This is a genomic window from Nocardia sp. NPDC050793 (genome assembly GCF_040654065.1).
Lineage (GTDB): Bacteria > Actinomycetota > Actinomycetes > Mycobacteriales > Mycobacteriaceae > Nocardia.
Genome location: NZ_JBFAHG010000012.1, coordinates 1 through 208,062 on the forward strand (window position 1 = coordinate 1; position 208,062 = coordinate 208,062).

At 68.6% G+C, this 208,062-nt stretch carries 208 protein-coding genes and 5 pseudogenes; 116 read left to right on the forward strand and 97 right to left on the reverse strand.

Features of this window, described 5'->3' with window-relative positions:
* The first annotated feature begins 107 nt into the window (after positions 1–107).
* The 7 genes from pyrF (at position 108) to AB0H50_RS30515 (ending at position 8,242) form a co-directional block, all read left to right on the forward strand.
* Entirely contained in the window at positions 108–932 is an 825-nt protein-coding gene (gene pyrF / locus AB0H50_RS30485; protein WP_357459387.1) for an orotidine-5'-phosphate decarboxylase, read from the forward strand.
* 625 nt (positions 933–1,557) lie between these two features.
* On the forward strand, positions 1,558–1,878 hold the full coding sequence (gene mihF / locus AB0H50_RS30490; RefSeq protein ID WP_040708330.1) for an integration host factor, actinobacterial type: 321 nt from the start codon (positions 1,558–1,560) through the stop codon (positions 1,876–1,878).
* An 8-nt stretch (positions 1,879–1,886) separates the two neighbouring features.
* On the forward strand, positions 1,887–2,468 hold the full coding sequence (gmk, locus tag AB0H50_RS30495; RefSeq protein WP_357459390.1) for a guanylate kinase: 582 nt from the start codon (positions 1,887–1,889) through the stop codon (positions 2,466–2,468).
* Between the two features lie 104 nt (positions 2,469–2,572).
* Positions 2,573–2,848 (forward strand): DNA-directed RNA polymerase subunit omega, encoded by a 276-nt coding sequence (rpoZ, locus tag AB0H50_RS30500; protein ID WP_067780290.1) that lies wholly within the window; start codon positions 2,573–2,575, stop codon positions 2,846–2,848.
* A gap of 71 nt (positions 2,849–2,919) precedes the next feature.
* Positions 2,920–4,149 carry a bifunctional phosphopantothenoylcysteine decarboxylase/phosphopantothenate--cysteine ligase CoaBC gene (coaBC, locus tag AB0H50_RS30505; protein ID WP_357459393.1) on the forward strand — a complete coding sequence of 410 codons (1,230 nt, stop codon included), beginning with the start codon at positions 2,920–2,922 and terminating at the stop codon, positions 4,147–4,149.
* 245 nt (positions 4,150–4,394) lie between these two features.
* Positions 4,395–5,606 carry a methionine adenosyltransferase gene (metK, locus tag AB0H50_RS30510; RefSeq protein WP_357459396.1) on the forward strand — a complete coding sequence of 404 codons (1,212 nt, stop codon included), beginning with the start codon at positions 4,395–4,397 and terminating at the stop codon, positions 5,604–5,606.
* Positions 5,607–5,671: 65 nt separating this feature from the next.
* On the forward strand, positions 5,672–8,242 hold the full coding sequence (locus AB0H50_RS30515; protein WP_357459397.1) for a primosomal protein N': 2,571 nt from the start codon (positions 5,672–5,674) through the stop codon (positions 8,240–8,242).
* A 99-nt stretch (positions 8,243–8,341) separates the two neighbouring features.
* On the opposite strand, the gene AB0H50_RS30520 is transcribed toward AB0H50_RS30515, so the two are convergent.
* On the reverse strand, positions 8,342–9,187 hold the full coding sequence (locus tag AB0H50_RS30520) for an NAD(P)H-binding protein (RefSeq protein ID WP_357459400.1): 846 nt from the start codon (positions 9,185–9,187) through the stop codon (positions 8,342–8,344).
* A 72-nt stretch (positions 9,188–9,259) separates the two neighbouring features.
* On the opposite strand from AB0H50_RS30520, the gene AB0H50_RS30525 reads away from it, so the two are divergent.
* The 3 genes from AB0H50_RS30525 (at position 9,260) to AB0H50_RS30535 (ending at position 11,752) form a co-directional block, all read left to right on the forward strand.
* Positions 9,260–9,826 (forward strand): TetR/AcrR family transcriptional regulator, encoded by a 567-nt coding sequence (locus AB0H50_RS30525; RefSeq protein ID WP_357459402.1) that lies wholly within the window; start codon positions 9,260–9,262, stop codon positions 9,824–9,826.
* 155 nt (positions 9,827–9,981) lie between these two features.
* On the forward strand, positions 9,982–10,632 hold the full coding sequence (locus tag AB0H50_RS30530) for a PadR family transcriptional regulator (protein WP_357459848.1): 651 nt from the start codon (positions 9,982–9,984) through the stop codon (positions 10,630–10,632).
* 133 nt (positions 10,633–10,765) lie between these two features.
* Positions 10,766–11,752 (forward strand): alpha/beta fold hydrolase, encoded by a 987-nt coding sequence (locus tag AB0H50_RS30535; RefSeq protein WP_357459851.1) that lies wholly within the window; start codon positions 10,766–10,768, stop codon positions 11,750–11,752.
* Positions 11,753–11,908: 156 nt separating this feature from the next.
* Here the strand turns inward: AB0H50_RS30535 and AB0H50_RS30540 are convergent, their stop codons facing one another.
* Positions 11,909–12,574 carry a hypothetical protein gene (locus AB0H50_RS30540; RefSeq protein WP_357459403.1) on the reverse strand — a complete coding sequence of 222 codons (666 nt, stop codon included), beginning with the start codon at positions 12,572–12,574 and terminating at the stop codon, positions 11,909–11,911.
* 56 nt (positions 12,575–12,630) lie between these two features.
* Here AB0H50_RS30540 and AB0H50_RS30545 point away from each other — a divergent pair, with 56 nt between their 5' ends.
* Both AB0H50_RS30545 and AB0H50_RS30550 read left to right on the forward strand, forming a co-directional pair.
* Complete coding sequence (locus AB0H50_RS30545) at positions 12,631–13,257, forward strand: helix-turn-helix domain-containing protein (RefSeq protein ID WP_357459406.1); 627 nt, start codon at positions 12,631–12,633, stop codon at positions 13,255–13,257.
* Between the two features lie 65 nt (positions 13,258–13,322).
* On the forward strand, positions 13,323–13,631 hold the full coding sequence (locus tag AB0H50_RS30550) for an antibiotic biosynthesis monooxygenase family protein (protein WP_357459408.1): 309 nt from the start codon (positions 13,323–13,325) through the stop codon (positions 13,629–13,631).
* A 116-nt stretch (positions 13,632–13,747) separates the two neighbouring features.
* Here AB0H50_RS30550 and AB0H50_RS30555 read toward each other — a convergent pair whose 3' ends face one another.
* From AB0H50_RS30555 to AB0H50_RS30575, 5 genes are all read right to left on the reverse strand, one after another.
* Positions 13,748–15,250, reverse strand: coding sequence for a sulfatase-like hydrolase/transferase (locus AB0H50_RS30555; RefSeq protein ID WP_357459410.1), 1,503 nt, complete (start codon positions 15,248–15,250; stop codon positions 13,748–13,750).
* Between the two features lie 293 nt (positions 15,251–15,543).
* Complete coding sequence (locus AB0H50_RS30560; RefSeq protein WP_357459412.1) at positions 15,544–16,767, reverse strand: oxygenase MpaB family protein; 1,224 nt, start codon at positions 16,765–16,767, stop codon at positions 15,544–15,546.
* Positions 16,768–17,070: 303 nt separating this feature from the next.
* Positions 17,071–17,277 (reverse strand): hypothetical protein, encoded by a 207-nt coding sequence (locus AB0H50_RS30565; RefSeq protein WP_357459853.1) that lies wholly within the window; start codon positions 17,275–17,277, stop codon positions 17,071–17,073.
* A gap of 117 nt (positions 17,278–17,394) precedes the next feature.
* Positions 17,395–18,057, reverse strand: a complete 663-nt coding sequence (locus AB0H50_RS30570) for a response regulator transcription factor (RefSeq protein ID WP_357459415.1) — start codon at positions 18,055–18,057, stop codon at positions 17,395–17,397.
* Positions 18,054–19,160, reverse strand: coding sequence for a histidine kinase (locus tag AB0H50_RS30575; RefSeq protein ID WP_357459418.1), 1,107 nt, complete (start codon positions 19,158–19,160; stop codon positions 18,054–18,056). The genes AB0H50_RS30570 and AB0H50_RS30575 overlap by 4 nt, the downstream gene beginning before the upstream one ends.
* 213 nt (positions 19,161–19,373) lie before the next feature.
* Here AB0H50_RS30575 and AB0H50_RS30580 point away from each other — a divergent pair, with 213 nt between their 5' ends.
* A complete protein-coding gene (locus AB0H50_RS30580; RefSeq protein ID WP_357459420.1) occupies positions 19,374–19,793 on the forward strand; it encodes a DUF6223 family protein in 420 nt (139 codons plus the stop codon).
* 110 nt (positions 19,794–19,903) lie between these two features.
* Here AB0H50_RS30580 and AB0H50_RS30585 read toward each other — a convergent pair whose 3' ends face one another.
* Positions 19,904–21,277, reverse strand: coding sequence for an MFS transporter (locus AB0H50_RS30585; RefSeq protein ID WP_357459856.1), 1,374 nt, complete (start codon positions 21,275–21,277; stop codon positions 19,904–19,906).
* A gap of 145 nt (positions 21,278–21,422) precedes the next feature.
* Positions 21,423–22,136: pseudogene (locus tag AB0H50_RS30590) on the reverse strand (hypothetical protein); the annotation flags it as partial.
* Between the two features lie 18 nt (positions 22,137–22,154).
* On the opposite strand from AB0H50_RS30590, the gene AB0H50_RS30595 reads away from it, so the two are divergent.
* A complete protein-coding gene (locus AB0H50_RS30595) occupies positions 22,155–22,487 on the forward strand; it encodes a hypothetical protein (RefSeq protein ID WP_357459881.1) in 333 nt (110 codons plus the stop codon).
* Positions 22,488–22,578: 91 nt separating this feature from the next.
* Here the strand turns inward: AB0H50_RS30595 and AB0H50_RS30600 are convergent, their stop codons facing one another.
* Positions 22,579–23,004 (reverse strand): VOC family protein, encoded by a 426-nt coding sequence (locus AB0H50_RS30600; RefSeq protein WP_357459423.1) that lies wholly within the window; start codon positions 23,002–23,004, stop codon positions 22,579–22,581.
* Positions 23,005–23,104: 100 nt separating this feature from the next.
* Between AB0H50_RS30600 and AB0H50_RS30605 the strand changes: the two genes are divergently transcribed.
* Entirely contained in the window at positions 23,105–24,094 is a 990-nt protein-coding gene (locus AB0H50_RS30605; protein WP_357459425.1) for a WYL domain-containing protein, read from the forward strand.
* Positions 24,095–24,341: 247 nt separating this feature from the next.
* On the forward strand, positions 24,342–24,782 hold the full coding sequence (locus tag AB0H50_RS30610) for a hypothetical protein (RefSeq protein WP_357459428.1): 441 nt from the start codon (positions 24,342–24,344) through the stop codon (positions 24,780–24,782).
* A gap of 49 nt (positions 24,783–24,831) precedes the next feature.
* On the opposite strand, the gene AB0H50_RS30615 is transcribed toward AB0H50_RS30610, so the two are convergent.
* The 8 genes from AB0H50_RS30615 to AB0H50_RS30650 form a co-directional block, all read right to left on the reverse strand.
* The gene (locus AB0H50_RS30615) at positions 24,832–25,746 is read right to left on the reverse strand and encodes a putative sulfate exporter family transporter (RefSeq protein WP_357459859.1); all 915 of its coding nucleotides are present in this window, start codon (positions 25,744–25,746) and stop codon (positions 24,832–24,834) included.
* A 230-nt stretch (positions 25,747–25,976) separates the two neighbouring features.
* Positions 25,977–26,747, reverse strand: coding sequence for a hypothetical protein (locus AB0H50_RS30620; protein WP_357459431.1), 771 nt, complete (start codon positions 26,745–26,747; stop codon positions 25,977–25,979).
* A 35-nt stretch (positions 26,748–26,782) separates the two neighbouring features.
* Complete coding sequence (locus AB0H50_RS30625; protein ID WP_357459434.1) at positions 26,783–27,442, reverse strand: 3-oxoacid CoA-transferase subunit B; 660 nt, start codon at positions 27,440–27,442, stop codon at positions 26,783–26,785.
* A gap of 1 nt (position 27,443) precedes the next feature.
* The gene (locus AB0H50_RS30630; RefSeq protein WP_357459437.1) at positions 27,444–28,196 is read right to left on the reverse strand and encodes a CoA transferase subunit A; all 753 of its coding nucleotides are present in this window, start codon (positions 28,194–28,196) and stop codon (positions 27,444–27,446) included.
* Positions 28,193–28,792, reverse strand: coding sequence for an alpha/beta fold hydrolase (locus tag AB0H50_RS30635; protein ID WP_357459439.1), 600 nt, complete (start codon positions 28,790–28,792; stop codon positions 28,193–28,195). Before AB0H50_RS30635 ends, AB0H50_RS30630 begins: the two co-directional genes overlap by 4 nt.
* A 24-nt stretch (positions 28,793–28,816) precedes the next feature.
* Entirely contained in the window at positions 28,817–30,157 is a 1,341-nt protein-coding gene (locus tag AB0H50_RS30640; protein ID WP_357459442.1) for an MFS transporter, read from the reverse strand.
* A gap of 132 nt (positions 30,158–30,289) precedes the next feature.
* Positions 30,290–31,342, reverse strand: a complete 1,053-nt coding sequence (locus AB0H50_RS30645; protein ID WP_357459445.1) for a 3-keto-5-aminohexanoate cleavage protein — start codon at positions 31,340–31,342, stop codon at positions 30,290–30,292.
* A 270-nt stretch (positions 31,343–31,612) separates the two neighbouring features.
* Positions 31,613–32,503, reverse strand: a complete 891-nt coding sequence (locus tag AB0H50_RS30650) for an alpha/beta hydrolase (protein WP_357459447.1) — start codon at positions 32,501–32,503, stop codon at positions 31,613–31,615.
* Positions 32,504–32,574: 71 nt separating this feature from the next.
* Here AB0H50_RS30650 and AB0H50_RS30655 point away from each other — a divergent pair, with 71 nt between their 5' ends.
* Together AB0H50_RS30655 and AB0H50_RS30660 are read left to right on the forward strand one after the other, a co-directional pair.
* A complete protein-coding gene (locus AB0H50_RS30655) occupies positions 32,575–33,450 on the forward strand; it encodes a sigma-70 family RNA polymerase sigma factor (protein WP_357459450.1) in 876 nt (291 codons plus the stop codon).
* A 230-nt stretch (positions 33,451–33,680) separates the two neighbouring features.
* Complete coding sequence (locus tag AB0H50_RS30660) at positions 33,681–34,448, forward strand: SDR family oxidoreductase (RefSeq protein ID WP_357459453.1); 768 nt, start codon at positions 33,681–33,683, stop codon at positions 34,446–34,448.
* A gap of 40 nt (positions 34,449–34,488) precedes the next feature.
* On the opposite strand, the gene AB0H50_RS30665 is transcribed toward AB0H50_RS30660, so the two are convergent.
* The gene (locus AB0H50_RS30665) at positions 34,489–34,716 is read right to left on the reverse strand and encodes a hypothetical protein (RefSeq protein WP_357459456.1); all 228 of its coding nucleotides are present in this window, start codon (positions 34,714–34,716) and stop codon (positions 34,489–34,491) included.
* 33 nt (positions 34,717–34,749) lie between these two features.
* Between AB0H50_RS30665 and AB0H50_RS30670 the strand changes: the two genes are divergently transcribed.
* The gene (locus tag AB0H50_RS30670) at positions 34,750–35,028 is read left to right on the forward strand and encodes a hypothetical protein (protein ID WP_357459459.1); all 279 of its coding nucleotides are present in this window, start codon (positions 34,750–34,752) and stop codon (positions 35,026–35,028) included.
* Between the two features lie 67 nt (positions 35,029–35,095).
* On the opposite strand, the gene AB0H50_RS30675 is transcribed toward AB0H50_RS30670, so the two are convergent.
* From AB0H50_RS30675 to AB0H50_RS30690, 4 genes are all read right to left on the reverse strand, one after another.
* Positions 35,096–36,568 (reverse strand): cellulase family glycosylhydrolase, encoded by a 1,473-nt coding sequence (locus tag AB0H50_RS30675; RefSeq protein WP_357459462.1) that lies wholly within the window; start codon positions 36,566–36,568, stop codon positions 35,096–35,098.
* A 35-nt stretch (positions 36,569–36,603) separates the two neighbouring features.
* Positions 36,604–36,906, reverse strand: coding sequence for a transposase (locus AB0H50_RS30680; protein ID WP_357459464.1), 303 nt, complete (start codon positions 36,904–36,906; stop codon positions 36,604–36,606).
* A 33-nt stretch (positions 36,907–36,939) separates the two neighbouring features.
* On the reverse strand, positions 36,940–37,899 hold the full coding sequence (locus AB0H50_RS30685; protein WP_357459862.1) for an alpha/beta hydrolase family protein: 960 nt from the start codon (positions 37,897–37,899) through the stop codon (positions 36,940–36,942).
* A gap of 162 nt (positions 37,900–38,061) precedes the next feature.
* Positions 38,062–38,775: a hypothetical protein gene (locus AB0H50_RS30690; protein ID WP_357459466.1), complete on the reverse strand. Its 714-nt coding sequence runs from the start codon at positions 38,773–38,775 to the stop codon at positions 38,062–38,064.
* Between the two features lie 309 nt (positions 38,776–39,084).
* Here AB0H50_RS30690 and AB0H50_RS30695 point away from each other — a divergent pair, with 309 nt between their 5' ends.
* Together AB0H50_RS30695 and AB0H50_RS30700 are read left to right on the forward strand one after the other, a co-directional pair.
* On the forward strand, positions 39,085–40,515 hold the full coding sequence (locus AB0H50_RS30695) for a cellulase family glycosylhydrolase (protein WP_357459865.1): 1,431 nt from the start codon (positions 39,085–39,087) through the stop codon (positions 40,513–40,515).
* A 119-nt stretch (positions 40,516–40,634) separates the two neighbouring features.
* Positions 40,635–41,585: a LysR substrate-binding domain-containing protein gene (locus AB0H50_RS30700; RefSeq protein ID WP_357459468.1), complete on the forward strand. Its 951-nt coding sequence runs from the start codon at positions 40,635–40,637 to the stop codon at positions 41,583–41,585.
* A gap of 263 nt (positions 41,586–41,848) precedes the next feature.
* Here AB0H50_RS30700 and AB0H50_RS30705 read toward each other — a convergent pair whose 3' ends face one another.
* Complete coding sequence (locus AB0H50_RS30705; protein ID WP_357459471.1) at positions 41,849–42,460, reverse strand: TetR/AcrR family transcriptional regulator; 612 nt, start codon at positions 42,458–42,460, stop codon at positions 41,849–41,851.
* Positions 42,461–42,620: 160 nt separating this feature from the next.
* Here AB0H50_RS30705 and AB0H50_RS30710 point away from each other — a divergent pair, with 160 nt between their 5' ends.
* Positions 42,621–43,118 (forward strand): nitroreductase family deazaflavin-dependent oxidoreductase, encoded by a 498-nt coding sequence (locus AB0H50_RS30710; protein ID WP_357459474.1) that lies wholly within the window; start codon positions 42,621–42,623, stop codon positions 43,116–43,118.
* Positions 43,119–43,356: 238 nt separating this feature from the next.
* Here AB0H50_RS30710 and AB0H50_RS30715 read toward each other — a convergent pair whose 3' ends face one another.
* On the reverse strand, positions 43,357–44,046 hold the full coding sequence (locus tag AB0H50_RS30715; RefSeq protein ID WP_357459476.1) for a hypothetical protein: 690 nt from the start codon (positions 44,044–44,046) through the stop codon (positions 43,357–43,359).
* A gap of 226 nt (positions 44,047–44,272) precedes the next feature.
* Here AB0H50_RS30715 and AB0H50_RS30720 point away from each other — a divergent pair, with 226 nt between their 5' ends.
* Genes AB0H50_RS30720 through AB0H50_RS30770 form a run of 11 tightly spaced genes read left to right on the forward strand, consistent with a single transcriptional unit; the run spans position 44,273 to position 54,834 of the window.
* Positions 44,273–45,484, forward strand: a complete 1,212-nt coding sequence (locus tag AB0H50_RS30720; protein ID WP_357459479.1) for an ATP-grasp domain-containing protein — start codon at positions 44,273–44,275, stop codon at positions 45,482–45,484.
* Complete coding sequence (locus tag AB0H50_RS30725; protein ID WP_357459482.1) at positions 45,481–46,317, forward strand: hypothetical protein; 837 nt, start codon at positions 45,481–45,483, stop codon at positions 46,315–46,317. Before AB0H50_RS30720 ends, AB0H50_RS30725 begins: the two co-directional genes overlap by 4 nt.
* Positions 46,314–47,354 carry a PLP-dependent cysteine synthase family protein gene (locus tag AB0H50_RS30730; RefSeq protein ID WP_357459484.1) on the forward strand — a complete coding sequence of 347 codons (1,041 nt, stop codon included), beginning with the start codon at positions 46,314–46,316 and terminating at the stop codon, positions 47,352–47,354. The genes AB0H50_RS30725 and AB0H50_RS30730 overlap by 4 nt, the downstream gene beginning before the upstream one ends.
* A complete protein-coding gene (locus tag AB0H50_RS30735; RefSeq protein WP_357459487.1) occupies positions 47,351–48,391 on the forward strand; it encodes an enolase C-terminal domain-like protein in 1,041 nt (346 codons plus the stop codon). The genes AB0H50_RS30730 and AB0H50_RS30735 overlap by 4 nt, the downstream gene beginning before the upstream one ends.
* On the forward strand, positions 48,388–49,683 hold the full coding sequence (locus AB0H50_RS30740) for an MFS transporter (protein WP_357459490.1): 1,296 nt from the start codon (positions 48,388–48,390) through the stop codon (positions 49,681–49,683). Before AB0H50_RS30735 ends, AB0H50_RS30740 begins: the two co-directional genes overlap by 4 nt.
* Positions 49,680–50,513, forward strand: a complete 834-nt coding sequence (locus AB0H50_RS30745; protein WP_357459492.1) for a class I SAM-dependent methyltransferase — start codon at positions 49,680–49,682, stop codon at positions 50,511–50,513. Before AB0H50_RS30740 ends, AB0H50_RS30745 begins: the two co-directional genes overlap by 4 nt.
* Entirely contained in the window at positions 50,510–51,433 is a 924-nt protein-coding gene (locus tag AB0H50_RS30750) for a hypothetical protein (RefSeq protein WP_357459495.1), read from the forward strand. Before AB0H50_RS30745 ends, AB0H50_RS30750 begins: the two co-directional genes overlap by 4 nt.
* Positions 51,430–52,218: an ABC transporter ATP-binding protein gene (locus AB0H50_RS30755; protein ID WP_357459498.1), complete on the forward strand. Its 789-nt coding sequence runs from the start codon at positions 51,430–51,432 to the stop codon at positions 52,216–52,218. Before AB0H50_RS30750 ends, AB0H50_RS30755 begins: the two co-directional genes overlap by 4 nt.
* Positions 52,215–53,270, forward strand: a complete 1,056-nt coding sequence (locus AB0H50_RS30760; protein ID WP_357459499.1) for an iron ABC transporter permease — start codon at positions 52,215–52,217, stop codon at positions 53,268–53,270. Before AB0H50_RS30755 ends, AB0H50_RS30760 begins: the two co-directional genes overlap by 4 nt.
* Before the next feature lie 26 nt (positions 53,271–53,296).
* Entirely contained in the window at positions 53,297–54,268 is a 972-nt protein-coding gene (locus AB0H50_RS30765) for an ABC transporter substrate-binding protein (RefSeq protein WP_357459502.1), read from the forward strand.
* Positions 54,265–54,834, forward strand: a complete 570-nt coding sequence (locus AB0H50_RS30770) for a GNAT family N-acetyltransferase (RefSeq protein ID WP_357459504.1) — start codon at positions 54,265–54,267, stop codon at positions 54,832–54,834. Before AB0H50_RS30765 ends, AB0H50_RS30770 begins: the two co-directional genes overlap by 4 nt.
* A gap of 92 nt (positions 54,835–54,926) precedes the next feature.
* Here the strand turns inward: AB0H50_RS30770 and AB0H50_RS30775 are convergent, their stop codons facing one another.
* From AB0H50_RS30775 to AB0H50_RS30805, 7 genes are all read right to left on the reverse strand, one after another.
* Positions 54,927–56,345, reverse strand: a complete 1,419-nt coding sequence (locus tag AB0H50_RS30775; RefSeq protein ID WP_357459507.1) for an amidase — start codon at positions 56,343–56,345, stop codon at positions 54,927–54,929.
* Positions 56,346–56,377: 32 nt separating this feature from the next.
* Positions 56,378–57,379: a pyridoxal-phosphate dependent enzyme gene (locus tag AB0H50_RS30780; protein WP_357459510.1), complete on the reverse strand. Its 1,002-nt coding sequence runs from the start codon at positions 57,377–57,379 to the stop codon at positions 56,378–56,380.
* Positions 57,376–58,677 (reverse strand): D-arabinono-1,4-lactone oxidase, encoded by a 1,302-nt coding sequence (locus tag AB0H50_RS30785; RefSeq protein WP_357459511.1) that lies wholly within the window; start codon positions 58,675–58,677, stop codon positions 57,376–57,378. The genes AB0H50_RS30780 and AB0H50_RS30785 overlap by 4 nt, the downstream gene beginning before the upstream one ends.
* A 79-nt stretch (positions 58,678–58,756) precedes the next feature.
* On the reverse strand, positions 58,757–59,710 hold the full coding sequence (locus tag AB0H50_RS30790; RefSeq protein WP_357459513.1) for a LysR substrate-binding domain-containing protein: 954 nt from the start codon (positions 59,708–59,710) through the stop codon (positions 58,757–58,759).
* 271 nt (positions 59,711–59,981) lie between these two features.
* Positions 59,982–60,410: a YbaB/EbfC family nucleoid-associated protein gene (locus AB0H50_RS30795; RefSeq protein WP_357459515.1), complete on the reverse strand. Its 429-nt coding sequence runs from the start codon at positions 60,408–60,410 to the stop codon at positions 59,982–59,984.
* Positions 60,407–61,084 (reverse strand): HEAT repeat domain-containing protein, encoded by a 678-nt coding sequence (locus tag AB0H50_RS30800; protein WP_357459517.1) that lies wholly within the window; start codon positions 61,082–61,084, stop codon positions 60,407–60,409. Before AB0H50_RS30800 ends, AB0H50_RS30795 begins: the two co-directional genes overlap by 4 nt.
* Positions 61,085–61,094: 10 nt before the next feature.
* Positions 61,095–61,751, reverse strand: a complete 657-nt coding sequence (locus tag AB0H50_RS30805) for a putative toxin (RefSeq protein ID WP_357459519.1) — start codon at positions 61,749–61,751, stop codon at positions 61,095–61,097.
* A gap of 481 nt (positions 61,752–62,232) precedes the next feature.
* Here AB0H50_RS30805 and AB0H50_RS30810 point away from each other — a divergent pair, with 481 nt between their 5' ends.
* The 5 genes from AB0H50_RS30810 to AB0H50_RS30830 all read left to right on the forward strand — a co-directional run bounded on the left by AB0H50_RS30810 (position 62,233) and on the right by AB0H50_RS30830 (position 66,470).
* Positions 62,233–62,388: a hypothetical protein gene (locus AB0H50_RS30810; RefSeq protein WP_357459521.1), complete on the forward strand. Its 156-nt coding sequence runs from the start codon at positions 62,233–62,235 to the stop codon at positions 62,386–62,388.
* 219 nt (positions 62,389–62,607) lie between these two features.
* Complete coding sequence (gene def, locus AB0H50_RS30815; RefSeq protein WP_357459523.1) at positions 62,608–63,165, forward strand: peptide deformylase; 558 nt, start codon at positions 62,608–62,610, stop codon at positions 63,163–63,165.
* Positions 63,165–64,088 carry a methionyl-tRNA formyltransferase gene (gene fmt / locus AB0H50_RS30820; protein WP_357459525.1) on the forward strand — a complete coding sequence of 308 codons (924 nt, stop codon included), beginning with the start codon at positions 63,165–63,167 and terminating at the stop codon, positions 64,086–64,088. The genes def and fmt overlap by 1 nt, the downstream gene beginning before the upstream one ends.
* A gap of 611 nt (positions 64,089–64,699) precedes the next feature.
* The gene (locus AB0H50_RS30825; RefSeq protein WP_357459868.1) at positions 64,700–66,034 is read left to right on the forward strand and encodes a transcription antitermination factor NusB; all 1,335 of its coding nucleotides are present in this window, start codon (positions 64,700–64,702) and stop codon (positions 66,032–66,034) included.
* Positions 66,035–66,125: 91 nt separating this feature from the next.
* Entirely contained in the window at positions 66,126–66,470 is a 345-nt protein-coding gene (locus AB0H50_RS30830) for an MmcQ/YjbR family DNA-binding protein (protein WP_357459528.1), read from the forward strand.
* A gap of 4 nt (positions 66,471–66,474) precedes the next feature.
* Here the strand turns inward: AB0H50_RS30830 and AB0H50_RS30835 are convergent, their stop codons facing one another.
* Positions 66,475–67,335: an RNA polymerase sigma factor SigF gene (locus AB0H50_RS30835; protein WP_357459530.1), complete on the reverse strand. Its 861-nt coding sequence runs from the start codon at positions 67,333–67,335 to the stop codon at positions 66,475–66,477.
* Positions 67,335–67,757 carry an anti-sigma factor gene (locus AB0H50_RS30840; protein WP_357459532.1) on the reverse strand — a complete coding sequence of 141 codons (423 nt, stop codon included), beginning with the start codon at positions 67,755–67,757 and terminating at the stop codon, positions 67,335–67,337. Before AB0H50_RS30840 ends, AB0H50_RS30835 begins: the two co-directional genes overlap by 1 nt.
* A gap of 124 nt (positions 67,758–67,881) precedes the next feature.
* Between AB0H50_RS30840 and rpe the strand changes: the two genes are divergently transcribed.
* The gene (gene rpe / locus AB0H50_RS30845; protein WP_357459871.1) at positions 67,882–68,535 is read left to right on the forward strand and encodes a ribulose-phosphate 3-epimerase; all 654 of its coding nucleotides are present in this window, start codon (positions 67,882–67,884) and stop codon (positions 68,533–68,535) included.
* A 43-nt stretch (positions 68,536–68,578) separates the two neighbouring features.
* Here the strand turns inward: rpe and AB0H50_RS30850 are convergent, their stop codons facing one another.
* Positions 68,579–69,049: a hypothetical protein gene (locus tag AB0H50_RS30850; protein ID WP_357459534.1), complete on the reverse strand. Its 471-nt coding sequence runs from the start codon at positions 69,047–69,049 to the stop codon at positions 68,579–68,581.
* A 651-nt stretch (positions 69,050–69,700) separates the two neighbouring features.
* Here AB0H50_RS30850 and AB0H50_RS30855 point away from each other — a divergent pair.
* The 5 genes from AB0H50_RS30855 to AB0H50_RS30875 all read left to right on the forward strand — a co-directional run bounded on the left by AB0H50_RS30855 (position 69,701) and on the right by AB0H50_RS30875 (position 73,290).
* A complete protein-coding gene (locus AB0H50_RS30855) occupies positions 69,701–70,324 on the forward strand; it encodes a riboflavin synthase (RefSeq protein WP_357459535.1) in 624 nt (207 codons plus the stop codon).
* Between the two features lie 85 nt (positions 70,325–70,409).
* Positions 70,410–71,654: a bifunctional 3,4-dihydroxy-2-butanone-4-phosphate synthase/GTP cyclohydrolase II gene (locus AB0H50_RS30860; RefSeq protein ID WP_357459538.1), complete on the forward strand. Its 1,245-nt coding sequence runs from the start codon at positions 70,410–70,412 to the stop codon at positions 71,652–71,654.
* A gap of 48 nt (positions 71,655–71,702) precedes the next feature.
* Positions 71,703–72,182 (forward strand): 6,7-dimethyl-8-ribityllumazine synthase, encoded by a 480-nt coding sequence (gene ribH, locus AB0H50_RS30865; protein ID WP_357459541.1) that lies wholly within the window; start codon positions 71,703–71,705, stop codon positions 72,180–72,182.
* Between the two features lie 3 nt (positions 72,183–72,185).
* A complete protein-coding gene (locus AB0H50_RS30870) occupies positions 72,186–72,704 on the forward strand; it encodes a PH domain-containing protein (RefSeq protein WP_357459543.1) in 519 nt (172 codons plus the stop codon).
* 46 nt (positions 72,705–72,750) lie between these two features.
* Positions 72,751–73,290 carry a GNAT family N-acetyltransferase gene (locus AB0H50_RS30875; RefSeq protein ID WP_357459544.1) on the forward strand — a complete coding sequence of 180 codons (540 nt, stop codon included), beginning with the start codon at positions 72,751–72,753 and terminating at the stop codon, positions 73,288–73,290.
* A 19-nt stretch (positions 73,291–73,309) separates the two neighbouring features.
* Here AB0H50_RS30875 and ggt read toward each other — a convergent pair whose 3' ends face one another.
* Positions 73,310–75,259, reverse strand: coding sequence for a gamma-glutamyltransferase (gene ggt / locus AB0H50_RS30880; RefSeq protein WP_357459547.1), 1,950 nt, complete (start codon positions 75,257–75,259; stop codon positions 73,310–73,312).
* Between the two features lie 91 nt (positions 75,260–75,350).
* On the opposite strand from ggt, the gene AB0H50_RS30885 reads away from it, so the two are divergent.
* From AB0H50_RS30885 to whiA, 6 genes are all read left to right on the forward strand, one after another.
* Positions 75,351–75,509 (forward strand): hypothetical protein, encoded by a 159-nt coding sequence (locus tag AB0H50_RS30885; RefSeq protein WP_357459549.1) that lies wholly within the window; start codon positions 75,351–75,353, stop codon positions 75,507–75,509.
* A gap of 139 nt (positions 75,510–75,648) precedes the next feature.
* Complete coding sequence (locus AB0H50_RS30890) at positions 75,649–76,344, forward strand: HAD family hydrolase (RefSeq protein ID WP_357459551.1); 696 nt, start codon at positions 75,649–75,651, stop codon at positions 76,342–76,344.
* A gap of 85 nt (positions 76,345–76,429) precedes the next feature.
* A complete protein-coding gene (uvrC, locus tag AB0H50_RS30895) occupies positions 76,430–78,583 on the forward strand; it encodes an excinuclease ABC subunit UvrC (protein WP_357459554.1) in 2,154 nt (717 codons plus the stop codon).
* Positions 78,584–78,748: 165 nt separating this feature from the next.
* Complete coding sequence (gene rapZ, locus AB0H50_RS30900) at positions 78,749–79,690, forward strand: RNase adapter RapZ (protein ID WP_357459556.1); 942 nt, start codon at positions 78,749–78,751, stop codon at positions 79,688–79,690.
* The gene (gene yvcK / locus AB0H50_RS30905) at positions 79,687–80,733 is read left to right on the forward strand and encodes a uridine diphosphate-N-acetylglucosamine-binding protein YvcK (protein WP_067780407.1); all 1,047 of its coding nucleotides are present in this window, start codon (positions 79,687–79,689) and stop codon (positions 80,731–80,733) included. The genes rapZ and yvcK overlap by 4 nt, the downstream gene beginning before the upstream one ends.
* Positions 80,730–81,707, forward strand: a complete 978-nt coding sequence (whiA, locus tag AB0H50_RS30910) for a DNA-binding protein WhiA (RefSeq protein WP_357459559.1) — start codon at positions 80,730–80,732, stop codon at positions 81,705–81,707. The genes yvcK and whiA overlap by 4 nt, the downstream gene beginning before the upstream one ends.
* 103 nt (positions 81,708–81,810) lie before the next feature.
* On the opposite strand, the pseudogene AB0H50_RS30915 reads toward whiA, so the two are convergent.
* Positions 81,811–82,078 (reverse strand): annotated as a pseudogene (locus AB0H50_RS30915) (GNAT family N-acetyltransferase); the annotation flags it as partial.
* A 398-nt stretch (positions 82,079–82,476) separates the two neighbouring features.
* Between AB0H50_RS30915 and gap the strand changes: the two are divergent.
* The 4 genes from gap (at position 82,477) to AB0H50_RS30935 (ending at position 86,013) form a co-directional block, all read left to right on the forward strand.
* Positions 82,477–83,496, forward strand: coding sequence for a type I glyceraldehyde-3-phosphate dehydrogenase (gene gap / locus AB0H50_RS30920; protein WP_357459561.1), 1,020 nt, complete (start codon positions 82,477–82,479; stop codon positions 83,494–83,496).
* 5 nt (positions 83,497–83,501) lie between these two features.
* The gene (locus tag AB0H50_RS30925) at positions 83,502–84,716 is read left to right on the forward strand and encodes a phosphoglycerate kinase (RefSeq protein ID WP_357459564.1); all 1,215 of its coding nucleotides are present in this window, start codon (positions 83,502–83,504) and stop codon (positions 84,714–84,716) included.
* 3 nt (positions 84,717–84,719) lie between these two features.
* Positions 84,720–85,505: a triose-phosphate isomerase gene (gene tpiA / locus AB0H50_RS30930; protein ID WP_357459567.1), complete on the forward strand. Its 786-nt coding sequence runs from the start codon at positions 84,720–84,722 to the stop codon at positions 85,503–85,505.
* Positions 85,506–85,779: 274 nt separating this feature from the next.
* Positions 85,780–86,013, forward strand: coding sequence for a hypothetical protein (locus tag AB0H50_RS30935; protein WP_357459569.1), 234 nt, complete (start codon positions 85,780–85,782; stop codon positions 86,011–86,013).
* 3 nt (positions 86,014–86,016) lie between these two features.
* On the opposite strand, the gene AB0H50_RS30940 is transcribed toward AB0H50_RS30935, so the two are convergent.
* The gene (locus tag AB0H50_RS30940; protein ID WP_357459571.1) at positions 86,017–86,811 is read right to left on the reverse strand and encodes an META domain-containing protein; all 795 of its coding nucleotides are present in this window, start codon (positions 86,809–86,811) and stop codon (positions 86,017–86,019) included.
* Between the two features lie 283 nt (positions 86,812–87,094).
* Here AB0H50_RS30940 and AB0H50_RS30945 point away from each other — a divergent pair, with 283 nt between their 5' ends.
* The 4 genes from AB0H50_RS30945 to secG all read left to right on the forward strand — a co-directional run bounded on the left by AB0H50_RS30945 (position 87,095) and on the right by secG (position 90,315).
* Positions 87,095–87,673 carry a hypothetical protein gene (locus AB0H50_RS30945; protein WP_357459574.1) on the forward strand — a complete coding sequence of 193 codons (579 nt, stop codon included), beginning with the start codon at positions 87,095–87,097 and terminating at the stop codon, positions 87,671–87,673.
* A gap of 200 nt (positions 87,674–87,873) precedes the next feature.
* The gene (locus AB0H50_RS30950; protein WP_357459577.1) at positions 87,874–88,077 is read left to right on the forward strand and encodes an EF-hand domain-containing protein; all 204 of its coding nucleotides are present in this window, start codon (positions 87,874–87,876) and stop codon (positions 88,075–88,077) included.
* Positions 88,078–88,405: 328 nt separating this feature from the next.
* Positions 88,406–90,016, forward strand: a complete 1,611-nt coding sequence (locus tag AB0H50_RS30955; protein WP_357459579.1) for an MFS transporter — start codon at positions 88,406–88,408, stop codon at positions 90,014–90,016.
* 65 nt (positions 90,017–90,081) lie between these two features.
* Complete coding sequence (secG, locus tag AB0H50_RS30960) at positions 90,082–90,315, forward strand: preprotein translocase subunit SecG (protein ID WP_067835097.1); 234 nt, start codon at positions 90,082–90,084, stop codon at positions 90,313–90,315.
* 74 nt (positions 90,316–90,389) lie between these two features.
* On the opposite strand, the pseudogene AB0H50_RS30965 reads toward secG, so the two are convergent.
* Positions 90,390–90,776, reverse strand: a pseudogene (locus AB0H50_RS30965) (ABC transporter ATP-binding protein); the annotation flags it as partial.
* Here AB0H50_RS30965 and AB0H50_RS30970 point away from each other — a divergent pair.
* From AB0H50_RS30970 to AB0H50_RS30980, 3 genes are all read left to right on the forward strand, one after another.
* Positions 90,775–91,437, forward strand: a complete 663-nt coding sequence (locus tag AB0H50_RS30970) for a hypothetical protein (protein ID WP_357459582.1) — start codon at positions 90,775–90,777, stop codon at positions 91,435–91,437. The pseudogene AB0H50_RS30965 and the gene AB0H50_RS30970 overlap by 2 nt on opposite strands.
* Positions 91,438–91,543: 106 nt before the next feature.
* Entirely contained in the window at positions 91,544–92,017 is a 474-nt protein-coding gene (locus AB0H50_RS30975; protein WP_357459585.1) for an Rrf2 family transcriptional regulator, read from the forward strand.
* Positions 92,018–92,083: 66 nt separating this feature from the next.
* Entirely contained in the window at positions 92,084–93,280 is a 1,197-nt protein-coding gene (locus AB0H50_RS30980) for an MFS transporter (protein ID WP_357459588.1), read from the forward strand.
* Positions 93,281–93,343: 63 nt separating this feature from the next.
* On the opposite strand, the gene AB0H50_RS30985 is transcribed toward AB0H50_RS30980, so the two are convergent.
* A complete protein-coding gene (locus AB0H50_RS30985) occupies positions 93,344–94,192 on the reverse strand; it encodes an SDR family NAD(P)-dependent oxidoreductase (RefSeq protein WP_357459590.1) in 849 nt (282 codons plus the stop codon).
* 54 nt (positions 94,193–94,246) lie between these two features.
* On the opposite strand from AB0H50_RS30985, the gene AB0H50_RS30990 reads away from it, so the two are divergent.
* Positions 94,247–95,236 carry an alpha/beta hydrolase gene (locus AB0H50_RS30990; RefSeq protein WP_357459592.1) on the forward strand — a complete coding sequence of 330 codons (990 nt, stop codon included), beginning with the start codon at positions 94,247–94,249 and terminating at the stop codon, positions 95,234–95,236.
* Between the two features lie 11 nt (positions 95,237–95,247).
* Here the strand turns inward: AB0H50_RS30990 and AB0H50_RS30995 are convergent, their stop codons facing one another.
* Positions 95,248–96,078, reverse strand: a complete 831-nt coding sequence (locus AB0H50_RS30995; RefSeq protein WP_357459595.1) for a hypothetical protein — start codon at positions 96,076–96,078, stop codon at positions 95,248–95,250.
* Positions 96,079–96,175: 97 nt separating this feature from the next.
* Positions 96,176–96,982 (reverse strand): hypothetical protein, encoded by an 807-nt coding sequence (locus AB0H50_RS31000; RefSeq protein ID WP_357459597.1) that lies wholly within the window; start codon positions 96,980–96,982, stop codon positions 96,176–96,178.
* 221 nt (positions 96,983–97,203) lie between these two features.
* Between AB0H50_RS31000 and AB0H50_RS31005 the strand changes: the two genes are divergently transcribed.
* Entirely contained in the window at positions 97,204–97,749 is a 546-nt protein-coding gene (locus AB0H50_RS31005) for a hypothetical protein (RefSeq protein ID WP_357459599.1), read from the forward strand.
* A gap of 168 nt (positions 97,750–97,917) precedes the next feature.
* Here AB0H50_RS31005 and AB0H50_RS31010 read toward each other — a convergent pair whose 3' ends face one another.
* The 7 genes from AB0H50_RS31010 to tkt form a co-directional block, all read right to left on the reverse strand.
* Complete coding sequence (locus AB0H50_RS31010) at positions 97,918–98,397, reverse strand: hypothetical protein (protein ID WP_357459601.1); 480 nt, start codon at positions 98,395–98,397, stop codon at positions 97,918–97,920.
* Between the two features lie 89 nt (positions 98,398–98,486).
* Positions 98,487–100,745, reverse strand: coding sequence for a thiamine pyrophosphate-dependent enzyme (locus AB0H50_RS31015; protein ID WP_357459603.1), 2,259 nt, complete (start codon positions 100,743–100,745; stop codon positions 98,487–98,489).
* Positions 100,746–101,079: 334 nt separating this feature from the next.
* Positions 101,080–101,865: a 6-phosphogluconolactonase gene (pgl, locus tag AB0H50_RS31020; RefSeq protein ID WP_357459605.1), complete on the reverse strand. Its 786-nt coding sequence runs from the start codon at positions 101,863–101,865 to the stop codon at positions 101,080–101,082.
* Positions 101,858–102,766, reverse strand: coding sequence for a glucose-6-phosphate dehydrogenase assembly protein OpcA (opcA, locus tag AB0H50_RS31025; protein ID WP_357459607.1), 909 nt, complete (start codon positions 102,764–102,766; stop codon positions 101,858–101,860). Before opcA ends, pgl begins: the two co-directional genes overlap by 8 nt.
* A complete protein-coding gene (gene zwf / locus AB0H50_RS31030) occupies positions 102,763–104,331 on the reverse strand; it encodes a glucose-6-phosphate dehydrogenase (protein ID WP_357459609.1) in 1,569 nt (522 codons plus the stop codon). Before zwf ends, opcA begins: the two co-directional genes overlap by 4 nt.
* Before the next feature lie 3 nt (positions 104,332–104,334).
* Positions 104,335–105,471 carry a transaldolase gene (gene tal, locus AB0H50_RS31035; protein WP_357459612.1) on the reverse strand — a complete coding sequence of 379 codons (1,137 nt, stop codon included), beginning with the start codon at positions 105,469–105,471 and terminating at the stop codon, positions 104,335–104,337.
* Between the two features lie 6 nt (positions 105,472–105,477).
* A complete protein-coding gene (gene tkt, locus AB0H50_RS31040; RefSeq protein WP_357459615.1) occupies positions 105,478–107,619 on the reverse strand; it encodes a transketolase in 2,142 nt (713 codons plus the stop codon).
* Positions 107,620–108,083: 464 nt separating this feature from the next.
* Here tkt and AB0H50_RS31045 point away from each other — a divergent pair, with 464 nt between their 5' ends.
* On the forward strand, positions 108,084–108,977 hold the full coding sequence (locus AB0H50_RS31045) for a heme o synthase (protein ID WP_357459874.1): 894 nt from the start codon (positions 108,084–108,086) through the stop codon (positions 108,975–108,977).
* Between the two features lie 63 nt (positions 108,978–109,040).
* On the opposite strand, the gene AB0H50_RS31050 is transcribed toward AB0H50_RS31045, so the two are convergent.
* Positions 109,041–110,465, reverse strand: a complete 1,425-nt coding sequence (locus AB0H50_RS31050) for an FAD-dependent monooxygenase (protein WP_357459618.1) — start codon at positions 110,463–110,465, stop codon at positions 109,041–109,043.
* An 84-nt stretch (positions 110,466–110,549) separates the two neighbouring features.
* On the opposite strand from AB0H50_RS31050, the gene AB0H50_RS31055 reads away from it, so the two are divergent.
* The gene (locus tag AB0H50_RS31055) at positions 110,550–111,152 is read left to right on the forward strand and encodes a TetR/AcrR family transcriptional regulator (protein WP_357459620.1); all 603 of its coding nucleotides are present in this window, start codon (positions 110,550–110,552) and stop codon (positions 111,150–111,152) included.
* A 111-nt stretch (positions 111,153–111,263) separates the two neighbouring features.
* Here the strand turns inward: AB0H50_RS31055 and AB0H50_RS31060 are convergent, their stop codons facing one another.
* Positions 111,264–112,229 (reverse strand): quinone oxidoreductase, encoded by a 966-nt coding sequence (locus AB0H50_RS31060; RefSeq protein WP_357459621.1) that lies wholly within the window; start codon positions 112,227–112,229, stop codon positions 111,264–111,266.
* Between the two features lie 62 nt (positions 112,230–112,291).
* On the opposite strand from AB0H50_RS31060, the gene AB0H50_RS31065 reads away from it, so the two are divergent.
* Positions 112,292–112,648: a hypothetical protein gene (locus tag AB0H50_RS31065; RefSeq protein WP_357400844.1), complete on the forward strand. Its 357-nt coding sequence runs from the start codon at positions 112,292–112,294 to the stop codon at positions 112,646–112,648.
* A gap of 19 nt (positions 112,649–112,667) precedes the next feature.
* Here the strand turns inward: AB0H50_RS31065 and AB0H50_RS31070 are convergent, their stop codons facing one another.
* Entirely contained in the window at positions 112,668–113,555 is an 888-nt protein-coding gene (locus AB0H50_RS31070; protein WP_357459623.1) for a universal stress protein, read from the reverse strand.
* A gap of 103 nt (positions 113,556–113,658) precedes the next feature.
* On the opposite strand from AB0H50_RS31070, the gene AB0H50_RS31075 reads away from it, so the two are divergent.
* Positions 113,659–113,874: a hypothetical protein gene (locus tag AB0H50_RS31075; RefSeq protein ID WP_357459626.1), complete on the forward strand. Its 216-nt coding sequence runs from the start codon at positions 113,659–113,661 to the stop codon at positions 113,872–113,874.
* Positions 113,875–113,899: 25 nt separating this feature from the next.
* Here the strand turns inward: AB0H50_RS31075 and AB0H50_RS31080 are convergent, their stop codons facing one another.
* The 4 genes from AB0H50_RS31080 to mptB all read right to left on the reverse strand — a co-directional run bounded on the left by AB0H50_RS31080 (position 113,900) and on the right by mptB (position 118,342).
* A complete protein-coding gene (locus tag AB0H50_RS31080) occupies positions 113,900–114,871 on the reverse strand; it encodes a heme A synthase (protein ID WP_357459629.1) in 972 nt (323 codons plus the stop codon).
* Between the two features lie 71 nt (positions 114,872–114,942).
* A complete protein-coding gene (locus tag AB0H50_RS31085) occupies positions 114,943–115,734 on the reverse strand; it encodes an ABC transporter permease (protein WP_357459631.1) in 792 nt (263 codons plus the stop codon).
* A complete protein-coding gene (locus AB0H50_RS31090; protein WP_357459634.1) occupies positions 115,731–116,663 on the reverse strand; it encodes an ABC transporter ATP-binding protein in 933 nt (310 codons plus the stop codon). The genes AB0H50_RS31085 and AB0H50_RS31090 overlap by 4 nt, the downstream gene beginning before the upstream one ends.
* A complete protein-coding gene (gene mptB / locus AB0H50_RS31095; protein WP_357459637.1) occupies positions 116,660–118,342 on the reverse strand; it encodes a polyprenol phosphomannose-dependent alpha 1,6 mannosyltransferase MptB in 1,683 nt (560 codons plus the stop codon). The genes AB0H50_RS31090 and mptB overlap by 4 nt, the downstream gene beginning before the upstream one ends.
* A 457-nt stretch (positions 118,343–118,799) precedes the next feature.
* Between mptB and AB0H50_RS31100 the strand changes: the two genes are divergently transcribed.
* The 11 genes from AB0H50_RS31100 to AB0H50_RS31150 all read left to right on the forward strand — a co-directional run bounded on the left by AB0H50_RS31100 (position 118,800) and on the right by AB0H50_RS31150 (position 127,536).
* Positions 118,800–119,612 carry a metalloregulator ArsR/SmtB family transcription factor gene (locus tag AB0H50_RS31100; protein ID WP_357459639.1) on the forward strand — a complete coding sequence of 271 codons (813 nt, stop codon included), beginning with the start codon at positions 118,800–118,802 and terminating at the stop codon, positions 119,610–119,612.
* The gene (gene sufB, locus AB0H50_RS31105; RefSeq protein WP_357459642.1) at positions 119,609–121,045 is read left to right on the forward strand and encodes a Fe-S cluster assembly protein SufB; all 1,437 of its coding nucleotides are present in this window, start codon (positions 119,609–119,611) and stop codon (positions 121,043–121,045) included. Before AB0H50_RS31100 ends, sufB begins: the two co-directional genes overlap by 4 nt.
* A complete protein-coding gene (sufD, locus tag AB0H50_RS31110) occupies positions 121,045–122,223 on the forward strand; it encodes a Fe-S cluster assembly protein SufD (protein ID WP_357459645.1) in 1,179 nt (392 codons plus the stop codon). Before sufB ends, sufD begins: the two co-directional genes overlap by 1 nt.
* A 32-nt stretch (positions 122,224–122,255) precedes the next feature.
* Complete coding sequence (gene sufC / locus AB0H50_RS31115) at positions 122,256–123,032, forward strand: Fe-S cluster assembly ATPase SufC (protein ID WP_357459648.1); 777 nt, start codon at positions 122,256–122,258, stop codon at positions 123,030–123,032.
* Between the two features lies 1 nt (position 123,033).
* Positions 123,034–124,287: a cysteine desulfurase gene (locus tag AB0H50_RS31120; RefSeq protein WP_357459651.1), complete on the forward strand. Its 1,254-nt coding sequence runs from the start codon at positions 123,034–123,036 to the stop codon at positions 124,285–124,287.
* Positions 124,288–124,290: 3 nt separating this feature from the next.
* Positions 124,291–124,788: a Fe-S cluster assembly sulfur transfer protein SufU gene (gene sufU, locus AB0H50_RS31125; protein WP_357459654.1), complete on the forward strand. Its 498-nt coding sequence runs from the start codon at positions 124,291–124,293 to the stop codon at positions 124,786–124,788.
* Complete coding sequence (locus AB0H50_RS31130) at positions 124,781–125,152, forward strand: metal-sulfur cluster assembly factor (protein ID WP_357459656.1); 372 nt, start codon at positions 124,781–124,783, stop codon at positions 125,150–125,152. Before sufU ends, AB0H50_RS31130 begins: the two co-directional genes overlap by 8 nt.
* A gap of 132 nt (positions 125,153–125,284) precedes the next feature.
* On the forward strand, positions 125,285–125,755 hold the full coding sequence (locus tag AB0H50_RS31135; protein WP_357459658.1) for a DUF4189 domain-containing protein: 471 nt from the start codon (positions 125,285–125,287) through the stop codon (positions 125,753–125,755).
* 206 nt (positions 125,756–125,961) lie between these two features.
* Positions 125,962–126,411, forward strand: coding sequence for a DUF4189 domain-containing protein (locus AB0H50_RS31140; protein WP_357459661.1), 450 nt, complete (start codon positions 125,962–125,964; stop codon positions 126,409–126,411).
* Between the two features lie 91 nt (positions 126,412–126,502).
* The gene (locus AB0H50_RS31145) at positions 126,503–126,946 is read left to right on the forward strand and encodes a DUF4189 domain-containing protein (RefSeq protein WP_357459664.1); all 444 of its coding nucleotides are present in this window, start codon (positions 126,503–126,505) and stop codon (positions 126,944–126,946) included.
* Between the two features lie 83 nt (positions 126,947–127,029).
* Positions 127,030–127,536, forward strand: coding sequence for a GNAT family N-acetyltransferase (locus AB0H50_RS31150; RefSeq protein WP_357459667.1), 507 nt, complete (start codon positions 127,030–127,032; stop codon positions 127,534–127,536).
* Between the two features lie 7 nt (positions 127,537–127,543).
* Here the strand turns inward: AB0H50_RS31150 and AB0H50_RS31155 are convergent, their stop codons facing one another.
* The 3 genes from AB0H50_RS31155 to AB0H50_RS31165 are packed head-to-tail and all read right to left on the reverse strand — an operon-like array spanning position 127,544 to position 130,040.
* A complete protein-coding gene (locus AB0H50_RS31155) occupies positions 127,544–128,206 on the reverse strand; it encodes a methionine ABC transporter permease (protein WP_357459669.1) in 663 nt (220 codons plus the stop codon).
* Positions 128,207–128,208: 2 nt separating this feature from the next.
* Positions 128,209–129,204: a methionine ABC transporter ATP-binding protein gene (locus AB0H50_RS31160; protein ID WP_357459672.1), complete on the reverse strand. Its 996-nt coding sequence runs from the start codon at positions 129,202–129,204 to the stop codon at positions 128,209–128,211.
* Complete coding sequence (locus tag AB0H50_RS31165) at positions 129,201–130,040, reverse strand: MetQ/NlpA family ABC transporter substrate-binding protein (RefSeq protein WP_357459877.1); 840 nt, start codon at positions 130,038–130,040, stop codon at positions 129,201–129,203. Before AB0H50_RS31165 ends, AB0H50_RS31160 begins: the two co-directional genes overlap by 4 nt.
* 191 nt (positions 130,041–130,231) lie before the next feature.
* Here AB0H50_RS31165 and AB0H50_RS31170 point away from each other — a divergent pair, with 191 nt between their 5' ends.
* Together AB0H50_RS31170 and AB0H50_RS31175 are read left to right on the forward strand one after the other, a co-directional pair.
* Positions 130,232–130,420 carry a hypothetical protein gene (locus AB0H50_RS31170; protein ID WP_357459675.1) on the forward strand — a complete coding sequence of 63 codons (189 nt, stop codon included), beginning with the start codon at positions 130,232–130,234 and terminating at the stop codon, positions 130,418–130,420.
* A 370-nt stretch (positions 130,421–130,790) separates the two neighbouring features.
* Positions 130,791–131,324, forward strand: a complete 534-nt coding sequence (locus AB0H50_RS31175) for an FHA domain-containing protein (RefSeq protein ID WP_357459678.1) — start codon at positions 130,791–130,793, stop codon at positions 131,322–131,324.
* A gap of 88 nt (positions 131,325–131,412) precedes the next feature.
* Here AB0H50_RS31175 and AB0H50_RS31180 read toward each other — a convergent pair whose 3' ends face one another.
* From AB0H50_RS31180 to AB0H50_RS31200, 5 genes are all read right to left on the reverse strand, one after another.
* Complete coding sequence (locus AB0H50_RS31180; protein ID WP_357459680.1) at positions 131,413–132,075, reverse strand: serine protease; 663 nt, start codon at positions 132,073–132,075, stop codon at positions 131,413–131,415.
* A 227-nt stretch (positions 132,076–132,302) separates the two neighbouring features.
* Entirely contained in the window at positions 132,303–132,548 is a 246-nt protein-coding gene (locus tag AB0H50_RS31185) for a hypothetical protein (protein ID WP_357459683.1), read from the reverse strand.
* Between the two features lie 322 nt (positions 132,549–132,870).
* Positions 132,871–133,554: an alpha/beta hydrolase gene (locus tag AB0H50_RS31190; protein WP_357459685.1), complete on the reverse strand. Its 684-nt coding sequence runs from the start codon at positions 133,552–133,554 to the stop codon at positions 132,871–132,873.
* Positions 133,555–133,673: 119 nt separating this feature from the next.
* Entirely contained in the window at positions 133,674–134,657 is a 984-nt protein-coding gene (locus AB0H50_RS31195) for a helix-turn-helix domain-containing protein (protein WP_357459688.1), read from the reverse strand.
* A gap of 188 nt (positions 134,658–134,845) precedes the next feature.
* Positions 134,846–135,463: a hypothetical protein gene (locus AB0H50_RS31200; protein WP_357459691.1), complete on the reverse strand. Its 618-nt coding sequence runs from the start codon at positions 135,461–135,463 to the stop codon at positions 134,846–134,848.
* A 361-nt stretch (positions 135,464–135,824) separates the two neighbouring features.
* Here AB0H50_RS31200 and AB0H50_RS31205 point away from each other — a divergent pair, with 361 nt between their 5' ends.
* Both AB0H50_RS31205 and AB0H50_RS31210 read left to right on the forward strand, forming a co-directional pair.
* Positions 135,825–136,868, forward strand: a complete 1,044-nt coding sequence (locus AB0H50_RS31205) for an HNH endonuclease family protein (protein WP_357459693.1) — start codon at positions 135,825–135,827, stop codon at positions 136,866–136,868.
* Complete coding sequence (locus AB0H50_RS31210) at positions 136,865–137,119, forward strand: hypothetical protein (protein WP_357459695.1); 255 nt, start codon at positions 136,865–136,867, stop codon at positions 137,117–137,119. Before AB0H50_RS31205 ends, AB0H50_RS31210 begins: the two co-directional genes overlap by 4 nt.
* 279 nt (positions 137,120–137,398) lie before the next feature.
* On the opposite strand, the gene AB0H50_RS31215 is transcribed toward AB0H50_RS31210, so the two are convergent.
* The 5 genes from AB0H50_RS31215 to AB0H50_RS31235 all read right to left on the reverse strand — a co-directional run bounded on the left by AB0H50_RS31215 (position 137,399) and on the right by AB0H50_RS31235 (position 143,602).
* Positions 137,399–138,517, reverse strand: a complete 1,119-nt coding sequence (locus AB0H50_RS31215) for an MFS transporter (RefSeq protein ID WP_357459698.1) — start codon at positions 138,515–138,517, stop codon at positions 137,399–137,401.
* Positions 138,518–138,636: 119 nt separating this feature from the next.
* Complete coding sequence (locus tag AB0H50_RS31220) at positions 138,637–139,932, reverse strand: aminotransferase class III-fold pyridoxal phosphate-dependent enzyme (RefSeq protein ID WP_357459700.1); 1,296 nt, start codon at positions 139,930–139,932, stop codon at positions 138,637–138,639.
* Positions 139,933–139,944: 12 nt separating this feature from the next.
* Complete coding sequence (locus AB0H50_RS31225) at positions 139,945–141,492, reverse strand: GMC family oxidoreductase (protein ID WP_357459702.1); 1,548 nt, start codon at positions 141,490–141,492, stop codon at positions 139,945–139,947.
* Positions 141,493–141,852: 360 nt separating this feature from the next.
* Positions 141,853–142,443 (reverse strand): DUF3558 family protein, encoded by a 591-nt coding sequence (locus AB0H50_RS31230; protein WP_357459704.1) that lies wholly within the window; start codon positions 142,441–142,443, stop codon positions 141,853–141,855.
* 736 nt (positions 142,444–143,179) lie between these two features.
* Entirely contained in the window at positions 143,180–143,602 is a 423-nt protein-coding gene (locus AB0H50_RS31235; protein WP_357459707.1) for a nuclear transport factor 2 family protein, read from the reverse strand.
* A gap of 119 nt (positions 143,603–143,721) precedes the next feature.
* On the opposite strand from AB0H50_RS31235, the gene AB0H50_RS31240 reads away from it, so the two are divergent.
* Entirely contained in the window at positions 143,722–144,303 is a 582-nt protein-coding gene (locus AB0H50_RS31240; RefSeq protein WP_357459710.1) for a TetR/AcrR family transcriptional regulator, read from the forward strand.
* A gap of 58 nt (positions 144,304–144,361) precedes the next feature.
* On the opposite strand, the gene AB0H50_RS31245 is transcribed toward AB0H50_RS31240, so the two are convergent.
* Entirely contained in the window at positions 144,362–144,898 is a 537-nt protein-coding gene (locus AB0H50_RS31245) for a helix-turn-helix domain-containing protein (RefSeq protein ID WP_357459713.1), read from the reverse strand.
* A gap of 58 nt (positions 144,899–144,956) precedes the next feature.
* On the opposite strand from AB0H50_RS31245, the gene AB0H50_RS31250 reads away from it, so the two are divergent.
* Positions 144,957–145,601 carry a dihydrofolate reductase family protein gene (locus AB0H50_RS31250; RefSeq protein ID WP_357459716.1) on the forward strand — a complete coding sequence of 215 codons (645 nt, stop codon included), beginning with the start codon at positions 144,957–144,959 and terminating at the stop codon, positions 145,599–145,601.
* 106 nt (positions 145,602–145,707) lie between these two features.
* On the opposite strand, the gene AB0H50_RS31255 is transcribed toward AB0H50_RS31250, so the two are convergent.
* Positions 145,708–146,397 carry a TetR/AcrR family transcriptional regulator gene (locus AB0H50_RS31255; RefSeq protein ID WP_357459718.1) on the reverse strand — a complete coding sequence of 230 codons (690 nt, stop codon included), beginning with the start codon at positions 146,395–146,397 and terminating at the stop codon, positions 145,708–145,710.
* A gap of 73 nt (positions 146,398–146,470) precedes the next feature.
* On the opposite strand from AB0H50_RS31255, the gene AB0H50_RS31260 reads away from it, so the two are divergent.
* From AB0H50_RS31260 to AB0H50_RS31285, 6 genes are all read left to right on the forward strand, one after another.
* Positions 146,471–146,860, forward strand: a complete 390-nt coding sequence (locus AB0H50_RS31260) for a nuclear transport factor 2 family protein (protein ID WP_357459720.1) — start codon at positions 146,471–146,473, stop codon at positions 146,858–146,860.
* A 152-nt stretch (positions 146,861–147,012) separates the two neighbouring features.
* Positions 147,013–147,438: a hypothetical protein gene (locus tag AB0H50_RS31265; protein WP_357459722.1), complete on the forward strand. Its 426-nt coding sequence runs from the start codon at positions 147,013–147,015 to the stop codon at positions 147,436–147,438.
* Positions 147,435–148,157, forward strand: a complete 723-nt coding sequence (gene atpB / locus AB0H50_RS31270; protein WP_357459724.1) for a F0F1 ATP synthase subunit A — start codon at positions 147,435–147,437, stop codon at positions 148,155–148,157. Before AB0H50_RS31265 ends, atpB begins: the two co-directional genes overlap by 4 nt.
* A gap of 65 nt (positions 148,158–148,222) precedes the next feature.
* Positions 148,223–148,483, forward strand: coding sequence for an ATP synthase F0 subunit C (gene atpE / locus AB0H50_RS31275; protein WP_068063744.1), 261 nt, complete (start codon positions 148,223–148,225; stop codon positions 148,481–148,483).
* Between the two features lie 4 nt (positions 148,484–148,487).
* Positions 148,488–148,955: a F0F1 ATP synthase subunit B gene (locus AB0H50_RS31280; protein WP_357459726.1), complete on the forward strand. Its 468-nt coding sequence runs from the start codon at positions 148,488–148,490 to the stop codon at positions 148,953–148,955.
* Positions 148,942–149,487, forward strand: coding sequence for a hypothetical protein (locus tag AB0H50_RS31285; RefSeq protein ID WP_357459729.1), 546 nt, complete (start codon positions 148,942–148,944; stop codon positions 149,485–149,487). Before AB0H50_RS31280 ends, AB0H50_RS31285 begins: the two co-directional genes overlap by 14 nt.
* 288 nt (positions 149,488–149,775) lie before the next feature.
* Here the strand turns inward: AB0H50_RS31285 and AB0H50_RS31290 are convergent, their stop codons facing one another.
* Together AB0H50_RS31290 and AB0H50_RS31295 are read right to left on the reverse strand one after the other, a co-directional pair.
* Positions 149,776–149,937 carry a hypothetical protein gene (locus AB0H50_RS31290; RefSeq protein ID WP_357459730.1) on the reverse strand — a complete coding sequence of 54 codons (162 nt, stop codon included), beginning with the start codon at positions 149,935–149,937 and terminating at the stop codon, positions 149,776–149,778.
* Between the two features lie 95 nt (positions 149,938–150,032).
* Complete coding sequence (locus AB0H50_RS31295; protein ID WP_357459732.1) at positions 150,033–151,277, reverse strand: helix-turn-helix domain-containing protein; 1,245 nt, start codon at positions 151,275–151,277, stop codon at positions 150,033–150,035.
* A 128-nt stretch (positions 151,278–151,405) separates the two neighbouring features.
* On the opposite strand from AB0H50_RS31295, the gene AB0H50_RS31300 reads away from it, so the two are divergent.
* The 5 genes from AB0H50_RS31300 to AB0H50_RS31320 all read left to right on the forward strand — a co-directional run bounded on the left by AB0H50_RS31300 (position 151,406) and on the right by AB0H50_RS31320 (position 156,177).
* A complete protein-coding gene (locus AB0H50_RS31300) occupies positions 151,406–152,926 on the forward strand; it encodes an NAD(P)/FAD-dependent oxidoreductase (RefSeq protein ID WP_357459735.1) in 1,521 nt (506 codons plus the stop codon).
* Positions 152,923–153,861 carry an alpha/beta hydrolase gene (locus tag AB0H50_RS31305; RefSeq protein WP_357459737.1) on the forward strand — a complete coding sequence of 313 codons (939 nt, stop codon included), beginning with the start codon at positions 152,923–152,925 and terminating at the stop codon, positions 153,859–153,861. Before AB0H50_RS31300 ends, AB0H50_RS31305 begins: the two co-directional genes overlap by 4 nt.
* Positions 153,862–153,975: 114 nt before the next feature.
* Positions 153,976–154,359: a hypothetical protein gene (locus AB0H50_RS31310; protein WP_357459739.1), complete on the forward strand. Its 384-nt coding sequence runs from the start codon at positions 153,976–153,978 to the stop codon at positions 154,357–154,359.
* Positions 154,360–154,405: 46 nt separating this feature from the next.
* Positions 154,406–155,125 (forward strand): alpha/beta fold hydrolase, encoded by a 720-nt coding sequence (locus tag AB0H50_RS31315; protein ID WP_357459741.1) that lies wholly within the window; start codon positions 154,406–154,408, stop codon positions 155,123–155,125.
* 203 nt (positions 155,126–155,328) lie between these two features.
* Entirely contained in the window at positions 155,329–156,177 is an 849-nt protein-coding gene (locus AB0H50_RS31320) for an LLM class flavin-dependent oxidoreductase (RefSeq protein WP_357459744.1), read from the forward strand.
* A gap of 50 nt (positions 156,178–156,227) precedes the next feature.
* Here the strand turns inward: AB0H50_RS31320 and AB0H50_RS31325 are convergent, their stop codons facing one another.
* Positions 156,228–157,421 carry a helix-turn-helix domain-containing protein gene (locus AB0H50_RS31325; protein WP_357459745.1) on the reverse strand — a complete coding sequence of 398 codons (1,194 nt, stop codon included), beginning with the start codon at positions 157,419–157,421 and terminating at the stop codon, positions 156,228–156,230.
* A gap of 154 nt (positions 157,422–157,575) precedes the next feature.
* Between AB0H50_RS31325 and AB0H50_RS31330 the strand changes: the two genes are divergently transcribed.
* Genes AB0H50_RS31330 through AB0H50_RS31340 form a run of 3 tightly spaced genes read left to right on the forward strand, consistent with a single transcriptional unit; the run spans position 157,576 to position 162,287 of the window.
* Complete coding sequence (locus tag AB0H50_RS31330) at positions 157,576–159,168, forward strand: GMC family oxidoreductase N-terminal domain-containing protein (protein WP_357459747.1); 1,593 nt, start codon at positions 157,576–157,578, stop codon at positions 159,166–159,168.
* Positions 159,165–160,862 carry an aldehyde dehydrogenase family protein gene (locus tag AB0H50_RS31335; RefSeq protein WP_357459750.1) on the forward strand — a complete coding sequence of 566 codons (1,698 nt, stop codon included), beginning with the start codon at positions 159,165–159,167 and terminating at the stop codon, positions 160,860–160,862. The genes AB0H50_RS31330 and AB0H50_RS31335 overlap by 4 nt, the downstream gene beginning before the upstream one ends.
* A 54-nt stretch (positions 160,863–160,916) precedes the next feature.
* Positions 160,917–162,287 carry a long-chain-fatty-acid--CoA ligase gene (locus AB0H50_RS31340; RefSeq protein WP_357459753.1) on the forward strand — a complete coding sequence of 457 codons (1,371 nt, stop codon included), beginning with the start codon at positions 160,917–160,919 and terminating at the stop codon, positions 162,285–162,287.
* 18 nt (positions 162,288–162,305) lie between these two features.
* On the opposite strand, the gene AB0H50_RS31345 is transcribed toward AB0H50_RS31340, so the two are convergent.
* The 5 genes from AB0H50_RS31345 to AB0H50_RS31365 are packed head-to-tail and all read right to left on the reverse strand — an operon-like array spanning position 162,306 to position 167,534.
* Positions 162,306–162,941, reverse strand: coding sequence for a TetR/AcrR family transcriptional regulator (locus AB0H50_RS31345; RefSeq protein ID WP_357459756.1), 636 nt, complete (start codon positions 162,939–162,941; stop codon positions 162,306–162,308).
* A gap of 10 nt (positions 162,942–162,951) precedes the next feature.
* Positions 162,952–164,445: an NAD(P)/FAD-dependent oxidoreductase gene (locus tag AB0H50_RS31350; RefSeq protein ID WP_357459758.1), complete on the reverse strand. Its 1,494-nt coding sequence runs from the start codon at positions 164,443–164,445 to the stop codon at positions 162,952–162,954.
* Positions 164,442–165,299 (reverse strand): SDR family NAD(P)-dependent oxidoreductase, encoded by an 858-nt coding sequence (locus tag AB0H50_RS31355; protein ID WP_357459761.1) that lies wholly within the window; start codon positions 165,297–165,299, stop codon positions 164,442–164,444. The genes AB0H50_RS31350 and AB0H50_RS31355 overlap by 4 nt, the downstream gene beginning before the upstream one ends.
* Entirely contained in the window at positions 165,283–166,191 is a 909-nt protein-coding gene (locus tag AB0H50_RS31360) for an alpha/beta hydrolase (RefSeq protein ID WP_357459763.1), read from the reverse strand. Before AB0H50_RS31360 ends, AB0H50_RS31355 begins: the two co-directional genes overlap by 17 nt.
* Entirely contained in the window at positions 166,188–167,534 is a 1,347-nt protein-coding gene (locus AB0H50_RS31365) for a cytochrome P450 (protein ID WP_357459765.1), read from the reverse strand. The genes AB0H50_RS31360 and AB0H50_RS31365 overlap by 4 nt, the downstream gene beginning before the upstream one ends.
* A gap of 166 nt (positions 167,535–167,700) precedes the next feature.
* Between AB0H50_RS31365 and AB0H50_RS31370 the strand changes: the two genes are divergently transcribed.
* The 6 genes and pseudogenes from AB0H50_RS31370 to AB0H50_RS31395 all read left to right on the forward strand — a co-directional run bounded on the left by AB0H50_RS31370 (position 167,701) and on the right by AB0H50_RS31395 (position 175,890).
* Complete coding sequence (locus AB0H50_RS31370) at positions 167,701–168,051, forward strand: hypothetical protein (RefSeq protein ID WP_357459768.1); 351 nt, start codon at positions 167,701–167,703, stop codon at positions 168,049–168,051.
* Between the two features lie 270 nt (positions 168,052–168,321).
* On the forward strand, positions 168,322–168,741 hold the full coding sequence (locus AB0H50_RS31375; protein WP_357459771.1) for a YciI family protein: 420 nt from the start codon (positions 168,322–168,324) through the stop codon (positions 168,739–168,741).
* A gap of 15 nt (positions 168,742–168,756) precedes the next feature.
* On the forward strand, positions 168,757–170,034 hold the full coding sequence (locus AB0H50_RS31380) for a DUF6596 domain-containing protein (protein ID WP_357459772.1): 1,278 nt from the start codon (positions 168,757–168,759) through the stop codon (positions 170,032–170,034).
* A 325-nt stretch (positions 170,035–170,359) separates the two neighbouring features.
* The gene (locus AB0H50_RS31385) at positions 170,360–171,493 is read left to right on the forward strand and encodes an AI-2E family transporter (protein ID WP_357459774.1); all 1,134 of its coding nucleotides are present in this window, start codon (positions 170,360–170,362) and stop codon (positions 171,491–171,493) included.
* Between the two features lie 412 nt (positions 171,494–171,905).
* Positions 171,906–174,368, forward strand: a pseudogene (locus tag AB0H50_RS31390) ((Fe-S)-binding protein); the annotation flags it as partial.
* Positions 174,369–174,579: 211 nt separating this feature from the next.
* Positions 174,580–175,890 carry a pentapeptide repeat-containing protein gene (locus AB0H50_RS31395; protein ID WP_357459776.1) on the forward strand — a complete coding sequence of 437 codons (1,311 nt, stop codon included), beginning with the start codon at positions 174,580–174,582 and terminating at the stop codon, positions 175,888–175,890.
* 110 nt (positions 175,891–176,000) lie between these two features.
* On the opposite strand, the gene AB0H50_RS31400 is transcribed toward AB0H50_RS31395, so the two are convergent.
* The 5 genes from AB0H50_RS31400 to AB0H50_RS31420 form a co-directional block, all read right to left on the reverse strand.
* Complete coding sequence (locus tag AB0H50_RS31400; RefSeq protein ID WP_357459778.1) at positions 176,001–176,573, reverse strand: AAA family ATPase; 573 nt, start codon at positions 176,571–176,573, stop codon at positions 176,001–176,003.
* A complete protein-coding gene (locus AB0H50_RS31405; protein WP_357459879.1) occupies positions 176,468–176,719 on the reverse strand; it encodes an AAA family ATPase in 252 nt (83 codons plus the stop codon). Before AB0H50_RS31405 ends, AB0H50_RS31400 begins: the two co-directional genes overlap by 106 nt.
* 105 nt (positions 176,720–176,824) lie before the next feature.
* The gene (locus AB0H50_RS31410) at positions 176,825–177,589 is read right to left on the reverse strand and encodes a Mu transposase C-terminal domain-containing protein (RefSeq protein ID WP_357459780.1); all 765 of its coding nucleotides are present in this window, start codon (positions 177,587–177,589) and stop codon (positions 176,825–176,827) included.
* Positions 177,534–178,184, reverse strand: a complete 651-nt coding sequence (locus tag AB0H50_RS31415) for a recombinase family protein (RefSeq protein WP_357459782.1) — start codon at positions 178,182–178,184, stop codon at positions 177,534–177,536. The genes AB0H50_RS31410 and AB0H50_RS31415 overlap by 56 nt, the downstream gene beginning before the upstream one ends.
* Positions 178,185–178,459: 275 nt before the next feature.
* The gene (locus AB0H50_RS31420; RefSeq protein WP_357459785.1) at positions 178,460–179,047 is read right to left on the reverse strand and encodes a TetR family transcriptional regulator; all 588 of its coding nucleotides are present in this window, start codon (positions 179,045–179,047) and stop codon (positions 178,460–178,462) included.
* 212 nt (positions 179,048–179,259) lie between these two features.
* On the opposite strand from AB0H50_RS31420, the gene AB0H50_RS31425 reads away from it, so the two are divergent.
* Complete coding sequence (locus AB0H50_RS31425) at positions 179,260–180,126, forward strand: aldo/keto reductase (RefSeq protein ID WP_357459788.1); 867 nt, start codon at positions 179,260–179,262, stop codon at positions 180,124–180,126.
* On the forward strand, positions 180,123–181,136 hold the full coding sequence (locus AB0H50_RS31430) for an NADPH:quinone reductase (protein ID WP_357459791.1): 1,014 nt from the start codon (positions 180,123–180,125) through the stop codon (positions 181,134–181,136). Before AB0H50_RS31425 ends, AB0H50_RS31430 begins: the two co-directional genes overlap by 4 nt.
* A 350-nt stretch (positions 181,137–181,486) precedes the next feature.
* Here AB0H50_RS31430 and AB0H50_RS31435 read toward each other — a convergent pair whose 3' ends face one another.
* The 4 genes and pseudogenes from AB0H50_RS31435 to AB0H50_RS31450 all read right to left on the reverse strand — a co-directional run bounded on the left by AB0H50_RS31435 (position 181,487) and on the right by AB0H50_RS31450 (position 185,743).
* On the reverse strand, positions 181,487–182,431 hold the full coding sequence (locus AB0H50_RS31435) for a formylglycine-generating enzyme family protein (RefSeq protein ID WP_357459793.1): 945 nt from the start codon (positions 182,429–182,431) through the stop codon (positions 181,487–181,489).
* 598 nt (positions 182,432–183,029) lie between these two features.
* Positions 183,030–183,537 (reverse strand): annotated as a pseudogene (locus tag AB0H50_RS31440) (PLP-dependent transferase); the annotation flags it as partial.
* A 72-nt stretch (positions 183,538–183,609) separates the two neighbouring features.
* Positions 183,610–185,253, reverse strand: a complete 1,644-nt coding sequence (locus AB0H50_RS31445) for an MDR family MFS transporter (protein WP_357459796.1) — start codon at positions 185,251–185,253, stop codon at positions 183,610–183,612.
* Positions 185,246–185,743: a MarR family transcriptional regulator gene (locus AB0H50_RS31450; RefSeq protein ID WP_357459799.1), complete on the reverse strand. Its 498-nt coding sequence runs from the start codon at positions 185,741–185,743 to the stop codon at positions 185,246–185,248. The genes AB0H50_RS31445 and AB0H50_RS31450 overlap by 8 nt, the downstream gene beginning before the upstream one ends.
* 81 nt (positions 185,744–185,824) lie before the next feature.
* On the opposite strand from AB0H50_RS31450, the gene AB0H50_RS31455 reads away from it, so the two are divergent.
* Positions 185,825–186,694, forward strand: a complete 870-nt coding sequence (locus AB0H50_RS31455) for a DUF1460 domain-containing protein (RefSeq protein ID WP_357459802.1) — start codon at positions 185,825–185,827, stop codon at positions 186,692–186,694.
* Between the two features lie 373 nt (positions 186,695–187,067).
* On the opposite strand, the gene AB0H50_RS31460 is transcribed toward AB0H50_RS31455, so the two are convergent.
* Both AB0H50_RS31460 and AB0H50_RS31465 read right to left on the reverse strand, forming a co-directional pair.
* Positions 187,068–187,547: a nucleoside deaminase gene (locus AB0H50_RS31460; protein ID WP_357459805.1), complete on the reverse strand. Its 480-nt coding sequence runs from the start codon at positions 187,545–187,547 to the stop codon at positions 187,068–187,070.
* 243 nt (positions 187,548–187,790) lie between these two features.
* Positions 187,791–188,507: a helix-turn-helix domain-containing protein gene (locus AB0H50_RS31465; protein ID WP_357459808.1), complete on the reverse strand. Its 717-nt coding sequence runs from the start codon at positions 188,505–188,507 to the stop codon at positions 187,791–187,793.
* Positions 188,508–188,527: 20 nt separating this feature from the next.
* Here AB0H50_RS31465 and AB0H50_RS31470 point away from each other — a divergent pair, with 20 nt between their 5' ends.
* Positions 188,528–190,255: a recombinase family protein gene (locus tag AB0H50_RS31470; RefSeq protein WP_357459811.1), complete on the forward strand. Its 1,728-nt coding sequence runs from the start codon at positions 188,528–188,530 to the stop codon at positions 190,253–190,255.
* A 233-nt stretch (positions 190,256–190,488) separates the two neighbouring features.
* On the opposite strand, the gene AB0H50_RS31475 is transcribed toward AB0H50_RS31470, so the two are convergent.
* Positions 190,489–191,304, reverse strand: coding sequence for a DUF6602 domain-containing protein (locus AB0H50_RS31475; RefSeq protein ID WP_357459813.1), 816 nt, complete (start codon positions 191,302–191,304; stop codon positions 190,489–190,491).
* Between the two features lie 242 nt (positions 191,305–191,546).
* Here AB0H50_RS31475 and AB0H50_RS31480 point away from each other — a divergent pair, with 242 nt between their 5' ends.
* Complete coding sequence (locus AB0H50_RS31480) at positions 191,547–191,681, forward strand: hypothetical protein (protein WP_357459816.1); 135 nt, start codon at positions 191,547–191,549, stop codon at positions 191,679–191,681.
* Positions 191,682–191,687: 6 nt separating this feature from the next.
* Here the strand turns inward: AB0H50_RS31480 and AB0H50_RS31485 are convergent, their stop codons facing one another.
* The 4 genes from AB0H50_RS31485 to AB0H50_RS31500 form a co-directional block, all read right to left on the reverse strand.
* A complete protein-coding gene (locus AB0H50_RS31485) occupies positions 191,688–192,641 on the reverse strand; it encodes a DUF6615 family protein (RefSeq protein WP_357459818.1) in 954 nt (317 codons plus the stop codon).
* A gap of 473 nt (positions 192,642–193,114) precedes the next feature.
* Complete coding sequence (locus tag AB0H50_RS31490; protein ID WP_357459820.1) at positions 193,115–193,411, reverse strand: hypothetical protein; 297 nt, start codon at positions 193,409–193,411, stop codon at positions 193,115–193,117.
* Between the two features lie 229 nt (positions 193,412–193,640).
* Entirely contained in the window at positions 193,641–196,592 is a 2,952-nt protein-coding gene (locus AB0H50_RS31495) for a PrgI family mobile element protein (RefSeq protein WP_357459823.1), read from the reverse strand.
* Positions 196,589–198,112, reverse strand: coding sequence for a hypothetical protein (locus AB0H50_RS31500; RefSeq protein ID WP_357459826.1), 1,524 nt, complete (start codon positions 198,110–198,112; stop codon positions 196,589–196,591). Before AB0H50_RS31500 ends, AB0H50_RS31495 begins: the two co-directional genes overlap by 4 nt.
* A 10-nt stretch (positions 198,113–198,122) precedes the next feature.
* Between AB0H50_RS31500 and AB0H50_RS31505 the strand changes: the two genes are divergently transcribed.
* Positions 198,123–198,494, forward strand: a complete 372-nt coding sequence (locus AB0H50_RS31505; RefSeq protein WP_357459828.1) for a hypothetical protein — start codon at positions 198,123–198,125, stop codon at positions 198,492–198,494.
* Here the strand turns inward: AB0H50_RS31505 and AB0H50_RS31510 are convergent.
* Both AB0H50_RS31510 and AB0H50_RS31515 read right to left on the reverse strand, forming a co-directional pair.
* Positions 198,481–198,879 (reverse strand): pilin, encoded by a 399-nt coding sequence (locus tag AB0H50_RS31510; RefSeq protein ID WP_357459831.1) that lies wholly within the window; start codon positions 198,877–198,879, stop codon positions 198,481–198,483. The genes AB0H50_RS31505 and AB0H50_RS31510 overlap by 14 nt on opposite strands.
* Positions 198,876–199,802, reverse strand: a complete 927-nt coding sequence (locus tag AB0H50_RS31515) for a hypothetical protein (protein WP_357459834.1) — start codon at positions 199,800–199,802, stop codon at positions 198,876–198,878. The genes AB0H50_RS31510 and AB0H50_RS31515 overlap by 4 nt, the downstream gene beginning before the upstream one ends.
* A 489-nt stretch (positions 199,803–200,291) precedes the next feature.
* On the opposite strand from AB0H50_RS31515, the gene AB0H50_RS31520 reads away from it, so the two are divergent.
* From AB0H50_RS31520 to AB0H50_RS31545, 6 genes are read left to right on the forward strand one after another with little or no spacing between them, the layout of a single operon-like run.
* On the forward strand, positions 200,292–200,933 hold the full coding sequence (locus tag AB0H50_RS31520) for a hypothetical protein (RefSeq protein WP_357459836.1): 642 nt from the start codon (positions 200,292–200,294) through the stop codon (positions 200,931–200,933).
* A gap of 49 nt (positions 200,934–200,982) precedes the next feature.
* Positions 200,983–201,993, forward strand: coding sequence for a DNA methyltransferase (locus AB0H50_RS31525; protein ID WP_357459838.1), 1,011 nt, complete (start codon positions 200,983–200,985; stop codon positions 201,991–201,993).
* Positions 201,990–204,485 (forward strand): DUF87 domain-containing protein, encoded by a 2,496-nt coding sequence (locus tag AB0H50_RS31530; protein ID WP_357459840.1) that lies wholly within the window; start codon positions 201,990–201,992, stop codon positions 204,483–204,485. Before AB0H50_RS31525 ends, AB0H50_RS31530 begins: the two co-directional genes overlap by 4 nt.
* Before the next feature lie 31 nt (positions 204,486–204,516).
* Positions 204,517–205,509: a replication-relaxation family protein gene (locus AB0H50_RS31535; protein WP_357459842.1), complete on the forward strand. Its 993-nt coding sequence runs from the start codon at positions 204,517–204,519 to the stop codon at positions 205,507–205,509.
* 7 nt (positions 205,510–205,516) lie between these two features.
* Positions 205,517–206,527 carry a bifunctional lytic transglycosylase/C40 family peptidase gene (locus AB0H50_RS31540; RefSeq protein ID WP_357459844.1) on the forward strand — a complete coding sequence of 337 codons (1,011 nt, stop codon included), beginning with the start codon at positions 205,517–205,519 and terminating at the stop codon, positions 206,525–206,527.
* A gap of 28 nt (positions 206,528–206,555) precedes the next feature.
* Positions 206,556–208,001 carry a cutinase family protein gene (locus tag AB0H50_RS31545; protein ID WP_357459846.1) on the forward strand — a complete coding sequence of 482 codons (1,446 nt, stop codon included), beginning with the start codon at positions 206,556–206,558 and terminating at the stop codon, positions 207,999–208,001.
* Positions 208,002–208,062 lie beyond the last annotated feature (61 nt).

Genomic DNA, 208,062 nt, shown 5'->3' on the forward strand with positions numbered 1-208,062 from the left:
GGCATCTCCACCCGAAGCGGCCCACCGCGTTCGCGGCCCGGGGGCCCGCGAGACACCAGGGGCCGCGAACCCGCGCGCCCCGGCGCGCCGAAAACACAGGAGATTCGATGAAAACGTTCGGTGCGCGGCTGCGGCACGCGATGCACCACTTCGGCCCGCTGTGCGTCGGCATCGATCCGCACCCGCAGCTCCTGTCGGCCTGGGGCCTGCCCGAGAGCGCCGACGGCATGGAGAAGTTCGCCGAGATCTGCGTCGAGGCGTTCGACGGCACCGTCGCGCTCGTCAAACCGCAGGTGGCGTTCTTCGAGGCCTACGGTTCGGCCGGGATCGCGGTGCTGGAACGGACCGTCGAGGTGCTGCGCGCCTCGGGCACCCTGGTGCTCGCCGACGCCAAACGCGGTGACATCGGCTCCACCATGGACGCCTACGCCCGCACCTGGCTCGGCGACGGGCCGCTCGGTTCGGACGCGGTGACGGTCTCGCCGTACCTCGGTTTCGGTTCGCTCGCGCCCGCGCTGGAACTGGCCGCGGCCAACCATCGCGGCCTCTTCGTGCTCGCCGCCACCTCGAATCCCGAAGGGGCGCAGGTGCAGACGGCGCGCGCGGGGGACGGGCGCAGCATCGCCCAGACCATGGTGGACGAGGCCGCCGCGTGCAACGCGGGCCATGATTTCGGGTCGGTCGGCGTCGTCGTCGGCGCCACCCTCGCCGAGGCTCCCGACCTGTCCGCGCTGAACGGCCCGATCCTGATGCCGGGCGTCGGCGCCCAGGGCGGCGGACCCGAGTCGGTGCGCGGGCTGGTGCCCGAGTCGATGCTCGATGCGGTGGTGCCGAACGTGTCGCGCGAGGTGCTGCGCGAAGGGCCCTCGGTCTCGGCACTGCGTGCCAGGGTCGCCGCACTCCAGGAGGATTTCGCCTTCCTGCGGCGCTGAATCCCGGAACGCCGGATTCTTCGATCATTGGCATTCGCGGCCCGCGGGCTCGGTACCGACCGAACCCGCGGGCCGCTTTGCGGTGTCTGGCCGCCATTCTGCGGGGTTTAACGCCGTTGCGCGCGGGGAAACCTGGGTGACGTGTGGTGAATCGCGCAGGCGGCGATTCAGCGGCACGCCGTGCCCGGCAACTCCATCGCCTGCCCCGGACGCAGTGCGCTGAGGCTTTTCGTCGTCCGCGGGGGCGACCGATCCCATCCGATGAGACACATGTTCGATTCGACACGCGGACGAATTGCGCGACACGCGGGAAATTTCCAGAAACTTCCTGGTCGGAAGCCTGCCCGATTGCTGACACGTCTCGACGCGTCACCGCAACTGCTCCGCTAACTCTGGAATGCTTCGAAAAAACGCTGGTAGCAGGGCGTTTCCGGGATTCGGCGGTACGATCACCGCAGCGCCCGGAGCGCGACGCGCATCCGGTCCGGCTCGCCCCTAGGGCATGCAGAATCATGCGCTGACCTGGGGGGTGGGTTCGCAATCGGCGGACGTCGTGGGTACGGTCGCTGAGACCGCGCGGGTTACCGGCGGTAGATCAAGCAATGAACGATGAGACGGAGGAACCGTGGCCCTTCCCCAGCTGACTGACGAGCAGCGCGCCGCTGCTTTGGAGAAGGCGGCTGCCGCTCGCCGCGCTCGGGCGGAGCTCAAGGAGCGCTTGAAGCGTGGCGGCACCGACCTGAAGAGCGTCCTCAAGGATGCCGAGACCGATGAGATCCTCGGCAAGATGAAGGTGTCGGCGCTGCTGGAGGCCCTGCCCAAGGTCGGCAAGGTCAAGGCGGCCGAGATCATGACCGAGCTGGAGATCGCCCCCACCCGCCGTCTGCGCGGACTCGGTGATCGGCAGCGCAAGGCGCTGCTCGCCCGCTTCGACTTCGACGCCTGACGACGAGGGTGGTCGAACACACGCGGAAGGGTCGGCTGGTAGTACTGGTCGGCCCCTCGGCCGTTGGCAAGTCCACGGTCGTGCGGTGCGTGCGGGAACGCCTGCCCGAACTGGTCTTCAGTGTGTCGGCGACGACCCGGGCCCCGCGGCCCGGGGAGGTCGACGGACTCGACTACCAGTTCGTCTCCCGTGAGCGGTTCGACGCCATGATCGAGGCGGGCGAACTCCTGGAATGGGCGGACATCCACGGCGGCCTGCAGCGGTCGGGCACCCCGGCCGGGCCGGTGCGCGAGGCGCTCGACGCGGGCATGCCCGTGCTCGTCGAGGTGGATCTCGAAGGCGCGCGCTCGGTGCGCCGGGCGATGCCGGACGCTCTTCTGGTCTTTCTGGCCCCGCCGAGCTGGGACGAACTGGTCTCCCGGCTCACCTCGCGCGGCACCGAATCGCCGGAAGTGATCGAGCGCAGGCTGCAGACAGCGAGGACCGAACTCGCGGCCTGTGACGAGTTCGACATCGTCATCGTGAACGACGAGGTGACCAGCGCCTGTGAGCAGTTGGTATCGTTGTTCGTTAGCACAAATTCGAGGTAGTTGCCGAACACCCGCGTCCCGGTCTCGGCCGGGGCAAGGGCGCTGACGTGGCACGCTCGATCGACCGCTGATTTTTCCCACGACAACCCGCAGGAGCCTCACCAGTGAGCGACACCAAGACCGCGCCCGCGTACGACACCCCGGTCGGCCTGACCAACCCGCCGATCGACGAGCTGCTCGAGCGCACGTCGTCCAAGTACGCGCTGGTCATCTACGCCGCCAAGCGGGCCCGCCAGATCAACGACTACTACAACCAGCTCGGCGACGGCATCCTCGAGTACGTCGGCCCGCTGGTCGAGCCGGGCCTGCAGGAGAAGCCGCTGTCGGTGGCCATGCGCGAGATCCACTCCGACCTGCTCGAGCACTCCGAGGGCGAGTAACCCCTCCCGCGTCCGCGCGTGATGCCGTATCGAACCCCCCGCGTGGCCGGGGAAGAGCCCACGGAGGCGTAGTGACCACACGCATCGTCGTCGGTGTCAGCGGAGGGATCGCCGCCTACAAGGCCTGCGCGCTCGTCCGGCGTTTCACCGAGACCGGGCACGAGGTCAGGGTGATCCCCACCGAGTCGGCGCTGCAGTTCGTCGGCAAGGCGACCTTCGAAGCGCTGTCCGGGAACCCGGTGCACACCGACGTGTTCACGGACGTGCCCGAGGTCCCGCACGTTCGGCTGGGGCAGGAGGCCGACCTCGTGGTCATCGCCCCCGCCACCGCCGACCTGATCGCGCGCGCCGCGCACGGTCGCGCCGACGACCTGCTCACCGCGACGCTGCTGACGGCACGATGTCCCGTGCTCTTCGCGCCCGCGATGCACACCGAGATGTGGGAGCACCCGGCGACGGTGGCCAACGTCGAGACGCTACGCAGGCACGGCGCGACGGTCATGGAACCCGCCTCTGGGCGCCTCACCGGCACCGACACCGGTCCCGGCAGGCTGCCCGAGCCCGAGGAGATCTTCGGGCTGGCTTCGCTGCTCCTGGAGCGCGCCGACGCCATCCCGCGCGATCTGGTCGGCCGCCGCGTGGTGATCACCGCTGGCGGCACCAGGGAACCGCTGGACCCGGTGCGCTTCCTCGGCAACCGCAGCTCGGGCAAGCAGGGCTACGCGCTGGCCAGGGTCGCCGCGCAGCGCGGCGCGCACGTCACGCTCATCGCGGGCAACACGATCGAGATGGCCGCGCCCGCGGCCGTCGACCTGGTGCACATCACCACCGCCGAACAGCTCAAGACCGCCGTGGAGAAGCACGCGGTCGGCGCGGACGCGGTGATCATGGCGGCGGCGGTGGCCGATTTCCGGCCGACCAACGTGGCCGCGGCCAAGATCAAGAAGGGCGCGGGCGAGCCGGACGTCATCCCGTTGACCAAGACCGACGACATCCTCGCCGGGCTGGTGCAGTCGCGGCGCGACGGCCAGCTGTCCGGCACCGCGATCGTCGGTTTCGCGGCCGAGACCGGTGACGAGCACGGCGACGTGCTCACCCACGCGCGCGCCAAGCTGGCCCGCAAGGGGTGCGACCTGCTCGTGGTCAACGCGGTCGGCGAGGGCAAGGCCTTCGAGGTCGACACCAACGACGGCTGGCTGCTCGGCGCCGACGGCACCGAACAGGCCCTCGACCACGGGTCGAAGGCGCTGCTCGCCAGCAGGGTGCTCGACGCGTTGGGTCCGCTGCTGCGCGCCAGGTAAGTTGGACGCGATCGAATTCCGTTGCCGCGCCGATCGATCGGATCGGGCCTCGGCTGTCGGCGCGGTGCGCGAATGTGCGTCGCGACCGCCGCGGTTCCGGATAGTCTGAGACGGCGATAACCGGCGGATTCGACGCGTCCAGGGTTTGGAATAGTCTGAGATGAAGGGTTGCGCGACGGCGGTATCGCATTACTGTCGCTGTCGCCATCCGTTACGAGAAACCCGTTGAGGGAGAGGGAACAACTGTGCGCACGTCTGGCAGCCGCCTATTCACCAGTGAGTCCGTGACCGAGGGTCATCCGGACAAGATCTGTGACGCCATCAGCGATTCCATCCTCGACGCGTTGCTGGCGGAAGACCCGCGCAGCCGGGTCGCCGTGGAGACGCTCGTCACCACCGGTCAGGTCCACGTCGCCGGCGAGGTGACCACCTCCGCCTACGCCGACATCCCGCGTATCGTCCGCGAGAAGGTCCTCGAGATCGGATACGACTCGTCCGCAAAGGGTTTCGACGGCAACTCGTGCGGCGTGAACATCGCCATCGGCGCCCAGTCGCCGGACATCGCACAGGGCGTCGACACCTCGCACGAGGCGCGCGTCGGCGGCGAAGACGACGAGATCGCCAAGCAGGGCGCGGGTGACCAGGGCCTGATGTTCGGCTACGCGAACACCGACACCCCCGAGCTGATGCCGCTGCCGATCGCGCTCGCGCACCGGCTCTCGCGGCGGCTGACCGAGGTCCGCAAGTCCGGCGTGCTGCCGTACCTGCGTCCCGACGGCAAGACCCAGGTCACCATCGAATACGACGGTCACCGGCCTGTTCGCCTGGACACCGTGGTCGTCTCGACCCAGCACGCCGCCGACATCGACCTGGACAACCTGCTCACCCCGGACATCAGGGAGAAGGTTCTGGACTCGGTGCTCGCCGACCTGAACCTGCCCAGCCTGGACATCGCCGACGTCCGGCTGCTGGTCAACCCGACCGGCAAGTTCGTGCTCGGCGGCCCGATGGGCGACGCGGGCCTGACCGGCCGCAAGATCATCGTCGACACCTACGGCGGCATGGCGCGGCACGGCGGCGGCGCGTTCTCCGGCAAGGACCCGTCGAAGGTCGACCGTTCGGCCGCGTACGCCATGCGCTGGGTCGCCAAGAACGTGGTGGCCGCCGGCCTGGCCGACCGGGTCGAGGTGCAGGTCGCCTACGCCATCGGCAAGGCGGCCCCGGTCGGTCTGTTCGTCGAGACCTTCGGCACCGAGAAGGTCGACCCGCAGCGCATCTCGAGCGCCATCACCGAGGTCTTCGACCTGCGTCCCGGCGCCATCATCCGCGACCTGGACCTGCTGCGCCCGATCTACGCGCCGACCGCGGCCTACGGCCACTTCGGCCGCACCGATGTCGACCTGCCCTGGGAGCACACCGACCGCGCCGACAAGCTGCGCGCGGCCGCCGGTCTGTAGTCCGACCGGGCGGAGTGAACCGACCCACGGCGGGCCTGTCCGCCACCCCCGCGGATGATGTGTCCGTGGAATCGACGACAACACCGGAAGCACCCGCGCGACCCATCGCGCGGGTGCTTCCGCTGTTGACGCCCGCGCACCTGGACCGCGATTTCGACTACCTGGTGCCCCCCGAACTCGACGAGATCGCTCAGCCGGGCGTGCGGGTGCGCGTGCGCTTCGCGGGCCGTCTCGTCGACGGTTATCTGCTCGCTCGCCTCACTCACAGCGAGCACGGCGGCAAACTCGTCGAGCTGGAGCGCGTCGTCTCGGCGGAACGGGTCCTCACCCCCGAGATCCTGCGCCTGGCGACCGCCATCGCCGCCCGCTACGCGGGCACCCGCGCCGATGTCCTGCGCCTGGCCATCCCGCCGCGGCACGCGCGGACGGAGAACGGGGGGACCAAGAAGACGGCTGCCACCGATATCGCGCCGGACGAGTCGTCCGCAGCGGAAGAAGCAACCGATTCGGTCTCCGATCCAAAGCTCGCACAGCAGGATGCGCTTGGACCCGATGCGGACGGCGCGCCGGTACGAATCGCCGAAAACGGCTCTGTACCAGACGATTCGTTCGCAGACGAAGACGCAACCGATGTCCCCGTGACTGCGGTCTTTGATTCGAAACCCCTGCGGCAGAAAGTGCCTGCTCTCGACGCGGACAGCGCGCCGATGCGAATCGCCGAAAACGGCTCTGTATCAGACGATTCGATCGACCATTCGGAGACGTTCGATTCGGAGCCAGTGATCGCACGCGGCGAGGCCGCGGACGGGCTTCGAGATGTGCCCGGCGAGAACGATTCTCGGGCACCCGCCGCCGTCCCGTCCGAGGTCGACGACGAGCGCTGCGCGGCCGAATCCGATGCCGACGGCGTACCCGCTGATGTCGGTGGCCTGCCCGCTGATGCCGCCGTCGATGACGTGAGCGACATCTCCGCCTCGAATTCCTTGTCCGAGCAGGCCTCCGAGATTACCGAGCGATCCGAGCCGTCCTTCGACACCGCTCCGTGGGAGCGCTACGTCCACGGTGGTGCTTTCCTCGCGGCGCTGGGCCGAGGCAAAGGCGTGCGCGCGGCGTGGCAGGCGATGCCGGGGGAGGACTGGGCGCGGCGGCTCGCCGAGCTGGCCGCGACCGTGGTCGCGGCGGGGCGCAGCGCGATCCTGATGGTGCCCGACCAGCGGGATCTGGCTCGGGTACTCGCGGAATGTGTTCGGCTGGTAGGGGATTCGGCCGTCGGATTGACGGCCGGGTTGGGGCCCGCTGCGCGATACCGGCGGTGGCTCGCGGTGTTGCGGGGGAGCGCGCGGGTTGTGGTCGGTACGCGCAGCGCCGTGTTCGCGCCCGCGGCGAATCTGGGCCTCGTCGCGATCTGGGACGACGGCGACGACACCTACGCCGAACCCCGCGCCCCTTACCCGCACGCCAGGGAGGTGTCGATGCTGCGGGTGCACGAGACCGGGGCGGCGTTCGTCGCGGCAGGCTTCGCGCGCACCGCGGAGATCCAGGCGGTGGTCGATTCCGGGTGGGCGCACGACCTCGTCGCCGATCGCTCGGTGCTGCGCAAGGCCGCGCCGCGGATCAGCGCTCCCGGCGACAGCGATGTGGCGCTGGAGCGCGATCCGGTCGCGCGGGCCGTCCGCATCCCCGGCGTCGCGTTCGCGGCCGCGCGGGCGGCGCTGAAGGAGGGCGCCGCGGTGCTGGTGCAGGTGCCGCGCCGCGGCTATGTCCCCGCGCTGGCCTGCGCGAAGTGTCGCACGCCCGCGCGGTGCAGGCATTGCAACGGCCCGCTGGCGCTACCGGAAGGCACCCGCGGCCGCGACGACCGCGACGAAGCCCACAGCCCGAGCTGTCGCTGGTGCGGCATCACCGAGGCCGCCTTCCGCTGCCCGGCCTGCGCCTCTCGCGCCTTGCGCGCGGTGGTGATCGGCGCCGCCCGCACCGCCGAGGAGCTGGGCCGCGCCTTCCCCGGCGTGCCGATCCGCGGTTCCGGCGGCGGCGCTGTGCTGGACACTGTCGAACCGGGACCGCAGGTGATCGTCTCCACCGTAGGCGCGGAACCGGTGGTGCGTGGCGGATACGGTGTCGCACTCCTGCTGGACGGCTGGGCGCTGCTGAGTCGCGCCGACCTGCGGGCCGCCGAGGACGCGCTGCGGCGCTGGATGTCGGCCGCCGCGCTGGTACGTCCGCACGGTCAGGTCGTGGTGATGGCCGAGCCGTCCCTGCCGACCGTGCAGGCGCTGGTGCGCTGGGACCCGCTCGGACATGCCCGCGCCGAAGTAGACGCCCGCGCCGAGGTCGGCTTCCCGCCCGCGGTCCGGCTGGCCGCGGTGGACGGCGCTACCGATGCCATCGATGAATTGCTCTCCGCCGCCGACCTTCCCGCGGATGTGGAAGTGCTCGGTCCGGTCCCGTTGCCCGCCACCGCCCGCAAACCGTTCTCCGGCGACTCCCCGGCCGAAGTCGAACGCATGCTCCTGCGCGTCCCCCGCCGCTCCGGGGCCGCCCTCTCTCGCGCACTCACCGCCGCGCAAGCCGTCCGCAGCACCCACCGTTCCGACGCCCCCCTCCGCGTCCAGATCGACCCGATCGACATCGGCTGAACGCCCGGACGCGCATGGGCCGCGTCCGAACCTCGAGCAGACGCTGTCGAAGGTGGCCGGACGTCGTCGTCCGGCCACCTCCCGTCGATCCGGATGCCCTCAGGCGAAGACGGCCCGATTCCGTTCTGCCCATTCGGCATACGTGCCCGCCGACCGGCCGAGCACCTTCTCGACGTCCCCGCTGACCAGCAGCTCGTCGGGCGTGGGTGCGCCCAGAATCTCCAGCGTGTGGTCGGCGACCGCTTCCGGCATGAAGCGCAGCATGCCCTCGCGGGCTTGGGCGGGGGTGAGCTCGACGAACCGAACCTCGGTGCCGAGCGCCGCGCCGAGCGCCGCTGCCTGCTCGCGCGGGGTGCTGAGCGCGGGTCCGGTCAGGGTGTAGATCCGACCGGCGTGCCCGTCTTCGCGCAGTGCCGCGGCGGCGACGGCCGCGATGTCGGCCGGGTCCACCGACGGCAACCCGACCGATCCGAACGGCGCGGCGACGACGCCCTCGGCCCGCACCGACTCCACCCACGCGTAGGTGTTGCTGAAGAAGCCACCCGGCCGCAGGATGGTCCATTCCAGGTCAGAAGCCTGAATGGCCTTCTCGTAGGCACGGATTCGGTCATAGCCCGCCGCTTCCGGCCGGGTCTGCGTGCCTACCGAGGACACGAAGACCACCCGCCGCACTCCCGCGGCGGCGGCGACGCCGAGGACTTCCTCCGGCTCCGGTCCCGCCATCAGTTGCTCGCCGGTGATCAACAGGAACAGCGCCTCGGCGCCCGCGAGGGCGGGGGAGAGGCTCGCGGGGTCCCCGAGATCGGCCGTGACATGGCGGACTCCTTCGGGCAGCGCGACATCGCCGACTCCGCGCGAGACGGCCGTCACCTGCGCGCCCGCCGCCGCGAGCAGCGGGACGAGCGAACGCCCGATATTGCCGGTCGCCCCGGTCACCACGATCATATGCACTCCTAGTTAGTTGGCTGACTAAATAGAACCTAGCCGAAGATCATCCGGCTGTCTATAGTTAGTTGTGTGACTAACTCAGTCGAGAAGGCGGGCAAGCGCGAGCGGCTGGTCGATGCGGCGGTGCGCGAGTTCTACGAGCGGGGCATCGAGAAGACCACCATCGCCGACATCGCGCGCGCCGCCGAGGTGCCCGTTGGCAATGTGTACTACTACTTCAAGACAAAGGATCAGCTGCTCGAGGCCGCCATCGGGGCGCACGCGCGTGGGCTGGACGAGCTGATCGCCGCTCTGGATGCCCTTGCGACGCCTCAGGAGCGATTGAAGGCGCTGATTCAGGGCTGGGTCGACGAGCGGGAGATGGCCGTCCGGTATGGCTGCCCCTTCGGGTCCCTGACCGCTGAGCTGCACAAGCGTCCCGACCCGCTGGACGGGCGGGCGGCCGAGGTGATGCGGACGCTGGTGGACTGGGCCGAGCGGCAGTTCGCGGAAATCGGCCGCTCCGATGCGCGGGAGCTCGCGGTGGCGCTCATCGCCGCATATCAGGGAATCTCCGTGCTGACCAACACCTTTCGCGACCCCGATCTGATGGCCGCCGAGGGGAGGCGACTCCAGGGCTGGATCGGTTCGCTGTAACGACGTGCGCATCGGGCGCGCCCGTGCACCGTGTGGTGCCGGGCGCGCCCGAGTCGTTTCGCGGCACGGGAATGCTTCAGAAGACCTTGCACTCGATGCATTGTCGATATATCGTCGATACTATGAAACGAACACGAGAGCCCGAGGAGGCTTCCATGGAGAACATCGAGAACATGCAGAACGGGGACTTCGGACGGGGCGGCCGCTGGCGCAAGCCGGGACGCGGAGAGTTCGGTCCCGACCGTCGGCACCACCGGCGCGGCGGCAGGCACGGCTTCGGTCCGGAGTTCGGGCCCGGCTTCGACCCCGGCTACGGCCCGCACTTCGGACGCGGTCGGGGACGCGGCGGCCGTGGCCGGCGCGGCGACGTGCGCGCCGCCGTGCTGCTGCTGCTCACCGAGCGGCCGATGCACGGCTACGAACTGATCCAGCAGATCCGCGAGCGCAGCGACGACATCTGGCGGCCCAGCCCCGGATCGATCTACCCCGCGCTGGCGCAACTGGAGGACGAAGGCCTGGTGCTCATCGAAAAGGTCGCCGGGCGTAAGACCGCCAAGCTGACCGAGGCCGGCACCGAATATGTCGCCGCGCACCGCGAGGAGCTCGGCGATCCGTGGGCCGAGGTCAAGGCGGACGTCGGTACACAGGCCATCGACTTGCGCGGTCTGGTCGGTCAGGTGATGGGCGCGGTCGGCCAGGTGGCCGCGGTGGGGACCCCCGAACAGGCGGCGAAGGCGGCGGAGATTCTCAACGACACCCGTCGTTCGCTGTACCGCATCCTCGCCGAGGACGATGCCGAACAGTGACGCTACCGAATAGTAATGATCACGAAACAGCCCGTGGGCGTGCGTTTTTCGAGCCGATGAGGTAGATCATTGTGATATGGAACAGCCGTTTGGTTCGTGGGGTTGGGGTAGATCACAGTGGGGTCGCGTCGCTATGGCGTGCGCGCTGGCCGCGGGGGCGTTGGCCGGTTCGGGTGCGGGCGGTCTGACGACCGCCGCCGCCGATCCGGCCGCCATCGCCGAACCGGTCGTCGTCCGGCCGCCCGACGTGCCGACCGAGGGCGCGCCGCCGCAGCCCGACCACCTCGCCGCCGCGCGGCATCTGAAGGACCACAAGAACGCTACGCCCTTGGGTACCAACGATTTCGGCTGCCGTCCCACGGCCGCCCACCCCCGGCCGGTGGTGCTCGCGCACGGCACCGACTCGACCGCTTATTCCGATTGGTCGGCCATTGGACCCCAGCTGGTCGCGGCGGGCTTCTGCGTCTTCGCGCTGAACTACGGCGGCGCACCCGGTGCGGACACCTACGGCACCGAGGACCTGCGCGCCAGCGCCTACCAGATCGGCCAGTTCGTCGACCTCGTGCTCGACTCGACCGGCGCGGCGGAGGTGGATCTCGTCGGGTTCTCCCAGGGCGCCAACGTGACGCGGTACTACACCAACAGGCTGGGCGGGGCGTCCAAGGTGGGCAACTGGGTCGGCGTGGCCTCGCCGACCTACGGCGGGGTGATGTACGGGCTGGTGCCGGTCGCCCAGGTGATTCCGGGTGCGCTGGAAGTCTTCGCCAAGGTCACCTCGACCGCGGCGGTGCAGCAGGTGCAAGGCTCGCCGATCATGCTCGAGCTCAACGCGGGCGGCGACACCGTGCCGGGCATGCGCTACGTGACCATCGGCAGCCGGGTCGACGAGATGATCCAGCCGTTCAGCAATATCGCGTTGCGCGGGGCGGGCGCGGAGAACGTCGTCGTGCAGGACCTGTGCCCGGACAACCTCACCGGCCACTTCCACATGGTCTACGACCCGTTCGTGCAGGAGTTGGTGCTGCGGGCGCTCGACCCCGAGCACGCCCCCACGCCGACCTGCGAGCCGGTCGCGCTCGGCACCGGCATCCCGCAGGTGATCATCGCGGGCAATTCCTGATCGGGGCTCCCGGGCGGGGGCTTTCACCCCGCTCGGACCGCTAGGTGACGGACGGTCGATTCGCTGGGTTCGTCTTGTCTGCGGCGCGAATCCGATACGCCGACCATGGAGTGCGAGAGCTCGAGGCGTGCGCGGCAGCCGCGGACAGCGACGGCGTCAGAGGCCGAGCAGGGCGATGCTGCAGGCGATGATCCACGTGATCCAACCCAGCCAGCCGAGTAGTCCGAGCAGCGCCGTGCGGCTCGTTCCCTCAACGTTGTACGGGCTGGCCGTGGATGAGGCGAACAGCAAGGCCGCACTCAGATATCCGAGCCATCCATGCCAGGTGGGCAGGAAGCCCGTATCGGTACCGGCAAGGCTGAACCCCACCAGGGCGGCGGCGAGGAATACCTGGTTGAACCCGAACAACACGTTGCTGAGCGCCCACAACCCCGCCGTCGAGGCCGGGCCGTGTTCGGCGGCCGAGGCCAGGCCGAACCGCAGTGCCTCCACGCAGCTGAACGTGACGTTCTGCATCAGCACACCGGCGAAACCCACCAGCGCCCATGCCCCGATTCCCTGCGTGGGCTGCCACAGTACCGAGAGCATCCCGGCGGCGAAAACCGTTGTGCACAACCACGACAGCGGGGCGAGTGTCGACGGACGTTTCAACGCTTCACCGACAGCGGCCATCGACTCCACGACCTCGTCCCTCGTCTTGCCCGACATCGGGAAGGGGAGTCCAGCGCGGAGGTAGATGAGGTTGACCAGCAGCGCTGTCAGCACGAAACCGAGTCCGCCCCAACCTGCTACGTCCGCGATGTGCACGATGACGCCTCTCATATTGACTTTATTCGTCCTTCAATGAATATATGAGGGAGAAGATCGGAGGCGCAAGAATGGAAGAACCGGCCCGGCGCCGCGGGTACGACTCGCTGCGGCGGCATGCTCAGGCGCAGCGCACACGCGCGGATATCGCCGATGCCGCTCGTCGCCTGTTCGTCTCCCAGGGGTGGGCGCTGACCTCCGTGCGCGACGTGGCGCAGGAGGCGGGCGTGTCGGTACCGACGGTCTACGCCGCGTACGGAAACAAGAAGGGCCTGGTCTGGGCCTTGGTGGACGCGGCCGACCTGTCGGCCGACCTCCCTCGGATGCTCACCGAACTGGAGGAATCCACCGCACCCGCACGGCAACTCGCCGCGATGGCCGGTTACGACCGGAGACTTTTCGAACGCGCCGGTGACCTGATCTTCCTGATCCGCGAAGCCGGCCGCCTCGAAGCTGATCTCGCCACCGTCTACGAGCAAGTCCGGCGCGCGGCCGACCGAGCCCGTGCCGAGATCGTGTCCTCCTGGCCTGACGGCGCACTGCGTGCCGGCGTCGACCAGGACACCGTGCTCGACGTCTACGCCGCGTTGTGCAACGTCGACGTCTACACCACGCTCACCGTCGAACGCGGCTGGCAGCCCGATCGGGTCGAGCGGTGGTGGAGCGAGGCGCTCGCTCACCAGCTGCTGCGTCGATGACATCTCCCCACCTGGGCGAAACCCCGCATCCGTGCGGCGCACACCGAAACCGAAAGGATCCCCCCATGTCCGATCAGGGCGTCACATTCATCAACGTCATCGAGATCTCCGCCGACCGGATCGACGAGTTCGTCGAACAGTGGCGCGAACGCGCGTCTCTCATGCGGAAAGCGCCAGGGTTTCGCGATGTCCGACTGCATCGAGCGCTGTTGCCGAACGCACGTTTCCAGCTGGTCAATGTCGCCCATTGGGACAGCGTCGAGGCATGCGAGGCTGCCGGTCTGAACAAGACGGTGGTGGACTCGGTGGCGCAGGCGGAGAAGATCGCCGACGCCAACCCCGGCCTCTATCATGTTGTCGCGGAATATCTTTGATTCGACGCCGTAGGCGGCTGTCGTTGCTACGCGGCAGCCGTCGATGGTGTTCGACGAAGCACGACCCGTCGGTCGGAGGGTCGGCTCGTCAGCGGTGGCGTTGCGCCCGGCGGCCGTCACAGTTCTTGGGCGACAAGGGAATCCACGAGATCGTTCAGTTCCGCGACGAGATTCCGCGCGCCGCCGTCGTGGGCGAGGTTGCGCAGTTCCAGGGGGTCCTCCTGGCGGTCGTAGAGTTCGTATTCGAAGTCCGAGCGTGGACCGGAGAGGTTCTCCGGCGTGGAGTACCGGGCGAAGCTGTACCGCGAGGTGATCGCGCCGCGCAGGCAGTAGTTCACGCCCGGCAGCAGGCCGCCGCTGGATTTTGCGTCGGAGGTCAGCAGAATCGCCTCGCGAACCGTTCGGGTGGGATCGGCCAGCAGCGGCGTGAGGTCGCGGCCCGCGACGGGACCGGGCGCCGCCGGGTTCGCTCCGGCGAGCGCGGCGAGGGTGGGCACCAGATCGATGTGCGAGGTCAAGCCGGTGGCGGTCGTCCCGTGTGTGCCGGTGTTGCGTGGGTCGGCGATGACCAGCGGGACCCGGTTGTTCTCCCGGTAGATCATGGCGCCCTTCTGCCGGAGTCCGTGTGCGCCACCGAGTTCGCCGTGATCGGCGACCCGGACCACGACCGTGTCGGCCGCGGCGCCGCTGTCGTCGAGGGCGGTCAGTACCCGGTCGATGAGTTCGTCGGTGCGGTGCAGCAGTTCGAGGTACCAGTTGCCCCATTGACGCCACTGCCGCTCGCCGAGCGGGGAGGTCACGGTGTCGGGCATCACGCCGCCGACCACGGAATTGGCGGTGCGCCAAGCGGTTTGCACCCGTGGTTTGGCCGACAGGTCGGATTCGAAATTCGGCGGGACGTCGGCGCCGTAGTCGGGGACGTCTTCGAGCCGATAGAAGCGCGGGCAGAACATCATGTCGTGCGGGTTGACCATGCTCACCACGCACAGCCACGGCTCCGAGCCCGCGCCGCGACGCCGCAACCAATCCGTCGCGTGATCGACCACCCCGGGGTCCTCGTGGAGGCCCTCGTTCGGTCCGCCGCCGGACAGGATGTCGAGCGCCTCGTCGAACCCGTACGGCGACAGCGCCGTGATCTCCGGGCCGACCGGGTCGGACAGATGCCATTTGCCGATGTAGGCGGTGCGATACCCGGCCTGGCGCAGGACCGTCCCGAGCGTGGGGATGGCGACGTCGAGATTGGGGCTGAACGCCTGCATCGCGCCGAGCAGCGCCCCCATCGGCTCACTGCCGCGCACGTTGTCGCGCATGCCGGTGACCGGCGCCTGGCGCCCGGTGAAGAAGGTCGACCGCGCGGGCGAGCATGGAGCCGTCGGCGTGTGGTGCATGGCGAAACGCACTCCCGCCGCTGCTATCCGGTCGCGGGCGGGCAGCGTGAATCCCGCGGGCAGGGCGACATCCGCGCGCTCCTGGTCGGTCATGACGACGAGAATGTTGGGTCGCCGGGACTCGGGCGTCGCGCCCGCGCTCGGGGCGGCGGCGGCCAGCACGGGCAGCGCGGGAACGGCGGCCATCATGGCCAGGACCTCACGACGGCCGAGCGTCGGTCGTTCGGACATGTGTGACGAAACCTCTCCTCAGCGGGCGAGTGACTGACGCTATCGTCATATACGAATGAACTGTCAGTCAAGGCTTCGGGCCGAATTGCCCGATGGGAGCGCCGACAGCCGTGGCGAACGCGAAGGGAATCGAACGAATGCGACTGGCGCAGTTCATCGATCGGCCGACAACGTCATTCGGCACACGGTGGGAGACGAATTCCGCTAGGCCGCACTGAGGACATGCTCGTCAGGGGAGGTGCGTCACTTGGCGAGGGCGAACAGGCGGCTGCCGAGCTCGCCCCGGCGGGGGCTTACGCGGCGTGTCCGATGTGCTGGGCGGATTCGCCGATGATCGCGGCATCCGAGCCGGTCAGGGTGCGGATGAACGCCAACTGCTCGGTGCGTCCTTGTGCGGCGGCGCGTTCGAATTGTCCTGGCACGATCCGGGTCCGGATCGACCGGGCGAGGTTGAACGGTATGCGCAGGAGGGGATACCACGGCGGGGTGTAAGCGGGCAGGCCCAGTTTCCTCATCGCGGCTGGACCCAGGAACATGGTGGCGATCGACAGGTGCTGGGAACGTGCGATGCGCCGGCGTAGTCCGGCGAGATGGCGGTAATGCCAGCCCAGTGGATCGTCGCGCATCGGCAGCGCCAGCTGAGGCGACGTCTCGTCGGGATGGGTGATCGCCGTCATCGTGTGATAGAGAATCCGGACGCTGTCGCGGAAGTCGTTGGGCAGGAAGCGTTCTTCCACGCCCATCACCCAGCCGACGTACCGTGTGAAGTGCGCCGCGGCGTCCGCGTCACGCGGTGTCACCAGCCACCCCATGCCCACGGCTCCCACCATGGGCGCGATCAGCGCGCCGACCAGGGTGGCTGCCATGTCGGTCTGGTTGACCGGCAATCCCCAGTCTTCGCTACGCCAGTCCGGCAATGCCGCGACGTGGCGGCGGACCATCGAGTGGATCATCCGCACATGCACCGTGGACCGATAGCCGAGGCCGCGCGGCAGCATGCCGCCGTCGGACGTGACATCCATCGCCCACTGCGTCGTCTCGGCGAAACGCTTGGCAGGTCCCTTCTCCAAAGCCCCTGTGCGAAGCAGGGTTTTGTTGAAACCGGAGGCCAAGTATCCGCCCAGGAACGACATGTCGCGCGCGACGTAGAGCCCGTCGCGGCCGACGCTGCTGAACACGTATTCGGCATGCCGGATCTTGTCCCAGTCCACCCAGTCCGGTACGGCTTCGACGTATTCGAAGAACTCGCGCAACGGGCCGGGCGCCTGCGGCACCGTCGCGATCCCCTCGCGGAGCGCGCGCTCGAACAGCGGCCGTGTGGTCGCCATCCCTTCCCGATACATCCAGTCCACCAGCTCGTCCATCGGCCGGTCGCCGACATTCAATGCTTCCCCGAGCTCGTGGAACTGGACCGGAGTCGGATTGTGCAGGCCGAGCACCCGCGCGACCAGCCAAAGGCCCGGGCCGGGGACGGCCTTCGGCGCGGTCGGGTGCCGACTCGGGATCGTCGAATCCATGGTCACTCTCTCCTTCGAGGTGGATGCCAGCACGTCGCGATCGGGGCAGCTCACCCTCATCCGCTTCTGGCAAGATCCTCTACCAGAACTTAGATTTTGGCAAGGATCATTGCCAAAGATCGATGTGGTGAGGAGTGATCCGTATGCCGCCGTCGACCGCAGGAGTCGGGCTGGCCGCTCGACCCGGTTCGAGCGGTGGCCGAGCGAGGCGCTGGTCCGCCAACTGGCGCACGCAACGACGCCTCCGATCGCGTCGCGCGAAGAATCAGCTTCGGAGCGCCACCTGATCGGATCGATACTCCGTCAGGGGAGATGCATGAGCTGCCGGGCAAGGCCGAACAGGCGGCTGCCGAGCCTGATGACTGGAAGCCCCAGGGGAATCAGGAGGATCGTCGCGCAAAGCACCGCGCCGAGGATCCACACCACGCCCGCGACCAACGCGAGGACCGTGCCGAGCACGGCCGTCACGAGTCCCAAAACCAGGTTGAGCAGACCTTTTATCGCTCCCATGGCGACCTTTCCAGTGTCCATTCTGCGCTTTTTCCCGTAGATGCGCACCTGCCCGCACCTCCGACCGGCGCGTGGGAAAACCATCGGAGTCCGTGAGAATCGGGTGGTACGTCGAGGTCAGGAGCGGCGCGGGGCCACCAGGCCGGATTCGTAGGCGAGAACGACGAGTTGGGCACGGTCGCGGGCGTGCAGCTTGGTCATGGCCCGGTTGACGTGGGTCTTCGCGGTCAGCGGGCTGATCACCATGCGGTCGGCGATCTCGTCGTTGGACAAGCCCTGTGCGACAAGCGCTACGGCCTCGCGTTCGCGGTTGGTCAGTTCTTCCAAGGCCTTGCCGACGGCGGTGGCGAACGGCTGGGTGACGTACCGATCGATAAGCCTGCGAGTGATCGACGGTGCGAGCAGCGCGTCGCCGCGCGCGGCGACGCGCACGGAGTGCAGGAAGTCTTCCGGCTGAATGTCCTTGACGAGGAATCCGGCCGCGCCGGCGCGCAACGCGTGGAAGACGTACTCCTCCAAGCCGTAATTGGTCAGGATGACGACATGGACGCACGCCAGGCTCGGGTCCGCGGCGATGCGCCGGGTCGTCTCGATGCCGTCGAGGCCCGGCATCTGGATATCGATGAGCGCGATGTCGGGAAGGTGTTCCCTGGCCAGCGCCAAGCCCTCGGCGCCGTCCGCGGCCTCGGCCACCACCTCGATGTCGTCTTCCAGGTCCAGCAGCGCGCGAAATCCGCTGCGGATGAGAGGCTGATCGTCGACCAGCAGAACACGAATCATGGCGTCCGCTCCACTGGGAGCTCGGCTCGTACCGAGAAGCCGCCCTCGCCGCGCGGAGCCGCCCGCAGACGACCACCCAGTGCGGTGACTCGTTCGTGCATCCCGAGCAGTCCGACGCCGGGCGGCGGCGCGGTGTCCGATGTCGCCTTGCCATCGTCGTCGACCCGCACGACCAAAGCGTCAGGGCGGTAATCGATTCGGACCGACGCGTTGGAGGCGGCGGCGTGCCGGGAGATGTTGGTCAGCGACTCCTGAACGATCCGATAGACGGTCCGATCCACCGCGGCAGGTAGATCCTGGCGTTGCCCTTCGATCGTCAGCGTCGCGTCGAGTCCGGTCGTCCGGGCCCGTTCCACCAGATCTGGAACGTGATCGAGCCCGTGGGGCGGGCTCTTGCTGTCGTCGCGCAGCGCCTCGAGCGTCGCTCGCAGCTCCCTGGCCGCTTCCCGGCCTGCCTCCCGGATCGCCAGCAGGGCCTCGGGTACCTCTTCGCCCCGCTTGCGCGCTACGTGGACGGCGGCCTCGGATTGCACCTTGATGACCGAGATCTGGTGGGTGAGCGAATCGTGCAGCTCTCGGGCTATGTGCAGCCGCTCCTCGTCGGCGCGGCGCCGCGCGGTCTCCTCCCGGGTGCGCTCGGCCTCGTCCGCTCGCCGCTCGGCTTGCCGCAGCGCTTCGCCCGCGGCCCCTGCCGCGATCAACCAGGCCAGCTCGAGTGCGTCTCGGGCTCGCGCGAATGCCTCACCCATATCGTGCAGCGAGGCCAGCGCCGCGAGCGGGAGAGCGGCCAGCAGGGTCACCGACGCCGCGACGGTGATCGTGCGATGGCCCGCACGCACGGCGGCGTACACCGCGAACAGGAACGCGACGGCGGGCACGTCGAAACCGACGGCTTGGTAACCGAGCGCGCACACCCCGGTCACGATGAGCACCGCCACCGGAGCCCGGCGGCGCGCAGCCAGCGCCAGTCCGCCGATCGTCAACAAGGTGTAGCCCAGCGGGTCGAGATTCGTGGGGGAGTGTTGCTTGGACAGCGCGGTGATCAACAAAATCGCCGCCACGCCGACGGCGATCGCCCAGTCTCCGATCCGGCGGCTGCTCATGTGTGCACCCTAGCCGGATATTCGCACGGGCGACTCCCGCGCTGGGATGATCGGCGGCCTGCTGCGTACGCAGTACATTCGCGGCGGGTACGGCCTACGCGGCAGCCCGCTACCGCCGCTGTGACAGCGCGAATTGTCCACGGCCGCACGATGATCGGCGAAGGGTCGGGCGGACATGATCGAACGACGTCCAGCCGAACGAAGGAGAATATCGTGTCCCTCCACCACTTGCCCGCCGCAGCGGCGGTCGCCGTGCGCGAAGGCGTTGCGCTGGCCACACCGGTGACCTCGCACCTCTCGGTTCAGTCGGCCGCCGGTATCGGCGACATGAGCGCTGGGCGACTCGGCGCCATCGCGGCCGCGCTGGCGGGGCTGACCGGCGTGGTCGTCGGTGGCTTGGTCTTGGTTCGTCGGGCGGGTCGTCTCGGCGCGGACAACGGGAGACGCGGGGCTGGCGTGGCCTTGGTGGCGGGACTGATCGGCGTGGGCATGGGCGGATTGGTGGTGGTTACGTCCGACGGCGGGATCGGTACCGGTAACGGTCTGGGCGGCGCCATCGTGGCGCTGGTGTTCGGGCTGATCGGGACGGTCCTCGGTGGGGTGGGTCTGGTCCGCGCCCGCCGTACGGTCTGACCCGAGGCCATCGCGTTCAGGTCTGCCGGAAGATGCCCCCGAGTTCGGAGTGTCTACGAGGCGGGCACCCGAAACCGGGTGCCCGCCTAGTAATCTCGCGGTCTAGACCGCTAAGCCGCGGCGGTGAGCTCGCGCTCCGTCCGCGTCGGCCAGCGGCGGTGTTCGGCGTCGATGACGTAGGCGTGGGTGTGCCGGTAGAACCGGTCGTCCACGCGCACGGCATCGGCCAGCCGGGCCGGGTCGATGGTGCCGGCTTCGTGCAGGTGGGTCAGCTCCTCCGGATCGTGGCGCGGCCACATCCGCACCGCCACGGTGATTCCCGCCGCGGCGAGGACGGCCAGCGTCACCCAAGTCGTCGTGAAACCGGCGGCGGTCGTCAGCCACCCGGCGATCGGGTAGGTGATCAACCAAGCCAGGTGCGACAGCGAGAACTGTGCCGCGAAGAGCGCGGGCCGATCGACCGGCCGCGACGAGCGCCGCAGCACCTGACCCGTCGGGGTGAGCACCGCCGCGGTGCCCGCGCCCACGGTGGCCCACACCGCGATCGCGGCGCCCCAGCGCCAGTCGCCCGCGTTCGCCAGCGACAGGGCGATGGCCGCGCCGAGTCCGGCGATCAGCGTGGCCGCACCCGTCAGCATCACCGGCCGCGCGCCGAGGAGATCGAGAACGCGGGGCAGCGACAGCGCGACGAGCATGGTGCCGAACCCGTTGGCCGCCAACAGCAGCGCCACCCCGGACTGGGTTCCGCCGAGGGTGTCGCGCACATAGTTGACCGTGTTGACCATGATCACCGATCCGGCGGCGGCGACCACGAGGTTCATTCCGAGCAGGCCGCGCAGCCGCGGCGTTGCGGCGAAGATGCGCATGCCCACCGTGATCCGCTGCCGGAAGGAGCCCTCGGTGGCGGCGGTCGCGTTCGGTATGCGGGTCGCGATCACCAGGATCGCCGAGACGGCGAATCCGATTGCGGTACCGACGAACAGCCAGTGGAAGCTGATCACGGCCAGCGCCGCCGCGGCCAGCATCGGGCTGAGCAGAGTTTCCATGGTGGCGGCCAGCTGTGCGGCCGACAACGCCCTGGTGTATTCGCGTTCGTCGGGCAGGATGTCGGGGATGATCGCCTGATAGGTCGGGGTGAAGGCGGCCGAGGCGGTTTGCAGCAGGGCGATCAACAGGTAGATCTGCCATATCTGATCGATGAACGGTAGTGCCAGCACGACCGCGGCGCGAATGACGTTGAGCCCCACCAGGAACGAGCGGCGCGGGAATCGGTCGGCGTAGGCGGCGACCAGGGGCGCGACCGTCACGTAGACGACCATCTTGATCGTCAGCGCGGTGCCGAGGACGGCGGCCGCGTCGGCCCCGGCGAGCTCGTAGGCGAGCAGTCCGAGCGCGACGGTGGTCAGTCCGGTGCCGAAAAGCGCCGACACCTGGGCGGTGAACAGCCGCAGGTAATCGTGGTTGCCGAACAGTGCGGTGATCATGGGGGTGGAACGCATCGGAAACACTTCCTGGGGATGAGTCGGGGTGGATCACGTGTGCTTCGACAGCAGCACTCGCACATCTCGGTCTCCTCTCCGAAAGCTGGCGGGCGAGTGAAACCTGCGCTCGCCCACCGGATTTCGGTGCTCAGCGGGTCGCGGTTGGCAAGGTGAACGCGGCGGTACGGACGACGTCGCCGTGCTGGAAATCCAGGAAGAGGCGGTAGGTTCCCGGGCCGGGCACGGCGGTGTGGAAGGTGATGTCCGGGCCGGGTGCGGTCACCCCGTCGCCGGGTTCGCCGTTCGGGTGGACGTGGACATAGGCCAGATCGCCCGCCCGCAGGATCACCAGGTGTCCGTAGGCGGCCAGATAGGGCTGCAAGTCGGCGACCGGCTGCCCGTCCTTGCGAACGGTCAGCGTGAGCAGTTGTCCCGCGCCCGGCACCAGATCGCCGTCGAGGGTCACCTGGTAACCGTCCACGTTCGCGGTGCGCGCGGCGGCCGGCGTCGGCCGCGGTTCGTACGCGCCCGCCACGGCGAGATCCGCACCGAGGGTGATCGTCTTGCCAAGGGCCTGCGGGGCGATATCGGTGAAGACGCGGTACGCGCCCGCTTCCGGAAGATTCAGCCGCACGGTCCAGGTGCCGTCGGCCGCGAGTTCGGGATGGACGTGCCAGAACCCGGTCAGCTCGCGCCGCACCACGATCAGGTGCAGATCGCGGTCGTGGATGGCGTCGTAGCGGGTGACGGGCGCGCCGTCGGGGCCGAGAATCCGGAAGCGGAAGTCGACCTCGCCCGTTGCGATGATCGGCTCCGCGAGCGCCAAGGTGTAGCCGTCCTGGGTGATCTGGAGGCCTCCCGGCAGTCCGCCGCTCGCGCCGTGGTCGCCGTGCCCGGCGTGACCGGCGTGGTCTCCGTGACCCGCATGTGCTGCATGAGTCGCGTGCTGAGCGTGCCCGGCGTGATCGGCATGTGCTGCGTGAGCCGCATGCTGGGTGTTGTCCCTGTGAGCGGCGTGTTCGGCGTGAGCCGCGTGCTGGGTGTGGTCACCGTGACCGGCGTGCGCTGCGTGAGTCGCAGTGTGGACGCCTTGTCCGGCGTGGGCCGCGTGCTCGGCGCGCTCTCCGTGCGCGCCCTCGTGATTGGTGTGCGTCTGCGTGGTCATCGCTCCGGCCTTTCCGATCTTGTCGCTTCGTCTCGATCGAAAAGGTAATACCCCCAGGGGGTATGTCGCAACCCTAGTGTGACGCACCTCGCACGCGGCCCTGCCGCTGATTCCTCTGCCCGCTACCGGGCTTCGTCGGTCAGGACGCCTCGTACGGGGTCGCGACGTCCAGCACCCACGTGACACCGAACCGGTCCCGCAGCATCCCGTAGAGCGGCGCCCATTGGGCGGGACCCAAAGGCTGCACGATGGTCGCGCCTTCGGTCAGCTTGTCCCAATAACCGGCGATCTCGTCGTCCGCGTCGCCGCGCACCGAGACGAAGAAGGAGTTTTCACCGCGGTGGAACGGCAGGTGCGCGGGCACGTCGTAGGCCATCACGCAGAACCCGTTGCCCGCGTTCACCTGACCCCACATGATCTGGTCCGCCGCGGACGGATCGTGCACGGCGCCTGCGTCCTGGTAAGTGACGATCGCGGTGTCCCCGCCGAACACGGAGTGGTAGAAGGTCAATGCTGCGCGGGCGTCGCCCCGGAAGTTCAAGTGGGTAACAGTGTGGACGGACATGGCCGTCTCCTCTCTTGGCAGATGCAATGGGTGGGCCCGCCGATCACATTCACAGGGGAAGAGGCCAGGTTGTGTCCGCTTCTCCGGCGATAGTGGAGTCATGCCGAAAACCTCAGCGCGATTGCTGGCGCTGCTGTCGCTACTGCAGGCGCGCCGGGACTGGCCAGGGGCGCTGCTGGCCGAGCGTCTGGACGTCAGCCCGCGAACCGTGCGCCGCGACATCGATCGCCTGCGCGAGCTCGGCTACCCGATCGCCGCGATCAAGGGTCCCGAAGGCGGGTACCGCCTCGCTCCCGGCGCCGACTTGCCGCCCTTGCTGTTCGACGACGAACAGGCTGTCGCACTCGCCGTCGCGCTCCGGATCGCCGTCGCCTCGGGTGCGGGCATCGAGGAAGCGGCGATGCGCGCGCTGACCACGGTCCGGCAAGTCATGCCCGCACGGCTGCGCCGCCGCATCGACGCCCTGCGGATCACCGCCCTCGGCTCGAGCAAGCCGGGACCGCCCGTCGAGACCCACGTGCTCACGGCGATCAGCGCCGCCATTCACGCCCGCGAAGTGCTGCGCTTCGATTACGCCACGACAAGCCAGGCGGCGGCAGTCGGCGCGGCCACTCCAGCGCGCCGGACACAACCGCATCACCTCGTCGCCAGGGACGGACACTGGTACCTCATCGCATGGGACCTCGACCGCGAGGACTGGCGAATCTTCCGCGCCGATCGCATCACACCGCGCATCCCCACCGGGCCTCGTTTCTCGCCCCGTGAACTGCCCGGGGAGGATGTCGCTCAGTTCGTGACCAGCCGGTTCCGTGGCTCGGATGCTTCCGGAGACTGGCCGTGTCGCGGGGAGGTGATCCTCGGCCTCCCCGCCGCGGCGGTCGCTCCCTTCGCCTCCGACGGAGTCGTCGAGGAACTCGGTCCCGACCGCTGCAGGCTCGTCCTCGGCTCGTGGTCCTGGCCGAGCCTGGCGGCCGCCCTCGGCGCATTCGACGCGGACATCGACGTCATCGGACCGCGAGAACTTCGAGATGCTTGCGCCCGGCTGGCCCGCCGCTACGCCGATGCCGTTCGCAACGGCGCGCCGGAGTAACGACTGCCGACCGCGCTCGTCGAACCGGCAGGAACACGCGGAGGACATCGCTGTCGAAAAGCCGTCCGTGGACCGGCCCGCACTCGTCTTCGACCGCTCGCACCGAACCTGGATCGGGCAAGTCCTGAAGCAACGTGATTCATCGGTGATCGGGTGGGTAGTTCGGCGATGTCGAGATCTCCGAGACCGGGGTACTTCGGTGCAACCATTGGGGCGTCGGAGTTTGCGGACTGTGAGGACGTCGAACATGGCTGATTTGACCGAAGGTGTCTATCGAATCGTCAATGTCGGCACCGGTTGCGTGCTGGCGCTCGACAGTGCCGATCAGGTTCGGGTGGTCGGTGAGCCGGGTGTCGAGAACGGCTGGCAGCACTGGCTGTTGTCGACTGCGCCGGAATTCGGCGAAGGGATTTGGTTCATCGCGAGCGGCCGCACCGGCAGCAGGCTCGGCCTCGGCGATGGTCTGGTGACCGAAGGCGCCCATGTCGAGTGCAGCGGCACGCCGCTGGGCTGGCAGATCGCCACCGACGAAGCCCACACCGACCGCTATCGCATCGCGGTCTGGGCGGCAGGCGGCCTCGTCCTCGACGTACCCGGCCACGTGTGTGGTGTCGGTGCGGAGCAGATCGAGCTGACTCGGTACGCGCCCGGCAGCGACACCCAGGAGTGGCATTTCCAGCACACCTGATCGCGCCTGCCTCGCGCGTGAACGACCGCCGGTTCGCCCGGGTGTGGTTTCAGGTGGCGAGCAGTGCGCCGGCCAGAGCGATCGAGGTGATGCACACAGTCGAGGCGGCAGCCAGTACGAGGGGGCGAATGCCGACTCGCGCGAGGGTGTCGAGCCGCACTCCGGTGCCGAGGGCGAACATCGCGGCGGTGAGCAGGGTGGTCTGGGTGAAGCCTGCCGCGTCCAGAACGATCGCGGGGAGGGTGCCGGTGGTCCGGAGTCCCGCGCAAGCGAGGAAACCGAGCACGAACAGCGGAACCAGCGGCACGGACCGGCCTGATTCGTGTTGGCTGCTGCGGCGTAGATGCCAGCCGATGGCTGCCAGGACCGGGGCGAGCAGGGCGACGCGGGCGAGTTTGACCACGACGGCGGTGGTGAGCGCGGTGCCGCCGATGGCTCCGCCCGCGGCGACGACTTGCGCTACTTCGTGGATCGCGGCGCCCGCCCACACGCCGCTGGCGTGTTCGTTCATCCCGAGTGATTGCGCCGCGGGAGGCAGGATCGCGATGAGCAGCGTTCCGAAGACGACGACCAGCGCCAGTGCCGTGATGAGTTCTTCTTCTTTCGCTTCGGCCACGCCGTCGACAGCGGCCACCGCGGCGGCGCCGCAGATGGAGAATCCGCACGCGATCAGCAGGCGTTGGGTCCAGCTCACGCCCAGCAGCCGGCCGAGCAGCATGGTCACGCCGATTCCGAGGACGACGACCGCGACGACGACGGCGAGGGTGGCGGACCCGAGGCCGAGGATGTCGGTGAAAGTCACCTGGAGACCCAGCAGCGCCACGCCGAGGCGGAGCAGTCGTTTGGCGCAGAACTGCAGTCCGGGCTGGATGCGTTGCGGCAGGGAAACGAGGTTGGCGACGACCGCTCCGGCGATGATCGCGATCAGCAACGGGCTCGCTCCGGTGATCCACCGCGCCACCATCTCGACCGCGACGACGGCGAGCGCGGCGAGCGCGATTCCGGACCAGTGCGTGCGAAGCCAGGCGACGGCGCGGCCGCGGTCGGCGGGTGCGTCTGGTGAGTCGAGCTGGGCGTGGGGATGCGGTGGCGCAGACGGGTGGTGAGCCATGGTCCTCGAATCGGGTTGTCGATGCGGCGGTGGCCGCGCACCGGGCAGCTACACCCGGGGGCCGGGTGTAGCTGTGGCGCAAGCTATTTGGCTTGTGGTGCGGGCTGCTGCGCCGGGTCTTTGCAGTAGGCGAGTTCGGGTGGGCACGGCGCGAGGATGGTGGAGAAGTACTGGATGGCGGAGAACAGGGTGATGGGCCCGCCGGCCAGCACGATCCCGGCCATGGAGCCGACCGCGCCGAGGGTGGCCATGCCCAGGACGCATCCGGCGATGGTGGCGCCGACGAAGGGCACCAGCAGCGCGATCAGGGGGCTGGAAATGGCCGCTCCGGCGGCGGCGCCGACCAGACAGCCCACACCCCCGCCGAGGACCGCGCCGAGCACGGCGCTGACGGCGGCGCCGATGGCGGCGCGTTGGGCGAATACGCCCAGTGCTTGGGCGTCGCGGGGGGTGAAGGACTCCGCGACCTGTGCCGCGGCTTGGTCGACGGTGACGATGTCTTTTGCGGCCACCGGTGTGATGTGTTGCGGGTTGTCTTTCGACGGGGTCAGGGTTGCGGTGGTGCCGTCGATGCGCGCGGTGATCGGGTAGGCGGTGTCATCGATCCGGTAGGTCAGCGGGATGGCGGCGACGGGCCGATCGTCGCGATCGAGCAAGACGAGTTGCTCGTCGAGATCACGCAACGTGCCGTTCGCGATGGTGAGGACGGCGGAGTCGCCGGAGCGGACGACCTCGTACCGCACCTCCGCGCCCGCGGGATCGTCCATGGCAGGTGCGGCATGGGCAGTGGTGGCAGTGGTCGCCAGGGCCGCGGCGGCGAGTGCTGCCGTCACGACCGTCTTCCTCATTTTCATGACATTTTCCTCATCTTCGTTGATGAAATCCGGCACTACTGCGAGGTGGTCGCCAACGGTGCGCCGGTAGCCGCGGCGACGTCGAATTCGGTGACGCCAGGCGCACATTCGCGCAACGCCAACCCGGTGGGGGTGACGTCGATGACGGCGAGATTCGTGATGATGCGGTGCACCACCCGTTCGCCGGTGAGCGGAAGCGTGCAGCGGGAGACGATCTTGGGCGCGCCGGTCTTGTCGGTGTGCTCCATGAGGACGATGACTCGCCGGGCGCCGTGCACCAGGTCCATCGCGCCGCCCATGCCTTTGACCATGTGGCCGGGCACCATCCAGTTCGCCAGGTCGCCGGCGGCCGATACCTGCATACCGCCGAGGACGGCGGTGTCGATGTGGCCGCCGCGGATCATGCCGAAGCTGGTCGCGGAGTCGAAGAACGACGCGCCCGCCAGCACTGTCACGGTTTCCTTGCCCGCGTTGATCAGGTCGGCGTCGACGTCGGCCGCGTGCGGGTAGGGGCCGGTGCCGAGGATGCCGTTCTCGGAGTGCAGGGTGACGTGGACGCCGTCGGGCAGCTGGTCGGGGATCAGCGTCGGCAGTCCGATGCCGAGGTTGACGTATTCCCCGGCCCGCAATTCCCGTGCGGCGCGCGCCGCCATCGCGGTGCGGGACCAGCCGAGAACCGTTGTAGCAGTGGACATGTCAGTGCTCCTGGGCAATGGTGCGTTTCTCGATGCGTTTCGTTTGCCGTCCGGTGTGCACGATGCGGTGCACGAAGATGCCGGGCAGGTGGATCTGCGCGGGGTCGAGTTCGCCTGCTGGAACGAGGTTTTCGACCTGGGCGAGGCAGATTCGTCCGGCCGTGGCCGCGAGCGGGTTGAAGTTGCGGGCCGACTTGTCGAACACCAGGTTGCCGTCGGTGTCGCCGACGAGCGCGTGGACCAGCGCGTAGTCGGCGGTCAGCGCTTCCTCGAGCACGTATCGCCTGCCGTCGAAGGTGCGGACCTCTTTGGGCGGCGAGGCCACGGCGACCGAGCCGTCGGGCGCGTACCGCCAGGGCAGCCCGCCGTCGGAGACCGAGGTGCCAACGCCGGCGGGGGTGAAGAACGCCGGGATACCGGCCCCACCGGCGCGCAGCTTCTCGGCGAGGGTGCCTTGCGGCGTGAGCTCGACTTCGAGTTCGCCGGACAGGTACTGGCGGGCGAACTCGCTGTTTTCGCCGACATACGAGGCAATGATGCGGCGAATCCTCTTGTCCGCCAGTAGTATTCCCAGGCCGTGCTGATCGGTGCCGCAGTTGTTGGAGATGACTTCGAGGTCGGTGACATCGCGTGCGGCCAGCGCCGCGATGAGCGCGTCGGGGATGCCGCACAGACCGAATCCTCCTACCGCCAAACAGCATCCGGAGCCGATGTCGGCGACCGCCGCCGCGGCCGAGGCGACGACCTTGCTCACCGGATGACCTCCGGGGTGGACGCCGCGGCGGTGGCATCGATCAGCTCGCGCAGCAGTTCCTCCGCGCGCGGCCAGTAGCCGTAGCCGGAAGCCGGATTGAGGTGGCCGACGTCGCCGAGGTCCGCCAGGCGGCTGCCCCAGGCCTCGGCCATGCCCGCCACGCGCCGATAGGACGCGAGCGGGTCGGTGGTGGAGGCGGCCACGATGCTCGGGAACGGCAGCCGCCGCCACGGAATCGGATGCCAGCCACCCGCCGCCAACTCCTCCGGTGTCGGATACCCCTGTGGCAGAGGCGTTTCGAAGTCGGGCGGCGTGGCAAGCAGCGCCCCCTGCACGGGCCGGGTCGGCTGCTGCGCCCAATGCACGGTGATCATCACGCCCGCGCTGTGTGCCACCAACACCACCGGGCCCTCGATATCGGCGAGGACGGCGTCGAGTGCGGTGACGCGGGCGGAACGGGAGAGCCCGTCACGTTCGAGCGGCGGGACCGTGCGGACCTTGTCGAGCCGTGCGGCGAGCAGGGTCTGCCAGTGCTCGGGCACGTGATCGCGCAGTCCAGGCACGATCACGACGGTGGGTTCGGCGGTGTCGTTCATGGTGGGCGAGAACTCCTTTCGAGGTCAGAGCGAGGACGCGGGCTCGACGGCCACGAGTTTGCGCAGCCCCGCCGGGTAGGTGCGCTTGCCGAGCAGCAGGGCGGCGATGGCGACCAGGTAGACAAGCGGGGCCAGCCCCAGCGCGGTCGCCAACCCGACGTGATCGGCGAGGACACCGATGACGAACGGTCCGAGGGCGAGCCCGAGCAGGCTGTTGGCGAGAGTGAGGGTGCCGAAGGCCGACGCCCGCACCGAGGGGTGAGTGAGATTGGCGACCATGGCCGCGGTCGGCCCGGACGAGCCGCCGGAGAAGAAGGCGCCGATGCCGATCAGCAGCAGTTGCAGCGGGCCGGTGCCGAGACGGAAACCGACCGCGAGGCACAGCAGTGAGATGGTGCAGAACACGATGGCGGCGGTCCATTTGCGGGACATGTCCGCCTGGCCGACCCGGTCGGTGATCATGCCGCAGCACACCATCCCGGCGCCGATGAGCAGCACGAACACCGAGGCGACCGCGCCCGCTCGGTCCGGGGCCAGGTCGTAGTTGCGGTTGAAGTAGCTCGGCATCCAGGACAGCAGCACCGCGGCCGTGAATATCTGCAGTGCGCTTCCCACATACGCGCACAGCACCGCGGGGTTGGTGAACAGCGTCGAGACGGGCGCGCGAAAATCGTTGCCGCGCTGCGTAGGCCGCGCGTCGGAGACGACGGCGTGTTGTGCGAGTTTCGCCTCGCTCACGACGGTACGGAACAGCAGGGCCAGGATCAGGCCGAAGATCGCCATGGTGGCGAAGGACCAGCGCCACCCAAGGTGCACGGCGATGACGCCGCCCAGTCCGACGCCGAGCACCGATCCGAACGACCCGCCCGCCATGAACGCGCCGCTGAGAGCGGCGTGCACCCGGGGGGCGAACACGCCGAGCACCACCGCGATGCCGACGCTGCCGTAGGCGGCCTCGCCGACGCCGACCAGGAAGCGGGCGGCCAGCATCTGCTCGTAGCCTGCGGCGAGTGCGCACAGCAGGGTCGCGGCACTCCACAGCACGGCCATCAGCACCAGGCTGCGCACCCGTCCCCAGCGGTCGGCCAGCATCGACAGCGGTAGTGTGAGTATCCCGACCATCAGCGCGACGACGCTGGTGAGCGACGCCAGCTGCGAATCAGACAGCGCCCATTCGGTTTTCAAGAACGGGAAGACCGCGCTGAGGACCTGCCGGGACATGTAATCGGCCAGCAGCAGGCCGAATGCCAGCGCGAAGACCAGCCAGGGATAGCGTCGCCGAGGTCGCGGCGCGCTGGTGACCGCCGTAACCGGGGCGGTGACCACGTGGCCGTCCGCCCCGGCGGCGGTAGTGTGCAACTCCATTGGTGCTCCTACGAATCCGGTGCACCGAGACGGTGTGCGACGCACCGGAGCTGAGAAAGATGGGGTGAGGCCGGTTGCGGCGTACGCCCGGAGCCGGGCGGGGAGCGCAGTCCCCGCCCGATGTCGCCGGGCTCAGGCGTGGTGGGTGAATCCGACCTGGCCGGGCTTGCGGTTGGGCGCGAAGCCGACCTTGGCCAGCGTCTCGTCGGCGTCGGCGTAGCGCTCGTCGAGCCGGTAGATCTCGCGGGCCTCCTTGCCCGTTGCGACCTCGCGGCCCAGCTCGCCCGCGATGCGCACCAGCTGCTCGACCTGCTGAACCGAGGTCATCTTCTGTCCCACGCGGCCCCACAGGGTGTCCTCGTTGCCGCAGCGGGCGTGCAGGCCCATGGCGATGGCCATGGTGTTGATCGGCAGGCAGCTCCGCATCAGCGTCTCGAGCGTCAAGACGGCGCCGTCGGGGACGCGACGGATGAACTCCATCATGTTGTAGGGGTTGGGCCCGTCGAAGCCGCCGCCGATGCCGACCCAGGTGACCATGAGCGGGCCGGTGTAGACGCCGCGACGGATCAGCCGCTCCACCGTCTCCAGCTGAGCGATGTTCGCCAGCTGGAAGTGCGGCTGAATACCGGCCGCCTGCAACCGCTTCAGATGCTCTTCCACCCACGCGGGCCCGGCCGGAACGACCATCTCCCGGTACGCCTCGTACACCTCGGGCCGGGTGAACGAGGTGCCCGCGATGTCGTCGTCGGTCATCAGCTCGACGATGTTCATCTGGTTGGTGTTGATGGCGATGGTGACCTGGTCCGGTTTCGGATCGAGTTCGGCGAGCATGTGCCTGGTGTCGTCGGACAGCCATTTCGCGTCCGCCCCTTCGCCTTCGGGCGCGAAGGAGATGGAGCCGCCGACCTGCAGGATCATGTCCGGTACCGCCTCGCGAAGACGGCCGAGCAGTTCGTTGAACTTCGAAAGCCGCTTGGAGCCCTTGCCGTCGAGTTCGCGCACGTGGATGTGCAGCACGGTGGCGCCCGCGTCGTAACAGTCCACCGCTGCCTGGACGTGTTCGTCCATGGTCAGCGGCAGGTCCTCGCGGAAGTCGTCGAGCTCCCACTCCGGACCGTAGGGGGCCGCCGTGATGACCAGCTTGTCCTGGTTCTCCGGGAACAGCGAATCATCGTGGAAATGCATGAAAGTGCTCCGATCAGAATTGAACGATGTCGGCGGCGAGTTGTTTCACCGCGGTGCATCGTGGCTGTGATGGAACCCACAGTAAGCGGGATCACCGGCTGTTGCTTATCCTGACGGGACAGAAATGCATTCACTTCGGGACATAGAAAGGGCGGTCATCGCGTTCGACCGTGACCGACGGTGGCCGCTCGCGAACTGCGCCACGACCCGATCGTCACCAGCAGGCTGCTCGGTGAGGAGGTCTGGTGACTGCGACGAGCGATGGGTGGACTACCCCAGGGTCGATGTGTGCCAGGCGTGAAGGGTGTCGGCGACGAGCGCGGGGTTGTCCGACTGTGGGAAGTGCAGGCCCCAAGGGATGGTCGTGTCGCTCAGGTCGGACCGGAGCTTGCCCCAGTGGCGTCGGAAGCGGAAGTAGTCGCCGAACTGGCCGAAGATCGTCAATGTCGGTCGATCGGTGAGCATCGCCACGCCCCGCTCTGCGGCCGCCGACACGGTGGTGTCGCGTACGGCGTCCGCGAACATGTGGTGCGGGAACCGGCGCTTGTCGTGGTCACGGAGGCCGCGTCGCCATGCCCGCTTGGTTGCGCCATCCCAGTGCCGGCCCACGCCGAACCGGGTGGCGCTGGCCCAGGCCAGGATCCCCGTGAGCGTTGTTGCCTCGCGCATCGGAGCTGAGCCGAAGAACCGCAGGGCCAGGCGCAGCATCCCCCGAGGTTTCCAACCGAAAGTGTTGATGGCGATGAGCCCGGCTACCCGCTCGGCGCGTGCCTCCCGAAAGCCGACCGCGGCGAGAGTGGCCCAGCCGCCGGTGTCGTGCACGACGAGAGTCACGTCGTGGAGGTCGAGGTGATCGATGAGCTCTCCGATCGCGGCTGAGGCGCGGGACAGAGAGGCCGGTGCGGGGTCGGACAGGCCGGAGCCCGGGACGTCGAGAGTGACGCAGCGATAGCGGCCGGTGAGTTCGGCGAACAGGCCGTTCCAGAGCAACGACCACATGCCCACATGGACCATGAGCAGCGCGGGGCCGTCACCGCCGGTGTCGGTGTAGACCATGCGGCGGCCGTCGACGTCGAGAGCGTGCAAGGGGTATGGCCAGACGCTTTCGGGGAGCCAGTCTGGCCGATTGCCGATCGGATGCTGTTCGGTGTGGAGTTCCATACCTTTACGGACGGACTACTCTGCCGGAGTGTGACGGTCACATTCGTGTCTCCTCATTCGTCCTGTTGGACATGACCGACTCGACCGTGGACGCCGCCTGGCGTCGGCACCGCAAGCGCGTGCTCGACGTCTGCTACCGGATGCTCGGGACCCTCACCGATGCCGAGGACGCCGTCCAGGAAACGTTCGCCCGGCTCACTCGCACCGGCGTCGACGGGATCGACGATGTAGAGGGCTGGCTTGTCAAGGTCGCGGGGCGCGTCTGCCTGGATGCGCTGCGGGCAGGCTCGACGCGAAGAAAGTACGTCGGGCCCTGGCTCCCCGAGCCGTTGGTCGAGCCCGTGGGCACCGAGCCCGATCCGGCCGACCATGTGACGCTCGACGACAGTGTGCGACTGGCGCTGCTCGCGGTACTGCGGACCCTGTCGCCTGCGGAGCGGGTCGCGTTCGTACTCCATGACGTTTTCGGCCTGACGTTCGACGAGATCGGCGAGATCGTGGGAAGGAAGCCGGCCGCCGCTCGCAAGCTCGCCAGCCGTGCCAGGACGGTGATCCGGGACGACGCCGAACCTCGCTTCGACGTGCCCGCCGCCCAGGCCCGGGCGGTGGCGGAGCGCTTCGCTGCCGCATGCGTCAACGGTGATCTCGCCGCCCTGGCGTCCGTGCTCGCACCGGACGTGGTCGGCGAATTCGACTCGGGCGGCCGGATCGCCGGCGCACCGCGAGGCCCGCAGGTTGGATCGGAGCTCGTGTCCGTGGTCTTGGCGGCCTCGTTGTTCGGTACCGACGCGGATTTCCGAGTCACCGGTGTCAACGGCCAGCCAGGGGTTGTCGTATCGCTAGGGGGCCGCGTGATGGCCGTCATCGGGCTCGAGACCGACGGCCGGCTCGTCCACGCGATCCGTGCGGTGGGCAACCCGGAGAAGCTGGCCCACCTGAACCGCTGAGGCGCGGGTAGCCGGACGAGCAGAAGACGCTCGGCAGCAAGCCGATGCGACCGCCGATGGAGTGACGCGGACCACGGTCATCGAGGTGTCACAAAAGGCTCGGAGTCGGCGTCTTGTGTACGTCCGAGCGCAGAGAGCTACATCGCTCTCGCGCATGCAGCACGAGATCACGCTCCGGGGCCGACGCCCCAAGACCTCCGCAAGAACAACCAACACTCGAGGACGAGGTAATGAACAGTTCCACCAGCAGCCAACACGTCGCGCTGATCATCGGAGCGAACAAGGGCATCGGCCGCGCGGCTGCCGAGCAACTCGCCGCGCTCGGTACGACGGTTCTGATCGGTGCCAGAGATCAGCGGCAAGGAGAAGAAGCCGCCGCCACGCTGCGCGCCGAAGGCTATGACGCGCACGCGGTCACTCTTGACGTCACCGATCCCACGACCATCGAGTCCGCGGCGAAGCACATCGAGGAGCACTACGGTCACCTCGACGTGTTGATCAACAATGCCGGCATTACCGGCTCCGGTCAGGTATCGCCCGAAGACTCCCATGATCAGCTCCCCAGCACCGTCGATCTGAATATGGTCCGGGCGGTATTCGAAACCAACGTCTTCGGAGTGATCGCGGTGACCAACGCCGTGCTGCCCCTGCTCCGGCGCTCGCCTGCGCCGCGCATCGTCAACGTCAGCTCCCACGCCGCATCGCTGACGATCGCCAGCGACCCCGACGGTCCATTGGCGAAGCTGCCGGCATCGGCGGCCTACACGCCGTCCAAGTCCGCGCTGACCGCGCTGACCGTGCAGTACGCGAACGAACTACGCAAAGACGGCATCCTTGTCAACGCCGCCTGCCCCGGCTATGTCGACACCGATATCAACAACCACAGCGGGTTCCTGACGCCCGCACAGGGCGCCGCGGTCTTGGTGCGCATGGCCACGCTCGACGCCGATGGGCCGACCGGCGGGCTTTTCAGCGAGGACGGCCCTGTGCCGTGGTAACCGGCGCGAAAGGCAACGAGTGTCGCGAAACGGCTTGTGATCAGCGGGTTCTCACGAGGCCGGGTCGGCGCCGATCGACGCGGTCACCCAGGACACCGACGCCGCCCGGGTCGCCCTGGGTCGCATCGGTGCACAGTCCGCCCTGTCCGCGGGCGCTGATACCGATCGAACGCTGATCGTCGGGACAGGTCAGCTTGTGCGCACCGGGATCCCAGTCGGCGGCGGCGCGCAGCGAGCGGCTGGCGTCACCGTGGATGGCTTGCAGCATCGACCAGGTGCCGACCTGCGGGGCCCTACCCGTGTGCCCCGCCGCATCGATCAATCGACGCCAGTGGGCGCCGCGCCAATCGTCGGCGTCAGTGACGTTTCAGCCGTGGATAGACAATTCGCGGTTGTCAATCATCCAGGATTCTTGATTTCTCTTCTTTTCTGTTGTGCCATAACGTTTTCCAGCGTGAGCGAAAGCTTGCGCTGGAAAACAATCAAGGAGAAGAACATGGGTTCTGTGGCCGACATGATCGTGGGTATGCTTCCGAAGCTTATCGAGATGCTGTTCAGCGGTTCGTCCGGCGGCCAGTAATAAGCTGCCCCAAAACTGCGCTACCCCCGGATGGTCATTCACCATCCGGGGGTTTTCTTCGGTTCTTTCAGGAAGCCGAGCCTGTCCCGATCGAGCCGTCGGGCACCGTCGCGCCTTGCGAACCGGGCCGGTTGATGTAGACGGTCACCGGCGTCGAACCATTCGCCTCCACGCTGACTACTCGTGCTCCGGCGGGTGATGTCACTGTGCCGCCGTCGACTCGCACCTGGTATCCGTTCGGGTAGTGCACATCGGACACATAGATCTCGGTCGGTTTGCTCGCTGTGCGCGGTGTGTACCGGTAGGCGAAGTCGCCATTGTCCGCATCGAAGACCATCCGGCCCGGCGTGCCCGCCGTGGCCTGCGGATACGTTCGCACCAACTGCTGCCCGACAGCGCCGAGGAACGGATCGTGCGCCGGCCCGCTCGTGCGGAAGGTCGAGGAGTAGTGCCAGTAGTGCCAACTCGTGAACCGCTCGTCCGCCTTGACGAGAGTATTGCGCAGCACCGCCGGATCGCCGTCGCCGAATTCGGTGACCATTGTCGGTAGACCGGTCCTGCGGGTGAAGGAATCGATATTGTCCCAGGTCTTGTCGTGTTGCAACGGGCACAATCCGCGCAGGAATTCGGGCAACCCGTTGTAGATGGCGAGCTGGCTCGGGATGCAATAGTCGTGCGGCGCGAAGACGACGCCTGGTGTGGTGATGGGCGGATTCTTACCGAGATTCGTGGGCATGGTCTCGTTCCAGGTCACATTGGGTTCCCACAGCACCATGAGCCGGTCGTTGTGCGCGCGCACCGCGTCGGTCAGCTGCTGCATGGCCGCCTGGTACTTCCGGTCGAAGCCCGCGCAACCGTTCGGGAAACAGGACAGGAATGCCGAACCCGGCCACGGCTCGTTGAGCAGTTCGATGCCCAGCGCACCCGGGTGCCCGGACATCCTTGCCGCGAGCGCGCCCAGCGCCGCTCCCAGGTGGTCGAGTACGCCGTAGGTGTTGTCCCACACCTCATCCCAGCCCCGATTCATGCTCGGCATGAGGTAGAACAGGGGGAAGCCGGGGTTGGGTTCGTCCGCCCCGGGCCGGGCGCGGATCGCCCATTCCGGAAAACCGTTGCCGCCCCAGATCTTCGAGAGCCCGTCCTGATGATTGTCCAGGACGGTATGAATCCCATACTGCGCCAAGGTATCCACGACTTCGGCGACGCGATCCAGATACCCGGTGTCGACAACGCCCTCGGTCGGCATCAACGCGTCGAAACTGATTCCGAGCCGGACGGTGTTGAAGCCGTGCCGCGACAGCAACTCCGCGTCGTGCGCGGTCACTGTGAGTCCGTCACCGGGTTCGATATAGGGCGCATGCTTGTCCACATTGTTGACCCCGTGCAGCACCACGACTCGTCCATAGTCGTCGACGAACCGCGGGCCGTCCGCATGCAGGGCGGCAATACCCGCCGCGGCCACCGCAGGCGGCACCGGCGCCATAGCGATGCATCCGAGCGCCGCCACCGCTGCGGCCAGCGATCGGTTCAGCCACCGCATGCGTCTTCCCGGCATGCGTCTTACCGCCGTGAATCTCAATTCCGGATCCTTCCGTATGCCGAGTTGGAAATCGTTCTCATAGAACGCAATATCTCGATCATCCGCTCCAGTCGCTGTACCCGTTGGCGAAGCAGCTTGTTCTCCCTGGCCATGGCTCGGGAGGGACTGTCGACGATGCAGGTCCCGAATTCGGCGCGGCGAACCCACAGCCGCAGGGCTTCCGGGTGCACGCCCAGTTGCTCGGCCAGATTTCGGAAGGTCGGCTTGGGATCGGAGGCCTGATATCGGCGCACCGCCTCGGCTCGAAGTGCGTCGGAATACTTCTTCGGTGCTACCACCGTTGAACTCCTTCAGATCTTTCCGGCCCGCCGCTACTCGGCGCCCAGGGCGGCGGCGAGCAGCGGCCAGGACTTGTGCAGGTCGTCCTGCCAGTACCGCCAGGTATGGGTTCCACTGGGGCGGAATACGACCTGGGCGGGAATCCCCAATGCGCCGAGGCGTTCGGCGAATCGGTGGGTGCACTCGTTGGTGGCCGCTTCGATCATGCCGCCGAGCACCACCTGATTTGTCTTCGCATTGATCTGCGCGGGCGTCAGAGCGGGCGTGAGAGCCTCGGCCTCGCCGGGGAGACCGGTGCCGCTGGAGATGTAGATCGCCTTGCCGCGCAGTCGATCCGCGTTGACGATCGCATCGTTCTCGCGCCAGGCGGGATTGTCGGCGGCGCCCCACATGTTCTCCGGATTCCCGCCTCCGCGAGCCAGCACCAGCTCGATGTAGGCGCGACCGGCCGGATCGGACGTGGAGGCGCAGCCGCTGTAGGCGGCGACGGCGCTGTACAACGCGGGTTCGGCGGCGGCCAGATTGAGCGCCGAGGTGGCCGACATGGATACACCCGCAATGGCATTGACGCGCGAGGTGTGCAGTGCGGCATCGATGATCGGCGGCAATTCCCGGGTCAGGAATGTCGTCCAGCGGTTGCGGCCCAGCACCGGATCGTCGCGCAGCCAATCGGTGTAATAGGAGAACGCGCCCTCGGCGGGCGTCACGATATTCACATTCTTGTTCGCGAAGAATTCCACGATATCGGTCTGGTTGTACCAATTGGCGGCATCCTCGCCGCCGCCGGCGCCATTGAGCAGATACAGCGTGGGACTCGGCACGTCGGTGCCGGCCGACCGGAGCACCCGCACGGGGATTGTCTGCCGCATCGCTTCCGAGTACACGTAGAAGGTCTGCTGACGCTGTCCGGGACTTTCGACGCGCTCCAGGTGGGCGGCGGCCGCGGGCTCGGCCAGCGACGTGTTCAGGCCGACCAGGGAGACCGACAGCAGCGTTGCTGCGATGATGAAAGAGGCGATGTTCGCCGGATGAATTCGCCTCGACGACAAGGCTGGCTCCTCGAAGGATGGTTCGGCGCGCGGTACGACGCCGCCGCGGACGAGTCGGGTCTCCGGGCCGTGGCCTGCCGCGCTGCCGGCCACGGCCCGGCGGCCTCAGCTGCCGATCAGGTTCTTGATCACGTCGGTGATGATGTCGGTGACCGAACCGGTGGAGCTGAGCCCGTTCTGGGAGGAACCGAGGCCCCCGTCGTCGAGGCTGCCCAGTAGCGCCTCGCCGGGATTCGCGTTGCGGCCGGCGAAGCACACGGTCATGCCGTGCTGCTCGGAGCCGACGCCGACGGTGCCGTGGACCTGCATGCCGCGACTGACGACGAGCTGCCCGGCCTTGATGCTGTCGGGCACCTTGTAGGTGAATTCGGCGGTGACCGTGTTGCCGGAGTTGACGAACCATCCGGTGCTGTTGACTCCCCAGCCCTCACCGCTCGGCTCAACGGTCACCTCGTTGGTCTGCTGCCCCTGCCCGAAGTGGTAGGCGGTGACCTCGGCCTTGACCGGCTTGCCGAAGCCCAGCGGCGGGAAGTCGACGATCCCGTTCACGTACGGGTTGCCGATGCTGGTGGTGCCGACCACCAGCTTGTAGGTGACCAACGTGCCCGGGGCCGCGTCTTTGACGTCGACGCTCTTGTCGTAGGTGTGGGTGATCCAGACGCTGCTGATGCCAGGGTTGTAGTCCACGTGCTTGGACTGGACGCAGGGCTGGGTGGCCGGCTCCGCGGTGGCGGTCGCGGAGCCGAGCGCGATGCCCGCACCCGATACGACCAATGCGGTCGCCGAAATTCCGGCGGCCAATCTCGAGATTTTACGCATGATTCCTCCCAACGATTCCGGAGAATGCAGAATCGTTTGCAAGCGAGCATTTATCGAAGTTGAGCGGAACGCTCACTCCGAGAAACGCTAGAGCACAAGGGAGCAGAACTTAAATCCAGATTTCCGGGCCATTGACAACACCCGTTTGTCAATCGCGCCGGAACTACTGTTTCCGCTCGGGCTCACCGCGCCGCTAGCTTTTCCGTGCACGACTCTGAGTCTCGTTGGACTCAGGACCTCGATCCTCGAGAGGAAGACATGCGATTGCGAGGCCGATTCTCCGCACCGGCTGCGGCGGCGCTGTTGTTCATGGGACTTGCGGCCAACCAGGCGCCGCTCGCGAACGCCGACGAACCGGCCGCCTGGACACTGCCCGCGCTCACCGTCTCCGATGGCGCGATCACCGACGTCACCGGGCGGACGGTGGTGCTGCGCGGAGTGAATGTCAACCAGCTCAACGACTATGCCCAGAACGATCCCGCACTGCCGGTCGTCGCTCCGCTGGACCGCACCGATTTCGCGGAGATGGCCGCGCTCGGCTTCAACGTGGTACGGCTCAATATCGCCTGGTCCGCACTCGAACCCACGCCGGGCGCATTCGACCGGGACTATGTGGCCCGCATCCGCGACGCCGTCGACGACGCCAAGGCCTACGGCATCTACACCGTGCTGGATATGCATCAGGACGCGTGGGGCAAGTCCGTCGGCACGCCGAAGGGCGAGCGCTGCCCGGCACTCATGACCCCCGGTGTGGGCTGGGACGGCGCACCCGGCTGGGCGACCATCACCGACGGCTGGACCACCTGTAACTTCGGCGGGGTCCGGGAGACCGCGCCCGCCGTCGCCCGCGCCTTCCAGCATTTCTACGACGACACCCAGGGCATCCAGACTCATCTCATCGACACCTGGGCGCGGCTGGTCGCCGAATTCCGGGACGAGCCCGCCATCGCGGGTTATGACCTACTCAATGAGCCGAATCCTGGTCTGCGCGATCCGTTTTCGGCAGCCGACCAGCTGGGGCGGTTCTATCGGCGTGCCATCGCCGCCATCCGGCAGGCCGAGCGCGGCGGTCCCGCGCGCCTGGTGATCTTCGAGCCCAGCGCGATCTGGTCGGCGTTCGGCATCGATGCCACGCCGCCCGCGAAGTACATCAACGATCCGCTGGCGGTGTTCTCACCCCACCTTTACAGCGAATCCATCAATGTCAGCAATACCTTCCCGTCGATCGAGCTGGGCTTTCAGCTCGCCCTCACCGCCGCCGCCAAGTACGGCGCGCCACTGTGGACCGGCGAGTGGGGCTGGTTCGGCGATCCGGCCACCGACGCCGCGAAGGTCGACCGATTCGTCGACCAGATGAACGCCACCCGGGTCGGCGGCGCGTGGTGGGCGTGGACGCAGGCGTGTGGCGACCCGCACGCCGTCCGCGACGGCAACACGGGCAAGCCGCAGGGCAACCTGAACCGCATCGATTGCCCCTCGGGCACCGAGCTGGGCCAAGCCGCCGGATTCGCCCGGCCGCTGGCTCGCGCCTACCCGCGCGCCGTCCCCGGCACGCTGACATCGATCACCGCGAACGGTTTCACCGGCAATGGTTCCGGACACCTGGAGGCCTGGTATCCCGGTGCCGTGCGCCCGAATCTGCGGTCCGCCAACGTCTCGGACCTCACGTTGACTCAGGTCGACGGTGGCTGGCGGCTGACTGGGACCACAACCGGCTCCTACTCGATCGAGCAGTCCTGACGTGCCTCGCCGCGCGGTCCACCTCAGGAAGATCGGGATGCTGAATGATTGCTGACTATTTGGCAATGAATTCCGAAAAGCCATCCATTCAGAGTGATCTGCGACCTAGACTGCGCGCCATGGAAGTGCACACCCGCCAATTGCAGTACTTCATCGCGGTAGCGGAGGAGTTGAGCTTCACCCGCGCGGCCCAGCGACTCCACGTCTCGCAACAGGGCCTGAGCACCCAGATCAAACAGCTCGAACACACGATGAACGTGGTGCTGTTCTCGCGCACCACCCGCCTCGTCGAGCTGACCGCCGCTGGCACGGTGTTCCTCCAGGATCTGCGAGGCGCGCTGACCAGCTTGGACGCGGCGGTCGACCGCGCACGGTCGGTGCACCGCGGCGAACAGGATCGCCTGGTATTGGGCGCGCTGGAGGGCGCCGCGCTGACCTTGACCGAGCCGATTCTGGACGCGTTCCGCAAGCGCCATCCCGGGATATCCGTGGAATTGCGGCATTTCACCTATGAGGATCCGTCCGCCGGTCTGACGACCGGATCGGTCGACGTGGCATTCACGCGGCGCCCGTTCCTCGATGACGGCGTCCGATTCGAGTTGTTGTTCGCCGAGCCGTTGATAGTGTTGCTGCCCGCCGGTCACCGGTTGGCGAACCGCACCGCGGTGCAAGCACGCGAACTGCTCGACGAACCGATTCTCGGCGCCAAGACCACCGATCCGGTGTGGAATGCCTTCTGGGAGTTGGCCGACCACCGCGACGGTCGCCCCGCCCCCGTGGTGTCCCGGTCGAACTCGCTACTGGAGGAACTGCACAAGGTCGCGACCGGTGTAGGCGTCGTACTCAGCGTGGCGTGCGCCCGCTGGATTCCGTTCCCCGGCGTGCGCATGGTGCCGGTGGTCGACCTCCCGCCCAACGAGGTCGCGGTCGGCTGGCGCGTCGCGCAGGAATCGGCGCTGGTCCGCTCCTTCGTGGGCGTCGCGCGAACCACCCGCGACGCCCACCCGGAACTGATCGCACAGCTGCAGAAACCCGACTTCGCGGACTGCACGGTACCTCCGCACCTGTGATCGACGGCCGGGGCAGGTCGGTACGTGACAGTGGCTCAGGGCGGTCATCTGCCCTGCCGACGCCTGCGATCGAGTCGTGGTTCGCCGCTCCGGAGTTTTGCGCCGCGAGCAGGCTGGCAAACGGCGTGGCCGTGAGTGGTCCGGTCGAGCAGGCGGCCGAAGATCGCTCAGCCGGAGTCGCGTGGGTTCCGCAGGATCGCGACGACAGTGCAGGCTCGCCCACCCGCCCCCATGATCGGTGACGGTTGTGCCGAGCAGTACATCTAGACCGGTGGGAGATCGGTTCCGGTGAGCGCCGGGGCGACCCAGGTGGTCAGGTAGGCGCGTAGATCTTCGCCGCGGCGCGGTGGGCGGCCGGGGTCGATGACGAACGACTGGACGATTCGCAGCATGTGTTCGACGAGCTGGTCCAGCTGGGGGCCGGAGATTCCGGCTGCGGCCCAGTCGACGGAGAAGCGTTGTAGCAGCGATCGGCCGAATGCCAGTGCGGTGTCGGAGGTTACGCCCGCGGTGAAGGCTCCGGCGCGGCCTGGGCCGAGCAGCAGGTTGAGGTATTTCTCGTGCGGCAGGCGTTCGAGGGTGTAGGCGATACCTTCCACGACCGCGGTGGCGGGGTCGCGAATGTCGTTCAAATGCTCGGCAAGGACGTCGAGGAAGTGAGCGGTCTGAGCGACGGCGGTCGCGGTCAACAGGGCGTCGGCGCTGGGGAAATAGCGGTACACGGTCTGACGTGTCACCCCGAGGTCACGCGCGACCTCCGCGACGCTGAACTCGCTGCCGGATCGGTCGATCGCGTGTCGTGCTGCGGTCAGGATACGTTCGACGGCTTCATCATCGTCCGCGGGTGTCGCGCCGGACCATCCATGCGTGCGCACCGGATTCTCACTCCTTCACCCGCGGCGATCGCGGTCGAGATTACCGGGCCGTCGCGGGCGGCGCACACGCCGTGATGATCGAGCGGCCCACAAAGCTTGACCATACACATGATAATAGATGTATGGTCGTCGCTGGTTCGTCTCGATCGAAGGAAAGACAATGACCGCTACGCCGCCACCTCGACCCAAACAGCTCGACTCGCCCGTACTGCCGAAGATCTTCAAATACACAGGCAGAATCCAGGTTTGGGTCTACAAACGTTCGGGTGGGCGCATCGGTGGAAAGTGGCGCGTCGGCGCCGGATTCCGCAAACCGGTACCGACCCTGCTGCTCGAGCACCGCGGCCGGAAAACCGGGGCTGTCTACACCACGCCGTTGCTCTACATCACCGACGGCGCCGACATTGTCGTTGTCGCCTCCCAGGGCGGGCTCCCCAAACATCCGCAGTGGTACCACAACCTGCGAGCCAACCCCGACACCCACATTCAGATCGGCCGGAACCGCGCTGCCGTATGCGCAGTCACCGCCGACCCACAGCAACGCGCCTGCCTGTGGCCGAAGCTCATCGACGCCTATGCCGACTTCGATACATACCAGGCATGGGCCGAGCGGGAAATCCCTGTCGTCATCCTCCAACCCCGCAAAGAACACGACTGACCCGACCGCTCTCGGCGATCACTCCGGTCTTCCCGCGGATTACCCGATCGTGGTCATCCGCTACGGCCACGCCGGACGGCGCATACTGCCTTCCGCGTGCGCAGCGGCCGCCGAATTCACCCACGGCAGTGACCATCTGGTCATCGATGAGATGCTGCTGACCCCCGATCTACCGCCGATTGGCCGACACGGCCATCCGGCCGGGTGGCCCATCGTATGACGGGCCACCCGGAGGAACTCACTTCGCCGGAAACGGCGAGTTGATCGTGGTGAAGTACTGGATCGCCGCGCCCGCGGCGACCGGGGCGGTGACCAGGATCTGGCCGGCGAGCGTACCGAGGGCGCCGACGGCGATGATGCCGCCCAGGCAGCCGACGGCGGCGGCGGGGATGAACGAGCCGAAGAGGCCGATGATGGTGGCGGAGGCGACGGTGGCGCCGGCGATGCCGCCCAGAACGCAACCCGCGGCGGCGCCGGTGAGGCCGCCGACGAGGGTGCCGATGGTGGCACCCATGCTGATGGTGCTGGTCATGCGGGACCAGGCTGCCTGTTCCCGTTCGTATTCGTTCTTCCACGGCGCCTTGTCCTCGAAGGGCAGCGCGACCGGCTTGTAGACGGCCTCGTCCATGGACAGTTGCGGGGTGAGGGTGGCGGTGCGGCCGTCGATATCGGCGCGGATCGGGAACTGGAAGTCGTCGATGGTGAAGGTCAGTGGCGTCGCGGCGATCACGGTCCCGTTCGGCGACTTCACCTTCAGCGCCCCCTCCTCGACCGAGAGTGCGCCGGAATCGATCTCGACGATCGAGGCGGTGTCGGTGGCGTGCGCGGTGAAGGACACCGGCGTTTCCGGGGTGGCGTGCGCGGTGGCGGTGGCGGTGGTCAGCGCGGCGAGTGTCAGCGCGGGCAGGGCCAGGGTCCTCATCAGCATGGAGATGTTCCTCGTTGTCGAACGTCGCCGAGCGGTGCGTCGGCGGTCCTACTATTGACAATGATTATCATTAGTGCAAGTCGGCCCATGAAACCCGCTGTGTCGCAATGGCGTCGCGCCGCGGGCGGGTTGCGCAGCTAAAGATAATGGTTATCATTATCGCCTGCTCGATGTTTGGAGGCTTCTGTTGGGACACCTGTTGATGGTGGAGAGCTGGGTCGGATCGATGAGCACACTGCTGCCGGCCGGAATCGGGGACGGTGGGCACACGTTCAGCTTCCTGACCCGCGATCTGGGGCACTACCTGCGCGGGAAGTCGGGTATGCACCCGCTGCTCGGCGCGGCCAACGTCCTCACCGCCGAAACCAACGACGAGGACACGCTGCTGCCCTACGTGCGGCGCCTGCACGAGGTGCTGGGCTTCGACGGGGTGCTGTCCTCGTGCGACTACTACCTGCCCACCGTGGCGGCCATCGCCGCCGACCTCGGTCTGCCCGGCCCTGGCCGCGACGCGGTGGCCGCGGCATGCCAAAAGCACCGTACCCGGGAACTGTGCCGGGCCGCGGGTGTGCCGGGCCCGGCATTCGCGGTGGTGACGGGTGCCGAGGAGGCCGTCGAGGCGGCGCAGGGAATCGGGGGCTACCCGGTCGTGGTCAAACCGGTCGACCTGTGCGGCGGCATGTTCGTCACCCGCGTCGACGACGAGGCCCAGCTGCGCGAGGCGCTCGGCAGACTCGGCGCATTCTCCCGCAACGCCCGCGGCCAGGAGCGATCACCACAGGTCCTGATCGAAGAGTGTCTCCAGGGGCCGGAATTCAGTGTGGAGACCGTGACGGCCCGCGGCGTCACCGTCGTGGTCGGCGTCACCGACAAACGCCTCACCGGCGCCCCCGCGTTCATCGAGGCGGGTCACATGTTCCCCGCCGCGCTTTCCCCGGCCGAGCGCGACGCCCTCACCGGCACGGCCCGCGCCGCGATCACCGCGCTGGGCCTCGACGACACCGTCGCCCACATCGAGATCATGCTCACCGCGGACGGTCCGCGCCTGATCGAGGTGAACCCGCGCCCGGCCGGCAACCGCATCACCGAACTCGTCCGCCGGGTCACCGGCATCGATCTGGCCGCTGTCCACGCGCAGGTCGCCGCGGGGCTGACGCCCGATCTGACGGTCCGACCCACCGGAGTCGGTAGCGCCGCCATCGCGTTCGTGGTGCCCCGGGAGGCGGGCGCCCTGACCGCGATCTCGGGTGCCGAGGACTGGCCGCGGGATCCGCGGATCGTCGAGCACACCCTCGCCGAGCCCGGCGCGACCGTGCAGGCCGCTACGAACAACAACAACTACCTCGGGCACGTCATGGTCGCCGTCGAATCCTGCGGCACCGCAGGCCATCTCGCACAATCGCTGATCGACATCCTGTCCGTCGAGGTCGCTCGATGAGCCCCGTCCAGATCACCGCCGCGCACTCGGTCGCCGAACTTCTGACCCGGGCCACGGACGGACGCCTCGGCCCCGACCCGGCGACTCTCACGATCTCCAACGCCTTCCTCACCCGATACGGCACCCGCCACCGGGGCAGCCGCAGCGGCTACCGCAACGCCGTGCTCGGTCTCCGCACCGGCGCCGCGGTCGGCTCGTGCAGTGTCGAACCCGCCGCCGACAACGACGACCTGCTCGACGAGTGTGTCGGCGTCTGCGTGGCCGATCTCCTGCGGCACCCGCTGCTCCCGGTGCGCATCGCCGCCCTGGACACCTACCTGCTGCACCTGCACCCGCATCCGGCGGCCGCCGGCGCGACCGCTCGTCCGGTGACGATCGAGCCCGGCGACAGCCTGACGAAATCCCGGCAGCGAGCGCGGGCAGTGGTAGCGCTGCTCCCTGAGCACACCCGCCGCGTGCTGGTCGTCGGCGTGGTCGGCTCGCTGCTGGCCGCGCTGCGTGAGCGCGGAATATCCTATTTGCCCTGTGATTTCGCCGGCGGCACCACCGAGTGGGGCGAGCCGGTGCACCGCGACCTCGACGGAGTCGCCCGCGACTACGACGCCATGCTGGTGACCGGCATGACCCTGGGCAACGGTTCCTTCGACGCCCTGGCGGCCGAGGCTCGTGACCGCTCGCTCCCGCTCGTCGCCTACGCCCAGACCGGCAGCGCGGTGCTGCCGTGGTTCCTCGGCGCCGGCGTGCACGCGGTGTCGGCCGAACCGTATCCATTCTTCTCCCTCGACGGCGGCCCGAGCACCCTGTTCCACTACCGCAGCGGGGTGGACGCGTGAAGCCCCAACCGGAGCTGCTGGCACTGGTCGGCGGCACTCCCGTGATCCCCGTCCCTGCCGGTGCCACCCATTACCTGGCCAAGCTGGAGGCGGCGAGTATCGCGGGAATGAAAGCGCGCGCCGCGGTCTCCATGCTGACCGCCGCCCGCGCCCGCGGCGAGCTCGCACCCGGTGCGCCGGTGATCGAATCCACCAGCGGCACACTGGGACTGGGTTTGGCCCTGGCGGGCAAAGCGCTCGGCCACCCGGTGACCCTCGTGGTCGACGCCGGTCTCGAGCCGGAGATGCGTGCCCTGTTCACCGCTTTCGGCGTCGGGCTCGACATCGTCACCGAACCACACCCCGCCGGCGGCTGGCAGCAGGCCCGGCTGGACCGGCTCGCCGCCCTGGTAGCCGCGACACCGGGCGCCTACTGGCCCGACCAGTACGACAACCCCGACAACGCGGCCGGTTACACGGCGATGGGTCAGGAAATACTCGACCAGGTCGACCGCGTCGATGTCCTGGTCGCCGCGATCGGGTCGGGCGGGCACTGCGCGGGCCTGGCCAAGGTGCTGCGCACCCGCTGGTCGGATCTGCGGGTCGTCGGCGTGGACGCGGCCGGGTCGCGGATCTTCGGCCAACCCGACCGGCCGCGCCTGATGCGCGGACTCGGCAGCAGCATCCTGCCGCGCAATGTCGCTTACGACGACTTCGACGAAGTGCACTGGGTCGGCGCGGCCGAGGCGGTGGCCTCCTGCCGCGAGCTCGCCGCACGGATCGGCGTCGCCGGCGGCTGGAGCACCGGGGCCGCCGCCCTGGTCGCGGACTGGCTGGCCCGGCGCGAACCCGATTCCCGCGTCCTCACCGTGTTCCCGGACGGACCGCACCGCTACCTGCGGTCGATCTACGACGACGACTGGTGCCACCGGCACGGCCTCACCGCGATACCGGCCACCGAACCAGACGACCTCGCCGCGCCGGATGCCGCCGAGGTCCACGGCTGGGCCCGGTGCGCGGTGGTGCGTGACCCTCGTCGCGAGCAGGTCGGCGCATGAGGATCACTTGGCAGACCACCCGGCTGGAACTGGCCCGCCCCCTTCGCATCTCCCGCGCGAGCATGTCCGCACGCGACGCGGTGTGGGTGCGCCTGATCGACGGCGAGGACGAGGGCTGGGGCGAAGTGGTGACCAGCCCCCGGCTGGGATTGGACACCACCCGCATCACCACCGCACTCACCGCACTGGCCATCCTTGTCGAGGCGTGCGGCGCGCCCGAGCAACTCCGCGCGAGCCTGCCCGACCTGCGCGCCGCCTTCCCGCTGCCGGTGGTCAGCGCCGTCGACAGCGCGGTGCACGACCTGCTGGCCCGCCGCGCCGGCGTCTCCGTCGCCACCTATCTCGGCCTGCCGCACCGTGATCGGGTGCCGACCGCCTGCACGATCGGCCTGACCAGCGTCGCCGAGGCCGGTGACCGCGCCGCCGAACTGACCGCCGCCGGGTTCTCCGTAGTGAAGATCAAACTCGGCGCGCCCGACCCGGCCGACGACATCGCCCGGGTCCGCGCGGTGCGTGTCGTCGCCCCCTCGGCAACCCTGCTGCTCGACCCCAACGGAGCCTGGGATGCCGCGACCGCGGTGACGGTGCTGCGGACACTGGCCGAGCTCGATATCGCCGCCGTCGAGCAGCCGGTGCCCGCTGGCCGGCTGCCGTGGCTGGCCGAGGTCGCCGCCGGCGCGCCGATGCCGGTGATCGCCGACGAGGACGCCGGCGCCGTCGCTGACCTGGACCGGTTACCGGACGAGATCGGCGGCATCAACATCAAACTCGCCGAATGCGGCGGGCTCGATGCCGCGCTCGCCATGATCGGCCACGCCCGCGACCGCGGCATGGACGTGATGCTCGGCTGTCAGGCCGCCAGCTCGCTCGGCATCGCCCCTGCGGTGCATCTGCTCGGCGCCGCCCGCTGGGTCGACCTCGACGGGCACCTGCTGCTGGCCGAGGACCCGTGGACCGGCCTCGGTGCCGCCGACGGCGTCCTGAGCACACCGGCCGGGTCTGGTCTTGGCGTCACCACCGTGGTAGCGGCCCGGTGAGCGTCTTCACCGACCTGCGGAGTCTCCCGCGGTCGGTGCGGTTACTGCTGGCCAATCAGTGCCTGGGCAATATCGGGTTCTTCATGCTGGTGCCGTTCCTGGCCGACTACCTGCGCACGGATCTGGCGCTGTCGGTGACAGCCGTCGGCGTCGTCCTGGGCGTACGTAATCTCAGCCAGCAGGGCTTGTTCCTGGTCGGTGGATCGGCTGCGGACCGGCTCGGCGCGCGAGGGGTGATCATCGTGGGCGCGGGGATCCGCGCGGTCGGTTTCCTGCTGTTCGCGATCGGCGGGTCGCTGCCGGTGGTGCTGGCCGGGTCGGTGCTCACCGGATTCGCGGGCGCGCTGTTCAACCCCGCCGTGCGGGCCTACATCGCCCGTGACAGTGAGGATCGTGCGGCGCAGGCCTTCGCATGGTTCAACGTGTTCGGCAACGTCGGATGCGCGCTCGGTCCGATGATCGGGACCGTGCTGGTGGGAGTGGGTTTCCGGATCACCGCGCTGACGGCGGCAGCGGTGTTCGCCGGACTCACCGTGGCGCAGCTGCTGCTCCTGCCGAATCGGTCCGTACCGCCGAGTGGCACGACCTTGCGCGCGGACTTCGCCATCGTGTTCACCGACCGCCGGTTCTGGGCGTTCTCGCTGGCGCTGGCCGGATTGTTCGCGCTGCAGAGCCAGCTGTACTTGCTCTTCACGCTGCAGGCACGCGACCTGGCCGGGCCCGCGGCAGGTCCGGCCGCGGTCGCTGCCCTGTTCGTCGTGGAGACCGTCGCAGTGGTCGTCTTGCAGGTCCCGGCGACTCGCGTGCTGGGCCGCCGCAGCGATCGCGGCCCGATGATGGCAGCCGGAATGGCTTTGCTGGGCGCGGCATTCTTGCCGGTGCCCCTGGCGGCAGCGGCCGACCTTCCCGGCGGGACGGGCCTCACCGATGTCGCCGTCCGCATCGCCCCCGTCCTGCTCGGCGCGGTGGTGCTGGCACTAGGGGTGACGGTGGCGCAGCCGTTCGTCAACGAAGCCATCCCCCGCTTCTCCGGTCCCGCGCTCACCGGAACCTATTACGGCGCCTTCTATTTGGCTTCGGGCCTGCTCACACCGGCCGTCGGCGCGTTGGTCGGTGCGGTCGCCGACCGCGGCGGCGGACCGCTGGGGTGGCCGCCCGCCCTGGTGTGCGCCGCGCTCGGATTCGGCTCGGCCGCCGCGGTGCTGGCCCTGCACCGCGCGCGGATACTGCCCGGCCTCGAAGGATCGACTTCCCCAGCGCAGCCGCTGCGCCCCGCGAAAGGCAACCGATGACCCCCGCAGGCCCGGTCCTCTTCAGCGAGAACCTGCTAACCGACAATCCCGCCCTCTACGAGCGCACCTTTCCCGGCACGGGTGAGGCCAACGCACGTTTCGTCGCCGACCTCGTGGACCGCTTCGGCACAGGCCCGCAGCTCAGCCTGCTCGACGCGGGCTCGGGCACCGGCCGCGACGCCGCCCGCCTGGCCGAACTCGGCTATCGGGTGCGCGGCGTCGACGTGTCCGAACAGATGGTCCACTACGCCCGGACCCGTTGCCCGGCCGTCGAATTCGAGGTCGGCGACCTGCGCACCCTCGACACCCCGGCCCCGGTGGACATCCTCACCTGCCTGGGCAGCACCCTGCTGCACCTGCACGACACCGCCGACGTGCTCACCGCCCTGCACCGTTTCGCCGCCTGCCTGCGGCCGGGCGGCCTGCTCGTGCTCGAGATGCGCAACGGCGCCTTCCTGCTGACCGACCGAGGCCGCCGCGAACTCCTCGCCGACCGACCACAGCGGCACATCGAATGGGAGGGGCTGACCTACACCTCGCGCACCCGACTCACCGTCGACCTGCCCGCCCAGCTGCTGCGCCGAGAACGGGTGTGGACCTGGCCGGGCTGCGTGGAGCCTGTCGCCCAGCACACCGCTTGGCGGCTGCTTTTCCCGCAGGAACTGCGTCACCTGCTCGGTAGTGCCGGATTCGAGGTGCTGGCTCTGTTCGACCGGCCGGGACCGCTGACCACACCCGCGTGGCCCGGTGATGGAACACTCGGCGACCGGCTCGACGGCGACCGATTGCACGTGGTCGCTCGCCGGACCAGCGGCGCGGAGGCGCGATGAGCGCCCCGATCCGCGTCGGCGTCGGCTCCGCCTTCGGCAGCTGCGGCGAACTCCTGCAGGGTGTCACCGCCGAGAACGGGCGCGATTTCCTGGTCACCCTGCCGATCACTCGCGGTTCGGTGGCCGTGTTCGAACCCGACCCGTGCCGCGACGACGTGACCGTCGTGCCCGCCCACAAGACCAAGTCGCGTGCCGTGGCGGCCGCCGTGCTCGCCGGATCCACGGCGCTGCACGGCGGCGTGCTCACCGTGCTCGGCGACTTGCCCGAGGGCAAAGGCCTGGCCAGCTCCACCGCCGACTTGGTCGCGACCGCACGCGCCGTCGCCGACGCGGAGGACAGGACGCTGGCGGCCACCGAGATCGAGGCTGTTTTGCGCGGCATCGAACCTTCTGACGGCGTCATGTATCCGGGGGCGGTGGCCTACTACCATCGCGAGGTCCGCCTGCTGGCCGCACTCGGCGCGCTACCGCCGCTGACCGTCGTCACCGGTGACGAGGGCGGCTGTGTCGACACCGTCGCCTTCGACCGGCACCGGCCGACCGTGCCACCCGTCGTCGCGCGCGAATACAGCTCCCTGCTGGCCACGCTCACCGACGCCATCAGCCACGGCGACGCCGCCACCATCGGCGCGGTCGCCACCCGCAGCGCCCGCCTCAGTACGCCCCTGCGCGAGCGCCCACACCTGGAAGACACCATCGCCGCCGCCGATCGCATCGGCGCCCTCGGCGTGGTCGTCGCCCACAGCGGAACCACCACCGGCATCATGCTCGACGAACGCGACCCGCAAGTAGCGGCGAAAATAGTTGCGGCACAACAGATCTGTGCACAGTTCGCGGTATCGGTCGATGTCCATCGCTCGTGGCGGCCCGGCCCGCCCGACGGCGCCGATCCGGCGCTGTCCACGGCGGTGGCGCCGTGATCACCGTGCAAGACATCGGTTTCGCCTACGGCGGGACGGTCGTACTCGACGGCGTCGGGCTCCTCGCCGAGCCCGGTGACACCGTCGGGCTCATCGGCCCCAACGGGTCGGGCAAGTCCACGTTGCTGCGGCTGATCTACCGCGCGCTGCGGCCGACCGCCGGGGTGATCACCATCGACGACACCTCTGTCACCGCACTGCGCGGCCGGGCGCTGGCAGAACGCATCGCGGTGGTCACCCAGGAGTCCCCGTCGGATACGCCCATGACCGTCACCGAATCGGTCCTGCTCGGCCGGGCGCCGTGGGCCAGTGCGGTGCAGGGCATTTCGCGTGCCGACCGGATCACCGCGGCGGCCGCGCTGGAACGCGTCGGCGCCCGGCACTTGGCCGCGCGGCCGTTCGCGCAGCTGTCCGGCGGTGAGCGCCAGCGGGTGCTCATCGCACGCGCCCTGGCCCAGCAGGCCGACCACCTGCTGCTCGACGAACCCACCAACCACCTCGACATCGGTTACCAGCACGAACTCCTCGGCCTGGTCCGGGCGCTTCCTGGCACCACGACGATCGTGGTGCTGCACGATCTGAATCTGGCCGCTCGCTACTGCGATCGCCTGATCCTGCTGCACCACGGACGAGTCCGCGCGGCGGGCACGGTGGACGAGGTACTCATCCCCGAGATCCTCGAACCCGTCTATGGCGTCGCCGTGCAGCGGGCCGACGCGTTCGGCGCGCCGCAACTGCTGTTCGGTCCGCGCGTCGGCACCGAGGAGAAGGCGGTGGTGCGATGAGCATCGATGATCTCGGCCACGACCGCCACCGCAGGCACACCCTGCTGTGGGTCGGCGGCCTCACCGCTCTACTGCTGCTCGTATTGATCCTGGCGACCGGCCTGGGCCCGGTGTCGGTGCCGCCGGCGACAGTCGCGCGGATCGTGGGCCATCACACCGTCGGGTTGCCCGCCGCGGGGGAGTGGACGCCCGCGCAGGACTCCATCGTCTGGCTCGTGCGCGTGCCCCGGGTTCTGCTCGGCGCGCTCGTCGGCGCCGCACTGGCGCTCAGCGGTGCGGCCCTGCAGACGCTCGTGCGCAATGTGCTGGCCGATCCGCACATCCTCGGCGTCACCTCCGGCGCCTCCACCGGCGCCGCCGTCTCCCTGCTGTTCGGTGTCTCGGTCGCCGCGGGCGCGCTGGCTGCCAGCGCCTTCGCCGGTGCGTTGGCCGCCACGGCGCTGCTTTTCGCGGTCGCGCGCATCAACGGCGCGATGACCTCGCTGCGGTTGCTGCTCGGCGGCGTCACCATCGGCTACCTGTTCTCTGCGGCCACCAGCTTCCTGATCTTCGCCTCCGACAACCAGGAGGGCGCACGCACGGTGTTGTTCTGGCTGCTCGGCTCACTCGGCTCGGCCGCGTGGCCGAGCGTGGCCACGACGACCACGGTCACCTTGGCCACTCTCGCCACGCTGATGTTGCTCGCTCCTCGCCTCGACGTGCTCGCCGCCGGTGACGACACCGCGCGGGCGCTGGGCATGTCCCCGGTCCGGTTGCGCATGCTCGCGCTCGGCGTCGTCGCGCTCGCCGTCGGCGCGGTGGTGGCGGTCGCCGGGGCGATCGGATTCGTCGGGCTGATCGTGCCGCATGTGGCCCGGCTGTGCGTCGGCGCCACACACCGGCAACTGCTGCCGGTCTCGGCGCTGCTGGGCGCGCTGTTCCTGGTGACCGCCGACGTCGTGGCCCGCACCGCGTTCGCGCCGCGCGAGCTGCCGCTGGGCATCGTCACCGCCGTGGTCGGCGCTCCGTTGCTGCTGGTGCTGATCCGGCGATTCCGCCAGTCCTCCACTTGATTTCACCCCGTTCGAAAGGAACACCTGTGTCCACCCGTCTCCTGCGCCGCCGCGCCGCGCTCCCGGCCGCCCTGCTTGCAGCCGCCGTCGTCACCGGCTGCGGCGGACCGGCCCCCGCCACCACACCTGCCGCCGACGGCTTCCCTCTGACGATCTCGAGCTGCGGCCGCGACGTCACCTTCACCGCGCCGCCGCGGCGAGTCGTCACCATCGGCTCGGTGGCCGCACCGCTCATCGCCGCTGCCGGCGCCGCGGACCGCATCGTCACCCGCACCTTCGAGACCGCGCCGTTCCCCGGCCAGTACGCCGAGTCGCTGAAGGATATCGAGATCGTCGCGCCTACCGGCGAACTCGCACGCGAGGAGATCATCAACCGGTCCCCGGACCTGGTGGTGAGCTTCGAGGGCGCGGCCGCCACGCCCGAGGATCTGGCGAAGGTGAACATCCCGTTGCTGGTGACCCGCGGCTACTGCCGTGACGCCGCGGGCACCTTCGACGACGTGTTCGCCGACATCGAGCTCTACGGCACTCTGTTCGGCACCGGAGCCACCGCCACCGCTTCCGCGGCCGAATTGCGCGGCCGCGTGGCCGCCGTGGCGGCGCGGCACCCGGCGGGCGCGACGGCGAAACCCGCCGCCGCGCTGATCATCTCCCGTGACGGGGCCAAGGTCAGCGCCTACGGCAGCACCAGCACCGTGGCCACCCAGATGCGGATGCTCGGCCTGGACAACATCTTCGGTGACGTGGCCAAGCGCAACTTCGACGCCAACACCGAGACGCTGATCCAGCGCGACCCCGAGGTGATCATCCTGCTCACCCAGGGCACCCAAACCCCCGAGTCGGCTACCGCCGCACTGAAGGCGCGCCCGGAATTCGCCGGGCTGCGCGCGGTACGGGACAACCGCATCATCGCGGTGCCCTTCGGCTACACCGGACCTGGCCCGGTCGCGGTAGAGGGTCTCGAGGTCCTCGATCGAGCCCTTGGCGGTCTGCGGTGAGCGCGGACGGTTACCGGCTGCGCGTGGCCGACCCGGCCGATGTCGCCGGCGCGCGCAGCGTCATGCTCGACACCTTCTACCACGTCTTCGGTATCGGTTACCTGCCCGAACACCACCACGACGTCATCGACCCGGAGTCGGCCTACCTGCGTCACCCGCTCAACCGGCTCTGGGTCGCCGAACATGCCGGGCGCATCGTGGCCACCACGGCGGTGCGCGCCCAGGGACCGCGCCACCCACCGCACCCGCGGTGGCTGACCGAGCGCTATCCCGATCCGCGCACCGCCCAGCTGTTCCGGGTCTACGTCCGGCCCGAACACCAGCGCCGCGGACTGGCCCGCCGACTCGTGGCGATGGCGGTCGAATACGTCGACGCCACAATGGAATTCGACGACCTGTACCTGCACACCGATGCGCGCACACCGGGCGCGCTGGAGTTCTGGCGCAGCTGCGCCCGCCTGGTCCACGACGCGCGCACCCCCGACGAGGGGTTCCAGACGGTGCATTTCGACATCCCGCTGCCCCGGCACGCCCGTACCGGGGAACGCGAGCACGCCATGCGGTAGCGACCGAAAACCTCTGCAATGCAGAGGTTTTCGCAGATTGCGGGATTGTACTCGAAGTGCACTCCCGCGATCGTCGGAAATCCGTCAGCCGCTCAGGGGCAGTCGCGCAGCCACCATGGATCCGGACGCAGCAGGTCCCAGCGCAGCTCTGATTCCAGTTGCGCGGCGGTCGAAATCAGCAGCGGCTCCGAGTCGGCCGTCCCCAGCAGTTGCGCACCGACCGGCAGGCCCGAATCGGTGAATCCTGCGGGCACGTTGACGCTCGGCCAGCCGAGGACGTTCCAGGTCCACGCGTAAGGGCAGCAACTGGCGATGAAGCGGTCGGTGGCGAAACTGCCCAGATTGTCCGGTGCGTGGACCGGTGGTGGCGGTGTCGCGGTGGTGGGTGCGAGCACCAGATCGAAATCACGGTACATCGCACCGATCCGCTTGTGCAGCAGCGGTTCCAGGCGACGTGCGGCGGCCAGCGGCAGACCCGACAGCGCTCGCCCGGTGCGGACATTGGTCATGGTGCGCTTGTCCACCCGCACCGAGCCGGGCATGCGGTCGTACCAGGCCGCCACCCCGGCCACCGACCGCGGCAGGAAGGACGCGGTGAACAGTGCGTTGTAGGGCAGCTCGACCTCCGCCACGCTGTGGCCCAGCGCGCGCAACTGGGCGGCGATGCGCTGCACCCCGGCGTGGACCTGGGGATCGAGTCGGGTCGGAATGCCGGTGAACGGTGCGCGCGACGCTACGGCGACACGTAGTCGGCCGGGGTCGCGCCGCACCGCGTCCACGGCGCGGATCGCCGGTGGACTATGCAGCTCTCCCGGATGGTTACCGGCGCACACGTCGAGCAGCAACGCGGCGTCGGCCACCGTGCGGGCCAGCGGACCGTTCACGGTCAATCCGTGGAAAGCCTCCGGTTCGGGCCAGGTCGACACCCGCCCGCGCTGTGGTTTGATGCCCACCAGATGCGTCCAGGCCGACGGGATCCGGATCGAGCCGGCGCCGTCGGAGCCCAGTGCCGCGGGCACCAGCCCGGCGGCCACGGCCGCGGCGCTTCCGCCGGAGGATCCGCCCGGCGTGTGTTCGGCACTCCACGGATTGCGCGTGTGCCCGAAGGCGTCCCCGCTGGTGAACGGATACTGGCCCAGTTCACAGGTATTCGTCTTGCCGACGAGGATCGCGCCCGCCGCCCGCAGTCGCCGCACCGCCTCGGCGTCGGCCGCGGCGGGCGGGAAATCGCCGCCGCAGCCGAACGCGGTCGGCTCCCCGGCGATATCGGTGTCGTCCTTGATCGCGACCGGTACCCCCAGCAGCGGCAGCCGCTCACCTGCGGCGATGCGCCTGTCCGCCTCGGCCGCCTCGACCAGAGCGCGTTCCCGGCGGATCAGGCGGAAGGCGTTGAGGCCGGGCTGAGCGGCGTCCATGCGATCCAGTGCCGCGGTGACCGCCGTGACCGCGTCGACCTGTCGGTCGGCGATCGCCCGCGCGAGGTCGGTCAATCCGAGTTCCGTTGTTTCCATCCGTGATTCCTTGTCTCGATCGCGAGGTACGGTCATCGCGGGCCGTCGGTGTGCAGAAAGACGATCGGCCCGGCGCCGAAGCGCCGCAGCTGGTCGAGATCCAGCACCGCGGCCATGGCCTTGGCGGTGTAGACCGGTTCGAGGTCTAGTCCGGCGTACTCGCGGGCCACTGCCCCGGCGGCCCGGCCGGATTCGGTCGCATGGCCGTAGCCCGGGCCGAGCTGATCGCGAACCAGCAGCAGTCGATCCGGGGTGAGCTTCATGTCCGGCAGCTGCGCGCCGCGCGCACGCAGCAACCGTTCGGTGCGCCCGGCCGCGCGCAGCAGTCCGCGTTCGTCCAGCCGCAGTTTGTCATTGACCACCACGCCCACCACGCGAGTACGCACACCGGCCAGGGTGAGCCCCAGCGCGAGCCCCGCGGCCGTGCCGCCGGAGCCGATGGCGGTGACGATGTGCGAGGGTTCAGGCATGATCCCGGCCGCGACCTGGGCCGCGAGTTCCAACCCGACCTCGACGTAGCCGAGCAGGCCCACCGGCGACGATCCACCGGCGGGCAGCAGATAGGGCGGTGTCCACCCGGTGCTGTGGCGGGCCAGCAACCATGGCATGCTCAGCACCGTGCGCGCCACGGTGTGCGTGAAATGCACTGTGGCACCGGAGTTCCTGATGCGCGCCAGCTGTTCGCGCACATGCTCGTCGACCGGTTGGTCGACCAGCGCCAGCGCCGTGGCGAGCCCGTGCTCGCGCGCGTACAGCGCGGTGGCCAGTCCCCAGTTGGTGCCCAGACCACCGACGGTGAGGATGGTTCGGCGGCCACGGCGCAGGGCATCGGGCAGCAGCCATTCCAGTTTGCGGACCTTGTTGCCGCCCCAGCCGCCGTCGCCGAACGCGCCTTCGTCCTTGATCCAGATCTCAGCGTTGGCGTCCGGGAATCGCGGTAGTCGGCGCAGTGGAGTCGGCGCGGCACCCAGGGGCAGGTGCGGCAGGGTTTCGCGCAGCGCGGGGAAGCGATCGTGAAGCAGCGGCACGGTCATTCGCCCAGCACCCGCGCGACATAGGCGTTGGTGAAGCGCCGTTGCGGGTCCAGGCGGTCGCGCACCGCGGCGAACCGATCCCAGTGCGGGAACTCCGGAGCCAGGTCGGTGGCGGAGCGGAAATGTCGCTTACCCCAGTGCGGCCGCCCGTCGTAGCCGATCATGATCTGTTCGACGGCGCGGAAATACGGCTCCCACGCCATCTTCTCGAACTGGTGCACGGCGATGTAGCAGGTGGTCCGGTCCCCTGCGGGGCTGAGGAAGGCGTCGTCGGGAGCCACGAAGCGCACTTCGATCGGAACCGGAACATCGAAGCGCGGCTGTTCGGCCAGCGCCAGGACCTGCCGTACGGCGTCCGCGGCATACTCGCGCGGAATGGCGTACTCCATCTCGGTGATCGGCACCCGGCGCGGTGTGGCGAAGACCCGGTAGGAGCGATCGATGCGACGGGTACTGCCCGACAGTTCGGTGCACCACCGGTTCAGGACCGGAATCCATTGCGGCCGTGCGCGTCCCAGTCGGCACACCGCCCAGAAGGCGTAATTGGTGAGCAGTTCGTCATGGAACCACTCGGCGGATTTCGACAGCGGCCGTGGCGCTTCCGTGGTCCGATTCCAGATCTTGGTCATGACCAGCGGGCTGTGCGGGAAGGCGAAGAATCCGAAATGATCGTTGCCGTCCACCAATTCGTCGAGTTGGTCCAGCACCTGCGCCAGTGGCGCGACTGTGTCCACGCTCGCCAGTGTGAAGGCAGGCACCGCTTGCAGGGTCACCGCGCTCACCACGCCCAGTGCGCCCAGGCTCACCCGCGCGGCGCGGTAGGCCTCCGGATCGCTGTCGGCGTCGACCTCCAACCGGCTGCCGTCGGCCAGCGTCAACTCGATCGACCGCAGGCTCGCCGACAGATTCGGCAGGCCGACGCCTGCGCCGTGCGTGCCGGTCGCGGTGGCTCCCGCGATGGACTGCACATCGATGTCGCCGAGGTTGGCGAAGGCCAAACCCTGCTCCCACATCGCGGCGCTGAGCGCGCCCAGTGAGATTCCGGCTTCGCAGCGCACCAGACCCGAGTGGCGGTCGATGTCGAGTACCCGGTTCATTCGTTCCAGGGTGATAAGCGTGCCATCGGTGAGCACGGCGTCGTTGAACGAATGCCCCGAACCCGCGACCCGCACGATCTCGCCGCGCCGATCCGCACGGTCGAGTACCGCGGCCAGTTCCGCGCCGCCCGCGGGGCGTTCGATGGCGCGCGGGCGGCACACTTGATCGCCGGCGAAGTTCCGCCACATGGATTGACTCATCCGGCAAACGCTATGGTCCGCCGGTGATCGTGCGGAAACACCTGAAACCGGGTGACCGACAAAAAGCGGTTGTGAATCCTCAGCGCAACGACAGCGGTGGGGTGGGGTCGGTGAAATCCGGTTCGGCCACAGCCCGCACCAGATCGGGGTATCTGTCGCGCACCGCCTGCGCCAGGTCCACGAACGATCGCACCAGCGCGGACGACCGTCCCCGACGCCAGCTCACGGCCACCCGGCTGGGTGCGGCATCGGTGATCGGCACCAACTTCACGCCGGGGAAAGTCAGCCAGCGGCACGAGGCGGCGGTGACCACGATCCCCACCCCCGTCATAACTTTGTGCATCTCCTCGAGCAGAGTGGTGGAACGAGACACCACCGGCGCGGGACGTCCACCCCGGTGGGAATCGAGTTCCCAGAACGCATTCCAGGTCCGGTCGGCACAGGCCGACCCCAGGATGGGTTCGTCGAGTAGATCCCGCGCCGACACCAGCGGCCGTGCCGCCAGCCGGTGCCCCGGGGGCAGTGCGACGACCACCGGCTCGCTGAACAGCGGCTCGAAGTCGAGTTCGGGAGTCGATATCGGCAGCCGGACGAGGGCCACGTCAACCTCGCCGCCTGCCAGTCCCGCCGAGGGATCGTCGTATCCGAACTGCCGCAGTTCCAGACGCACTCCCGGATGGCGCTCTCGGAATGCCGACAGGATGGGATCGGTCAGCGTCAGTGCCGCGCCCTCCAGGAAGCCCAGCGTCAGCTGTTCGTGTTCACTGCGTTGAATCGCCCGCGCGCGTTCCACCGCGGTGTCCGAGGCTGCCAGCAGGGCCCGCGCGTCCGCCAGAAACGCCGCCCCGGCCGCAGTCAATTCCACACTGCGCGTGCTGCGCACGAACAGCGTCACCCCAACCGTCCGCTCGAGCTGCTTGATCTGCGCACTCAATGCCTGCTGCGCGATGTGCATACGCTGGGCCGCGCGCGTGAAGTTCAACTCCTCGGCCACCGCCACGAAATAGCGTAGGTGTCGCATGTGCAGATCCACCGGTCGAGTGTAGGTACCGCCGATCGGCGGTCAATTCGGCCGCCCGCCGACGTCGCTGTTGATCGATAGGAGACAGTTTCCGCTGGAAGGTGTGCGCGTAGTGGTCGTGTGCTGCACTATGTCCGTTATCGACCTCCAGGGTTTGGGAGGGGCCTTGACCAGGTCAGCCTGGTTGCGGTGGGCGACGCCGATAGCGATGTCTCTTGCCTGCAGGATTCGGCCACCTCGGTCGCGTTTGCGTGTGGCGAACATGCGAGAGGGGAGCGCGGGGCTATCGCGTCCGTGATCGTAGGCCGGTGGCGTCAGGGTTGCCCGGTTTGTGATTGGCATGCAATTGATCTGGAGCCGGTCGCAGAATCGAGGCGGTGGTGGGGTTGATGGATTCGATGATGTCGAGCAGTTGTTGCTGGGCGGTGTCGAGTTCGTCGAGTTCGGTGGCGACGAGTTCGGCGGCGCGGCGAGTAGCCTGTTGTGCGGTCCGGGTGATCATCTCCCCGAGTTGGTTTCGGCTGAGGCGTTCGGTGCCGGGGCCTAGGGTGACGCCGAGGAGGCCTCCGCTGGCGTTGACGCGGACGCGGACGAGCCGGTCGGTGGTTTCGGCTTCGCCTTCGATGGCTTGGATCCGGGTTTTCGCGGTCTGCATCAATTGGGTTTGCTTAGCAAGCAGTTCGGTGAGCGCGTCGTCGGTGGGGTCGGTCATCCGGGAAGTTTCTCCAGGGCGCGGGTGGCGGCTTTGCGGGTCTGGGAGCTGGGGTGGGTGGTGAAAGGCTCGATGAGGTGGCGAACGCCTTCGGCTTTCATCTTGGCCAGCGCGTTGATCGCGGCGAGGTGTGCGGGGCCGTCGAGTTCGCGGATGGCGAGTTGGCGCGCTTGGTCGGTCTTGACTTTCCCGAGGTATTCGATGAGGGGGTAGCGGGCGGTTGCGCTGGGGAGTTCATCCAGCAGGGCCGTGATCTGGGGGAAGTGTTCGGGTTTGGCGATGAGGGCAAGGCCCTGGCAGGCCCAGTCTTGTTGGCGTTGGGGCAGGGGTGGTTGGTGGCGGGCCTGGGTGATGAGCAGGTCGATGGCGTGTTGGTTGCCTCGGGCGGCGGGGTCGATGAGGTTTCGGATGAGCCCGGAGCGGATGGCAGATCGGTGTTCGGTTTCGGGGCCGGGGATCTTGGTTTCGAGGTTGATCAGCCAGTCCAGGAAGATCGGGATGCCTTGGGGGATGGTGCGGGGGCCGTTGGCGAGGTCGGTGAGGGTGTAGCAGGGCACACCGACCGCGGCGAGTTCTTCCATGAGTCGGCGGTCGAATCCTCGGCGGCCGTGGACGTAGCGGGCGGGAAGGTTGTTCATCCATTCCGTGCCGCCGTTTTCGCTTCCGCGGGGCATGCGGGCATAGCTAACGATCATTGTTGTCGTCGAGCTCCTTCCGGATGAGTTGGATTTGCCCGCTGTCGATCAACGCCTGGATCTCGGGGCTGTTGATCTGGGTGCGGTGGTCCACGATGAGGGTCATCGTGTAGCCGTTCTCTTTCGCCCACTGGGTCTCGGCGAGGATCTGCTGCTTGTCGGGGTTGATCTCGTTGGTGTTCTTCACCTCGGTCACTTGTTGGGTGTCGTCGTCGATCCGGTCGGGAATGATTCCTTGGGTTTGGATGGTGCCGTCAGGCAGGGTGACATCGACGAATACCTTGCGTTTGGGACCGTAGGGGTCGATTCCGGCGCGCCGTTCTCCTTCGTCGCCTGCGGCTTTGTTCTGGTGTTCATCACGGAACTTGACCGGATCGGTATTGCGAGGGGTGCGATCGAGGATGGATGACAGCACTTTGGTCCCCTCGGTGGCCATCCCGTAGATGCCGGTGTTAGAGCTGACCGCCTCGGCGACCTTGGTTTCGATGTTGCCCAGACGCGCGTCGATCACGGCGGCGTAAGCGCGTTTGTTCATCTCGATGGCCCGGTCGAGGTTGCGGCGTAGGCGGGCGCCGCCGGGCAGGAACTCGGGCAGCGCCGGACCTTCGGGTCCGGCGAGGATCTCGAGAATGGGTGAACACGCCACCGTTGTTCCAGCAGTGCCCGCAGATGCTGCTGTACCTGGCGACCCAGAATGGTGTGCACGCGTGCGGGGTCGGCGTGCTCCTGGCCTCGCGAACGCTGCACGCTGCTGAAGCGTCGCAGAAAGTCCTCCGAAGGAAGCGCTTCGGCAGCGCTGAGGACTCCTCGGTGCGACGGGGCGTTACCGCCTGCGCGGCGCAAGGCTGTGTCAATGGAGGGCTCCTACGCCGTAGATGTCCTCGCCGCTGAAAACCCGCTAGGCGGCGGTGCTGGATCGATACCTAGACGTCGAGGGCAAGTCTCGATCGTGTCCATACGGTGGCGTCGACGTCTTTCGGGTGAACACCGCTTCCTCGGTCGACGGCAACTCTGCCTGACGCGCGCCCGCCGGTCGAACACCACGACCGCCTATATGGGTGGCGCAGGCTCGCGCCACCAAGCTCGCCGCCAGGACGAACCTTGCGCTCGTGGTACGGGGAGAACTCGTGGATCACTCCACGACCTCGCAGGCGACGGAGGGCGCCAATCACTTCCTGGTGACCTGCGGTTTGGGTGGTGACGGCGTCACCAATCCGTCGGTGTCCCGTCCGCTGACCTGCGTGTCGACGCCGTCACCACAAAACGGCTACTTTCGGTCGTGAAATGCACCGACGTGTCCTGAATCGGCGGCTGAACGGGGGATTCAGGGCAGTCGTTGATCGCCGGCCAGCCCTTTTCTGGCGGCCGGGCGGGGGTCTGAACACCCCGCCCGGTCCGCAATGGAGTTTTACCAGGTCGGAGGGTTCGCGTTGGGGAGATCCGGGTGATCGACGTCGCTCTCTAGAATGAGACGACCTGTTCGTCCGCTTCCGGGAGCCGCCGTGACCATTCAGCCCGTTCGCCTGTTCGGCGATCCGATTCTGCGCGCCCGTGCGGCGGAGGTCACCGAATTCGATCGTGAGCTGCGCCAGCTGGTCGCCGACCTGACCGACACCATGCAGGACGACGGCGGCGTCGGCATGGCCGCGCCGCAGATCGGCGTCGGGCTGCGGGTATTCGTCTACGACACCGGCGACGCGGCGGGACACCTGGTGAATCCGACATACACGGTGGTGGGCGAGGAAGAGCAGGTCGGTCCCGAGGGCTGCCTGTCCATTCCGGGCCTGCGGTACGACACGCGCCGCGCGCTGCGAGTGCGCGCGTCCGGCGTCGACATGCACGGCAAGCCCGTCGAGTTCACCGCGGAGAAGCTGCTCGCGCGCTGCGTGCAGCACGAGACCGACCACCTCGACGGCGTGCTGTTCATCGACCGGCTCGATCCGGCCTTCCGCAAGGAGGCGATGCGCACCATCCGGGAATCCGATTGGTTCGTCTCGGGCATCACGGTGCGCGACTCGCGCGGTGCGGGTCAGGCCGGACCCTTCGGACGGAGCCGCTGATGCGCGTCGTCTTCGCGGGCACCCCCGAACCCGCCGTCCCCTCGCTGCGCAGGCTCATCGAGTCCGAGCGCCACGACGTTGTCGCCGTGGTGACCCGGCCCGACGCCGTCGCGGGCCGCGGCCGCAAGGTGACGAGGTCACCGATCGGCGCGCTGGCCGACGAGCACGGCATCCCCGTGCTCACGCCGCGCCGCCCCAGCGAACCCGAATTCATCGAGCAGCTCACCGAATTGGCCCCGGACTGCTGTCCGGTGGTGGCCTACGGCGCGCTGCTGCCGCAGCGGGTGCTCGACATTCCGCGCTTCGGCTGGATCAATCTGCACTTCTCGCTGTTGCCCGCGTGGCGCGGCGCCGCGCCGGTGCAGGCGGCCATCGACGCGGGCGACGAGATCACCGGCGCGTCCACCTTCCTGATCGAGGCGGGCTTGGACACTGGACCCGTCTTCGGCGTGATCACCGAGAAGGTCGCGGTGACCGACACCGCGGGCACCCTGCTCGGCAAGCTCGCCGAAACCGGCGCGCATCTGCTCGAAACCACGCTGGACGGCGTCGAAGACGGCACCCTGCACGCCGTGCCGCAGTCCACCGACGGCGTCTCCTACGCCCCGAAGGTGGTCGCCGAGGACGGGCACATCCGCTGGGATCTGCCCGCGCTCGCCATCAGCAGGCGCATTCGCGCCGTCACGCCCGCGCCCGGCGCCTGGACCGAGGTGAACGGAACCCGGCTGAAGCTCGGACCGGTCGAGATGGTGGAGGAGGCGCTGCCAGAACGCGTCATCGAGGTGCGCAAGTCCGGCGTCTTCGTCGGCACCGCGACCACCGCCGTGCGCCTGGACCAGGTGCAGCCGCAGGGCAAGCGGATGATGGCCGCCCTCGACTGGGCGCGCGGCGCGCGCCTGCAGCCCGGCGCGGTGGTCGAATGAGCCCCGCGGATCGCCCTCGCAAGTCCGACGACGTCGACGGCGGATGGGCCAAACGTGCCGCCCGCAAGCAGGAGGCCCGCCGGGACGCCGCGTCGGGCAAGCCGGCCCGCGAGTCGGAGTCGTACACGGGAAGCCGTGGCGCGCAACGGAAAGCGGATTCGCCGCGGAAACCGCTCCGGTCCGATCGGGACAGCTACCGGAATCGAGACGACCGGCGTTTCGAGGGGAAATCGACTCGGGGCGCCGACAAGCCGGGCGGCGGCAAGCCCGCGGGCGGACGGGCGGGGCGCGAGACCGGTTACGGCGCAGGGCGTTCCGAGGCGGGACGAACCGGCTACGGTCGCGCGGACCGATCGGGCCAGACACCAACCGGCAAGAGTGGTGCTGGCCGCGACCGATCGTGGGACGACAGGTCGGCAGGCAGGTCCGAGGGGCGCGGCTCGGGCGCGTACGGCAGGCGGCGAGCGGACGACGCCGTCGGCGGACCGGTCGAGCGCGGCGCACGCAAGGGCCCGGACCGGTCGAGTGGACAGCGAGCCGCACGAGGCACCGCGAAATCGGCTGGGGCGGAGAAGGATCGGGGATCGACCGGAAAGCGGCCCCGGCGCACCGTGAGCGTCGACCCCGTGCGCGAGGTCGCGCTCGAGGTGCTGCGGGCGGTGCGCGAGCGCGACGCCTACGCGAACCTCGTCCTGCCCGGACTGCTTCGCGACCGGCACATCTCCGGCCGGGACGCGGCGCTGGCCACCGAGCTCGCCTACGGGGCCTGCCGGACCAAGGGACTGCTCGACGCGGTGATCGCGCACGGCGCGGGCCGCTCGGTCGAGGAGATCGACGGACCCCTGCTCGACATCTTGCGGCTCGGCGTCTACCAACTGCTGCGCACCCGCATCGGCGCGCACGCCGCCGTAGATACGTCGGTGGCCTTGGCCAGGGCCGAATTCGGCACGGGCAAATCGGGTTTCGTGAACGCGGTGCTGCGGCGCGCGGGGGAGAAGTCCGCCGAGGAGTGGGTCGAGACGCTGGCCCCCGCCGACCCGGTGGGACGGCTGGCGTTCGAGTACGCGCACCCGGCTTGGATCGCTCAGGCGTTCGCCGACGCGCTCGGCGAACGCGCAGGCGAACTGGGTGACCTGCTCGCCGCCGACGACGAACGGCCGGTCGTGCACCTGGTCGCCCGGCCCGGTGAGATCACCGCCGAGGAACTGGCGCTGGTCACCGGCGGCGAAGAGGGCCGCTGGTCGCCGTACGCCGTGTACCTCGAAGGCGGTGATCCGGGGCGGCTGGAGCCGGTGCGCGAAGGCATGGCCGCGGTGCAGGACGAGGGCAGCCAGCTCGTGGCACTGAGCCTGACCCGGGCGCCGCTGGAAGGTCCGGACGGCGGCCGCTGGCTCGACCTGTGCGCCGGACCGGGCGGCAAGGCGGCGCTGCTCGGCGCGCTCGCGGCGATCGACCGCTTCCAGGTGGACGCCGTCGAACCCGCCGAACACCGCGCCGAACTGGTGCGCAAGGCCACCCACGACCTTCCGGTGCGGGTGCACGTCGTCGACGGCCGCGACAGCGGTCTGGCGCCCGGCTACGACCGCATCCTGGTCGACGCGCCGTGCACCGGCCTCGGCGCGCTGCGGCGCAGGCCGGAAGCGCGCTGGCGGCGCAGCCCCGCCGACGTGCGCGACCTGGTCGTGCTGCAACGCGAATTGCTCAGCGCGGCATGGGATCTGCTCCGTCCCGGCGGTGTGGTGGTGTACTCGACCTGCTCGCCTCACCTGGCCGAGACCGTGTCGATCGTCGCCGACCACGTCCGCCGCACGGGCGCGGTCGAGCTCGACACTCGCGAGTTGCTCCCCGGCGTCACCGACGTCGGCGACGGCCCCGCCGCGCAGCTCTGGCCGCACCGCCACGGCACCGACGCCATGTTCATGGCGGCGCTGCGTAAACCGATCTGAGGTAGCCGGGTCCGAGGGTGAACCGGTCCGTGCGAACGCGCCGGTTCCATCCGTCCAATCCATCGGGGCCCGCGCGACGCACACTGGTCGCATGACTCTGACCTGGCAAGACGTGGTGGCGATGGCGACCGAGCTCCCTGCGGTCGAGGAGTCGACGTGGTGGCGCAGTCCCGCGCTGAAGGTGGGCGGCAAGGGGTTCGCGCGGCTGCGGTCGGAGGCCGAGGGCGGGCTCGTGCTGCTCTGCGAGACGGCGGAGAAGGAGGCGTTGCTCGCTGCGGGCGATCCAGCCTTCTACACCACGCCGCACTACGACGGGTATCCGTACATCCTGATCGATCTCGACCGGATCGCGCCGGATCACCTGCGCGAACTGATCGACGCCGCCTGGTGGCTTTCGGCGCCGGCGAAGGTTCGCAAGCAGCGCGCGGCGGGTTGACCCGTCAGTCCCGGCTCGACAGCTCCCGCAGCCGGGCAAGGGTTTTCGCCAGGATGCGCGAGACGTGCATCTGGGAGATGCCCATCTGCTTGGCGATCTGGGTCTGAGTCATGGACTCGAAGAACCGCATGGTGAGGATGCGGCGTTCGCGTTCCGGCAGGCCGGCCAGCAGCGGCCGGATGGCGACGTACTCCTCTACCCGGTCGAACTGGGATTCCTCCTCGCCGAGCGTGTCCAGCAGCGAGGCCTCGGTGTCGCGGCCGAGCGCCGCAGCGTCGATGGAGCTGGGCTGGTAGGCGTTGCCCGCGATGACGGCCTGGGTCACCTCGTCGGGATCCACGTCGAGTTCCGCCGCGATCTCCTTGGCCGTGGGGGAGCGGCCGAGGGTCTGCGAGAGCGTGTCGATGGCCGAGCCGATGCGCAGGTGGGTCTCCTTGACCCGCCGCGGCACCCGCATGGCCCAGGTGTTGTCGCGGAAGTAACGACGGACCTCGCCCATGATGGTCGGCACCGCGAAGGAGAGGAAGTTCGATCCGCGCGAGACGTCGAAGCGGTCCACCGCGTGCACCAGGCCGACCCGCGCCACCTGGGTGAGGTCGTCGAACGGTTCGCCGCGCCCGCTGAACTTGCGTGCGATGTGGTCGGCGAGCGGGATGCAGCGGCTGATCAGCTCGGCGCGCACCGCGGCATGCCCCGCGGAACCCGGTTCGGCCGCGCCCAGCCGCTCGAACAGCGCGTTCAGATCGTCGTAGCCGGTGACCGAACCGGCCTCCGCGACGGCTTCCGCGTCCTCGGCGGCGTCGGTGGGCTCGGCTTCGGCTTCCTCTTCGCGGTCCTGATCGAACACGGTGTCCTCGTCCGCCACTACGCTTTCCCCCGGACCCGACGGAACTCCACCGTCGTCGGATATCCGGAGACCGCCGTGTCGTACGAATTCTGGGTCGCCTCCACCGCGTCGGTGAGCGTCCGCAGCACATGCCAGCCGAAGCTGCGCTGATCGGGTAGGCCCTCGGTCTCGGCCACACCGGTGACCTCGACGAGCAGCTGGGCCTCCCCGATGGTGAATCGGCAGTCCAGGCTGGTGCCCGCCGCGGCGAGCGCGATGAGGGTCGAGCACACCTCGTCCACGGCCAGGCGGATGTCGGCCACTTCGTCCAGCGTGAAATCGCTGAGCAGGACAAGAGTTTCGGCGAGCCCGCGCACGATGGGCAGCTGCGTGACCGATGCGGCCACCCGAATCTCCACCGGGGTGCTGTAGAGCCCCTGTTCCGCCGAAATGTTGATCACTCTGCACAGGCTACCCACTGGAGGCCGCGGACAATCACGGATTCCCTGCGGTACGGCATGTGATCCGGGCTCGGTACACTCCGGGGCTGTGTCCTCTCCGACGTTTTCCCGCCCTGGCCAGCCGATGATCGCGCCGTCCATCCTGTCCGCCGACTTCGCCCATCTCGCGGACGAGGCCCGCCGGGTGGAAGGCTCGGACTGGCTGCACGTCGACGTGATGGACGCCCATTTCGTGCCGAATCTCACGCTGGGCCTTCCGGTGGTGGAGAGCCTGCTGAAGGCGACCGACATCCCGCTGGACTGCCACCTGATGATCGAGGACCCGGGCCGCTGGGCGCCGTCGTACGCGGAGGCGGGCGCGTACAACGTGACCTTCCACGCCGAGGCGACCGACGACCCGATCGCCGTGGCGCGCGACATCCACGCGGCGGGCGCGAAGGCCGGTCTGTCGGTGAAGCCGAACACGCCGATCGAGCCGTACCTGGAGATTCTGCGCGAGTTCGACACCCTGCTGGTGATGAGCGTGGAGCCGGGCTTCGGCGGGCAGTCCTTCATCGCGCACGTGCTGGACAAGGCACGCACGGTGCGCAGGCTGGTCGACGCGGGCGAGCTGCGGCTGATCGTCGAGATCGACGGCGGCATCAACGCCGAGACCATCGAGCAGGCGGCCGAGGCGGGGATCGACTGCTTCGTGGCGGGATCGGCGGTCTACAACACCGCCGACCCCGGCGCCACCGTGGCGACGCTGCGGCGGCAGGCCGCCGCCGTATGGCACTGAGCGGCGCCGCCGGAACAGGCCGTGGTGGCGCGGCCGAATTCGGTTACCGCGCGCGGTTTTTCGGCGCCCCGATGGCGAGCGTCGCCTCGATGACCACGTTCGACGGCGGCATCGCCGTCGCGCTCTCTGGCGGCCGCACCCAGACGCGGTAGCCGGTGCGCTCGTCGTCGGGGGATGGCAGCACCACCTGGCTTCCGGTGCAGGCGACCGTCGCGTAGAGCCGGAAGAGCTTCGCGGAGACGGCGGCGGTGAGCCCATCGGGTCGCGCGGGACCGGTGATGAACGTCCAGCGCCCCGCGCGCGGATGGTGGACGACCGGCGCGGCGATCTGTGCCTGGGTGAGCTTCTGCCGCACCTGTTCGCCGAGTTCGGCGGGCATCGTGACGGCGCCGTAGTGGGTGCCGATATGTAGCAGGATGCGGCGCGACGTGGGATCGATCGATGCGGGCATGTGGAACTCGCGCCGGTACTGCAGGCAGCGGACTTCCAGTGTCGAATCGACGAATGTGGTCACGCGGCACCCCCATCTGTGTCGAACTCGTGTCGGCCCACGGTGCTTTCCGGCTTCCTCGAGTGGTGGATTTCTTTCGGTCGAGCTCGAGGGCTGCGCTCGAACTCGAGCATTGCGTTCTAACTCGAACACTTCGGTACGAACTCGGGCACTGGCCTTGTCGAAGCGGCGTCGGCCTTGTCGAAGCATTCGACGGCGAACTGTGCGTATCGGAAGTTGAACGGTAGAAGTCAGCTGCATAACAATATTGCGTCCGTCTTCGGCCCGGCGCAAGAAGTTGGTGTATCTGTGTTTCGGCTGGGTATCAAGATCTGTTGGACGTTACGCCGACCGGGTGAAAGTGACCGGCGAACGCGTCGAAAGTTCCGCTGAACAATTGTCGTCGACAGGGAAACGCCGAAATTCCGGTATGACCGTACGGAATTGTTTCGAGAAAATGTCGGCGGATGCTCGTCCAGTGGTCGATAAAAGTCTGCCCGGCTGTTTCGGTGGCGTGTCGCAGAATGGCAGTTTCGGAGGCGGGCCGGCGGGCCCAACCGTGCGGGGCCGCTACGACCCGGCGTCGTTAGGCTGGGAGGGCACCGAACACCGGGAATAGCGCGGGGGTCCCGGCTGTTCCGCAACCGTACGTACCCACGCGACAGGGAGTCACGCATGTTCACAGGCATCGTCGAGGAGCTGGGCGAGATCGTCGCCACCGAGCAGCTGGCCGACGCCGCGCGCCTGACCATCAAGGGCAAGCTCGTCACCTCCGATGCCGGACACGGTGATTCGATCGCGGTCAACGGCGTGTGCCTGACCGTGGTCGAGGTCGTGGACGGCGACTCCTTCACCGTCGACGTCATGCAGGAGACGCTGAACCGCTCCTCCATCGGCGGGCTCGGCACGGGCTCGCGAGTCAACCTGGAACGGGCCGCCGCGCTGAACAGCCGCCTCGGCGGACATCTGGTGCAGGGCCACGTCGACGGCACCGGCACCGTGCTCTCGCGCACCCCCTCGGAGAACTGGGAAGTCGTGCGCATCTCACTGCCGGACGCGATCGCCCGCTACGTGGTGGAGAAGGGCTCGATCACCGTCGACGGCATCTCGCTGACCGTCTCGGGCCTCGGCATCGCCGACGAGCCCGCCGCCGACGGCAACCGCGACTGGTTCGAGGTCTCGCTGATCCCCACCACGCTCTCGCTGACGAATCTGGGCTTCGCGGGTGCCGGGACGACCGTGAACCTCGAGGTCGACGTCATCGCCAAGTACGTGGAACGCCTGCAGCAGCGCAGCTGAGCGCGCGGGCGGGTGCGCCGCCGCGGGCGCACGGGGCAGGCCTTACTGTAGTGAGGCACCTAATTCGAGATGGAGCACAGCAGACGTGACCAGGTTCGACACCATCGAGCGCGCAGTCGCCGACATCGCCGCCGGTAAGGCCGTCGTAGTCGTCGACGACGAGGACCGCGAGAACGAGGGCGACCTCATCTTCGCCGCGGAGAAGGCCACCCCCGAGTTGGTCGCTTTCATGATCCGCTACACCTCCGGTTACATCTGTGTGCCGCTGACCGGTGACGACTGCGATCGCCTCGGCCTGCCGCCGATGTACGCGACGAACCAGGACAAGCACGGCACCGCCTACACCGTCTCCGTCGACGCGCGCGAGGGCATCACCACCGGCATCTCGGCCGCCGACCGCGCCACCACCATGCGCCTGCTCGCCGACGCCGACGCCAAGGCCGACGACCTGACCCGCCCCGGTCACGTGGTGCCGTTGCGCGCCAAGGAAGGCGGCGTGCTGCGCCGCCCCGGCCACACCGAGGCGGCGGTCGACCTGGCCCGTATGGCCGGCCTGCGCCCGGCGGGCGTGATCTGCGAGATCGTCAGCCAGAAGGACGAGGGCCACATGGCCCGCACCGAGGAGCTGCGCGTCTTCGCCGACGAGCACGAGCTGGCGCTGATCTCCATCGCGGACATGATCGCCTGGCGGCGCAAGCACGAGAAGCAGGTGGTGCGGGTCGCCGAGGCGCGCATCCCCACCGCGCACGGCGATTTCACGGCCGTCGGCTACCAGAGCATCTACGACGAGGTCGAGCACGTCGCGCTGGTGCGCGGCGACATCAGCGACGGCGAGGACGTACTGGTGCGGGTGCACTCCGAATGCCTGACCGGCGACGTATTCGGCTCGCTGCGCTGCGACTGCGGCCCGCAGCTGGACGCGGCGCTGGAGATGGTGGACAGCGAAGGTCGCGGCGTCGTGCTGTACATGCGCGGCCACGAGGGCCGCGGCATCGGCCTGATGCACAAGTTGCAGGCCTACCAGCTGCAGGACTCGGGCCACGACACCGTCGACGCGAACCTCGAGCTCGGCCTGCCCGCCGACGCCCGTGACTACGGCACCGGCGCGCAGATCCTGGTCGACCTCGGTATCCGGTCGATGCGCCTGCTCACCAACAACCCGGCCAAGCGGGTCGGCCTCGACGGCTACGGTCTGCGCATCACCGAGCGCGTCCCGATGCCGTTGCGCGCCAACGCCGAGAACCTGCGCTACCTGCGCACCAAGCGCGACCGGATGGGCCACGACCTGATCGGTCTCGACGAACTCGATCTCGGCGAAACGGCGCAGTGAGCAAAGCTGCGCAGTGAACGACCACGGACTCCGGAAAGGCGGAACACGATGAGCGGCACCGGCGTACCCAGCTTCGAGCTGTCGGATGCCAAGGACCTCGAGCTCGGCATCGTCGCCTCGCGTTGGCACACCGAGATCTGCGACACCCTCGTGGCGAATGCCGAGCGGGTGGCGAAGGAGGCGGGCGTGCGGCGCGTGACGGTGGTGCGCTGCGCGGGCGCCATGGAGCTGCCGGTGGTCGCCCAGGAGCTGGCCCGCACGCATGACGCGGTCGTCGCGCTCGGCGTCGTGATCCGCGGTGGCACACCGCATTTCGAATACGTCTGCGACGCCGTCACCGCCGGCCTCACCCGGGTCTCGCTGGATGCCGCGACGCCCGTCGCCAACGGCGTGCTGACCACCAACACCGAGGAGCAGGCGCTGGATCGCGCCGGACTGCCCGGTTCGGCCGAGAACAAGGGCGAGCAGGCCTGCGCGGCGGCGCTGGATGCCGCGCTCACCCTGCGCGCGCTGCGGCAGTCCGCGTAAGTCATGCCGGTCGTCCGCATCTGGAGGAGGAACGACGGCGCGCTGCCCGCCGGCGGTGCGGCCGACGCCGACTGGGACTTCGAGGTGCGCCCGCGCCGCGCGGTGCTGACCGCGCGGATCATCGCGGTGCTGATCGTGGCCGTGTTCGCGGTCGGCGGCATCTGGCTGCGCAGCGGCTCGACCGGCGTCAACTTCCGGCTCGCCGACCAGATCGCGATGGTCGCCATCGGCGTGCTCGTCGCGGGCGGGGTACTGATGCTGACCCGGCCACGGATGCGGGTCGGACCGCGCGGAGTTTCGGTGCGCAACATCCTCGGCGACACCCTGTTCCACTGGGAACACATCCGCGGCGTCTCGTTCCCCGACCGAAAGTCCTGGGCCCGACTGGAATTGGTCGACGACGACTACGTGCCCCTCCTCGCGATCCGCTCCAACGACAAGGCCCACGCCGCCCAAGCAATGGACCGGCTGCGCGACCTCGGCGCGAAATACACGGAAACGGACGAGCCGAAACAGGACTGACGCGCGCGATCCGGCGGTGCTCTCGGCACGCCGGTAGTCTCGCGACATGACGCCGGGTTCGCTCGTCCTCGCCGCTGCCTTCGCCGACGATCCGCTCATGAGCCTGTTCTGGCCGGATCCGCTTCGCCGCCGAAAAGCCTTGCCGCACTTCTGGGATTCGCGCATCGCCTCCCGGCACCGGCGCGGTCTGGTCGATCTCGCGCACGACGACGCGGGCGAGATCGCGGCAGTCGCGCTGTGGGAGCCCGCCGGTGTCGAGTCGCCGATCGCGAAGCCGTTCACCCTCGTGCGGGCGCTTGGACTGGGTCTGCGGAAGGCGCTGCCCGCGGTCCACAGGATCGACGCCACACGGCCCGCCGAACCGCATCTCTACCTCGCCGCCGTCGGCACCCGGCCCGACCTGCAAGGGAAGGGCCACGCGACCGCTCTGCTCGAAGCGCGGCTCGGGTCCGGAGCCGAGCGGGCGTTCCTGGTGGCGACCCGGTTCTCCAATGTGCCGTTCTATGAGCGGTTCGGCTTCGCGCGCGATGAGGACTTGCGACTGAAGGATGGTCCGGTGCTGTATCCGATGTCGCGGTCTCGCTGAGTCCGCGCCGGATCGACGCTCAGCGGGTATCGCCGAGGACCGCGCCCTCGCGCCGCGGGTCCGCGCCGCCGATCAGGCCGGTACCGTCGCGGTGTAGTGCGCTGAGCCCGCTGGACTGGGGTGCGACGGATACCTGGTGGCCGAGTTCGCGCAGGCGCAGGACGAGTGGGTCGTGATCGCCGTTGTCGGTGGCGTCGATGGCAGGGTGTTCGCCGCCGACACCGGTTGTGGGGGTGTTGCCCGCGCCGAAGGAGACCGCCGAGACCGCCTGTTGCGGGTCGAGGCCCCAGTCCAGCATGCCGATCAGTGTTTTCACCACGAACTGGATGATCACCGCACCGCCCGGGGAGCCCGTGACGTGGGTGAGCTCGCCGCGGGCGCCGTCCGGCGCGCGATCGAAGACCAGGGTGGGCGCCATCGAACTGCGCGGGCGCTTGCCGGGTTGCAGCCGATTCGCGACCGGTGTGCCGTCCGGGTCCACCGGTTCTGTTGCGAAGTCGGTGAGCTGGTTGTTCAGCACGAAACCGTCGACGACGTGGAAGGACCCGAACGCGGACTCGACCGTGGTGGTCATGGCCGCCGCGTTGCCGTACTTGTCCACCACCGAGATGTGGCTGGTGCCGTGTTCGGGCGGCTGTGGCCCGACGCCCACCGGGACCGGTCCGAAGTCGCCCGGCTTGGCGGTCCCCATGCTGCGGCCGGGATCGATCAGCGACGCGCGCTGCTTCAGATAGTTCTTGTCGATCAGCGTCTGGGCCGAGTTGCCCGGCAGCGGAACGAAGTCGGTGTCGGCCACGTACTTGTTGCGGTCGGCGTAGGCCAGCCGCTCGGCCTCCGAGATCAGGTGCACGGCTTCGGCCTTCGGCTTCCCGCCGTTGCGATCGAGCGCCTCGGGTTTCAGCGCGGCCAGATCGAAGTTCTCCAGGATGCCCAGCGTGGCCGCGACCGTGCTGCCGCCCGAGGAAGGCGCGGGCATACCGCAGATCTCGTGCCCCCGGTAGCCGCCGCACAGCGCCGTGCGCTTCTTCACCTGATAGCCAGCGAGATCCTGGGCGGTGAGCAGGCTGGGCGTGCGCCCGCCCGACCCCGCGGTGGCGGCCTCCACGATGTCCGCGGCGATGGCGCCGGTGTAGAAGGCGTCCGCGCCGTCGGAGGCGATGGCGCTCAACGTTTTCGACATCGCCGGGTTGGTCAGCTTGGTGCCCGCGGGTTTCGGCGAACCGTCGGGCTCGAGGAAGTACTGCTTGGCGGCCTCGTCCCTGGCCAGGTCCCGCGCCGATTCCGCGATCTGGCCCGCCAGTCGCGGGCTGATCGCGAAGCCGTCGTCGGCCAGCGCCACGGCCGGATCGAACAGCTCGCGCCACCCGGTCTTGCCGTGCTCGCGGTGCGCGAGCTCCAGCATCCGCAACACCCCGGGAACGCCGATCGAGCGGCCGCTGGCGCGCGTGTTCGGCTGAGGCTCGGTGCGGTCGGTGTCGCTGATCCAGCGCAGATAGTTCTCGGTGGCCGCGGCGGGCGCCACCTCGCGGCCGTCATAGGCCTCGACGGTCTTGGTCGTCCCGTCGTAATACAGCAGGAACGCGCCGCCGCCGATGCCGGAGGCCTGCGGCTCGACCAGGCCGAGCACCAGCTGCGCGGTGACCAGCGCGTCGGCCGCGGTGCCACCGTCGTGCAGCACCCGGCAGGCCGCCTCGGTGGCAAGGGGATTCGCGGTGGAGACCGCGTAGGACCCGGTGCGCACCGCGGTCATCCCGCTGCGATATCCGGAGGCGATCTCGGGGTTGGTGCTGAGGTTCTGGGTGGTGGTGCCCGCCGCGGTCGGTGGCGCCGCGAGCACCGGCGTCCCGTTGGGTGCGCTGGTGCATTCGGCGGTTGTCGTCTCCTCGGTCGAGGAGCATCCGGTGAGAAGTCCGACCGTGAGCAGCGTGGCCGCGGCGGCTCCGGTCCAGATGTGTCGCGCGCGCGTCATGGCCTGGACTGTAGCCCTCGGGACCGACAGCGGTGCGGCTTTCGGGCGAGGCCGTCAGTTACCCGCGCCGTCCAAACCGCGCATGGAGCGGGTGAGATTCCGTTTGTCCCAGGTTCGCGCGCTCGCGCCGTTCTCGTCCATCGGACAGTTCCGCACCGGCGTGATCGCGTGGAACACCGCCGTCACCATGACCGATCCCGGCGTACCGCAGTCCATCCTGACCGGCGCGGACCAATCGGCAGTGTCGTAGCACGTGCCTGCCTGCCAGTCGTAAGCGAAGCAGTAAGTGGTAGACCAACCTTCCCGTCGAATCCCGTTGCGTCTGTTGCACACTCACCTGCGGTTCGGTGCACGGGCCGTACTGCACCAGGCGTCGGTACCCTGGTCGAATGGATATCGAGGCCGTGCTTTTCGACTTCTCCGGGACGATCTTTCGATTGGAGGAGGACGAGTCATGGGGTGACGATCTGATCGGCGCCGACGGCGCGGATTTCGACGTCGAGGCGAAGGCCGAGATTCTGCGGCGGATGACCGCGCCGGTCGAGCAGTTCATGACCTTCGACGCCGAGGGCCAGCGGGCCTGGGACAACCGGGATCTGGATCCGGCGATGCACCGGCACGCGTACCTGGAGGTGCTGCGCTCCTCTGGTGTGCCGACCGAGGACCAGGCCGAACGGCTCTACCGCAGGCTGGTCGATCCGCTGGCGTGGACGCCGTATCCCGACACCGGCGCCGTGCTGGAGTTCCTTGCCGCACAGGGGGTTCCGGTGGGCGTGGTGAGCAATATCGCATTCGACGTGCGGCCCGCGTTCAATGCACGGGGCTGGGACCGGTACGTCGGCGCGACGGCGCTCTCGTTCGAGGTGGGCGTGATCAAACCCGAGCCGGGGATCTTCCTCGCGGCGCTGAACGAGCTCGGCGTCGATCCCGCGCGTGCGCTGATGGTCGGCGACAGCGCCCACGCCGACGGCGGCGCGACGGCGCTCGGCTCGCGCTTCGCCCTGGTCGACCCGCTGCCCACCGCGCAGCGCCCCGACGCGCTCGTCGACGCGCTGCGCGCGCACGGGTTGGCCGTCCCGAGGTAGCCGTGCGGCAGGTCGTCGCGCACCGCGCCCGGACCGGCGCGGGTTGCGCGGAAACCGTGTCCGACCCCGGCTATAGGCTGGTCGAGTGGCAGATCCAGCGAGGTACCGGCCGGCCCCCGGTACGATCCCCGTCGAACCCGGTGTCTACAAATTCCGGGACGCGCACCAGCGGGTCATCTACGTCGGCAAGGCCAAGAGCCTGCGCAGCAGGCTGAATTCCTACTTCGCCGACGTGGCCTCGCTGCACCCGCGCACCAAGCAGATGGTCACCACCGCCGCGAGCGTGGAGTGGACGGTCGTCTCCACCGAGGTGGAGGCGCTGCAGCTGGAATACAACTGGATCAAGGAATTCGATCCGCGGTTCAATGTGCGCTACCGGGACGACAAGTCCTACCCGGTGCTGGCCGTGACCCTGAACGAGGAATACCCGCGCCTGTTCGTCTACCGCGGCGCGCGCAAGAAGGGCGTGCGGTACTTCGGCCCGTACGCGCACGCCTGGGCCATCCGCGAGACGCTCGATCTGCTGCTGCGGGTGTTCCCCGCGCGCACCTGCTCGAACGGAGTCTTCAAGCGGCACAACCAGATCGGGCGTCCGTGCCTGCTCGGCTACATCGACAAGTGCTCCGCGCCGTGCGTCGGCAGGGTCACCGCCGACGAGCACCGGCGCATCGTGGACGACTTCTGCGACTTCCTCGCCGGGCGCACCGACCGCATGGTGCGGGAGCTGGAGCGACGCATGCACGAGGCCGCCGAGGAACTGGACTTCGAGACCGCGGCCCGGCTGCGCGACGACGTGCAGGCGCTGCGCCGCGCGCTGGAGAAGCAGGCCGTGGTGCTCGGCACCGGCACCGACGCCGATGTGATCGCCTTCGCCACCGATGAATTGGAGGTGGCGGTGCAGATCTTCCATGTCCGCGACGGCCGGGTGCGCGGTCAGCGCGGCTGGGTGGTGGACAAGTCCGGCGACGCCGTGGACACCGCATCCGGCGGCGAGGTGGCCGCGCTGGTCGAACAGTTCCTCACCCAGTTCTACGGCGAGCAGGTCTCCTACGCCGACCAGAGCCCCGACGAGCAGCCCGCCACCGTCGTCCCGCGCGAAGTGCTCGTGCCCGAGCTGCCCGCCGGCCACGAGCAGATCCAGGAGTGGCTGAGCAAGCTGCGCGGTTCGGCGGTGCAGCTGCGTGTCCCGCAGCGCGGTGACAAGAAGGCGCTCGCCGAGACGGTGCAGCGCAACGCCGCGGAGGCGCTCGCCCAGCACAAGCTCAAGCGCGCGGGCGATCTCACCTCCCGCTCCGCGGCCCTGCAGGACATCCAGGACGCGCTCGAGCTGGACAGCGCGCCGCTGCGCATCGAATGCGTGGACATCAGCCACGTGCAGGGCACCGACGTGGTGGCCTCGCTGGTGGTGTTCGAGGACGGACTGCCGCGCAAGTCCGAGTACCGGCACTACGCGATCAAAGAGGCCGCGGGCGGCGGGCGCTCCGACGACGTCGGGAGCATCGCCGAGGTGACCAGGCGGCGGTTCTACCGGCTGCGCAAGGAGCGCGACGAGGCCGAGCGCGAGGAGCTCGACGGTGTGACCGCCGTGCCACTGGTCGGACCGGAGGGATCGGTGCCGTCGGGGACCGAGGCCGGGATGTCGCCGCGAGGGGCGGGCGACGTCACGTTGCCGGTCGACGCCGAAGCCTCCGCGCCGACCAGCGCGACGGCCGCGGCGCCGCACGACGACGAGGACGAGGACGAGATCGAATCGACCTCGCGTCCCGGCATCGACCCGCGCACCGGCCGTCCGCGAAAATTTGCCTACCCGCCGAACCTGTACGTGGTCGACGGCGGCGCGCCCCAGGTCGCGGCCGCCGCCGAGGTTCTCGACGAGCTGGGCATCACCGATGTCGCGGTGATCGGCCTCGCCAAGCGCCTGGAGGAGGTGTGGGTGCCCGGCGAACCCGACCCGGTGATCATGCCGCGCAACAGCGAGGCGCTGTTCCTGCTGCAACGGGTCCGCGACGAGGCGCACCGCTTCGCCATCACCTTCCACCGCAGCAAGCGCTCGCGGCGGATGACCGCCTCCGCGCTGGATTCGGTGCGCGGGCTCGGTGCGGCGCGCCGGACCGCGCTCGTCACTCATTTCGGTTCGGTGGCCAAGTTGAAGGAGGCGACGGTCGAGCAGATCACCGAGGTACCCGGCATCGGCGTGGCGACGGCGAAAGCCGTGCTCGCGGCGCTGCGGGGCGAGTGACAGACCTCGAAATCTCCAGCTCCGGTCCGGCCTGCATATATTCTCGGTACCGTTCTACATGTTCGTGAGCCGTCCTCGTACACCACGGAGGGTCAGCGCGCATGCCCGATACCGAGTCCGGTGCGGGATGATCGAGAGGCACCTAGACACGGATTCCGGTAGGACATGACACGCGTCGAATCGAACAACAGTGCGGGCAGCCCGCGTGCGGGCAATCAGCTGCGGCAGCAGGTCGAGGTCGTCATCGTGACCGGGTTGTCCGGTGCGGGCCGCGGCACCGCCGCGCGGGTGCTGGAGGATCTGGGCTGGTACGTCGCCGACAATCTGCCGCCCGAGCTGATCGGCAGGCTCGTCGAGCTCGGCGCCTCCGCTGAGCCACCGATCGGTCGGTTCGCCCTGGTCATGGACGTGCGCAGCAGATTCTTCACCGGTGATCTCTCGGTCGTCACCGAACAGTTGCGTGCGCTCGGCGTCCGGACCAGGGTGTTGTTCCTCGAGGCCTCCGACGATGTGCTGATCCGCCGCTTCGGATTCGCGCGCCGACGGCACCCGCTGCAGAGCGAGAGCGCCGACGGCACGCTGTCCGCGGGCATCGCCGCCGAACGGGTGCGCCTCTCCGCCGTGAAGACGGCCGCCGACCTGGTGATCGACACGACCGAGTTGTCCATTCACCAGCTGCACCGCAAGCTGGAGGAGGCCTACGGCGGCGGCGTGGCCACCGCCTTGCAGCTGACTGTGCAGTCCTTCGGCTTCAAGTACGGGGTTCCGTTGGACGCCGACATGGTGTTGGATGTGCGTTTTCTACCCAATCCACATTGGATACCGGAACTGCGGGAACACACGGGACAGGAGACGGTGGTCAGCGAGTACGTGCTGTCGCGCCCCGGGGCGACCGACTACCTGCACACCTGCCGCCACCTCGTCGACCTGACGACGAACGGTTACCGCCAAGAGGGGAAGCGATACATGACCGTGGCAGTGGGCTGCACGGGGGGCAAGCACCGCAGCGTGGCGATCGCCGAGGCGCTGGGCGAACTCATCGGATCGGAGTCGGACGGCTCGGCCGACGTCGTGCGGGTCGTGCACCGGGATCTGGGGCGCGAATGACCGGGTGGGAATCGAATCCCGCCATCGTCGCGCTCGGTGGCGGCCACGGCCTGTACGCCACCCTGACGGCGGTGCGGCGGCTGACCAGGAAGATCTGCGCGGTGGTTACCGTCGCCGACGACGGCGGATCCTCGGGAAGGCTCCGCGCGGAGCTGGGGGTGCTGCCGCCGGGGGATCTGCGCATGGCGCTGGCAGCGCTGGCCGCCGACCCCGAAGGGGTGTGGACGCAAACCGTCCAGCATCGTTTCGGCGGCACCGGCGCGCTCGCGGGTCACTCGGTCGGCAACCTCATCCTGGCGGGCCTCACCGAGGTGCTCGGCGATCCCGTCGCCGCGCTGGACGAGGTGGCCAAGATGTTGCGCGCCAGTGGCCGGGTGCTCCCGATGTCGCCGATCGCGCTCGATATCGAGGCCGATGTCTCGGGTCTGGAAGCCGATCCGCGGGTCAGCCGCTGCATCCGCGGCCAGGTGGCGGTCGCCACGACGCCGGGCAAGGTGCGACGCGTGCGGCTGATTCCGTCCGATCCGCCCGCCAGCCCGGAGGCGACCTCGGCCATCGAACACGCCGACGTGGTGGTGCTCGGGCCGGGATCGTGGTTCACCAGCGTGATTCCGCACGTCCTCGTTCCCGAGCTGCGCGACGCGCTGGTCTACACCAGAGCCAGAAAGGTGCTGGTGCTCAACCTCGCCGCGGAACCGGGGGAGACGGCCGGTTTCTCCGCCGAGCGTCATCTGCATGTATTGTCCCAGCACGCACCGGAATTCGTTGTCGACGAGGTCTTGGTCGATTCCGGCTCGGTGCCGGAGGGCCGGGAACGCGAACACGTTGCCAGGGCTGCCGAACAGTTGCGGGCGCGAGTAACCTTCTCCGATGTCGCCGAAGCGGGAACGGACCGGCATCACCCCGGAAAGCTTGCCGCCGCACTGGATCAGCTGATCCGGCAACCTCGGCCGCAAATGGCAGGACTTCGAGTCGAGGGACGGCACATGGGCGCGGATGTGCGGTCCGGGTTGGGTGGAAAGGAGCGCGTCTCGTGGCGATGACAGCCGAAGTGAAAGACGAGCTGAGCAGGCTCACGGTGTCGCAGGTGAGTTCCCGGAAGGCGGAGCTCTCCGCTCTGTTGCGGTTCGCGGGCGGCCTGCACATCGTCGGGGGCCGGGTGATCGTCGAGGCCGAGGTGGACATGGGTTCCATCGCTCGACGGCTACGCCGGGAGATCTTCGAGTTGTACGGCTACGGCTCCGACGTGCACGTGCTCGGCGCGGGCGGTCTGCGCAAGACCTCCAGGTACGTCGTGCGGGTGTCGAAGGAGGGCGAGGCGCTGGCGAGGCAGACCGGTCTGCTCGACGTGCGCGGCCGCCCGGTGCGCGGACTGCCGGCCCAGGTGGTCGGCGGCAGCATCGCGGATGCCGAAGCCGCTTGGCGCGGAGCGTTTCTCGCGCACGGCTCACTCACCGAACCGGGTCGCTCGTCGGCGCTCGAGGTCAGCTGCCCCGGTCCGGAGGCGGCGCTCGCGCTGGTCGGCGCAGCCCGCAGGCTGGGCATCACCGCCAAGGCGCGTGAGGTGCGCGGCACCGATCGCGTCGTGGTGCGCGACGGCGAGGCGATCGGCGCCCTGCTGACCAGGATGGGCGCCCAGGACACCCGGCTCACCTGGGAGGAGCGCCGGATGCGCCGTGAAGTGCGCGCCACCGCCAACCGGCTGGCCAACTTCGACGACGCGAACCTGCGCCGCTCGGCGCGCGCCGCGGTCGCCGCGGCCGCCAGGGTGGAGCGTGCGCTGGATATCCTCGGCGACGAGGTGCCCGATCATCTGGCCGCGGCGGGCAAGCTGCGCGTCCAGCACCGCCAGGCTTCCCTGGAGGAGCTCGGTCAGCTCGCCGACCCGCCGATGACGAAAGACGCTGTGGCGGGCCGGATTCGGCGCTTGCTCTCGATGGCGGACCGGCGCGCCAAGGAACTCGGCGTGCCAGACACCGAATCCGCCGTGACCGCTGAGCTTCTCGACGAGGCCTGACGGCGCTCGACTCACCACACGCCCCGAGGCCGATAGCCGGCGCTCGGGGCGTGTTGCGTGCGGGGCATCGGGTACCCGAAGGGTCTGCTCGCCTGCGCGGAGTTCACGTGCCGGGATCGCGAAGCATGGCCCACGTGGTGGGACCGCCGTCCGGCAGGTCCACGGTCGCGGTGACGCGGAAGCCGAGCCGCTCGTAGAAGCCGACGTTGCGCTCCTCGGAGGTCTCCAGGAAGGCGGGCACGCCCGCGCGCTCGGCGGCCTCCAGGGCCCGGCCGGATCACCGCGGCGCCGAGCCCGTGGCCCTGACTGTCCGGGTCGACGCCGACGGTGCCGAGGAACCAGACGGGTTCGACCGGGCGGTGCGGGGCGAGCGTGGCCTCTGTCCATCCTGCCGCGCCACGCGGGATGCGCCAGCGATTTTTCCGTCGTCCCGGCCGAGGTGCGCGTCACGCCGGGCCTGCGGGCGGCGCCACCGGCGCGCGCTCGGGCGGTGTGATGGTGAAAAACCTTGGGGCGCTTTGCTTCCGCGACACACGGGATTCTGTCGAGGGGGATTGTCGCCGTTCGGGACCTGGCGATGGCGGCGCGAACGGCCGTCCGCGCTGGCCACGACATGGCGCCCAGCTGGGCGGCCGGGCGCCGGATCGTGACCGGTCACGGCCCTCGAGCGGTCCTCACCATGCCAGGTGCGTGTCGGAGAGGTGGCGGCAGGGCATTAGTGTGAGTAAGGCATCGGAATGAATCCGCTTGAAAGCTGAGGAGCGATAACGTGACAGTCCGGGTAGGCATCAACGGCTTCGGTCGTATCGGACGTAACTTCTTCCGGGCGGTGGAGGCGCAGAAGGCGCTCGGCACCACCGATATCGAGATCGTCGCGGTCAACGACCTCACCGACAACGCGACCCTGGCCACGCTGCTGAAGTACGACTCGATCCTCGGCCGTCTGCCGCAGGATGTCTCGCTGGACGGCGAAGACACCATCGTGGTCGGCGACCAGCGGATCAAGGCCCTGGCCATCAAAGAAGGCCCGGCGGCCCTGCCGTGGGGCGACCTGGGTGTCGACGTGGTCGTCGAGTCCACCGGCATCTTCACCGACGCCACCAAGGCCAAGGGCCACCTGGCGGCCGGCGCCAAGAAGGTCGTCATCTCCGCCCCGGCCAAGGGCGAGGACCTGACCGTGGTCATGGGTGTCAACGACAGCCAGTACGACGGCAGCCAGAACATCATCTCCAACGCCTCGTGCACCACCAACTGCCTCGGCCCGCTGGCCAAGGTCCTCAACGACGAGTTCGGCATCGAGCGTGGCCTGATGACCACGATCCACGCCTACACCCAGGACCAGAACCTGCAGGACGGCCCGCACAGCGACCTGCGTCGCGCCCGCGCCGCCGCGCTGAACATCGTGCCCACCGGCACCGGCGCCGCCAAGGCCATCGGCCTGGTGCTGCCCGAACTGCAGGGCAAGCTGGACGGCTACGCGCTGCGCGTTCCGGTCCCGACGGGCTCGGTCACCGACCTGACCGCGACCCTGCGCAAGTCGGCCACCATCGAGGAGATCAACGCCGCGTACCGGGCCGCCGCCGAGGGTCCGCTGAAGGGCATCCTGAAGTACAACACAGACCCGATCGTCTCCAGCGACATCGTCACCGACCCGCACTCGTCGATCTACGACGCGCCGCTGACCAAGGTCATCGACGACCAGGTGAAGGTCGTGTCCTGGTACGACAACGAGTGGGGCTACTCCAACCGCCTCGCCGACCTCATCGGCCTCGTCGGCAAGTCCCTCTGATCGGCATGGCAGTCAAGACACTCCAGGATCTCCTGAACGAAGGCGTCGAGGGCCGGGGCGTGCTGGTGCGCTCCGATCTGAACGTTCCCCTCGACGAGAACGGCGAGATCACCGACCCCGGCCGCATCATCGCGTCGGTGCCGACCATCGAGGCGCTGGTCCAGGCCGGCGCCAAGGTCGTCGTCACCGCGCACCTCGGCCGTCCCAAGGGCGAGCCGGACCCGAAGTTCTCGCTGGCTCCGGTCGCCGCGAAGCTGGCCGAGCTGCTCGGCCGCAACGTCCAGCTGGCCGGTGACGTGGTGGGCTACGACGCGCTCTCGCGCTCGGAGGGCCTCACCGACGGCGATGTGCTGCTGCTGGAGAACGTGCGCTTCGACCCCCGCGAGACCAGCAAGGACGACGCCGAGCGCGGCAAGCTCGCCGCGGCGCTCGTCGAGCTGGTCGGCGAAGACGGCGCGTTCGTCTCCGACGGCTTCGGCGTCGTACACCGCAAGCAGGCCTCGGTCTACGACGTGGCCAAGCGGCTCCCGCACTACGCGGGCACGCTGGTCGCGGCCGAGGTCGACGTGCTGGCCAAGCTGACGGAGAACCCCGAGCGGCCGTACGCGGTCGTGCTCGGCGGCTCGAAGGTCTCCGACAAACTGGCGGTCATCGAGGCGCTGGCTCCCAAGGTCGACACCCTGGTGATCGGCGGCGGCATGTGCTTCACCTTCCTTGCCGCACAGGGCCTTTCGGTGGGCTCCTCGCTGCTGCAGGAAGAGATGATCGACACCTGCAAGGGCCTGCTGGAGCGCTTCGGCGACGTCATCCACCTGCCGCGCGACATCGTGGTGGCGGACAAGTTCGCGGCCGACGCCGATTCGAAAGTCGTGCCCGCCAACGAGATTCCCGAAGGCTGGATGGGTCTGGACGTGGGTCCGGAGTCGGTCGACCGGTTCGCGGCGCTGCTCACCGAGGCGAAGACGGTGTTCTGGAACGGCCCGATGGGCGTGTTCGAGTTCGCGAACTTCGCCGCGGGCACCCGCGGGGTCGCCGAAGCCATCGTCACCGCCACCGGCAAGGGTGCGTTCACCGTGGTCGGCGGCGGCGACTCGGCGGCGGCCGTGCGCGCGCTCGGACTCCCCGAGGACGGTTTCTCGCACATCTCCACCGGCGGCGGCGCGTCGCTGGAGTACCTGGAGGGCAAGGAACTTCCCGGCATCAGTGTGTTGGAGGACTGATCCATGGCACGTAAACCGCTCATCGCGGGCAACTGGAAGATGAACCTCAACCACCTCGAGGCCATCGCCCTGGTGCAGAAGATCGCCTTCGCGCTGCCGGAGAAGTACTTCGCCAAGGTCGACGTCGCGGTCATCCCGCCGTTCACCGACATCCGCAGCGTGCAGACCCTCGTCGAGGGCGACAAGCTGCTGATCACCTACGGTGCGCAGGACGTCTCCGTGTACGACTCGGGCGCCTACACCGGGGAGATCAGCGGCGGCATGCTGGCCAAGCTCGGCTGCACCTTCGCGGTGGTCGGGCACTCGGAACGCAGGCAGTACCACAACGAGGACGACGCCACCGTGCTCGCCAAGGCCAAGCAGGCGCTGAAGCACGGCATCACGCCGATCGTCTGCATCGGCGAGGGGCTGAACGTCCGTGAGGCGGGCACGCACGTCGAGTACAACCTCGAGCAGCTGCGTGGTTCGCTGAAGGGACTGACCACCGAGGAGATCTCCAAGGTCGTCATCGCCTACGAACCGGTGTGGGCCATCGGCACCGGCAAGGTCGCCACCCCCGCCGACGCGCAGGAGGTGTGCGGCGCCATCCGCGCCGAGCTCGGCGAGCTGGCCTCGCCCGAGGTCGCCATGGAGGTGCGGGTGCTCTACGGCGGTTCGGTCAACGCGAAGAACGTCGGCGAGCTGGTCGCTCAGCCCGACATCGACGGTGCGTTGGTCGGCGGCGCGTCGCTGAAGGGTGACGAGTTCGCCACCCTCTCCGCGATCGCCGCGGGCGGCCCGCTGCCGTGAGCTGACCGGGGGCACTGCCCTGTGTTCGTCGAGGGCGTTGCCCTGTGTTCGTCGAGGGCGTTGCCCTGAGTTCGTCGAGGGCGTTGCCCTGAGTTCGTCGAGGGCGTTGCCCTGAGTGGCCGAGGGCGTCGCCCGGACGCTGCGTAAACGGCCCGGTATCGCGTGTGCGATACCGGGCCGTTTCGTTTCCGCGGCGATGGTTTCGTTCTGGGCGAAACCGCGCGCCGGACGGTAGCGCACATCCGAGTGGTCGACGGTGGACAGCGTCACGCCGATGATGATGACCTACAAGGGGGTCGAGGGCAGTGGCGGCAGCGACACCGAGATCACCGCGTTCGGCGAGTTCACCGATCCCGGCGTGCTCGGCGAACGCTTTGTCGGCCAGACGATTCCGATGCGCACCACGATCCGGCTGGAGTCGGCGGACCGGGTGGTTATGGAGCTGTACTTCACCCCGCCGGGGGAGGCGGAGATAATCGCGGACCGGGTGATCCTCACCCGGAAGTGAGCGCTACTGCGCCGTCAGAGTGAGGCCGTGCCCGTTCTGGTTGCGCAGGGTGAGGATGTCGGCGTCGATGGTGGCGGTGGTGGTCCCGTCGAGTGCGCGCAGCACCACGGTCTCGATCTCCATCACTTCCGGCGGGCACATCATCTTGGTGGCGCCGAGCCGGAACGTGACCTTCTCGCCGTCCTGTCCCGGCTCGATGGTGGCCGTGCCGGTCAGCCGGTTGCAGCCCGCCGAACCGGAGACCGAGCCGTCCTCGGCGATCACCAGCGTCGGCTTCGCCTCGATGACGGCCTGGGACTGGATCTGCGCGTCCGGCGTGATCAGCCCGTTCACCACCCACGTGGTGCCGCGCAACGGTTTGTCCGGCTGCGCGACCTTCTTGTCCAGCAGCGTGACGGTCTGCTCGTTGTTCCGCAATGTCAGGGTGTCGCCGTCGAGCTGCCAAGCGGGCGCGGAATTCAGCAGCGTGTCCACCCAGCGATCCGCGTCGGCCAGCTCGCCGGGGCAACCGATCAGCGTGCTCGTCAGCTCCTCGGTTCGCAGCACGTGGTCGTCGAGCGTCACCGCACCCGAGATCGTGTTGCATCCCGCGTACGCGGTGACCTTGCCGTCCGCGAACCGCAACGAGAGCGGGCCGCCACCGGGAATCGGCTCTCCCTGCACCTGAGTCGACAGGAACGTGCGTCCCATCGGCGACGCCCCCGGCTCGCTCGGCTCGGTGTCGTCTCCGCCGGAGCAGGCGGCGACACCGAGGGCGAGCAACAGCACCGGGAGGAACCGCAATAGTGAGGACGCCATGGGCGCGATGCTACCGAGATCGAGGCCGAAGCCGCGGGATCCCGGGACCCGGACCGGTCGAAGCTCGTAAGCCGACCTTCGTCGCCGACGGACACGCCGATCCGGGCCGAGCTCGTCTCCCGCCGGCACGAGAAACGTTCGGGGACAGCGCCGACGGCGGGCGCGCACGCCACTCGGGCGCCGCCGAAATGGACTTCGATCTCTCCGTCGGACCGGGCAAGATGGCGGGGAAGAATCGAGCTCCGGGTAATCGCCGGGGAATCGGACCGTGGGGAGGGTGTGCGTGCGGGTGTGGACGTTGCAAGCGCCGGAAGTGGTTGCGGCGCTGCGGACCCGGGGCCGCTATCGAGCGTCGTGGGATCGGGTGATCGTGAACTGGCGGCCCGCCTACCGCGCAATGGTGGCGCAGATGGAGCGCAGCGGCATCGCCTGCGGCGATGATCCGCCGGTGTGGTGCTGGCCCGGGCGGGCGCTGCGTCACCGGCGGGTGCGGATGACCGCGGACTTGCTGCTCGGTGACGATCAATGGGCGCATGGCGTGTGCCTGCTGCGGTTGACCGTTCCGCCCTCGGCGGCGCTCGCGACGTCCTACTCCCGCTGGAACGACTACCTGGGGGAGACGATGGCCCTGCTCGCGGCCGCGGGACGATCCGACGGTCCGGCGTTCGGGCCCGAGGAGGCGGCGATGGATTGGCGTGGTGTCCGGGTCGACGAATGGGACGCGACACAGATCGTCCTGCCGGAGCTGCGCCGCGAATGGCTGGTCGGCGTCCGCCACTACCCGCCAGGAGCCGATACCGCGGCGCGAATCGCCGCCGACCCCGGACTCCGTGCGCTCGCGACAACGTACGAAGCACGCTGACACCACTGCCCCCTAGCCGCCGTCACCGCCGCTGTCTGGGGCTTGCCGACGCCGCGGTGCTCACCGTGTCCGGCGGGTTCGGCCACCTCCGGAAGCGGTCCGCGGACGTCGGTCGCGGCGGTATATTCGACAAGCTCGATGCTCGTAGTTCGACCAGAAGATGGGACACCGATTCGGACAGCTACGAAGGGAGAGTTGCCATGGTCGACGCCACCCAGATATTCGCCGAGATCGATCTCGATGATGACGGCTACATTTCCGTCGCCGAACTGAAGGAATATCTCGATCGCACTCGTCCGGTCAGCAACGCTGTCAGCTCCAGGTACTTCGGGTTGCTCGACAAGAACAAAGACGATCAGATCAGCTTCGAGGAATTCGAGGAGTCCTACCTGGCCGGACGATAGTTCCGCGTCGCAACGCCTGCCGCCCCGGCAAGCATCACAAGGCGGTGAATCAGGGTCGAGTCGAACCGCGGACGGTGGTGCTGCTCCTGCCGCTGCCGATCGCGCACAAGCTCGAGGCCGCGCAGCCCCGGAACCCTCATGGTCCGGGGCTGCGCTGTGTCGTAGGACTGCTGTGCCGTAGGACTACAGGTCCTCGATGCGGACGGTGGCGTCGGACGAAGAACCTGACCGAGCCGGGTGACTCGGCGGCGTCGGCCGGTCGCGCGAAGGCGACCGGGAACGGTCGCCCGCCGGATGCGCGGAACGGTGCCGGTGCGCGCGCGGCGATATGCTTTCCGGAGTGACCACCGCCGACGCGACGACCCCTCTTTCCACCTGGGCGCCGCTACGGTCGCCGATCTATCGGGCGCTGTGGATCGCGCAGCTGGTGTCCAATCTCGGCACCTGGATGCAGACGGTCGGCGCGCAGTGGCTTCTCGTCGACGAGCCGAACGCGGCGACACTGGTCTCGCTCGTGCAGACGGCGATCACGCTGCCGGTCATGCTGCTGTCCATTCCGTCCGGGGTGATCGCCGACCTGGTCGACCGTCGTCGCCTGCTGCTCGGTGCCCAGTCGACGATGGCGTTGCTGGCGGCCGTGCTCACCGTGTCCACCGCGACCGGGCACACCACGCCCGAGGTGCTGCTCACTCTGCTGTTCCTGCTGGGCTGCGGGCAGGCGCTCACCGCGCCCGCCTGGCAGGCGATTCAGCCGGAACTGGTTCCGCGCGAACAGATTCCGTCCGTGGCGGCGCTGGGCAGCATGAACATCAACATCGGCCGCGCGGTGGGACCCGCGCTGGCGGGCGTGCTGGTCTCGCTGTCGGGGCCGACGCTGGTGTTCGCGCTCAACGCGCTGTCCTTCACGGGGATCGTCACGGTGCTCGCGGTCTGGCGCAGGCCGGTCGCCGATCGGCAGTTGCCCACCGAGCGACCGCTGGCTGCGCTCCAGGCGGGCACCCGCTTCATCCGGGCCGCGCCCGCGATCCGCCGCGTGCTGCTGCGGTCGATCCTGTTCATCGCGCCCGCGAGCGCGCTGTGGGCGCTGCTTCCGGTGATCGCGCGGGATTCGCTCGGTCTGTCGGCCTCCGGGTACGGCCTGATGCTCGGTGCGCTGGGACTCGGCGCCGTGCTCGGCGCGCTGGGGCTGTCGCGGATCCGCGCGCTCCTGACGCCGACGCAGCGGCTGACCGCGGCCGCGGTGCTGTTCGGCATGGCGTCGGTGGGCGCGGCGCTGCTGCACCACGTGGTGCCGGTGCTCATGCTGCTGGTGGGGGCGGGTCTGGCTTGGCTGCTGGCCATGTCGACGATGAACTCCACCATGCAGCTGCTGCTGCCCGCCTGGGTGCGTGCCCGCGGTCTCTCGGTCTACATGCTGGTCTTCATGGGCGGGCAGGCGATCGGCTCGCTGTTCTGGGGCTTGGTGGCCGGTGCGCTCGACTCGGTCACCGCGCTGCTGATCGCGGCGGTGTTGCTGGCGGGCAGTGCGGTGAGCAGTGTGTGGCTGCCGATCCGGCACAACGCCGAGGAACTCGACCACACGCCGTCGGCGTTCTGGCCGGAGCCGCAACTGGTGGTGGAACCGCAGCCCGACGACGGCCCCGTGCTGGTGCTGCGGTCCTACGACGTGCCGGAGGACAGGGTCGGGGAATTCCTCGAGGCGATGGCGTTCGTCGGGCGCTCGCGCCAGCGCACCGGCGCGATGGAATGGCGGTTGTACCGCGATGTCGGCGTGGTCGACCGCTACGTCGAGGCGTTCGTGGTGCGCTCATGGGCCGAGCACATGCAGCAGCACCAGGTGCGGCTGACCGCGCAGGATCAGCTGCGCGAGCACGCGGTGGCCGAATTCGGCGCGGGCGAGGAGGAGATCACCCATCTGGTCGGAGTGGACCGCCGGTAGGCCGCGGCCCGTCGCCGCGAGCCCCGTTTAGGCGTGCGGTGAACCCACCCCATAGACTGATCGCCATGCGGATGTTCCTGGATATCCTCCTGATCATCACCAGCGTGCTGCTGGTGCTGCTGGTGCTGCTGCACCGCGCCAAGGGTGGAGGCCTGTCCAGCCTGTTCGGCGGCGGCGTGCAGTCGAGCCTGTCCGGCTCCACCGTCGTCGAGAAGAACCTCGACCGCGTCACCATCTTCACCGGCCTCATCTGGGTCATCGCCATCCTCGGCATCGGCTTGGAGATCAAGTTCGCCTGAGCGGGCAACGGCCCGGTCATCGGGCCTGCCGCGATCGTTGGCGCGCGATTCACTTCCCGTTACTCGACACGGTTAGCGCCGGGATCGCGAACCATGGCGCGTGCCAAAGCGACTCGCTGCCGTTGGCCGCCCGGCAGCGCGGCCGGGCGGCGGCGCAGCAGCGGAGTCAGCTCCAGCGCGGCGGCGACCTCCGCCACCCGTGCGGCGATCCTGGCACGGGACAGGCGCCTGGCCCGCAGCGGGAACGCGATATTGCGTTCGACCGTGAGATGCGGGTACAGCGCGTAACTCTGGAAGACCATGGCCAGATCCCGCTGCTGCGGGGCCGCGCCGGTGATGTCGCGCCCGTCGAGCAGGACGCGTCCGGAAGTCGGCGTCTCCAGACCGGCGATCAGGCGCAGCAGCGTCGACTTGCCACAGCCGCTCCGTCCGAGCAGCACCATGAACTCGCCGTCGGCGATGTCGAGGGACGCGCTCGCCCTCGGTGCCGCGCCCGCGGGCGCGGCACCGGAATCCGATGCGGTCGGATTCTCCGCCACCGCCACCGAGACATCCGCCGTGGTCACCGTCGACGCGGGCTCGATGGTGGTCGACGACGGCGTGTTCGAGATCCGCGCGGCGGACGGGGCGGTGCTCGCGGGCGCCGAATTGGCTTTCCGCGTCGATGATTTCGTGTTCCCCATCGCCGCCGAGATCGCCGGGCGCTCGGCCACCCTGACGCCGCGATTCGAGCTCGCGCACGCCGCCTACCGGCCGGTCGCGCTGCCCTTCGAGGAGCAGGCGCCATGGAAGTCGGAATACGAGCGGGAACAGGCGGCCTGGAGCCGGATGGCGTCCACCATTTCCATGGGCGCCACCATCGGGACCCTGGTCGGCGGGTTGGGCGGGGCGGCGGTCGGCTGCGTGCTCGGCGGTGTCGTCGGCGCGACCGTGGCGTCGGCGACCATTGCCGGGCTGTTCGGTCCGTTCATCCCTGCCGCTGCGGTGAGTTGTCTCGGCGGCATCGTCGCGATCGGCGCGCTCGGCACCGTCGCGGGTCAGCTGCTGGTGACCGCGCCCGTCGCCGTCTTGGCCGCAGCCCAGTACTTCACGACGATCAACACACCGTTCCCGAAGAAGTGACTCGGCGGCCGTGGCGCGCGCTCGCTCGCGCGTCACGACCAGACCCAGCGCTACCCGATGATTTTCTTGCAGGTATTCGGGACATGTATTATCCCTATTTATGCTCATGAGTGAAGGGGTCGAGTGGGGACTGCACTGCTGCCTGGTGCTGGCCTGGCTCGACGACCATGCGCCGATCGCCACCTCCCGGCTGGCGGAGATCTTCGAGCTGCCGCCGGAGTACCTGAAGAAACGGCTGCAACCGCTGGTGCGGGAGGGGATCCTCGAGTCGACCCCGGGCGTGCGCGGCGGATATCGGCTGGCGAAGGCGCCCGAAAACATCACGTTGATGGACGTCGTCGCCGCGGTCGAAGGCCGCACCGACGCATTCCGCTGCACCGAGATCCGCCGCCGCGGAGCCGGCGAGACCGCAGGCAAGTCCGAATTCGCCACACCGTGCGGGATCGCTACCGCGATGCGCCGCGCCGAGCTGGCATGGCGGCGTGAGTTGACGAGTCAGACCGTCGCGGATCTGATCGCTGACGCCCCGGCGAATGCGCCGCGTCGGGCGCGGCGGTTCTATGAACAGCGGAACGCCTGAGGGGGCGCGCCGTCCGGTGAAAAACTCACCCGGCCACCGGCCGGGTTTTTTCGAAAGGAATCCGGGATGTCAAATGTCCTGATTACATCTCGCGAGGCCAATGATCGGTCGAATGGGTTGCGCCGCACCCTGATTCTGGCGTTGGGCACCTTTGCCGTGGGCACGGACGCGTTCGTGCTGGCCGGGTTCCTGCCGGACCTGGCCGCCGGACTGGAGGTGTCCACCGCGACGGCCGGTTCGGCGGTGACGGTCTTCGCCGCCGGATACGCGCTGGGCTCGCCGGTGCTCGCCACGGTCACCGCGCGGGTGCCGCGGCGGGCGCTGTTGGTCACCGCCTTGTTGGTGCTCGCTGTCGCCAACCTCGGATCGGCTCTCGCGCCGACCTTTTCGATCCTGCTGCTCACCCGGGTCCTCGCCGCGGTCGCGGCGGCGGCATTCACCCCGAACGCAGGCGCGCTGGCCTCGGCGCTGGTGCGCCCTGACGCGCGGGCGCGGGCGCTGGCGGTGGTTGTGGGCGGACTGACGATCGCGACCGCGCTCGGCGTGCCCTTGGGGGACGCGCTCGGGCAGTTGCTGGGCTGGCGCTCGGCCCTGGCCGGTGTCGCCGCGCTGTGCCTGCTGGCCGCGGCCGGTGTCGCGGCATGGGTGCCGTTCGTGCCCGGCAGCCCGGGCGTGCCGCTGACCACGCGATTGTCGGTGTTGCGCAACCGGACCGTCGCGAAGGTGCTACCGCTGACCGTGCTGGGTATGGGCGCGGCCTACGTCGTCTACGCCTACGCCGTGCCCGCGCTGGGCGCACTGGGTATCGGTGCTTCGAGCACCGCGTGGGTGCTGTGCCTCTACGGAATCGGCGCGGTCGCAGGCAATCTGGTGTCCGGCTACGTCACCGACCGCTGGGGCGCGACGCGCGTGCTCACCATCGGTTACCTGACCATGGCCACGGCCTTGGGTGTCATGGGCGTCCTGGCGGCCACCGGCACGCGTGCGCCGCTGCTGGTGGGGGCGCTCGCGGCGGCGTGGGGTGCGGCCAGCTGGTGCCAGACCCCGGCCCAGCAGCATCGGCTCATCGGCGCTGCCCCGCAGGAGTCCGGACTCGTGGTGGCGCTCAACGCCTCCGGCATCTACCTCGGCATCGGAGTCGGCACTCTGCTCGGCGGCTTCTCCATCGATCACGGCCCGACCACCATGTTCGCCACCGGCACCGTCCTGGCCGTGATCGCCCTGGCCTACCTTCGGGTCACTGCGACAGCGACCCGACCCTGAACCCTTCCACCCCGGGGGCGACCGGAACCGAACCGACTCGCCCCACCCTGACTCACCCGGGGGTCAGTCGTGGCGCGGCACTCGGCCGTCGACGTCGGTGAAGCCGTACTCGTCGGCGAGGTCGGCCACCCGCCAAGCCCGTCCGGTGCGGGCGCGTCGTCGCGGATCGGCGGCCAGCGCCACCACGGCGCGCCCTGGGAAGCGCGGCGTCTCGGCGGCGGCGAGATCGAAGGTGCCCTCGCCGGGCAGGGTGACCAGCCGCCGTCCGGCGGCGTCGGCGGGGACCAGTTGCAGCAGTTCGGTGTCCACGATGCCCGGCCACAGCGAGACCACGGTCACCTCGGTGTCGGCGAGGTCGTGCGCCATGTCCGCGGTGAGCCGGTCCAGTGCCGTCTTGGCCACACCGTAGACCGCGTTGTGCATGTACCGCTGGGACCCCGGCGAGGAGATGTTGACGACCAGCCCGCCGGAGCCGATGAGCAGCGGCGCCGCGAAGAAGCCCGCCGCATAATGGGATCGGACGCCGACGTCGAAGCTCTCGTCCCAGGCCGTCGGCGGCACCTGCCAGAACGGTTTGCCGAGCCAGCGCGCGGCGGCGGGGGAGTTGTAGACATTGTTCACCAGCACGTCCAGACGACCCTGCTCGGCGCGCACTCGCTCGAACAGACGCTGCACGGCGTCGTCGTCGCGGTGATCGCAGACGAAGGGGATGCCGCGCCCGCCGAGCGCGTCGATCTCGGCCGCGGTGTCGTGCACCGTGCCCGGTAGTCGGCCGGGCGTCGCCGACCGGCCGGTGATGTACACCGTCGCGCCCGCGGCGCCCAGTTCCAGCGCGATGCCTTTGCCGATGCCGCGGCTCGCGCCGGTGACGACCGCGACCCGGCCGTGGAGTTCTCGAGGTATTCCGCTCACGACTCCCGGACATTACCGTGATTCATAGAACGCGTTCTAAGTTTGGAGGCGAGAGTGGAGCCGACGCATCGGTTCGTGACCACCAACGGCATCCGGATGCACGTCGCCGAACAGGGCAGCGGCCATCCCGTGGTGTTCTGTCACGGTTTCCCGCACACCTGGTTCGTCTGGCATCGGCAGCTGGCCGCGGTCGCCGCGGCCGGATATCGCGCCCTAGCGCCCGACCTGCGCGGATACGGCCGGACCGAGACTCCCGACGACCCGGCGGAATACACGAATCGGGCGGTCATCGGTGATCTGCTCGGCCTGCTCGACGACATCGGCGCCGAGCGCGCGGTGTTCGTCGGGCTGGATTTCGGCGCCGCCCTGGTGTGGGAGCTGGCGCTGCGCGCACCAGAGCGCGTCGCGGGCCTGATCGTGCTGAACAACCCTTATGCGCCGCGGCCGCCGCGCGCGCCTTCTGAGCTGTGGGCGAAAGCGGCCGCGCGCCATTTCCTGCACCTGGACTACTTCCAGCGGCCCGGCGTAGCCGACGCCGAACTCGGGGCCAGTCCGCGCGAATTCCTCGCCCGCGTCTACTACTCGCTCAGCGCCGACTATCACTACCTCGACACGTGGCGCTTCCCCGCCGAGGGCACCGGCTATCTCGACGTGCTGCCCGAGGCTCCGGCACTGCCGTGGCGATGGCTCGCCGAGCACGAATTCAGCACCTTGGCCGCCGATTTCGAGCGCACGGGTTTCACCGGCGGCCTCAATTGGTATCGCAATCTGGACCGGAACTGGACGCTCACGGCCGACTACGCCGACGCGCGGGTGACCGTGCCCACGTACTTCCTCTACGGCGAGCGCGACCCGGATATGGAGGGTTTCAGCGGCCGCGATCCGTTGGGGACGCTGCGCGCGTCCGTGCCCGATCTGCGCGCGGTGACGAAGGTTCCGGACGCCGGGCACCTCGTCCAGCTCGAGCGCAGCGACGAGGTGAACGCGCTGATCACGGCGCATCTGGCCGACTTGGCGCCCGCGAGGGCCGACGTTCCGGCCTGACGTCCGTCCGCTCATCGCGGCAGCGGCGGGACGCGACCGGCGACGACCCGGGTGCGGACGGCGGTCAGCACCGCGATCACCAGCACCGTCACGATCTCCAGGAGGTTCCAGGCGAGGGTGTCAGCGGCAGGTTCGACGGGCTGCGGATCGGCCGCTCGCGGTGGCCGCGCGGGCAACGCCTGCGGCGTCGGTTCCGGTGCCTGCGCCCGCGCCGGAACGGGTTCGGCCGGGGCATGCGGGATCGGGACGGGAGTCAGCGGGTCGAGGCGGAGCGGAATGCCCGGCGTCGGTGGGGCCATCGGCAACAGCAGGAGACAGGTGAGCAGTGCGCCGCTGCCGAAAGCGCTGCCCGCGGCGCTGCCGAGCGCCGAACCGCTGGAACCGGGGCCGACGAGGCCGCTGCCGGTCGAGCTGCCGAGCGCGGACCCGCTGGAGCCGAAGCCGACGAGACCGGGACCCACGAGGCCGCTGCCGCCGCCGCTGCCGAGTGCGGAGCCGAGAGCTAGGGCGGCGCTACCCGCCTCGGCGCTTCCGGTGCAGGCGGCGCGGACGCTGCCGACATCGAGGCCGAGGGCTTCGGCCGGTGTGGCCGGTGCGGGGGCGAGTTCGGTGTCTGCTGGGACGACCGGGACGGTCGCGGGCTCGTGCATCGTGGTGTAGCTACCGATCGAGGCCGGGAGAATCGGTGCGTATCGCGGCGTGAGGTCCAGAGGGATTGCGGCGGGGGCGCTTCCGGTGTCGATCGGCTGTGCGCCCGCGCTTCCGCTGACGAGGCCCGGCGGGAGGAGCGGCGGAGCCGGTTGGGCGGCGGCGAGTGGCGAGTAGGCCAGTGCGGCGGCCATCAGGGAGAGTGTGGCGAAACCGGCTGTCGCACAGCGGGGCCTCGTACCGCGTCCGCCCGCTCGGAGGCCGGCCGATCCGTCCCCGCCACGGCCCGGTTTACCGATGCGGAACATCGCCGGCGCCGATCGTGGTGGCGGGTGCGGAGTTCGGCGTGCGTTCGCCGATCTGCTCGAAACGTGACTGCGCGTACTCGTAGGCGTCCCTCGGGACGCGGTTCCCGCCGGAGAACGGGCGGTCCAGATTGTGGATGGCGAGCACGGCCGCGCCGACCACCACGCCGAGCAGCACGGTCATCGCGACGCTGCGTTTGGTCACCCGCAGGCCGGAGAGCACCGGGCTGAGCAGCAGCAGGATGGTGCCGAAACACAGTGCCAGATAGAGGAATCCGGGCACCCCGCCGCTGGCGTCCATGGCCCGGTCGTGCCTGGCCTCGGCGACCCGGTCGAGTCCGGCCAGCGTTTCGGCGGCCGCGTCGTCCGAGGGCAGGGCGGCGACGTCGGCGTGCAGCGTGTCGAGGGTGTCCTGGGTGGACGGACTGAGCTTGTGGTCGGTGTCCATCACCGACCACTCCCCGGTGACGACCTGTTGGGTGTACGCGCGCACCGAACTCTGGACCCGCTGCCGATCGGAGGCGGGCAGCTGTTGCGCTGCCGAGTAAGTGTCCACCAGCGCTTTCGATTCCGCGATGGTGTGGTTGTTGGCGTTCTCGTACTGCTGCCAGCAGATCACCACCACGAAGGCGACGACCGCGGTGAAGAGCGTCGTGATGAGGTCGAGGACCAGGGTGCCCGACTCCTCGTCGCTCGTCTGCCGCCACGACTGCGGGCGTAGGCGATCGCCCACCACGAAGACCGTCAGCGCCGAGACCGCCGCGGCGACCGGAACAAGGAACTCCAAGGCCATATCGGCACCGCCTTCCACACGACTGAGCCGCCGAGGTGACACCCCGGCGCGTGGCGTGATCGCGGACAGCAGCGATCGTCAGGTATTCGATGCGGTGTCAGCCGTGGATGAGATCCCTTGGCGTGTCGCGTATTCGGTGAGTCGCGGCGCGCCCCGTGGCGACCCCCGCCTTTCGGATGTCGTCCGCCGCTGACGGGCCGAACGGTCGGTACTGTGGCCGTATGGGAATCGGGGGAATCGATTGGCGGCGTGGAGCGCCGCGGTGGTGGGTCGTCTCGGTGCTCGGCACCGCGGGACTCGCTGCTGTCTGCTGTCTGGGGTTGATCGTGGAGCAGGTGGTCGACAGCATCGACTACACGGGGCTCGTGCTGCTCGGGCTGCTCACCGCCGGAATATTGTGGGTGATCTGCGGCCTCGTCGGCCTGATCGCCTACGACAACGCGCGGTTGAGCCTGGTCGCGCCTCTGGTGGTCGTGAGCGCCGTCGGAGCGTTGTGGACCGGGCTACCGGAAGCGCTCGGTTGGCAGCTGTCGAAGGGCAGTCTCGAACGCGCGGCGGCCGAGTGCGTTTCGTCCGACGCGAGCGCCCGCTACGGCGTCTACACCACCATCAGCGTCGAGCCGTACGCGGGCGGCTGCTTGTTCAGTACCGGGCGCGGTTGGTACACGAAGCACGGCTTCGCCTACATGCCGGACGGAGCGCCACAGCCGAAGGGTGAGTACGGCTATCACTTCGCACCGTACGACGGCCCCTGGTACCGGTACTGAAGCTGCGCACGCGTCGAGAGACACGTCACGCGGGTGGGCCTGACCACGCGACGCGCCCATCGAGGACCGCGGTGTGGCGTCCTGCCCGCCGATTGCGCCGATGGTATTTCGACTCGGTGCGGGCACGCTGAGTGGTGGCCAGGACCTGTGGAACAAGGCCCTCGTCGTTCAGCGATATTCCGCCGCGAGCTCCGGGTAGTCGGCCCAGCTCGGGAGCGGGCGGAATTCCAGGTAAGCGGTGAGCCGGTCCAGCAGGTACTGCCAGCGGGGGCCGACGGCGCTCGCGTCGGTGTGACAGAGGTGGCGGCGGACGAGTTCGAGGTTGGTGACGACGCCGACCTGGGTCAGGCGCAGTTCGAGGAGACAGCCGTCGATATGGACGACGAGTTCGTGCGGCGCCACGCAGTGGTCGACGCGAACCGCGATCGGGCCGGGCACCGGGCCGTCCATCGGCTCGATCGTGAAGTTGCCGCTGCCGCCCGACGCGGCGCCGAGCCAGCGTTCCAGCTGGCTGCGCGACGTGCACGCCGACCAGACGTCCAGCACCGGCTGACGGTAGGACCGTAGGTAGTGCAGCAGCACGCGATCGTCGCCCGTCTTCGCGTCGTGCTCGGGTCGCACCTCGCCCAGGATGGACATCGTGGTCATCGTCCTGCCCTTTCGCCGCTGGTCACCATTGCTTTCTCCAGGGTATTTCCCGGGACCGCCCGACCAACCGCGAACACGCGGATCGCACGCTAATCGGTGAGCAGTTCCGCGGCGGCCTTCTCGATGCCGGTTTCGTCCAGCAGCACCGCCTCGGCGGCGGGCCCGAGCGGAACGAAGCTGTCCGCGCTGGTGACCCGCGCGACCCGGCCCGGAAAACCGGCGTCGATCAACGCCGCGCACACCGATTCGGAAACGCCGCCGCTGTGCCGGGTTTCGTCGGCGATCAGCACCCGCCCGGTGGCGCGGGCATGCGTCAGCAGATCGTCGACCGGCAGCGGACTCAGCCAGCGCAGGTCAAGCACACGGGTGCGGACACCGCGTGCCGCGAGCCGCTCCGCCACCCGCAGGCTCATCGGGACGCCGTTGGCGAAGCTGACGATCGTGAGGTCGTCGCCGTCGCCGTAGACCCGGGCGCGGCCGATCTCCACGTGCTCCCCGGCGGTATCCGGCGCGAGCCACGCGCCGTCGCCCTCGTGCAGATCCTTGGTGTGGTACAGCGCGATCGGTTCGAGGAAGACGCAGACCCGTCCGTCCACCCGCGCCGCCGAGACGCAGGTGCGCAGCAGCGCGGCCGCGTCGTCGGCGCGGGCCGGGACCGCGATCACCAGCCCGGGGATATCACGCAGCGCCGCAACGGAATTGTCGTTGTGGAAGTGCCCGCCGAACCCCTTCTGATAGGCCAAGCCCGCGATCCGGACCACCATCGGATTGCGATAACGGCCGTGCGAGAAGAACTGGAGGGTGGCGGCCTCCCCGCGCACCTGGTCGGCCGCGTTGTGCAGGTAGGCGAGATATTGGATCTCCGGAATCGGGACGAAACCGGCGAGTCCGGCGCCGAGCGCGGTGCCGAGCACGCTCTGTTCGTCGAGCAGCGTGTCGAAGACGCGGCGCGCGCCGAAGCGCTTCTGCAATCCCTTGGTGACGCCGTACACGCCGCCCTTGCGTCCCACGTCCTCGCCGAACACCAGCACGTCGGGGTCGCGTTCGAGCAGGGCGGCCAAGGTGTGGTTGATCGCCTGCGCGACGGTCATCCCCGCTTCGCCCGCGAACGCGCCGGTCCGCGGCCGCCGACGGTCCGAGCCCGTGAGCCGCACACCCGGCCGGGACTGCGCGGCTGGGGCGGGCATCGTGTCCCGTAGCACGTCCGTGCGCACGACCTCGGGACGCGCGGGCGCGAGCGGCGCCGTGACGGCTGCGGCGGACGTCAATTTCGGTTCCCGCCAAACCAATTCGGCCATCGCCGTGACCCGGTGCCCGATCTCGTCGTAGAGCCCTACGACCTCGTCGGGACTCGCCAGCCCCCGCTCGACGAGCAGCCGGGCCGTCGCGACGACCGGGTCGCGCTCCAGCTCGGCCGCGAGATCGGCGGGCCTGCGATACGCGGTTTCCATGTCGGAACCCGCGTGCCCAAGGAGCCGCACCGTGCGCAATCGCAGAAATGCGGGTGCGCGGTGCTCGCGCACCCAGCGTACGGCGCGCTCGGAGACGGTCAGCGCGTCGATCGGATCGCAGCCGTCGGCGGCGAAATACGCCAGCCCGGGCCGAGTTCCGTAGGCGTGCTCGATCCAGTCCGGCGGCGTCGGCACGCTGATGCCGATGCCGTTGTCCTCGCAGACGAACAGGATCGGCACCGGAATGCCCTGGTGCGCGGTGTGCACGGCGGCATTGACGGCGCCCGCCGCCGTCGAGTGGTTGGCCGAGGCGTCGCCGAAAGTGCACAGCACCACCGAATCCCGCGGCCACTCCGACGCGATGCCGAGCCGTGCGGCGCGTTCGATCGCGAACGCCAAGCCGACCGCTCGCGGCAGGTGCGAGGCGATGGTGGAGGTCTGCGGGATGACGTGCGCCGGTTTGCTGCCGTAGACCTTGTGCCTGCCACCGGAAATCGGGTCGACCGCCGCGGCGACCACGCCGAGCAGCACGTCGCGGATCGGGTCGAGCCCAGGCACCCGTCGCGCCCGGTGCACGAAGAACGCCCCCGAACGATAGTGCAGCAGTGCCGGATCGGTGGCCCGCGTCGCGACCGAGAGCGCCGCGTTCCCCTCGTGACCGGACGAGCCGATGCTGTAGTACCCGCGCTTGGCCACGCCGAGCTTGCGCGCCGCCAGATCGAGCTGCCTGCTGGTGGCTTGCGCATCGAACACCTCGAACAGGGTGGCGCGGGAGATACCCGGGCCGAGGTCCTCGTCGCAGGCGGGCCGTGCCGCCAGCGTGCCGATCTCGGCGCGGAACCGTTCGTCCAGCGCCTGCCCCGGATTCGCGCCGGATTCCGGCGACATCCCGCTCATCGCCGGTCCGTCCGACAGGAACTCGGCGGACCGGCGGTGGTCCACCGGTGACCCGGCGAGCCACCGGCGAAACCATCGACGACCAGGTGCGGCATGCGACCTCCCTTGTCGAGAGCGTTCGGCGCCGTGCGCTGGACAGTGCCCAGCGTTGCGCGCTCGGAGCTGTTCAGCGCCGTGCGCTGGAAACTACGCAGCGCCGTGCGCTGGAAACTACGCAGCGCCGTGCGCTCGGATTCACCCGGCGCTGTGAGCTCGGAGCTAGTCAGCGTCGTGCGCTCAGTAGCACGCAGCGTCGTGTGCTCGGAACCGCTCAGCGCCGTGCGCTCGGAAGCATTCAGCGCAAAGCGCCGGCGGCTTCGCGATCCAGCAACCACGTGGTCGACTCCGATCCCTCCGCGCCCGCCGCGGGGATGTCGACCGGCTCGGCCCCGCCGATGGCCGCGGCGACGGCCTCCGCCTTCCCCGCTCCGGCGACGATCAGCATGACGTGGCGCGCGCGACGCACCGCGGGCAGCGTCAGCGTGACGCGGACCGGCGGCGGCTTGGGGGAATTCGTCACGGCGACAACGAGTTCGTGTTCCTCGCGCACCGCGTCGGTGTCCGGGAACAGCGAGTTGACGTGGCCTTCGCCGCCCATGCCGAGCAGGTGCAGGTCGAACGCGCCGTGTTCGACGAGGTGGGCGTGCACCGCCGCCGAATACTCGGCCGCGGCCTCGACCGGGTCGGGGTATTCGCCGTCGGAGGTCGCGACCGGGTGCACCCTGGCGTGGTCGACCGGCACGTGGTCGAGCAGCGCCTGCCTGGCCTGCAGCTCGTTGCGCTCGGGGTCGCCCGCCGGGACGAAACGCTCGTCGCCCCAGAAGATGTCGAGCCGCGACCAGTCGATATCGCCGGGCGCCTTGCGCACCTCTTCGAGCATCGCGATGCCGGTGCCGCCGCCGGTCAGCACCACCGACGCGGAGCCGCGCTCGGCCTGCGCGGCCACCACGACCTGCACGAAGCGGGCGGCCGCCGCGGCGACGAGCACGCCCGCGTCCGGGTGCACCTCGACGGTGTCGGCGGGGAGATCGCTGTCGGCGCGCTCCCGACCGGCGTACTGCTGAGCGGGGGTCTCACTCATAGGTCACCTTCTCGATTCCGGCGAGGGCTTCGACATAGATGTCGTCCGCGTCGAGCCGACGCAGTTCCTCGGCGAGGCAGTCGCGAGTTTCCCGCCGCGCCAAAGCGATTCGCTGGTCCGGATCGCCGGTGCGGGTGAGCGTCGCGGTGCGCCCGGTCTGCGGGCGTTCGATGGCCATGGTCATCGACGGCCGGTGCACCGCCACCCGCAGCGCGCCCGTGCGCCTGCGCACCGGGCAGCCCAGCCGGGCGGCCAGCCACCCGGCGAGCATGTCGAGCGCGGGCTCGTCGCGCAGGCCGGACACGGTCACCGACTCGACCGCTTCGAAGGGCGGCTCGTCCAGTGAGGCGGCGAGCAGTGCCCGCCAGTAGGTGATCCGGCTCCATGCCAGATCGGTGTCGCCGGACGCATAGGAGCCGCGGCGCTTCTTGATCGTCGCCTGCGGGTCCGCGGCGAAGGTGGCGTCGGTGATACGCCGGGTCGCCAGCTTCCCCACCGAATCCTTGGACGGGAACTCCGGCGCGCCGCGCGGCCACCACGCCACCACCGGGGTGTCGGGCAGCAGGAACGGAATGACCACGCTGCTCTCGTGGCTGACCAGCTCGCCCTGCAGGCGCAACACGATCACCTCGGCCGCGCCCGCGTCGCCGCCGACCCGGATCTGGGCGTCGAGCTTGGTCTCGGCCTCGCGGTCGCCGCGCGCGAGAACCACTACGCGACAGGGATGTTCGCGGCTGGCGTCGTTGGCCGCGTCGATGGCGTCCTCGGCCTCGGAGCTGTCCAGCGTGCACACCACCAGGGTGAGCACCCGGCCCATGGTGATGACGCCGTTGCTCTCGCGCAGCTGGACCAGGCGCTTGGTGACCGCGCCGGTCGTGGTGTCGGGCATGTCGATGATCATGGGCGCCGCCATTCCCGGCCGGTGCGTTCCAGCATCTCGTCGGCCGAGGCAGGCCCCCACGTGCCGGCGGGATACGGATCGGGTCTGCCGTCCGCCGCCCAGCGTTCGAGCACGGGATCCAGGATGCGCCAGGACAATTCGACCTCCGCGTTCACCGGGAACAGCGACGGCACCCCGAGCAGCACGTCGAGGATCAGGCGTTCGTAGGCCTCGGGGGAGGACTCGGTGAACGCCTCGCCGTAACTGAAATCCATATTGACGTCGCGCACTTCCATGCCGGACCCCGGTACCTTCGAGCCGAAGCGCATGGTGATGCCCTCGTCCGGCTGCACCCGGATCACCAGCGCGTTCTGACCGAGCTCCTCGGTCATGGTCTGGTCGAAGGGCAGATGCGGCGCACGCTTGAAGACCACCGCGATCTCGGTCACCCTGCGGCCGAGGCGTTTTCCGGTGCGCAGGTAGAACGGCACGCCCGCCCAGCGCCTGGTGTCGACCTCGAGGGTGATCGCCGCGTAGGTCTCGGTCTTCGACTGCGGGTCGAAGCCCTCCTCGTCGAGCAGGCCGACGACGTGCTCGCCGCCCTGCCAGCCCTCCGCGTACTGGCCGCGCGCGGTGGTCTCGTCCAGCGGTTCCACCAGCTTGGTGGCCGAGAGCACCTTGATCTTCTCGGCCTGCAATTGCTTGGGCTCGAAGCTGATCGGCTCCTCCATGGCGGTGAGCGCGACCAGTTGCAGCAGGTGGTTCTGAATGACGTCGCGAGCCGCGCCGATGCCGTCGTAGTAGCCTGCGCGCCCGCCGAGGCCGATGTCCTCGGCCATGGTGATCTGCACGTGGTCGACGTAGTTGGCGTTCCAGATCGGATCGAACAGCTGGTTGGCGAAGCGCAGCGCCAGGATGTTCTGCACCGTCTCCTTGCCGAGATAGTGATCGATGCGGAACACCGTCTCCTCCGGGAACACCCGGTTGACCAGCGCGTTGAGCTCGACCGCGCTGTCCAGGTCGTGCCCGAACGGTTTCTCGATCACCACCCGCCGCCACGGCTTGCGCCCGGCGATGTCGGTGGTGGACGGCTGGGCCAGCTTGTGCTCGGAGAGCTGGTCGAGCACCAGCGGGAACATGTTCGGCGGAATCGACAGGTAGAAGGCGTGATTACCGCCGGTGCCGCGCTCCTTGTCCAGCCTGCCGAGGGTGTCGGCGAGCCTGGCGAAGGCGGTGTCGTCGTCGAAGGTGCCCTGCACGAACCGGATTCCCTCGGCAAGGTGGTCCCAGACCTCCTGGCGAAAGGGAGTGCGGGCGTGCGCCTTCACCGCGTCGAGCACGACCTCGGCGAAGTCCTCGTCCGCGTAGTCGCGTCGCGCGAAACCGACCAGCGCGAAACCCGGGGGCAGCAGCCCCCGGTTCGCCAGGTCGTAGATGGCGGGCATCAGTTTCTTGCGAGACAGGTCTCCGGTGACACCGAAGATCACCATGCTGCACGGTCCCGCGATCCGCGGCACCCGCTTGTCCCGCTCGTCGCGGAGTGGGTTCTTCCAGACAGTCGACGTTTTCGAAGCCGAGCCTGCCATGAATCAGATGCTTCCGGCCGACGCTGCGCCCAACTCCTCGGCGGTGGCGGAAAGCAGCTCCTCCCACGACTTCTCGAACTTGTCGACGCCCTCGCGCTCCAGCACGTCGAACACGTCGCCGAGGTCGATGCCGACCGCGGCGAGGTTGTCGAAGACCTCCTTGGCCTCGGCCGCGGTGCCGCGGACGGTGTCGCCGCGGATCTCGCCGTGATCGGCGACCGCCTCGAGCGTCTTCTCCGGCAGCGTGTTCACGGTGTTCGGGGCGACCAGCTCGGTGACGTAGAGGGTGTCGGAGTAGTCCGGGTTCTTCACGCCGGTCGACGCCCACAGCGGCCGTTGCCGGTTCGCGCCGGCCGAGGACAGGTGCGCGTAGGTGGAGGTGTGCTTGCCGCCGTCGAACACGTCCTGGTACTCCGCGTAGGCCAGCCGGGCGTTGGCGACACCGGCCTTGCCGCGCAGCGCGAGCGCTTCCTCGGAGCCGATCGCCTCCAGCCGCTTGTCGATCTCGGTGTCCACCCTGGACACGAAGAACGAGGCGACGGAATGGATCTTGGCCAGGTCGTAGCCCGCGCCCCTGGCCTTGCGCAGGCCGTCCAGGTAGGCGCCCATCACCGAGCGGTAGCGCGCCACCGAGAAGATCAGGGTGACGTTTACGCTGATGCCCTCGGCGATCACCGCGGTGATGGCGGGCAGGCCCGCCTCGGTCGCGGGAATCTTGATGAACAGGTTGGGGCGGTCCACCGTCTTCCACAGGTCGATGGCCTGCGCGACGGTCTTCTCGGCGTCGAAGGCCAGCCGCGGGTCGACCTCGATGGAGACCCGGCCGTCCACGCCGCCCGAGGACTCGTACACCCCGGCCAGCACGTCGCACGCCGAGCGCACGTCGTCGGTGGTGATGGTGCGGATCGCCGCGTCGGCGTCAGCGCCTTGCGCGGCAAGCGCTTTCACCTGTGTGTCGTAGGCGTGGCCCTGGCTGAGCGCGCCCTGGAAGATGGTCGGGTTGGTGGTGACGCCGACTACGCTGCGGGTGGCGACCAGTTCGGCCAGGTTGCCGGACTGGATCCGGTCCCGCGACAGATCGTCGAGCCACACCGAGACGCCCGCCGCGGAGAGCGCGGCGAGGTTTTCGTTCTGTGTCATGAGGTGTTATCCCTTCACGTTGTCCAGCGTGCGCTGCGCGGCGGCAACGACCGCGTCTTCGGTGATACCGAACTCGCGGAACAGGGTCTTGTAATCGGCAGAGGCGCCGAAGTGCTCGATGGACACGATCTCGCCCGCGTCACCGACGAACCGGTGCCACGGCATCGCGATACCGGCCTCGACGACGACGCGCGCGCGGACCGCGGGCGGAAGCACCTCGTCCCGGTAAGCCTTGTCCTGCGCGTCGAACCACTCCACACACGGCATCGAGACCACGCGGGTGCCGACGCCCTGCGCCTCCAGCGTAGTGCGCGCGGCCACCGCGAGCTGCAGCTCCGAACCCGTGGCGATCAGGATCACCTGCGGGGTGCCGGTGGACGCCTCGGCCAGGACGTAGCCGCCCTTGGCGACGCCCTCGTAGCTGGTGCCCTCCTGGATCGGCAGGTCCTGGCGGGTCAGGGCCAGCGCGGACGGGCCGTCCTGGTGCGGCATCTCGGAGACCGAGAAGTGCGAGGCGTTCTCGGCCGATTCACGCTCGAGGATGGTGCGCCAGGCGTAGGTGGTCTCGTTGGCGTCGCCGGGACGGACCACGTTCAGGCCCGGGATCGCGCGCAGCGCGGCCAGGTGCTCGATCGGCTGGTGGGTCGGGCCATCCTCGCCGAGGCCGATGGAGTCGTGCGTCCAGACGTAGATCGCGGGCACCCGCATCAGCGCTGCCAGGCGGACCGCGGGGCGCATGTAGTCGCTGAACACCAGGAAGGTACCGCCGTACGGGCGGGTCGGGCCGTGCAGCGCGATGCCGTTGAGGATCGAGCCCATGGCGTGCTCGCGGACGCCGAAGTGCAGGGTGCGGCCGTACGGGTTGGCCTTCCACATGCCGGTCGAGATCGACTCGGGGCCGAAGCTGGGCTGGCCGGGCATCGTGGTGTTGTTCGACTCGGCGAGGTCGGCCGAACCGCCCCACAGCTCGGGCAGCACGTCGGTCAGCGCGGCGAGCACCTTGCCGGACGCCTTGCGGGTGGCCATGCCCTTGGGGTCGGGCTCGTGCACCGGCAGGTTGGCGGTCCAGCCCTCGGGGAGCCTGCGCTCGGCGAGCCGGTCGAACAGCGCCTTGTTCTCCGGGTTGGCCGCGGCCCACGCGTCGAACTGCTGCTGCCAGGCCGCGTGCGCCGCCTTACCGCGCTCGACGGCCTTGCGGGTGTGCGCGATGACGGCGTCGTCGACCTGGAAGCTCTGCTCGGGATCGAAGCCGAGGATCTTCTTGGTTGCGGCCACCTCGTCCGCGCCGAGCGCAGCGCCGTGCGAGGCGCCGGTGTTCATCTTGTTCGGCGCCGGGTAGCCGATCACGGTGCGCAGCACGATGATCGAGGGCTTGCCGGTCTCGGCCTTGGCGGCCTCGATGGCGGCCTCGATCGCGACGACGTCCTCGCCGCCCTGCACGGTCTGCACGTGCCAGCCGTAGGCCTCGTAGCGCGCGGCGACGTCCTCGGTGAAAGCGATGGTGGTGTCGTCCTCGATGGAGATGCGGTTGTCGTCGTAGATCACGACCAGGTTGCCCAGCTGCTGGGTGCCCGCGAGCGAGGACGCCTCGGAGGTGACGCCTTCCTCGAGGTCGCCGTCGGAGGCCACCACGTAGACGAAGTGGTCGAACGGGCTGGTGCCCGGCGCGGCGGCCGGGTCGAACAGACCCCGCTCGCGGCGCGCCGCCATCGCCATGCCGACCGCAGAGGCCAGACCCTGGCCCAGCGGACCGGTGGTGATCTCGACGCCGTCGGTGTGCCGGAACTCGGGGTGGCCGGGGGTGAGCGAGCCCCACTTGCGCAGGTTCTTCAGGTCGTCCAGTTCCAGACCGAAGCCGGTGAGGTAGAGCTGGATGTACTGGGTGAGGCTGGAGTGGCCGCACGACAGCACGAAACGGTCCCGGCCGACCCAGCTGGGGTCGCTGGGGTCGTGGCGCAGCACGCGCTGGTAGAGGGTGTAGGCAAGCGGAGCCAGGCTCATGGCGGTGCCCGGATGGCCGTTGCCCGTGTTCTGCACCGCGTCGGCGGCTAGGACGCGGACGGTGTCGACGGCCTTGGTGTCCAGATCCGTCCAGTCGTCCGGGTGGTTCGGCTGAGTGAGCGCGCGGATGTCGTCTGTGACTGACACGACCGAGGTTCTCCTGACATTGGTCTCGTCGACGGCGGTGTTGCTGGTGGTGGTGTGAATACACGGCAGCTATGTCATGCATACCGGGTGTGTACCCAACCACCCTAGATGTGCCCGCTGAGCGGCATGCCGGGAACCCGCCCAATGCGCGCCGCGAGAGCGCGCTCCCGGCGTGGCGCGAGTCGGCGGACGGCGCTCCGCGGGCTCGCGCTGGGCGGGGCTCGCGGCGAGCCGGTGTCGGCGGGGGTCTACCATCCTCTGTAGTAGTAGCCGCGCCGCATTCGGTTGTGGGGGCGTCGAGGCGGACGGACATCCGGCTGCTCGTTCCATTGCCGGATGCGATGCACAGCGTGCGAGGAGAGACAGTGCGGATTGGGCAACAGCCGGGTGGCAATGGCGCACACGGCTCCTCCGCGACGGTGCTTGCCGACCGTTTCACTGGTCCCGGCCTGCCGTCCCGGCTGATGCGGCGGGTGCTCGCCTACATCGCGCTGACCAAGCCGCGGGTCATCGAGCTGCTGCTCGTCGCCACCATTCCGACCATGCTGCTCGCCGATCGCGGCAGCGACGTGAACATGCCGCTGATCCTGGCCACCCTGTTCGGTGGCTGGATGGGCGCCGCGAGCGCCAACACGCTCAACTGCGTGGCCGACGCGGATATCGACAAGGTCATGAAGCGCACCGCCAAGCGCCCGCTGGCGCGGGACGCGGTGCCGACCCGCCACGCGTTCGTGTTCGGCGTCGCGCTCGGCATCGGCTCCTTCGCGTGGCTGTGGTGGCAGGCGAACCTGCTCAGCGGCGTGCTCGTCGTCGCGACCATCCTGTTCTACGTCTTCGTCTACACCCTCGGCCTGAAGCGGCGCACCTCGCAGAACGTGGTGTGGGGCGGCGCGGCGGGCTGCATGCCCGCGCTCGTCGGCTGGTCGGCGGTGACCGGCGGTATCGGCTGGCCCGCGATCGCGCTGTTCGGCGTCATCTTCTTCTGGACGCCGCCGCACACCTGGGCGCTGGCCATGCGCTACAAGGAGGACTACCGCGCGGCGGGCGTGCCGATGCTGCCGGTCGTCGCCACCGAGCGCACGGTGACCAAGCAGATCGTCGTCTACACCTGGCTCACCGTGCTCACCACGCTGGCCCTGGTGCCCGCGACCGGCGTGCTCTACGCCGCGGTGGCGCTGGTGGCGGGCGCCTGGTTCCTGCTGATGGCGCACCAGCTGTACGCGGGCGTGCGCCGCGGCGAATCGGTGAAGCCGCTGCGGCTGTTCCTGCAATCGAACAACTACCTGGCCGTGGTGTTCTGCGGTCTGGCGGTGGACTCGGTCCTCGGCTGGGACACCATCGGGAGTTTCTTCGGCTGACCCCTCGGATCGACGAAGGCCGGCGCACCGCGGGTGCGCCGGCCTTCGTCGTTCGGGCGGCGATCAGCAGCGACGGCCGAGGTATCCGTCCGGGCGAACCAGGACGTGCTCGCCCTCGGCGGCGGCGTACGCGGTGAAGGCGTGCCCGTCGACGTCCACCACGTGCGGTTCGGTGGTCGCCGCGCCCGGCCGGAGCACGGCGTAGCTCCGCGCGCCCGGTTCGGTGGGCAGCGGGCCGGTCGCGCCGAAGCAGAGCAGCGTCGCGTGTGGTCCGCGGAACAGGTCGAAAAGCCGGATCGCGTGCCCGTCGGCGTCTTTCACCGGCGCGTCGGGCGCGCGGTCGCCGACCGCCGAGACCCGGTGGTCGCCTGGGGCGCGATAGCTGATGTCCAGCTGGCGGGTGTCCTCGCCGCGCGACATGGCGTCCTCGTCGCCCTCGACGAGTTTGTCCAGCAGTTCGGTGCTGAGGCCGAGCACGCGGGCCGCCACCGCTCGCCGCTCGAATTCGTAGCTGTCGAGCAGTGATTCGTCGCCGTCCAGCGCTCGCGCCAGCTTCCAGCCGAGGTTGTAGGCATCCTGGATCCCGGTGTTCATGCCCTGACCGCCGGTGGGCGGGTGCGCGTGCGCGGCGTCTCCTGCGAGAAACACCCGCCCCGCGCGGAAGGTGCGAGCCAGCCGGATGTTCGGCCGCCAGACGGTGACCCAGGTCAGGTCGGTGAGGACGACATCGGTGCGGCCGCTGTGCCGGTCGACGTGGTCCTGCAAGAGGTCGAGGCCCGCTTCCGCGTCCTCGGTCAGCGGCGCGGCGACCTGGAAGTGCTTGCCGCCGGGCAGCGGTGAGAGGGCGATGCCCTCCATCGGGCGGTCGGCCGCGGCGGCGAACCAGTAGCCGTAGGTGTGGTCGAGCGCGTCGGCGCGGACGTCGCCGAGCAGCATGCGCAGCGACTCGTCGGTGCTGCCCTCGAACGGGATGCCCAGCGTCTTGCGCACGGTGCTGCGCCCGCCGTCGGCGCCGACCAGGTACGCCGCGCGCACGGTCTCCCGCACGCCGTCGCGGTCGAGGATCGCGGTGACGCCGGAGTCGTCCTGCTCGAACGAGACCAGTGCGGTGCTGGTCTCCACCCGTACCCCGAGCTCGGCCGATCGGTCGCGCAGGATCGCCTCGGTCCGCGACTGCCCGAGCGTCCACAGATTGGGGTGGGGGACCGCGGGCGTCGGCGCGACCGGTTCGGCCATCCGGCGCTCGCCGACGAACTCGCCGCCCAGGTAGGCGCGCATCACCGGCGCCGGTGCGCCCGCCGCGAGCACCGCGTCGAGCACGCCGAGATCGTCGAACACCTCGAGCGTGCGCGGCTGGATTCCGTCGCCGCGTGACCCGGCGAAGAACTCGGGAGCCTGGTCGACGAGGCGGACCGGCACGCCGCGGCGGGCCAGGTCGATGGCGAGGGTGAGGCCGGTGGGTCCGGCGCCTGCGATGAGTACCTGCACGATGTCTCCATACTGAATCGAAATTCACTGAATCTGAATTCAGTATCCGAGTTGATACGTTGTGCTGTCAAGGAGGTGGCGCGGGTGGCAACGAACCGCAAGGAGAGGTCGGTCGAGACGGAGCAGGCGCTGAAGGCGGCCGCGCTGCGCGTTTTTGCCGACCGCGGCTACCTGAACACCAAGATCACCGACATCACCGCGGCGGCAGGGCGCGCGGCAGGCTCCTTCTACAACCACTTCGCCAGCAAAGAGGACCTGCTCTCGGCGCTGTTGCGCGATATGGCCGACGCGGGTGACGTGCGCGCCGAAGGGGAAGGCCACGAACCGGATTTCAGCGATCCCGACGCGGTCAGGTACCACATCGAAGGCTATTGGCGATTCGCGCGCGAGCACGTCGGGGTGCTGCGAGCGGTCGACCAAGCGGCTCTGGTCAACGCCGAATTCGCCCGTCGCATGGGGCAATTCGCGCGTGAGCAGCGCGCCGACATCGCCGACCACGTGGACGGTTTCGCCGCGGCGGGGCTACGGCTGCCGAGCACGCCCGACGCCAGCCTCGCCATGATGTTCCTGCTCACCCAGGCGCTGCTCGCCGCCGTCGAGGACGGCACCGTCGACCTGGACGACGAACAGGCCGTGGACGGGCTGACCCGCTTCGTCTACCGCGGGCTCACCGGCCGCGACTACTGACGGCCGTTCCGATCGGGTGCGCGATGCGGTCCGGAAATGCGCCGTGCACAACGAAATCCGGAAGCGGAGTGCCGCGCGAAGGAAGGCGCGAACACCCCGTTGACGGACGGCTCAGGGCAGCAGGACGATCGAACCGGTGGTCTTCCGCCCCTCCAGATCGCGGTGCGCCCGTTCGGCTTCCGCGAGCGGGTAGGTGGCGCCGACGCGGATGCGCAGAGTCCCGTTCGCGAACGCGGCGAGGATATCGCCCGCGCGCCAGAGCAATTCGGCCCGGTCGCGGGTGTAGTGGACCAGCGAAGGGCGGGTCAGGAACAGCGAACCGCTCGCGTTGAGGCGCTGCGGGTCGAAAGGCGGGACCGGACCGCTCGCCGCGCCGAACAGGGCCAGCGTGCCGCGGACGCGCAACGACGCGAGGCTCGCGTCGAAGGTGGACTTGCCGACGCCGTCGTAGACCGCCGCGACGCCGACGCCGTCGGTCAGCTTGCGGACCTGGTCGGCGAGGTCGTCGCCGTAGCGAAGCACCTCGGCCGCGCCCGCCTCGCGGGAGAGCGCCTCCTTCTCGTCGGAGGACACCGTCGTGATGACGCGCACGCCGCGTGCCGCGGCCAGCTGAGTCAGGATCAGGCCGACACCGCCCGCACCCGCGTGCACGAGCACCGTCTCGCCCGGTTCCGGCCGGTAGATCGACTCGAGCAGGTAGTGCGCGGTCATGCCCTGCAGCAGCGCCGACGCGGCGACCGGCGGGTCGACGCCCTCCGGCACCGGGATCGCGACGGCCGCCGGGACCGCGACCTTCTCGGCGTAACTGCCCGGCGCGGCAGCCCACGCGACCCGGTCGCCCACCGCGAACTCGGTGACACCGGACCCGACCGCGCTGACCACGCCGGTGCCCTCCGAGCCGGGCACGTACGGCACCGGCTGCGGATACGTTCCGGTGCGGATGTAGGTATCGATGTAGTTGACGCCGATCGCCTCGGTGGTCACCAGCAGCTGATCCGGCCCGATACTCGGCTCGTCGGCCTCCGTGTACCGCAGGACCTCGGGACCACCGTGTTCGGAAACCTGAATGGCGCGCATGACATTCAGTTCTACACCCGCCGGGTCTGGACGACGTCTTACCGGTCGGTAAACTCGCGTGCATGAGCGTTGAGACCGCCGCCGCCCCGGCCCCCGTGAAGCTGTCGAGCTCCCTCGTGGACTCGGTGAAGGGATTCCTCGCCGATCACGGCGGTTCGGCGACGGCCGTCCTGCAGCCGATCGGCCGCATCGGTGTGCGCGTCACCCTGGTCGGCGCCGACGGCGTCCTCGGTGACCGCGTGGTCGCCGACCTGCCGACCGCCAAGCGCCTGGTCGAGGTGATCGACGGCCTGACCGAGGCCGACGAGTGGGACCGCGAGCTCACCTCCGTCGTCACTCCGCGCAAGGGCCACTGGGCGCAGATGGCCGGCTGGGTGGCCAAGCAGACCCGCTTCCCCAAGGCGCGCAACGAGAAGTGATGCGGGGGCCCGCCCGGTCTCAGGACCCGCCGCGGGCCACCAGCACCGGGCATGGCGCGTGGTGCAGCAGGTTCTGACTCGTCGAACCCAGCAGCAGGCCGGTGAGCCGGTTGCGGCCTTGGCTGCCCGTGACGATCATCTGAGCGTCCGCGCCGTGGTCGAGCAGCGCGCGCGTCGCCGGGCTCTGCAGCACCAGCTTCTCGACCTGGAGGTCCGGGTATTGGCTCGACCATCCGGCGATCCGCTCGCTCAACAACTCTCGCTCCTGCTGCGCCAAGACTTCCCACGCATCAGGCACCGGCGTCCACTGCAGCAGATCGGGGTCGTTCCAGGCGTGTAGTGCGATGACGCGCACGCCGAGCACTGCGGCCATTTCGAAGGCCCGGCCGACCGCGGCGTTGCTGCCGGGACTACCGTCGACGCCGACCAAGACCGGGCGCTCGTCGGGCAGCGGATTGTCGACGTCGCCGCGCCACACCACCACGGGACAGTGCGCTTTGTTCGAGACCCGCAGCGCCGTCGAACCGATCAGCAGGGTGGTGATCCGATCGTCGGCGGTGGCGGCCACCACCAGCAGCAGTGCGGTCTCGCTCGCCTCGACCAGTTCGTCGCCCGGCACGCCCTCCACCACCGTCTCGGTGATCTCCAGTCCGGGCTGGTCGGCGCGCACCGCGTCGACTGCGGCGCCCGCATGCTTCTTCGCTACGAAACGCAGCGTCGGCAGGATGTCCGCGTCGGCGACGATCGCGGCCGTGATCCGATAGTCGATGGTCGGCACGATGCTGAGGACGACCAACCGCACGCCCTGGCGCGCGGCGACAGCGCCCGCCCAGCGCGCGGCGGCCAGGGCGGCGGGGCTGCCGTCCACGCCGACGACTATGGACTGCTGATTGGCGAACCTGGTCATCTCGCTGCCCTCCGGTGGTCGCGACGCTGTGTCTTTCTCGGACGCTGTGTCATTCCTCGGTGGTCGTTATCTCAGCCCTGTGTCTCCACTCTTCCCTTTTATCGTGGCAGCCGCCGCCGGATCGCCTGCCGAGCCACGCGGCGCGGTTTTTGGCCCTGATCCCGCGGCGTGGGTCGAGGTCTACGCGGCCGCCACCGGCATCCCGGCGGACGCGTCGTTCGCCGATGTCATGGGCTCGTGGCTCGGGCAGGTGGTGGCGGCGGCGGTCACCCAGGGAGATGCGCTCTGGTCGAGTCTGACGCGGCCGTCGGTAGTCTGACCCGCCCCGTCTCCCGCGCGGGTGCTCAGGCGGACCGCACCGCCGGATCGGGCGCGACGGCGGGCACCGGTTCACGGGTGCGCAACGCGGCCCACAGGGCGGCGGTCGCGGCGGTGCACGCGGCGGCGCCGCCCACGTGGGTGGCGACCAGCGCGCCCGGCACGTCGGTGAAGTACTGGACGACGCCGACCAGCGCTTGCGCGCACACGACGCCGAGCAGCACGAACAGGCGGGTGCGCACCGCGCGGGAGATGCCGACGGCGTAGAGCCCGAAGCCGAGGCCGATCAGCAGGGCCAGGTAGCCCACCAGCAGCTGCGAATGCAGGTGCACCAGCGTAACGATCTCGATCTGCAACCGCGCGACGGGTCGTTCGATGCTCTTGTCGCCCGCGTGCGGTCCGGCGGCGGTGACCAGCGTGCCCGCGACCAGGACGCCGGCCAGCGCGACGCCGCTCAACGCCGTCAGCCAGCGCAGCGGCGCGGGTGCCTGGACGGTCTCGACGCCGTCGTCCGGTTCGCAGATCTTGGCGTAGAGCACCGTGGCCAGCCACACCATCAGCATCGAGGCCAGCAGGTGCACCGCGACGGTCCACCAGAGCAGGCCGGTGCGGACGGTGATGCCGCCGATGACCGCCTGCAGCACGGTGCCGCCTGGCATCAGCCAGGCGTAGAGCAGCACGTCGTTCCTGCGGCGCGCCCGCGTCACCGCGAGCACGATCAGTCCGGCGAACAGGGAGACCACGAAGGTCAGCATCCGGTTGCCGAACTCGACGGCCTGGTGCAGCACCGCCACCTCGGACACGCCGATCGGGGTGAAGCTGCCGGGGAAGCATTGCGGCCAGGTCGGGCAGCCGAGACCGGAGGCGGTGACCCGGACGATCGAGCCGGTCACCGCGATGCCCGCCTGGGTGAGCAGGACCGCGAGAGCGATCAGCCGCTGCGTCCGCAGCGAGGGAAGCGGGAGCTTGTCGACGAGTCGCAGGAATGCGCGATACACGCAACGATGGTAGCGACCGGCGATCAGGGCGCCGCACCCGGACTACTACATACCGTCGTTTGTACCGGCGTTCACTCGAAACGGAACCAGCGCGCGGCCAGGGCGCCCGAGACCACGCCCCACACCGCGAGCACAGCCAGACCGAACCAATCGACGCTGCTGCGCAGCGCGTGCTCCAGGGTGACCGCGAGCGCGCCGGAGGGCACCAGCCGCGCGAGCACGTTCACCGCGACGTGCAGGTCGTCGGCGGCGAATACGACGCTCGCGATGCCGAGCATGACGAACCACAGGATGTTCGCCAGCGCCAGCACGATCTCCGCCTTCAGCGTGCCGCCGAGCAGCAGGCCCATGGCGGCGAACGTCGCGGTGCCGAGCGCGATCACCACCGAGCCGAGCAACAGGCCAGGAACGTCCGGCCGCCAGCCGAGCGCGAAACCGATGGCGCCCAACAGAATCGCCTGCAGCACCACCACGATCAGCACCGCGGCGCTCTTGCCCGCGATGATGCCCCAGCGCGGCAGCGGGGTGGCGCCGAGGCGTTTCAGCGCGCCGTAGCGCCGGTCGAAACCGACGGCGATGGCCTGCCCGGTGAAGGCGGTGGACATCACCGCGACCATCATCACGCCGGGCACGATCTTGTCCACCCGGTCCTCGCCGAGACCGCCGAACGGCAGCAGCGTCAACCCGACCAGCAGCGTGATCGGGATGAACATGGTGAGCAGCAGCTGTTCGCCGTTGCGCAGCAACAGGATCAGCTCGAGCCGGGTCTGCGCGGCGAGCATGGCCGTGCGGGTGGTCGGACGAGGATCGGGCGCGAAGGTGCCCGGCGAGAAGCGGTTGGCGGTCAGGTCGGGCTGGTTCATCCGCGTAGATCCCGTCCGGTCAGTTCCAGGAAGACGTCCTCGAGGCGGCGCTGGTCGATCCGGATGTCGGTGGCCAGCACGTTCATCCGCGCGCACCACGCGGTCACGGTGGCCAGCACCTGCGGGTCGATCTCGCCCTCAACCAGGTACGAGCCCGGTGACGTCTCCCGTGGCGAGAAACCTTCGGGGAGCGCGGATTTCAACAGCGTCATGTCGAGCTTGGGCGGCGCGGTGAAGCGCAGCTGTCCGGCGGCGCCGTGCGCGGTGACCTCGGCGGGCGTGCCGGAGGCGACGATGCGTCCGTGATCGATGATGACGAGCTGATCGGCCAGCTGTTCGGCCTCGTCCATCATGTGCGTGGTGAGCAGGACGGTGACGCCGTCGCGGCGCAGCGCGTCGATCAGCTCCCAGACGATCAGCCGCGCTTGCGCGTCCAGGCCCGCGGTGGGTTCGTCGAGGAAGACGATCTCCGGCCGCCCGACCAGCGCGCAGGCCAGCGCCAAACGCTGCTGCTGGCCGCCGGAGAGCCGACGGTACGGGGTGCGGCGATTGTCCTGCAGCCCGAGCGTTCGCAGCAGCCACTGCGGGTCGAGCGGATCGGCCGAGTACGCCGCGACCAGATCGAGCATCTCGCCCGCCCGTGCGCCGGGATAGGAACCGCCGCCTTGCAACATGACGCCGATGCGGGGCCGCAGCCGGTCGGAATCGGCGATCGGATCGAGTCCGAGCACACGCACCGAGCCCGCGTCCGGGCGCACGAAGCCCTCGCACATCTCGACGGTCGTCGTCTTCCCCGCGCCATTGGGCCCGAGCAGCGCGAGCACCTGCGCCCGTTCGACATCGAAGGACAGGCCGTCGACCGCGGTGGTCTCGCCATAACGCTTGACGACGCCGTCGACGCTAACGGCGGGTCCGGAGGCAGCGGTCACGAAGAGACACCGTAAGACGTCGGCTGCTGTGACGGAGCCGACACCCCCGCCTGAGCGCGCCACGGCAGGGCGTTGCGGGTGATCACGATGAACAGGACGCCGACGATGACGGTCGCGAGTGCGGCGCCGACGATCTGGAACACCTCGAGGTCGGCGCCGCGCGGCATCTGCAGCACACTCACCACCGACGAGAACGCCACCGCGGGAACACGGAACACGGGCCGGGTCGCCCAAGCCGCGAGCGGCACGATCGCCCACAGCAGGTACCACGGCTGCACCACCGGGAACAGCAGCACGATGGCGCCGAGCGCGACGCCGAGCGCGCCGACCGGATGCAGGCGTCCCGTGCCGGTGGCCACGAGCATGCGCACCGTGACGAACGCGGCGACCGTGGCGGCGATCGGGCGGGTGATGCTGAGCAGGGCGGTGGTGTGGTCGCCGAGTCCGAGCAGCACGCCGCCGAAGCCGGTGATGACACCGAGCGCGGTGGGAAGGGACATCCAGCTGCGCACCGCGCTGGCGACGTTGAGCGTGTACAGCCACCCGAAGCCGAGCCCGCTGGCCGAGCTGATCACCAGCGTCGTGCCGAGCGCTATCGCGCCGAGCATCGCGGCCGCGGTCACCACGGGCCGCCAGCCGCCGCCCCAGCGGCGGGCGAGCGCCATCCACACGAAACCCATCGCGAGCATCGAGATGATCTTGACGTTCGTAGACAGCGCGATGAGCAACGCACCGGCGATCAACAGGGCGTAGGCCCGGCCGTCGAACGGGTGGGTGTCCTCGATCGCCCGCAGCGCGAACTCGAGGCCCGCCAGCATCAGCCCGATCATCAGCGCGTCGTTGTGCACGCCGCCGACCAGGTGGAACAGCACCAGCGGATTCGCCGCGCCGAGCCACAGCGCGCTCACCCCCGCGACGCCGCAGCGGACAGAGAGGCGCGGCAGTGCCCAGACGATCAGGGCCACGCCCGCCAGCGCCAGTACCCGGTGCACCCAGACACCGAGAATGATGTTGTCCCCGGTCAATTCGGCGATACCGCGGCCCATCCACAGGAACAGCGGGCCGTACGGTGCGGGTGTGTCACGCCAGATGGTCGGGACGTTGTTGGTGAGGACGTTGTCGATGCCGAGGCCCGCGACCGGGCCCTCCTCGTACGGGTCGATGCCGCGCGCGGCGATCTCGCTCTGGGCCAGATAGGAATACACGTCGTTGCTGAACAGCGGCGGCGCGACGCTGAGCGGGACGATCCACAACAGCAGGGTGCGGTCGAGCTGCGAGCGGGTCAGCCGGTGGACGGGGGAGCCGCCGATGCCACCGACCGCGAAACGGCCGAGCAGCAGCCATGCGAGCACCACCACCACGGCGCCGATCATGCACATGGCCAGCGACCCGGTGTGCGCCCTGGCGAAGATTCCGAGCACGCGCATGCCGGACGTCGGGTTCTGCTGCACCGGCTGCGCGCCGATGCCCAGCGCGCTGATCGCCATCAGTACCGTGCCGGTCGCGCCCATCAGCCGGATCCGGTCGAGCTGGACCAGTTCTTTGCGGTCGAGTTCGGGCACCTCGGACTCGTCCCGGTGCAACACCGCGATGGTGTGATCGGCAGCGGGCACGTCGAGTCCGAGTGCCCGGCGCCCGAATGTCACTGCCTTGCGCCGCGCGCCCTCCAGTACCGCCACGAGACGCAGCCTAGTGGGCGCTGCCGGGCGCAAGTCCGTCAACAGTCCACGCATGGCAGGAGCGGAGGCGAAGGTACGTCTGGAGGAATAGGCCCCGGTCGCCGCCTCAGCCGTTCGTCCGGTTCGAAAACCTGCGTCGACGCGGTCTCGCGGGAGGGCTTTCGGCGGACTGTGGCCAATGTCGCAGCCGGTTCGAGCGCCGAATCGGAGAGGTGCGCCCGGATCGCGACCGGCCGGGGCGGCCGAAACGTCCTGCGGCGAGCGCGCTCGGGAAATCGCGAGGTAGGCGGCGTGGCGGCCGAGATCTGGCTGCCGATGGGCCGCCTCGGCGTACCCGGCGGAGTGAGTGGGTGGCCGGTGTGACGGCGGACCGCCGCCTCGATGACGCAGGTCGGAGCCCGTTCTACTCAGGGCACCCTTATTAGATTTCGGGAACGAATTCCGCCACACTGATGTTGTGAAAACCGTGGGTTTGCGGAAGAACGACGAGAGGACCGGTCGCAAGGCCGGCGCCGCGTCGTCCGCTGCCGTCGTCACGGTCGGCGCCGAGGGCCATCACACCCGCGCCGCGATCGTCCAGCTGCTCCTGGAGGAGGGGCCGATCACCGCGACGGCGATCGGCAACAAGCTGGGTCTCGCCCCGGCAGGCGTGCGTCGCCACTTGGACGCGCTCATCGATTCCGGGCAGGCGAGAGCCAGCCGATCCGCGCCGTGGCAGCAGAAGGGGCGTGGCCGTCCCGCCAAGCAATATCAGCTGACCGCGACCGGTCGCGGCAAGCTCGGGCACGCTTACGACGACCTCGCGGGCGCGGCGATCCGCCAGCTCGGTGAGATCGGCGGCGACCAGGCCATCACCGACTTCGCGCGCAAACGGGCACGCACTATCGTGGCCGGGATCGAACCCGTCGGGGAGCACACCCCGGAGACCACCGAGGCCAAGGCCGAGGAGATCGCCGAGGCGTTCACCGACGCCGGATTCGCCGCGACCACCCGCAAGGTGGGCACGGGCGTGCAGATCTGCCAGCACCACTGCCCGGTCGCGCACGTCGCCGAGGAATTCCCCCAGCTGTGCGCGGCCGAACTCGAGGCGTTCCGCGATCTGCTGGGCACCCACGTCCAGCGGCTCGCGACGATCGCCAACGGCGATTGCGCGTGCACCACGCACGTGCCGCTGCTCGTACTGCCGATCACCACTTCGAAAGCCGCACCCCAAGCCGCCGCACAGCCCGCGACGGTACGAACGAACGACTCCGGAAGGAGTGCCGAATGACGACGACCACCGACCAGGTGCAACCGCTCACCCAGGAAGAGACCATCGCCTCGCTGGGTAACTACGGTTACGGCTGGGCCGATTCGGATGAGGCCGGCGCCAGCGCGCAACGAGGTCTGTCCGAGGCTGTCGTCCGCGACATCTCGGCCAAGAAGAACGAAGAGCCGTGGATGCTCGAGCAGCGGCTGAAGGCGCTGCGCATCTTCGACCGCAAGCCCATGCCGCACTGGGGCTCCAACCTCGACGGCATCGACTTCGACAACATCAAGTACTTCGTGCGCTCGACCGAGAAGCAGGCCGAGAGCTGGGAAGACCTGCCCGAGGACATCAAGAACACCTACGACAAGCTGGGCATCCCCGAGGCGGAGAAGCAGCGGCTGGTCGCGGGCGTCGCCGCGCAGTACGAATCCGAGGTCGTCTACCACCAGATCCGTGAGGACCTGGAGGCCCAGGGCGTGATCTTCCTGGACACCGACACCGGCCTGCGCGAGCACCCGGAGATCTTCCAGGAGTACTTCGGCTCGGTGATCCCCGCGGGCGACAACAAGTTCTCCGCGCTGAACACCGCGGTGTGGTCGGGCGGCTCGTTCATCTACGTCCCGCCGGGCGTGCACGTCGACATCCCGCTGCAGGCCTACTTCCGCATCAACACCGAGAACATGGGCCAGTTCGAGCGGACCCTGATCATCGTCGACGAGGGCGCCTACGTGCACTACGTCGAAGGCTGCACCGCGCCGATCTACAAGTCCGACTCGCTGCACTCCGCGGTCGTCGAGATCATCGTGAAGAAGGGCGGCCGCTGCCGCTACACCACCATCCAGAACTGGTCGAACAACGTCTACAACCTGGTCACCAAGCGGGCCAAGGCCGAGGCGGGCGCGACCATGGAGTGGATCGACGGCAACATCGGTTCCAAGGTCACCATGAAGTACCCGGCGGTCTGGATGACCGGCGAGTACGCCAAGGGCGAGGTCCTCTCGGTCGCGTTCGCGGGTGAGGGCCAGCACCAGGACACCGGCGCGAAGATGCTGCACCTGGCGCCGCACACCTCGTCGACCATCGTGTCGAAGTCGGTGGCGCGCGGCGGCGGTCGCGCGTCCTACCGCGGCCTCGTTCAGGTCAACAAGGGCGCACACGGCTCGAAGTCGACGGTGAAGTGTGACGCGCTGCTGGTCGACACGATCAGCCGCTCCGACACCTACCCGTACGTCGACATCCGCGAGGACGACGTCACCATGGGCCACGAGGCGACCGTCTCCAAGGTCTCCGAGGACCAGTTGTTCTACCTGATGAGCCGCGGCCTCACCGAGGACGAGGCGATGGCGATGGTGGTGCGCGGCTTCGTCGAGCCGATCGCCAAGGAACTCCCGATGGAGTACGCGCTGGAACTCAATCGCCTGATCGAACTGCAGATGGAAGGAGCCGTCGGCTGATGGCCGTCGAGAACGTTGCCGTAGCCGCTGAGGCTCGTACGCCCGCGCTCAACAAGGGAGAGGTCTTCACGTCCTTCGACGTGAACGCCTTCGAAGTGCCCCACGCGAAGGACGAGGCGTGGCGGTTCACTCCGCTGCGCCGCCTGCGCGGCCTGCACGACGGCACCGCAACCCGTGACGGTAAGGCGCAGGTCGAGGTCGCGCCGGTCGAGGGCGTCACGGTGGAAACCGTCGAGCGCGCCGACGTGCGCCTCGGCGAGGCCGGTGTTCCCTCGGATCGTGTTGCGGCGCAGGCGTACTCCGGATTCGAACAGGCCACCATCGTGTCGGTCGGCTCGGAAACCGAAGTGGCCGAGCCGGTCACCGTCACCATCACCGGTCCGGGCGAGGGCAAGACCGCCTACGGTCACCTGCAGGTCCGGCTCGGGAACTTCGCCGTCGCCACCGTCGTCATCGACCAGCGCGGCAGCGGAACCTACGCGGAGAATGTGGAATTCGTGCTCGGCGACAGCGCCAAGCTGGTCGTCGTCGCGATCCAGGACTGGGCCGACGACGCCGTGCACGCCACCGCGCACCACGCGAAGCTGGGTCGCGACGCCACCCTGCGGCACACTTCGGTCACCCTGGGCGGTGACCTGGTGCGGCTCACCGGCACCGTGAAGTACGACGGCCCCGGCGGCGACGCCGAACTGCTCGGCCTCTACTTCGCCGACGCAGGCCAGCACTTCGAGCAGCGCCTGCTCGTCGATCACGCGGTGCCGCACTGCAAGTCGAACGTGCTGTACAAGGGAGCGCTACAGGGCGACCCTCACTCGCCGAAGGGCGACGCCCGCACGGTCTGGATCGGCGACGTGCTGATCCGCGCGGCCGCCGAAGGCACCGACACCTTCGAGGTGAACCGCAACCTGGTGCTCACCGACGGCGCCCGCGCCGACTCGGTGCCGAACCTGGAGATCGAGACCGGCGAGATCCTCGGCGCCGGGCACGCCTCGGCCACCGGCCGTTTCGACGACGAGCAGCTGTTCTACCTGCGTGCCCGCGGCATCCCCGAGGACGCCGCCCGCCGACTGGTGGTGCGCGGCTTCTTCCACGAGATCATCCAGAAGATCGCGGTTCCCGAGGTCCGGGAGCGGCTCGAGACGGCCATCGAGGCCGAGCTCGCCGCGATCGGCGTCTGAACACCGAAACTCTTACCCCGCAAAGGAACTCCATGACCACCCTGGAAATCAAGGACCTGCACGTCGAGGTCGCCAACCCCGACGAGACCGGCGAGCCCATCAAGATCCTCAAGGGCGTCAACCTGACCGTGAAGTCGGGCGAGACGCACGCGATCATGGGCCCCAACGGCTCCGGCAAGTCGACCCTGTCCTACGCGATCGCGGGCCACCCGAAGTACACGGTGACCTCCGGCTCGATCACCCTCGACGGCGAGGACGTGCTCGAGATGTCGGTCGACGAGCGCGCGCGTGCGGGCCTGTTCCTGGCCATGCAGTACCCGGTCGAGGTGCCCGGCGTCTCGATGTCGAACTTCCTGCGCACCGCCGCCACCTCGGTCCGCGGCGAGGCCCCCAAGCTGCGCACCTGGGTCAAGGAGGTGAAGGAGTCGATGAACGAGCTCGAGATCGACGCCGCCTTCGCCGATCGCAGCGTGAACGAGGGCTTCTCCGGCGGTGAGAAGAAGCGGCACGAGATCCTGCAGCTCGGCCTGCTCAAGCCGAAGATCGCCATCCTGGACGAGACCGACTCCGGTCTGGACGTCGACGCGCTGCGCATCGTCTCCGAGGGTGTCAACCGCTACAAGGAGCGCGAGGAGGGTGGCGTGCTGCTGATCACCCACTACACCCGCATCCTGCGCTACATCCAGCCGCAGTTCGTGCACGTCTTCGTCGGCGGCCGCATCGTCGCCGAGGGGGGCCCCGAACTGGCCGAGGAACTCGACGCCAACGGCTACGTCCGCTTCACGACCGCTGCTACCGCTGGAGCCTGACATGACCGCTACGGTCCGCACCCTCGACGTCGCCCGCATCCGGGCCGACTTCCCGATCCTGAGCCGCACGGTCCGGGACGGGAAACCGTTGGTGTACCTGGACTCCGGCGCGACCTCGCAGCGGCCGCTCGCGGTGCTGGACGCGGAACGGCGGTTCCTGACCGAGAGCAATTCCGCGGTGCACCGCGGCGCGCACCAGCTGGCGGAGGAGGCGACCGACGCCTACGAGGGCGCCAGGGCCGACATCGGCCGGTTCGTCGGCGTCGACGCCGACGAGATCGTGTTCACCAAGAACGCGACCGAGTCGCTGAACCTGGTGACCTACTCGTTCGCCGACGACCGGTTCCCGTACCACGTCGGACCCGGCGACGAGATCGTCATCACCGAGCTGGAGCATCACGCGAATCTCGTTCCCTGGCAGGAACTCGCGCGGCGCACCGGTGCCACGCTGAAGTGGTACGGCATCACCGACGACGGCCGGATCGATCTCGATTCGCTCGAATTGTCGCCCGCCACCAAGGTCGTCGCGTTCACGCACCAGTCGAACGTGACGGGCGCGGTCGCCGACGTGACCGAAATGGTGCGCCGCGCAAAGGAAGTCGGCGCGCTCGTGGTCCTCGACGCCTGCCAGTCGGTGCCGCACATGCCGGTGAACTTGCGTGAGCTCGGCGTCGATTTCGCCGCGTTCTCCGGGCACAAGATGCTCGGACCGTCCGGCGTCGGCGTGCTCTACGGCCGTCGCGCGCTGCTCGAGGAGACCCCGCCGTTCATCACCGGCGGCTCGATGATCGAGACGGTCACCATGGAGGTCAGCACCTACGCCCCGCCGCCGCAGCGGTTCGAGGCTGGCGTGCCGATGACCTCGCAGGTGGTCGGATTGGGCGCCGCGGTGCGGTATCTCGACGAGATCGGCATGGAAGCCATTGCGGCCCATGAGCACATGCTGGTCGGCGCCACGCTCGAGGGTCTCGGCGCGATCGACGGCGTGCGCATCGTCGGACCCACCGAGAACGTGGACCGCGGCGGCGCGGTGTCGTTCCTGGTCGACGGCATCCACGCGCACGACGTCGGACAGATTCTGGACGACGAAGGCGTTGCGATCCGGGTCGGCCACCACTGCGCGTGGCCACTGATGCGCAGGATGGGCGTTCCCGCCACCGCGCGGGCCTCGTTCGCGGTCTACAACACCCTCGACGAGGTGGACGCGCTGATCGCCGCGGTGCGGAAGGCTCAGCGCTTCTTCGGGGTTGCATAGACCATGCGCATGGAGCAGATGTACCAGGAAGTGATCCTGGACCACTACAAGCACCCGCACCACCGCGGGCTGCGGGAGCCGTACGGTGCCGAGGTGCACCACGTCAACCCGACGTGCGGTGACGAGGTGACCTTGCGCGTCCAGCTGGACGACAACGGCGACGTCGCCGACGTCTCCTACGACGGTCAGGGCTGTTCGATCAGCCAGGCCGCCACGTCGATCCTCACCGACCAGGTGATCGGGCTGCCGGTGCAGCAGGCGCTGAAGGTCGTCGACGCCTACAACGAGATGATCTCCAGCCGCGGCACCGTCGAGGGCGACGAGGACATGATCGGCGACGGCATCGCGCTGGCGGGCGTGTCGAAGTACCCGGCGCGGGTCAAGTGCGCGTTGCTGGGCTGGATGGCGTTCAAGGACGCCGTGGTCCGGATAACCTCCGCGGAAGAGATCAAGCGCACGATGGGCAGCGCCCTGCCGAAGAATGGGGAACGTCATGAGTGAGACGACACCGGCGACGGAATCGGCCGAGCAGATCGAGCTTTCGGCCGAGGAGGTCAAGCACCTCGAGGACATCGAGGAGGCGATGCGCGACGTCGTCGACCCCGAACTCGGCATCAACGTCGTCGACCTCGGCTTGGTCTACGGCATCAAGGTCGAGAACGAGATCGCCAAGCTCGACATGACGCTCACCTCGGCGGCCTGCCCGCTCACCGACGTCATCGAGGACCAGTCCCGCAACGCCCTTGTCCGCAGCGGTCTGGTCGAGGATCTCGAGATCAACTGGGTCTGGATGCCGCCGTGGGGTCCGGACAAGATCACCGAGGACGGTCGCGAGCAGCTGCGCGCCCTCGGCTTCACGGTGTAGAAATACCTGCGCTTTTCACTGCGCTGTCGTTCGATATCGGGCCCGGATCCGCGTGATCCGGGCCCGATCCGTATGCCCGCCCGTCCATTGTCCGACTTGCGTTTTGGACGAATTCGACAAGATCGGCGATGATTGTTCGACTCCGATAACGGAGCCGTTTCAAGAGAAAGATCTTCGATGAAATTTTTGGGTAGGGTCGGCTTCGCCGTCGCGTTGACCGGTCTTGCGGTGGGGTCGGTTCTGGGTGCGGGGTCGGCGAACGCGGCGAGCCTGCACGCGGCGATCGCGGTGAGCGGTGGCTCCTGGGTGTACGGAGTGAGCGCGAATGCAGCCAGCTTCGACGACGCCGTCGCCGAGGCGGTCGGCAACTGCGGCGCCGCCGACTGCGAGGTGCTCGCCTCGTGGGCGAACGGTTGCGGTGCGCTGGTGGAGAGCAACGAAGGGGTTGCCGCGGCGTCCGGTCCGAACCGGGCGGAGGCCGAGCGTGCCGCTTACCAGCGGCTCGCGGAGATGACCCCCACGGCGCAGCTCGCCAACGTCGGTTCTGCCAACCTGAGTGGTGCGCAGGTCGTCGAGGTCGTCTGCACGTCGAACGCACGCTGATTCGTCGGTGAGATTCCGGGCCCGGATCCCCACGCGGGGTCCGGGCCCGCTCGCGTTTTCGAACCATGTGCGTTCGCAGATCGGGGATTTCGATTCGCGAATATCGTGCGCGGAGCCGACGTATTTCTGTACTGCGCGGTCCTACCGACCGAAAACCGCGGAATATCTGGACAATTCGGGAACGCTCGGCAAGGATCTCCCCGTCAATGCTTCTGAAACGGGAGATCCTGTTGTCCGTGCTGCGTAAGTCGGCCCTGGCCGTCGCCGTGTCCTCCACCGCCGCCCTCGGGGTCGTCGCCGCCGGTGCGGCCGACGCGGCGCCCAAGCTCTACGGCACCCTCGCACTCTCGCCGAGCACCGGCAGAGTGGTGGCCGCGATGGACCACACCAGCCGCGTGCAGGCCGACGCGGCCGCCATCCGCGAGTGCGGCGTCTACGACTGCGACCTGGTACTGAACGTCGTCGACGGCTGCGGCGCCATCGCCCGCGGCGCCGACGGACGCTTCGGCTGGGCCGCCGCGGGCTCCCGCGAGGAAGCCGAACAGATCGCGATCGCCTCCCTCGGCGAAAGCGCTCCGCCCTTCCCGGATCTCGGCAGCGCGTCCCCGCGCGCGGCGCAGGTCGCCGTATCGGCGTGCACGAAGAACATCGCCTGAGGAAACCCCGGTCGCGGAGCGGGTTTGGACATCTCCGATGCTGTGGGCGATGATCTGACGTCGATAGTCTGTTGAACGGGGAGGGATTCCGATGTCGTTGTCGCGCAGTCTTTTCGTGGGCGCGATCGCCGCGGGAGCGGTGGTGGCCGGTGCGGGGCCCGCGCTCGCCGAGCAGGCCCAGCCGTGGGAGACCCGGCTCGGAGATCTCTACGGCGCCATGGCCATTTCGCGCAGCACCGGCGCGGTGTCCTACGCGGTGAACCACGAAAGCCTCGGGGCGGCCGATGCCGGAGCGATCGGCGAGTGCGGCGCGCGCGACTGCCAGGTGGTCGTCCACTTCCGCAACGCCTGCGGCGCGGTGGCACAGGGCGCCGACGGACGCTACGGCTGGGCGTGGGACACCACCAAGGGCGGCGCGGAGCGCGCCGCGATCCAGGTGCTCGGTCTCAGCGCCCCGCCGTTCCCCGACCTCGGCAGCGCCTCGCCGCGCCCGGCGAGCACCGTGCTCTCGGCCTGCACCTCGAACGCCGGGTGAGGCCCGGCCCCGCACCCGGTTCGTCGCGGGAAGCTTCGGGATGTCGGTTGCCGACTCGTGATCTTGTTGACAATAGTAGAGGCGTGCAGCTTTCCGACGGTGTGATCTCGCTGCGGCCGATCGAGGTGTCCGATGCAGAGGCGCATCTGGCCGGCGAGGACCCTGAGCCGGCGCGCCGGCACAGGGAAGGACGAGGCTCGCTGGAGGGCGTGATCGCGTACTTCGAGGTGTGTGCGGCGAGCTGGTCGGTGCAAGGACCGCTGCGCACGTTCGCCATCACGATCGACGAGGGCGCGACCTTCATCGGAACACTGGAAATTCAGACCGGAAGGCCCTATCTCGCCACGGGTCAGGCCGACCTGACCTACGGCATCCATCCGGCCTGGCGCGGCCGAGGCTTTGCCACCAAGGCGGTCATCCTTGGATGCCGGTACCTGGCCCGCACGGGTCTGGCCGAGGAAGTGGTGTTGCGGATCGATCCCGCGAACGCCGCTTCGGTCGGCGTGGCCCGCCGGGCCAGGTTCCACTACATGCGCAGCAGCGACGAACCCGGAGAGGGCCCGCTCGACTGGTACGTCCAGGCCCTCTGAGCGGCGGCTATCCGCGCAGCACCTTGCGCGCCAGCCAGTTGCCGAGGAACTGGATGCCCTGCACCCCCGCGATGATGATCAGCGTGGCGACCAGGGTGACCTGCCAGTCGAAGCGCTGGTACCCGTACACCAGGGCGAAATCGCCGAGCCCGCCGCCGCCGACGATGCCCGCCATCGCGGACATGTCGACGATGGCGATCACCACGAAGGTGTAGCCGAGAACCAGCGGACCCAGCGCCTCGGGGATGAGCAGCGTCAGAATGATCCGCAGCGGTCCAGCGCCCACCGCCCGCGCCGCTTCGATCACGCCGGGATCGACGGTGACCAGATTCTGTTCCACGATGCGGGCGATGCCGAACGAGGCCGCCACGATCATCACGAAGGCGGCCGCCTCGGTGCCGATCGTGGTGCCGACCACCTCGAGCGTCACCGGTCCCAGCGCCGCGAGCAGGATGATGAACGGGATCGGCCGCACCACGTTCACCAGCACGTTGAGCAGCACGTTGATCGGCGCGTTGGCGAGCAAGCCGCCCTTGCGCGTGGTGTACAGGGCGGCGCCGAGGAACAGCCCGATGAGCCCGCCCACCACGAAGGTGATCGACACGAGGTAAACGGTGGTGCCGATCGCCTCGGACAGCACCGGACGCAGTTTCTCCCAATCGGTGTGCATCGCTATCGCCGCTCCAGTTCGTCGATCACCTTCGCCACCGCGTCGTCCGGCCCGTCCAGGGCCAGCGTGATGCTGCCGAAGGTCTTGTCCTGCAAGGTGCCGACCCCGCCGTACACCACCTCGAACCGCACGCCGGCCTGCGCGGCGAGTGCGAGCGCGTCGCCGAGCCCGCGGTGACCGTCGACATCGACGGTCACCAGGGTGCCGCCGTGGCGTTTCCGTAGCTCGGCCAGTTCGCCGGCGTCGGGCCGGTTGTGCAGCACGGTGCCGACGAACGACTTGGTCGGTGCCGCTTGCGGTGTCGCGAAGACGTCGAAGGTCTCGGCCAGCTCGACGATCCGGCCGTCCGCGAGCACGGCGACCCGGTCGGCCACCGCGCGAACGACGTCCATCTCGTGGGTGATCACCACGATGGTGACGCCGAGTTCGCGATTGATCTTCCGCAGCAGTCGCAGCACCTCGCCGGTGGTTTCCGGGTCCAGCGCCGAGGTGGCCTCGTCGGCGAGCAACAGCGAGGGCGAGGTGGCCAGCGCACGCGCGATGCCGACCCGCTGCTTCTGACCGCCCGAAAGCTGATCGGGGTAGCTGCGCGCCTTTTCCGACAGGCCGACGAACTCGAGCAGTTCGGCCACCCGCGCCTTGCGCTCCGCACGCGGCCTGCCCGCGACCTTCAACGGGTACTCCACATTGCCCGCGACGGTCCGCGACCGGAACAGGTTGAATTGCTGGAACACCATGCCGATATCGCGCCGGATGTGCCGAACCCGTGACTCGGGCACGCCGGTGATCGGTTTGCCGGAGACCAGGACGGTGCCGCTGGTCGGCTTCTCCAGCGCGTTGATCAGGCGGACAAGCGTGCTCTTGCCCGCGCCGGAATAGCCGATCACCCCGAAGATCTCACCGCGCTCGATGCGCAGATCGATGCCGTCGAGCGCGACCTGGCGATCGGCGCCCTTGCCGAAAACCTTGGTGACCCCGCGGAATTCGACCGCGCTCACTTGCCGTCGCGGATGGTCTGCTGCACCCGCTGCAGGATCTGCTCCAACTCCGGCGCGCCGCGCGTCACCGCGACCGCGGTGTTCTCGGTCGACTCCGCATGCGCCGCTTGCACTTCCGGGTCTTTCCAGACGTCGACGATCTGCTGGTAGAGGGGGTTGTCCTTGTCCTCGGCTCTGGTGACGATCACGTTGATATACGGCTCGGCCGCCGGATTGTTCGGATCGTCCTTGTACAGCGCCGAATTCGGGTCGATGCCGGAGCGCTCCAGGAAAGTGTTGTTGATGATCGAGCCGTCCGTCGAGGCCAGCGACAGCGCCGTCTGTGCCGCGTCGACCGGCGTCACGGTGACTTTCGAGGCGCCCCTGTCGATGTCGGCGGGGGAGGGCTGGCGGCTGTCGCCGGACAGTTTCAGCAGTCCGGCGGCCTGGAGCACGAACAGCGCCCGCGCCTGATTCGTCGGATCGTTCGGAATGGCGATCTGGCCGCCCTGCGGGATGTCGGCCAGTGACTTGTGCTTCTTCGAGTACAAGCCGAGCGGCACGATGTAGGTGGATCCGATCGGAGTCAGCGTGTCGTTGCTGGACACGTTGTACTGGCCGAGGAACTGCAGGTGCTGGAACAGGTTGACATCGATCTGACGTTGCGCGAGCGCGAGATTCGGCTGCTGGTAATCGGAGAAGTTGGTGATCAGGAGGGTGATGCCCTGGTCCTTCGCCTTCCGCTCGAAGACGTCCCAGACCTGGTCCCGGTCGGTAGTGCCGATGCGCACCACCTTGCCGGAGGACGGCTCGTCGGTGCCGCACGCCGTCAGGGTGAGGGCCGCGGTTGCTACCAGGACCGGGATCGCCACTACCCGATGGAATTTCACTCGTGCTCCCGAATGCTCGTCGCGAGGGGGCGGGACCGCGCGTTCGCACCGTCCCGCCCTTTCTGAACCTGGCAATCCAAGCGGCGCGCCCGGCGCGACGACAAGGATTTCGATAGCGGTGAGCGAAAACCTCGCGAATAATTGGACGATCGTCTAGTTTGCCTGCAAGGTGGGTGCTGCGCCGTGTGCCGGTGATCTCCGCGCCGGTGGCGGGTGTGGTCTCGTGCGGTGCGGACCGCCGTGAGGGGGTGGTCCGCATCGACGTGGACGATCTGTCGCTGCCGACCCGCAGCGGCCCGCGCGATCCGGCGGGTCCGCAGGAAATACCGGCCGAGCAGTCGAACTGATGTGCGAGCAAGGTCGAGCGAACAGTCGAACCGACACCGGATAGTCCCACCTGCGGTCCGGACGAGACGCGGAAATCGGACTCTCGGCACGAACAGTCCCACGAATCCCGCACTCGAGGCGCTGACCACGTGCAATTAGCGGAAAGATAGCGCATTCTGTGTATGGGTCGGGTGCTCGTTGTGATGACGGTACTTCGGATCGGGAACTCGCATCATGTCCACCCCATACGGACAACAGGCGCTGCGGAACGGATCGTACTCAGCAGCACATGAGCGTGCGCGGCCACAGCCGAACGGTTGTGCCACTCTGTCCCATCGGGTCCGCCACGGGGTCTGGCGCGAGATTTCGCTCGATCACGGTGCGACCCGGATGACGATCGGGCGGTCGGAGGCCGCCGACATCACCGTGCCCGCCGATGCGACCGTTTCCCGTCTGCACGCCATCTTCGAGCGCGTCGGCGACCGCTGGGTCGTCATGGACAACGGTCTGTCGATGAACGGGACCTTCGTCAACGGCGAGCGGATCGGCGGCTTCCGGAAGCTCGAGTCCGGCGATTCGGTTCGCCTCGGGAAAACGGTGTTCGTCTTCACCGACGGGCATCGGTCCGAGGACGAGAAGACGGTCGTCCAGGTCAGGCTGCCGACCCGTAATTCGCTGACCGACGCCCAGTACCTGATTCTGGAGGCGCTGTGTCGCCCGTACGACTCGCAGACCACGTTCACCTACCCCGCGTCGAACTGGCAGATTGCCCATGAGCTGTGCCTGAGCGTCGCCACGGTCAAGACCCACATGCGAGCGTTGTTCAAGATTTTCGACGTCGAAGCCCTGCCGCCGAATCAGAAGCGCGTGTTCCTGGTCGAACGTGCCATCGAGAGCGGCGTGATCGACTACCACGATCGGTAGGGCTCCGGCCGGTAATTCGGTGATGTCCGTTCGCGGCCTCGGCGCCCGGCGCGAAGCGGCGACTCCTTTCGGTCGGTGCGGTGGCGGGTCAGATCGGGTCGTAGCCCGCGCCGACGCCACCGCGTGTGTCGATGTCATCGATGATGGCGGCCATGTTCCCGCCCAGCTGCGGTCCGAGGCACGGCACGTACAGGTAGCCGTTGACCATGCCGACCAACGTCGTCCCGACCATGATCGGCCCGCCGGAGTCGCCGGGTAGTACACAGATCTGGGTCCATGCCCAGTTGTTGCTCTGGAACACATCGCCGTAGGCAAGTCCGCAGGTCTGGCCCGTGGTGTAGCCCTGCTTACAGGCGATGTCCGGGAACTGCGCCGGACCGCCCAATTCGGTGATCGTCGTGTTGCCCACGCGGTTCACGGGAATGACGCTGTCCGGATCGAACTCGATGACGGCGTAATCCATATGCGCGTTCGTGTAGGCGAAGGTGCCGACGACGCCGGCGTCACGGTTGGCCTCGGCGACGACCGAGGTACCCGCCTGACTGCAGTGACCCGCGGTGAGACCGACCAGGCGACCCGCGGCATCGTGCCCGATCGTGGTGAGCGTGCACACGCCCTGGTTGCCGATGACGATGCCGGAGCCGCCGCCGAGCACCGCCGGGCTCGAGGCATGCGCGATGCCTGTTTGCGCCCCGGCAGGCACAACGCCTGCCGCGAGTGCGACGGCGGCCACTGCGAGTTTCCTGAACATTGTCCATCCCATCGCTGAGGCCGCGGGCTCCCGTGCGGCGCGAATTACGTCGGCATATTTCTCGCACAAGACCTATCGGCGCGACGGCGTCAGGCCTTGTCGTTGTGCTTCCTCTGGCATCGAGTCCGGTCGGAGGTGCTGCTTTGCTTAAGCACTACTACTACAAGTCACCACACCACCTGGTGAGTGACGCGCGGCGTTTTCGGCATTGTCGCGTTGCTACTCGGTCACGCGAAGCAGATAGGCGTGAAGAACGGGAAGACCGGCGGAATGAAGCAGACCCACCACAGGAATGGGTTCCACCACAACAGGGCCGGCTCGATCTGCGCGGGAACTTGGTCGGAGGCGGGCGCCACCTGGACGGGCACAGGAGGTTCGACGGCCGGGGCCGCGGTAGCAACGCCTGAGCCGAGGGCGATCATAGGTGCGATTGCTACCGCTGCGACGGCTGCGCGCATTTTGGTTGATTTCATGATCTTTCCTTCAACTGAGCGCTTTCGAGACACCCCGGAAAGGCGTCCCGGAATGACACCACCAACTCTCCCCGCAGTGTGCGCGAAAGATCTTCCTCCCGCGGGTTGGAAATGCTCAGACCTCGGGGGGAACCATGCGTCGCTGCCCTGTCCGGGAATCGAACGGGCGGCGCGGACGCTATTGCGGAATGCGCTCGGCGACGCGGGTCGGGGCACGAGCGTGCGTTGAGTACCTGGACACCGCGAAACGACGGGACCCGGCGGTCGGATCGGCGAGTGGCCGTCCCTCATGAGCTGAGGCGGCCACTCGCGCGGCGTACGCCTAGATCGCGTCGGCCGCGGTACGGATGAGGCCGGCGACAACCTCGGGACGGGAGGCGTAAACGGCGTGACTGCCCGGGGTCTCGATGACCTTCGCGCCGATGCGTTCGGCCATCGAGGCCTGGGCCGCGGGCGGGATCATCTTGTCCTCGGTGACCTGCAGATACCAGCTGGGCTTCACCCGCCAGGCGGCTTCACTGATGGTGCCGCCGAGCGCGTCCAGCCCCCAGGGGACCTGGGAGTCGGCCAAGAATGCGGCGTCCTGCGCGGAAAGGTCGCCGGCGAAGGAGTCGTGGAACTTGGCCCGGTCCAGGAACAGGTAGCCGTCGTTGGGCGGAAGGATCGGCGGCTGCGGCCCGTCCTGCGGGAAGGTAGCGATCAAAGTGCTGACCGATTCGCCCTGGTCGGGTGCGAAAGCGGTGATGTAGACAAGGGTCTTCACCATGTCGTGGGTGCCGGCCTCGGTGATGACCGCACCGCCGTAGGAGTGCCCGACGAGCACCACGTCTCCGTCGATGTCGTCGATGATCTGACGGGTCGTGGCGGCGTCGTCGGCGAGCGACTTGGTCGGGTTCTGCACCACGCGCACCCTGAAACCGTCTCGGGTGAGCTCGTCGTACACCAGGCGCCACCCGGCTCCATCGACGAATCCACCGTGCACCAGCACGATCGTGGGTTTGCTCATGGCAACCTCCCTCATCGGCAGGGTGGCGGGATCGCGCACCGACACTGCCGGTCACATCGTCGGCGGTCCCGGATCGTCCTGACGCGGACGACGATGCACAAGGCACGGACGGCAGTGCATCACTGCATCGGTGTGCCCAGGTGGGAGCGCTGCCCCGGGTGACCACGCCGCATCTCGCCCGGGCTGATCCCATAGGCCGCGCGGAATGCCCGGTTGAAGCCGCTGATGTCACCGAACCCACAGCGGTGAGCCAGGGCCGCGATACTCAGCTGGGCGAGCCGATGATCGAGCAGTTCCTCGCGCACACACGCCAAACGGCGACGGCGGATATACAGCGCGACCGATTCGTTCTCCGCTTGGAACAGCTTGTGCAGGTAGCGGATCGAAATGTTCGCTGCTGCAGCGATTTCGGCCGGACTCAATGCCGAGTCACGAAGACGCTGCTCGATATAGGCCTTGATGCGCGTCATCAGGCTCCGCTGCGCCGCATCCGCATACCGGTCTCCGCCGGGTTCGGCGAGCAGGCACAGTACGAGATCGGTGGTGCGAGCGAGTACCTCCTCGGACTGGGCTTCCGCCAGATCCGCACCATGACGAATCAGGTCGAGGACGAATCTGCCGACCACTCCGGATAATCCGTGCCGGCCCGACAACACACGTCCGCTCGCAGCGCGCCGCTCTCCGTCAGTGAGCCGCACCGCATCCGATGGTACCGAGAGCACCGACACCGACCACGGCCGGGTGAATGTCCACGTGAACGGCCGCGAGTTCTCGTAGACGACGAAATCGCCTGGTGTCAGCTCGGCAAACCGCCCGTCCTGCTCGAGCGAGGCCGCGCCCTCGGTGAGGACCGCTATCTGGAAGAACGTCGCATCCGATTGCTGGATGCAGCGCGGAGTCCGCCGATGTCTGTGCGGGCTCGCTTTCAACTCGGCGAAGAGCAATCTCCCGCGGACCGTCCCTTCCAACCGCGCTGCCGGCTCCGGGGAGCGACACCAATCCTCCAGCTCCACCGGCGCGAAGGTAGCGCCCAGCACGTGGTGCCAATAGTGTTCCCGCTCAGCGGATTCGACCTCATCGGTCGATGCAACGATATCCGGCACAGTTCGCCATTCTCCTCGGCGGCACGGCGATGGTGTCAGGTTTTGAAGTCGCACCCTCCTACATTTGGGTGACGAGGCGGTTGTCGAGCTCACGGCAGAGATAAGTGCGGGCCCCCGCTCTCAGATGAGCGGGGGCCCGTCCTGTGTGCATCAGCGCAGTTCATGGCCGGTGACGGCCTGTCTACTGCTCAGTTCCATCCGTTGGGGAGGCTACCGCCGAAATTACTCCGGACCCAGGTGGCGATGTTTTGCGTCTGGGCTGGCCAGTCGGTGTGCCATACCTGGTTGCCGTTGATCAGCGCGGCGTTTTTCGTGCTCCATGGCAGTTGCATGGCCGCATCGACCCTGTCCCAGGAGGGGAAGTGGCCGGTGAAGTTGCGCCCGACCCATTCCCCGATGTCGACCGTTTGACCCGGCCAGTCGGTGTGCCAAACCTGATCGCCGTTGAACAGCGCCGCGTTCTTCTCGTCCCAGGGGAGTTTGCAGGAGGCATCGATCCTGCTCCAGTCCGGCAGTTTCCCCGTGAAGTTGCGGGAGGCCCAGTCCGCGATGCTCAGCGTTTGACCTGACCAGTCGGTGTGCCATACCTGATCGCCGTTGAACAGCGCGGCGTTTTTCGTGCTCCATGGCAGTTGCATGGCCGCGTCGACCGCCTTCCAGGAGGGAAGGTTGCCGGTGAAGTTTCGCCCGACCCATTCCGCGATGCTCAGCGTTTGACCTGACCAGTCGGTGTGCCATACCTCATCACCCTTGATCAACGCCGCGTTCTTTGCGTCCCACGGGAGCTTGCAGGATGCACTGATCATTTTCTCCTCCTCCTCTGAATCTGCCGGGGTCATCGGTGCGATGACCCCTCGGACCGCACAGTGAAAAGGCTGAGCTGGGATGCTTCTTGAAGCGATTCGATTCGTGACGAGCTCGCAACTGCGGCTGACCGAGGTCGTGCGCAGTGCCTGAGTCCGGCCGCCTTCATGATCGACCGTTCCCCTCCCAACGTGGTTGGTCAGGGAGCTTCCGACATCCGTGTCGATGTCAAGGCCAATTTACGGCATTCGACCCGCAGGTGTCCGACGGTTTATCGGCGTGTCAGGTGATCGGGGATCGAGGGCATCGCGCGGAGAAGTTCGGGGTTACCCGGCTCGATGGGCAGAATCGGAGCAGGTTCCGATGATCTTGCAGGCCGCCCTGGGCGAGCTGCAAACAGAAGCCAGAATCGCTGCCGATCGTCCTGAGCGGGTTTTCGGCTGTGCAACGTTGATCGCGTCGCCGAGGGGTCATGCCTGCGGGTCACGAATAGCGTTGCATGGCACGCTCTTCGATCAGTCCGTAGTGCCGATCCACAAGCTCGGGCGAATGTCTCCGCACCTCACGCGATCCGCTGCCGGGCTTGCGAGTGCGTGCGCTCCGCCGATTCTGGGACATGTCAAGGGTTTGACCGTAACTTGTTCTGCTGCTTCGGATTTCATGTCATTTTCCATTTCACTTCACGGCCAATCCGTGGTTGCCCGATCGATGGTCTTCCCCGATACCGTCACCAGCCAGTGCCGAATCATTCATGAACCAAGGAGTTTTCAGATGACGCACAAGGTGATGGGGATCGCCGCTGCCGTTGTGGCGGCCGCGCTCATGATGCCGGGCTCGGGGACGGCCTCGGCGACGCCGCCGAACATCCCGTCCAAGGCAACGGCACAATCGATGCTGAACGGGTTGACCGTCGCGCCCGAAGGATCGATGTCGGGTTACTCGCGCGATCTGTTCCCGCACTGGATCACGATCTCCGGGAACTGCAATACCCGCGAGACGGTACTGATGCGTGACGGCACCGGTGTGCAAGTCGGTGGCGACTGCGCCCCGACCGCCGGATCCTGGTACTCCCCCTACGACAACACCACCCTCACCTCTTCCTCGTCGGTGGATATCGACCACGTTGTGGCACTGGCCGAGGCATGGCGCTCGGGCGCGTCGAGCTGGACGACCCAGCAGCGCCGCGACTTCGCCAACGACCTGACCAATCCGCAGCTCATCGCGGTCTCGGCCTCGTCGAACCGGTCCAAAGGCGACCAGGACCCCTCCCAGTGGCTGCCCACCAACGCCAGCTACCGCTGCACCTACACGAAAATGTGGATCGCCTCGAAATCAGCGTGGCAGCTCTCGGCGCAACAGACCGAGAAAGACACGCTGCAAACCCAGCTGAACGGATGCACCTCGTGAGCGATGAGATGACCACGATCCTCACCACAACCCCCGACGGGCTCGAGACCGAGGACGCCGGCGTTCTCATCGGTGAGGTCGAGCTCCGCTCCACCGTCACCGACGACGGCCAGGCCAGCGCCCATGCCCGTTACCCGCACACCGAGCAGTGGCACACCATCAGCGGCGCCACACGACACCTCGACTCACCCGCCCACCTGGCGATCTACCACACCCAGCTCGTCGCCCAACACCTCCCACCCGAACAGTAAGTCCATTCCGCCAGAGGTTGCGCACGGCTGCCGCTGCCACGGCTGGCTGCTCTCGGCCCGTCCGGTCGCCGAGGGCATCGGCCCGACGTGCGCGATCCGCGAACACGCCGAACAGCGTGCCGCAGCCGCCGGGCGTGAACAGCTCACGTTATTCGACGGCTTGTGACAGCAGCAGCCTGACGCCGGATCCGTTCAATGGGCCTGCCCCTCTCTTCGAGGTGGCCGGGATCCGGTGCGCGGCAGGGGCTGGCGTGAAGTCTGCGCGCTATCGCGTGCGGGTTATTTCAGCGTCGAGGCACGCAGCGCACGCGCACCCGTGGCCGCCAGCAGGACGAACAGCACGGGCACCGCCAGACCGGCCGTCAGCCCGTACCGATGCGCCACGAAGCCGATCAGTACCGGGCCGGTGAAGAAGCCGAGGTAGCCGAGCACGGATACGTTCGCAATGGCCCGGGCGGGGGCGACGCCATGGACGCCGCCGCTCGCCGCGAAGGTCAGCGGCAGGGTGTAGGAGATCCCGAACCCGAACAGCGCCAACCCGAACAGCGCGGGCACCGTGCCGCCGACCAGGAGAGCGACAGCCAATCCGAGCCCGGCCCCCGCGGTACCGAACAGGAACGGCCGCACCGGACCGTACCGGGTCACCAGCGAATCCCCGAGCAGCCGGCCGAGGAACATCGCACCGGCGAACACGGCGAAGCCGAGGGCCGCGACGGTCGTGCTGGCGTGCGTCTCGTCACGCAGATACACCGGGGTCCAGTCGTTGGCCGCCCCTTCCGCCAACGCCACGCAGAAGGCCAGCAGGCCGAGCACGACCAACCGGACCGGCCACTGGCGCCGACCCCCTCCGCCGCGCGCTGAACCCTCGGGGTTCCGGTCGGCTGCCGAGGGCAACAGCCACCGCGTGCCGACCGCGGCCGCAACGATCGCCAGCACGCCGACTCCCAGGAAGTGCGGTGCCAGACCCACTTCCAGCCGTTCCGCGCCCGCCCCGAGCAGCGACCCGCTGATCATGCCCAGACTGTGGAACGCGTGAATCCCGGACAGCAGCGACCGCCCGGCGACCTTCTCCACCGCAACGCCGTGCGCGTTCATCGCGACATCCACCACGCTGTTCGCTACCGCGAAGACCCCGACCGCGACTGTCAGCGCGGCCGGGGTCTTCGCGAGCAGCAGCCCGGAGAGGGTCAGCGCGAACACCGGCATGCTCGCTCGCAGGGTGGCGCGGCTGCCGAACCGCAGGGTGAGGATCTTGCCGAACTGCAGGCCGAGCACCGCGCCGACGTTCAACCCGGCGAAGGCCACCGCCAATCCGGCGTCGTCGAGCCCGAATTCGTCCTTGATCGTGGGCGTGCGTGCGGCCCAGGTGGCGAACAGGATGCCGGTCAACAAGAACATCGACCGAACCGACCACAATGCCGCGTGCCACCGCGTCCGCGTCACATCGAAGGTCACCGTCACCCGCGAGCCCTCCCTTCCCCAGCGCGGGACATGCCGTCGCCCGCTTCGCCCTCGAGTCAGTTCGGCGGTGCCGGCGCGAAGCCTGGCCACCACTTCTCGAGAGTTGCCGGGGTCGCGCCGAATGCCCGGTACGCAAGGGCGTGGGCGTCCGCGTCGCCGACCCGGGCGGAGCCGTTCGAGTGCGGTCGCGCGGTGCGCAAGACCTCGGTCAGACTGTCGTGGGCGGCTTCCAGGGTGTAGGCGAGGTCCGCACTCGACGTGGCGGCCGAAATCATGTGCACGCCACCGTACTCCATCAGCACGCCGCGGCGGAGCAGTCCGGAATAGAACGCCTCGCCGATCTCGTCGGAGGCGAACAGCACCCGGAACATCGACGGCCACGAGAACGCGACCGCGGGCACCGACGTGCGCTCGAAGAGTTCGTTCAGTCCCGAGATCAGCGCGCGGCCCGCGGCATGCATCCGGCCGATCGGATCGTCTTCGCTGGAACGGAAGATCCGCAGCGACGCGGCGGCGGCCGCGAACGGCGTCACCTCGCGCTGATAGGTGTAGCCGAGGTAGGCGGAATCGGCGCCGTCGAGGACCTCACCTCGCCCGAGGACCGCCGACAACGCCATGCCATTGGCGAGCCCCTTGCTGATCGTGATCAGGTCGGGGTCGATCCCGGCGGCCGTGGCGTATCCGCCGAGCCGGTATCGGAGGCCGGTCATCACCTCGTCCACCATCAGCAGGCAGCCGTGGCCACGCACCAATTGCGCCAACTCGACGTGGTAGGCGGGCGGGAAGAAGTTGACCTCGGGAGTGACGAACACCGCCGCCACATCCGACCATCTCGTCGCGAGGATCTCGGCGAGCCGATCGAGGTCGTAGCCGAAGTCGATGGTCTCCCGGTCACGGTCGGGCAGACCGCCGAACGCGGACTGCAGATGCCAGTCGTGCCAGCCGTGGAAGCCGCTGGTCAGGATCAATCTGCGGCCGGTGTGGACCCGCGCCATGCGCGCCGCGGCGGTGGTCGCGCACGAACCTGTCCGGAAGAATCGCGCGCGGTCGGCGAACGGGAACAGTGGCATGAGTTGTTCGGCGGTCTCGATCCGCGCCTGCGACAGCGTGCACGGCACGATCCCGCCGTTGCGCAGGGCGGCCACGGCGGCCTCGACCACCGCGGGGTGTGCGGCGCCCAGCGGTGCGGCGCCGCTGCAGGAGGTGTAGTCGATGTAGCGGTTGCCGTCCGCGTCCCAGACGTGACAACCCTTCGCGCGGTCGGCCACCACCGGGAAGCGCTTCTCGAGATCCCATCGCGGACTGGTCGTTACGGACTCGGCTCGCTCGAGCAGTGCGGACATCGTCGGCATAGCGGATTCCTCTCAGAGATAGGAGGGAGCTGGTAGGTCGGCGGCCGGGGCAGCTGCGATCGCGGGTTCCGCCGCGCGTCCGGTCAGGCCGCGGGCGATGCGCAGAGCGTTGGCCTGAATGGTGAGCACCGGATTCACGCCACCGGCGAAGGGGAACACGCTCGCGTCGACGATGTGCGCGTTGTCGACGTCGTGCAGCCTGCCCTCCGGCGTGGTCACCGAATGCCGCGGATCGTCACCGGCGCGACAGGTTCCGTGCAGATGTCGGCTGCCCCGGTGAAAACCACTCGGCTGGAATCGGATTCGTCGCGCGCCCGCCGTGCGCAGTATGTCGGACGCTCGATCGGCGAGGAAACGCAGCCGCTCGGCGTCGCTCGGATGGATCCGGTAGTCCATCAGCAGATGAGGCACACCGAACTCGTCACTCGTATTGCGCAGTCGCACCCGGTTTCGACGCATCGGCTGATCCCCGGCGAGCACGTGCAAGCGCAACGCGCCCGCACGGTCGCCGCGCACCGGGTTGGCCTGATAGATGATGCCGCCGAGCAGCCCGGGCATGTCGGGGTGCAGGTAGTAGTCGGTGAACGCGACGGTTGAATGTGGGCCGCCGCGACCGGAATCGGGGTCCCGGTCCGGATCGCCGCTGAGGTAGCAGCTCAGTTTCAGCGACAACCCGGTCCCGACCAGACCCGAGCTGTTGCCGACGCCCTCGGGCGCCCATGGCGTGTGCGAGGCCAGCAGTAGCCGGGCGGTCTGAACGGCGTTGGCGGCGAGCACGAAACCGCCGGCCCGAGTGACATGCCGCCGCGCCGAGACGGTGTCGACCCATTCGACGGCCGTCAGCTGGTTCGGTCGTCCGCCGATCAATCGCAGCGCACGCGCGCCGGTTCGGATGGTCGCGCGCACCTCGGACTGATCGAGAATGCCGCGCACCGCATCCGATTTCGCCCCGGTGGGACAGGCGTGTTCGGTGCAGGTGCTGCACCCGCCGCAGGCCGGGCGGCCGCGGTAGGGACGCGAGTTGATCGCCAGCGGCGTCGGAAACGGCCGCAACCCGAGCTCACGACCCGCCGCCGCGATGCCTCGGCCGCGGGCATCGAATTCGTGTGGCGGCAAGGGCGCCGCGGCCGACGGCGGCTGCCACGGATCACCGGCCTGCGATCTCGCGACACCCAACCGCCGTTCGATCTCGTCGTAGCAGGCCCGCAAATCCTGATACCCGATCGGCCAGCGCGCGGGCAACGCGTCACCGGCGAGGTAGGAGCCGGCGTCGAAATCGAGCTCGCGGTAGCGAAAGGCGATGGCCGCGAAGAACATCGTGCCGCCGCCCAGCCCGCGCGCGGTCCACGGATTGGCTGGCCGCGCCGGATCGCCGGGCGCGCAGGCCATCTGCCAGTTTCGCTCCGCGACCCGCAGATCGGTCCCCGGTACGACGGCTTGACCTTCTTCCAGCACCAGCACCGTCCGCCCCGATCGGGCGAGTTCGGTGGCGGCGACCAAGCCGCTCGCACCACCGCCGATCACACAGTAGTCGTAGTAGTTCCCCACATCGTCGGTCACGAGACCCCCTCGGTGACGCTGTCGAAGTCGTTGCCTAGCAACGAATTAGAAGACTTCTGGCGAATCGGGCACCCCCTCGTGCCCTAACGCCACAGTAGGCTCGCTCGCGCGGACCGATAGCAAACAGCACTTGAACTGTGCCCCAACGGAACCGGTGCGCGGTTGCCTGCGGCATAGCTGCGGCTCACGCCCGTGCGGTCGGACCGAGATGGGCCGCGCCCGACGAATCGGCACCGACCTGGCGCGGGGCGGTGGACCAGTCGAGATCGTTGCGCCGAACGCTTCGGGTATGCCGAAACCGCTTCCATTCGGTAGTGATGCTCGTCACATATCGAGCCGATTCGGTAGTCACTGCCCAGCTCAGCGTAGGCGGGAAGCGATGACGGTCGCGACGTCGATGGTTTTCGCGCAGACGTCCCAGTCCACGCCGGTGCCGATGCCCGAGACGGCGATACCCAGGTAGAAGGATCCGCCGGAAGGCACGGACGCGTAGAGCGAGCAGCTGCCGTTGCGCCCGTCGGGCCGCAGGGTCGGCGCCAGCGCGGCTCGGCGGCCCGCGATCGTGATCGTCCGCTCGAGCGGATCACGAACTCTGCGCTGTTCGAGGTCGCTGAGATCGCCGGTGGCCGGGGCGAATCGGAGGGTGAAGCTGCCGGACGGCCCGGTTTGGATGGACAACCAGGAGCAGCTCGACAGCTCCCGCGGGGGCGTGGCCTGCTTGCCGCTGGGCTCGAGCACGAAGCGTGCGGTCTCGTCCGGGCCCAGCACGCTGCACGGATGATAGGTGAGATCGGTCAGGGCCCACGGCGGCGGTGAGACCTGCGACGTGGTGGGGGTGCTCGACAACGGGCTCGGATTACCATCCGTGCCGCATGCGGCCGCCGTCGCGGCGACTACGGCGGCACCGACCACTCCGAGGATCCACGGGCGGTCACTCACAGAACTCGGCATCACGAACTCCTCCCTGACACCGATCACACCAGATCCGCGGGCGTGCTGCCATCCTCACAGCCGCCGACGAGTGCCGGGCATTGTCATCGCCCGAGCGCTCGACGCACAGCCCGCGACGAGATTCGCACCGTCGAACACATCCTGGCGGAACTCGAACTCACCCCGCGCGCCCGGATGGCCCCGTGGGTTGCGGAGCGGAGCCAACTTGCGATCCGTTTGACCGCCGGTATCGCCGCGGGCTGTTGTGGAGAACCTCGCCGACGTACGCGACGTGCCTCTTGGCGGATCCCCCCGTTTTGCCGTGGAGGTCGGGTGGGCGTGCAACAAAAATAGGTATGTCTGACGGTCATTTCACCGTCGTGGGAGCCGCCTTGCGTATAGGAGTCTGTGCTCGGCAGAGATAGGAGGATTCGCTTGTCTGGGCATGGTACGTCGGTCCGGACGCTCCGGATTCGTCCCGGTGATCCGCCACGGCAACTATCCGCTGGCAAGATTGGTTTTTGCGAAAATGACTCATTCACGGTGCTCCCGATGCGGCGGTCTGCTGACGGGAACGGACCGGCATATCTACCTGGGCGCGTACCGCTGCGGATTGGACGGACCGGCTCGCCGGCATCTCACTCCGGCCGATTGGAAAGCCGTGGCCGCTTGGCTCGATCCGGATCGGAACCATCCGACAGGTCAGATGGGGCCCGAATAGCGACTACTGCGCCGAATGTCGTTGGTGCTGTGGGGATCACGACCACCGCGGGCCCAGGGCGGTGAGCATTGCGAAGGTGTCTTGATATTCACGCCAGCGCGCGATCTGCCCGTTGCCTGCGGTGAGCACGCTGATGAACCGTGCTGAGGCGGGCTGCCCCGTCGTGGTGAGGGTGCCTGCCAGCTCGTACTCGCCGATGACGACGTCCGGGTCGACGCTGCGATGGACGACAACGTCGCGGACCTCCTCGAAGCGCACCGGAAGCGCTCGGCGACCCTCTTCGGCGAGCGCGAGAAAGCCGTCGCGCCCCTCGATGCGCCGCATCCCCCCGGGGGTGAACGGGACTTCGATCACCACGTCGGTCGCCCACAGCTCCGCATCGATCGGCTCGGCGGGATCGCTGAGCACGTACCGGAGAAACCGGTGGAACAGCTGTTCGGCCGACGTCTGCTCAGTCATGGTTGGGTTCCTTCCCCCGGCAACCGGCGCCGCCGCAAGATGAGTGGTGACTCCGTTTTCGCTATGAGAATATGAGTCGGCACTCCGTTTGTCCAGGGTTCGCGGAAGGATGGGAATCGTTGGCGTCCAACGAATCCGGTAGCGCCGTACCGCGCAGAGCGGATGCGCGACGTAACCGCGCCCGCGTCCTCCTTGCGGCCGAGCAGGTCTTCGGCGATCAAGGCTTCGCGGGATCGACCGAGGAAATCGCCCGGCGCGCAGGAGTATCGGTCGGCACGGTCTTCCGTCATTTCCCCACCAAGCAGGAGTTGCTGGCCGCCATCGTCAAAGACCTGCTGCGCGGACTCGAAGACGAAGCGGACCGGCTCGTCCGCGACGGCGATCCTGCCACCGCGTTGTTCACGTTCTTCACGCATCTCGTCGCCGAGGCGGCCGAAAAGAAGACGGTCGTCGAACTCCTCGCCGGCGTGGGGACTGCCGTCCCCATCGACTCCGCGATCGGCGGATTCGCCGACGCGCTGGCGAGATTGCTGGTCAAGGCACAAGCCGTCGGGACCGTCGATCGAGACGTCACCGCTGACGACGTTCTCGCGCTGCTGATCAGCACTACGCAGGGTGCGGTGCGCGGCGGGTGGGAACCGCATCGGCAACGGCGAGTGCTGTCGATCATCTTCGCCGGGCTCGCCGCGCCCTCGAGCTGACCCCAATTATCCTCAGCCAAAGGGCTTTCCGGCGCTGTTGGCGAGTCGAGTCGAGGCTTTATTCGCCGCTGGAGTCAGCGGCCGCAACCGCTTCGTGGTACGCGGCGGTCAGTTCCGCGAGTACTCCGTCGGCGGGTGCCGGCGCCCCGGGGAGGTGGGTGGCGCGGAGTTCGGTCATGAATCGCTCCCAGAGCGGGGGGCCGCCCGCGGCGAGCAGCTCGGCACGGACGGTCAGTTCGGGCGTGGTGTCCAGCCAGCGTGCGCCCCACGCGCCGAGCTGGGCCATGACGGGGACGAGCTGAATCGCCGCCTCGGTGAGGTGGTACTCGACCTTCTGGCGGTGGCTCGGGTCGTCGTGGCGGGTGAGCAGACCCGCGTCGACGAGTTTCGCGAGGCGGTTGGCCAGAATGTTCGACGCGATGCCCTCGATGGACGCGTTGAGCAGTTCGCGGAAGTGGGTGTTGCCGCCGAACATGATGTCGCGCAAGACGATCAGGCTCCATCGGTCCCCGAGGAGCTCGATCGTCCTATTGATCGGACAGCCCGATTTGCCCGGAGGTACCGGCAGCTTGTCGTGAACAACTGGTTGCGCCATGGGATCAGTCTAGGTAGGTTCCTAACCGATTGCATATTGCAACCAGAAAGGGATCCTGATGACACAGTTGGTCCGCGTTCAGAACTTCAACGTGTCCAGCGACGGATACGGTTCGGGGGAGGGGCAGAGCTTCGAGCGTCCGTTCGGCCACGCCGATCCGAGTGCGCTCTTCTCCTGGGCGGGCGCCACCGCACACTGGCCCACCCGGACCGACCCAGGGGGCACCTACGGCCTCGACGACTACTGCACCCGCGACTTCCGCAACAACATCGGCGCGGAGATCATGGGGCGCAACAAATTCGGCCCGCAGCGAGGCCCGTGGGAGAACTACGACTGGCAGGGATGGTGGGGCGACGAACCGCCTTTCCATACGCCGGTGTTCGTCCTCACCCACCACGTGCGACCCTCGTTCACTTTGGGGGACACCACATTCCACTTCCTCGACGCGTCGCCGAAGGAAGCGCTGGCTCGGGCTTTCGACGCCGCCGACGGCAAGGACGTGCGAATCGGCGGTGGTGTCGCCACGGTCCGTGAATTCCTCGACGCCGACCTGATCGATACGATGCACATCGCCGTCGCGCCGGTCGAACTCGGCCGCGGTGAAAGGTTGTGGACGAGCCCCGACGAATTCGTCGACCGCTTCCATCTGGAGCGGATCCCGAGCCCGAGCGGGGTGACGCATCACTTCTTCTGGCGAAAGTGATTCGGTGGATGCCGGTGGCCTTTCGGCGACCGGTCGACTCCACCACCGGATCGGTTCGATCGCTGGAAATCGTTGGCGGCCAACTTGTCTGATGACCATAACCAGCTCATGTGGACCGCTTGCCAACTACTGCTTGGCCTTGCGACTCGCGCCGAGTGGCCGCAGTCCGTCGATCCTGTGGCCGCCGCACACCGACGAGCTTGGTGAGGAAGCGCTCGACCTGCTCTTCGAGTGGCGGCCACGGCTGATCCGGCTGGTGCAGACGCATCGACACCGCACCGTGCACGGCGGCTCGCAGGTCCAGCGCGACTTCGGCGGCGTCCCCGGATGGAACTAGGCCGGCGTCCATGCATCGCCGCACGGCGGCGACGGTGCCGTCGGCCAGCTCCTTCCGGAAGGCCATGTCCGTGCGCTGGTTGAGGGCGCTCTCGTGCAGCACCGTGTACAGCCCAGGGTGGCGATACGCCCACTCGCCGAGAACCATTGTCCGCGAGCGCAATTGATCTGCCGGGTCCGATTGGCTCGATTCGGCCTGCGTCATCGCCCGCATCAGATCGTCGTGACACCGGTTCAGCACCGCGAGAACCAAGGTGTCCCGATCCTCGAAGTGCAGGTAGATCGACGTGGCCGCGGTGCCGATCGCGCGAGCCACCGCACGCATGGACAGCGCTTGGTCGTCGCCGAGCTCGTCGAGCATCCCCATCGCGGCGACCACGATCTCCTCGCGCAAGCGCTCGCCTTGGCCGCGCGGGTTGCGCCCGCGCGATCGTCGGTTGTCTGCCTGATCATCCGCCATGGCCGCCATTGTATTCGTCCAGCTGTAGCGCTACGGTTGTAGCGCTACAGCTGTTCAGTTAGGAGCCGATCTGATGACCACTGACCGCATGTCCAACCCGAACAAGGAGATCGTCGCGGCCTTCTACGAGGCCGCTTTCAACAGAAAGGATTTCGGCGCCGCGCGCCGATACCTGTCCGACGATTACATCCAGCACAACCCGCTCATCGCGGACGGAGTCGAAGGGCTTCAGGCGCGACTGGCCTTTCTGAAGGAGACGTTCCCGGCGCTGTCGGTGGAGGTCAAACGCATGGTGGCCGAGGGTGATTACGTTGTCGCACATGTCCACGCGGTCCGCCTCCCTGGTCGGCCAGGGGTGGCGATCATGGATATTTTCCGTCTCGACAACGGCAGGTTGGCCGAGCACTGGGATGTCATGCAGGACATCCCCGAGGATGCGTTGAACCAGAACGGGATGTTCTAGCGACCGCACCTGCGGTTCGGGCGGGCCGATCGACTGTGCCGTCCCGGGTCGCGGCCGAAGTTGCGCAGCTCGGGCGGGGGAGGTAGGCGCGTAAATGTCCGATTTGTCCGAAACCTCTTGTACTACGGGAAGTAGTAAGAGAGAATGGGGGTGTGACCGGATGTAGTGCTCCTACTACAGAGCATCACATCATTGCTATGGGAGGGTTTATGTCGGTCGGTGCGGACCGTCGTCCGATCTTCGTCTCCGTCGGAGTGGGAACCGTGGTTCTGGCGGTGGCCGGGATGCTGGATCGCCTGGTGTTAGGCCTATTCGTTTGTGCGGGAGTGGGATTGGGCTACGTCAACGCGTGGCTCACCCGGGTCGCCGTAGCGCGGATTTCGGGTGGTGGCACCGCGTCGGGCAAGGAGTGGTTGGCGGCGACGAGCGGGGTGCGGTTGTTCGGCATCACGGGACTCGCGTTGATCGTGGGTGTCCTCGCGCGACCCGATGGCTTCGGCATTCTCTTCGGGCTGGCGGCTTTCCAAGTGGCCGTGCTGCTCGCCGTGTCGGCGTCGGTTGTGCGAGGTGCACGATGACGAAAGTGGAAGTGGGACACCATGAAACGACATACCTATTCGGTATGGCGTTCAATGTGGACACCATCCTCGCCACCGTGGTCGCGGCCGCTGTCGTGCTGGGGCTCGCGTTCTGGCTGCGCGTCAGGCTGACGTCCGGCGTCCCGAACGGGGTGCAGTTGTTCTTCGAGACCGTGACGGTGCAGCTGCGCGGTCAGGTGGAAAGCGCTGTCGGCCTTCGGGTCGCGCCTTTCGTGCTGCCGCTGGCGGTGACGCTGTTCGTCTTCGTGCTGCTGTCGAACTGGTTGTCCGTGCTGCCTGTGCAGTACGGCGACGGTGAGCTGATCAAACCGCCCGCCGCCGACGTCAACTTCACCTACGCGCTCGCCCTGTTCGTGTTCGTCTGCTACCAGGCCGCCGGTATGGCGCGGCGCGGTCCGATCGGGCATGTGAAGCAGGTGCTGAAGGGGCATACCGGCTGGGGGCCAATGGTTTTCATCAACGTTATCGAGGAGCTGGCGAAACCGCTCTCGCTGGCGCTGCGGTTGTTCGGCAATATGTTCGCGGGCGGGGTGATGATCTCGGTGATCGCGCTACTGCCTGCCTGGCTCAGCTGGGCCCCGAACGCCGCGTGGAAACTGTTCGACCTGTTCGTCGGGCTCATCCAGGCCTTCATCTTCGCGCTGCTCACCATCCTCTACTTCGGTCAGGCCACCGTGCGCGAGCACGAGAGCCACTGAATCGCGCCGGGCGCCTTCGCATTCCGGCCACACATTCCTATTCAACGGGGAAAGGAAGAACAGAAATGGCAGACGTGACCCATGAGACGATCGTCCAGGCGGCGGCCCTGCTCGCGGGCGGACTGATGATGGTCGGCGGCGCGATCGGCGCGGGGTATGGCAACGGGATGGCGGGTTCGGCGCTGATCAACGGCGTTTCCCGGCAACCGGAGGCCGAGGGCAGGCTGCGCGGTAACTATTTGATGGCGGTGAGCCTGGTCGACGCCGTGTACTTCATCAACCTGACGTTCATGGCGCTGTTCGCCTTCGCCGCGCCGGGAAAGTAATGACATGAGCACGAGAACCCTTGCGGAACAGAACTTCCTGATCCCCAACGGAACCTTCTTCGTCGAACTGTCGATCTTCCTGCTCGTGCTCGCGGTCGTCTGGCTGTTCGTGGTGCCACCGATCCGCGATGTGCTCGCCGAGCGGGAGGCCCGTGTCGCCGAGACCGCCGTCGACGGGCAGCGGGCGCGGGAGCTCTTCGAGGCGGCCGAGGATCGGTTGCGGTCCTCGGTGGCGCAGGCTCGCGGCGAGGCCGCGCGGGTGCGCGAACAGGCCAGACACGAAGGCCGCGCGATCCTGCACGCCGCACGCGAGCGAGCGCGGGATGAGTCCGACGAGATGGTCGCCGGAGCCGTGAACCAGCTGCGGGCCGATGCGGACGCGGCGGCTGCGCGGCTGCGCGGACACATCGATCCGCTGGCTCGTGAACTGGCCGACCGAGTGATCGGAGGTGGCGCCGGTGAGCGAACGTGACGGCATCTACGACATCACCTGGAACTGGCCGGTATTCCTGAGTCAGTTGCTCGGCTTCGCCGTCATCGTCGGCGCGCTGGTCAAATGGGTTGTGCCGCAGGTGAAAGCGGCGATGCTGCGCTCCCAGCAGGCGATTCGGACGCAACTGGAGGAGAGCTCGCAAGCGACGGCTCGACTGGCCGCCGCCGAACGGGCTTTCGCCGAAGCGGCCGCGACGGCACGCACCGAGGTGGCCCATATCCACGAGGAGGCCCGCGCCGACGCGGAACGCATCCTCGCGGAGCTGCGCAGAACCGCGGCCGCCGAGGTCGATCGGGTGCGCGGCTACGGCGCGGACCGTGTCGCGCAGGTGAATCGGCAGTTGCGGGAGGAGCTCGGGCAGGACCTGATCGCGGCGGTGCTCGACCGCGCCGAGTACGTGGTGCGTGAACGTCTCGACGCGCCGAGCGCTGTTTCGGGCAGTATCGACCGGTTCCTGGACGAACTGGCGGTGCACGCGAGGCTCGCCGAGGAACACCGCGGCTCGCCGTAAATCGTTGCCGTTAACGAAGTTTCAGCGCTCGGATCGATGCACGATCCGGGCGCTGCGGCATTCAGCGGTCCGCCCCGAGATGACTCGGTGCGCGCCAGGAACTATCGCATCGGGGTGTGTAGTCCGGCGTGAATTGCCTTCTGCCCGTTCAGGACTCCGGCGGAAGAATCGGCGAGCTGAACACTTCTTCCAGCGGAGTCGGGCCGGTGTACCGGCGGCAGTTGCAACGGACCCACTCCCGCAGGCCGTGGATGCCCTTTTTCGCGCGAAGCGTGATCGGGCGGCGCGTCAGTCCTGCGACGCGTACGTCTCGAGGTAGGCGGCGACGAGGCGTCGCGCCTCGTCGATCGTGACGTCGTCTCCGGTCGGCGAGCGCCGGAACGCGACGTCGAGGAGCCGGTCACCTGCCTCGAAGGCCAGTTGCACGACGATCGTAGCGCGATTCCTCATCTCGTCGCCGATCGGAACGGCAACACCGATAGATCGGAGAGCCCATGGCCACAGCTATGACGTCGGCGGCGGCTTCGCCGGAGTCGTCGCGCGGATCAAGCCCGGTTGAGCACCCGGGGACCGATCTGATGGGCGAGTTCGAGAGCCAGCTCGACCGCCAGCCTGCGTTCGCCGGGCTGGTGGCCGAGCAGTTCGGTCGCGCGGGCGATGCGCTGCAGCACCGTATTGCGGTGCGTGTGCAGGCGGGCGGCGGCGCGGGGCCCGTTCTCGGCTTCGTCGAGGAAGACCCGCAGGGTCTCGCGCAAGCGCTCCGCGCCGGGTGTGTCGGCGGCGAGCGGACCGAGTGTCGCCGCGACGAATTCGGCTGCGCGATCATGGTTTTGCGCGGCCAGCGCGGTGACCTCCAGATCACGGTAGAGCGCGAGCCGTGCGCCGCCCTGGTGCCCCGCCAGCAGATTGTGAACGACAACAGCCGCATCGTGCGAACGGCGGAAGCCGGCGATGCCGGGACGAGTGGGGCCGACGGCGACACGGATGCCCGGTTGCGCTCGGTCGAGCGCCTCGCGCAGCGCGTCGACCGCGGGCTCGGAGTCGGTACCCAACCACGCCCACAGCGTGGAGGCTCCGGCGGACAGCGTGAGCGGAGGCCGCGCACCGGCGGCTCGCGCCAGCATCGTGGCCGCGGCCTCCAGAGCACCCTGGATCTCACCGGGCGGCTGAGCCCACAACACGAGCGCGGTGTGCAGCCGGGCGAGCTCGTATCCCAGCCGTTCGCCGGCCCGCCCGCTGTCGATCGGGGCGCCGTCGAGGATCAGCCGGACGGTTTCGGTGCGCCGCGCGAGAGCGCCGCCGAGCACCTCCTCGCGCTCGCGTTGCGCGGCGGCGATGACCCGGCTGATGACGTGGTCGACGTACTCGAACATGCGCTGGGAGGAGATCTCCAGCAGCTGCACGAGCAGCGGGCCCGACGGGACCACGCGAATGGCGTGCGCCATGTAGCGCCGCCAGGCGACGTTCTGCCCGCGCCGGTAGGACTGGAAGATCACGTCGAGATCGATGCCGCGCCGCGCGACGGTACGGGCGACGTCGAGCGCCTCGGGCGGTACGTCGATCGGCGACGTCTTGGCGTCGCGACGGGCGAACATGGTCAACACCCGCACAGCATTGGCGCGGTTGCTCGCCGACATGTCCGCCACGAGTGCCGCGTCGGCGCCCACCGTCGGCGTCAGTTCGATCTCCGCGGCGTCCATCTCGGCGACGAGCTCGTCGACGTCGGCCAGCATCGCCTCGGCCACGTCGCCCATGAGCTCGACGAGCTCCGGCGGCGTCGGATCGTTCATGAACGCCAGTGTGCCACCGCACATACTTTCATTCAAAGACTAGGCGTCGGGACATACCGCAACGATGCCTCCAGACCTAGCGTGAACTGCATCACAACCCCGCCCCTCCCGTGGCCAGGAGAAGATCAGTGACGATCGCGACCATCAGCAAGACCCGGACCGCCGATTTCGATGTGTTGATCATCGGCGCCGGAATCTCCGGCATCGGCGCCGCCTACCACCTCGCAACCCGGCGCCCTGGTACGTCGTTCGCGGTCCTCGAGTGCCGCGACTCGATCGGCGGCACCTGGAATCTGTTCCAGTACCCCGGCATTCGCTCGGACTCGGACATGCCCACCTTCGGCTTCGGCTTCAAGCCGTGGACCCATCGCAAGTCGATCGCCGACGGGCACGCCATCATGGATTACCTGCGGGAGACCGTCGCCGAGAACGGGCTGGCCGAGCACATCCGCTTCGGCTACCGGGTGCTCGGCGCAGAGTTCTCCTCGTCGAACGGGTTGTGGACCGTCACCGCCCAGCGGTCGGGAACCGACGAAACAGAGCAATTCACCGCGCGGTTCCTTTTCCTGGGCACCGGATACTACGACCACGAGGCGGGTTTCACGCCCGAGTTCACCGGCGTCGAAGACTTCGAGGGCCGGGTGATCCACCCGCAGCACTGGCCGCGGGATCTGGACTACGCAGGCAAGCGCGTGATCGTGATCGGCAGCGGCGCGACGGCCGTCACGCTGATCCCGTCGATGGCAGGCAAGACGAGCCACATCACGATGCTGCAGCGCTCGCCGAGCTACGTGATCTCGCTTCCGGCCGAGGACGCGCTCGCCAACACGCTGAACAAAGTGCTCGGCCACCAGCGCGCGCACCGGATCATCCGGCGCAAGAACATCATGGTCACTCGCGGAATCTACAAGGCGTGCAAGCGCGCTCCGAAGGTGATGCGCAAGCTCCTGATCGCCACCGTGCGCCGGCAACTGCCCGCGCACTTCGACGTCGACACGCACTTCACCCCGCGCTACAACCCGTGGGAACAGCGGGTGTGCATGGTGCCCAATGGCGATCTGTTCAAGGCGATCTCGGCCGGACGGGCTTCGGTCGTCACCGACCGGATCAACCGGTTCACCAAGACGGGCATCCTGCTGGAGTCGGGCCAGGAGTTGGCCGCCGACATCATCGTGACCGCAACCGGTTTGACCATGTCGCCCTTCGGCAAGATCCAGCTCGGCGTCGACGGACAGCCGGTGAATGTGCCGGACACGACGGGCTACAAGGCCATGATGCTCTCCGGGGTGCCGAACCTCGTGTTCGCCCTCGGCTACACGAACCTCTCCTGGACGCTTCGGGTGGACCTGGTGTGCGAGCACTTCTGCCGGCTGCTCGACTACATGGACTCCCACGGCCACGGCACGGTCGAGCCGGTGCTGGACGATCCGGACATGGAGCGGGTGCCGCTCATGCAACTGAGTTCGGGCTATGTCCAGCGCGGAATCGCGAAGTTCCCACGGGCGGGTACGAGCGGCCCATGGAGGTTCCAGCACGCCTACGAAGAGGATGTCGAGCGGCTGCGTGAGGGGCCGGTCGAGGACAGCGCGCTGAGGTTCACCGCCGTCACGCCTGCCCTGTCGGTCTCCGCCCAGGAAGGAACGCGATGAAGAGGAACGCGATCACCTTCACCAGCCACGGCGTCCGCTGCGCCGCCTGGCATCTCACCGCGGGCAAGGACGCGCCGGGCGGTCGCCCCTGCGTGGTCATGGCGCACGGCTTCGGCGGTACCCGCGACACCGGCCTGCTCGGCTATGCCGAGTCCTTCGCAGACTCCGGTCTCGACGCGTTCGTCTTCGACTACCGCGGCTTCGGCGAGTCCGAAGGCGCACCCCGCCAATATGTTTCGGTCCGGCGTCAGCGTCAGGACTACCACGCGGCCATCGCGGCCGCCCGTCACCTGCCGGGCGTCGACCCGGGCCGGATCGCGCTGTGGGGGACCTCGTATTCCGGCGGTCACGTCGTCGCGGTCGCGGCGCAGGACCGACGCGTCGCGGCGATCGTCTCGCTGACACCCGCGATGGACGGGTTCGCCACCTTGGCCCAGCTCGCGCGCTACGCCGGTGTCGGCCAGCTTGCTCGCGCGGCCGCGCACGGGTTGCGCGACGTGGCTCGCGCCCTCACCGAGCGGACGCCGTATCACGTGCCGATCGTCGGGCCGCCCGGGTCCGCGGCGATGATGAGCACCCCCGGTGCCGAGGAAGCCTGCCTCTCGATGGCGGGGCCGACCTGGCGCAACGAGGTGTGCGCGCGTACCGCGCTGGAGGTCGGACTGAACCGGCCCATCACCTTCGCGAGCCGCGTGCCGTGCCCGATGCTGGTGCAGGTCGGCACGAACGATCGTGTCGCGCCGCCCGCCGCGGCTCGCCGGACCGCCGCGAAGGCCGGACAGCTGGCGCAACTCCGCGAATATCCCGTCGACCACTTCGACGTCTACCACGGCCCGTGGCAGCAGCGGGCCCTGGCCGACCAGCTCGAATTCCTCACCCGTGTCCTCGATCCTTCGTGCGCCGGAGCACGGGTGCGGTACCGCGAAGTCATTTGATCGAGCACTGTGTGGTGGCGCTTTATGTCTCCGTTAAGGAGACCGATGGGGCGGCCGCCATACGATCGGTGTTCGACGGTGGACATCGGGTCCACGGCACAGTGGGTGGGAATGATGAAGCGAATTCTGTTGACGCTGCTGGCTTCTGGTGTCGCGCTGGCGGCGGGTGCGGGGACCGCGCAGGCCGAGTCCTACTCGGACTCGAACTCGGGCAGCTGCTCCGACACGGTGGACAGGTGGGGCTACTTCTACGCCTACACCTACCAGTACGCCTACATCAGCAACAACAAGATCGAGAGCGAGAGCCACAGCTTCAGCTTCAGCGGATTCCTCGAAGGTGGCGAGGACGCCGAGCTGCTGAACGGGAAGGACCGCAAATGGTTGATCTACCGCAGCGGTGATTTCGATCTGGCCGTCCCGTATGTCTCCGATGCGGGCCTGTTCGCGAGGGACAACCGCGATCGGGACAACGACTGGGTGAAGCTCTGTGACTACTAGAAGGCTACAGTCCCCACCGACATCCCGTCTCCGAGGAAGCAGGTCGATGGATACGGCACGCAGGATTCTCACCCTTCTTGTTCCGGTCACGGTGTGTTTGGGCCTCGCCGGACCAGCGGCCGCCGACCCGGTGGACGGTACTGCGACGAATCCCGTACTCGTTATAGGCGGTTTCGACGCCAACGTCGGCAAACTCGAGACCCTGCGGGCGTGGTTGAGCACGCGCGGCTACACCGCCTACGCGATGGTGCTGCCCGGAGAACCTACGGCGACCGCGCCGCTGGCCCACTCGGCCCGCGCCGTCGCCGACGAGGTCGCCGCGATCCGACGCGAAACCGGTTCGGCGCGAGTGGATCTCGTCGGTCACTCGATGGGCGGACTCGCCCAGCGCCACTACGTGAAGTTCCTCGACGGGCGCGCGTCGGTGGGCAGCTACATCGATGTCGGCACGCCCGAGAACGGTGAAGCGCTCGCTCTGCTGTGCGCCCCGTTCTACCCGGGCTGTCGTGACCTGAGCCCGGGGTCGCCGTTCCTCACCGCATTGAACGCCGCACCGGCGGTTCCCCCGGACCTGCCCGCCTACCACCTGTTCTCCGAGGACGCGGGCGCGGAGCGGGAAACCCTGCCCGGTGCGACGAACGCGAGCGTGCAATCGTTCTGCCCCGGACGCCTGGTATCCCACGCCGACGAACCGATCGACGCCGCGGTCCAGCAGCTGATCGACGCCGCGTTGCGGGGCGGCCCGCTGACCACCGACTGTCCCTGAGCCGGACGACAGTGCTTGCCGCGCCGTCTGTTTCGCCAGTCGGGACGCTCCGATTTGTGCTTCGCGACGGCCGAATCTACAGTGGCCGTAATCCGATTGGTGCTCCCTAGAAGTACAGCCGCAGAATGGGAGCCCACGCTGGCATGATGCCGGGCGATGGAGTGGGCGGCGTAATTTGCCCACCCATTTTCCTGGAGGAATCCATGCATATCGGACTCGGATTGCCGATCTCCGACCCCGTCGTTCTGCTCGATTGGGCTCGCCGCGCCGATGCGGGACCGTTCTCGACGCTCGGCCTGCTCGACCGCCTCGTCTACGACAACCCCGAACCGATGATCGCCTTGTCGGTCATCGCGGGCGCGACCACACGCGTCAAAGTGCAGACCGAGGTGCTGCTCGCTCCGCTGCGCGACACGGCGCTGCTCGCCAAACAGGTTGCGACACTGGACCGTATGTCCGGCGGCAGGCTGGTGCTCGGGCTCGGCGTCGGCGGCCGCGCCGACGATCACCTCGCGTCGGGTACCGAGCTGCGCGGCCGGGGCCGCCGGATGAACGAGCAACTCGCGCAGCTGCGCAACCTGTGGTCCGGCGAGCCGTTCGGCGTCGAGTGCGGCCCGATCGGCCCGGCGCCCGTCCGTCCGGGCGGGCCGCCGATCCTCTTCGGCGGTTTCAAGCCCGCCGCGCTGGAACGCATCGCCCGCTGGGGCGACGGGTTCCTCTCCGCGGTCCCGCCGCACTGGGCCGGTGACCTGTTCGACTCCGTCCGCAAGTCCTGGCACGACCACGGCCGTGACGGCGAACCGCGCATGGTCGCCCAGGTCAACGTAGCCCTCGGCCCGCAGCACGTGATCGACGACGCCCGCGCGGCCATCGGCGCCTACTACGAGTTCAGTGGCTGGGCCGACAACATGGTGTCCGGCCTGCGCACCACACCCGACGAGATCCGCACGACGATAAAGCAATTCGCCGATCTCGGCGCGGACGAAGTGATGCTCTACTGCTACGGCTCCGATCCCGGGCAGGTCGACCGCATCGCCGATCTGATCGGCTGACCCCATGGCATCCGGGTCCGCGGGCGACGACGTCGGCGGACCCGGAATGCTCAGGACCGGTCCAACCCGATGAGCCGCACGGCCGTCAGCGCGATGTAGAGCTCGGCGGACGCCTTCGGATCGGAGCAGCGGCGGTCGGTGAGAGTTTCGATACGGCGCAGCCGGTAGTGGATGGTGTTGCGGTGGTAGTGCAGGCGTTGCGCCACTTCGGTATTGGAACCACCGCATTCGAACCACAGGGCGAGCGTGTCGAGGAGGGTGTCGCGTTCCTCGGCGGGCAGCTCGAGAACGGGCCCGAGCACGTCGTCGGCCAGCTGGTGTGAGGCGGACGGAGCATGCGCGAGCACGAGCGGAATGGGTGTGTTGCCGTAGACGGTGACCGTGGCGGCGCCGGGCGGTGCGCAGCGGCCGGCCAGTTCGGCCTCGCGCAGCGCGAGGCTGGCGTGCCCCGCGGTCGTGAAGGTGCGGCTCACGCCGATGCGGCCGGTGGCGTGGTCGCGGAGCCGGTCGAGCACCCGGTCCTGCACGCGCGCGGTGGCCAGGTTCAGCAGGCCGATACGGGCGCCCGCCTCGGTGATCCAGATCGATTCGATGAATTCGGCGCGGAACCGGTCCTCGATGCCGAGCAGCGGCGCAGGCGCCTCGGCATCGGCCTCGGCGTGCACCACGAGGAAGCTGCCGAGCGGGGGCAGGTGCAGGGCGCGGGCGATGTCGCGCTGAGTCGGATCGTCGGCGTCCCCGTCGAGTAGCCTGCGCAGCAGCGCACGGCGCTCGGAGTCGTCGCGACGGACTCGCTCGGTGAGGTAGTCGCCGTACGCCTCGGCCGCCGCACCCGAGTAGTCGTCGATGATCCGCCACATCTCCGAACCGAGCTGTGGCAGCACGTCGAGGTTGGTGCCGGTCGACGCCCCGAGCGCGCGCTCCCACAGCAGCCGCCCGGCCAAACGGTAGGCGTGCAGCACCGCGGCCAGCGGCACGCCGAGCTCGGCTTTGACGCGACCGACCACGGTGGCGGGCTGCAGTCTGCGCCCCGAATTCCCGGAGAGCTGGCCGAGCACCGAGACGAGGTTGTCGCGCACGACGAGCCCCAGCTCGGCGTCGGTGAGCGCCGTCGATTCCGCGTACGCGTGATCGCCGGTGCGAATGCGGCCGACGAGCTCCGCGGTGAGGTCGTCGACCTCGGCGAGCAGGGTGCGTGCCACGGCGGCGGAATCGTTCGTCGGCGGCTCGATCAGCGCGGTCATGGGTTCGATGGTAGGCATCCGCTCTGGATCGGGACTGTGCTGGCGCACAGTCGGGGGGACGGTATCCGCAAACTCGCGCACATGGTGGGCGGCTGCCTCTGGCCCGCAGTATCGACTGCGACAGTGACCGGGGTCATAGCGCCCCGATTCGAGGATGCTTTCGAGAGAGGTGCCGACCGTGTACGACTACGTGGTCGTGGGCGCGGGATCCGCCGGATCCGTGCTGGCCAGTCGATTGTCCGAGGACCCGCGGGTGCGGGTGGCCGTGATCGAGGCCGGTCCGCAGGATATCGCCGACGAGATCCATCTGCCGGTCGCCTTTCCTTCGCTGTTCAAGAGCCCGCTCGACTGGGATTACGACACCGAGCCCGAACCCGGTCTCGGCTTCCGCCGCGCCTATCTGCCGCGCGGGCGCGTGCTCGGCGGGTCGAGTTCGATGAACGCGATGATCTATATCCGCGGCGCGCGCGCCGACTACGACGGCTGGGCCGCGGGTGGCGCCGACGGGTGGAGCTACGACGAGGTCCTCCCGTACTTCCTGAAGGCCGAGGACAACGAACGCGGGAAGGACGCCTACCACGGCGTCGGCGGGCCGTTGGCGGTGAGCGAGAGCCGATCGGAACATCCGCTGAGCGAGGCGTTCCTGCTCGCCGCCGAACAGGCGGGCCACCCGCGCAACGACGACTTCAACGGGGCCACGCAGCTGGGCGTCGGCCGCTACCAGGTGACCCAGCGCGACGGCATGCGGTGCAGCGCCGCTGCCGCCTATCTGCACCCGGCCGCGTCGCGCCCCAACCTGACCGTGATCACCGACGCGCTCGCGCACCGGGTGGTGTTCGAGAACGGCCGCGCGACCGGCGTCGTCATCGGCCGTAACGGGAGCACGGAAGAGATTCGCGCCGGCCGCGAGGTGGTGCTGGCCGCGGGCGCCTACGGATCGGCGCAGTTGCTGCTGCTGTCGGGTGTCGGCCCGGCCGAACAGCTGTCGGCCTTCGGCATCGAAACGGTCCGCGATCTGCCGGTCGGGCAGAACATGCAGGACCACCTGTCGGTGTTCCTCAACTACCGCACCGATCGCGAGTCACTGATGACCGCGCTCACCCCGGAGAACCTCGGTCTGCTGCAGGAAGCGGGCCGCGGGCCGCTGACCTCCAATGTCGGCGAGGCAGGCGGATTCATCGAGACCCGCACCGGTCTCGCCGGTCCGGACATCCAGTTCCACATGGCGCCGGTGCTCTTCCACGGCGAAGGCCTCGGCGCCGCGACCGAGCACGGGTACGCGTTCGGTCCCTGCCTGGTCGACCCGACCAGCCGCGGCGAACTCACCCTGCGTTCCGCGGCCCCTGGCACGGCGCCGCGCATCCGGCACAACTACCTCGGCACCGAAGCCGACAGGCAGAGTGTGATCGCCGGTCTGCGCAGCGCGCTCGAGATCGCCGATCAGCCCGCGCTGCTCGAGCTCACCACCGGCGAATTCCGCACGCCCGCCGGTGATTCCGACGCCGAGCTGCTCGATTTCGCGGCCCGCACCGCGCAGACGCTTTACCACCCCACCTCGACCTGCGCCATCGGCGCCGTCGTCGACCCGCGCTTGCGCGTGCTCGGCCTGCGCGGTCTGCGCGTGGCCGATGCCTCGGTCATGCCGTCGGTCGTCCGGGGCAACACCAACGCGCCCACGATCATGATCGGCGAGAAGGCCGCCGACATGATCCGCGAGGACGCCGATTCGGAAGGAAACGAGTCATGACCACCACGGTGACCGCAACCGTCGAGGCCGCCGTCGCCGCGCTACGACGCGGTGAGATCGAGTGGGCTCGAACCTCGCTGTCCGCCCGCAGGCAGCTGCTGGACCAGATTCACAGCAATACCGCGCGGCACGCGCAGGAGTGGGTCGAGACCGCCGCCCGGATCAAGAAGCTGACCCTGGACTCGCCCCTGCTGGGTGAGGAATGGGTCAGCGGACCGTACTCCCTGCTGACCGGGGCCGCGGCGCTCGCGGAATCGCTGCTGGCGCTGGAGGAAGGGCGCAGTCCTGTCGACGGATTCCCGATCCGTCCGGCGCCCGGCGGCCGCACCGCCGTAGAGGTGTTCCCGCACGGCATGTTCGATGCGCTGCTGCTCAACGGTTTCAGCGCCGAGGTCTGGTCGCGGCCCGGCGTCGACGCCGAAACGATCCGTGCCCACGCGGGTCTCGGTCAGCGCACGCCGGCCAACACCGGCGGCATCGGCGTCGTGCTCGGCGCGGGCAATATCTTCTCGATCGCCCCGCTGGACGTGCTGTACCAGCTCTACGCGGACAACCGGGTGGTGGCGCTGAAGCTCAACCCGATCACCGACCCGCTGCTGCCGGTGCTGGAGAAGATCTTCGCTCCGGTGATCGAGCGTGGTTTCGTCCAGGTGATCACCGGCGGCGCGGAGGTGGGCTCGGCGTTGGTGCACCACCCCGACGTGGACGCGGTGCACATGACCGGCAGCGCGCTCACCCACGACGCCATCGTCTTCGGCACCGGCGCCGAGGGCGAACGGAACAAGGCGGCGGGCACGCCCCAACTGAACAAGCCGATCACCAGCGAGCTCGGCGGCGTCTCGCCGACCATTGTGGTGCCGGGTCGCTGGTCGAAGGCGGACCTGCGTTTCCAGGCCGAGCACTTGGCCACCCAGCGGCTGCACAACAACGGGTACAACTGCGTCGCCGCGCAGATCGCGGTGATCTCCGCGGACTGGCCGCAGAAGGAACGGTTCCTCGACGAACTGCGCGCGGCGATCGAGCGTGCGCCGCAACGGCCGGACTACTACCCGGGATCCGCTGACCGCGTCGCGACTGCGCGCCGGACCTATCCGCAGGCGCAGGCGATCGGCGCACGCACGCTCATCGAGGGCTTGGCGCCGGATCGGCGCGAACCCGCGCTGCACACCGAATACTTCGCCCCGGTGCTCGGCGTGATCGAACTGCCCGGCGACGCGGCCACATTCCTGGCGCGGGCGGTTCAGGTGTGCAATGACGAGTTCGAGGGCACGCTCGGCGCGAACATCATCGCCCACCCCGCCAGCATCAAAAGGTTAGGGGAGCGATTCGACAAGGCCGTGACCGACCTGCGCTACGGCACCATCGCCGTCAACGCCTGGACCGGCCTCGGCTACCTCACCGCCCGCGCCACGTGGGGCGCGTTCCCCGGCCACGCGCTGGCCGATATCCAGAGCGGCATCGGCGTTGTCCACAACGCCTTGCTGATCGCCGAACCGGAGCGAACGGTGGTCCGCGGCCCGTTCCGTCCCTCGCCGCGGTCGCTGCTGCACGGCGAATTCAGTTTGTCGCCGAAGCCGCCGTGGTTCGTCACCAACCGCACCGGCGCCACGACCCTGCGGCGTCTGACCGATTTCGCGAAGAACCCCGGCGTCGCCGCCCTGCCGTCGATCTTCGCCTCCGCGCTGCGCGGCTGAGACACCCAGGTGAGCCCGGGCCGGCTATCTCGGCCCGGGCTCACGGGCGCCCCCATGCTCCGAGAAAGCGATCACGCGGCGGACCGGGTGGTGATCGTCGACGGATCGCTCGCTCCCGCCTTCGCGGAGGTGCTGCCGCGGCTGCGGACCGTCCGCCACGTCATCGTCGCCAACGGTGACGCATCGGCGTTGCCCGCACCCGAGGGCGTCGCGGTGCACGAACTCGACACGCTGCTCGCCGCGTATCCGACCACGTTCGACTTCCCCGTGCTCGACGAGCGGTCCGCCGCCGCGATGTGCTACACCTCCGGCACCACCGGCGACCCGAAGGGCGTCGTCTATTCGCACCGTTCCCATTGGCTGCACTCCATGCACGCGTGCACCGCCGACGGCATGGGCATCAGGGCGGGGGACCGGGTGCTGGCGATCGTGCCCATGTTCCACACCAACGCCTGGGGCCTGCCCTACGCGGCGCTGATGGTGGGCGCCTCGCTGGTGATGCCCGACCGATTCCTGCAGCCGTCACCGCTGCTCGAGCTGATGGCGGCCGAGCGACCCAGCTTCGCCGCCGCTGTGCCGACCGTATGGAACGGGGTGCTTGCCGCCGTCGACGCGGTCCCGCAGGACCTCGGTCATCTGCGGGCGGTCGTGGTCGGCGGCTCGGCCGTGCCTCCGCAGCTGATGCGGGCCTTCGAGGACCGCCACGGAGTGCGCATCATTCAGGCCTGGGGCATGACCGAAACCTCGCCGCTGGGCTGCGTCGCGTGGCCGCCGCACGGTGCCGAAGGCGAGGCGGCCTATGCCTACCGTGTCACCCAGGGCCGTTTTCCCGCACCGGTGCAGGCACGGCTCGTCGGCGACGACGGCGCTGAGCTGCCGCACGACGGAAAAGCGGTGGGCGAGCTGGAAGTTCGCGGCCCCTGGATCACCGCCTCCTACTACTCGCCGGACGCGGGCGCGGTCGGCTCCGACGCGTTCCGTGACGGCTGGCTGCGCACCGGCGACGTCGGCATCGTCACCGCCGACGGCTACCTGACCCTGGTCGATCGGGCGAAGGACATCATCAAGTCCGGCGGCGAATGGATCTCGTCGGTCGAACTCGAGAACGCGATCATGGCGCATCCCGATGTCGTCGAGGCCGCGGTGTTCGGGGTCCCCGACGAGAAATGGGACGAGCGCCCCGTCGTCGCCGCCACGTTGCGCGCCGGAGCCGAGGCCGACGCGGGCGCGCTGCGCGCGTTCCTCACGGGCAGGGTGGCGAAATGGCAAGTGCCGGAACGCTGGACATTCCTGCCCGAGGTGCCGAAGACCAGCGTCGGCAAGTTCGACAAGAAGGTACTGCGCGCCCGCTACGCGGCCGGCGAACTCGCTATTGTCCTCTCGAATCCCGGTGTCGTGCAGGCGAACCTTGGAAGGCCGCGTTGAACTTCGGCCCCGGCGGTGCTAGGGGCGGCTCTCGGGGTCGTAGCGGGGCCCCAGCAGGGCGATGGCGGTTTCCACGGCCACCTCCGCGATATCGGCGATGTCCTCGCCGTCCTCCACGGTGGAGGCGATGAGTTCGCGGAATCCGCCGTACAGAATGGTGGCCGTCTTGCGCGTCGCGGGATGGACGCCCGATGCGCCGAATTCCGGTGTCGCGCTGAGGTTCTGGATCAAGGCGATGAAGGCGTCGGCGGCGTCGCGGTGCAGTTGCCGCGCGTTCTCACCGAGCGCGGGGGTGTCGCGAATCCAGGCGAGGGTGATCGTCCGGTCGGTCTTCGACGCGCTGAGCCACGCCTCGATGGCCTGGCGGACCTGTGTCCGCCACGGCGCCCCCGGATCGACGGCCTCGTAGATCTGCCGGATGGTCTGGTTGTTCCGCTCGGTCAGCAGCGCGATGAAGCAGTCCTGCTTGCTGGCGAAGTGCTCGTAGAAGGTGCGCCGCGAGGTGCGCGCGGCCCGGACCACGTCGGCCACCGTGGCGTCCCGGTAGCCGCGCTCGCGCACCGCGTCCGCCATCGCGTCGAGGAGCCTGCGCCGGAATCCGGATTCCGGCACAGACTCGGCGGCGGTCGTGGGGACGGGCTCGGCACGGGTCACATCGACCAGGTTAGTGACCGGCGGGTCCCGCAAGCACCTCGGAGTCGGCGCGGTGCGGCGTGGCCCGCCCGAACCGGATGGTGCCGTCCTCGATCCGGCCGTGACGCAGGGTGAGCACATCCTGGGCGTAGTTCATGCCGAGCCGCCACGGCGCCCGCGATCCCGCCTTCGGGAACCGGTCGAGCGAACGCAGCACGTAACCGGCCTGGAAATCCAGCAGCGGCCTGGCGTCGATCGCAGGATCGGGCACCGGCACACAGTGGTCGTAGCCGTGCGCGTCCATGTGCCGCAACATCCGGCAGACGTACTCGGCGACGAGGTCCGCCTTCAACGTCCACGACGCGTTCGTGTAGCCGATGGTGAACGCGAAATTCGGCACCCCGCTGAGCATCATGCCCTTGTAGGCCATGGTCTGCGGCAGCGGAATCTCCTGCCCGTCGACGGCGAGCCGGATGCCGCCGAGGGCGAGCAATTGCAGGCCCGTCGCGGTCACCACGATGTCGGCCTCGATTTCCGCGCCGGAGGCCAGCAGCAGCCCGCGCTCGGTGAACCGGTCGATCCGGTCGGTGACGACCGACGCCCTGCCCTCGCCGATCACCCGGAACAGATCGGCATCGGGCACCAGGCACAGCCGCTGGTCCCAGGGACCGTAGGAAGGATTGAAATGGACGTCCACCGCGTAGCCCTCGGGCAGTTGCTTGATTGTCTGCGCGCGGACGAATTTGCGCATCATCGCGGGTCGCCGCTGACTGAGCTGGTAGATGAGGGTGCCGATGGCCACGTTCTTCCACCGGGTGATCGTGTAGGCGCGCCGGTCACCGAGCAGCGCCCGCAGCCGGGTCGCCACGGCGTCCACCGTCGGAGCGGACATGATGTAGGTGGGCGAACGCTGCAGCATCGTCACGTGCGCCGCGGTGCGCGCCATGGCCGGGACCAGTGTCACCGCTGTGGCGCCGCTGCCGATCACGACGACGCGCTTGCCCTCGTGGTCGAGATCGCCGGGCCAGTGTTGCGGGTGCACGACCTGGCCGCGGAAATCCTCGATACCGTCGAACTCGGGGGTGTAGCCGCGGTCGTAGCGGTAGTAGCCGCCGCAGACGTACAGGTACGAGCACGTCATGGTGATCGAGGCCCCGTCGTGTTCGACGGTGAGTGTCCAGCGTGCCGTACCGCTGTCCCAGGACGCGTCGACGACCTTGTGCCCGAAGCGGATTCGCCGGTCGATGCCCGCGTCGGCGGCGGTCGCGCGCACGTAGTCGAGAATCGCGGGGCCGTCGGCGATGGCCTTGGCGTCGGTCCACGGCCGGAACCGATAGCCGAGCGTGTGCATGTCCGAATCCGAGCGCACGCCCGGATAGCGAAACAGGTCCCAGGTGCCGCCGATCGCCTCGCGTGCCTCGAGCACGAGGTACGTGCGGGCGGGGAACGCGGTCTGCAGGTGGTGCGCCGCGCCGATGCCGGACAGGCCCGCACCGACGATCACCACGTCGAGATGGTCGATCATGCCCGCGCCTCCTTCCGCCCCCTCGCGCGCAGCGTTCGATCCAGCAGCGCGATCACGGCGTAATAGTGGGTCGGCGTCACCCGCGCCAGCGCGTCGAAGAGGTAGGCGTCCGGCCCGACGAGAATCCGCGCCTTGCCCTGTTCGACACCGCGGCGGATGATGTCGGCCGCCTTCTCGGGCGAGGTCAGGGTGACCGCTTCGAACTCCGCCGCCAGCTGCTCTTTGCTGCGCCCGCGCCCTTCGGGATCCTTGCGCACCCTGGCGCTTCGCGCGATGTTGGTCGTGATGCCGCCCGGATGCACTGTCACCGCCGAGACGCCCGTGGACCGAAGTTCCTGGCGCAGTGCGTCGGTGAAGCCGCGGACCGCGAATTTCGCCGCGCAGTAGGCGCTTTGGTTCGGCATGCCGACCAATCCGAATACGCTCGACGTATTGACGATCACGCCGCTGTCCTGCTCGACGAGCAGCGGCAGGAAGGCGCGCGTGCCGTTGACCACGCCGTCGAAGTTGATCCGGCGCAACCACTCGTCGTCCTCGGCATCCGCGTCGAGCACCGACGAGGACACCGCGACGCCCGCGTTGTTGAACACCGCGGCCAACGGCGCGGTCAGCCAGTCACGGATCTCGTCGGCGAAGGCCCGCTGGTCGGCCGCGTCGCGGACGTCGAGCACGCGGGTGAGGACGGGGCCGGGCAGCGACGCGGCGGTCTCCTTCAGGCCCGCCGCGTCGATGTCGGCGATGGCGACCGGGGATCCGCGGTGCGAGAGATGCTGGGCGAGTGCGCGTCCGATACCGGAAGCGGCGCCGGTGATCATCGCCGGATGACCGGACAGTGGCCTAGCTTTTCGGGGCATCGGTGCTCCTGGTGGCTGCGGTGCGGATGTGGTCGTCGATGAGGCCGGCGAGCGTCGGCCAGACGCCCTCGGGCAGGTCGTGGCCCATGCCGGTGAGCGTGCGCAAGCGGGCGCCCGCGATGGCACGCGCGGTGACGGCGCCGCCGGTCGGCGCCACCATCAGGTCCCGATCGCCGTGCAGCACCAGCGTCGGCGCGGTCACGGCACCGAGTTCGTGAGTTCGGTCGCCGGACAACAGGATTCCCGCGAGCTGGCGGGCGACACCGGCCGCGGGATGCGGGTCGCGATCCCAGGCGAGGGCCGCCGCCGCGCGTACCGCGGCCTCGTCGAACGGATAGCCCGCGGAGCCGATGTGCCGGAACATGCGGACGGCGGCGTCCACGTGCTCGGCGCGGGTGCCCGCCGGTCTGCCGAACATCCGCCGCCACGTCGAGAGCGCAGGGCGGCCGACGCGCGGGGCGCCCGTCGTGGACATGATGGAGGTCAGCGAGGTGACGCGCTCGGGGTAGCGGGCGGCGACGGTCTGCGCGATCATGCCGCCCATCGACATGCCGACCAGGTGCACGGCGTCGATGTCGAGCGCGTCGAGCAGACCGACGGTGTCGGTGGCCATGTCGCTCAGCCGGTACTGAGCGGGATGCCACCGCTTGCGCAGGAAGCCGAGCGGACTCGGCGGCGGAAACGCGCAATGAGCGGACTCGCCGACGTCGCGGTTGTCGAAGCGGAGCACGGGATGCCCGCGTTCGGTGAGCAGCAGGCACAGACCGTCGGGCCACGCGTGCATCTGCTGACCGAGTCCGGCGATCAGGACGACCGGCGTGCCGTCCGGATCGCCGAGACGCTGATAGGCGAGGCGGACGCCGCGGCCGACGTCGAGGAGACCCTCGGTCACGCCGTCACCTCGGCGGCCTGCGCGTCGGCTGGGACCGCGGGGCGCGGCGTTCGCCTGCGCACGACCGCCCGGCCCTTCTTGGCGGGAACCAGCGCTACGCCGCGGAAGTGCGCGCGCTCGTCCGGCGCGTCGGTCGTCTCCAGCGTGAAATCCCTGAGCAGCGTGCGCAGCACGATGTTCATCTCCATCGTGGCGAAGGCCGCGCCGATGCACCGGCGCGCGCCGCCGCCGAACGGGATCCAGGTGAACGTGCCCGGCCGCACCCCGACGAACCGGTCCGGGTCGAAGGTGCGCGCCCTCGGGAAGAGCTCCTCGTTGTCGTGCATCAGCCGGATGCTCACGAGTACTCGCTGGCCCTTCGGGAGCGTCCAGCGCCCCAACGACATCGTCTCCGCGCGCACCTGGCGTCCGGTCGCGTCGACCACCGGACGGACGCGCTGCACCTCGAGCAGGGTCGCCTCGCGTAGGTCGGAGCCGCCCGCGTCGACCTCGGCGACCAAGCGCCGCAACACGTCCGGATGCCTGCGCAACCGCTCCACGGTCCAGGCCAGCGTGGTCGCGGTGGTCTCGTGCCCCGCGGTGAGCAGGGTGAGCAGTTCGTCGGCGATCTCGCCGTGGGTCATCGCGGAGCCGTCGTCGTAGCGGGCCTGCAGCATCATCGACAACACATCGTCGCGGTCGGCGAGACCGGGGTCGGCGGCGGCGCGGGCGATGAGTCGCCCGACGATCTCGTCGTAGTTCTTGCGGTGCGCGATGAAGCGGGCCCACGGCCCGTAACGGCCGAGGAATCCGCGTGGCACCGGCAGTGCGGCGAGCGCGGACGCGACCAGGACCAGCCGGGGCAGCAGGTCACGCAGTTCGTCGAACTCCCGGCCCTCGGCGCCGAAGACCGCGCGCAGGATCACGTTCAGGGTGATCCGCATCATCGAGTCCATCGTCGCGAACTCGATACCCGACGGCCAGGTGGCCAGCTCGCGTTCGGTCTCCTCCTCGACGAGCCGTTCGTACACCGCGAGCCGCCTGCCGTGGAAGGGCGGGGTGAGCAGCTTGCGCTGTTTGCGGTGTTCGCCCCCGCGCAACGCGAACAGCGAACCCGGACCGAGGAATTGGCCGAGGTTGACATCGAAGTTGTCGGCGACGTCGCTGCTCGCGGTGAAGAGGGCTTTGACCTCGGCGGGGTCGGAGATCACGACGGTCCGGCCGAATCGTGGCGCGTGGACCGTGAACGCGGACCCGTATTTCCGGTGCCAGCGTCGCCAGGCGCGGGTCCGGCCCGCGATGAGCGCGACGTTCTGGACGAACGGCGGCGTGGATGGTCCTTCGGGCAGTTGCACTGTGTTCATGCGCCATCTCCCAGCGTGGTACTTCGGCGTACCATCCGCACGGTACGCGCATGTACCACGTGTGGCAAGAGTCACATCGAATCGCGGGCGGCGCTGACCGAGGCCCGGCCCCGGACGGCGCGTCGTTGACGAACGGGACGGTCTCCGCTGGGCACCATTGCTTGCTATGGGTGATCCGAGCTCGGAGCTGACTTACGTGGTCGAGATCTCGCTGCCGGGCCGGTTGGACCAGCAGTGGTGGCGGATCAGCAACACCGGGACGCCCGCGCAGACGGCGGCGGCGCTGTCCGAGCTGGCGACGCGGATCTACCGTGACCTGCTCGGGCCTGGCGCGGGCGGCCTGCACCGCGGCCGATGCTGGTACCACTGCCTGGTGTGCGGGCCGGACGGCGCGGTGCTCGACGAGGTGGAGGGGCTGGTGCAGGCGTTCCTGCTGTCAGGGGAGTTGCGGACGGTGTCGGCGACGATCAGCGCGCGGGCGCGGCGCTTACGCGCCCGGCGCAGGAACGCCGACTGAGGCGCCCGGCGTCCCCGCCCTCCTGCGCCGCGTCGGCGAGCATGCCGATGGCGGTCTCGGGTTCCGATCGCGCGGGTCCGTCGGCCGCGTGCAGGGGCACAGACCGGCGCGCCTGGCTGTTCGACGGCGGACGACCGCACCGCATCCGTCATATGCTGCCCCGCGACCGTCGAAAAAAACTTCGGCGCGGGTGTCGATTCGCCGCGATCCCCGTTCGACCTATGGGCGAGAGGGTCCGAGCGGGACCCGCACAGCACAGGGAGACAGACCATGAAGTACATGCTGATCATGCGCGCCACCGACGAGGCCTACGCGGGCATGGCCGACATCGATTTCGAGAAGATGCTCGAGACCATCGGCAGGTTCAACGACGAGCTGATCCGGGCCGGTGTGCTGCTGGCCGCCGAGGGCCTCGACGACGCCGCCGAGGGCGTCGTCATCGACCACTCCTCCGAGACGCCCGTCGTCACCGACGGCCCGTACGGCGAGACCAAGGAACTGTTCGGTGGGTTCTACATCCTCAATGTGGCCTCGAAGGAGGAGGCCATCGAGTGGGCCAAGCGGGCTCCGCTGACCGGCCCCGGTCTCAAGACCGAGATCCGCAGGGTCACCACGATCGACGAGTTCCCGCAGGAGAACGAGTGGATCAAGAAGGAGCGCGCGTGGCGCGAAGCCACCGGACAGCTCTGAGCGGGCCGACCGGCGATGCCCGACCATACCGGCCGTGAGGCCGTCGCCGCCGTCTGGCGGATCGAGTCCGCGCGGATCGTCGGCGCGCTCGCCCGCTACACCGGCGATTTCGCGCTGGCCGAGGACCTCGCCCAGGAGGCGCTGGCCGAGGCACTGGTGACCTGGCCGCGCGAGGGTGTGCCGCGCAATCCCGCGGGATGGTTGCTCACCGTCGGCAAGCGGCGCGCGATCGACGCGTTCCGCAGGCGCTCCGCCCTCGACGAGAGGTACGCCGCGCTCGCCCACGAGCTGGGCGAGGGCGGCGCCGCCTCCGGGGGCGCACTCGTCGAGCCTGCCGAGGACGTGCTCTGGGACCCGGATCAGATCGATGACGACGTGCTCGCGCTGATGTTCATCTCCTGCCACCCGGTGCTCTCGCGGGAAGCGCGGATAGCGCTCACCCTGCGGGTGGTCGGCGGTCTCACCAGCGACGAGATCGCCAAGGCGTTCCTCGTGCCGACCGCCACCGTGCAGGCCAGGATCACCAGGGCGAAGAAGACCCTTGCTGCGGCGAGGGTGCCGTTCGCGGCGCCCTCGGCCGAGGAGCGGCGCGAACGGCTCGGGTCGGTGCTCCACGTGGTCTACGTGATCTTCACGGAGGGGTCGACGGCCAGCTCCGGTGACGACTTGATCCGGCTCGATCTGGCGAGCGAGGCGCAGCGCCTTGCGCGGGTGCTCGCCCACTTGGTGCCGAACGAACCCGAGGCCAACGGCCTGCTCGCGCTGCTCGAGCTGACCGCGGCGCGCTTCCCTGCGCGCACCGCGCCCGACGGCACGCCGGTCTTGCTCGAGCAGCAGGACCGGCGCCGCTGGGACCGCGCCGCGATTCGGCGTGGCCGCGCCGCACTCGTCGCCGCGGAGCGGCTCGGTCGTGGCCTCGGCGCCTACGGCTTGCAGGCGGCGATCGCCGAATGCCATGCCGTCGCGGCGTCGGTCGAGGAGACGAACTGGGAGCGCGTCGTGCTGCTCTACGAGGCGCTCGGCAGGCTCGCGCCCTCCCCGGTGGTCGAGCTCAACCGGGCGGTCGCGGTCTCCATGGCGCACGGGCCCGCCGCGGCGCTGCCGATCGTGGACGAACTGGTAGCCGCCGGGGCGCTGTCGAATTCGCACCTGCTGCCGAGCGTGCGCGGCGAGCTGCTGACCCGGCTCGGCCGCGCGGATGAGGCGCGCACCGAACTGGAACGCGCCGTGCGGCTGTGCGCCAACGAACGCGAAAGATCGGTGCTGACAGGCAAACTCGCCGCCCTCGGCTGAGGCGACGCCCCGGAGCGGATGCGTCAGCGTTCACTTCGGCAGCGGCCGCAGTTCATCAAAGGCCGCCGTCGCCCACCCGCGCTCATGCTGCCGACGCTGGTGCGCCGCCGGTTCCGATCACCGAGAGCCGAACCGCCGCGACCAGTGCCGCCGATCTCACCCGCAACGGGTGAGGCGCCGTGGGGGCGGCGGTTCTAGCGTCGGCATACCCGTGCGAATCGAGCAGCGAAGGAGCACGTCATGGCCGCAATCCCGCTCGGGGCGAACACCGCGTTCGCCCTCTCGCGCCGAGCCCGCGCGAACTGACCGGACGGGGCGGGAGACGATGCGAGCGCCGCGGCGACGGCCGACGGGGGCGCCCGCCGCACGGCCACCGGCCGCCACCGCCGGGACCTGGGCCATTCCGCGCGGTCTCGTCGTGCTGCTCGCCGCGGCGAGCGCCGTGGTCGCCGTCGGCGGGATCAAAGCCTTCGCGGGCATTGTCGGGCCGGTGTTCCTCGCCCTGATGCTGACCGTGGCCGTCCAGCCCCTCCAGACATGGGCGCAACGGCGCGGGCTGCGGCCGTGGGTCGGCATGGTCGTCGCCCTCGTCGCGGTCATATCGATTCTGGTCGGACTGGTCGGGGCGGTGGTGGTGTCAGCCGCGCAACTGGCCACCGAGCTGCCCAACTACAGCGACCGGGCCGACGAACTGCTGGACGGTCTGCGCGACGCGCTCGCCGACGCCGGGGTGGGCGCCGACCAGATTCAGAACATGCTGAATTCGCTCGACATCGGCAAAGTCGTCGACCTGCTGGAATCGGCTCTGCGCGGGTTGCTCGGCGTCTTCTCGAATCTGTTCTTCGTCTTCGCGCTGCTGGTGTTCATGGCGTTCGACGGCATGGTGATCGACAAGAAGATGGCATTCGTCGAGCGCGCCAGGCCCGAAATCGCCTACGCCCCTTCCGCTTTCGCGCGCGGCACCCGCAAGTACCTGATCGTGTCGACGGTGTTCGGCCTGATCGTCGCGGTGCTCGACGGCGCCGCGCTGTGGTTGCTCGGCGTGCCGCTGCCGCTGCTGTGGGCGCTGTTGTCGTTCATCACGAACTACATCCCGAACATCGGATTCGTCATCGGGTTGGTGCCGCCCGCGCTGCTCGCCCTGCTGGACGGCGGAGCCGGGCTGATGATCTGGGTCATCGTGGTCTACTGCGTCATCAATTTCGTCATCCAGTCGGTGATCCAACCGAAGTTCGTCGGCGACGCCGTGGGTTTGAGCGTGACGGTGACCTTCCTGTCACTGACGTTCTGGTCCTGGGCGCTGGGCCCGCTCGGCGCGCTGCTGGCGATTCCGCTCACGCTGCTGGTCAAGGGCGCCCTTTTCGACATCGACCCCACCACGCGCTGGGCCAATGTGTTGATCGCCGAAAGAGCGCCGGACGTCGAGGATTCGAAAGACAGCGAGACATCGTCGACTTGAGCGGCTAGACACCCGCAATGTGTGACGACCACCCGATGTCCTCGGCTCTACCGTGCCCAGATGCGCACAGTACTCGGAGATCTCCTCCTGCTGGCGGTGGGTGTGGCGATCTCGCCGGTCCCGCTCCTGGCGGGGCCGTTCTCGTAATCCTGTCGAAGAACGTCAGGACCGCGGTCGGACGCCGGGTGATGTGTTCTGCCGATCGGAGCGCGGCCGGTGCCGTGGCCTCGCCCTCGACCAAGCATCAACCGCCGCAACAAGACTGACCAACGCTCGCTTGGGCAAGGAACCCGGGAGCGGGACTTCCGCCCTGTCGATTCGAATGATACTTTGGCACCAGACATATAAGTTACCCACCAGTAACTTGATTGTTTTTGCTGGTCAGTGGCTGTTCGGGACGGGGGACTGCATCATGAGCACTGCGACGATCACACTCGGGATCATCGGCACCACCATCACGCTGCTCTGCTGGGGATCGCTTTTGACCGGGTCGACCCGGATGATTCGTGTCTTCCGCACAGGTCAGCCCGACCGGTCACGGTTACGCCCTGTCCTGCCGCGAGTGACGACCGTCGCGGTCGAGGTGGTCGCGCACACGCGGATGAACAAGTTCCGGACTGTCGGCTGGGCGCATTGGCTGGTGATGGTCGGCTTCCTGCTCGGCATGGTCTTCTACTTCGAGTCCTACGGTCAGACCTTCGATCCCGAGTTCGGCTGGCCGGTTGTCGGTGATACCTACGGCTATCACTTGCTGGAGGAGGTTCTCAGCCTCGCCACGATCATCGGGATAGTGACTCTGATCGTCATCCGCCAGTCGAATCACCCGCGGCGTCCCGAGCGTCTGTCCCGATTCGGTGGGTCGAATTTTCTTGCCGCGTATCTCATCGAGATGATCGTGCTCACTCACGGTCTCGGTGATGTGCTGGTCAAGGCAGGCAAGATCGCTACCTACGGTGGCGGGCATGCATCGACCGATCTTTTCACGATGCAGGTTGCGCGACTGCTTCCGGCCAGTCCGCTGATGATCTCGATCTTCGCGTTCGTCAAGATGCTCGCGGGAGCGGCGTTCCTCTATCTCATCGGCCGCAAACTCACCTGGGGCGTGGCCTGGCACCGGATTTCGGCCTTCTTCAACATCTACTTCAAGCGGGAGGACGACGGTGGCGTTGCCCTCGGTGCCGCCAAGCCCATGATGAGCGGTGGCAAGGTCCTGGACATGGAGACCGCCGACCCCGACGTCGACGTGTTCGGCGTCGGCAAGGTCGAGGACTTCTCGTGGAAGGGCATTCTCGACTTCACCACCTGCACCGAGTGTGGTCGCTGCCAGTCGCAGTGCCCCGCGTGGAATACCGGTAAGCCGCTGTCGCCGAAGTTGCTGATCATGTCGCTGCGTGATCACACCTATGCCAAGGCGCCGTACCTGCTGGCGGGCGGGCGTAAGGACATGGGCGGCGAGGAGGTCGGCCTGGTCGACGCCGAGGGCAAGCCGGACGAGGCCGCGCTGGCCAAGATCTCCGACGCCGCCAGGGCCGAGGCGGCGCGTCCGCTGGTCGGCGGGGAGGACGTCGACGGCATCATCGATCCCGAGGTGCTGTGGTCCTGCACCACCTGTGGCGCGTGTGTGGAGCAGTGCCCGGTGGACATCGAGCATGTCGACCACATCATCGATATGCGCCGCTACCAGGTGCTCATCGAGTCGGAGTTCCCCTCCGAGCTGGCGGGTCTGTTCAAGAACCTGGAGAACAAGGGCAACCCGTGGGGTCAGAACGCCAAGGACCGCCTGAACTGGATCAACGAGCTCGACTTCCAGATCCCGGTCTTCGGCCGGGACGCGGACAGCTTCGACGGCTACGAGTACCTGTTCTGGGTCGGTTGCGCCGGCGCGTACGAGGACCGCGCCAAGAAGACCACCAAGGCCGTCGCCGAGTTGCTGGCCACCGCGGGCACCAAGTTCATGGTGCTCGGTCAGGAGGAGACCTGCACCGGTGACTCGGCTCGCCGCGCGGGCAACGAGTTCCTGTTCCAGCAGCTCGCGGCGCAGAACATCGAGCTGCTGAACTCGGTGTTCGAGGGTGTGGAGGATCGCAAGAAGAAGATCGTGGTCACCTGTGCGCATTGCTTCAACGCGCTCAACAACGAGTACCCGCAGGTCGGTGGCAGCTACGAGGTGGTCCACCACACCCAGCTGCTCAACCGTCTGGTGCGGCAGAAGAAGCTGGTGCCGGTCGCTTCGGTGACGCAGAACGTCACCTACCACGATCCCTGCTACCTGGGCCGGCACAACAAGGTCTACAACGCGCCGCGTGAGCTGATGGAAGCCTCCGGCTCCACCCTGGTGGAGATGCCGCGGCACGGTGAACGCTCGATGTGCTGTGGCGCCGGTGGCGCGCGCATGTGGATGGAGGAGCAGCTCGGTAAGCGGATCAACATCGACCGGGTCGATGAGGGTCTGAGCACCCTGGCCGCGTCGAACGGTCGGGCGGGCTCGGCGCCGGGCAAGATCGCGACCGGCTGCCCGTTCTGCCGGGTGATGCTCAACGACGGTGTCACCGCGCGTCAGGAGAAGGGTGAGGGCGAAGGCGTCGAGGTCGTCGACGTGGCCCAGCTGATGCTCGATGCCATCGAGCGCGTCGAGCCGGCCACGCTGACCGAGAACCTGACCGTCATCCAGGAGCCCAAGGCCGAGCCGGAACCGGAGCCGGAACCCGTCGCCGTGGCGGCCGAGACCCCCGCGCCGGCCAAGGCGGCTGCGGCCGGTGGTGGCCTGGCCATGAAAGGCCCGGCCAAGGCGCCGGGCAAGGGTCTCGGTATGAAGGGTGGCGCCAAGGCGCCCGGTGGTGGACTCGGCATGAAGGACAGCGCGAAGGCACCGGGCTTGCAGGATTCGCGCCGAACGTAGTGCCGCCGCCGACCCCGCGTGAGTGTCGAGAATCGATCGATTCTCAACACTAGTCTCGCGGAGAATCGCCTAGGATTCGCGGCTACCGCAGGTAGAGGCTGGTTTCGAGCAGAATCGAGCGGTGCGCAGAAGGGCGAGCGCGATTGGTACGCAGGCGCGTAGGACAACGACTGCGTTGCGGGCGCGGGTGAACAAGAACAGCCGGGCAGCGCTCGGCCGCCGTGCCGGCCGGGTCGAGTTGTTGTCCGCGGTGCTCCTCGCTCTTTCTGGCGGGCTGATCGTCGCGGCCGTCGCCTACGGATTCCTGCGATGGATCACCCCCATCGACACGAGCAAGGCCGCCGCCGAGATCGACGTCACCCGCATGGCTTTGACCGTCGTCGCTGGCGTCGGCGGCGTGGTCGCGTTGGTGATCACCTACCGGCGTCAGCGTGATCTCGAGCAGAGCCGGTTCGTGGAACGCTTCGGCGCCGCGGCCGCTCAACTCGGCGCCACCGACGTCGCGGTCCGCATGGCCGGGGTCTACGCGATGGCTGGTGTCGCCGACGAATCCGACGGGCAGCGCCGCCAGCAGTGTATCGAGGTTCTGTGCGGCTATCTGCGCCTGCCTTATAGCCCCGAGTTCGGCGGCAACCATCAAAGCAAGCTCGTCGTCATGCAGCACCGCGCCAGCGCCGACGGAACCCACGCCGACAATCACGAACACCACTATGACTACCGACAGAACGACCGCGAGGTCCGCAAAACCATCATCCGCGTGATTGCCGACCACCTACGCCCAGAGGCCGAATACAGTTGGTCGACCAGCAATTTCGACTTTCGTACAGCTCACCTCGACGATGTCGACTTCACCGACGCCGTCTTCTACGGCACCGCTCGTTTCGATGAAGTTGTGTTCAGTGGCGACACTCGGTTCGACCACGTCACGTTCAACGGCGACACCTGGTTCGACCACGTCACGTTCGACGGCGACACACGGTTCCGCCGGGCCACGTTCGGCAGCGCCGCTTTGTTCCGCCGGACCACGTTCAGTGGCACCGCCGGGTTCGACCAGGCCCTATTCAGTGGTGACGCCGGATTCGGCCACGCCACGTTCGGCAGCGAGGCTTGGTTCGACCAGGCCCTATTCAGTGGTGACGCCGGATTCGGCCACGCCACGTTCGGCAGCGAGGCTTGGTTCGACCAGGCCCTATTCAACGGAGACACCTTGTTCGACCACGCCACGTTCAACGGCGACGCTTGGTTCCGTCAGGTCACGTTCAACGGAGATACCCGGTTTCAGCAGGCCGCGTTTGGCAGCGACACTCGGTTCAACCAAGTGTCATTCACGGGTTCGACCAGCTTCGTCGCCACCGATTTCGGTTCTGGTCGCGTTGTTTTCGTCGGCCCTCGGCAGTGGGGACCTCCGGTGCCGAGGTTCGACTGGGGCGAGGATGGAGTTGGGAAGCCGCCAAACGTGGAGCCACGGGATTGGCCGCCCGCGAGAGCACAGACGTAATCAGCTGAGCTGCGGTGTTGAGAATCGTTCGGTTGTTCGACACTGCGGCCGCCGGACGGTTCGCCCAGATCGTGTGACTCGCAGCAGAAGATGGCGGTGTTCTCGCACTGTCAGCTGGCACCGATGACGAGGGTGCTGCGGGCGGTTTCGACGACGTCGGCGGTGACGGTGTGGAGCTCGTTGATCTTCATGACGCGGTGGATCTGAGCGAAGAGTCGTTGCAGGAGACGGAAGTTCCCGCCGGTGATGCGGGCGACGGCGGCGACTGCCTGGGCGTCGGTGAAGTCGTCGGGGTCGAGTTCGAGGCCGAGTTTGTGCCAGTGCCGCGACAGCACGAAGGTGAGTTCCCCGCCGGACAGGGGCCGGTAGTGGTGGGCGAATCCGACGCGGCTGTAGAGCTGCGGGTAGCGGGAGAAAGTCTTTTCGATGCCGGGCATGCCGATGAACAGCAGCCCGTGATCCCCGCGGTCGTAGCGGTCACGCAGGTGTTCGATGGCGTTGGCGGACAGGCGTTCGGACTCGTCGATGACGACCAGCTCGATGTAGTCGACCGTCTCGTGCACGCGCCGGCTGGGGGCTACGTGCTGGTCGATGCAGATGTTGACGCGGCTGTAGAGCTGTTTATGTCGTCGCGTAGTTCGCGCAGGGGTCCGGCGACGGTGGGTGTGTAGAACACGGTGCACGAGCGGGACAGGGCGGCGTAGACGTCTTTGTCGGATTCCTCGCGCGGACCCCAGCTGGTAAGCAGGTTTTCGGCCTTGTCCCAGCGTGCGTAGCGGGTTGCCGAGAGTGTCTTCCCGATTCCTGCTGCGCCGTAGCAGATTCCGATGGTTCGGTCGCGTGGTTCGGTCGCGTCTGACGGTGTCGGCGAACTCGACGAAGCGGCGGTGTTCCTTGGTGGCGATGAACGGCCAGTTCCGTGGCGCGGGCATGGTCAGTCCTCGAGGTAGGCGCGCAGCGGCGGTGCCGGAGGAGGTTTCGCCGGTTTCGGTGACACAGGTGGGCGCTCGGGTTCGGGCAGGTAGTCGGTGACCGCGGTGATGCGTTCGTTGATCTGGTCGCGTATCCGGCGGCGGTAGGCGCGTCTGGCGGCTTGAATGTCTTTGAGCCCGATGGTGTCGCCGGTGTGGTCGGGGCTGACGGCCTTGCACAGGAACCGGTTTTTGTGGAAGACCCGGATCTCGGTGATGTCGTGTGGGTCGTAGCGGATCGTGACCGATTCTCGGACGTAGGCGGCCAGGACGGGATGCAGGTAGCGCAGACCCTGGAAGTGGATGCCGTCACGGTGCACGACACGTGCTGTGGCGACCCGCACCAGCAGCAGATCGAGCTGCTCGAGATCCTCGGGCATGCGCGGCAACCAGCCGTGTCCGACCCAGCAATCCTGTGGAGTGACACCGATTTCGGAGTGGACGCGCCGGTGATAGGTGGTGATGAACCGGCCGATCGCCTCGTCGAGCTGACGCAGCGACAACGCCGGCGGGGTAACCGGGCTGCCGCCCACGAGGTGGCCGGGCAGCTCGGTCAGCAATTCGGTGTTGATGCTGCCGAAGAACCGCTCGACCTTCCCCCGTCCCGGGGGTCGCGCCACGGCGGAGTGCACAATCTGAAACTTCAGGTCGGCGGCGACCTGAGCGAGATGGTCACTGACGAAGTCGCTGCCGTGATCGACATAGAGGATCTCGGGAATACCGCACATCGGCCACGCGGGATCGGATTTGGTCCAGATCGCTTGGCGCAGCGCCAGATGTGTTCAACGCCGAGGGCGCGCCCAGATTGACGGTGTAGCCGGGCACCGCCCGCGAGCAGTCGTCGAGTACCACTGTCAGCCAGGGCCGCTTCGCCGTCCCGCCGTCGTCGATGAGGATGTCGAGCTGGGTGTGGTCGACCTGCCACATCGCGTTCGGGTGGTCGGCGCGGCGTCGGTAGACCAGTTCGAAGATGTCGCGGAAGGCGGCGGCGCCGTCGCGTGCCAGGGTGGTCATCGCCGGGTCGAGTGCCGTAACGATCGATCGAACAGTGTTGTAGGACACCGGATTCCATCCCTGATCGGCGGCGACACCGGCGGCGCGGCGGTGCTCGAGGGAGCGGCCGAGCCGGTCGAGTTTGGTCACCACCAATTGATCTTTGGGCCGGTTGGCCACCAGCAGCGCCTTGCTCAACTCGGGCCGCGAGGCGAGCTTGCCCGACGCCTTGTCGATGAAGATCACCTCGCAGCCGGCCGCCGTGAGCGCGTCGTGCTGAGCTTCGGGATGCTGATCGCGGGTGGAGACCCGTCCGCAGCCGATTCGCATGCGGCGCAGTGTATTGCGAACCCCCGACAGGTTGACATCGGCGCGTACACGGCAACCGTTACAGAAGCGACCTGCGGGAACATCCCGCGCCGCAGAGTGTCTCGCGAACGTTCGTATCCGGACGCTGATGCCAGTTGTCCGAGCCGTTGCACTTTCTCACCCGATGACGTGAGCATTCCATAAGCAGCCGATTGCAGGACGGTCTGTGCGTCAGGCATCTCTAGTTCAGGACAGCAGCTGCCCCGTCACTGCAGACCAACGTCACTCCGGGGACGTCACCGGGCCCGAAGGCCGTCGAGGATGAGTGAGACGACCGCCGCGGATTCCGCTTCGGTCTCGGGGGAGTCCCATTCCGCGGCGTGTGTCGGATCATGGAAGCGGCTCGTTGCGTTCAGGACGGCCCGTGCGATCATTTCCGGCTCGCCCGCAACGAAGTCGCCGGCGGCGACACCGTCGATGATGATGTCCCGCAGTTGGGCGACCAGGAAGCCGACATGGTCGCAGGACACGGCGCTGTGCTCGGCCGCCAGCACTCGGAAGGTGGCGAACAGCTCCGGGTCCGCCCCGGCTTTCGCCCACTTCATGGCGAACATGGTGGTGAGCAGTGCTCGCAACCGCTCGGCCGGAGGCAGTTCGAAGTTCTGCGCCACGATGGTGAGTTCGTTCCGCACCTGGTCGAGCCAGCGCCGGATCACGGCCTCGCGGAGCGCGGCCTTGGATGCGAAGTGCCGGTACACGCTGCCGTGGCTCACGCCCAGCTGCCGTGCGACGTCGAGCACCGTCGTCTTGTCCGGACCGTGTCGACGCAGTATCTCCTCAGTGGCCGACACAATCGTCTCCGCGTCGAGCGGCTCCCCGCGCATCGGGCCTCCTTGTCTCTTTGTCGGCTGGTCACGTCATCAGCCTCGCGAACCTATGTCGCCACCGAGTCAGCGGTCAAACATTCCACGACCATTCCGTGACTGACAACTATTGAAATCTGTCATTCCAAGTCTATAAGGTGGCGGCATCCCGCCACCACCGACCGAGGAGACTCGTCATCAACACCTCCACCGCTTCCATTGCCGGTCGCGCCGTGTCTCGGATCGGCTACGGCGCGGCCCAACTCTCGCGGCTGCATGACCGCCACGACGAGGCCGTCGCCCTGCTCCGCCGTGCCGTTGAGCTGGGCGTCAACCATGTCGACACCGCCGAGTTCTATGGCTTCAGCTTCGCCAACACCGTGATCCGCCAGGTCCTGCGCCCCGAGGACGACGTGCTGGTCGTCACCAAGGTCGGCGCCGACCCCAACCCGGTCGGGCCTGTGCCGCTGCGGATCGCGCAGCGGCCCGAGCAGCTGCGGGCCAGCGTCGAGGACAACCTGCGCAGCCTTGGCCTCGACCAACTCCCGGTGGTCAACCTGCGACGCCTGGATACCGGCCCCGGACTGCGTCCGGAAGGCGACCAGGTGGTCGATCTCGACGACCAGCTGGCGACCATGACCGCCCTGCGTGACGAGGGCAAGATTGGCGCAATCGGCCTGAGTAGCGTCACCCTCGACGGCCTGCGCCGCGCCCTGCCGGCTGGCATCGCCTGCGTGCAGAACGCCTACAGCCTCGTCTCCCGTGACGACGAGGACACGCTGCGACTGTGCACGGCCGAGGGCATCGCGTGGGTGCCGTTCTTCCCGCTCGGCGGCGGATTCCCGAGCCTGCCGAGGGTCGTTGACGAGCCAGCCGTGCACGCCGTGGCCGAATCCATGGAGGTGACCCCGTCCCAGGTCGGTCTTGCTTGGCTGCTGCACCATGCGCCGAATATCCTGCTCATCCCCGGCACCGGCGACCCCACCCACCTGGAGGCCAATATGGCGGTCGGCGAGATCACCTTCGACGCGCACACACTGGCCACTCTCGATGCCGTCGAGTCCCGCTCCAACAACGTCGCGATCGGCGTGGCGTCGTGAAGGCCGTGGTCTACCGCGACAACGGCGGTCCCGACGTTCTCCGCCTGGTTGACCGCGAACCGCCCCTGCCCGGTCCCGGCGAGGTCCGCGTCCGAGTGGCCGTGTCCGGGGTCAACCCCACCGACTGGCAGGCCCGCGCCGGCCAGGCCATGGCGTTCCCGGAGATCACGCCGCACCTGGACGGTGCCGGTGTGATCGACGCCGTCGGCGAAGGAGGCGATCCGAGTCAGGTCGGTCAGCGGGTGTGGCTGTTCATGGCCGCAGCGGGCCGGCCCACCGGCACCGCCGCGGAATTCACCGTCGTACCGGCCGTGCAGGCCGTGCCACTGCCGGACGAGGCCGGTTTCGATGTCGGCGCCACCCTCGGTGTTCCCGCACTGACCGCGCACCGCGCACTCACCGTCTCCGAAGACGGGCCGCGCCGGCTGAGGCCCGGCGCGCTGGCGGACAAAGTGGTACTCGCTGCGGGCGGGGCCGGGGCGGTCGGGCACGCGGTGATCCAGCTCGCCCGCTGGGCCGGTGCCACCGTGATCAGCACAGTCAGCAACCCCGAGAAGGCCCAGCTGGCCACCGCCGCCGGGGCCCACCACGTGGTCAACTACCGCGAGGGCGACCCTACCGCCGAGATCCGCGCGATCGCTGCTGACGGCGTGGACATCGTCGCCGAGGTGGCGCTCGGCACGAACCTCGCCCTGGACCTGGCCGTGCTACGGCCGCGCGGCACGATCTCGACCTACGCCAACAACGGCGGCAAACCGGTCGAACTGAACGTGGCGCAGAACATGGTGCGCAACACCCGCCTGCAGTTCATAGTGCTCTACACCGCCGGTCCTGACGCCCGCGCCGCGGCCGTCGCAGACGTCGCCGCCGCCGTCCGTGACGGTGCCCTGCCGGTCGGCGAGGAACACGGCCTACCCCTGGTCCGCTTTCCCCTCCACCGCACCGCGGATGCCCACCGAGCAGTCGAAGGCGGCGCGGTCGGCAAGGTCCTGGTCGACGTCACGTCGTGACGATCCTCGTCATCGGCGCGCCATCTAACGGTGCGAGAACACCGCCACACATCGCTGCGAGTCACACCAGATCGACCGTTCCGGCATGGTGTCGAACAATCGTGTTGAAAAGTGGTGGTGTTCAACAACTCCTGTTAGACCTACAGTTCTGCGACATCACCGACCACACCGACACCGGCGCGTGCAGGGCACGAAGCATGCGACACCGGTATCGGCGAGTTCGTCGAACAGACGGAGCTCGACGACGATCACTGTGCACGCCGAGGCCTGGCGCTGGTCGTCGAGACAGCATGCGCCGATGTCGTGTGACTCCGAGATGCCGGGCGGACGGTATCGGGCGCGGCTGCTGGTCAGCGGTCCTGCGCGACTCGGAATCCGAGATTGCCCGTCGAGGACATCGGTTCGCTGCCCTGCCGTGCGGAGACGCGATATCGGCGGCAGTAGGAGTGATGGCAGAGATAGGAACCGCCGCGCATGACTCGGCCCGCTCCGCTAGCGGGGCCGGTGGGGTTCCGCTCGGGGCTGTGCCGGTAGTAGTCGCGGGCGTACCAGTCGGCACACCACTCCCACACATTGCCGGTGACATTGTGCAGGCCGAAGTCGTTGGGCGCGAAGGCGTCGACCGCGACGGTGCCGAGATGCGCGCCGGGGTCGGTGCGCGGGAATCGGCCTCGGAAGACGTTCATCCGCTGCTGTCCGTCCGGTTCGAGGTCCGGCCCCCAGGGAAACGGGTCGGCCGATCCGGCCCGCGCGGCGTATTCCCATTCGGCTTCCGTCGGCAGCCGCGTGCCCGACCAGGCGCAGTAGGCCTGGGCGTCGTTCCAGGAGACATGCACCACCGGATGGTCGAGGACGTCGTCGATGTGCGATCCCGGTCCCGAGGGGTGGCGCCATTCGCCGCCTTCCACCTGCCGCCACCACGGTGCGCCCACCACGCTCCTGGTCGGCGGCGCGTCCTCGGGGAGCAGACCGGCGAAGACGAACGACCAGCCGTACCGCTCGGCGTCGGTGCGATGGCCGGTCGCGTCGACGAAGGCGGCGAAGTCGGCGTTGCTGACCGTGTACTGGTCGATGGCGAAGGAGCCGACGGTCACCCGGTGACGGGGACCTTCTCCATCGCCCGGATAGGCCCATGCGCTCTCGTCGCCCATGAGGAATGTTCCGCCGGGCAAGGGGATCAGCGTGGCGGGAGTGTCGCCGCGGGCCTGGGTCCCGGCCGCCGCGCCGGGAAGGATCGTCCGTTCGGAGTGCGGCGCGCAGCATCCCTCGGGCCCGTCGCCAGAGCGGTGTTCCATGGCCGTCCTCTCCGTTTTCGTGCGAAACCGGCCATCCCACCGCGGAAGTCGGGTATCGCCTCGACCACCGCGGGTCGATGTCGGAGGCCGGACGCCGGAACGCATGGTCCGAACCGATCGGAATCGGGTGAATCAAGGTCGAAACAGCAACGACCCCAGGATGGTAGCCCAAGGTGTGCTGGAGCGCTGGGAATGCGGTGTGATCGGGCCATGCCCAGTTTGCGGTCTCGATCGGGATCTCACCCGTGACGGATGAGGCGAGCGGCTAGGCGGCAGTGATCGAATCGCCAGGGCGGCAGCGGTCCCGCGACGTCGACGAGCATCACGACAGGGGTTCCTCATGAGCGAACGCAGTGAGCGAATAGTGTGCCAGCGCGCATCGCGGATACCGGAGCCGAGCGCCGAGGTGAAGGCATGAGCGACGGGCAGTTCGAAGGTGTCATCGATCTCGGCATCCGGGAGTCGGTGCCCGACTCGAACGCCAATGTGAAAGTCGCGCCGCACCGTCTCCCGACGGGCTCGCTGCGCGTCGTCTGGATCGGCGAAGAGCCTCCGTCGCGGGGGCGAAGGAGGCTCTCCGAACCGGGCGCGGCCAGACGGCGGCGAAGCCGGTGCTCGGGTCGGCGAGGATGTCGTCGATGCCCTCGATGCCGACGGCGAGCCGGACCAGACCAGGGGTGACGCCCGTGGCGAGCCCCCTCGGGGTTGAGCTGGCAGTGGGTCGCCGAGGCCGGTGGATCACCAGCGAGCGCACGTCGCCGAGGTTGGCGACATGGCTGTGCGAGGTGAGGGCTTCGACGAAACGCTCGCCCGCGTCCACCCGGCCGCCAACTCGAAGCCGATCACCCCTTGGGGGCGAGCGCCCGACCGCGGTCGTACCGCGGTGAGGAGGGCAGTCCCGCGTACGAGACGAATGTGACCTCGGGGCGCGCCACCAGGAATTCCGCCACCGCTTGGGCGTTGGCGACGTGGCGTTCGACGCGCAGGCTCAGCGTCTCGAGGCTGTGGCTGATGAGGAAGGCGTTGAACGGCGAGATGGCCGCGCCGAGATCGCGCGGCAGCTGCACCCGAGCCTTCAGTGCATGCGCGGGCGCGCCGAGATCGGCGCTTCGCGACTCGGTCGCTTTGCCGTACCAGCGAGCGGGGCGGCCCGTCCGGAGCCGCCCCGCCGTGGTTGGTCAACCCTGTAGTACCCGCACCTTGTCGTCCTCGCGGCTGTCCGCCGATGTGCCGGCCGGGGGAGTGTCCTCGGCCTGCGCGCGCATCGGGTCCAGCTTCGGATCGATGTCGATCGTGTTGCGCAGCGGGCGATTCGGCAGCAACGCGGTGGCGATCAGTGCGACGACCGTGGCCAGCGCGGCGATGAGGAAGATTCGGCCGGTCGCGTCGCCGTAGGCGGTGCGCACGATCGTCTCGACGGGGCCGGGGAGCGCATCGAGGTTCAGGTTGCCGCTGCCGGAGGAGCGGGTCTGGATACCGAGCCTGGCGAACCCCTCGGTGGACAGCTCGCTCACCCGGGTGGCCAGCACCGAGCCGAGCACCGACACGCCGATCGCGCCGCCGAAAGTGCGGAAGAAAGCGACGCTGCTGGAGGCGGCGCCGATATTGTGCACGCTCACGGTGTTCTGCACGGCGAGAACGAGATTCTGCATCATCATGCCGACGCCCAGGCCGACGACGACGGTGTAGGCGCACATCAACCACAGGTTCGTCGCGTGATCGATGGTCGACAGCAGTGCGAACCCGATCACCAGCAGCGCGCCGCCCGCGACCACGAACCGCTTCCACTTGCCGAAGCGGGTGATCAGCTGCCCGGAGCCGACCGAGGCGATGAGCATGCCGACGACCAGCGGGATGCTCAGCACGCCCGCGGCGGTCGGCGAATAGCCGCGCGCGGTCTGGAAGTACTGGCCGAGGAACGTGGTGGCGCCGAACATGCCGACACCGACCGCGATCGAGGCGATGATCGCCAGCCCGGTGGTGCGTTCGGTGACGATCGGCAGCGGGATGATCGGCGACTTGACGCGGGACTCCACCCACACGGTCGCGATCAGCAGCAGGACGCCGCCGGCGACGTACAGGGCCGACTCCCGCGAGAACCACTCGTAGTAGCCCGCCTTCCCGGCGAACGAGACCCAGATCAGCAGCACCGAGACGCCCGCGGTGAGCAGCGCGGCGCCGAGCCAGTCGATCGACACGCCCGGCTTCCGTTCGGTGGGCAACCGCAGCGTCCGGTGCAGCAGCACGAGCGCGATCACGGCCAGTGGCACGCAGACGAAGAAGCACCAGCGCCAGCCGAGGGGGCTGTCGACGATGACGCCGCCGAGGATCGGCCCGCCCGACATGGAGACCGCCATCACCGCGCCCATGTAGCCGGAGTACCGGCCGCGTTCACGCGGCGCGACGATGCTGCCGATGATCGCGACCGCCAGCGCGGTCAGCCCGCCCATGCCGATGCCCTGGATCACCCGGGCGACCAGCAGCAGGGCCACCGTGTGCGCGAATCCGGCGATGATCGAGCCGATCACGAAGATGACGATCGCCGTCTGGACCAGCAGCTTCTTGTTGAACAGGTCGGCGAACTTGCCCCAGATCGGGGTGGATGCGGCGTTGGCGAGCAAGGCCGACGTGATGACCCACGCGTATGCCGTCTGGGATCCCTCGAGATCGCCGATGATCGTGGGCAGCGCGGTCGCGACGATGGTCGTGCTCAGCAGGGCGGTGAACAGCGCGGCCAGCAGGCCGGTCATCGCCTCGAGGACTTCGCGATGGCTCATCGCGGCCGGGTCGCGCCGCACGGGCGTCTCGACTGAACTAGACATCTACTCCCTGACTCTCTGTCGAAACCGGCTGGGGTTCCGTCGTTCCCGCGCGCTGCGCGTGCGCGGCGAGTGAATTCCTGAGTTTGCGGACCGACTCGCAGGCGAGCTCGGCGTCGTCCTCGCTCCAGTCGGCGAGGACGGTCTGCAGGCCGCGCGCCCGCGACGCCCGGACGCGGCCGAGCAGGTCCCGGCCCGCGTCGGTGACCTGAATGAGGGTGGCCCTGCCGTCGCTCGGGTCGGCGTGGCGGCTGATGTAGCCCGCGCCGACCAATTCGGTGACGTGCCTGCTCAGCGCCGAGGCGCTGATGCACAGATCCACCGCCAGGTCGACCTGGCGGCATCGGCCCTTGGTCTCCAAGGTCCCCAGGACGCCGACGCCGCCGGGCAATAGCTGGCCTTCTTCCGGATGAAGGAGGGTGATCCGGATCGCCCTGCCGATCAGGTAGAGCTCCTTGATCAGGCTCTGTGCTGTATCGGGTGATACCGCCATGTCCGCTCCCCGCAGGAAATCATTTGCTTGCAGTCAGCAACTATATTTCAATTGCTTGAGCTAAGCAACTAAGTTCTGTGGATGGACGACTTCGGGCCGATGGGGCGGCGGGCTACGGTGAGTTCCTGCACCGGTCAACTCTCGGGAGGCGTCTTGCGCACCATCGCCCGCGTACTGCTCGTTCTGCTGACGCTCGTATGCGGCATGGCGCCGGCGGTGGGGGCGCCGTACGCCGCGAGCTTCGACGACGTCACCGCGCGAAAGATCGATGAGCTGCTGGCTCTGCGCGCCACCGCACCCGCCGCAGGCAAGGGGGAGCTGCTCGCGCTGTTGTCGAGCCGGTTCCTCGGTACGCCGTACAGGGCGAACATGTTGGTCGGCTCCGCGACCCAACCCGAGCAATTGGTCGTCGACCTGCGCGGGGTGGACTGCTTCACCTTCCTCGACTACGTCGAGGCGTTGAGCAGATCCGCTGACCGCGACCAGTTCGTGGCGAACCTGATCGAGACGCGCTATGCGGGCGGACGCGTCGACTTCCCGCAACGCAAACACTTCTTCAGCGACTGGTCGCACACCCCACGCATCGCCGCGACCGATATCACCGCGACGCTGAGCCCCGCGACGCTGACGGTCGGCAAGCAGCTCAACGCGAAAGCCGATGGGGGAACGTATCTCCCCGGGTTGCCGGTTGTCGCCCGCGACATCACCTACATTCCCAGCGCCGCGATGGACGGAAACGTCATCGGGCAGCTCCGCACCGGCGACTACATCGGCGCCTACGCCGACCAGCCCGGACTCGACGTCACCCACGTCGGCATCTTCGTGATGACGTCCAACGGGCCGGTCTTCCGCAACGCGTCCTCCCTCGCGGCGAACAACCAGGTGGTCGATTCACCGCTGGCCGACTACGTGCGATCGACACCCGGGATCGTGGTGCTGCGGCCGCAGTAACTCGCCCGGCCACCAGGAGGTGTCCGGGGTGGTCTCGGCTCGCAGTGCGGCGGAAGCTGGCGGTGACGGGCTCGACTGGACCATCGTCCGAGCTTCGGGACTTTGCGACGGCGCCAGGGCCACCGACTACGTTGTGGCGCCGTCGAGCAGTCCCGGCCGGTACGCCTCGCGCGTGGATCTAGCCGACGCCCCGGTCCGCGAGGCCTTCGAGAACCGGAACGTCGGAGCGTGCGTCGACGTGATCGGCACCGAGGGAACGCTTCGTTTCGGCCGCGCTCGAAGTGGGGTCCCGCTGTCGTGACCGATGTCAGGCCGAAACGGCATCCTGGCAGGGCTCGGCCCGGTAAGGGTGCCCGGGGGAGTGGTCGTCAGGTCAGTTGTGGGGCCTCCGGTGGAGGCGGTGGAGTTCGCGCATCGCGCCGGCCAGTTGGGGTGCGGGGCCCGCGATGGGGATGTTCGGCGCGACCTCGTTGATCGATAGGGCGCGGACGGGCGCGCGGGGAATGCCCATGTCGTCGAGCCATTCGGTCAGCTGTGCCGCCGAGCTGGCGTAGACGATGCGACCCAGACCGGCCCAGGCGTGCGCGGCGGAACACATCGGGCAGTGTTCGCCGGAGGTGTAGACGGTCGTGGTCGCGCGCTCGGTCGGTGCGAGGTGAGCGATGGCCCAGTTCACCAGTTCGAGTTCCGGATGTCGCGTCGGATCGCCGCCGCCTTCGCCGTTCTTCGCCTCGGCGAGCACTCGGCCGTCACTGACGAGCAGTGAGCCGAACGGCGCGTTGCAGTCGTCGAGCGCCTCCCGGGCCAGGTCCACGCACCGCCGCAGGTACACCAGATCAGCATCATCGACCATGCTCCGAGCGTATGCCGCGGCGGCTACGGGAGTGCTATGTGCCGCCGTTTCGGCGGGCGTGAAGGGGCTGGGGCGTTGCCTCATGACTCGCGGGAGTGTGCGAGCATCGCCACGTCGGAGTTCTTGCCGTGCCAGTCGCGATCACGCGGTCCATCAGGTCGTGCGCCGCGCTTGGTGGTAGCGGGAATCGTCTTATCGAGATATGCGCATGGATGTACTTGTTCGGTGCAGCCGAAGCCGCGGTCAGTACACCTGGGGTGGGGTAGCGGCGAGGGAGCCGAGCAGCACCAGCGCCTCGGCGCTCGGTGAGTTCGGCTCGGCGTGGTAGACGACCAATTCCTGTCCGGGACTGGATCGTACGTCGAAGGTCTGCATGGTCAACTCCACGAGTCCCACGTCGCGGTGGTCGAACCGCTTGCGCTCCAATGATTTTCCACGCGCGTCGTGGCGGGCCCAGAGTTCGGCGAATTCGGGGCTCGCCTCGAGCAGGTCGGCGAGCACCTGACGGACGCGCGGATCATGCGGCGCCGCACCGTATCCCAGGCGGAATCCGGCGACGACGTTGCGGGCCACGTCGGGCCAGTCGCGATAGAAGCTTCGCGCGGCCGGATCGGTGAACACGATCCGCAGCAGGTTGCGGGAGTGGCGCCAGCCGGAGAACAGCGCGTCGGCGATGGCGTTGGCGGCCAGAACGTCGTAGGCGCGGTTGTAGACGACCGCCGGATTGTTCGGCCAGGCGGCGACCAGCTCGAGCAGGCTCGGATCGACGCGGTCGCCTGCGGTCGCGTGCGCGCGGGGGGCGAGTCCGGCGAGCCGGAAAAGGTGCCCGCGGCCATCCTCGTCCAGGTCGAGCGCGGCGGCGAGCGCGTCGACCACTTGGGTCGACGGCCTGCGCTCCCGGCCCTGCTCGAGGCGGGTGTAGTAATCCGCGCTGACCCCAGCGACATGTTCGCTATACATTCCGTCGCTAGCTTGGTGGTATGGCTAGGACGACGTATACGGAACCGGCGTGGCTTGTCGAGATCAATGCTGCCTTGGCTGCTGGGGTGGCGGGGGTGGACCCTGCGGAGTGGGTGTACGGCTATGTCCGTATTTCGCGGGATGAGAAGGACCGGGCGGAGGGGGTGCAGTTGCAGGCCAAGAACGAGGTCGCGTATGCGGCTCGGAAGGGGTTGCGGTTGGCGCGGATCTTGTGTGACAACGATCTTTCCGGCGCGGATGCGGATCGTCCGGCGTTGCGGGATCTGCTGGCGCTGGTGGCCAGCGGCCCGGCGAAGATCGTGCTTGCGCGTGATGTGGCGCGGTTGACTCGTGATTACGACCTGGGCAACGAGCTGATGAAGCTGGGCCGGGACGAGCAAGTGCGGTATGTGTTCATGAAGGACACCGAGTACGACCTGACCACGGGCGCGGGCCGCAAGAATTTCATGGTCAAGGTCGCCGAAGCCGCCGAGTACCGGGAAACCAACACAGAAAACCTCCTGGACCGGATGGGCGAGGAGGCCGCCAAGGGTGCGATGCAGGGCGGTGCGCGCCGGTTCGGGTACGGCAAAGTCGTTGGCACCCACCCGCTTACCGGTGCCGACATTTTGGATCGGTGTGCGTTGCGGGCCGAGGAGATAGCGGTTCTCGAGGAGGGCCGGGACCGGGTGATCAACGGCGAGTCCCAGACCACGATCATCACCGATTGGAACGCCCGGGGGATCACCACGTCCGAGGGCGGGAAGTGGCGGGTGGGCAAACTGTCTCACCTGCTGCTGTTGGAGGCGTATGTGGTCTACGACCTGGGTGAACACACCGACACGACCGGTGCCCGGTGTGCGTGCTTGAACAACCCGGAGGGGAACGGCATTCGGGTGCACGCGCGCACCGGTACCCGCCATCGTGCGCAGTGGCCGGGTATTTTCACCCGCAGCGAGCACGACGCGATGCGGGCAGCTTTGACCGCGCACCGCCGCCTCAAGGAGCCGGATCGTCCCCGGCAGCGAAACGGCGAGTATTGGCTGACCGGGCTGGCCGAGTGCGGCGGCACCTGGGGCGATGGCCGCGATCGGGCGGGGCAGTATTGCGGCACGTGGATGGTCGGTTCGCAGTTGGAGCGTGAACGCAAGAACGGCACCGTTGTTCAGCGCCGGTATGGGTGCCAGTCGAAGGATTCGGCGAAGGTGGCGTGTGGGTGCGGGCGGGTGTTCCGGGACGCGGGCGCGTTGGAGATGTACGTCGCGCAGCAGGTGATCGCCGCATACGAGCACCCGGAGATCTTGGCCCGTCTGGATCGCGGGAACGACAATGTGGCGCGCATCGCGGAACTGCAACAGCGCATCGAGACCACGGCGGGGAATCTGGATGCCGAAACCGACCGCCGCACCGAGGTGCTGACCGGTGCCGGTGACGCCGACGACTTGCGGGTGATCGAACGCACCATCGCAGGACTGAAACAGACACTGAAAGCGCTTCGTGCCGAACAGGATTCGTTGCGTGGCGCGCAAGCCCTCGCTGTGCTGGCCGACATCGGGTCCACGCCGGGTGAATTGCGTCAGGCGTGGGATACGAAGGGTCCGCGCTGGCGGCATGAGGCCGCCGCGCGGCTGATCGAGAAGGTCATCGTCAAACCCGCGCGGGTGTATGCCGCGAAATGGGTCGACCAGAATGGCAAGGCGTGGCGGTTCGACACATCCTCGGTCGGGATCGTGTGGCGGGATCTATAGCCACACTGGCTCCGCTGGTGAATCCTGACGGCGGTTATCGGTGAACTCTGGCGTCAGATGCCGGGACCGAGATCTGCTGGGATCGGCGGAATCTGACGTCATCGGCGAGTGTGTCTGGCAGGTTGGGCGTGTCCGACGAACGCCCTGCAATGTCGATTAGCGTGCGCCCGTCAACTGACCTGCCTGCACGAACCCGGATCGGGCACGAGCAGTGGTATGGGCTAATCCAGCACTCACACGGTGTAGTGGATGAGTGGCGAATGACGGCGCTGAATCTGAGGAATCGCGATATGCATCCAGTGCAGCATCCACGAAAAGGGTGCATCCGTGTCGATCCAGTGCCAGCCGGTCAGCGGTGGCTCGCTACCTTGTCTCAGCTGAACAGGCCCGAGGCCCGATCGCAGGTTCCACATCAAGCCCTTTCCAAGAATGCAGATCGCGTCGAGCGGGTGCTGTGGAGAGTCTTCTTTGAAGTGGAGTTTTGTGGGTTGTACAGGTGCCAGCGGAGCATCGTTCATCCGCTTCAATACCGTGTCGATGGCAACGTCGTTCTCGAATGCCAACACGAAGAAGGGCGGAAGAAGCTGAGTCTCGACCAGGTACCCTTCCGAATGGTTTAGCACGACGTCATCCTTCCCGACCGCACGCCGAAGCCGCTTGAAACGAATCCCTTTCTCGATGCAGTCTTGCAGTTCGCCGGTTGTGAGGCGGGTCTTCACCTCGCCGACCGCGGCTACACCGTCGAGCATGTACGGCATCGGTTGGTGACCGGGGTGGGTGAAGGGGTGGTCCAGCGTCGTGACAATGACGTCCATTTGACTACTGGTGTCGCCGTACCGGTCGAAGACCTCGCCGTGGCCGACGTCGAATTGCCGAGGTAGCACGCCACGAAGCGCCTTTCGTGCCGCGTCTTCAACGCGGCTGCCACGGTTGCCCATATGGTTCAGGCCGACACGGGCTTTGCCGAGCTCGACTAGCAGTTCCGCTTCGACCGCTCGGAACATGTCCCCGAGCTTTGAGGCGCGGCGGTTTGCTTCCCGACCATTCACTCCGCCGATCGTAGCGGTGGTAGAAGCTGGCGCTAGGCGAAGGTCAAGCTGGACACTGCCCGGGGGCAGCGCCGCTCGTCCGCTGCCCCGAGTGCGCACCGAAATGCCGCGTCTGGTTAGTGGTTGGCGGCATCGTGGGTTGTGAATGATTCAGCAGACATCGACACCGCCCCTGGCGGTGAGGATTTGGTCCTGCGGTTGACGGCGGCCAGGGACTCGACCGCCCATACGACTTTGCGGTGGTGGCGTTGTACGAGGACGGGCGCGTCACGCAGGCCCTCGAGTTGGATCACCATCTCAATCGGCTCGCGACCGACAAGCTGCGTCTCGATACTGAGTCGGCCGGAACCGATGCGCTGCCGCCGATTTCAGGGTGATGAGGGTCATTCCCTGGGCGGATCGGCGGGGAAGTCTGCCAGGTCAGTGAGGACGAGTCGGCGGGCCGGGACCTGACCGTCCAGCATGTCGGTCAGGCTGGCCGCGGTGAGGTCGTGGCGGCCGTCGAGCACGGCCCGCACATAGCTGGGGAGGGTGGTGAGTCGCCGTCGGTCCAAGACGGACGGGTTTACCGGCTCTCCCGCATCCGGCGGGAACATACGCACCAAGCCCCTAACATTGAAGGGGCCTCTGAGCAGACGCCAATGGATGACATCGACGGCGTCGGTGAAAGCCTCGGGGACACGATCGCGTGCGCGACTGGCGGGGGTGGTGGAGAAGATCATCGACCACGGCATCGCATGCTCCAGATAGCGTGGCACGTAGTGCGGTGGGCTGTACCGCAGCAGATTCACCACGAAGCGACTCGGTAGCACCGAACATCCCCACCATCGCGGATTCTTCTCCCCCAGAGCAACCACCTCGTAGCCGTCGGCGCGGGTGGGATTTCGGATCACCATCGGCTGCCACGGCGTATGCGGGAAGTATTGGTTGGTGTGCAGTGCCGCCATGTCCTCACCGTCGAAATGGTCGCCTCCCCAGCCGTTGTAGAACACGTGGTATGGGAGATATCCGCGTCGATTGCATCCCTCGATCAGCAAGTCGATCTGACGGTCGTCGGCACCCTTGGGCCGATGGCTCAGGTACCGATAGTGGTGACCGAAGAACTTCTTAGCCTGCACGCGCAGACACACCCATCGCGTATCCGATCCGATCCACCATTCCCAGTCCGCCCCGACCCGCGCCTCTTCCTGTTTGCTGGGCTTGTGCACGAGGATCTGCGGGAACTGTTGGTTCAGTTCGAACAGCACGTAGTCGGTGATGGATTCTTCACTGGGTGCCAGGCCACGCGGTTGTCCATGTTCGAGGCGTCGCCATGTGTCCACGGCCAGGTAGTCCATTGCCGCCGTCAGATCTGAGTGCGTCGCCATGCACCGATCATGTCGTGTGAACCTGCCGTCGTTACAGCGGCGCCTGCCTACTGCCGGACATGTTGTCCGAAAATAGGCAGGTACCGCAGCGATGGGACGTTGGTGTCAGCCGAGCATGTTGGCGTGCATCGCTTTTCGAAAGTTCTTTGCGGGCGGGGTGCTGCGGCACTCGAGTGTCCGAGGCATCCGGCCTGATCTGCGTTCGCCTCGACCGCCCGCGTGTGGTGGTTGTCGGTGGCGGCGGCCATGAGCGCCACCGCCAGGATCCAGCTACGGAACTTCCTGCTATGCCGCTGATCGCTATGACAGAACCGGCGACAGCCGGATCACGAGCCGGACTGTGACGCCAGATTTCGCCGATACAACATCACTGGCATACAGGGGTGCCGTCAGGATTCACCGATCAGCGACGTCGCGGTTTACCGATGTAGCCAGCCAACCACTCACGCCGCGCGGCGATGATCGTCTCGGTCCAGGTCACGGTCCCGGGGGAGGGTGTTGAGTGCGTTGCGCAGGAACAACGCGAGAGACTCGATCACGGCCAGGTTGTCGATCCTGGGCGGCAGCCCTTGCCGGATACGGCTTTCGGCGACCAGGCGGCGGGTCTGCTCGCTGGTCGGTCCCACCCACATCCCGTCCTTACCGCCACCGGAAGTCGATCCGGTCGACTGGTCGGATTCCGGGCGGCGGGGGCGGCGCGGGCGGGCGTTGAACGGTATCGGGGAGTGGTCGGCATACATGGGAAGCTCCTGGTCGGTCAGGCGGCGCGGGTGGCCGGGGCGGGGGTAGCGCGGCGAGGCGCTGGCGGGTGGTGGGCGGTCCGGCCAGCGGCAGAGACAGCGTCGGGTCCTGCAAGTCACGGGCCGAGGTCCGCAGGAACACCACCACCAGGGCCGATGTATTCGGGCATGATCACGCCGCGACGCAACGAGACGACGTTCGGTGGCGCGGCCAGCGGCGAATCCACGCTCATGCCACACCTCCGTCGAGAACCATCTCTTCGCCGCTGTCGGCGTCGAAGTCGTTGTCGCCGAGATCGGTTGCCGCCTCGGTAGGGTCGGGTTCGGTGAGCGGGGCCGGTGGTGGCACCCGGTCGAGGTCGAGGTCGATGTCGGTGTCGCCGGTGTCGCCGGTGGTGGCGAGTTCGCTGGGGTCGGAGGTGATCAACATGTTCTCGGTGGGTGAGGCCAGCGACCCGAACACCGCCCGGTCGGTGCCCCCGACCGCGAGCAGGCCGCTGCCGCGCGCCGCGGAGAGCAGGAATTGTTGTTCGCCCTCGGAGAGCCGGAACGCGGCGGCGACCTCGTCGATGGCTTGCGGGGCTTGGCGCAGCAGGATCTGGGTGGCGGCGTTGGAGACGATCGCGCGCCCGAGTTCGGTGGACAGGACATCGGCGCTGTCCTGGGTGGCGACGGTGAGTCCGGCCCAGTGTTTGCGGAAGCTCTTCGCGGCCCGGAAAAGGAATTCGGCTGCGGTGGGTTGGCGCATGAGCAGCCACGCCTCGTCCACGGTGATCATGCGGGGCCGTCGATCGGCTGGACTCGACACGCGCCGCCCTGTCGCGTCCAGCACGAGCAGGGTGCCGATGGTCTTCAATTCCTCGGGTAGCTCGCGCAGGGAGAACACGATCAGTCCGCCTTCGGGGTCGGTGATGGTAGGCCCGTCCAACAGCCCGGCATAGGCCCCGCCGCCGACGAACGGGTGCAGGGCGGCGGCCAACTCCCCGGCGGCGGGTGTGGCGAGGCGTGCGAGTTGGTCACGCAGTCCGCTCAGCGTCGGCGCGGGCCGGGTCCAGGTGGCGGGGTCCTTGGTGATCCCGACAGCGGCGTAGGTCGCCGCCAAGGCCGTGTCCAATGCTGCCCGCTGCGCGGGGTTCTGGTCGCCGAGCAGGACTTGGATGAGGGTGTGCAGGAACAGTTTCCGTCGTGTGAGGGCGTCGGTGGGTGCGGTGCGGCGGCCGTCGGGGCGGGTGTGGATTTCCAGGTCGAACGGGTTGAGTCGCCCATCGGCGGTGCCGAGTCGGATGTGGGTGCCGCCGACGGTTTCGGCGAGGCGGCGGTATTCGTCTTCGGGGTCGATGACGACCTGTTCGATGCCGCGATACAGCGACCGCAGGATCTCGGTCTTGACCAGATACGACTTGCCCGCTCCACTACGGCCCAGCACAACGAGGTTGTGGTTGTGAGCCTCAGGACTAAACCGGTCCACGAACAGCAACCCCGAGGCGGCGTCACGTCCGTAGAGAACGCCCTGCGGGCGGTCGGCCTGGGCCGGGTCGGCGGCAGGCAGCTGCGGGGAGTCGAAAGGGAACGCCGCGGCGAGGGCGCTCGTGTCGAAGGTCCGCTGAACCCGGATCAGATCGAGCCCGAGCGGGAGGGTGGTGGCCCAGGCTTGAGCGGCGCGGTAGACCAGGGTGCAGGTATCCACCAGCAGGCTCGCGGCCAGGGCGCGGACGGCGGCGACCTCGTCGGCCAGTTCGGCCTCGCTGTCGGCGTGCACGGTGAGGTACACCCCGACCCGGAACAGGCGCGCTTCGGCGCGGGCGACGCGGGCCGAGAGGTCGGCGGCGTCTTCGACGGCGACGTCGACCTGCGGGTCGGTCAGGCGGCCCCGGCTGACGTCGTGCATGCGGGAGGACTCGAGGCGTGCCTGTTGGCGGCGCAGCCGGGTGGCGGCGGTGGCCGGGTCGATGGGGTCGATGTGCACCGCGACCTCGACCCGGCCGGGATGTGAGAGCAGGGGTGCGAGCCAGCCGGCGGTCACTTCTCGTGGGTATCCGGTGACCGCGAGGGTCGCGGTCCAGTCCGAGCCGATCTCCAGATGCCGGGTGCCGATCGTGAGTGATTCCGGCGCGAACCGGTCGAGGCCTTGGCCGGTGAACGGGTCGGGTGTCCGGACTTGGGGGTCGGTGGTGATGATCGCGTCGGCGGCGGCGATGTCGGCGGCGGCCGAGACGAGGCCCTCGGGGTTGGTGCAGCTGGTCAGTACGGCGGTGGCCGCCACGTCATCGAGGGCGGTGACCGAGATACCCAGCGGTGCCAGCACATCGGCGGCCTCGTTCATCCTCCGCAGCAACCGCGACTCGGCCGCTCGGCGAGCGCCGGTCGACAGGGCGTGCCGTGCCCGGCTCCTGCCGGGCAGCCGGGCACGCACCCCGGTGGCGGCCAGGGTCTCGGTCTGTTCGCGCCAGATCAGCAGTACCTGCCGGTGGACCGGGTCCTCGCGTGTGGTCAGCTCGGCGAGGTGGTCGGCGTGGTCGAGCGCGGCGGCGGCGAGGTCGGGGGACATCTGCTCGGCGGCGGTGTGCAGGCCGGTGATGTGTTCGGTCAGGTCCAGGCGTGCCGAGCGCACCAGGATCTGCACGGGTCGGCGCAGGGTGTGTAGCCAGCCCGCGAGCTGCCCGACGAGGCTGTCCTGCTCGGCCGGGGTGCGCAGCGAGAGGTTGAGGGTTCCGGCGACCGCGATGACGGCGAGCCCGTCGGCGCCGAGGTCGATCACCCCGACACCGCCACCGCTCGCGGTCACCGACTCCGGTAGCCGCGCCGCCTGAGCGGTCAACCCTGTGGGTGTGGGTGGGCGAGAACGGGTGCCGGTGGCGCGGTCGCTGATCCATCTCGGTGGTGCCTGCCCGCGCGTTCTGACGAGGTGACCTGGCCGCAGGCGATGCCGGATCGCGGCCACCAGCAGCAGGTCGGCCGACAGACCGTCGCGGCGGGTCAGTACCGCCACGGCGACCACGACCAGGACCGGGGCCGCGACGGCAGCGAAGACCGCCGGAGCGATGACCGTTCTGGTCGCGGCCCAGGCCGAGTACAGCAGCAGGGCCGCCGTAGCGAGGACGGCGAGCTGGCGGGCGGCGAACGGGCCCAGGATGCGGTCGGAGCGGTCGACGTCGGCGGGGATGCGCACGATGGTGCTCATCGCAGGGTGCCTCCTCTCGGTGCGCGTGACGCGCGGCGGCGCACGGGCAGATCGGGCATGGGCAGATGCAGCTGCCGCCCCGCCGGGCGCGTCGGAGCGGGCGCGGGTGGCTGTGGTGGGTTCGGTGGCGGCACAGCGGGTTTGACCCGGGTGACCGGGAACGGCAGCGGGTACTGGCCGCTACGGTTCGGCCGAAGACGCGCGTAGGGATCGGCCGGGGTGGGTTCGGTGAAGTCGAAGGCGAGTTGTTCGGGCCGCCGCCGGGGGCTGGGGCGTTCCGGTGGCGGGACCGGTGCCGGTGTGGGCCGGACCCGCCGCACCGGGATCGGAAGCGGGTACTGGCCCCCGGCCCCGGCCCGGATGCCCCGGTACGGGTCCGGCGGGGTGAAGTCGAACGCGAGTTGCCGTCCCCTCGGTGTCCGGGCAGGGCGGGGCTGCGGGGTGCCGGTCGAGTCGGCCGGTGTCGAGCTGGGTTTCCGCGCGACTCGCCGCACTCCTTCCAGGGGCAGCATCAGCTGCCCGTCTCGCGTCGAGCGCACCCGAGCGAACGGGTCAGGAGACCCCGAGCTCGCCGCGGCGGCGGGGCGAGGCGTGCGCGGGGCGCGGGCGGGTCGTGGGCCGCGCCGGGCAGGTGCGGCCGAGGCGGCGGTGCGGGCGCTGCCCGATGTGGCTCCCTTGAGCAGGCCGAGGGTTTTGTAGGCGATGAAGCCCCGCGCGATCGACCCGACGAAGCTGCGGCCTTGCCCGATCTTGAGGACCGACAGCAGCCAGAACGGGGTTTTGATCAACACGAACATCAGCGCCAAAGCGACGGTGAGGTCCGCGATCCCGTTGGCGTCCGGGCCGAAGAGGTGCCATCCGCCCGGGGCGAGCAACACCCGCAGCACGGTCACCAAGATCAGTGACTGCACGACCTGGATCGCCAGGCACGCGGCGAACGAACGCCACCACCACCGCGCGACGCCGTCGATGCCGGGCAGTGCGTGACACATCAACGCCAGCGGTGCCGCCACGATCAGCACGATCGTGATCGAGACACGGATGACGTAGCTGATGAGCAGCACGAGCAGCATCACCACCAACGCCAGGTGCAGCAGCAGGAAGAAGCCGTGGCTCTGGGGGGTCCCCGCGAGTTCGGCCAGGGCATCGGCGGCCGAGGCGGAGTCGACACCGTCTCCGGCCACCGCACCTGCGAGGGCGTTGGCGAACCCGATCGCCGCCGTGGCGATCATCATGCTCAGTCCCCCGGTGACGAACCCGACCACCAGCCGGGGCGCGAGCTCGCGGATCGAGTATTGGGTCTGCAGGGTCTCGCGCGCCATCAGCAGCACCCCGGCCGCCATCACCACCAGCACGTAGAGGGCGGTGACGATCTGCCAGGACTGATTCCACAGCGCCCCGATTTCCGGTATCTGCCCCGGTTCGGGAGTGGTGAGCAGGGTTTCCGACAGCAGCTCGAGCAAGGGGTTGAGCGCGGACTCGACGATGCGCTGGAAGAACCCGTCGATCGCGTTCTCCACGCAGCCGTTGATGTTGGTGACCCCACACTCGGCCGACCCCGAACCGGATCCGGGCGTCGGGGTCGTCGTGCCGGGGGTGGTCGGGGCGGGCGAGGCCGAGGGCGGGGTCGGGGTGGTGGAGGGCGGGGTCACCCACCGGCTCGGCGGAGTCGTCGTGGTCGGTGGTGTGGTTGTCGGGGCGGGTGTGGTCGGTGTCGGGGTCACCGGCACGGTCGGTGTCGCGGGCTGGGCGGTGGCACCGCCAGCGCTGGTGAGCGCGATCAGGACCGCGGCGAGCACCGCCGCTGCGGCGGCGGCAGCGGTGCGCGCGGTTGGTGAGTACTTGACGGGGACGGGTGCGGGTGGGGCCTGTGCCGAGGTGTTCACGGTCAGGCTCCGATGATGGACGTGAGAACGGTGACGATGACCGGTGCCAGCATCGCCAGCGCGTAGCCGAGGCAGGCGGCGCGGAACGCGGTCTTGGCTTTTTCGATCTCGCTGGGATCGCCGCCGCCGAGCAGATAGCGGGCACCGGCGATGGTCAAGAACAGGGTCGCCAGCCCGGCCAGGATCCCCACGATCCAGTTGCGCGCGTTGTCGATCACCTCACCCAGCGACGAGGCGATTGCGAGCACTTCCGTGTGCGGCGGTGCCGCCGAGGCTGATCCGGCGAGCAGGACCAGGAGCATCACGGTCGTGCCCAGGACCGCGAGCACACTAGGCCAGAGTCGCCCGCGCGGAGCCGATGCCTGTGGCGCCTCGCTGAGATTTCCCTGGTTGGTGTTCACGCCGCCACCTGCCCGTGCTCGGTGCTCGACTGCGCCGGGGCCGGGGAGTGCCGGTTCGGCCAGCGACCTCGCCGCGGTGACCGGTCCGGCGCCGCGAGGGCGGTGACCGCCTCGGCCTCGACCGTGCTGGTGCGCTCGTGGTCGAGGTCGCGGGCGCGGTCGGACAGCCACACCAGCAGGGCGCGCTCGGCACGGGGCCGGGCCTTGCGCAGCTTCCACAGCGACACACCGCGTTCGGCCGCCAGCGCGGTCAGCGACCGGCCCTCCCACCGCGACGCTGCGATGAGTTCGGCGGCGTCAGCCGAGATCACCCCGGCCGCTACTGCTTGGGCCAGGACCGTCTCGGGATGGCCCGGTCCTGCCCCGAGAGCACGCACCCGCTCCCCCAACGCTGCCAAATCACTGTCGGGGTCTCCGACCGCTGTCACGCCTGTTCGCTCGGAGGTTGCGGCTTTGAGGACCGCACGGTAGGCACCCCACCGAAGCCGATGCCAGACTCCCGGCTCGTCCAGGCCGATGCGCGGCAGGTGGCTCAGGAACGCGGTCAGGATTTCGGACTCGATGTCGTGGCGGGCGGTGTTGCTCACCGTCACGTACTCACTGGCGGTCCGCGACAGCATCGGAGCGGCCAGCCCGGCGCACACCAGCATCGCGTCGTCCTCGGTGGCGCGGACTCGTTGCAGCAGCCATACCCAGATCGCGTCGACCTCGGCCATCGGGGTCGCCGGATCCCACAGCCGCTCCCGCAGCTGTCCCCACGTCTGCATCGGGGCGACGGCGGTGGCCTGTGAGGTTGATGCCGAGTACGGACCGGCGGGCAGGGTCTGCTCGGCGATCCGGTCGAAGCCCGCCCACACCACCGCCAGCGGCGAGCCTGCAATACCGCCCGATCCCCGATATTTCACGGCGCGTGAATTCGTCACCACAAATCTCCTTGATCGATCGAAACTTCCGACCTCGCAAGGACACCTCGCACTCATATCCAAAACGCACCCACACCACCCCCAAAACACACCCGCGAAACACCCAAACCACATCCAAAACACATCCGCGTCCAGATGGCGAACCAAGAGCTACCGCCGGAGGACCGGACTACACCTGTGCGGCGGATATCTCTCACCTCTGCCTCGAACAGCAGATATCCGAGCACGGGTGTGGTTTGGGTGCGGTTTGGGTGCGCTGCGGATGCGGTGTGGATGCGGTGTGGGTGCGATGCGGATAGGTCCAAATCCGGTGCGGCAAACCGCACGAAAAATCTTGAAAAAATTCTCGACCGATGCGCTCTCGAAGGCATTCCAGCGACCGATCGCCACTTACGAAATTCTCAGAAAAAAGTCTCGGATGCCGTGTCCCGATTTCGGCTTTTTGGCGGAAGTAAGCGAGTACACACCGCTCTCTCACAGGAGGCCGCAATGCCTGCCAGTTCCCGCCGACCCCGTTGCACCGCCGCCGTGGTGATCCCCTCGACGCTGTGGGGGCTCGGAAGCGAACCTCTCGACCCCGGCGACCGCTGGCCCGACCGGGCTCTGGTCCACACGATCACCGAATTCTCGGCGCCGGGGGCGAGGGTGATGCTGCTGGGCTGGCCCGCCCCCATCGAGCGGGGCGCGCTGCGGATCATCGAGTCCGACACCGCCGCCGCGCTGTCCACGGTCGGGGATTTGGGTCGTCACGGGCTCGATGCGCCCACCGGCCGGACGTGGACGGGTGAGCCGGTGGATCTGGTCGTCGCGAGCCTGCTCGCTGATCACCTCGACCCGATCGCCGCCGCCGAGCACATCACCGCGCTCGCAACCGAAGTCCTCGCGATGGGCGGGTTGCTGGTCGTTTTCTCCCGCTGCCGACACAGCGACTCCGGGACCTTGTTCGACCCTGCCGGATCGGTCGTGGCTGCCGCGCAGGCCGCCGATCTGCTCTACCTCCAGCACATCATCGCCGCCCCGATCTGCGGGCACCAGATCACCGCGCCCGCCGAGCCGACGCCCTCGGGCACCGCGCGTCACGCCGTCGCGCACACCGACGTCTTCGTCTTCCTCCAGCCCGCACATGGCTGAGCCCACACGCCCGCTGCCCCAACGGAACTCTCACGCGAAGGACGCCCCGATGACGCTCGAACCGACCGCCACCGCCACCGCCGACATCGACTCCGGCACCCCCGCACAGACCGCCGCCGTCGCGCCGGTGTCGGTGTGGGCGACAGCGCAGACCGCGCCCACCGCGCAGCGGCGGGGGCGCTATCACCCCGACAGCACCGCCCATCCCGCGAAGATGTTCCCCGCCATCGTCCAGCACGCGATCGCGACCTACACCCGTCCCGGGGACATCGTGCTGGATCCGATGTGCGGGATCGGCACAACCCTGGTCGAGTCCCTGCACCTGGGCCGCCGCGCGGTCGGGGTGGAGTACGAGGGCCGGTGGGCGGAGCTGGCGCGCACCAACATCGCGCTCGCTCGCGAGGCCGGGATCTATCTCGCCGCGGACGTCTATCACGGCGATGCCCGCAAGCTGGGCGATCTGGTCCCGACCGAACTTCGCGGCCAGGCGCGCCTGGTCATCACGTCCCCGCCCTACGGCGACAGCTTGCACGGGCACGTGCGCGCCAACCGCAAAGAGCCGGTGCTGAAGAAGAACCACCGCTACGGCCAGCTTCTCGACCGAGGCAACCTCGCCAACGTCGGCCTCGGCCGCCTGTTGTCCGGGTTCACCAAGATCCTCGCCGGGGCCGCCGACTACCTCGCTCCCGGTGGGCATGTGGTGATCACCGCGCGGCCGTGGCGTCAGCACGCCGAGCTGGTGCCGCTGCCCGCCCACCTCTACACCTGCGGAGAGCTGGCCGGGCTGGTCCCGGTGGAGCGGTGCGTGGCATTGCTGGGCCGCCTGTCCGACGGTGAACTCATCGCCCGGTCGAGCTTCTTCCAGCGCGACTTCATCGTCAAACAGCGCGCGGCCGGGCTGCCGATGCACCTCATCGCCCACGAGGACGTCATCATCCTGCGCAAGCCGGAAGCAGCCGAGGCGACCGCACGCCGCCGCGCGGCAGGGCGATTCCCGTTCGGGAGCGCGGCGACGCTGCCGAACATCGAGATCACCGGCCCGGGATCGGTGGCCGCGTGAACACCGCACACGACCTCGAGCAGGGGTGGTTCGGCCGGGCGCTTCTCGCGCCTGGCCGGGCTGTGGGCGACCTCGCCGAGACGCTTCACCACACCTTCACCTCGACCGATGGCCTGATCGTCGTCGCGGCCGGTGTCGCGGTGCTCGCCGCGGTAGGACTCGTGGGCCGGTGGCGGCGAGGCCGGCTGAGTGCGCGTGCTCGTCAGATCACGGTGCTCACCCCACCCGAAGTCGACGCCAAAGGCGCACTCGCCTTCTGGGCCCACCTCATCGGGCAGCTCCGCCCCGCGTGGGCGCGGACGTTGCTGGGGCAGCCGCATCTCGGGTTCGAGTACACCGTCACCCCCGAGGAAGGAGCCGCGATCCGGCTCTGGGTGCCCGGCGCGATCCCTCCTGGTCTCGTCGAACGCGCCATCGCGTCGGCGTGGCCCGGTGCGCATACCGACACCCTCGAACCGGCCCGGCCCCCGCTCCCAACCCCGGTGAAAGGTGTGCGGCGGAATGTCGCGGGAGGGGAGTTGCGCCTCGGGCGCCGCGAGGGACTCCCGTTGAGTACCGATCATTCCGGTGATCTGGTGCGCCAGCTGATCACCGCCGCCGACGACCTCGCCCCCGGTCAGGCGACCTGTGTGCAGATCCTCGCCCGACCGGTGACCGGCCGCCGCGTGGCCCGAGCCACCCGCGCCGCGGCGAGCACCAGCAGTCGCGCCGGGGTTGCGGCGGGACTGCTACGCGAGGCCCTCGACCTGCTGTCTCCCGGCGGGGGCAGCGCCCGCTCCTCGCGCACCGCCGCCGGTGGTGTGGGCAGCGGGCGGGCCACTGACCGTCAGACCTCCCTCGAATACAGCGCCGCCGCCCGCGCCGCAGCGGCCAAAGCCCGTGGAGCGCACTGGGAGACGGTTGTCCGCTACGCGGCCTCGATTCCAGTCGCCGACGACGCCGACTCGTCAGCGCAGGCGCGGGCGGTGGCACGCGGGCGCGCCGACGCTCTCGCCACGGTGTTCGGGGCCTGCACCGACCACAACTACTACCGGCGGCGGCGTCGTCTGCGCCTTCAGTGGTTGATCCGGCAGCGGCGTCTCGGGCGCGGGGACGTGTTGTCGGTGCCGGAGCTGGCGACGATCGCGCATCTGCCGACCAACGACGGGCTACCGGGCCTGCAGCGCGCCGGGGCCCGCGCCCTGTCTCCGGCCCCGGAGATCCCTGTCGGCGGGGAGTTCACGAAGCCGTTGGGCATGGCCGACACCGGCACTCGTCGCCCGGTCGCGGTCAAAGTCAGCGACGCGCGCCATCACCTGCACATCCTCGGCCCGACCGGTGTCGGTAAGTCCACCCTGCTGGCGCGCACGATCCTCGATGACGCCGAGGCCGGGCGCGGGACGATCGTCATCGACCCCAAAGGCGACCTCGTCACCGACGTCCTCTCACGGCTGCCCTCGCGCATGGGTGAACGGGTGGTGCTGTTCGACGCCGACTCTCCCGCCCCGCCACCGTGTGTGAATCCGCTCGATATCGGCCGGATCGGGCGCGCGGGAATGGATCTCGCGGTCGACAACCTGGTCACCGTCTTCCACAGGATCTTTCACCAGTGGTGGGGGCCGCGCACCGACGACATCATGCGCGCAAGCCTGCTCACCCTGTGCGCCCAACCTGGCATAGCGACTCTGGCCGACCTGCCCCGCCTGCTCACCGAGCCCGCCTTCCGCTCCCGGATCACCCAGACCGCCAAAGACCCCGTCCTGCGCGGATTCTGGGACAGCTACGAGCAGCTCTCCGACACCGGCCGCGCCCAGCTCACCGGCCCTCTACTGAACAAGCTACGCGCGTTCCTGTTGCGCCCATTCGTCCGCGCAGCCATCGCGGGCGGACCCTCCACGGTCGAGTTCGCCGACATCCTCGACAACGGCGGCATCTGCCTGGCTCGCCTGCCGAAAGGCTCACTCGGAGAGGAAACCTCACGCCTGGTCGGGTCGCTGCTGGTGGCCCGGACCTGGCAGGCGGTGACCGCGCGGGCCCGGGTGCCCGCCGCCGACCGGCCCGACGCTGCTCTGGTGCTCGACGAGGCACAGAACTTCCTCAACCTGTCCACACCGATCGAGGACATGCTCGCCGAAGCCCGAGGACTCCGGTTGTCGCTGCTACTGGCACACCAGAACCTCGGCCAGCTCTCACGCGAACTGCGCGACGGCATCTCCGCAAACGCGCGCAACAAGGTCATCTTCGCCGTGTCACCCGACGACGCCCGCGACCTGGCCCGCCACACCGACCCGTGGCTGTCCGAACACGACCTGTCGCATCTGGACGCCTTCCACGCCGCCGCCCGCCTGCTGGTCGACGGCCGCAACGCCAGACCGTTCACCCTCACCACCCGGCCCCTGGACCCACCCATCCCAGGCCGCGCCCGCGAGATCGCCGCCGCCGCCCGCGCCCGCCTCACCACAGCACCAGCCGCCTCCACGTCCGGTCCCGTCCCGGGCCCGCAGCTGCCCTAGCCCTAAACGTCTGAGAAAGGTTGCCGCACTGATGATTTCCATCGCCGATCCTGAACGCCAGGCCGACACCCGTGCACCTCGTCCCAACCGGGCGCGCGAACCGCGCCCGATCGTGGGTGGGTTGACCGGGCGCGACCGCTGGATCCTGCGCATGGTCCACGAACACCGTGTCCTGACCACCGACCACCTCGCCGCGCTGGCGTTCCCCACCGCCAAACTCGCGCGCCGCCGCCTGGCCGTCCTCTACAGCTACGGCGTCTTGGACAGGTTCCGGCCCTGGCGTAGCAAGGGCAGTCGCCCCTACCACTGGACCCTCGCCCCCTCCGGGGCCTCGGTGCTGGCCGGTGAGGCTGGGATCAAGGTCCGTGAACTCGGCTACAGCCATCAGACCGCGCTCTCGGTGGCGCACAGCCTGCATTTGAAGCACGCCCTCGGCGTCGCCGACTGGTTCACCACTCTCACCACCCGGCCCGGCGGCGGGGAGGTGTCTCGGTGGTGGTCGCAGACTCGCTGCCAACGCCTTTGGGGTGATCTCGCCCGCCCCGACGCCTTCGGCCGCTACACCCGCGGCGAGGACGTCCTCGATTTCTACCTCGAATACGACCTCGGCTCCACGGCCCTGTCCAGGGTCGCGGCCAAGCTGCACGGGTTCGCTGAGCTGGCCCGCACCACCGGGGTCGTCACGCCGGTCCTGCTGTGGGTGCCGACCACCGAGCGAGAGGCCAACGCTCGTGCGGCGTTGCGCCGGACGTGGGAGCGGCTGCCCGATCCCGTAGCGGTACCCGTCGCCACGGCCGCCGCAGACCTCCTCGCACCCGCCACCACCGCGAGCCCGGCCGAGCGGGTGTGGCTGCCGCTGCACACCGACACCGGCCGCCAGCACCTGCACGGACTCACCGATGTCTGGCCGATGCGCACGCCCCCGAACAGCGAACTCGACACGGAACCGACCTGGGCACCCCTGGCCGGGGTAGTCGCCCTGGCCCCACCCCCGCCCCTGCCACCGGCCATCGAGGACTGGTGAGGTAGCGATGCTGGTCAAGGCACTCGGGGCAGGGTTCGGCGCGTTTGTGTTCCTCACGGTCGTCATCGCGACCGTGGTCACCACAGTGATCGTGTTCGACCACGCACTCACCGCACCCGCCCCGGGAGCCTCGACCGGCACCGGCTCGACCCCGAGCACCGAAGCCCAACAGGACATCCCGGCCGAGATGCTCCTGCTCTACCAAGCCGCCGCCGGGGACTGCCCCGGCCTGGACTGGAGCGTGCTCGCCGCGATCGGCAAGATCGAGACCGACCACGGCCGCTCCACGCTGCCCGGCGTCTCCTCGGGTGAGAACGCTTCCGGGGCCGGTGGGCCGATGCAGTTCCTCGCCCCGACGTTCGACTCCGTGATCGCCCGGCACCCGTTGCCCGCCGGTGGCGCGAACCCGCCCTCGCGCTACAACCCCTCCGACGCCATCCACGCCGCCGCTCACTATCTGTGCGACTCCGGTGCGCCCGAGGACATGTACAGCGCGATCTTCGCCTACAACCACGCCGACTGGTACGTCGACCAGGTCCTCGACCAGGCCGCCCGCTACCGCACCACCGCGCCCGACACCTCCGGCGGCGACTGCCACACCACCTCACCAACGAACCCGACAGCCGCGCAGGTGATCTCGTTCGCCTGCGCGCAGCTGGGCCTCCCTTACGTGTGGGGCGGCAACGGGCCCGAGGTGAATGGCGGCTGGGACTGCTCCGGACTCACCCAAGCCGCCTACCGCGCCGCCGGGATCTCCATCCCGCGCACCACCTACGACCAAGTCCACACCGGCACACCGGTCTCCGAGGACCAACTCGCCCCCGGCGACCTCGTCTTCTACGGCACCGCCACCGACGTCCACCACGTCGGCATCTACCTCGGCGCAGGCCAGATGGTCCACGCACCCACCTTCAACGAACCCGTCCAAGTCTCGCCCTACCGCTGGAACGGCGACGACTACTACGCCGCCCGCAGACCCACACCCACCCACGACGACGACCCCCGCCCGGCCACCTGACCAGCCCCTCGCAAGAACGGAGAAACTCGTGCACCACAACAACTCTCATCCCCGCCGTACCGCACGTGCGGCACTGTGCGCGGCCATCGCCGCGACCACCGTGACGGCCGGTGTCGCCGCCGCAGAACCCACACCCGACCGCACCGGCACCCCGTGCCCGCGATGGACCGCGCTGCTGGCACCGGGCACCTACGAGACAACCCCCACCACCGGGCAGACGACACCCGGGATCCTCACCCAACTCGGGGGCTCGCTGAGCAGCCGCTACGGCACCGATATCGAGGTTCGCACCCTCGCGCCCTCCGCCGGTGCGGGGTCAGTGAGCCAAGCCGACCTCACCGCGGCGGTGAAGGGGCTGTGCTCGGACACCCGAGTCGTTTTCGCCGGCTACGGCCAGGGCGCCGAGGTCGCCGGCGACCTCGCCACCACCCTCGGCAACCGAGGGGGCCCGATTCCGGCCTCTCGCGTCCTGGCGGTCGCTCTCGTGTCCGACCCGCGCCGCGACCCGGCCACCGCCCAGCTCGGTACCCCGGTCTCCGGGCAGGGTGTCACCGGGCCGCGCTCGCAGGGCTTCGGCGAGCTGACCGATCGGGTCCGCACTCTGTGCCTCGACGGTGACAGCTACTGCTCGACTACCGCCGAGTCGTCGCCCGTCCTCGCCGCGGTGAGCCGCGCCCTCACCACCGCCACCTCGGCCACCTCCACTCCGGCCCCGACCAGCACCGCCAAGTCCACCACCACGGCGAAAGCCCCCGCCACCACAACGAGCACACCGACCATCAGCATCGGGTCGGCCTCGACCGGGCAGATCAGCGTGTCGCAGGTCCTGGCCCAGGTCGTCACCGTCCTGCGCGGGCTCGCCAGCTTCACCGCGAACGTGCCCGCGATCGTGGCCGACCTCGCCCAGCTGCCCGGACTGATCACCGCCGCCGACGTACGCGGCGTGCACCGTGTCGCGGGTGACCTGAACAACCAGTTCAACCCGCTGGTCGAGCTCGCCGACGGGCTCGACCTGCGCCTGGTGGCGCGGGCTCTGGCGTTGGCCGCGCCGCTGGACACCACCGGGGTCGCCACGATCGCCGCCGAGATTGTCGGTGTCCTGGCTGGACTCGACATCTCGCGTATCGCCACCGATGTCGGCCGTGCGCAGGAGATCGCCTGGACCGCTGTGGAATTCCTTGCCGATGGTGACCCGGTGGCGGCGGTGCTGACGCTGACCGGGCTGGCACCAGTCGCCACCGATCTCGTCTCGGCCACCGCCGCAGCGTTCACCGGCCAGCAGTTCCCCACCCTGACCAACACCTACACCACCAGCACGGCCGGAACGGGCACAGCGGGCAGCGCCACCGGTACGGGCACCGCCGTTCCGGCCGCCCAGGACGGCCACACGGGCGCATTCGACGCCACCGGCTACAACACCGCCGCCCCCGTGCTGACCGACTGGATCACCCAAGCCATCGACCGCAGCAAGTAGCCCGCGCCGTCCCACACAGCGCACAGAAAACGGCCCGTGGTGCCGAGCGGAATGCTCGGCA

Bases quoted from the DNA above. Each gene is read 5' to 3' on its own strand.
- pyrF (WP_357459387.1), top strand. From the start codon at position 108: ATGAAAACGTTCGGTGCGCGGCTGCGGCACGCGATGCACCACTTCGGC.
- AB0H50_RS30520 (WP_357459400.1), bottom strand. From the start codon at position 9,187: ATGATCGTGGTGACCGGGGCGACCGGCAATATCGGGCGTTCGCTCGTC.
- AB0H50_RS30530 (WP_357459848.1), top strand. From the start codon at position 9,982: ATGGAGAACATCGAGAACATGCAGAACGGGGACTTCGGACGGGGCGGC.
- AB0H50_RS30535 (WP_357459851.1), top strand. From the start codon at position 10,766: ATGGCGTGCGCGCTGGCCGCGGGGGCGTTGGCCGGTTCGGGTGCGGGC.
- AB0H50_RS30540 (WP_357459403.1), bottom strand. From the start codon at position 12,574: ATGAGAGGCGTCATCGTGCACATCGCGGACGTAGCAGGTTGGGGCGGA.
- AB0H50_RS30545 (WP_357459406.1), top strand. From the start codon at position 12,631: ATGGAAGAACCGGCCCGGCGCCGCGGGTACGACTCGCTGCGGCGGCAT.
- AB0H50_RS30550 (WP_357459408.1), top strand. From the start codon at position 13,323: ATGTCCGATCAGGGCGTCACATTCATCAACGTCATCGAGATCTCCGCC.
- AB0H50_RS30555 (WP_357459410.1), bottom strand. From the start codon at position 15,250: ATGTCCGAACGACCGACGCTCGGCCGTCGTGAGGTCCTGGCCATGATG.
- AB0H50_RS30560 (WP_357459412.1), bottom strand. From the start codon at position 16,767: ATGGATTCGACGATCCCGAGTCGGCACCCGACCGCGCCGAAGGCCGTC.
- AB0H50_RS30565 (WP_357459853.1), bottom strand. From the start codon at position 17,277: ATGGGAGCGATAAAAGGTCTGCTCAACCTGGTTTTGGGACTCGTGACG.
- AB0H50_RS30570 (WP_357459415.1), bottom strand. From the start codon at position 18,057: ATGATTCGTGTTCTGCTGGTCGACGATCAGCCTCTCATCCGCAGCGGA.
- AB0H50_RS30575 (WP_357459418.1), bottom strand. From the start codon at position 19,160: ATGAGCAGCCGCCGGATCGGAGACTGGGCGATCGCCGTCGGCGTGGCG.
- AB0H50_RS30585 (WP_357459856.1), bottom strand. From the start codon at position 21,277: ATGATCACCGCACTGTTCGGCAACCACGATTACCTGCGGCTGTTCACC.
- AB0H50_RS30600 (WP_357459423.1), bottom strand. From the start codon at position 23,004: ATGTCCGTCCACACTGTTACCCACTTGAACTTCCGGGGCGACGCCCGC.
- AB0H50_RS30605 (WP_357459425.1), top strand. From the start codon at position 23,105: ATGCCGAAAACCTCAGCGCGATTGCTGGCGCTGCTGTCGCTACTGCAG.
- AB0H50_RS30610 (WP_357459428.1), top strand. From the start codon at position 24,342: ATGGCTGATTTGACCGAAGGTGTCTATCGAATCGTCAATGTCGGCACC.
- AB0H50_RS30615 (WP_357459859.1), bottom strand. From the start codon at position 25,746: ATGGTGGCGCGGTGGATCACCGGAGCGAGCCCGTTGCTGATCGCGATC.
- AB0H50_RS30620 (WP_357459431.1), bottom strand. From the start codon at position 26,747: ATGAAAATGAGGAAGACGGTCGTGACGGCAGCACTCGCCGCCGCGGCC.
- AB0H50_RS30625 (WP_357459434.1), bottom strand. From the start codon at position 27,442: ATGTCCACTGCTACAACGGTTCTCGGCTGGTCCCGCACCGCGATGGCG.
- AB0H50_RS30635 (WP_357459439.1), bottom strand. From the start codon at position 28,792: ATGAACGACACCGCCGAACCCACCGTCGTGATCGTGCCTGGACTGCGC.
- AB0H50_RS30640 (WP_357459442.1), bottom strand. From the start codon at position 30,157: ATGGAGTTGCACACTACCGCCGCCGGGGCGGACGGCCACGTGGTCACC.
- AB0H50_RS30645 (WP_357459445.1), bottom strand. From the start codon at position 31,342: ATGCATTTCCACGATGATTCGCTGTTCCCGGAGAACCAGGACAAGCTG.
- AB0H50_RS30650 (WP_357459447.1), bottom strand. From the start codon at position 32,503: ATGGAACTCCACACCGAACAGCATCCGATCGGCAATCGGCCAGACTGG.
- AB0H50_RS30655 (WP_357459450.1), top strand. From the start codon at position 32,575: ATGACCGACTCGACCGTGGACGCCGCCTGGCGTCGGCACCGCAAGCGC.
- AB0H50_RS30660 (WP_357459453.1), top strand. From the start codon at position 33,681: ATGAACAGTTCCACCAGCAGCCAACACGTCGCGCTGATCATCGGAGCG.
- AB0H50_RS30665 (WP_357459456.1), bottom strand. From the start codon at position 34,716: ATGCTGCAAGCCATCCACGGTGACGCCAGCCGCTCGCTGCGCGCCGCC.
- AB0H50_RS30675 (WP_357459462.1), bottom strand. From the start codon at position 36,568: ATGCGGTGGCTGAACCGATCGCTGGCCGCAGCGGTGGCGGCGCTCGGA.
- AB0H50_RS30690 (WP_357459466.1), bottom strand. From the start codon at position 38,775: ATGCGTAAAATCTCGAGATTGGCCGCCGGAATTTCGGCGACCGCATTG.
- AB0H50_RS30695 (WP_357459865.1), top strand. From the start codon at position 39,085: ATGGGACTTGCGGCCAACCAGGCGCCGCTCGCGAACGCCGACGAACCG.
- AB0H50_RS30700 (WP_357459468.1), top strand. From the start codon at position 40,635: ATGGAAGTGCACACCCGCCAATTGCAGTACTTCATCGCGGTAGCGGAG.
- AB0H50_RS30710 (WP_357459474.1), top strand. From the start codon at position 42,621: ATGACCGCTACGCCGCCACCTCGACCCAAACAGCTCGACTCGCCCGTA.
- AB0H50_RS30715 (WP_357459476.1), bottom strand. From the start codon at position 44,046: ATGCTGATGAGGACCCTGGCCCTGCCCGCGCTGACACTCGCCGCGCTG.
- AB0H50_RS30720 (WP_357459479.1), top strand. From the start codon at position 44,273: ATGAGCACACTGCTGCCGGCCGGAATCGGGGACGGTGGGCACACGTTC.
- AB0H50_RS30725 (WP_357459482.1), top strand. From the start codon at position 45,481: ATGAGCCCCGTCCAGATCACCGCCGCGCACTCGGTCGCCGAACTTCTG.
- AB0H50_RS30735 (WP_357459487.1), top strand. From the start codon at position 47,351: ATGAGGATCACTTGGCAGACCACCCGGCTGGAACTGGCCCGCCCCCTT.
- AB0H50_RS30745 (WP_357459492.1), top strand. From the start codon at position 49,680: ATGACCCCCGCAGGCCCGGTCCTCTTCAGCGAGAACCTGCTAACCGAC.
- AB0H50_RS30750 (WP_357459495.1), top strand. From the start codon at position 50,510: ATGAGCGCCCCGATCCGCGTCGGCGTCGGCTCCGCCTTCGGCAGCTGC.
- AB0H50_RS30760 (WP_357459499.1), top strand. From the start codon at position 52,215: ATGAGCATCGATGATCTCGGCCACGACCGCCACCGCAGGCACACCCTG.
- AB0H50_RS30775 (WP_357459507.1), bottom strand. From the start codon at position 56,345: ATGGAAACAACGGAACTCGGATTGACCGACCTCGCGCGGGCGATCGCC.
- AB0H50_RS30780 (WP_357459510.1), bottom strand. From the start codon at position 57,379: ATGACCGTGCCGCTGCTTCACGATCGCTTCCCCGCGCTGCGCGAAACC.
- AB0H50_RS30785 (WP_357459511.1), bottom strand. From the start codon at position 58,677: ATGAGTCAATCCATGTGGCGGAACTTCGCCGGCGATCAAGTGTGCCGC.
- AB0H50_RS30795 (WP_357459515.1), bottom strand. From the start codon at position 60,410: ATGACCGACCCCACCGACGACGCGCTCACCGAACTGCTTGCTAAGCAA.
- AB0H50_RS30800 (WP_357459517.1), bottom strand. From the start codon at position 61,084: ATGCCCCGCGGAAGCGAAAACGGCGGCACGGAATGGATGAACAACCTT.
- fmt (WP_357459525.1), top strand. From the start codon at position 63,165: ATGCGCGTCGTCTTCGCGGGCACCCCCGAACCCGCCGTCCCCTCGCTG.
- AB0H50_RS30830 (WP_357459528.1), top strand. From the start codon at position 66,126: ATGACTCTGACCTGGCAAGACGTGGTGGCGATGGCGACCGAGCTCCCT.
- rpe (WP_357459871.1), top strand. From the start codon at position 67,882: ATGATCGCGCCGTCCATCCTGTCCGCCGACTTCGCCCATCTCGCGGAC.
- AB0H50_RS30855 (WP_357459535.1), top strand. From the start codon at position 69,701: ATGTTCACAGGCATCGTCGAGGAGCTGGGCGAGATCGTCGCCACCGAG.
- ribH (WP_357459541.1), top strand. From the start codon at position 71,703: ATGAGCGGCACCGGCGTACCCAGCTTCGAGCTGTCGGATGCCAAGGAC.
- AB0H50_RS30870 (WP_357459543.1), top strand. From the start codon at position 72,186: ATGCCGGTCGTCCGCATCTGGAGGAGGAACGACGGCGCGCTGCCCGCC.
- AB0H50_RS30875 (WP_357459544.1), top strand. From the start codon at position 72,751: ATGACGCCGGGTTCGCTCGTCCTCGCCGCTGCCTTCGCCGACGATCCG.
- ggt (WP_357459547.1), bottom strand. From the start codon at position 75,259: ATGACGCGCGCGCGACACATCTGGACCGGAGCCGCCGCGGCCACGCTG.
- AB0H50_RS30890 (WP_357459551.1), top strand. From the start codon at position 75,649: ATGGATATCGAGGCCGTGCTTTTCGACTTCTCCGGGACGATCTTTCGA.
- rapZ (WP_357459556.1), top strand. From the start codon at position 78,749: ATGACACGCGTCGAATCGAACAACAGTGCGGGCAGCCCGCGTGCGGGC.
- yvcK (WP_067780407.1), top strand. From the start codon at position 79,687: ATGACCGGGTGGGAATCGAATCCCGCCATCGTCGCGCTCGGTGGCGGC.
- whiA (WP_357459559.1), top strand. From the start codon at position 80,730: ATGACAGCCGAAGTGAAAGACGAGCTGAGCAGGCTCACGGTGTCGCAG.
- AB0H50_RS30925 (WP_357459564.1), top strand. From the start codon at position 83,502: ATGGCAGTCAAGACACTCCAGGATCTCCTGAACGAAGGCGTCGAGGGC.
- tpiA (WP_357459567.1), top strand. From the start codon at position 84,720: ATGGCACGTAAACCGCTCATCGCGGGCAACTGGAAGATGAACCTCAAC.
- AB0H50_RS30935 (WP_357459569.1), top strand. From the start codon at position 85,780: ATGATGATGACCTACAAGGGGGTCGAGGGCAGTGGCGGCAGCGACACC.
- AB0H50_RS30940 (WP_357459571.1), bottom strand. From the start codon at position 86,811: ATGGCGTCCTCACTATTGCGGTTCCTCCCGGTGCTGTTGCTCGCCCTC.
- AB0H50_RS30950 (WP_357459577.1), top strand. From the start codon at position 87,874: ATGGTCGACGCCACCCAGATATTCGCCGAGATCGATCTCGATGATGAC.
- AB0H50_RS30955 (WP_357459579.1), top strand. From the start codon at position 88,406: ATGCTTTCCGGAGTGACCACCGCCGACGCGACGACCCCTCTTTCCACC.
- secG (WP_067835097.1), top strand. From the start codon at position 90,082: ATGCGGATGTTCCTGGATATCCTCCTGATCATCACCAGCGTGCTGCTG.
- AB0H50_RS30970 (WP_357459582.1), top strand. From the start codon at position 90,775: ATGTCGAGGGACGCGCTCGCCCTCGGTGCCGCGCCCGCGGGCGCGGCA.
- AB0H50_RS30975 (WP_357459585.1), top strand. From the start codon at position 91,544: ATGAGTGAAGGGGTCGAGTGGGGACTGCACTGCTGCCTGGTGCTGGCC.
- AB0H50_RS30980 (WP_357459588.1), top strand. From the start codon at position 92,084: ATGTCAAATGTCCTGATTACATCTCGCGAGGCCAATGATCGGTCGAAT.
- AB0H50_RS30995 (WP_357459595.1), bottom strand. From the start codon at position 96,078: ATGGCCGCCGCACTGGCCTACTCGCCACTCGCCGCCGCCCAACCGGCT.
- AB0H50_RS31000 (WP_357459597.1), bottom strand. From the start codon at position 96,982: ATGGCCTTGGAGTTCCTTGTTCCGGTCGCCGCGGCGGTCTCGGCGCTG.
- AB0H50_RS31005 (WP_357459599.1), top strand. From the start codon at position 97,204: ATGGGAATCGGGGGAATCGATTGGCGGCGTGGAGCGCCGCGGTGGTGG.
- AB0H50_RS31010 (WP_357459601.1), bottom strand. From the start codon at position 98,397: ATGACCACGATGTCCATCCTGGGCGAGGTGCGACCCGAGCACGACGCG.
- AB0H50_RS31015 (WP_357459603.1), bottom strand. From the start codon at position 100,745: ATGAGCGGGATGTCGCCGGAATCCGGCGCGAATCCGGGGCAGGCGCTG.
- pgl (WP_357459605.1), bottom strand. From the start codon at position 101,865: ATGAGTGAGACCCCCGCTCAGCAGTACGCCGGTCGGGAGCGCGCCGAC.
- opcA (WP_357459607.1), bottom strand. From the start codon at position 102,766: ATGATCATCGACATGCCCGACACCACGACCGGCGCGGTCACCAAGCGC.
- zwf (WP_357459609.1), bottom strand. From the start codon at position 104,331: ATGGCAGGCTCGGCTTCGAAAACGTCGACTGTCTGGAAGAACCCACTC.
- tal (WP_357459612.1), bottom strand. From the start codon at position 105,471: ATGACACAGAACGAAAACCTCGCCGCGCTCTCCGCGGCGGGCGTCTCG.
- AB0H50_RS31045 (WP_357459874.1), top strand. From the start codon at position 108,084: ATGCGGCGGGTGCTCGCCTACATCGCGCTGACCAAGCCGCGGGTCATC.
- AB0H50_RS31060 (WP_357459621.1), bottom strand. From the start codon at position 112,229: ATGCGCGCCATTCAGGTTTCCGAACACGGTGGTCCCGAGGTCCTGCGG.
- AB0H50_RS31065 (WP_357400844.1), top strand. From the start codon at position 112,292: ATGAGCGTTGAGACCGCCGCCGCCCCGGCCCCCGTGAAGCTGTCGAGC.
- AB0H50_RS31070 (WP_357459623.1), bottom strand. From the start codon at position 113,555: ATGACCAGGTTCGCCAATCAGCAGTCCATAGTCGTCGGCGTGGACGGC.
- AB0H50_RS31085 (WP_357459631.1), bottom strand. From the start codon at position 115,734: ATGAACCAGCCCGACCTGACCGCCAACCGCTTCTCGCCGGGCACCTTC.
- sufB (WP_357459642.1), top strand. From the start codon at position 119,609: ATGACGACGACCACCGACCAGGTGCAACCGCTCACCCAGGAAGAGACC.
- sufD (WP_357459645.1), top strand. From the start codon at position 121,045: ATGGCCGTCGAGAACGTTGCCGTAGCCGCTGAGGCTCGTACGCCCGCG.
- sufC (WP_357459648.1), top strand. From the start codon at position 122,256: ATGACCACCCTGGAAATCAAGGACCTGCACGTCGAGGTCGCCAACCCC.
- AB0H50_RS31120 (WP_357459651.1), top strand. From the start codon at position 123,034: ATGACCGCTACGGTCCGCACCCTCGACGTCGCCCGCATCCGGGCCGAC.
- sufU (WP_357459654.1), top strand. From the start codon at position 124,291: ATGCGCATGGAGCAGATGTACCAGGAAGTGATCCTGGACCACTACAAG.
- AB0H50_RS31130 (WP_357459656.1), top strand. From the start codon at position 124,781: ATGAGTGAGACGACACCGGCGACGGAATCGGCCGAGCAGATCGAGCTT.
- AB0H50_RS31140 (WP_357459661.1), top strand. From the start codon at position 125,962: ATGCTTCTGAAACGGGAGATCCTGTTGTCCGTGCTGCGTAAGTCGGCC.
- AB0H50_RS31145 (WP_357459664.1), top strand. From the start codon at position 126,503: ATGTCGTTGTCGCGCAGTCTTTTCGTGGGCGCGATCGCCGCGGGAGCG.
- AB0H50_RS31155 (WP_357459669.1), bottom strand. From the start codon at position 128,206: ATGCACACCGATTGGGAGAAACTGCGTCCGGTGCTGTCCGAGGCGATC.
- AB0H50_RS31175 (WP_357459678.1), top strand. From the start codon at position 130,791: ATGACGATCGGGCGGTCGGAGGCCGCCGACATCACCGTGCCCGCCGAT.
- AB0H50_RS31180 (WP_357459680.1), bottom strand. From the start codon at position 132,075: ATGTTCAGGAAACTCGCAGTGGCCGCCGTCGCACTCGCGGCAGGCGTT.
- AB0H50_RS31185 (WP_357459683.1), bottom strand. From the start codon at position 132,548: ATGAAATCAACCAAAATGCGCGCAGCCGTCGCAGCGGTAGCAATCGCA.
- AB0H50_RS31190 (WP_357459685.1), bottom strand. From the start codon at position 133,554: ATGAGCAAACCCACGATCGTGCTGGTGCACGGTGGATTCGTCGATGGA.
- AB0H50_RS31200 (WP_357459691.1), bottom strand. From the start codon at position 135,463: ATGATCAGTGCATCCTGCAAGCTCCCGTGGGACGCAAAGAACGCGGCG.
- AB0H50_RS31205 (WP_357459693.1), top strand. From the start codon at position 135,825: ATGATCTTGCAGGCCGCCCTGGGCGAGCTGCAAACAGAAGCCAGAATC.
- AB0H50_RS31215 (WP_357459698.1), bottom strand. From the start codon at position 138,517: ATGTTCTTGTTGACCGGCATCCTGTTCGCCACCTGGGCCGCACGCACG.
- AB0H50_RS31220 (WP_357459700.1), bottom strand. From the start codon at position 139,932: ATGCCGACGATGTCCGCACTGCTCGAGCGAGCCGAGTCCGTAACGACC.
- AB0H50_RS31230 (WP_357459704.1), bottom strand. From the start codon at position 142,443: ATGCCGAGTTCTGTGAGTGACCGCCCGTGGATCCTCGGAGTGGTCGGT.
- AB0H50_RS31235 (WP_357459707.1), bottom strand. From the start codon at position 143,602: ATGACTGAGCAGACGTCGGCCGAACAGCTGTTCCACCGGTTTCTCCGG.
- AB0H50_RS31245 (WP_357459713.1), bottom strand. From the start codon at position 144,898: ATGGCGCAACCAGTTGTTCACGACAAGCTGCCGGTACCTCCGGGCAAA.
- AB0H50_RS31250 (WP_357459716.1), top strand. From the start codon at position 144,957: ATGACACAGTTGGTCCGCGTTCAGAACTTCAACGTGTCCAGCGACGGA.
- AB0H50_RS31255 (WP_357459718.1), bottom strand. From the start codon at position 146,397: ATGGCGGATGATCAGGCAGACAACCGACGATCGCGCGGGCGCAACCCG.
- AB0H50_RS31260 (WP_357459720.1), top strand. From the start codon at position 146,471: ATGACCACTGACCGCATGTCCAACCCGAACAAGGAGATCGTCGCGGCC.
- atpB (WP_357459724.1), top strand. From the start codon at position 147,435: ATGACGAAAGTGGAAGTGGGACACCATGAAACGACATACCTATTCGGT.
- atpE (WP_068063744.1), top strand. From the start codon at position 148,223: ATGGCAGACGTGACCCATGAGACGATCGTCCAGGCGGCGGCCCTGCTC.
- AB0H50_RS31280 (WP_357459726.1), top strand. From the start codon at position 148,488: ATGAGCACGAGAACCCTTGCGGAACAGAACTTCCTGATCCCCAACGGA.
- AB0H50_RS31290 (WP_357459730.1), bottom strand. From the start codon at position 149,937: ATGAGGAATCGCGCTACGATCGTCGTGCAACTGGCCTTCGAGGCAGGT.
- AB0H50_RS31295 (WP_357459732.1), bottom strand. From the start codon at position 151,277: ATGAACGATCCGACGCCGCCGGAGCTCGTCGAGCTCATGGGCGACGTG.
- AB0H50_RS31305 (WP_357459737.1), top strand. From the start codon at position 152,923: ATGAAGAGGAACGCGATCACCTTCACCAGCCACGGCGTCCGCTGCGCC.
- AB0H50_RS31310 (WP_357459739.1), top strand. From the start codon at position 153,976: ATGAAGCGAATTCTGTTGACGCTGCTGGCTTCTGGTGTCGCGCTGGCG.
- AB0H50_RS31315 (WP_357459741.1), top strand. From the start codon at position 154,406: ATGGATACGGCACGCAGGATTCTCACCCTTCTTGTTCCGGTCACGGTG.
- AB0H50_RS31320 (WP_357459744.1), top strand. From the start codon at position 155,329: ATGCATATCGGACTCGGATTGCCGATCTCCGACCCCGTCGTTCTGCTC.
- AB0H50_RS31325 (WP_357459745.1), bottom strand. From the start codon at position 157,421: ATGACCGCGCTGATCGAGCCGCCGACGAACGATTCCGCCGCCGTGGCA.
- AB0H50_RS31330 (WP_357459747.1), top strand. From the start codon at position 157,576: ATGCTTTCGAGAGAGGTGCCGACCGTGTACGACTACGTGGTCGTGGGC.
- AB0H50_RS31335 (WP_357459750.1), top strand. From the start codon at position 159,165: ATGACCACCACGGTGACCGCAACCGTCGAGGCCGCCGTCGCCGCGCTA.
- AB0H50_RS31340 (WP_357459753.1), top strand. From the start codon at position 160,917: ATGCTCCGAGAAAGCGATCACGCGGCGGACCGGGTGGTGATCGTCGAC.
- AB0H50_RS31350 (WP_357459758.1), bottom strand. From the start codon at position 164,445: ATGATCGACCATCTCGACGTGGTGATCGTCGGTGCGGGCCTGTCCGGC.
- AB0H50_RS31355 (WP_357459761.1), bottom strand. From the start codon at position 165,299: ATGCCCCGAAAAGCTAGGCCACTGTCCGGTCATCCGGCGATGATCACC.
- AB0H50_RS31365 (WP_357459765.1), bottom strand. From the start codon at position 167,534: ATGAACACAGTGCAACTGCCCGAAGGACCATCCACGCCGCCGTTCGTC.
- AB0H50_RS31370 (WP_357459768.1), top strand. From the start codon at position 167,701: ATGGGTGATCCGAGCTCGGAGCTGACTTACGTGGTCGAGATCTCGCTG.
- AB0H50_RS31375 (WP_357459771.1), top strand. From the start codon at position 168,322: ATGAAGTACATGCTGATCATGCGCGCCACCGACGAGGCCTACGCGGGC.
- AB0H50_RS31380 (WP_357459772.1), top strand. From the start codon at position 168,757: ATGCCCGACCATACCGGCCGTGAGGCCGTCGCCGCCGTCTGGCGGATC.
- AB0H50_RS31385 (WP_357459774.1), top strand. From the start codon at position 170,360: ATGCGAGCGCCGCGGCGACGGCCGACGGGGGCGCCCGCCGCACGGCCA.
- AB0H50_RS31410 (WP_357459780.1), bottom strand. From the start codon at position 177,589: ATGTGCGGTATTCCCGAGATCCTCTATGTCGATCACGGCAGCGACTTC.
- AB0H50_RS31415 (WP_357459782.1), bottom strand. From the start codon at position 178,184: ATGCGAATCGGCTGCGGACGGGTCTCCACCCGCGATCAGCATCCCGAA.
- AB0H50_RS31420 (WP_357459785.1), bottom strand. From the start codon at position 179,047: ATGCGCGGGGAGCCGCTCGACGCGGAGACGATTGTGTCGGCCACTGAG.
- AB0H50_RS31435 (WP_357459793.1), bottom strand. From the start codon at position 182,431: ATGGAACACCGCTCTGGCGACGGGCCCGAGGGATGCTGCGCGCCGCAC.
- AB0H50_RS31445 (WP_357459796.1), bottom strand. From the start codon at position 185,253: ATGTCTAGTTCAGTCGAGACGCCCGTGCGGCGCGACCCGGCCGCGATG.
- AB0H50_RS31450 (WP_357459799.1), bottom strand. From the start codon at position 185,743: ATGGCGGTATCACCCGATACAGCACAGAGCCTGATCAAGGAGCTCTAC.
- AB0H50_RS31455 (WP_357459802.1), top strand. From the start codon at position 185,825: ATGGACGACTTCGGGCCGATGGGGCGGCGGGCTACGGTGAGTTCCTGC.
- AB0H50_RS31460 (WP_357459805.1), bottom strand. From the start codon at position 187,547: ATGGTCGATGATGCTGATCTGGTGTACCTGCGGCGGTGCGTGGACCTG.
- AB0H50_RS31465 (WP_357459808.1), bottom strand. From the start codon at position 188,507: ATGTATAGCGAACATGTCGCTGGGGTCAGCGCGGATTACTACACCCGC.
- AB0H50_RS31470 (WP_357459811.1), top strand. From the start codon at position 188,528: ATGGCTAGGACGACGTATACGGAACCGGCGTGGCTTGTCGAGATCAAT.
- AB0H50_RS31485 (WP_357459818.1), bottom strand. From the start codon at position 192,641: ATGGACTACCTGGCCGTGGACACATGGCGACGCCTCGAACATGGACAA.
- AB0H50_RS31490 (WP_357459820.1), bottom strand. From the start codon at position 193,411: ATGTATGCCGACCACTCCCCGATACCGTTCAACGCCCGCCCGCGCCGC.
- AB0H50_RS31495 (WP_357459823.1), bottom strand. From the start codon at position 196,592: ATGAGCACCATCGTGCGCATCCCCGCCGACGTCGACCGCTCCGACCGC.
- AB0H50_RS31505 (WP_357459828.1), top strand. From the start codon at position 198,123: ATGTTGGTGACCCCACACTCGGCCGACCCCGAACCGGATCCGGGCGTC.
- AB0H50_RS31520 (WP_357459836.1), top strand. From the start codon at position 200,292: ATGCCTGCCAGTTCCCGCCGACCCCGTTGCACCGCCGCCGTGGTGATC.
- AB0H50_RS31525 (WP_357459838.1), top strand. From the start codon at position 200,983: ATGACGCTCGAACCGACCGCCACCGCCACCGCCGACATCGACTCCGGC.
- AB0H50_RS31535 (WP_357459842.1), top strand. From the start codon at position 204,517: ATGATTTCCATCGCCGATCCTGAACGCCAGGCCGACACCCGTGCACCT.
- AB0H50_RS31540 (WP_357459844.1), top strand. From the start codon at position 205,517: ATGCTGGTCAAGGCACTCGGGGCAGGGTTCGGCGCGTTTGTGTTCCTC.